This is a genomic window from Sphingorhabdus rigui, from assembly GCF_014196595.1.
Classification (GTDB): domain Bacteria; phylum Pseudomonadota; class Alphaproteobacteria; order Sphingomonadales; family Sphingomonadaceae; genus Sphingorhabdus_B; species Sphingorhabdus_B rigui.
Genome location: NZ_JACIEA010000002.1, coordinates 125,086 through 354,190, shown reverse-complemented (window position 1 = coordinate 354,190; position 229,105 = coordinate 125,086). Strand labels below are relative to the sequence as shown.

The window sequence follows — 229,105 nt, the reverse complement described above, 5'->3', positions numbered from 1 at the left end:
CACGCTGGGGTATGGAAGCGCACACGTTCGAACCAGATCGCTGGCTGGTGGATGGCGACACGGTCACCGTGGGTAACCTGACACTCGATGTTATTCATTGCCCCGGACATACGCCAGGGCACGTGATTTTTCATCACGCGCCCAGTCGTCTTGCAATCGTCGGTGACGTCTTGTTTCAGGGCTCTATCGGCCGCACCGATTTTCCACGCGGGAACCACGCGGACCTCATCAATGCGATTACGACAAAGCTATGGCCGTTGGGGGATGATGTTACCTTCATCCCCGGTCACGGACCAACCAGCCAGTTCGGTTATGAGCGACAGCATAATGCATTTGTCGCCGATGACGTTCTGGCTGCCCGGTGAGTTAAAGCACCGCGGTGTAAACGCGGGCGAGAGCCCATCCAGCGAGCCCGAGCAGCGTCAGCATGGAGGTCAGCGTGCCGACCATGCGTCCTTTGCCCAATGCGCCGCCGTCCATGCCCAGACCATGCGCAAGCCGACCAACGATATACACGATGCCCAGGCCCCATAGCCAGTTGTTCGTGCCGCCTGTTGCCTCAAGTGCGGCAATCAAGACCAAGACAAATGGCGCGCTCTCGACGAAATTGGCATGCGCGCGCATCCGCCGGATAACAAATTCGCTGCCGCCATCGCCGATCGAAACACTTTCTTTGGTCCGTGCTTGCCCACAGCGTATCATGAGCCAAATGTTCACCAAAGCGGCGCCTGCAGCGATGGTAAGGGTTACGGGTAAACTCAACATATATTCTCTCCCTGTTCGTTTGGGGAGCTTATCTGCTATCTCACGGGTTGCAAAGCCCGGAAAAAGAAGTATAGCGCGCGGCTCACACAGACATGTGCGGTTGACTTAGGCTGATTCTGGCGATTGCTTGCCACGACCACCTCTTTCGCCTAGCATGACCTAGAACTTATTGATTTTGAAATGGAACAGGTGCCGAGATGGCTGTCCCCAAAAGAAAAACATCCCCTTCAAAGCGCGGCATGCGTCGTAGCCATGATTCGCTGACTGTTGCAGCATATCAAGAATGCCCAAATTGCGGCGAACTGAAGCGTCCGCATCACCTGTGTGATGCGTGTGGCCATTATAATGGCCGCGAAGTGGTTGCAGTCGCCTGATCCTTCCTAAAGGAGAATAATAGGTGTCCACGAAACCGCGTATCGCCATAGACGCGATGGGCGGTGACGAGGGCGTACCTGTTATGATTGCAGGTGCGGCGTTGGCGCGGCACCGGCACGAAAGTTTCAACTTTCTTTTGGTCGGCGATGAAGTCCGCATCAAAGCGGCGCTTGATAAGCATCCCAATCTGCGCGCTGCCTCCGAAATCCTGCACACCGACGATGTCGTAACAGCGGATGACAAGGTCAGCGCAGCTTTGCGCAAGGCCAAGACCAGCTCCATGGGCATGGCGATAAACGCCGTGAAAACCGGAGAAGCCAGCGCTGCTGTCAGCGCAGGCAATACCGGCGCGCTCATGGCCACCGCAAAGCTCGCCTTACGGACCATGCCCGGCATCGACCGGCCAGCGCTTTCTGCGCTTTTACCGACGCTGGAAGACACCGACGTGGTGATGCTCGATCTGGGCGCAAACACCGAGTGCGAAGCGAAAAACCTGGTTCAGTTCGCCATCATGGGCGCGGCCTATTCCCGCATCATTTTCGGTTTTGACCGCCCGCGGGTGCGGCTTTTGAACATTGGCACAGAAGAAATGAAAGGCACCGATCAGCTACGCGATGCGGCCTTGCATCTGCGCAATGCGACGGGCCTGCACATGGATTTTCAGGGATTTGTCGAGGCAGACAAAATCAACCGCGGCGAATGCGACGTTGTCGTTTGCGATGGGTTCACGGGAAATATCGCGCTGAAGTCCATCGAGGGTACTGCCCGTTTCGTGACCGATCTGCTGCGCCGCGCGTTTACAAGCTCATTGCGGTCAAAATTCGGCTTTCTGGTCTCGCGCCCGGCGACTGAGCTGCTGCGCCATCACCTTGACCCCAATAACCACAATGGCGCCGTCTTCATGGGGCTGAACGGTGTCGTGGTAAAAAGTCACGGCAGTGCGAACGTTAAGGGCGTAGCCAACGCAGTCGAAGTCGCCGCGCGGCTCGTGGAAGAAGATATTACGGCGCGCATCACCCAAGATCTGGCGCGGGTGCAAGCGGAATGACGGCTGTGACCCTTCATGCCGTCATCAAAGGCACAGGGTCCGCGCTTCCACGCAATCGCGTATCGAACGCCGAACTTGCTACGAAAGTCGACACAACCGACGAATGGATTACCGAACGCACCGGTATCAAATTTCGCCATATCGCTGAACCCGATGAAACGACGTCCAGCCTTGCGATAGAGGCGTCGCGCAACGCGCTTGAGGCAGCGAATATGGCCGCGTCCGACATTGATCTGATCATTTTGGCGACCGCCACTCCCGACCAGACATTCCCTGCATCGGCCACCATCGTCCAGCACGCGCTTGGCTGCAATGGCGGCGTGGCCTTTGATGTCGCTGCAGTGTGTTCCGGGTTCCTGTACGCATTTTCCGTGGCGGAAAGCATGATCCGCGCAGGATCGGCGCGTAACGCACTGGTGATCGGCGCAGAAACCTTCAGCCGCATCTTGGACTGGGAAGACCGCACAACCTGTGTGCTGTTTGGGGATGGTGCCGGCGCAGTCGTGTTGTCAGGCGAAGTCGGAACCCGGGGTGCCTTGGCCACCAAGCTGCATGCCGACGGCCAACATAATGAATTATTATATGTCGACGGCGGTCCATCGACGACGGGAACGGTTGGCAAGTTGCGCATGAAGGGCCGCGAAGTGTTTCGCCACGCGGTCACCAACCTGACGAGCGTACTTCATGAAGTTCTTGCGGAAGCAGAACTCACCGCTGCCGATGTCGATTGGGTGGTGCCGCATCAGGCGAATGCGCGGATTATTGAAGCGACGGCCAAGAAACTTGGGCTCGACGCCGATAAAGTTGTTCTGACGGTCGACCAGCATGCAAACACCTCGGCAGCCTCTGTTCCGCTTGCCCTTGATGTCGCCGTGCGGGACGGCCGGATTAAAGCCGGGGATGTCATTGTGATCGAAGCAATGGGCGGTGGTTTTACGTGGGGCGCTTCTGTCGTTCGCATGTAGGCGATTTCCAGCGATCGCAGTTTTACAATTGAAAATTCTGCTGTATATTGTCGGCATTAAGGGTGATCGTTCATCCGGAGACCGTAAATGGCAGACACAGGAACTTTAACGCGCGCTGATTTGGCGGAAATTCTCAATCGTCAAATCGGTTTGTCGCGCGCCGACGCCGCGGCGATGATTGAGTCTATTCTTGATCATATGACGACGGCTGTGCTTGATGGCGAAAATGTAAAAATATCCGGTTTTGGCACCTTTGTTCTGCGTGACAAAGGCCAGCGTATAGGGCGAAACCCCAAAACGGGTGTGGAAGTGCCCATAACGCCGCGTCGGGTCCTGACATTTCGGGCCAGCCAAGGCATGCGTCAAAAGGTCAAATAACCCATCATGGTTGAAAAATCGGCGGACGCATTTCGAACCATTGGTGAAATGGCGCAGGTTTTGGGCGTTCGGACGCATATTTTGCGTTATTGGGAAGAGCAATTCCCAATGCTGAAACCACTGACCCGCGCTGGCGGACGCCGTCTATATCGGCCGGATGACGTGGCCTTGCTGCACACTATCCACCGGTTGCTCTATAGCGAAGGATATACGGTTAAAGGCGCCAGGCGTTTTTTGGAAACAGGTGACGTTCCTGCCCCAGCGCCGGTTACTGCATCAGCCCCCGTTGCGACTGGCCCACAGTTTGATGTTTCGGCGCTTCGGGCCATTCGGGACAGGCTCGCATCCGCGCTTGCTGCGGCCTAAGTTCAAATAAGCGGCCGCGCGTACACCATATCGCGAAACGGGACGTCCCCGACCATGAACACAGTCTTTCCAATCGCTGTAAAACCGGCGCGCTCATAAAAAGCGACCGCTTTTTCGTTGTTTTCGTACACCGCCAACAGCATGCGTTTCGCACCGCGCTCGGCCGCAATGGCAAAGGCTTGCTCAAGCAATTGTCGGCCATTGCCGCCACCTTGCCACGGTCCAAGCAAATAAATGCGCTTTAACTCGATATCCCCATCCTGTTGCAGGTCCGGGTGCGATGGCGGGGTTATCATCGCGTAGCCGACGGGCGCGCCGAGCGGTGTCTCACCCATCACGATATCGACACCGGGCTGCGCCAAGGCATTGGCATAATATTCCGGGCTGTGTTCGGTACGCAAATGCGCGACAAGTGGTTGGCCGGGATGGTCAAAGGCGAAGGTCGCAAGGAATGTTGCCGATCCAAGAAGCGCCAGCGCATCCGCGTCATGCACGCCTGCTTTACGCCAAATTACGGGAGTCATTCGTCTTCTGGGCCAAGATCGGGATCAAGATCGCGCGGTCGGATGAAATGCGTCAGCTGGCCGCACGAACGCTCAACGTCCGCCCAATGGTCGATGTTCAGTTCCATACGCGCAATGGCGGCGGTGGGATATTTTTCCCAAACAAGGTCGCGCAATGGTGACGTGCCATCATCGGGGCAAAGATCGAAAACCAGATCTTCCATGCCGGGATTATGTCCGACCATCAGCAGGTTCTTATGTTCGTCCGACTGGTCACGCAGCACGTCCATCAACGTGGCCGATGATGCCAAATATATGCGGCGGTCCCAATGCGGGTCCATGCGCCCGCCAGTGCCCTTCACAAACTGGTCAATCGTGTCGATCACGCGCACAGCGGGGCTGGCAACGACATGGTCGAAAACCAGACCGTTGCGCTTCACCCATGTGCCCATAGTAATGGCAGCTTTCTCGCCGCGCTTATTCAACGGGCGGTCAAAGTCCCGCGGCACCGAGTCATCCCAGCTCGATTTTGCATGACGGAATAATGTGAGCGTGAACGTCAAAACGGGTTGCTTTCATCGAGACTGATTTTGACGTCCTGCCGCAATTTTTCATCCGACGAAAGGCCTGTTTTTACAGAAGCGACTGCCTCAGCCAACGTGGCCCTTCGCACGGGCGTTCCCGGCGGAAAAGCGGTCAGCAGCCGGCTGGGCACGGCGGACGAGAGCAGGACAAAATGCCCCTTGTCATCTGCGCTGCGGATCAGGCGTCCAAATGCCTGCGCCATTTTTGCGCGAATGATGCGATCATCAAAATCAATGCCACCATTTTTGAGGCGACGGGCGCGGTGCAATATGTCGGGACGCGGCCACGGTATCTGCTCCATGATGACAAGGCGCAGCGAATGCCCCGGGACATCTACGCCGTCGCGCAAGGCATCTGTGCCGAGCAGGCTGGCGTGCGGATCATCGCGGAAAATGTCGACCAAGGTTCCGGTGTCAATCGGGTCGACATGTTGCGCGTACAGCGGCAGGCCATCACGCGCCAAACGATCGGCAATGCGCGCATAGGTCGACCGTAAACGCCGAATTGCCGTGAACAGGCCAAGGACGCCCCCGCCCGATGCCGAGATCAGCGCGGAATATGCCCCCGCCAGTGCCGCGGCATCGCCCTTTTTGATGTCCGTGACGATCAGGACCTCTGCCTGCGCCGTATAGTCAAAGGGGCTGATCGCAGAGAAATGTGTGGCTGGCTTATCCAAATGCAGCGCGCCTGTGCGGGCTTCAGCATTTTTCCAGTCGCCGCCACTGCGCAAAGTTGCCGATGTGGCCAGAACCCCATGGCTTGGTTTCAGGACGATGTCCGCGACGGGTTTCATCGGGTCAAGCCACCGCCGGTGCATGCCGATGTCCATTTCGCGACCTTCGAACCTGTCAATGGCGAGCCAATCGACAAATTCGGGGTCCACCGGGCCTACCGCGCGCGCCAGCATCGATATCCATGCGCGGACCGTATCAATCCGCCAGCTCAAGCTCGCCATAGCGCCCTCAACCCGGGCTCTGGCGCTGCCATCAAGCCAATCGGGGGGATCGGACACCATCGCCTCAAGCCGCTGCCCCAGCACCGTCAGAGGACGCGCCAGCGCCTCCAGCGCGACGGCTGCGTCCGCGGCGGCATCGACAACCGCGGCGTCGGGATCAGCCAGCTCGGTTTCCAGACCATAGCCGCCTTCGGTGGCGTTGGTTTCGTCGCGGGCAAACACCATCGCGCGCACCGCCGCCAAAAACCGTTCAATGGGTCCCGATGGCGCGCCTTCTGCCAACCGCGCCAGCCAACCATCGCCGGGCAGTGCTTCTGCCGCCATTCGTGCCATCTCGATGGCAAGGCCGCCTTCTTCATCATAAGATGCGACATCGGCAAGGCGCGCCGACAAACCACGGCGCCGACCGCGGGCCTTGCCTTCGGGGCCAATCACCCAGCGGCGCAGCTCGATGGTTTCTTGGCCAGTGAGCGCTGCTGCAAACATCGAGTCTGCAGCATCGAACAAATGATGGCCCTCGTCGAAAATGATGCGGCTTGGGCGGTTGAGTTCATCGCGACCGCGCGCGGCATTGACCATCATCAGCGCATGGTTGGCGATGACTATTTCGGCCTGAACCGATGATCGGGACGCGCGTTCGATGAAGCATTTTTTGTAATGCGGACATCCGGCATAAATACACTCGCCGCGCCGGTCGGTGAGCGCTGTTGACCCGTTGCGCCGGAACAATGTCGGCAACCATCCGGGCAAATCGCCGCCTATCATGTCCCCGTCATTCGAATAAGCGGCCCAGCGCGCCACGAGATGCGCAAGGATCGCCGCACGTCCCGCAAAGCCGCCTTGCAACGCATCTTCAAGGTTCAGCAGGCACAGATAATTTTCGCGTCCCTTGCGGACCACTACTTTGGATTTGAAGGTGTCATAGTCCGGATAAATACGCTGTGCTTCGCGGACCAATTGGCGTTGCAACGCCTTGGTAAAGGTTGAAATCCAAACGGTTCCGTCCGCTGCCGTCGCCCAAAGGCTGGCGGGAGCAAGATAACCAAGCGTCTTGCCAATTCCGGTCCCGGCCTCAGCCAGCAACATATTTGGTTCGCCTTTGCGCGCGCGGGGCGCAAAAATCTCGGCTGCGGCTTGCGCAAAATCGCGCTGCCCCTGCCGTGTTTCGGCGGACCCGCCGACAAGCGATGCCAGCCTTTGCTGCACCGCTTCGGCACCAAGGGTGACAACGCGCGGCGGCGTGCGCGGCGGTGCTTCCTCCCATTCGGGCAGGCGGCTGAACAGCCAGCGTTCGGGCTTTTCCGGCTTTTTCAATCGCGACAAAATCAGGTTGGACCATGGCCAACGCAGCCGCATCAACGCTTGCGCTGCGTCCCAAGCACCCTCCCGCTCTGCCCAGTCCGGCGCATCAAGAACGCCAAGCAAAGTGCGCGCAGCCACAAGCAGAAATTGCGGGACCTCCTGATCCGTCGTCGGCGGCGTAATGCCCAAAGCCTTGGCCATGCCTTTTGGTGTTGGAACCGCAAAACGGGCAGGATAGACGAAGGCGAACAATTCGAGCAGGTCGAGGCCCGATAAATCCGGATAGCCAAGCCGTTGTGCAACCAACGGGGCATTTAGCATGACCATCGGCGTTTCCGCCGCACGGCCAGCCGCTTCGCCTTTCCCGACGGTTGTTACCTGACCATCGGTGGAACCTACCCATATGCCGGCATGGCTTGCATGGAGCGCAGGAAAGGCTAGGGGAGTGTCCATAACATCTGATAGTCGTATTTGGAACGAAAGAGCAACACGTGACTGACCTTCGCGATATAGCAATGGCATCGAAAGCCTGGCCTTTTGAAGAGGCGCGGCGTTTGTTGAAACGTTATCCAAACGGCAAAGCGGATGGCGCGGCAATCATCTTTGAATGTGGCTATGGCCCATCGGGCCTTCCGCATATTGGAACGTTCAATGAAGTCCTGCGCACAACCATGGTGCGCAACGCGTTTGGAACGCTGTCGGACGCACCGACACGGCTGATCGAATTTTCGGATGATATGGACGGGCTGCGTAAGGTTCCGGACAATGTGCCAAACCAGGCGATGCTGACGGAACATCTCGGCAAGCCGCTGTCGCGTATTCCCGATCCGTTCGGAAAGTTCGAAAGTTTCGCCGCGCACAACAATGCCATGCTGCGCGATTTCCTTGACCAATTCGGCTTTGACTATGAATTTATCTCGTCATCGTCGCAATATGAGAGCGGGGCGTTTGACGCTGCCCTGAAAAATGTGCTGCGCAATTATCAGGCTATCATGGACATCATGTTGCCCACCTTGCGCAAAGAACGCGCCGCGACTTATTCGCCGATTCTTCCGATTAGCGAAAAGACCGGCATTGTCCTTCAGGTGCCGGTGGAAGTCGTAGATGCCGAAGCCGGGCTTATACGTTTCGACGATGGCGGCGACCTTGTCACGCAGTCGATTCTTGGCGGCAAAGCGAAGCTTCAGTGGAAGGTCGATTGGGCCATGCGTTGGGTTGCCCTTGGCGTCGATTACGAAATGTACGGGAAAGATTTGACCGACAGCGGCGTGCAATCCGGAAAGATTGCGCGTGTCCTTGGCGGGCGTCCACCCGAAAGCCTGATCTATGAAATGTTCCTCGACGAAAAAGGCGAGAAGATTTCGAAGTCGAAAGGCAATGGCCTCGCACTTGAAGATTGGCTGAAATACGGCACGGAAAATAGCGTCGCTTTCTACGCGTTCCGCGAACCAAAGAGCGCGAAGCAACTCCATTTGGGCGTTGTGCCGAAAGCGGTGGACGAATATTTCCAGTTCCGCGCGCAATGGCATGGCCAGCCCATTGAAAAGCGGCTGGGCAATCCGGTCCACCATATCCACAACGGGCAGGTGCCAAGCGGGCAGCCGCCGGTTACATTTGGTCTTTTGCTGAACCTCGTTGGTGTCATGGGCGCAGGCGCGACCGAGGAGCAGGTTTGGGCCTATCTTGGCAATTATGCCGACAATGTGTCGCCAGAAAATGCGCCCGAACTGGCGGAGCTTATTCCCATCGCGCTTGCCTATAATCGCGATTTCGTTGCGCCGACCTTGCAAAAGCGCAAGCCCGAGGGCGTTGAGGTTGCTGCGTTGCAAACGCTCGACGCGCGTTTGGCGGAACTGCCTGCGGACGCGACTGCCGAGGACATACAAAATATCGTGTATGAAATCGGCAAAGAGGGCGGTTTCGAAAATCTGCGTGATTGGTTCAAGGCGCTGTATGAGACGCTGTTGGGTTCAAGCGCTGGTCCACGCATGGGCAGCTTCATCGCGCTTTATGGGATTGCGAACAGCCGGCAGTTGATTGCGGAAGCGCTTGCATGACAACGGTTGCGGCCCGCCTCTACCATGATGGCAAGGTCGCGCAGGAAATCGACCTAACCAAGCCAATTCCGCATATTACCCAGCCAAAGGATTTCATCTGGATTGGGTTGCATGAACCCGACGATGGCGCGCTTAAACGCGTTCAGGACCATTTTGGCCTTCATCCGCTTGCCGTGGAAGACGCGCTTGATCCCAAGCACTTGCCCAAGGTCGAAGTTTACGGCGACCATCTGTTTTTGGTGATCCGCACGCCCAAGCTGGAGGGCGATCGAATTATTTATGGCAACACGGCCATTTTCATGGGCCGCCAATTCATCATCACCGTGCGCCATGGTTCGGAACGTTCGCACAGCCCCATTCGGGACCAGCTTGAAGCGACGCCGTGGCTGCTGAAGCAAGGCGCAGATTATGTGCTGCACGCGATCCTTGATTTCATCGTCGACGGCTATGGTGACCTTGTCGATATCATGGAAGAAAAAGTGCTCGTCATGGAAGAGCGCGCAATCGACAACTTCCTGAGCTCCGCCGAAACCAGTCGCATCTTCATGCTCCGGCGCGAACTGTTTCGGCTGCAACGGATATTGGGCCCGACCGAGGATTTGACGAGCCGCTTTATCAACCTTGAGCTGCCGCAGATTGATGCGAATATTTATCCCTATATGCGCGACTTGCTCGATCATGTGCGCCGTATTGTCTACCGCGTTGAAGGGTTACGCGACACGTTGACGTCCGTGATTGAAACGAGCGGCTTGCTGGAGCAACAAAGGCAGGGGGCGATTACCCGCCAATTGGCCGCATGGGCCGCCATATTGGCCGTGCCGACCGCGATTGCCGGCATTTACGGCATGAATTTCGAATATATGCCGGAGCTTGAGTGGGCATATGGATATTTCCTGATCGTCGGGGTGATGGTGACCATTTGTGTCACCCTGTTCATCCGGTTCAAGCGGGCTGGGTGGCTGTAGGCAGGTTGACCGCCTGCCGCAAAACATCGCGATAATTGGGCGATATCGTCATGCGCGGATAATAGCCGCCATTGCCCAACAGCCGGTGGGTGTCGCGTAATCTGTAGCAAGGCACACCCATGAACAGATGATGTTCGCTGTGATAGTTCACCCAATATGGCGCAACCGTCATGCGTGCCAAGACACCGGCATAGGTCGTGCGTGCATGCGTGAACGGGTCGCCGCTGCCCGTCGGTGTGCAGGCGTGCTCAGCAATGTTGCGGATGCGCAGAAACAATTGAAATGTCGTCGCCAGCGCGGCGAGCCACAGCAGAAATGGCGTCCAACCCCATAACGTCAACGATATCGCGAGCAATATCGCCTGCACCATCAGGAACCGGCCCACGGTACGCGCGGTCGTTTTGGCGCCTTCCACATTGGCGATTGGCGCGCCGACACCGGCTCTGTTTTGCATGTTGAACGCCCTGCCCGCGAGCGTATCGGCCTTACCCGCGCCGTTTTCGCCACGCAGTATCGCGGCTACACCGCGCAACGCCGCCGCAAATTGCGCGCGCCTTTGTTTGAAGAACGTTTGCCCGGTCAGGTCGCGGATGAACTTGCGGCGCAGGCTGTCGCGGCTGGTCGGAAACGGCGCAGACAAGGACAGGTCGGGATCTTCGGGTTGCTGCGTGAATTTGTGGTGCGTTAGATGATAGGCGCGATAGGCGAACAGATCGCTACCGGTTGCAGCGCCCGACGGCCATTGCCCGAGCCAGTTGTTGGTTTTGCGATTGGGGTGCAGCAGACCATGCGCGCCGTCATGCATCAGGATGGACAACCCCAATTGCCGACCGCCCAATATGGCCAGTGCCAGCGGCGTCACCAATATCCCGGCAAGCCAGTGATAGTTCCATGCCGCAGCACCACCAAATGCCGCAAGCGCCACGATGATCCACGCATGGATGATGAGCCAGATACCCCGCCATACGGACAAGGTCGTGATGGCACGCCAGTCATCCGATGCAAAAACCTCGCGTGGGTTGGCTGCTTTTACTGCCGGCATGGAGCATCGCCTTTCATAGCAACTTTATATCGCAGCCAACCCGACCACGCAAATGCGTTACGCCACAGCCCGTGCTGCAAAGCCTGCCATCGCGGCCTGTGCCTTGCGGGACTCGCTGAAACTGAAAATAGGCCAGTCGTGCATCATGCCCGCAAGTTCGGTGAGATCAACCGACGGCACCTTGGCCTTTAACGCTCTGGAATCGGTAACCAAAATGTCATCGCCGCCCGCAAAGGCCAATATGGGGGGCAAGCCATCCCAGTTTCCGAAAATTGGGCTGCACCGTGGATCGGTAAGGGGTAAGTCGCCTGCGTACAAACTACCGCCTTCGGCAATGCCGCTGATGGTCAAAATCCCGTCGCGGGGTTCCGTTTTCAACTGGTCGGGATGTGCCGGGTCCAGGTCCAACCAAGGGCAAATGAGCAACAGGCCGGCCGGCAGTGTTTGACCGCCGTCGCGTGCCATTTGCGCCAATGCCGCGGTCAAACCGCCCCCTGCGGAATCGCCACCCATGACGAACGGCGCGCCGTTGATGTCGGCTTGGTACGCCGCGTAATATGCGCTGGCCCATGCCGTAATGGCTTCGGCCGAGCTTTCCGGCGCGAGCGGATACAGTGGTGCCGTGATCGACCAGCCATGTTGTGATGCCATGTGGCTTAAAAATTTCCAATGGATGTCCGTGGCTGAATAGACATAGCCGCCGCCGTGCCAGAACAAAATATGCGCGCTGGGCGCTTTATCCTTGGGCGCGATGTGCCAGACATTGCGGCCCTGAAATTCGCTCTGCCGAACGTCAACGCCGCCTTTCGCGATTGGCCGCGGCGCAGGCGCTGCCCGGACTTTGATGATGTTTTGTTGAAACTGCGGCCCGCCTGTAAACATCCGGCGATAATAGCCCGTGGTGCGCAAAACAAATCCAGCAAGGCTGGCGGTAAAACTTGGCATGATTGCATTCCCCCTCATGACAAGCGCTATATCAAGGCAGGGGACCAATCAAGCTGTTCGCTTCCCGACAAGAGTTCGTGCCGGGAAGCGCGCAGTTTACTTTGACGCGGCGATCCAGGCGTCGATCTTTTTCTCAAGCACGGTCAGCGGCAGTGCGCCGGTGTTGAGAACCTGATTGTGGAATTCGCGCACGTCGAATTTCTTGCCAAGTTCCTTCTTCGCCTTGTCTTTTAGACGCAGGATGGTGAGGGCGCCGATTTTATAGGCCAATGCCTGTGACGGAATGGCGATGTAGCGCTCGACCTCTGCCGTGGCGTCGGTTTTGCCCATATCGCTGTTGGCAAGCATGTAGTCGATGGCCTGTTCACGGGTCCAACCCTTGCTGTGGATGCCGGTGTCGACCACCAGACGCATCGCCCGCAGCATTTCGTCGGACAGCGTCCCAAAGCGTTGATACGGGTCTTTAAACAGGCCCATATCGTAACCGAGTGTTTCGGAATATAGCGCCCAACCTTCGACATAGGCCGTATTGCCGCCGAAACGCATGAACGCGGGAAGCTTTTCATTTTCCTGTGCGATGCTGATCTGGAAATGGTGCCCAGGCGCGCCTTCATGCAAATAAAGCGTGGTCATGCCCGGCGTAGTGCGGCTTGGCAGGTCATAGGCGTTGAAATAAAATGTGCCGGGACGCGATCCATCAGGGGTACCCTGTTGATAGCTGCCGCCCGCTTCATATTTCTCGCGGAATTCTTCGTAGGGTTTAATCTCAAGCGGTGCCTTGGGCAGATATTTGAACTGCGTCGAAATCGTTGCGTCGACTTTCTTGCCGATATCGTAATAGCCCTGCGTCAGCGCGTCACGGCTCGACATTTTGAATTTTGGATCCGAACGCAGATGCTCGAAAAATTCGGGCAGGGTGCCTTTGAAGCCAACTTCATTCTTAATGGTTTCCATACCCGATTTAATCCGGGCAACTTCGGACAATCCCAGATTGTGGACGTCGTCGGCCTTCAATGGCAGGGTCGTCGTTTGTTCGATCAGATATTGATACAGGCCTTCGCCGCCCTTCATTGCGGACAAGCCGACCTGTTCGCGCGCCAATGGCAAATAGCTATCGCGCAGGAAGTCACGCAGCCGGGCATTGGCGGGGTACAGACCGTTGACGATGATATCGCGATATTCCGCCGTCAGCCGCGCTTTGTCAGCATCGCTGAAATCCGCAGGGAATTTCAGAACTGGCCCATAATAAGGCGACTCTTCGGTCTTTTGCGCCAATTGTGTGTTGAGCTGGTCGATGACATTGCGGATCGTCATTTTCGTTTCGAATACGCCGGACGCCATGCCTTGGCGGAACCGGCCAATCGATGCGTCCATCAGGACGATGAATTCCTTGTGGCGCTTCAGGTTGTTTTCGTAATCCTGAACCGTCTTGAACGGCGCTGCACCTTGTCCGCTGGCGAAGGTTGGATAAAAAGTGTGAAAGCCGAAAAAGTGATTGAGTGGACGCACGACCGTCAGGTCCATAATTTCTTTGGACAGGCCCTTTAGCGCGTCAAGTTGGCTCTGCTTGTAAACGTCGTAGGCAATTTTGTCGGTGTCATTCAACTTCGCGCGGTCGATTGCTTTTAAACCGTCCAGATTGGCCTGCGCTGCGCTGCGTTCATTGTCGAAATAGGCGTCGGAGATGTAGTCACCAAAGCGGTCCGCATAGCGCATATCGCCGCGGAACATGGCGTTGAGCGGGTTGCGCTTCAGGCTGGCTTCGTCGTCCGTAGCGAACAAAGCGGAAAGCCGCTGGCTTTCCGTCGCAGCGGCCTCGGTTGTCGCAGTTTGCGCGTGTGCTGCGCCAAATGGCGCCAACAATGCGGCACTGACGAGAAGAAGAATGCGCGGGCTATGTTTCATATGGGTCTCTCCAAAAATTGTGTTGGACGCATCAATAATATGTTGCGGGCAAGTATTAGCGGATGTCTGGCCTCCGCGTGTCCGGCACAAGATAAATTCGACAGACGACGGATAATCTGTGGCAGACGATATACAATATTTGCAATCTGTTACCGTATCGTTTCCGCAATTAGGACGGCTTTTGCGTGTTGAGTTCAAGCCAGTTATTCTGCCGGTACCATTTTGTAATCACATGCTTCACGCCGCGGGTAACAGGCGTTCCGGTATGCAGCGTTTTATAATTTAGTGATCCGTCGAGCTTCATATTATTCCAAATGAGCATCATGCCCGCTTGCGGTCGCACGCCAAGGCCAAGATGTGGGAACTCGGTCGTGCCGCCTTCTTCTGGTTCATTGAGGAATATCATCGCAGTCCAGCTGCGCTGGCCGCCGGCCGGGCCTTCCTTAAGCCAATAGCTTTGGCTGGGATGAAAGAAGTCGTGGTGCGCCTTAAACTCCTGACCGACTTGATAACGCTGCCCCTGCATTGTCTCTGCATAGCTGTTGTCGATGCCCAGAACATCGCTCATCCGTGCCTCGATTTTGGCGATGAACGCATCCCAACGATTCAGGTGACAGCTGTAGCTGGTCCGAAAACCTGCTTGCTCGGTCCCTTTGTACAATGTTGACGGCACGGCATCGGCATCAATTTTGGCGATCATCGTTTTGCAGTCCGATGCACCCAAAAAGCCCTGATACACATATAATTGCGCATCAGGATGATCGACCGGCTGGACAAGCGGATTGGCATTCAGTCGCTTTGTGACGTGCGAACCAATCCGCGACAGCTTTGCCGGGTCGTTATTGGGGTCGAACTCTTGGGGTGGCGTATCAGTCTGCATTTTATCACCGAATCACGGAACGATACGTCCTCTTACCATGACCCATTCGGCCTTTTCGAGCGTGCGGATGTTGGTCAGCGGATTTTCATTTACGGCGACCATGTCGGCGGAATATCCCACGGCGATCCGGCCGATTTCATTTTCCAGCCCGAGCGTTTTGGCTGCAACGGTCGTTGCGCTGGCCAGTGCCTCGGTTGGGGTCATGCCTGCGTTTACCAGCAAAGCAAACTCACCGGCATTGCTGCCATGTTCAAAGACGCCAGCATCGGTTCCAAAGGCGACAGTAACGCCCATTGCCTTTGCCAGCTTCACCTGACGCCCTGCAAATTCGAGCGCTTGCTTGGCCTTGACCTCAACAGTCGGCGTGTAAATCCCTTTGCCAAGGCGGGCGCGCACGCCCTCCAGCGCCATCAATGTCGGGACCAGCGCAGTGCCCTTGGCCTTCATGACCTTCAAGGCGGCTTCATCCGCGAATGTGCCATGTTCAATGGAATCAATGCCGGCTGCCGCCGCTGCCTCAATACCCCGGGCGCCATGGGCGTGCGCCATGACCTTTAGGCCAAGTGAGTGCGCGGTGTTGGCAATGGAGACCATTTCCTCATTGGTGAAATGCGCTTCCAATCCTCTGCCCTGTTGCGAAAGGACGCCGCCGGTCGCGGTGATCTTGATGACATCGGCGCCCGCCTTTGACGACTTGCGCACCTTTTCGGCGCATTCGACGGGGCCAGTGCAGGTGAAACCCGAATCCAGCGCGGCCAAAACGTCGCTGCGGAAGCCAGTGACATCGCCATGCCCGCCGACGATCGACAATGCTGGACCAGCAGCGACAATGCGTGGGCCAACAATGCGGCCTTCCGCGGTGCCACGGCGCAGGACAAAAGCAGTATTTTGCGCAGAACCGGCTTCGCGTACCGTTGTGAAACCTGCCTTGACGGTCAATGCTGCGTTTTTCACGCCCATGACGACGCCCCATTCGTCAGGATTGACCGCTTCGTCGCGGAAATCATCGCCTGGGTCGCCGGTCAAATGGACATGAAGGTCTATCAGGCCGGGAACCAATGTTTTGGTCGAAAGGTCAACGACCGTATCCGCCTGAAACGGATTGGTCGTGCCTTTGGCGATATTTTTGATGCGCCCGTCTTCGACCAAGATAACCGCTGGGCCAGTTGGGCCAGTGGCCGCATCGGGCACCAGATTGCCGACAATGATGGCTTGAGTCGCTGCCAATGAAGGGGCTGAAACACAAAGAGCTACGCCAGCGAGTAAAATCTTACGGAACATCAAAAAACCTCTCCCATGTTTATGCAGGGGAGCTTGGTCAGCTTAAGCCAATGTTACAAGCAAAAAAGCCCGGGCTGGAATAGCCCGGGCTTTAAAAATTGCTGCTTACCAGAAGAAATCCCGGATGATGTCGACGACCCGTCCGTTGCGGATATCGACCAATAACACATCGTCATAATAGCGCACCCAACGGTAGGTGCCATATGCAGCGGGCAGACGATATTCCCATGGATCGTTTATCCAGTAACGTGACCCGTAATATCCCGACCCGAGCGAAAATCCGATCGAGATGCGGCTGTAGCTATGGCCGCGGTAAGGCGCGTAATAGCGCCCGGGACGATAATAGCTGCTGTTGCTTTGCCGGTGGCTGCGCCAATCATAACGACGGTCGTTGCGCCAATTATTGGTCCAACGATCATTGCCACGCGACCGGTCTAAGCGGTTGTCGTTGTTGCGATCGACACGGCGGTCAAGTTGGCCATTGCGGTTTTGATCATAGCGACGGTCAATGCGCTCATCATCATTGCGGTCAAGCCGACGGTCCAAACGCCCATCGCGATCACGATCCCAGTTGCGGTCTAGATTTCCGTCACGGTTTTGGTCCCACCGGCGATCCAGATTGCCATCGCGGTTGCGGTCATAATAACGGCCCTCTTGGCTTGCCTCTCGGCGCTCGCTGCGCACGACGCCGGGCTGGCGCTGTTGGCGATTGGCCTCGGGCTGCGGTGCCGGAGCCTGCGTCTGGGCCTGAGCCGTTTGGGCACGTTGAGCGCGTTCAGGTCGGTTTTGTTGACGTTCTGCGCGGCGCTCTTCGCGTTGCTCCGGTGTCCGCTCGGCACGTGCCGCTTGACGCTCGGCTCTGCGGTCCTCGCGTTGGAATCCGGCTGCGCCGTCAAATGCGGACGGGATGTTGCTTGACGTCGGAACGATGTCGGCGGCAAAGGCTGAAACCGGCGAAAGCGCGGTCGCAGTGAACAAAGTCATCAGGCGTAATTTTTTCATGGCATGTTCCCATGGCAGAGGCCCCATGCTTCTGCGTTGGGGTCTTACTGCACATATTCAACTGAAGCGAAGCTGAACTGCTTATACATGTTCATGAAAGAAAGCGTTTTAATGAACGGCTTCGTTACACGATTTTGTTAAATGGTATGTCCATGACCGGGAACTGTTCCCAGCCGGTGAAATCGAAATGCCACCATTCGTTGGAAAGGCCAACAAACCCCTCGGCTTCCAAATAGCCTTGTAAGCGGGCACGGTTGGCCAATGCGGCCGGGGTGGCCCCCATATAATCGCGATGGGCTTTTTCCGAAAAATCATCGAACTCGGTTGGCATTTCGACCAGCAGTCGGGTGCGCAGGTCATGCAAAGTCAAATCAACGGCGCAACCACGATTATGTTTGGACCCGCGTTTGGGGTTCGCCACATATTCTTTCTTGGGCCCGGCGGGCGTTGCATCCCACAATTTTTTGGTTATCCGCCAAGGGCGATAGGCGTCGTAAATTGTCAGGCCAAAGCCATCGGCCTGGGCTGCTTTGCTGGCGCGGGCGACCGCTTGGGCGGCAGGGGTGGCCAAAAAGGCGCGCGCTTCGTCATACAGCACCCGCCCAGTGAAATTGTTGGCGGTCGCGTAACGCATATCAAGCTTGATCGCAGGGTCGAGTGTGACCAATTCGATCAGACGCTTGGGATCATCCGCTTTAATCCGTGCAGCGGCATTGGCGGGGATGAACGATACATCGCGGTCGGGGCCAACCGGAACGCAGCTGGCCAGCGGCAGTGCCGCCAGCCCAAAAGCCACCTGCCGGCGGGAGAAGCTTATGTCGCGTCTTTCGCCAGCCACTCTTCAAGCCATTTGATCGTATAATTTCCGTTTTGGAAATCGGGCTCTTCCAACAAACGTTGATGCAGCGGAATGGTCGTCTTCATGCCTTCAATCACAAATTCGCCAAGCGCACGGCGAAGCCGCATCAGGCAGCCCTCGCGTGTCTGGCCATAGACAATCAACTTGGCGATCATGCTGTCATAATATGGCGGAACTTTATAGCCATGATACAGGCCACTATCGACGCGGACATACAGGCCGCCGGGTGGGTGATACCATGACACGGTTCCCGGCGACGGCATGAAGGTTTGCGGGTCTTCGGCGTTAATCCGGCATTCGACCGCATGGCCTGTGAAGGTCACGTCTTCTTGTGTGAACGAAAGCGGCTTTCCTTCTGCCACGCGGATTTGTTCGCGGACAAGGTCGATGCCGGTAATCATTTCAGTGACCGGGTGCTCGACCTGAAGCCGGGTGTTCATTTCGATGAAATAGAACTCACCATTTTCCCACAGAAACTCGATGGTACCCGCACCGCGATAGCCCATGTCAGCCATAGCCTTGGCACAGATATTACCCATGCGATCACGTTCAGCGGTTGCAAGAACGGGCGATGGCGCTTCTTCGAGAACTTTTTGGTGCCGCCGTTGTAGCGAACAATCGCGTTCGCCCAAATGGACGGCATTGCCATTGCCATCGCCAAATATCTGGAATTCGATGTGGCGCGGGTTGCCGAGATATTTTTCGAGGTAAACCGTCGCATCGCCAAAGGCGGCTTTTGCTTCCGACCCTGCTTGCTGCATTTGGGTCTCAAGCTCTTCTTCGCTGTTCACGACCTTCATGCCGCGGCCACCGCCACCCGACGCAGCCTTGATGATTACCGGATATCCGATTTCGCGGGCAATTGCTTTGGCTTCGGCGACATCTTCAATTGCGCCGTCAGAGCCGGGCACAAGCGGCAAACCCAATGCACCTGCCGAACGCTTGGCTTCAACCTTGTCACCCATCGTGCGGATATGTTCGGGCTTGGGGCCAATCCATTTGATGTTGTGGCTCTCAACGATTTCCGCAAATTGCGCGTTTTCCGACAGAAAGCCATAGCCGGGGTGGATGGCGTCAGCATGGCTGATTTCCGCGGCTGAAATAATCGCCGGAATATTCAAATAGCTGTCGGTTGCAGATGGCGGTCCGATGCAAATGGCTTCGTCGGCAAGGCGCACATGCATGGCGTCGGCATCCGCAGTCGAATGCACAGCAACGGTCTTGATCCCCATTTCATGCGCCGCACGGTGAATGCGAAGCGCGATCTCGCCGCGGTTGGCGATAAGGATTTTTTCGATCGCCATAGGTTAAGCAATCACCAGCAATGGCTGGTCAAATTCGACAGGTTGTCCGCTTTCCACGTAAATCGCAGTAACCGTTCCTGCATTTGGCGCGATGATCGGGTTCATGACCTTCATTGCCTCAATGATCAGGACGGTGTCACCCGCCTTCACTTGCTGGCCAATGCTGACGAACGGCGCGGCATCGGGCTCAGGGGTCAGATAGGCGGTGCCCACCATTGGCGACTTCAAGGCGTTTGCTGCAGTCGCAGGCGCACTTGGGGTTTCATGGGCCGCAGCAACCGTGGGTGCCGCAACCGCGACGGGCGCTGCCGCCATAGGCGCTGCAACCGCAGTCATGGTACGCGACACACGAATTTTGCGCTCGCCGTCTTCAACCTCAATTTCGCTGAGCCCGGTGTCGTTCAACATGGCCGCAAGTTCGCGGACAAGGTCCGTATCAACCTGCATGCTGCCACTATTTCCTGTTTTCGCCGCCATTTAAAACTCCTTGGGCCCCTAAACTTGCAATGATGCGCCTAATGTCAAACTTGCAACGCCGCGTCTAGCGCCAGTTCGTACGACTTTGCGCCATGACCTGCAAACACCGCCTTTGCGCCCATGCTAACATAGCTTAAATGTCGGAATGCTTCGCGTTTGTGCGGATCAGACAAATGCACCTCGAAAACCGGAACATTGATGGCCTTTATGGCATCAAGGATCGCGACCGAGGTGTGGGTGTATCCGGCCGCGTTCAACAACACCGCCTTGGCCCCCACGGCTTGTGCCTCTTGCAACCAATCGACCAGATGCCCTTCATGATTTGACTGGCGAAAGTCGATAGACGCGCCGGCTGCCCGCGCGCGGTCATCCAGATGTCCGGCAATGTCATCAAGCGTATCTGTGCCGTAAATTTCGGGCTCTCTTGTACCGAGTAAATTGAGATTTGGTCCATTCAGAACAAAGATTATCGGCTTATCCGCCAAAGGACGTCCCCTGATATTGTCAAAGCAGCGGTTGCGAACCGCATCGTTCCAGCACTATATGCGCGTCGATAAAAATAGCGAGATGAAATGACCTCTTCCCTTTCCACCGATTCTATCTCCCTCACGCTGAATGGCGATCCGCGGCAATTTCGGGCCGGGGCAACCGTGGCTGATCTTGTCCGCGATATTGGGCTGGATCCGGCGAAGGTCGCGGTCGAGCGAAATCTTGAAATCGTGCCGCGTTCTTCATTGGAAAATGTCCACTTGGCTGACGGTGATGTGTTGGAAATCGTCCATTTCGTAGGCGGCGGGCAAGACGATAGCTGGTCCGTTGCTGGCCGCCATTTCACTTCGCGGCTGATCGTCGGGACCGGCAAATATAAGGACTTCGAACAAAATGCCGCTGCGCTTGTGGCATCGGGCGCAGAAATCATCACGGTTGCCGTGCGCCGCGTGAACGTCTCGGACCCCAAAGCGCCGATGTTGACCGATTATATTGATCCGAAGAAATATACTTATCTACCGAACACTGCAGGCTGCTTTACCGCGGACGACGCGATACGCACGCTGCGTTTGGCGCGTGAGGCAGGCGGTTGGGATTTGGTAAAGCTTGAGGTGCTCGGCGAAGCGAAAACGCTCTATCCCGATATGCGCGAAACATTGAAGGCGACCGAAATATTGGCGAAGGACGGATTCCTGCCAATGGTCTATTGTGTAGATGATCCCATCGCCGCCAAGCAGCTTGAGGATGCCGGCGCAGTCGCTGTGATGCCATTGGGCGCGCCGATTGGTTCGGGGCTTGGCATTCAAAACCGCGTGACGATCCGCTTGATTGTCGAGGGCGCGAAAGTGCCCGTGCTGGTCGACGCAGGCGTCGGGACGGCGTCTGACGCGGCGGTGGCCATGGAATTGGGCTGCGACGGTGTGTTGATGAACACGGCTATCGCGGAAGCCAAGGACCCCGTTGCTATGGCGACAGCGATGAAGCTGGCCGTCCAGTCAGGACGCATGGCCTATCTGGCCGGTCGTATGGGACGGCGCATGTATGCTGATCCGTCCAGCCCGCTTGCCGGTCTAATCTAAACAAAGCCCGGGACTTGCTATTTCCCGGCGAGCCGTTTGACCTCGGCCAGATATTTGCGCCCGATGCGCATTGACAGGTCTTCACCCAGCAACGCGTGCCACACACCGCCGCCTTCATGGCGCAGCCCGGTTATCAGGTCCCGGCGCACAATATGGCTGCGGTGGATGCGCTGGAACTGATCGGGGTCCAGTCGTTGTTCAAGCGTCGAGATTGTCTGGTGCAATAAGTAGCTTCGCCCGCCAGTATGCAGCCGCATATAATCGCGCTCGGCCTCAATCCGTTCAATATCCATTGCGGCAATGCGGATGAGTTCGGCGCGATGGGATACCCAAAATTCATGCGCATAACGGCTGTCGGATTTCGCCGTAGTTGTGGCGGGGCTGGTCTCGGCCTCTTGTGTGCCAGCCGCGCGTGCAATGGCGCGGCCCAGCCGCTCGCTCGACACCGGCTTTAAAACATAATCGACGACATCAAGGTCAAAGGCTTCGACCGCAAAATTATCGTATGCCGTAATCAAAATGATGGCCGGCTTTTTGTGCATCAGGCCCAATGCACGGGCGGCGTTGATGCCGTCCATTTTGGGCATGCCGATGTCGAGAAAAATCAGGTCAGGTGTAAGCTGTTGCGCAATGCGCAGCGCCTCTACGCCATCATTCGCTGTACCGACGACCTCGATGACTGGATGATCCGCGCTCAGGGTTTCCAGCCGTTCAATGGCCAAAGGTTCATCGTCAACAATCAAGGTGCGCAGGCGCTTCATGCCGTGATCCTGTGGCTCAAAGGCAGCGTGAGTATCGCGATGAACCCGCCGCTTTTGACAGACTGTGTATCGAGCCGTGCCGCGGACTTATATCGCGCCTCCAGCCTGTCGCGCACATTGGCAAGGCCAATACCATTGCCGCCGACATGTGCGGCGTCAACAGCCTCTCCGTCATCAATGACACTTAGGATCAGATTATCATCGCGGCGATCCGCGCTGATCGTAATAGAGACCGGCCGTGTCGCCCGTGACACGCCATATTTGATGGCATTTTCAACAAGCGGCTGGAGAATGAGTGCAGGCACATGCTGGTTCATCAGCTCAGGCGGAATGTTGATGCTGACGCGCAGTCGCTTCGGATATCGTACGCTTTCGATTTCGAGATACAGACGTTGCAGTTCCACTTCCTCCTCAAGCGTTACATCCTCCAACGGATCGGAAGACAGGCTCGTCCGGTAAAAATTGGACAAGTTCTGGATCATGGCTTCGGCCTCTTTGGGCTTACCGGTGATGACAAGGCTTGAGAGCGAGTTCAGGGTGTTGAAAAGGAAGTGGGGATTGACCTGATAGCGCAGCGATCGCAGTTCGGCATCTTGTGCCGCTTGCGCAAATCTGGATGTTTTGCGTTCGGCTTCGCGCACTTCACGCGCATAGCCGATGGCGACATATAGCGAGCTCCACGCGATCAGGAAAAAATAATGGGTGACGGAAATGTCGGCGATTTCTTGCCAGAACGACAGGCCCAATTGCGCCTTGAGATCTTCAAAACTGCGCCCGACGCTGGGGTCTTTAAAAAGGCTGATCGGATCGTACAGGTTGAAGATATAGAAATTTGCCGACGCAAGGGCGATGGCACAGGGAATTGCGACCAGAAACGCGACGCTGACGCGGAAACCCAGCGATCGCCGATCCGCCATGCGCAGCCCGCAATATAAAATCCAGGTGACCAATACACCCACCAGCGCGACCATCAGGCGCCGTTCAAACAGCACCGTCTGCGCTGGGAAATCGAGCAAAGCCGCGCGCAGCGACAGGATGAGCGCGTAAAAAGCCCAGAACCCGATGATGGTAAGCAAAGCCATCTGGTGGCCAATCAGTGCTTTTCGCGAAGTGACGTTCTCCATAGCCTTTCATACCGGATTTTCAGCCGGTTGCACCAGGCCCACCGTTTCTCGTCGAACGCTTCGTCGATTTCGTCGAATGTTTTGCCGACGGCTGCTTAATCCGGTTTGCGCTGATAGCGGAAATACCAGACTTCGTGCCCTAAACGGCGGGCCTTGGCTTCATAACGCGTTTCGGGCCAACCCCCCGGCCGGCTTTGGAAATCTGCTGCGGCTTCGCACAGCCAGTTATATTGGTGCCGGTGGCGCTGCATGACCATGAGGGCGTGGCGCAAATACACCGGGTGATCCGTGCCGAACCGGAATTCTCCGCCGGGTTTCAATTTTGCGTGGATGAGATCAAGCGGACCATCGTTCATCATCCGGCGCTTCACATGCCGCGCTTTGGGCCAAGGGTCGGGATGCAACAGATAGACGAAGGCGAGCGACTTGTCGGGCACGCGGCGCAATATCTCCAGCGCGTCGCCCATGTGCAAACGCACATTGCGCAGCGCGCCTTCACGCACATGCGACAGCGCCTGCGCGACCCCGTTCATGAACGGTTCGCAGCCGATAAATCCATGGTCGGGTAAAAGGTCGGCGCGGTAAGCCAAATGCTCGCCGCCGCCAAAGCCGATTTCAAAGTGCATGGCGCGATCGTCACCGAACAATTGCATGCTGCCCAGCTCGCCCGTTTCCGGCACCGAAATTTGCGGCAAAAGATTGTCGACCAGATCAACCTGTTCGACACGCAGCTTCTTGCCCTTTGAACGCCCGTACAGGCGGTTCAGTGTCGTAGGGTCTCCGGGCTTGTTCGCAGTCATAGCGGTGGCGGCTAAACTTTCAGCCGCCACGCTGCAAGTGTAATCAGGCGAGAGCTGCCTTCAAATCGTTGACAAGGTCGGTGCGTTCCCACGGGAAGAAATCACCTTCGGGCTTGCGTCCGAAATGTCCATAAGCCGCAGTCTTGCGATAGATTGGCTTGTTTAGGCCAAGATGCGTGCGAATGCCGCGCGGGGTAAGTCCGCCCAGCTTTTCGATATTCATGATCGCAGCTTCAATCAGGTCGTCGCCAACCGTGCCGGTTTCATGCGTGTCGACATACAGCGAAAGTGGCTTTGAAACGCCAATCGCATAGGCCAGCTGGATGGTGCAGCGGGTCGCAAGACCAGCGGCCACGATATTCTTCGCCAGATAGCGCGTGATGTAAGCCGCAGAGCGGTCAACCTTTGTCGGATCCTTGCCGCTGAATGCGCCGCCGCCATGCGGCGCTGCGCCGCCATAGGTGTCAACGATGATCTTGCGACCGGTCAGGCCAGCGTCACCGTCAGGGCCGCCGATTTCAAAGCTGCCGGTCGGGTTGATGTGATAGACCGTGTCGCGCAGCAACACCGGCGGAATAATGTCGGCCACAACCTTGCGCACATAGGCGTGCAGTTCAGCTTCCTTGTCACCCGTGTCATAACCCGCAGCATGCTGGGTCGAAACGACGACAGCGGTTGCGGCGACGGGCAAGCTGCCTTCGTAGCGCAGGGTAACCTGGCTCTTTGCGTCTGGTTCGAGGAACGGGGCTGCGCCGGAATGGCGGTCAGCCGCCATGCGCTCCAAAATCTTGTGGCTGTAATAGAGCGTTGCCGGCATCAGATCGGGGGTTTCGTCGGTCGCATAGCCAAACATGATGCCCTGGTCACCAGCGCCTTCATCCTTGTTACCCGATGCATCAACGCCTTGCGCGATATGCGCGGATTGGCCGTGCAGATTGTTTTCAAAGCGGAATGTTTCCCAATGGAAACCATCCTGCTCGTAACCGATTTCTTTCACGGTGCGGCGAACGGTAGCTTCGATTTCTTCCTGCGCGCCGGGTGCCCATGCGCCATCTTCATAGACGCCTTTGCAACGGATTTCACCGGCAAGTACGACCAGCTGAGTCGTGGTCAGGGTTTCGCACGCGATGCGGGCTTCGGGGTCTTTGGAAAGAAATAGGTCGACGATTGCGTCGGAGATTTGGTCCGAAACCTTGTCTGGGTGCCCTTCGGACACGGATTCGGACGTGAAAAGGTAATTTGCGCGCATGGTTGTTCCAGTCTGTTGGCTGTGTCTGCGTATAAAGATTTCTTTATATCGATTTTTGCCCTTAGCGAGAACGCGCGCGGCGGGCAAGTGGTAACAGCGCGCAGGCGATGAGCAGCCCTGCAAAGCCGAGCGGCAATATATTGCCGAAGCGTGCGAACAATGTTGGCGCCTTGGCCTGCGGCACAACTGCGTCGATCCGGCCAGATGTTCCAAGCGGCAGGCTTTTGATGATCCGGCCGCCCGCATCGATGACTGCGCTGATGCCGGTTGGTGTGGCGCGCACGACGGGTAAGCCTTCCTCGATCGCGCGAAGACGCGCCTGTGCCAAATGCTGGGGCGGGCCGATGGTGCCGAACCACGCATCGTTCGATGGATTAAAGATGAAATCTGGCCGGTTCTTGCGGTCGGTAACTTGGCCGGAGAATATCATTTCATAGCAAATCTGGATGCCGATTTTGACCGGCTTGCCGTTCAGATTGACGGTCATCGTCTGTGGCCCGGGACCGGGCCAGAAATCGAGGTCGCCGGGTACCAATCGCGCCAAGCCCAAAGGCCGCAGCAACCAAGGCAGCGGCAGATATTCGCCATAAGGGACAAGATGCGCCTTGTCATAATGGCCCAAGATATTGCCGTTCGCGTCCATCGCCGAAACACTGTTGCGCGCCGCCACCAGTTGGCCCTTTTCAATCACCAGCCGGTTTGCGCCCGTGACCAGCACATCGCCGTCACCCATCAGCGTCGTCAGCCGCGCCCGCGCGCTGAACGCGCTTTCGCCGGGCTGGCCCTGATAATAACGATAGGGATAGCCCTCTTCCAAATAATCGGGAATTGCGGCCTCTGGCCATAAAATTAGGCGCGCGCCTTGATCAGGCATCGGGCGGCTGTTCATCGCCAGCTTGGCAAAGTTGATCGCGTCATAGCCCGGCGCATATTTGTCGGCTTGGCTGATATTGGGTTGCGCGATGGTGAGTGCGACGGGCGTCCTATCTGATGCGCTTTGATAGTTGGAGATCTGGGCGGTGATAGCGACTGCTGCGAGCGCCAATAATATTAAACCGCCAAGAAAATAGCCGGTCCGCCCGCCATCGTCGCGTTCACCGCCAGATGCTGGCGTCCACAAAGTTACGAACTTTAGGATCATCCCAACAACAAGAAGCATGAACCCCGAAAGGCCATAGGTTCCAAGGGCGGTCGCAGGTTGCGAAAGATATGGAACCGACAGGGTAACCACGCTGAGCGGGTTCCAGACATAGCCGGTGAACACCCAGCTGCGCAGCCATTCGGTGATGATCCACAATCCAGCAAAAGCGAGGATAAGGTGAAGGGTGGCTGTGGGCCTTATCTTTCCGTCATCTCCGCCGGAGTCACGAAGGGCTTTCGTCGTGCGGTGATTGATCCAATAGGCTCCAGCCGCGGCCAGTGCGGGATACACCGCCAAATATAGCGCCAGCCCGAATACCGCGATGTACCCAAGCCAGATCGGCATCGCCGCCTGAAAGGTGAAGGCGACCGCAATCCATTGATTGCCAAAGGTGAAATGCCCGACCCCGAAAAGCCAGCCGAGCATGAATGCGCCTTTGGTGCTGGGCGCTTGGCTTATCAGCTGGATGAGCAATGCAAAGCACACAAGCGTCAGTGGCCAAAGCCCCCATGGTTCAAAACCATAAGCCGACGCTGCACCCGCCACGAGCGCCGTCCAACGGGGAAACTTTCCGAGCAAAGCCGATAATTTCTGCATGGCGCGCTTTTGCCCACCATATATGACAATTGCAATCGGACAAAAATCGTCGTTGCTTGCGGTTCAGGCTTTCGGTGCTAATTCATCGCCATGATTATTTTTGTGTATGCGCTCGCAATGTCTGCGCCATCCGCCCTGACGGAAACGCATCAGTCGGATATTGCCTGTGTCGCCACCCTCGCGACCTTGGCGGAGCGACAGCGGCTTGGCACCGCGCCGTCCGATCTGCCCAATGTCGGGCAATCGGGAAAACGGTGGGCCGGCATCGTCGGCAGCCGCATCACTGAACAAAGCGGCCAGCCCCGTGAGTTGGTTGCGGTTGCCATGGCCGAAGCGGCGAAAGCCGAATTTCAGCGCCCAAGCGATCCGGCAGCAATCAACACATGCGCGATGCAAATGTCGCAGGAACTCGCTACGGCCGATATTTCCGATCAACCCCTTCCAAAACCGGTGACATCAAAATGAGCTTACGTCCCTTCCACTTGGCTTTTCCCGTCCGTGACTTATCCGAAGCGCGGCGCTTTTACGGCGAAATCATGGGTTGCCCCGAAGGGCGCGCATCCGATCATTGGGTCGATTTCGACTTTTTCGGACATCAGATCGTCGCGCATCTCGATGCCAACGCGCGATCCGTGTCGACGCATAATCCGGTGGATGGCCATGATGTTCCCGTGCCGCATTTTGGTGTGGTGCTGACGATGGAGAAATGGGAATTGCTGGCCGCGCGCGTCACGGCCGCTGGCGTCAGCTTTGGCATTGAACCCCATGTCCGTTTTAAAGGCGAAATTGGCGAACAGGCGACGATGTTCTTTTGTGACCCGAGCGGCAACGCACTGGAATTCAAGGCATTCGCCGACGACGCAAATCTGTTCGCGCGTTAACGAACCTTATTCGCCATTTTCCGGCGCCGATGATTCACGCGCCTCGCTGTTTTCATTTTCAAACGTCATCGACGGTTCGCCAGTGATGGCCGGAACTTCTTCGATTTCCGGAGCGGCAACGGGCGTTTCGGCGCTTGTGTCGGTCATATTTTCAGCAGGCTGCCGCTTTGGCCCTTCCGGAGCGGTAGCTTCATTCGCCTCAACCGGCGCGGCAGTCGTGCTCTGGTCCGCATCGAGATAAGAGCGCGTCGCCATAGCGGCCATGACAATGATGGTGACGACCGCGATGAAAGTGACGATTCTGCGTGAGCTTCTGTCCATGTCTGCTTTCCAATATTGTAAATAACCCGCGTGTGGCGGTGCTAGCGTGATTGGATGGTTGTGACGTTCGAGCAGACATCACTTTTGCTCGCGCCATTGCCAGCCAGCATCGTGAACGCAAAAAATCCGCCGACGACCGCCACCAGAAACGCGGCGGTGACCCACGCCAGATATTTGTCGATAAATGCCTTGATCGGGCGTCCGAATTTCCAGAACAAAAATCCGACCAGCATGAACTGGAATGCCCGGCTCAACACGCTGGCCCAGATGAAGGTGAACAGGTCCATTTTGATGAACCCTGCGGTCAAGGTCAGCAGCTTGAACGGAATGGGGGTCGCGCCCTTGATCAAAATAATCTCCGCGCCGAATTCGCGCAGATAGCATGCAGCAGCAGGAAAGCTGTCCCACAGCCCAATTGCCTTTAGCAGCGCCGTGCCGATGGTTTCATAGGCAAAATAGCCAATGGCATAGCCAAAGAGCCCGCCCATGACGGAGGCCAAGGTACAAATCGCCCCATAGCGCAACGCCTTGTCCGGGCGCGCGAGACACATCAACCCAAGCAATGGGTGCGGTGGTATCGGGAAGAATGAGCTTTCGATGAAGGAAAACAGGAACAACCAGCGTTCGGCATGGGCGTGCCCAGCCTTTTCCATCATCCATTCGTAGAGGCGTTTCAACATCGTCTGCGGGGTTAAGCCGCGAACGGCTGCAAGTGCAAGCTTTTAACCCGCGGGCATATTCCGTGCGACGTCCGCATCCGATGCCCGCGTGGCTTCGCTGGCGGGCGCGAAGATGAAATAGCCCGCGATAACCATCATCAGCACGATCAGGACTTTTAACAGGTCACGCATATCGCGCGCGCGCAAGCGCCGTTTCGACCGTCTGCGTGATGGCAAGGGTTTTCCAGATATGTCGAGAATATTAGCCATTGAATACTCCTTGGCCAGCAAAACCCCAACGCGTCGCATATGTTCCGCAATCGACCGATTATGATTTCCTTGGCCACTTATGCGCCATCAGGACTTGCTTTCTGTCGCGCGAATGCACAGCGGGTGGGAATGGAATTTGATAACTTCGATACAGACAGCTTCTTGCGCGACCATTGGCAGAAAAAGCCGCTGCTTATCCGCAATCCGTGGCGCAATTGGCAAAACCCACTTGAGCCCGACGAGCTTGCCGGTCTCGCCTGCGAAGAAGAAGTGGAGTCGCGCCTGATTTGCCAGACCGCCAAGGGCTGGGAGATGGAGCAGGGGCCGCAGCATGAAGATCGCTTGGGGGGCCTAAGTGAATCGCACTGGACGTTGCTCGTGCAGGCGGTGGATCACCATGTGCCGATGGTCGCTGACCTCATCGCGCCGTTCCGGTTCATCCCCAATTGGCGGATTGACGATGTCATGGTCAGCCTTGCCGCGGACCAAGGCGGAGTTGGTCCGCATTTCGACCAATATGATGTTTTCCTGATTCAGGGTCTCGGCCGCCGCCGTTGGCAGATTGGGCCGCATTGCGACGGCGATAGCCCGCTGGTGCCGCATGAAGACCTAAAGCTGCTCGCAGAATTTGAAGCGACCGAAGAATGGGTGCTTGAACCCGGCGATATCCTTTATGTCCCGCCGGGCATCGCGCATAATGGCGTTGCCGTCGGATCGGACTGCATGACCTATTCGGTCGGTTTCCGTGCGCCGTCGCGCGCCGACCTGCTGGGGCATTTTGTCGATGATATGCTTGATCAGATTCCTGAAGATGATTTGTACCGCGATCCGGATTTGGCAGCTCAGGCCAACCCGGGTGAGATCATGCCCGACGCCTTGGCCCGCTTGCACCGGATGACGCTCGATTCGCTTGCCGACCCGCGCGCATTTGCCCGCTGGTTCGGCATGTTCAACAGCACGCCCAAATATGCCGAAATGGACTGGCGACCCGAAACGCCCGTTGAACCGGACGAGGTTCGACAATCTATTGCCGATCAGGCCCTGCTGTCGCGCAATCCCGCAAGCCGGTTGGCATTTGTGGGCGATGGCGCGGATGCGGTGATGTTCTTTGCCGATGGCGCATGTTTTGACTGCGGGGCGGAGACAGCGGATCTGGCGCGGCAGTTGTGCGGGGAAGACGCTTTGGTCCTCGACACCGCACTTGCGTCAGTCGACGCCGCAATCGACCTGCTGACGCAGCTGTGCAACATGGGGTGCATCGCGTTCGAAGGCGAAGATTGATTTGCGCACGCGGCTGAGCATTTGCCAAAGAAAGGCGGCCTACGCGGCGGAGGCGGATGCCATCGCCGCAATGGCGGCGGCGACAATCACGCTGCGCCATTACCGCTGCGACCGATGTGGCCAATTTCATCTGACAAGCCGGACCAAGGGCAAGCGCGTGCCGCGCCCGGCGGACTAGGTCCGGACCCTAGGCCGCTGCGTCAGACCTCGCGCCAACTGCCGGGGGCAAGATCGTCCAGCGTCCAATCGCCAACGCCGTGGCGCACCAGCCGCAATGTCGGGTGGCCAACCGCGGCGGTCATGCGGCGCACTTGCCGGTTGCGGCCTTCGCGGATGATAAGTTCTATCCAGCTGTCGGACACCGTCTGGCGGACGCGGATGGGCGGATCGCGCCGCCAAAGCTGCGGGTCGGCAATGCGCTCTGCCTCGGCCGGCAAGGTCATCCCGTCCTTCAACTGCACACCGCGCCGCAATTGGCCGAGCGCATCATCGGAAACCGTGCCCTCAACCTGAACGCGGTAGATTTTGGGCAGCTTGTACCGCGGATCGGAAATGCGCGCCTGCAACCGCCCGTCGTCCGTCAGGATCATCAGCCCCTCGCTGTCCATATCCAACCGGCCCGCGGGATAGACCCCGGGCACGTCGATAAAGTCGGACAAGGTCGGGCGCGGCGAACCGGCGGTGCCCGTGTCGGTAAATTGCGGCAAGACGCCATAAGGCTTGTTGAACAGAATGACGCGCGACATCCCCATCCCATAGCGAAGCCGCCAGAAAAGGGGAAATCATCTTCTCAGCGCGTAGAATTATAACCAAATAGGTAAATATCTATTGACATCGTAACATTATTTGGTTAGTGTTGGGCATAGTCGAAAATTGCGATTCGCGGCGCTGCGGCGCTTTCGCGAAAATATCAGGGGCTGAAGAGCGATCTTCGGCCCTTTTTCTTTGGGAATAGGAGGTTGGCGATGACGAAAGATAAAATCAGCGTGCCCGACACCCGTTTGAATGCGCGCACCCGGCGTCTTTTCCTCAACCATCTGGCCGAAACCGCAAATGTGGCGGCGTCGGCCAGAGCGGCGGGTGTTGGCAGCAGCGCCGTCTATGCCGAACGGCGACGGTCGGCGGGCTTTCGCGATGATTGGGCGCGCGCGCTTGGCGAAGGCTATGCGCGGCTGGAGACGGATTTGTTGGCCGAAGCCTTGTTGGCGGCCAATGGCAAAACGGCGGACGCTACGTTGAAAGCGCGGGCGCAAAAGCATCGGCTGGCGATTGCGTTATTGAGCGCACATCGCGCCGCGGTGAAGGGCGCGCCGACGGCGGTGACGCCTGCGCCTGCGTTGGCGGATTTGCCGACGTTGAAGGCGCAATTGATATTGAAGTTAACCCAAATGCGCGAACGTGCGGAGCGGGCGAATGACGCAGCTTAATGCCCAGGCGCTGATGGCCATGCCCTATGAACAGATGGTTGCCTGCATCAAAAGCTGGAACCGCCACACAATGGAGGAAACGCGCCGTTGGTGTTTCTGGCGACGTAATGACCAGTTCGAACCGCAGGGCGACTGGCGCACATGGCTGGTGATGGCGGGGCGCGGTTATGGCAAAACCCGCATGGGTGCCGAATGGGTCAGCGCGCTGGCCGCCGCATATCCCGGTGCGCGCTTTGCGCTGGTCGGCGCGACGCTGAATGAGGCGCGGCAGGTGATGGTGGAGGGTGAAAGCGGCCTTTTGGCGCTGCCTTTTGCCGAACGCCCCGAATGGGAACCCAGCCTGCGCCGTTTGACATGGCGCAACGGCGCGACCGCCACCTTGTTTTCGGCCGCAGAGCCCGAAAGCTTGCGCGGGCCGCAGCATGATTTTGCGTGGGCCGACGAAATTGCGAAATGGCCCAACGGGATTAAGGCGTGGGACAATTTGATGCTTGGGTTGCGGCTTGGCCAACATCCCCGGATCATGGCCACCACCACGCCGCGTCCCGTGCCGCTGCTTCGGCGGCTTGTGCTGGAAAAGGGCGTGGCCATAACGCGCGGCCGCACGGCGGATAATGATATGCACCTGCCGCCCGAATATCTGGCGTCGGTGCGCGCGGCGTATGAAGGCACGCGCTGGGGCAGGCAGGAACTGGATGGTGAACTGATCGAAGATGCGGCGGGGGCATTATGGTCCCGCGACCTGATTGAACGGCAACGTGTGTCTTATGCGGCCGATTTGAAACGTATCGTCATTGGCGTTGACCCGCCTGTGTCGGAAAATGGCGATGCCTGCGGCATTGTCGCGGTTGGCATTGGCGAAGACAAAAAAGCCTATGTCCTTGCCGACCACAGCATAGCGGGCGCTTCGCCCGAACGCTGGGCCCGCGCGGTTGCTGCCGCCGTTGATCTTTGGCAGGCGGACCGCGTGGTCGCCGAAGACAATCAGGGCGGCAATATGGTGGAAACCGTCTTGCGCGCCGCCGACCTTGCGATGCCGATTAAGCGGGTGCACGCCAGCCGCAACAAGTCGGTGCGCGCGGAGCCCATCGCCGCATTATACGAAGCGCGCCGCGTCTTTCACACAACTGCCTTTCCCGAAATGGAAGACCAGATGTGCGGGCTGGTTTCGGGCGGGGGATATGAAGGCCCCGGCCGATCCCCCGACCGCGCCGATGCGCTGGTGTGGGCGTTGACCGAATTGATGCTCGGCAAGGCCGAACGGACGCCGCGGGTTCGGCTGCTGTAATTTAAAGGACTGAAACACATGAATATCTTCGGTTGGAAATCAACCGGGCGTGGCTTGCTGCGTCCGGCAAAAACGCGTGTGCAGCAGGATCGTCTGTCGGGCATCCGCAGCTATGGCGTGCCAAGCCTTGGCGATTGGCCGCGAAATTATGAGGCGCAGATGCGCGAGGGCTATCTTTCAAATGCCATCGCCCAGCGTGCGGTTCGTTTAATTGCCGAAGGGCTGGCGTCCGCGCCGCTGACATCGACCGATGCGCAAGCATTGCGGCTGGTGCAGGCAACGTCGGCGGGGCAGGCGTTGATTGAAACAGTGGCGACGCATCTGTTGCTGCATGGCAATGCCTATATTGAAATATTGTCGGGCATGGACGGGCGGCCTGCCGAATTGTTCGCGCTGCGCCCCGAACGGATGACGATTGAGGCCGATGTGCGCGGCTGGCCCGTGGCTTATGTCTATAAGGCCGGCGATGTTGCGAGCCGCTTGCCAGCCGACAGCGTCATCCACATCCGGTCCATTCACCCGCTGGATGACCATTATGGTCTTGGCTGCCTGGGCGCGGCATCGGGCGCGGTGGCGACGCACAATGCGGCGACGCGCTGGAACAAGGCATTGCTCGATAATGCGGCGCGGCCATCGGGCGCGTTGGTCTATGAAATGGGCGAAAGCGGCACATTAAGCGGCGAACAATATACGCGGTTGAAAGAAGAGCTCGCCGCCAGCTTTCAAGGCGCAGGCAATGCCGGACGGCCGATGCTGTTGGAGGGCGGGTTGAAATGGCAGGCGATGGCGCTGACGCCCGCTGAAATGGATTTTGCCGGATTGAAGGAGGCGGCTGCGCGCGAAATTTCGCTCGCTTTCGGCGTCCCGCCCGTTTTGCTTGGGCTGCCGGGTGATGCGACTTATGCGAACTACCGCGAAGCCAACCGCGCGCTGTGGAACCAAAGCATCATTCCCTTGGCGCGCAAAATGCTCGCCGCAATTGGCGAGGGCCTCGCCCCTTATTTTGCCGGTCTTCAGCTGGACATTGATCTCGATGCCATCCCCGCATTGGCCGAGGATCGCGAGCGATTATGGGCGCAAGTCGGCGCCGCGGACTTTTTGACCGCCGAGGAGAAAAGGGCCGCGGTGGGGCTTGGGCCGGTTGAGCCCGCGCCGGAGATATCGAACGAAACGGGTGTAACGGAATTTTAGTGCAATCCTCGGTACGAAACGGACAACGGTCAATTTACGTTCGAGTGACAAGGTCAACGATTTGCTGGCGGGGGCGGAAGTTTCGGCGACATATAGAGGTCCATCGCGACGTCCGGATACAATCCGGGTAGATTATTACGTCGATGGAAGGCATTTTTTCAAAATTTTCCGCAACACGCCGAAAGGTAAATGAGATGGTGAATGTCGCGATAGGGCCCATTCTCGAAGAAATTGGGCAGATCATTGCTGAGATCGTAGACGGGGATCCGAACGGGTCTTACCTGTACGCTGAAGCCGAACAAGGTTTTCAAGCACCGACCCTTTTTAAAGATCATGGCGATCACATCATCTGCTACCGACCTAATATCGAGCTGTGTGATGCTATTGAAAAACTTTGGGAAATTGAGCCTGACGATAAAAAGTGGCAGGCTATGCGTTATGAGGTTGAGGACAATCGGTTCAACGCTCGGTTCGAATTTCCTGATGAACTCAATCCCGACGAATGGGTCGATGATCGACTCGAACGCGCAGTGGCCGAACGATATGGTGACAGACCAATAACGTATCCCAAACCTGACGGGACTTACCAAACTTTGACGTTGGACGATTTTCCCGACGACGATGAAACTGGTCCAAGCTAGCCGTCATCACTTTCCGGCGCGTGTAATGCCACGCACCGCCCAAGATATTGTATTTTGAAGCTTTGCTGTTGCAGCAAGCCAATCGCCGCCTGCGATGAATAGCGGGATGCATATGGTCATGAAGAACCATCATTCCATTGGCGCAACATAACCCGTCTTTGGGTTACCCACATACAGGAATTTCCGATGACAGAAAATAACCTTCAAGGTCTGCTGGAGCAGGCCTCCGAAACTGGTGCCCGGCGTGCGCTTGCCCGTTTGGGTTTGGATGATGCCAGCGCCGCAAAGGATATGAGCGAGCTGCGTGAGCTATTGTCCGCCTGGCGCGATGCCAAGCGGTCGGCGCGCAAGGCGGCGATTGGCTGGGTCGTGCGCATGGTGCTTGCGCTGTTGCTCATCGGGCTGGCTGTAAAGCTTGGCCTGTTGGGGCTGGTCAGCCAGTGAGGCTGGCTGGCTATGCCGCCATCTTTGATGCACCCGATAAGGGCGGCGATATTGTGCGCAAGGGTGCCTTTGCCCGTGCGGCAAAAGCGGGCGTTCCATTGCTGTGGCAGCATGATCGCAACCGGCGCATTGGCTATGTCGAAAGCCTGAGCGAGGACGCGCGCGGATTGCGCGTCATTGCCCGGTTGGACGACGAAGAAACGCCGGTGCAGGCCGGCACGGGCCTGTCCTTTGGCTATCGTGTCCGGGCCATGAAAAAACAGGATTACCGGGAGCTGACGGACCTTGATCTCATTGAGGTCAGCGTCGTCACGCATCCCATGCAACCGCTCGCCCGCGTGTTGGCCGTCGAGGCCGCAGCGGCGGGCACAACATCCATCACCCAAGGAGAATGATATGGATTATGAAACCAAAGCTGACGCGCTTGACGCGGTTTTTGAAGGGGCGGTGGCCGCCGCTCCTGTGACCCGGCCCGTTTTATCGGGGGCGACTGTGGCCGACCCCGCAAAATCGGCCTTTGTTGACGGCTATTTGCGCCGCGGCTCCGAAGTGGAGCTGAAAAGCTTTTCGGGCGTCGTTGCCGCCGATGGCGGATTTGCCGTGCCGCGCGAGATTGATGAAATCATCGATTCCACGTTGAAGGCGATTTCGCCCATCCGTGCGATTGCCAATGTCGTCCGCGTCGGATCGTCGGGCTATCGCAAGCTTGTGACGCAAAATGGCGTGACGTCGGGCTGGGCTTCGGAAACCGCGACACGCCCCGAAACCGCGACGCCAACCTTCAACGAAATCGTCCCAAGCTTTGGCGAGCTTTATGCCAATCCAGCCGCGACGCAGGCGATGCTTGATGATGCGGCGTTCGATGTTGAAAGCTGGCTCGCCAGCGAAATCGCGACCGAATTTGCAAAGGCCGAAGGCGCGGCATTTGTGAATGGCAATGGCAGCAACAAGCCCAAGGGCTTTTTGACCGCACCAACCGCGTCGACTGGCGATGCAACGCGTCCATTTGGCACGCTTCAACATATTGCATCGGGTGTCGCGGGTGCCTTTGCCACTTCAAACCCGCAGGATAAGCTCGTCGAATTGGTCCACGCCCTGCGCGCGCCTTATCGTCAGGGTGCGACATGGGTGATGAATGCGTCTACGCTGTCGGCGATCCGCAAGTTCAAGACCACCGATGGTGCGTTCATTTGGCAGGCGGGCCTAAGTGCGGGGCAGCCCGATACCCTGTTGGGATATCCGGTCGTTGAGGCAGAAGATATGCCCGACATTGCAGCGAACAGCCTGTCGATCGCCTTTGGTAATTTCAAGGCGGGCTATCTGATTGCCGAGCGCACAGAAACCAACATCCTGCGCGATCCATATTCGAACAAGCCCTATGTCCATTTCTACGCAACCAAGCGTCTGGGCGGCGCGCTGACCAATTCGGAAGCGATCAAAGTGATGAGGTTCGCCATTTCCTGATTGCGCGAAAATCTCCCCGCCTATGGGCGGGGAGATCCCTTCGGAGAACGACATGACCATATTTGTTTTTCAACGCGGCGAAACCATTTCGCTCGCGCTTGACGCTGTGACCGGTGACCCCCTTTCCGTCACGGTGATCAGCGCGGCGATGAAGGCAGTGGCCCCTGGCCGGACAAGCGTGAGCGCCACCGCGCCCGTGGCTGCTGCCTTTAACATTGCGCCGCGGATAGCATCGGGTGACGTGCCGGCCGGATGGACCCTGACGGTCGGTGCGGCGCAAAGCGCGCTGTTGCCGGCGGGACATTATCTGGCGGATGCGCGCATTGAGGTCGGCGGCGGGGTTATCATCACCGAAAGCATCGGCATCACGTTGCGCGAAAGCGTCACAGCATGACGATGCTTTTGCAATGGCGACAGCCACCGCCACCCATATTGGCGTGCTGGCGCGGGCCCGATGGCATGCTTGCACCGACCATATCGGCGTCATCCATCGGGTCGGTTCCCACCATCATCGGGCCACCGGGCGTGCAGGGACCAGCTGGGCCTGCAGCCGACATCATTGACGGCGGCACATTTCATTAAGGATCATATATGCCAAGAATTCAAATAAAGCGCGGCTTGAAAGCCAATTTGCCGACAGCATCGATGTTGCCGGGTGAGGCGCATTTTACCACCGATCGTGGGACATTGCACATCGCCACGGGCGCGACGGCGCGGCTGCCCGTGGTTCCGGCGATTGACGATCTTGCGACCGTCGCATCAGTCGATGGCGCAGCGGATTTCCTCATCTTGCACGACGCGTCTGCAGTGGGGCAAAAAGAAGCGAAGATCACGGTCAACGCGTTCAAAGCGGCGTTGAATATCCCTGCGTCTGACCTTGACGAGAAAGCGGCGGTGGTAGCCGGTGGCACATCTGGTTATATTTGGGGCACAAATGGAACCGATGGGGTTATAAGGCTGAACAACTCCATGGCGTGGACCAAAGATGCCGCGAACGCCTTTGTCACGCTGGCGGTGGGCGACGTGGACTGCGGAACATTCTGATGCCCAGCCTTTCCCATAAACGGGGAACACGCGCGCAAGTCGATGCCGCCGCTGCCGCAAACGCGTTGCGTGCGGGTGAAGTCTATCTGATTACCGACGAGGCGCGGCTGACCGTCGGAACAAGCGCAAGCACGCATCAACCCGCCGCGAAGCAGGGTGAAGGCGGTGGCGATCCATGGACGTGGAGTAAGCTTACCGCCGACGTTGCCAATAACACCATCACACCTGCCGCTGCGACGGGTCTGTCGTTCGCCGCTGCGGCCAACACCATGTACCTTGTTGAGCTTATCGGGACCTTTCAGTCGGCGGCAGCCACAACAGGCATTGCGCTTGCACTGGACATTCCCTCCGGCGCGGTGAGCGGAATGACCGTCCACCCCGCCAGTGCGACAACGCTGACTGGTACCGAACAAATTGCCGACGCGGTAACAACAGGTGCCACAACAGGTGTACGCGTTGGCGCCACAAATATCGCGATAAGGGCCAATTTCATTGTGTCGATTGGTGCGACGGCGGGGCAAGTCCAACTGCTGTTCCGGTCCGAAATCGCGGGTTCAGCAGTCACATTAAAGGCCGGACTTACGGCCATGGGCCGCCGGATTATCTAAAAGGAAATTGAAATGCTGAGCATGGAACCGCTCGGCCTCGACAGCGTGATGCTGGACGAGGTGCGAGCCTATTTGCGTGTCGATGCGGACATGGACGACAGTGCGTTGGCGGCGGCGATCCTCGCGGCGATTGGCCATGCGGAACAGTTTACCCGCCAGACCCTGTTGCGCCGCGCCGGAACCGAAATTGTCACGGCGGGCAGCGGATGGCAGGTTTTGCAGACGCTGCCTGTCCAGGCGATCACCAATGTGACGGGCATTCCAGCCGACGGTGCAACTTTTGCGCTTGCCGCGTCGGCTTGGGAACTGAAACTCTCATCACAAAGCGAAGCCTATTTCCGCGTGCTTCAGCCCGGAAGCGCGGGGCGTGTGGAAATATCGCTGGTCGCCGGTTTGGCGACCGATTGGGCAAGCTTGCCGGAGTCACTCCGGCTCGGCCTGCTGCGGCTGGCGGGCTATTTTTATAATAATCGCGACAGCGCCAGCGACGATGGACCGCCAGCGGCTGCGTTGGCGTTGCTGCAGCCCTGGCGCCGGATGCGCGTTGTATGAGCGGCGAATTTGCAGGCAATCTGCGCGAACGCGTGGATATCGAAACCCGCCTTGGCGACCGCGACAGCCTGGCGGGGGCATCGGGCAAATATCGCTATGACGGGCAGGCATGGGCTGCGGTCTCGCCACTGATGCCCGGTGATGTAACCCGTGCTGATGCTCTGTCTGCCCTGCCGCGCTGGCAAGTGACCATGCGCAAGCGTGAAGGCGTGGGCCTTTCCACGCGCTTGGCATGGCGGGGCAAATATCTCGCGGTGCGCGAGGTGTTGAGCGATCCCGTTACGCCGGCACAGATGCGGCTCACATGTGAGGAGGTCCGGTGAATACCGACCGGATCACAGCAAAAGCCGCTGCATTGGGGGAACGCCGTGTTGACGGCCTATGCCAGCAACTGATGCATGCGCCACGCCCCGCAGGCGTCGATGTGGAGCGCAGCGGCGATGGCATCTGCCTGGTCGGCAAAAACCTGCGGCGACGCATGCTCTATGACCCCCAATTAAGGAATTTTGGACGATGAACAGCGCAATGCACACGCTTCAGGCAGCAGCGGTGGCTGCACTGACCGAGCACCCCGTTTTGGCCAATGCGCTGACGGGCGTTTATGACGGTCCGCCGCCGCGGGCGGCATTTCCTTATGTCGCGATAAACGACGGGATCGCCAGCGACTGGAGCACGAAGACCGATGCGGGCCGCGAAGTCCGGCTGGCGTTGACGGTGTGGGATGATGGCGAGTCCGCCACCCGTTTGTCGAACCTAATGTCGCATGTCGAGGACGCCGTTCTGGCCATACCCCGCGACCTTCCGGATTGGCGCATCGCGAGCCTCGTCTTCGTCCGTTCAATGGTCGTTCGCGATCCGGCCGGGCCATGGGCCGGGCTGATTGAGTACCGCGTGCGGTTGCTCGCGATCTGACGCCCGCCAACGGGGCACAATCACATATCTCCTCGCCGGTTGGCGGGGCATTTTCGAAAGGAAAAGGCTTATGCCTGCAGAAAAAGGAAGCGCCTTCTTGTTGAAGGTTGGCGACGGCACATCGACGCCTGTGTATGCAACGGTTGCGGGTCTTCGCACCACGCAACTGTCGATCAATGGCGATCCGGTTGTCATCACCCATAAAGGCAGCGGCGCGTGGCGCGAATTGCTTTCGGGCGCGGGCGTGCGTTCGGTTTCGGTTTCCGGCGCTGGCGTGTTTACCGGATCGACCGCAGAGACGCGGATCAAGAATAACGCACTGTCCGGCCTGCTCGACGATTATGAATTGAGCTTTGAAAGCGGTGACCGGTTGCGCGGCAAATTCCTTGTCGCGCGGCTGGACTATGCCGGCGATTTCAACGGCGAGCGTTCCTATACGCTGGCGCTTGAAAGCAGCGGTCAGGTAACATCCTTATGAACCGGCCGGCCAATGCCCTGCGCGGTGAGGCGATGATTGCGGTGGAAGGCGGGCATATGTTGCTGCGGCCCACCTTCGCGGCTTTGGTGGCCTGTGAAGACGAACTTGGGCCGCTCTTCGCCTTGGTCGAACGCGCGGCTGCGGGGGGACTGAAGCTATCGGAAATGGTTGGCCTGTTTTGGCATTGCCGAGCTGACGCCGATGCCGGGGTGACGCGCGCCGACTTTAGCGAGCGCCTGACGCAAGCGGGTCTTGCAGCGATGACGCCTGCGCTCAAAATTCTGCTCGGGCAGATTTTAAGCGGGCGATGACATTTGGTGAAACCGCATTGCGGTTCAGCGCGATCTGCGCGCTGCAATTGGGGTGGCGTCCGGACGAATTCTGGAATGCGACCCCAACGGAGCTGCTCTGCATTTTGCAGGGTGCCGACGGCCAAGACGCGGCCCCGCCTGACGCGAATGAGATTCAAAAACTGATGTTGCTGTTTCCAGATGGAGCGGCAGGAGACCAATGATGGACGAAGAAATCGACAGGCTGGTCGTATCGGTCCGCGCCGACACCCGTGCCTTTGCAAGAGACGTAGCGGCTATGCGTGCTGAAATTGACGGCCCCTTTGCCGATGGCCTTGAACGCGCGGGCTCCGCATTGGAACGCGGCCTAGCTGGTGCCATTCAGCGCGGCAAGTTCGGCTTTGAAGATTTGCGCAGGGTTGCGCTGTCCGTGCTTTCGGAAATCGCCAGCTCTGCGATTAAGGCAGGCCTCAATAATGTGGGTAGCGGTGCGTCTGGCGGTGGCAGCTTGCTTGCGTCATTGGGTGCGTTGTTGGGCGGCGCGCTTGGGGCACCGGGACGTGCCACGGGCGGGCCAGTGTCGCCGGGCATGGCCTACCGCGTTGGAGAGCGCGGGCCAGAGCTGTTCGTTCCAACGACCAGCGGGCGTATTGAAACGGCGGGCGCTGTCGGTGCGCCAACGCAAGTGCGGCTGACCATCAACGTGTCGGATTCAGGCAAGGGCAGCGCGCCTGCCGCACTTGAGCGATCTTCGCGGCATGTGGCGCGCGCGGTCCGGCAAGCATTGGCGCGGGATTGAACCATGGCATATTGGCTTTGTGACCAAAGACGGCAGCAGAAATCTGTGCCCGTCATGCGCTTTGACCCGCGTTTCTGGACGGTCAATTTCCCGCGCCCGATGATGGCATCTGTGGTCACAACGGGACCGGAATCCCTGCGTGTGGACGCCATATTTTACCGCAGCGATGATCTGGCGGGCTTGATCTGGGACAGTGCCGATCATTGGGATCACCCCTTATTGGCCTATGAAACCAACCGCGATTACCGCCGGTTGACGATGAAATTCCGGTGGCGGTCGGCGGGTATCATGCCGCTTGATGCCATCAATGGCCCAACGCTCACCATCAACGGTCGCGATGCGACGGGTGTGGCCAAAAGCTGGTATATCCGTCTTTGGAATTACGCCGTTGGCACGCCGGAAGATGCCGAAATCGTGCTGGACTTCAGCAACCTTGAGGGCGGGTTTCTTTTGCCACAAGAGGCAGACCCAGTCTTTGCAGGGGACATAGACCAGATTTTCATATCGCTCATCCCGCCGGGATATACCGGCTTGCCGGGCAATTTGCTTGCGCCTGTTGAAGCGTGGGTGGAACTGACGCAGATTAGATGCGACGGGGCTGGCGTCATGCTGGACACCGGCGATGTCATGATGCCCGAGCATGACCTGAAAATGGCAACGGGATATGACGATGCCTATAACCAGACCCCTGCGCGGCTGGTTCGCCAAATCCATGCCCTTGGCTACCGGCAAACGATCAATCATTATGTCGGCATGAGCCATTATTTCCGGCTCGAGCCATTGGGTAATGAACATTATGTCAGCTTGGCGGGTGGTGCGCTCAACGCGCCCTGCCGCGCGTGGCACCGAAATTTTGCGGTTCAGGCAAAGTTGCTGGGCTTCGATCTGATTTTCTCGCTCAGTTACGAATTGTTCGATGCGCATTGCTGGAATGATTGGAAGCAACGGGCGGAAAATGGTGACCGCGCACTAACCGGATGGGTCCCGCCATCCACTTTGCTGTCGCCTGCGCATATTGGGGCGATGAACTATCTCAAGGCGGTCGCGCGGGCATTTGTCTTCATCTTGAAAGAAGCCGGACTGCCGGTGAAGTTTCAGATTGGCGAGCCATGGTGGTGGATCATGCCCGACGGCCGCATCTGCCTGTATGATGCGTCTGCGACTGCGGCATTCGGGACATTGTCGGTCAGCATATCGGACATAAAGGGTTCAAAGTCGCCGGCACAAAAGGCCATGCTGGACCGGGCAGGTGCGATACTCGCGGCGTCGACCGCGTCCATCTGCGCTGCTGCGACGGATGAGGCAGGATCGGCTGGCATAGAGACATTATTGTTGGTCTATCTGCCAACGGTTCTTGATCCGTCCGCACCCGAAGCCGTGCGCGCCAATGTTCCATTGGGATGGTCCGCGCCCGCGTTCGATGTGCTTCAGCTGGAAGATTATGACTGGGTCACATCGGGCAACCATGGCGCCACGCGGCGGGCGGTTCCGCTGATGGCTCAGCGGCTTGGCTACCCCGTTGATCAGCAGCATTATTTTAGCGGCTTCGTTCTGCGCCCCGAAGACACGGCGCAGTGGAGGGACATTGAGATCGCCGCGCGCGCGAGCAGGGCGAGGGGCACAGCGGAAACCTTTATCTGGGCGCTGCCGCAGGTCGCCCGTGACGGATTTACCTATTTCGAAATTGGACAGGAGGATGCGGCTGTGCAGGAATTTGATGACGTGCTTTTCCCGCTGGACATTGGCCGCGAGGCGGAAGTGACGGCGGAGTTCTCGACCAATATTGTCACCACCCTATCGGGGCATGAACGCCGCAACAGCAGCTGGGAGAATGCGCGCCTTAGCTATGATGTCAGCCCGGGTGTTCGCTCCGAAAATGATCTTGGCATCCTGCTTGCGTTCTTTCGGGCGCGGCATGGGCCAGCGGTCGGATTTCGCTTTACCGATCCGTTCGACAACAGTTCGCATGTGATGACCGGAGCGCCCGACAAGTTGGATCAAATCCTGGGGACAGGTGACGCCGTGCGCACCGCATTTCCGCTGATCAAAACCTATGGTGCCGACGGTCAAATAAGGCGCATCACCCGGCCCGTGCCGTCGTCTGTGACGGTTGCGGTCAATAACGTGGCGGCCACAGGCTGGTCGCTGACTGCTGGCGGAATAATCGAATTTCAAACTGCACCGCCAATGGGTGCCGTTATCACCGCAGGCTTCCGTTTTGATGTGCCTGTGCGCTTTGCAACGGACCGGCTAGATTTTGCGCGTGCAACCTTTGGCGCGGGCGATATGCCGACGATAGCATTGGTTGAAATTCGGGAAGCCACCTGATGGACGCCTGGATGGATGGGCCGCTTATCACGGTCGCCTATGGCTGGCGGTTGGAACGGACCGATGGCGTCACCGTGGGTTTTACATCGCACGATGCCGATGTGCTGCATGACAGCATTTTGCTGAAATCCAGCCCCGGGATGCAGCCCACGACGGTCGTGCAAAGCGTTGGGTTGGAGAATGACGGATTGGATGTCTCCGGCGCACTGACGTCCGACTTGATCCGGCAGGATGATTTGATGGCCGGGCGATGGGACGGCGCATATTTGGAGATATTTCTTTTTGACTGGTCAGCGCCCGCACGTGGAAAACGCGTATTGGCGTCTGGCGAGCTGGGTGCGGTTTCCTTTGCAGATGATGCATTTGCCGCCGAACTATTGGGCATCCAATCGCGTCTTGATAAAGCCGTGGCGTCCCAAACGGCGCCGTCGTGCCGCGCGCAATTTTGCGATGCAGCTTGCGGGCTAAGCCGCGAACGCTTTCGTCATTTGGCGATCATATCGCATTTCCAAGGCTATGTGATTTCGGTGAACGGCGGTGGGCCATTTACCCCTGGCCAATTGGCATATGGAAGTGTGCGTTGGCTGACGGGTCCAAATGCGGGGCTGGAATTTAGCATCGTCGGCAATGGCACGGCGGTGATGGAACTGCAGACGATGCCACAGGCGCCGGTAAATGCGGGCGACATGATACAGGTGATCGAAGGTTGCGACAAGCTGATGGCGACCTGCGCAACGCGGTTTGGCAACGGCATCAATTTTCGTGGAGAACCCTATCTGCCGGGAAATGATTTACTGACGCGGTACCCCGGTGCAAATTAGGATCACGCCGGCCGTCACGCGCCAGCAAGCCAAGGTTGCGCAAACCGCGCTCGATTTGCTTGGCGTTCCGTTTTTGCTGCATGGGCGTTCGGCCGACGCAGGGCTCGATTGTGTTGGTTTGGCCGGACTGTGCCTTTCTGCTGCGGGCGAAGACGCGGCTGTACCCACCGACTATCGGCTGCGCGGTCAACATAGCGTGCGCGCCTGCGCATATTTTGATGAGCGGCATTTCTCGCGGGTTTCGGATGGTTCGGTGGTTGCCGGAGACATCCTCTTGCTTGAACCGGGCGTCCGGCAAATTCACCTTGCCGTTATGACGCCCAAGGGTGCGGTCCATGCACATTTGGGCTTAGGCCGCGTGGTCGCAACGCCCTTGCCGCTGCCGTGGCCAACAATCGCGCAATGGCGCCTTATCGGAGACTGACATGGCAACGCTTGTTTTAACGGCTGTTGGCTCTGCCTTTGGCGGGCCGATCGGTGGCGCGATTGGCGCTGCGCTGGGGCAGAAAATCGACGGGGCATTATTCGCGCCTGCCGCGCGTGAAGGCAGTCGGCTGAAGGAGTTGGCCGTCCAAACATCGAGTTACGGCACGCAAATTCCCGCTATATTTGGCGCGATGCGTGTTGCGGGAACGGTGATTTGGGCAACCGACCTGATCGAAGATCGCGCAAAAAGCGGCGGAGGTAAGGGGCGCGCTTCGACGGTCAATTACAGCTATCGCGTCAGCCTAGCGGTCGCGTTGTCAAGCCGGCCAGTAGCCCGATTGGGCAGAATATGGGCCGATGGCAATTTGGTTCGCGGGTCTGACGGCGCATTAAAAATAGACACCCAATTGCGTTTCTATTCGGGCCATGGCGATCAGCAGCCTGACCCGTTGCTGGCATCTGCTGAAGCTGTTGGTCAATGTCCCGCGCACCGCGACGTGGCCTATGTCGTGTTTGAAGATTTGCAGCTGGCAGATTTTGGCAACCGCATTCCATCGTTCACCTTTGAAGTTTTCGAACGCGACGGGCCATTGTCGCTATCGGCATTGTTTCAGTCGCTATCGGGTGGCGACCTCTTGGCCGAAAGCACGCACTCCATCGTTGGTTTCGCCGCGGGCGGAGCGAATATGAGAGAGGCGATTGTGCCGATATTGAATGCCTTTCCAGTCGAGCTCATCACGCGGGACGGCAACCTTGTCGTCCGCGACGTTGGCGCGAACCCTGACCAACCAACCCAAATTGTCGTCGCTGTCGAAGAAGATCGGCGCGAGCTGGATCCGCCCAGTCACCGGATAGCACCCGCCGGGCAAATTCCCGACAGGGTCTCGCTGCGTTATTATGATCCGGATCGTGATTATCAGGCTGGCGTTCAAAACAGCATCAGCAAATCTGGCGGACGTGGCGAGGCCCGGTTGGAGTTGCCTGCCGTCCTCGGTGCATCCTCGGCCAAGCGCTTGGTCGAATTGAAAGCGGGACATGCGCGCTACGCACGGAGCACGCTCACCGCGTCGGTCGTAACCTCTGCCATATTGCTGCAGCCGGGCGATTGTTTCCTCTCCGCCGACGGGAAAAAATGGCAGATCGACGAAATCGAACATGGATTTGGCACGGCGCACATTAAGGCGCGAATGGCGGCTGGGCTGGTACCGGTCGATCAGATGATAGCTACCCCGGGCCGCCACATTCCGTCCGTAGACCAATCAATTGGGCAGACCCGAATTGCCATTATTGACTGCCCGCTGATTGCCGAACGCGATACAAACCAAGCGGCTTTGGCGGTATTTGCGGGGGGAACAGAGGCGGGCTGGAAGCGTGCAGCTCTTTCAATTCAAAATGCGGGCCAGCTGATCGATATTGGCGGAACTGCGCCACAGGCTGTGATCGGGACAACGCAGAACGCGCTTGGATCACATAACGCATTATTGATTGACGAAAAATCATCGCTCCAGATCGAATTGCTTAATGGGTCGATGCTGCTGGCCAATCGTGACACGCACCCTCTGGCATCGGACGCTCCGGTTTTTCATATGGGTGGTGAATTTATCCGCATTGGCCGTATTACGGCGTTGGGTGCCAACCAATATCGCCTGTCTCGGTTCGCACGCGCCTGTTTGTCCGATCAATTGTCAGCGCCGGCGCATGCCGCTGGTTCGCTGATCGTTTGGCTGGACCCTGCCTCCGCACGTATCATTGCGGCAACTGACTATCACATTGGGCAGACGATAACCGTTGAGGCGCAAGGTCTTGGCGACCCGAGCCCAGTTGTTGAGGCTGCGATGGCCCATGGGCGGGCAATCACGCCTTTGGCACCTGTCCATGGTCGCGCACGGCGCCAGGCAAATGGAGATATTCACCTCAATTGGGTCCGACGTTCGCGCCTAGACCTTGGGTGGGTTGATGGGGTTGATCAGCTCATGGTTGAAGATCGCGAGGCCTATCACGTCACGTTGTTGGCTGACGACAACATCTTGCGCGACTGGACGGTATTCGAGAACGCGTTGCATATTTCAGCCGACGATTATGCCTGCCTCGGGATACCGTCAGGCAGCGAACTAGGTTTCAGTGTCCAACAGATCGGCCGATTTACACAATCGACGCCGCTTTTGTTCGGCCTCGCATAAATTTCACATCATCATCTTGTCATCAGGAGGACCTATGCCAGTTCTGGAAACAGGCCGTCACAACTTGCCGCTGCTCGCCGTAACGCAGGCGCAAAAAGAAACCACTCATAATGAGGCACTCGTTCTTATCGATGCCTTGCTTCATACAGCAGTCGAAGGTGTCGCATCGACGGCGCCTGCCTTAACCGACAGCGATGTTGGCAAATGCTGGTTGGTGGGTTCAGCGGCAACCGGTCTATGGGCCAATAAGTCTGGCCAAATTGCGATATGGATAGGTGGCGACTGGCGCTATCTGGTTGCCCATGACGGGATGCGGCTTTGGAACAGGTCGGTTGGTCGAGATAGCATTTACACGGACGGCGTTTGGCATAGCGGCCCAATTATCACAAACCCGTCTGGTGGGGCAGTGGTCGATACCGAAGCGCGTGCTACACTCGGTGTGATGTTACAGTATTTCAGATTGATAGGTATATTGACGCGTTGACCGGCCGCACCGCGAAAACAGCGCCAGTATTCGGATCAAATGGGAGTAATAGCGACATTTTAGCAACAGTGTAGGTACATAGCGACTTGCATCGATGGAACAGAATCGATAAACTTATGTTCTAGAATTTCCGTTCCTAAAATAGAAAAGGGGAAAGTTGATGCGTAAGTTAGCCATAGGTTTGGTGCTCGCTTCTACTGCTCTGGCATCACCGGCTTTGGCCCGCGACGACCAGTGGTATGTTGGAGTCGATGGCGGTGCCATGATAGTAGAAGACTTGGCTTTGGATATCGGCACATTGAAAGATGCTGCATCGGTTGACACAAACAAGGGTTATGATTTCGGCGGCGTAGTAGGCTATGATTTCGGCGGTTTCCGTCTTGAATCAGAAGTTTCGTATCGTCAGGCGAATGTAACTGGTTTCAACAGCCAGACTCCACAGATTACGAGCGGCGCAACATCTGCGCTCGCACGTAGCGGTTCGTATGACATTGCTGGCGATGCAAGTGCATTGAGCTTCATGGTCAATGGTCTTTTGGATTTCGGCGACGATGATGGCCTTCAGGGCTTTATCGGCGGCGGTGTTGGCGTTGCACGTGTTGACGTGAAGGCTTCATTGGCTGCTCCATCGTTCCTTGATGACTCAGATACTGGTTTTGCATGGCAGGCTCTTGCAGGCGTCCGTGCGCCACTGAACGATAGCTGGGATGTTGGTCTGAAGTACCGTTTCTTCAATGCAGACAAGGTTGGTCTTGTTGACCGTCTTGGCCGTACTGTCGACACGCGCTTCCGTTCGCACAGCATCATGGGCAGCCTGATTTATAACTTTGGCGGCGCACCTGCACCGGTTGAAGTTGCAGCACCCCCACCACCGCCACCATATGTGGCACCACCAGCTCCGCCACCGCCACCGCCGCCACCAGCGCCAGTGTGCAACACCGGTCCTTACATCGTATTCTTTGATTGGGATCAGTCGAACTTGCGTCCTGACGCAGCATCGGTTCTGGACAACGCTGTTGCCCAGTATTCGAACTGTGGCACTGCGAAGGTTATGCTTGCTGGTCACGCCGATAAGTCGGGTAGCGCAAAGTACAACGTTGGTCTCTCCGAGCGTCGTAACACGACTGTGCGTTCGTACCTTGAGTCCAAGGGCGTTGCCGGCGGTGCAATCGCAACCGAAGCATTCGGTGAAACTGCACCATTGGTACAGACTGCAGATGGTGAGCGTGAACCGCAAAACCGTCGCGTTGAAGTTACCTACGGTCCAAATTCGGGAATGTAATTCCGAACGGATCAATATGTTAAAAGAAAGGCCGGTCGAAAGACTGGCCTTTTTTTATGTCGTTAATGGATGCAGCCGACAGGTCTGCGTTCTTACGCAGCTTTGGTTTTTACTCGGGCACGGACAGTGGCCGCCTCAAGCAGCCTTGTTTCAAGTGATTTCAACTTGGTCTTGCTTTCGATTTTTGCACCGAAAAGATCTGTCGCATAGAATGTATCTACGGCGCGTTCGCCATAGGTTGCGATGTGCGCACTGTGCAATGTTACCTTTGACTCGAACAAGGCCAATGCCAAATTGTTCAGCAGTGCCGGCCGGTCCAGCGCATTTACTTCTACAACGGTGAAGCGGTTAGAAGCCTGATTATCGATCAGCACCGAAGGCGCAATTTTAAATGCGTCGGCACGCCGGAGAGCTTTGGGCTTGGCGTCAAGTTGCGTCATCAACTTTGCACGGTTGGTCAATGCCTCCTCGATATTGCGCGCCAAGCGGTCTAATTGACCCTGCTCGCGGAATGGACGGCCGAGCGGATCTTGAATCAGGAAATTATCGATCGCCATCCCGTCGCTGCTTGTGTGGATCCGCGCATCGATGATGTTTCCACCTGCCAAGTGAATTGCACCCGCAATGCGATAAAACAAGCCGGGATGGTCGGCCGCGAACACAGTAACGAGCGTGGCGCCCCGGTCGGGGTAATAACATGCGTCAATGGCAAGCTCAGTGCCTTCATTTTTCAACAGATGCCGTGCATTGCGCTCAATAATGTCGTCTGGCTCGGCTATCCAATAGGCATCCGGTAACGTTTTTGCGAAATGCGCAAATTTTTCAGGAGACAACTGCAAGGCTGACCCGAGCTTCGATTTTTTCGACGCGATGCGCTCGTCACGGCCACGTTGCTTGTGACCAAGCCGAAGCACTTCTTCAGTGGCTTCGAAAAGATCGGATAATAATTGGCGCTTCCAACTGTTCCAGACGCCTGGACCAACGGCGCGAATGTCCACCACCGTCAAGACGAGCAGCAATTTCAACCGTTCAGGCGACTGAACGGCCTGCGCAAAATCCAATATTGTTTTGAAGTCGGCAAGGTCACGTTTGAACGATGTTGCGGACATCAACAAATGGTGGCGTACCAACCAAGCGACTGTTTCGGTCTCCGCGGCTGATAAACCAAGTCGCGGGCATAATGTTTCAGCGACCTGAGCGCCTAAGACGCTGTGGTCTCCGCCGCGTCCCTTTGCAATATCGTGCAGCAAGGTTGCGACATACAATACCCTTCTGCTGACGATATTCCGCATTATCGCAGCCGAAAGCGGGTGATCCTGCTTGAGTTTTCCGCTTTCGATGTCCGCCAATAGCCCAATGGCGCGGATCGAGTGTTCGTCGACGGTGTAATGATGATACATGTCGAACTGCATTTGCGCGACCACGCGCCGGAAATCGGGAATGAACCGTCCAAAAATCGTGGATTCGTTCATCCAACGCAATACGGTTTCAGGATCCCGGCGCGAGGTCAGAATATCTAAAAAAAGCGCGTTGGCCCGCGGGTCCTTTTGGACCGCCTTATCTACAAGCCGGGCGTCGCGCTGGGCCGTCCGCATGGCTGAAGGGTGAATTTCCAGCCCATGCAAATCCGCGAGGTGGAAAATTTCCAATAGCCGAACGGGGTCTTCGACGAAAAACTGAACATTGGGTAATGCCAAACGACCACGGTCAAGCTGGAAGCCATTGAGCTTGCGTGGTTTGCGGTTAAAACTTGGAATGAACCGACGGCCTTTTTGAGCCATGGCTTCATCCAAATGTGCCAAGAATAATCCGGTAACGTCGCCCACGGTTTTGGCATTCAAGAAATAATAATGCATGAACCGCTCGACAGCCGAACGACCGGGGCGATCCGCGAACTGCATCTGTTCGGCCACTTCGCGCTGCAAATCAAATGTCAGCCGTTCCTCTGCGCGGCCAGTAATATTGTGCATATGACAACGAACGGACCACAGGAAGTTTTCGGCTTTCCTAAACCTGTTATATTCTTCGACCGACAGTAGCCCAACATGGACGAGATCAGATGCCGTTGAGACCTTGTGGATATATTTCCCAATCCAATACAAGGTATGCAAATCGCGCAGGCCGCCTTTGCCGTCCTTGATATTGGGTTCCACAACGTAGCGGCTGTCGCCCATACGCTTGTGCCGTTCATCGCGTTCCGCCATTTTCAAGCGCACAAAATCGGGCGCGGTATTTGCGACCACTTCGTTCCAGAAGCGTAATGCCGCCTCTTCGTACACGGCACGGTCGCCCCAAACGAACCTGCTTTCCAAAAGCGCGGTACGGATCGTTAGATCTTGTTGCGCCATTTTCACAGTCTCGTCCAAAGACCGGCTGGATTGGCCTACTTTCAGCCCAAGATCCCAAAGAAGGTACAAAATGGCTTCAACGACTTGTTCGGTCCATGAGCTCCTTTTGTACGGGGTAACAAACCCGATATCGACGTCGCTATGTGGCGCCATCTCGCCGCGACCATATCCGCCCACAGCAAGGATAGCGATCCGTTCCGATGCCGACCGGTTCGCCGCGGGATATGCGTGGACCGTTACATAGTCGTAAATAAGCCGGACAATCTGATCGACCAGAAATGCTTGTTCCGCGGACGCGCGATAACCCTGTGACGGGCTTTCACCAAGCCGTCGTTTTATTTCGGCGCGCCCGTCCGCCAACGCGCCTTGCAAAAGCTCGAGGATCTGCGGACGGCAGCGCTGAGGACCATCTTCTGCAACAATATACTCAATTTTATCGGCAAGCGCAGTCCTGTCGATAATGTCGCGTTGCTTTATAATCCGGTCAGGCGCTGAAGTCATACAGACACTCTAGGCGCGTTCACGCCCTATGTCAGCATCAAGCAGAAACCTTTGCATTATATTCCCGGCGCAAAGCCACGCGGTCGATTTTCTGGGTACCAAGACGCGGCAATGGTTCTGCTACTTGCCAGAAATGGACTGGGATTTTGAATGGGGCTAGCCGCGGTGCAAGGAACGCTTTGAGCTCATCCTCGGTCAGCTCGACCCCATCCTTCGTCTGATAGACGATGCCTGGAACTTCGCCATATTTGTCATCGGCAATGCCAAACACGGACAGCTCGACAATTGAGTCATGCTCATATGCGGCAGCTTCTACTTCCGGACAGCTGATGTTTTCGCCGCCGCGAATGATGATGTCTTTTTTGCGGTCTACGATGAACAGATAACCGTCTTCGTCGAGATAACCGATGTCACCGGTCCGGAAGAACCCGTCAGCGGTAAACGCGTCGCGCGTCGATTGTTCGTTGTTCCAGTAACCGTTGAAATTCGCGATGGTGCGAATGCCGACTTCGCCGCGTTCACCTTGCGGAAGAACATTTCCATCATCATCAAGCATTTGCACTTCGACCAAGGGCTTCGTAGCTGGTCCAGTGCTGGTGGGCTTTTCCAGATAGTTATCGGTGAAGTTACCGCAGCCCACGCCGTTCGTTTCGGTGAGGCCATAACCCAGCAGCGGATAGCCCCAGCTCATTTCCTTGCGGATTTTTTTGACATGATCCACGGGGCGTGGCGCTCCACCAGCCGCAAAGGCCGTGCAGCTGGTAAGGTCATATTTGTGGCGGTTCGGGTGCGTCGCGAGTTCAATACTCATCAACGGAACACCGACGAAATAGCTGATGCGTTCCTTTTCGATGATGCGCATCGCTTCTTCCGCATCCCATTTCGGCATCAATACCAACTTGCGCCCAATGGCGAAGCTTTGCAGAACCAGTGGAATGGAGGCGGTAACGTGAAACAGTGGCACGTTGACCAGCGCCGATGGCTGAGCGGGCATCGCCTGTCCGGTGGACGAAAGCAGCTCGAAAAAGACGAGCGTCTGGCCCACGTAACTCATCGCGCCCTGAACGACGGCCCGGTGGTCCGAAACCGCGCCCTTGGACTGCCCGGTTGAACCTGAGGTGTACAAGATCGTCGCATTGTCTGTGGGTTCAAGTGTGGGCAGCGGCGTTTCCGCGCTACCACCTTTTGAGGTCAAGACAGAGAGGCCTTCCATCGGTGCGCCATCATGACCGAATATCAATAGCTCACAACCGCCAATGTCGTGCCCTGCCAAGCGCGCAGCGCGTTGCTCGTCCGCGAGGACATAGCGACAGCCGACCATGCGGATGCCTTCGGCCAGTTCGCCACCTTGCCACCAGCCATTAAGTAGGGTCGCAACGCCGCCGGCCATAACGATGGCCATGTAGGCAATAATCCAGTTGGCCGAATTGCGCGCGGCAATTCCGACCCTGTCACCTTTGTGAAGCTTGTGCCCCTCAACTAAGCCGCCAGCCAGCGCGCGCGCTGCGGCGTAAGTCTCGCCAAAGCTTAGGCGGATGTCGCCATCTACCAGAAATTCTTTGTCCGCGTGCGTGGCGCAAAAAAATGCCAGATAGTCGGCCATATTGCCGGGTGCTTTCGCCAGCATGGGCAATTGCACACCAAATTTTTCAACATAGGTCACCGTTAAAGGGCCATCGTCGGTCATGAGACGATTTATGGTAGCGTCGATCGCGAGGTCCAATTGGGACGGCATTTGATTCTCTCCTAAACTCTTTGTGCACCTTCTATTTCGCTCTATAGGAAAGTCAAAATATCCTGAGGAAAAACTGTGTCATTCGAGATTATTGCTACAGCAGCGAACTATATTCAGTTCACAGACCTTGGTGTTGGCCCCGTTGCGCTTGATCTGGGCTTCTTTCAGCTGCGTTGGTATTCCTTGGCCTATCTTGTAGGCATTTTGCTTGGCTACGGCTTTTTGCTCAAACTGCTGGCACGGCCGGGCGCGCCGATGTCGCGTGACCATGCGGACGATATCATTTTATACGCGACGCTGGGTATCATATTGGGCGGACGAACGGGTTATATCTTGTTCTACCAGCCATCGATTTTGCAGAACCCGTTAGATGTCTTCAAGCTGTGGGAAGGCGGCATGTCGTTCCATGGCGGTGCGCTTGGAATCATTTTTGCTCTCTGGCTTTTGGCGCGCAAGTATAAGATCTCGTTCCTGCGGGTTTGTGATTATCTCGCATGTTGTGTCCCGTTTGGCCTCTTCTTCGGCCGGTTGGCAAATTTCGTGAATGATGAGCTTTGGGGCCGCGTGACGGACGTGCCTTGGGCTATCGTGTTTCCAAATGGTGGCGATTTGCCGCGGCACCCAAGCCAGCTGTATGAAGCTGGGCTCGAAGGGCTATTGATGGCCGCGATCATGTGGCCGTTGTTCTGGAAAACAGACGCACGATACAAACCCGGCTTTCTGTGTGGCATGGCGGCTGTGATCTATGGTCTTTCGCGTTTTACGATCGAATTCTTCCGGGAACCGGACCAGCAGTTACAGTGGTTGGTCGAAGCAAGCGGCCTCAGCATGGGGCAGTGGTTGACCACCCCGATGATTCTAATCGGCTTGTTCCTCCTATTCACGGCAGGGCCTCGCAGGCAGCGTAACAGTGCCGCCTGACACGCACACGACAAGCCAGCGCCTCACACACCGCATTGATGCGTCCGGTCCCATTAGTGTTGCCGAATATATGCGCGTTGCAAACACCGCATATTATAGCCGCGCTGATCCTTTGGGCGCCGATGGCGACTTCATAACGGCACCTGAGATCAGCCAGATGTTCGGCGAGATGGTTGGGATTTGGCTGAGCGATATCTGGTTGCGTCGGGGCCGTCCTTCGCCATGTTATTATGTCGAACTAGGACCCGGAAGGGGCACGCTGGCTGCCGATGCGCTCCGCACAATGAAGCGTTTCGGATTTGAACCAGAGGTTCATTTTGTTGAGAATAGCCGGGTTTTGCGAGAAAAGCAGCTTGCCGCTGTGCCGTTGGCCATGTTCCACGATCATGTGGAAACGGTTCCCACCGATGCGCCATTGTTCATTGTGGCCAATGAATTTTTTGATGCGTTGCCCATCGCGCAGATGATTGCCACGAACGTTGGCTGGCGCGAGCGAGTTGTCGTCCCCGACCATAGTGCACGGTTTGCTGCAATGCCGGGTCCGCGTTCCACGGACGCCTTAGTTCCTAAACAGTTCCGCATGGCGTCGGTCGGAAGTATTTACGAAACGTGCCCGGATGCCACTTTAGTGATGGACAAGCTTTCCACGCGGCTGTCCGGACAAGGCGGGGTTATGTTGACCATTGATTATGGTTATCTTGAGCCAGCACTGGGCAGCACGTTGCAGGCGGTGCAAAATCACAAATATGCGGACCCATTTTCGGATCCGGGCCATTGCGATTTGACTGCACATGTCAATTTCCATGCGCTTTCACTCTGTGCACAAAGATCTGGCCTCAACGTTGCGGGGCCATGCAATCAGGGTGCTTGGTTGTCGGGATTGGGCATTGATCAGCGGGCCATGACCTTAGCGCAGGCAAATCCTGATCGGGCCACGGAGATTTCCGCCGCGCGCAACAGGCTTGTTGCGCGTGAATCCATGGGCGCGTTATTCAAAGTGATGGCGACATATGCAAAGAGCTGGCCCGAACCCGAAGGATTCGCGCGTTAGGTCAAACTGAAGCGCTCAGTTCGCCCATTCGGCAATCTGCAACGCCACGTCATTTGCAGCTTCATTTAACGCTGCCGCAACAGGCGCAGCTTCAACAGCAGCAACAGGTCGGCGGGCTTCAAATCTGCGTTTTTCGGTGGGGTTGCCGCGCGTGATTTTTACTGCGTCAAAGACCACCACCGCTTCATTGGTTGCGGCATCGACGCCAAATTCCAATAGGCTGCCGGAGATAAAGCGTGTGGCTTTGCCACCCGCATCGACTTCGCTGAGCACCAGATGACCGGTTTTGGCCGACACCGTTTCGGACAATAGTTGCTGCATCAGCCGGGCCGGCTTGTCGGCCCAAAACGCATCCTTCAAATAGGCAATGCTGCTGGCGTTGATCTGGACAGGCACGCGGTTCGTGTCGAGTTTGCGTGGCACCTCCGGCGTTTGTATGACCAGAGCGTCCGTCGCCGATGCCGTTCGGGCTACGCCTGCAGTCACGCCGTTATCGGCGGTCAGCACGAGCATGGAGGGCGGCGCTTTCGTCTCGAAACTTACACAAGCACCCAGGCTGAGAATGACGGGTAAGGCCAATAGGCGTGCGCTGGATAATTTGCTGAACATCATTTTTGTTTCCTGCTGCCAGGTTGGTAATCGGGCAATGCCGGCGCGTTGACGACGCTGCCGATACCACCCTGATCAACCTTGTCGGTGACGGATTTTAAAGAGACAGACAATTCGCGCAGGTCGCGCGCCAATTGCGTAACCTCTGGCAATGTCTGCGTATTTAGCGTTTCAATTGCCGGATTGGCATTGTTCAACGTCGTTTCCAGCGCAGCCAGACTGCCATTGGCGGAGCGAAGCGTTTTACGCAGTTCAGCCAACATGGGGCGGCCATCGCTATCAAGCAGCTTGTTGGTGGTGCCCGCCATTTTGGTGATTTCATCTGCGGCAAGGCCTGCCTTTTGCAACGCGATGCGCGATTCCTGAATCGCGGCGCGCAAATCCGGGCCTTGTGTAGCCAGCGTGCCCGACAGATTTTCGACATTGTCCAATATCTGTTCAATGGACTGCTGGTTCTTGTCAGATAGAATGTTCGTCAAACGCTCGGTCAACGCTGAGAGCCGCTCCAACAATAACGGCGCATTGTTCAACAATTCCCCCAAGGCCCCTGGCTTTGTGGGGATGACGGGAACGCCGGTGGGACATGCCGATTTCGGATTGGCTTCTGGACATACCAAAGCAGGTGCGCCCTTGACCGCGCCATCCAGTTGAATTTCAGAAACGCCTGTAAAGCCGACGCCGTTGATCGTTGCGGTGGTGCCCTGAAGCACGGGTACGCTATCCTTGATGGCGATGCGAACGCGGACAAATTCTGGATCGGGTTCCCACAATTCAATGCTTTGGATTTCGCCGACAGGAACACCCGAAAAGGAGACGCCTGAGCCCTTGGCAAGTCCATTAACCGACTGCTGAAAGAATATATCATATTCTTTCTTGTCGCCTTCGCCAGCGCGTGACAGCCAAAAGGTGAATGCAGCAAGTAAGGCCATAAGTAGAAGGGTGATAGCGCCCACCATCACATAGTTGGATTTGGTCTCCATCGTACTGTCCTATGACCTTCCTGGCTGCGGGTTGTTGCGTTTGTCATGACCGCGGCGGGCTGCCCGCCCGCGTGGGCCACTGAAATATTCGTTAATCCATGGGTGATCTATGGCCAGCAACTCCTCAATCGCGCCGACCGCGATAACCTTCTTGTCCGCGATTACGGCGACCCGATCACAAATTGCGTAGAGCGTGTCGAGATCGTGCGTAATCAGGAATACGGTTAGGCCAAGGGTTTCTTTCAAATCCCGCGTCAGATTATCGAAATTGGCGGCGCCTATGGGATCGAGCCCAGCCGTTGGTTCGTCTAAAAACAGAAGCTCTGGGTCGATCGCCAAGGCCCGCGCGAGGCCAGCGCGTTTGCGCATGCCGCCGGAAAGCTCGGATGGAAATTTATGGGCGGCATCGGCAGGAAGCCCGCTGAGATAGATTTTATAATGTGCGATTTCGTCGAGCAACGCTTTGCTGAAATCGGGATAGAATTCACGCAGCGGGACCTGCACATTTTCAGCCACCGTCAACGTTGAAAACAACGCGCCGCCTTGAAACAACACACCCCACCGCCGCCGCACGTCGGTGGCTTCGTCCTCTTCCTTGCGGATCATGCCTTCGTCGAAAACGCGGATTTTGCCAGCGACTGGCTCCTGAAGCCCAATGATGGACCGCATCAACACCGACTTGCCCGTGCCCGACCCACCCACAACACCCAAAATCTCGCCGCGGCGCACCTCGAGATTCAAATCTTGGTGAATGATTTGCTCGCCAAAGCTGTTGCAAAGGCCTTGCACGGAAATGATGCTGGGCTGGTCCATGGCTTAATTCCAGCCAATTTCGCTAAAGAATATGGCGAAAAATGCATCGAGAACAATAACGAGGAATATGGCCTGCACCACCGCAGCAGTGGTTTTCAGCCCGACCTGCTCAGCATTGCCATGCACCTGCATCCCTTGGAAGCAGCCTGCCATGGCGATGATTGCACCGAACACCGGAGCTTTAATCACGCCAATCCAGAAATCGGTCATTGGGGTAACTTCGCGTAGCCGCTGCACAAATGTCGTGGGTGGAATTTCGAGAACGACCCAGCACAAAATGCCGCCGCCGATAATGGCCATCAACGATGCGTAAACGCCTAATAAGGGCATCATCATGACGGCTGCAATTACCCGCGGAACAACCAAGGCTTCGGCTGGCACGACACCTATGGTGCGCATCGCATCAATTTCTTCGGTGATCTTCATGGTGCCGATTTGCGCAGCAAAGGCCGAGCCCGACCGACCGGCGACCATGATCGCTGTCATTAAAATTCCCAATTCGCGAAAGGTTAGCCGTCCAATCAGGTTGATGGTGAACACCTCGGCACCAAATTGTCGTAACTGGACCGCGCCTTGTTGCGCGATGACGATACCGATCAGAAAGCTCATCAGGCCAATGATGCCCAAAGCACGCACACCGACCATGTCAAAATGCTGGACCACCGCATGCCAGCGGAAGCGGCCGGGGTTCATCGCAAGTATGAACGACGCCTTCACAACCTGACCAACAAAGCCCAGAAATTGCAAAAGCGTTGTAAAGCTGATGATGACACCATGGCCCACTTCGGCCAGGAACCGCTCAAACGATGGTGGATGTGGTCGCGGCGGTATATCGGTCTGATCCGCGCCACTGACAGCCTGAAGCAGGCGACTGGCGTCTTTATCTGCACCAACGATTTCTGCGCCAGATTCTTTTGCGGTGCGGTGAACAAGCCACGCGCCAACCGTATCCATATGTTCAACTGCGCTGAGATCGATTTTGCGCATATCGGCGGACAAATCGCGCAAGCGGCCGTCGACATCGCCGATCAAAGCTATGGTGAAGCTGCCCGATAAGCGGAGGATTTGCCCGCCATCGGTCAGGTCTTCTTGCAAGAACTCTGCAGCGTTAGCCATAGCCATATAACTGGCGTATAAAGGGAAGTATCACAAGCCTCTAGACTTCTTCCATTTTATTATGCCTGTAGCAGACCGATGACTGATGCCAAACCAACGCTGCTTGCCATATATGATATGGACAAGACCATCACGCGACGCGCCACCTATAATGGGTTCCTCCTGCATATGGCGTTTAACAAGTCACCGTGGCGATTGTTCCTTGCGCCGTTATTGCCGATTGGGCTGGCATTATATGCGCTGAAGCTGTGGGACCGGGCCCGGTTAAAGCAGTTTTCGCAGACATTGCTTATCGGCCACCGCGTTCCCACGGCGCGATTTGCCAAATATCTGGAAAGCCATGCCGACATTGTGGTGGGCAAAAATGTCTATCCGCAGTTGGTTTCCCGTGTGGCTGAGGAAAAGGCAGCGGGCTATCGTCATGTCATGGCAACGGCGTCGTACCGGCTATATGTCGACGCGATCGCAAAGCGGCTTGGTTTTGATGATGTCATCGCGACGGACCTTGCCACGGACAGCACCGGCCATGTTCTGGCCCGCATTGACGGGCATAATTGTTACGACGCGGCGAAACTTGAACGTGTTAAAGGCTGGATGGAAGCCCATGGTCTGTCACGCGAAAATTGCCATATCCGTGCCTATTCGGACCATGTGTCCGATGCCCCGTTGCTCAGCTATGCCGATGAACCCTTCGCCACCAATCCGCACGGACCGCTTGCGCGCCTTGCTGCCTCCAACGGTTGGCCCATATTGGATTGGCGTGATCCTAAAGCCTGAGCGAAGGCCTGTTCGAAGTGGGATAGCAGCTTGGCTTAGTCTTCCTCGATTAAGCTCGTGTCGCGCGTTTCAGGAAGCATCAGATAGGCAATGACCGTCGCACCGACGCAGATCGCAACATACCAGAAAAACCCGGTTTCGTTGCCCGAACTTTTGAACCACAAAGCGACATATTCCAGCGTCCCGGCAAATATGGTGTTCCCGACTGCATAAGGAAACGCAACGCCCAGCGCGCGGATATGGGCTGGAAACAGCTCAGCTTTTACCATGGCATTGTTGGCGGTATATCCGCCGTGCAGTGTAATCGGGATCAGGATGAGCGCCAACGCGACGATGGGCGATGTGGCTTGGCCAACCAGCGTATAGATTGGCACAGCGGCCAACGCGACCCCTGCGCCAGCGATGAGCAGCAGCGGCTTGCGTCCAAAGCGGTCGGCCAGCATCCCTGCAATGGGCTGCAGACAGAAGGACCAAATCAACACACCGGCGATAATCAAGGTCGCGGTTTGCTTTTCGAAACCCGCGGTGTTGATCAGATATTTTAACATATAGGTGGTGAAAGCATAAGAGGCGAGGCCGCCGCCACCCGACATCACCGCAACCAATATGCAGGATCGTTTGTGGTCCCGCCAAAGCAATTTCAGCGATGAATGTTCGCGTTTCTGGTCAATATTGGTGAACGATTTTGTTTCAGACATCGTCCGGCGCAAAAGATAGACGCACAAGGCCAGCATTGACCCAATCACGAACGGTATGCGCCAGCCCCAATCGCCCATTTGCGCCTCGCTCAATAGCGCCTGCAAGATCAGGGCGACCAAAATGGCAAGCAACTGCCCGCCGCTGAGCGTTGCATATTGGAAACTCGACCAAAAGCCGCGCCGCGCCGCCGGGGCCATTTCCGACAAATAGGTTGCACTTGACCCATATTCCCCGCCAACCGACAGCCCTTGGACCATCCGTGCGATGACCAAGATGGTCGGCGCAACAACCCCAGCCTGCGCATAAGTCGGCGCAAAGGCAATGGCGAGTGAACCGCCCGCCATTAATAAAACGGACAAGGTAAGCCCGGCCTTTCGGCCATGCTTGTCGCCATAGATACCCATCACCCAGGCACCGATTGGACGCATCAGAAAACCAGCCGCAAAGATTGCCGCTGTGTTGAGCAACTGGGCTGTCAAATCGCCTTCAGGAAAAAACAACGGCGCGAAATAAATGCTGAATGTCGCGTAGGCGAACCAGTCATACCATTCGACCAGATTCCCTGCGGAACCGCCAATTATCGATTTAAACCGTTGCCCTGTTATGCCCGGTTCAGCCACCATCATTGCTCCGCAGTCCAATCAACGACATTTGTCCGCCATAGCCCGGTTCACTGCGGTGGCAGCTGCGCCTATAGCTGAAAAAGCGGTCTGGCTGGCTGTAGGTATCTTGCCCGATGCATTCGACCGTTGTGATGCCGGCGGCGGCAAGTCGCGCCGCAACATAGCCTTCGATATCAAATTGATAATGACCCGCTTTGCCATCGCGGAAAAATCGCGCATTTTCGGGGTTGGCATCGGCAAAACGTTCAAAGAAACCTGAATCAACCTCATAGCTTTTTTGTGCGATGCATGGGCCGATCGCGCAGGCTATCCGCTCGCGCTGTGCACCCAGTGCTTCCATCGCCAATATCGTGTTTTCATTGACGCCTGTGAATGCGCCTTTCCATCCCGAATGCGCTGCACCAACGACACCGGCTTGCCTGTCTGCAAATAACACCGGCACGCAATCCGCGGTCTGCACCGCAAGCAGGATATTCGGCCTGTCCGTCACCAGCGCATCGGCCTTGGGCGGGTCGTCTTGGTCAATGGGGCCAGTGACGGTGACCACGTCAGGCGAATGGATTTGGTACACGCGCGCAAGTGCCGCGCCGGGCATCACGGCAGCAACCGCACGCCGCCGGTTTTCGATGACATTGTCGCGCACATCGTCCGAACCAAGGCTGCAGTTCAGCCCTGCATAAATACCGGTGGAAACACCGCCAACGCGGCCAAGGAATCCGTGCGCAATGTCACCCAGTAATTTTGACTTGATAACGTCGACGGTCACGTGGCGTGGTTCCTCCCGATGCGCTTAATTGCAACTGCGGCGCTTGACGGCAAGCCATTAGATTGCGAACCCATGCCGATGCACCGTCACATGCTCATATTTGGAATGGGGTACACCGCCTCGCGTCTCGCCGACAGCCTTCGTGAAAGCGGTTGGCACGTCACCGGAACGCGGCGGATGAGCGGCGGCGACGCGATTGCCTTTGACGATGAAGCGGCCGTCTGTGCCGCAATCGAAAACGCCACGCACATCTTGTCGAGCGTCCCACCCAACGGTGAGGGCGGCGACCCCGTGCTTTTGAAATATGGTGACAGGATTGCACGTAGTGGCGTCGCTTGGCTCGGCTATTTGTCCTCAACGGGTGTATATGGCGACACGGGCGGCGCGTGGGTCGACGAGAGCGCGGCTATTGGTGAAGGGCGCCGAACCGCGCGCGCCGATGCTGACCTTGCGTGGCAGGCCTTGCGCCAGGACGTGGCTGTCTTTCGCTTGCCCGGTATTTACGGCCCGGGTCGATCTGCGTTGGAACGCGTCGAAGATGGCAAGGCGCACCGTATCGATATGCCCGCGCAAATCTTTAGCCGTGTGCATGTTGATGACATTGTTAGCGCGGTCATGGCCGCATTCGACGGGCCCGCTAGCGTGTATAATATTGCAGACGACGTTCCAGCGTCGCAAAATGATGTCATCGAATATGCGTGCGATCTTTTGGGGCAGGATTGGCCGCCACTGATGACTTTGGACGGGGCAGGGCTGTCGCCTATGGCCCGCGGATTCTATGCCGAAAACCGGCGTGTTTCAAATATGAAGGCGAAACGGCTGCTGGGATGGACGCCGAAATATGCGGATTACCGGCAAGGTGTCAGCACATTACTGGCTGCGCGCAGTAATGTAGAATTGGGCTGCCGGCTTGCGGGGCCGGCTGTTTGACGGGTGAGGGCAAGGCATTCACCTAACCGCCGCCAGGTCACTAAGCCTTTCTCGTCTGCATTGCGACGACGAGGCCCACCATCACCAGTGCGCCACCTGCCAGCGCCAATGTCGACCAGACATAGCCTTCGAATATCGTCGACAGGATCATCGCAAGGACCGGAATGACCACGCCCGTGTAAGCAGCCTTGCCGGGGCCAATGTCACGGATGAGGCGAAAATAAAGCGGGAAGGTTACGACCGAACCGATGATGCTCAGATACAGCACACCGCCAATATATCCGGGACGCATGTCGATGACTGGCGGACCATCTATGACGAACGCAAAAGCCGCATTGGCCAAGCTGGCCCAGAACATTGACCATGCCAATATCGTGATCGTTGGGTATCGCGCAACCTTTGGCGTCACCTGAAGCACATTGGAGACCGATGCCGTAGCGACGGCGCATATCACCAGCAATAGCCCAAGCAGTGCATCGGTCCCGCCCATAGGGGCAGCACGGTATTCCTGTAGCATCAACAACCCGACCCCAACGCAGGCAATCGCTGAGCCTAATATGAACGCTCCGCTGATTGACCGTCCAAGCCAATATTTGGCGAGCAACGCATTGGGCACAATCAACAGCGCGAAGACCACTGCGACCAATCCCGACGTGATATAATGTTCAGCGGCATAGACAAAATTGTAGTTCATCCCGAATTGCATCACGCCAAGCAGGATTGTCCAACCAACCATTGGCCGATCTATCTTCAGCGGCTGGCGCATCACGATGGCTAGGATAAACATAGCGATGGCGGCCACAATCATGCGATAGGCCACAGACCAGGTCTGCGGCACTGTGCCCAATTGATCGCGGATGACGAGCCAAGTAGATCCCCAGATGAGCGACGTCACCATAAAGGGTATCCATACCCGCGGCGCCAGAAATCCGGGCTCTGTGATGGGTTCCCCCCCGGTCGTGCTCATAATGCGGCTATCGCGTGCGCCAGCGGGGTGACATCAGTCTCGGTATGTTGCCAACTGGTGACGAGCCGTGCCGCGCCCCAGTTTTCGTCAACCACGCCCCAGTCGTAAAAGTCAAAACCTTGCGCCCGCAACGCTGCCGCTTCAGCGGGCGCCAAGCGCAAGAAGATCTCATTGGCTTGGACCGGATGAAGCAATCGTTCGGCTGCTGCGCCCGCAATGATCTGCGCCGCTGCGTTGGCGGAACGCGCATTGGTCAGCCACAGATCATTTTCGAGCATCGCCAACAATTGCGCTGCAAGGAAGCGGCCCTTGGACTGCAAATGTCCAGCGCGCTTGCGCCGATAGCGGGCAGCGTCGGCCAATGCCGGATCGAAATAGACCAACGCTTCTGCTCCCATGCCGCCATTTTTGACGAAGCCGAAACTCAACACGTCAACGCCGGCGTTGACTGTCACATCGGCTGGTGCACAGCCCAAGGTCGCTATTGCATTGGCAAAGCGTGCACCATCCATATGCAAGCCAAGGCCGCGATTATGGCACAATGCACCAAGGGCCGCGACTTCGGCAGGGCTGTAGACCATGCCATATTCGCTTGCGTTGGTGATCGACAATGCTGCCGCCTGCACCTGATGCACATCGTTGCGAATGCCGTTCAGACAGGCCTCAACCGTTTCAGGCGTCACCTTGGCGCCATCGCCTTCGATCAGCATCAGCTTCGCACCAGCGGTGTAGAAACCCGGCGCGCCGCATTCATCAACCTCAATATGGGCTTCACGGTGGCAAATGACGCCCTGATGCGGCTGAACCAGCGACGCAAGCGCTAGGCAATTGGCACTTGTGCCCGTTGCCACCCACAGCACAGCGACATCGCGGCCGAACACAGCGGAGAATGCGGCATCGAGCCGCGCACTCCATTGGTCCCCATCATATGCGGTATCGATATGGTTGGCATCGGCCATGGCTTGCATGACAGCGGGGTGCACCGGGGCGGCATTGTCAGAGAAGAAACGCATGACCATCCGCATGGCGGGAAAACCCGCCGGTCGTCAAGCGCTTAGCGGACGTGCATCGCGCCAATATACAGCTTCAACATGCCATGGGGGAACATTTCATAAGGGAATATCCCGGCTTCCTTCATGCCTAACCGCTTCCTGATATGGCTTGCTTTCACATCGAAAGACATGTCGGACTTGATCCTTGTATCGCGGCCAGCCAATGTGGGTGCGGAATATGATTGGGGGAAGCATGATGGCAAAGCGCGTGATATCTGGACTGGCTCTGCTTGCGGCCATGTTTGGGCCAGCCACTGCAGCAATGTCCGCGCCTATCGTCATGAACGAGACTGAGGCGCAGACACCCGCGCTTCCGCCTATATTGAACGCCCGTGAAAGGGCCGCGACCGAAAACCGCATTTTAGCCGCGCGGCTTGATACGATCATTCCTGCCATCATGCGCGAACAGGGCATTGATGTGTGGTTGATGGTGGCGCGTGAATATTTTGAAGAGCCCGTGGTCGCGTCGATGCTGGATGCAGAGAATATGCATGCACGGCGCCGTACAATCTTGATTTTCCACGATCCGGGTCATGGAAAGCCCGTCGAGCGTCTGACGGTTAGCCGCTATGGACTGGGCGGTCTGTTTGCGCCGGCTTGGGACCCAAATAAGCAGCCTGATCAGTGGCAAGCGGCCGCAGACTTAATCGCCGCGCGCGATCCGGCCAAAATTGCGATCAACACGTCGGACCTGTATCAATTCGCCGACGGCATGACGCTCAGCCAATATGAAAAATTCACGGGCGCGTTACCCGCTGCGTTGCGGTCGCGGATCGTCAGCGGCGAAGCACTCGCGATCCGCTGGCTTGAGACGCGCACGCCCGCCGAGATGGAAATTTACCCCAGCGTCCTGCGCACTGCCCATGCGGTCATTGCTGAAGCGTTTTCGCGTGCCGTAATCACCCCGGGGGTGACAACGGCGGAGCAGGTGCAATGGTGGTATCGTGACCGGCTGCTTCAGCTTGGTCTTGAGCCATGGTTCCATCCTTCGGTGGCAATCCAGCGGGCAGGGGTAAAAGGCATGTTGGAAGGCGCCGAAGTCATTCAGCCGGGCGACCTGCTATGGACAGATTTCGGCATCAATTATCTGCGGCTAAACACCGATACGCAGCATCTTGCCTATGTCCTCAAACCCGGCGAGCGCGATGCGCCTGCTGGCCTCAGGCAGGGGCTGGTGAACAGCAACCGGGTGCAGGATATCCTAAGGCGCCAGTTTGCAGTCGGACGCAGCGGGAATGCGGCTTTGGCATTGGCGCGGGCAGAAGCCGTCGCGGCAGGCCTTGATCCGTCGATTTATACGCACCCGATTGGCTTGCATGGTCATGGTGCCGGGCCGTCCATTGGCTTTTGGGATAACCAAAACGCCGACCCGCGTGGAAGCGGGGTGATAAACGCCAACACAGCATGGTCCATCGAGCTTACAACCTATGCTGCCGTTCCCGAATGGGGCGGGCAACGCGTGGATTTCCGCAGCGAAGAAAATGCTTTTTTTGATGGCAAGACTGTGCGTTTTATCGATGGACGCCAAACCGAAATCACGCTGATCCCCTCAGGGCAGTAATTCGGTCGCAGCGTTCCTGCGGCTGAGATCGCGGGCTTTCCGCGCGGCCGTCACGTGAATTCTGTCATTCAGTTTCCGAGCACGCTTGCATGCGGGGCTAGAAATCAAGGGCAATCTCGGCATGGTCGATTGCCATCAAAGCCGACCGCTCTGACATAGCCAGAAACATTGCGTCGCCCCGGTCGGTCTGTTCCACGACCATTGACGCCGTTACGCCCATGAGCATTCCCGAAAAAGACGCAAGCCGATAGGCATCCCACTGGTGGGCAAGGTCTGCGAAGGGTATATTGTGCCGGTCTAATTGCGTTCTATAACGCGCCAGAAGACCGCGCTCTTCTGCTTTACGGGTCGCCGGGTCCATCGATGTGCCAAGGTAATAGGCTATGTCGCTTGCACCTTCGCCCACACCAACCGTCTGCCAGTCGACGATAACGATAGGCTTGTCCTCGTCGTCGGCGCAGTACAGCATGTTATCTGGACGAAAATCATTGTGCGTGAGACAGCGTGGACCGGAACGTGAGTCTAACCATCGTTGGATATTGCCCAAATAACGCTCACCGACGATTTCCATCTCTTTGGTGATCCGGTCGCTATATCTGTTACAAAATGCAGGCCAAAGCATCGCATACAGCGCTTCGCTGTCCATCTGGGGCGGAACAGCTTTCGTGCCGCTGAGCCAGTCAAGCGTGTCGAGCGATGGATCGCCCCACCAGGCCGCGTGAATGCCAGCCGCCGCATCCATTGCCAGTTCGGCTTCTGCCCTTGTTGGAACCAACAATTGGTTGCCCGGTGCGTGTGATGGAAGATCGTGCATCAGCAACGCAAAATCGTGGCTGTCGTCATCAAACGCGATAAAGAGATGGTTGGGTATCGCCATCGGTTTCTTACCCGCAAAAAGCGCATAAAAACGGCTTTCACGCATATATGTCATATAGGATCTACCGGCAGCTTTGCTGACTGGATCATTAGATGGCAATTTTGCAACAAGCGTGGGAGGCGCGCCGTTCGCAGGGCCATCATATATCAGCTTAAGGCGGTACGTCGCGCCGACCTGTCCGGTGCCTATGGCGTGCGATTCAACCGACATGACCTTGGCATCATAGCCATTTTTATGCAGCTGCGCCGTCAACCAAGCGGGGGTCATATCGGCCAGACTGGGGATTGCATCAATCATTGAAAATGCTCTTCAGGCCCAGCGGTTCATAAGCGCCAAGGATTAACTGTTCCAGAATGCCTGTACCTGTCCGACTGTCACTGCCGAGCGTCATGGTAACGCGAGACACGGCCTGTATGTGGAGATGATCGGCGCGGCCTGCCTCAACGGTCGTCAGATCAATATCTTCGCGCTCTACAGTTAATACACCCTTCCAACCACCATGTGGCCATTCCGGGTGGCCGTAGCCGATGCCGCGCATCAGAAACGCTGTACCCGGTTCAAAGACGGCCGTGACATTTCGCCCATCTGCGAATTCTGCTTTCAGGACCGCCTGTTCCGCGTGACGCCAGCCGGGCTTAAGCGTGACCGCCATTTCGCAGGCGTCGCTTTCCAACATTTCATGCGCAGATGCGCCGTCCGGGCACCATACCGCCCGGATATTCCAGTGTTGGCCCTGCGCATCATCATTCACATGAAAATAGAGTGCACCATCGTGAAAATTCACGGGGCTCCACAGCCAGTAGAATTGGGGGATAGTTTGCGGGACGGTGGGCTGCGGGTCGCTGGCGCCAATGGGGCGGATCCCCCAACTGCGGTCACGCGTACCAACAGCACCGTCGATATCCCGCCGAATGCCATCTACCTCAATCCAGCCCTGCCAATGCCCGTTTTGCGTCATGCGGGTATAATCCATAAAGGTCCGCGGCCCGATCCTTCGGGTGAAGCGCGGCTCTTCAACCGGGAATGCGCGGCCAACAAAGGTCAGATTGGCGGATATTCCTTCATGGTTGTCGACGACAACGCGCAGCGACTTAAGTGGTTCGAGTATCTCAATGGTGATCGGCCCGACGGTGAGATCCATCCGTTCCATATCCAATAAGCGGGAGGCATGAACACAATATTGGACATCGCCCCGGATGCAGGAAAAATGGGCATCGGCAACGTTCAGGTGCGGATAAACGCCAAAGGCGATAGCGAAAAAATCGCTGCCATCTGCCTGATAGCCATTAAAAAAATACCGATCGTAAAAGTTCCGATCTGTCCCGGAATATGCGATGGGCTCAGCTGTCTGGTGGATCGGATATTCGTCGCCTTTAGTGAGCATCAGCCTGCATTCTCCCTATAATCCTTTGGTGTTTCTGCCGCAGATTGCCCTCGCGCCTGAAACATTCTTAGCCCATTAAATCCCTCATGTACGTCGCCAGTATATTTGGCACCGACGGTTGCATAAATGAGCTAAGCGTTGGCCTTATCCATTGGGTTGATATTAGGTGGCGAGCTTGCCGTGTTGCAAGCGCCGATATTGGATAGTCTATCGTTTGATCGTTTCATGGTGTTGAATGGTGGATTGGCCCTGCCGAGGCGGGCAGCGTCAATCATTCGCTTGCACCTCTCACATAAGCAGGCATAGATAGAGACACGACTAGGGGCGCACCGAATGTTCGGGGGGGAGTAAGCGTGGGTAAGATCGAACAAACCGCACATGGCCAGCCGTCTGGTCACCCCAAAGGCCTGTACTATTTATCTTTCACAGAGATGTGGGAACGCTTTTCCTTTTATGGAATGTCTGCGTTGCTCACGCTCTATATGGTAAAAGAGTTGCTGCAGCCTGAAAATGCGGTGCAAGTCATTGGGCTCGCCGCGCTTCGCAATATGTTCGAATTTCGTGGGCCGATGAGCGACGTCGCTTTTTCGGCGATCATTTATGGCTGGTATGCCGGCTTGGTCTATTTCACGCCAATGGTTGGGGGTTGGGTTGCCGACCGCATATTGGGTGCAAAGCGCACGGTGATGATCGGCGTAATCCTGATGAGCGCAGGGCATCTGGCGATGTCCTTTTATGCCAGCTTCCTATTTGCGCTCTTGCTGCTGATCCTTGGATCCGGATTTCTCAAGGGCAATATTTCCGCGCAGGTCGGGGCGCTTTACCCGCGCTCGGATGAATCCATGCGGTCGCGCGGATTTACCATTTTTTCGACAGGCATTTGCATCGGTGCGGCCAGCGGACCGTTCGTGACGGGGTTGGTTGCAGCCATTTATGGCTGGCATGCCGGTTTTGCGGTCGCGGCGGCTTTGATGTTGATCGCCCTCGTCGCCTATGTTCTGGGCCAAAAGCACCTGCCGGATGACCGTCCGGTGGCGCGCAAACGGGAAAAGGCCCCGGCCATGACCGCTGGTGAACGCAAACGGGTGGCGGTGCTCTTGCTTGTCATTGCGCTCACCATACCTGCTGAAATTGCGTATCCGATGGTGTGGAGCATCGGCATATTGTGGGTGGATCAATATGTGAATTTGGCGACGTCTCTTGGCGAGGTGCCATCGAGTTGGTTTGCATCGATGGACTCGATGGGTTCTGTCCTTGCCGCACCTGCGTTGATTGCGTTCTGGGCATGGCAGGCCAAGCGCGGCAGCGAACCAAGCAGCGTGACGAAAGTCGGTATTGGAACATGCATCATTGCCATTGGCGCACTTCTTTTCGCTTATGGCAATTTAGGCCTGAGTGAACCAGACAGTGTGGGCGCGGGGTGGGCAATAGCGGGTTGGCTCATTATGGGACTCGCCTGGATGTATTATTGGCCAACGACGCTGGCCATCGTCAGCAGGGCGGCGCCTGCGGGGATGGGCTCTTTCCTGATGGGCGTTGCGTTTCTGTCGCCCTTTGTCGCACATGTGCTCGCTGGATGGGTGGGCAGCTATTTTGACCAAATGACCCCATCGGTTTTCTGGGCTATGGACGCGGCCATCGCTTTGGTGGGTGGGACGCTCATTTTGCTGCTCCGTAAACGCCTCCAAACTGCGCTAGATCCTGATCTGTCCGCTTAAGAAATGCGGGCGCCTTGGCGGACCAGCTCCTTTTGCACGGCGCTGATATCAATTTCGTCAAAGTCGCGGTCCGTCTTGACCGCCAACGCCGCAGCAACGCCGGCACCTTGTCCGGCAACCGCGCAACACATCATGTTGCGGACGGCGGCGTGGCTGACTTTGTCACCGCCAATGACGCGACCGGCGGTAATCAGGTGCTTCACATTTTTTGGAACCATCGACCGATAGGGAAGATGGAAATAACGGCCAGTCGTCGGCAAAATAAGATAGCCATAGCCGTCGATGAATTCAGGAAAGATGCCGATGCTGTCGTCAAAGCGGCCTTGTTCCATCACATCGTCTGCGGTCATATTGTAAACCGCATCAATCTTGCGCGTATCGCGAATGCCCAGCGTCATACCGAAGTTGCGCAGCTTTGCATCTTCGCAGCCGGGCATAAAGGCCTGCAACGCTGCAATGGCGTGCATTGCCTGTTTTCGCCCCGCCATTTCGCCGTGGGTTAGGGCATCGGGATCTGTGCCGTCGAGATAGAGATGGCACATGTTGAGATAAGTGAGATCCCCCTGATCCGAAACGGTGCCCCATGTGCCCGCCATGGTTTTCACGCTGTCCGGTATTAGGCCCGCTTCCAATGCTTTTTGAAACGGCTTGCGCAAGAATGGCGAGAACATGTCATCCTCTTTGCCGCTGGTGATCACTTCCCACTCACCGCCCACGGCCCAGTCGCCATAGGTTTGCGGGTCGGCCTTTACGGCGTCAATAAACCGCGTCTTGTTGACCCCGCACATCGAAAACATCACCGAAACGGACATCATTTCGTCGACGGGGTGCATATGCGTTGGCGCACCGGCCCGGTGGGCAATGTCGGCGTCCCCTGTCGCGTCAATCACGCGCTTGGCAAGAATGGCTTCGCGGCCCGCCTTGCTTTCGACAATTACGCCGCGGATCGTGTTGCCATCCATGATGGGCGCGACACATAATCGGTGCAGCATCGGGATGACGCCTGCTTCCTCGACGAGTGTATCTGCAACAAATTTGAACCCTTCGGCATCGAGGCTGTGGCTGATCGATTGCGGCTCGGGCATTGCGGCGCCCATGGCTTTGGCGCGGTCTTCAAATTCACGCCCGATGCCTTCGCTGTCGATCGTCGCCGGGTGCCGGTACCATGCGAAGCCCTCGACCCCGACCTGCGTGATATTGCCGCCGAAGCAGCCATAACGTTCAAGCAACGTCGTTTCGACGCCCGCCCGTGCAGATGCCAACGCCGCAGCAAGGCCACCGGGGCCGGAGCCAATGACGAGGACGTCCGTTTGCCGGATCACATCAATCTGGCGTGCGGGCTCGAGGATCGTGTGTGTCATCTTTGGGCAACATCCCAATTTGGCGCGACGTAAAATGGCGCGTTAGACGGTGCGAGCATGGGCTTGCCAAGGATATGATCGGCGCCCTTTTCACCGATCATGATCGTCGGCGCATTCAGGTTGCCCGTGGTGATGGATGGCATCACCCCGCTGTCGACGACGCGCAGTCCTTGGACACCGATGACACGCAATTCGGGGTCCACCACCGCCATCGGGTCACGCGGGCTGCCCATCTTGCAGGTGCAACTGGGGTGAAGCGCGCTTTCCACATGTTCGGCAATGAAGGCGTCAATCTGATCGTCCGTAACGCAGTCCGCGCCGGGCTGAATTTCACGTCCGCGATACGGGGCGAAAGCAGCTTGCTGGAAAATCTCCCGCGTCAGCCGGACGCAGGCCCGCATGTCTACCCAATCGTCGGGATGGCTCATATAGTTGAACAAGATTTTGGGCTTGTCGTGCGGGTCGGCGCTTTTGAGTGTCACTGTACCCCGGCTTTTTGAACGCATCGGGCCGACATGCGCCTGAAAGCCATGCTCTGTTGCAAGGGACGACCCGTCATAATTGATCGCCATAGGAAAGAAATGATATTGGATATCCGGATATTTTATACCGGCGCGGCTGCGGATGAAGCCGCAGCTTTCAAACTGGTTTGACGCGCCTGTTCCCGACCGACCGAATAGCCATTGTGCGCCGACCATGGCTTTGCCGAGAAGATTTGCTTTGCCGTAAAGGGTGATCGGTTGGGTGCAGGCCATTTGAAAATAGAATTCCAGATGATCCTGCAGATTTGCGCCAACTCCGGGGCGGTCTGCGCGCACTGTTATGCCGTGGCGTTGCAATTCTTCTGCAGGGCCGATGCCGGAAAGCTTAAGCAGCTGGACCGAATTGATCGGCCCGCCCGAAAGGATGACCTCGCGTGCGGCGCGCAGCTGATGCATTTTGCCCGCTTGTTCATATTCCATGCCGACCGCGCGGGTGCCTTCGAACAGGATGCGTGTCGCCAGCGCATGTTCGATAACGTGTAAATTGGGCCGCTTGCGGGCTTCATAAAGATAGGCCTTGGCCGCCGAACAGCGCGTGCCGTTCCGCACCGTCATGTCCATCCGGCCAAAGCCTTCCTGGGCATAGCCATTATAGTCTTCGGTCAGGCTATAGCCCGCCTGTTGCGCGGCATCGAGCCAGGCCTGATGCAACGGATTGTCGAGCGGGCCATAGCTGGTCGACAGCGGCCCATCCCCACCCCTATACTCGTTGCCGCCTTCATCGCGGCCTTCGGCGCGTTTGAAATAAGGCAGCACATCGGCATAGCCCCAGCCGGTTGCGCCTTCGTCTTCTTTCCAGCGTTCAAAATCGAGGGCGTTACCACGAACATAGACAAGCCCGTTGATCGACGATGATCCCCCCAAACCCTTGCCGCGCGGGCAGTTCAGGCGGCGTCCATTCAGATGCGGTTCCGGTTCGCTTTCATAGCCCCAGTTCCACCGCTTCGTATTCATGGGGTAAGCGAGTGCGGCGGGCATCTGAATGAAGATTGACCGGTCACTGCCGCCAAATTCAAGCAACACGACCTTATGTTTGCCATCGGCGCTCAGCCGGTCCGCCAGCACGCACCCTGCCGACCCCGCGCCGACGATGATATAGTCTGCGGCCTCAATAGGGGGCATCGATGGGTTCCATCGCGACATAGACGCTCTTTAGCTGGGTATAATGTTCAATCGCCGCTTTGCCGTTTTCGCGACCCAGACCGGATTGTTTGTTGCCGCCAAATGGCATTTCAATCGGCGTGATATTGTATGTGTTGATCCAGCAGGTACCCGCCTCCAGCGCCGCGATTACGCGGTGCGCGCGGGTCAAATTGTTGGTGAAAATACCTGCGGCGAGGCCGAAGCTGGTGTTGTTCGCCCGCGCGACAACCTCTGCCTCATCCTCGAAATCAAGCACCGCCATGACGGGGCCGAAAATCTCTTCGCGGACGATGGCCATATCATCGGTGCAGCCGGTGAAGATGGTTGGTTCAACAAAGGCGCCCTTCGCCAAATCGCCGGTCGTAACCCGCTTCCCGCCTGTCAGCAGATTTGCACCTTGTTGTTGGCCAAGCGCGATATAGCCCAGCACCTTTTCCATATGCGCTGGTGAAATCAGCGCGCCCATTTGGGTGGCTGGATTAAGCGGATCGCCAATCACCATCGCCTCTGTGCGCGCCTTCAATTTTGCCAGAAACGCATCACGGACATTTTTGTGCACAAAGACGCGGGTGCCGTTGGTGCAGACCTCGCCCGCCGAATAGAAATTGGCGAGCAACGCGCCCGAGACAGCTTCATCCAAATCCGCATCTTCGAACACGATCAGCGCCGATTTTCCGCCCAGTTCAAAGGTGACATATTTCAGCGTGCCTGCCGCATCGACCATCACCTTTTTACCCGTGCCAACTTCGCCCGTCAGCGACACCTTCGCGATGCCGGGATGCAGGCTGAGCAAGCGGCCGGTGTCGCCCTTGCCTTGCACGACCTGAAACAGCCCATCGGGAAGGCCCGCATCACGATAGGTCTTTTCTAGCTCAATCGCGGTCAGGGGGGTCAGCTCGGCCGGCTTGAAGATCATCGCGTTACCGCAAGCCAGCGCGGGTGCAGATTTCCAGCAGGCAATCTGAATGGGATAGTTCCACGCACCAATGCCCGCAACCACGCCTAAAGGCTCGCGCCGGGAATAGCCGAACGCGCCCGTGCCAAGGTCGTGATGTTCACCCGCGATGGTGCGCGCAAGGCCAGCATAATATTCGATACAGTCCGCGCCGGATAAGACGTCTACGGCAATTGTTTCTTGAATGGGCTTTCCTGTATCTTGCGCTTCAAGCCGCGCGAGCATGTCATTACGTTCAACAAGCAATGCGGCGGCGCGGTGAAGGATGCGCCCGCGCTCGACACCCGGTGTTTTCGCCCAAAGCTTTTGCGCCTCAGCCGCGCGGGCCACAGCCTTATCGACCTCTGCCTGTCCGTCTATGCGGATTGTCGCGAGCAACTGCCCTGTCGCCGGGTTCACCGTGTCGAAGCTTGTGGCGGCACGCGAGGGCAGGGTGTCCTTCAGGTTCCGCGCGATGAATTCAAGGATCAGCTCACGCGCCAACCCGTTCTGCAGCGCCACGCCGCCATTCATCGCGGCGCGTAACCAAACACCGTCGATCATCGCGGCGATGGTGTCCGCCATGGGGGATACGTCCCGCGCGTCGACCAGCTGCCGCAGATCAAACTTCAAATTCGACAACATGCGCTGTTGATGCGCCCGCTGCACGCGGGCCAGTTGCGGAACATGCAGCGCCTGTCCCCAGAAAGACAGCCAAACCCGGGCGGTTTCTTCGGAAAAGTCGTTATGCCCAAGATGGGAGTCAACCAGCGCCTGTATCCGCGCGCGGGGCCCCGCAGCGAGCCGGAGGCGCGCCGTCGCCTGATTGTTCAATTGACGCACTACGGAGCGGAAAGCGGCCTCAAGAAGGGCTTCTTTGCTCGCAAAATAATGAACGATCAAAGCTGCCGAGATACCTGCATGGTGCGCGACTTTGTTGAACGTAAATTCAACTATTCCATATTCAGCCAAAACACAGACAGCCGAGGCGATAATATGTTGGCGACGATCAATTCGAATCTCTTGCATAAGAGAGAATATCAAACATTGAACGCTTATTCAATCATGCCCATCCAACGGCGTCATTCACCTTTACTCTGATAAAAAATTGCGCGTCCTTGCACCCCCGTCAGCAACGCCGGCGAGGAAAATGATGGCCCGGATGGCAAGCGATTGGCTAAACGAAATGCCAGTCAGGCTTTCGATCACAGCAGTAGCCGTTCCAGCAACCACATCGACGCGATGGCACCGATGACGTAGCTTGAGCCGCGGATCGTAGGCCGTGTCCAATTGGGCTGTAGCCGGCGCACCGCCCAGAGCAATCCAAGCGTTGCCGTAACAATCATCAATTGCCCAGCCTCGACGCCCAGATTGAAGGTGAGCAGTGCTGTCGGCACATCGCTTTCAGGTAAACCGATTTCCTTGAGTGCGCCTGCGAATCCAAAACCGTGCAGCAGGCCGAACAGAAACGCGACCACCCACGGCAGACGCTCCGAGAGCCGCGCCGCGCCCTCTTTCTTTTTTACAATCTCCACAGCGAGAAACACGATGGAGAGCGCGATAATCGCTTCTACCGGACGCTGTGGCAGACCTAAAAAGCCGAGTGTCGTGCCGATGAGGGTGATGGAGTGGGCAACGGTGAAAGCGGTCACCGCCATCGCTATCGTGCGAAACCCAGTCAGCAGCAGCACGAGCGAGACCACGAATAGCAAATGGTCATAGCCAAAAAGGATATGCTCCACGCCAATCACGAAATAGGTGTGCGCGACCTGCCATGCGTCGGGCTTTGCCGCGATTTCGGCGGCGGGTTCGGCGGCGGTTAGGCGCAAGGCTTGCACCGGGCGACCCAGCGGCGCAACGCGCACCAGGACATCGGTTTGCGCGGCGGAGAAGTTAGACAATCCAATCATATGCCCCGCCACCGAACCTTTACAAGAAACGGCAAAGGTGGAGATTACCGACATCTCGCCCAATTCGCGCTGCGGGTCGCCCTTGGCGGTGCAGCCGTCGGGCAGGACGGGCTGCGTTGCAGGGGTCACCCCGCCGCGCATTGGAGCCTTCCAGATGAGCGTCCAGTCTACGTCAGTCTTTTGTGTGAATTCCAGATAGCCGGGGCGCAATTCATCGGCACGCGCGGGTTGCGCGATTAGGAAAAGCGTTGCCAGTGCAAACCAAACCCAGCGGATCACGGAATGGCAATCTTAATTGTATAACCGTCGAGCAGCGTCTGATAGGCTTTGGCCTCCCGGTCCTTTACCGTTTGTGCGCGCCAGTCATTTTCCAGCTTCTGCCGGACATCGGCAAGCTTGGGCTTGGAGCTCGTCTGGACCGCACGGATACGGACAAGATGCAGCCCGAAGCCCGAAGCGACCGGGCCAGACCAAGCACCAGGCTTCAAGCCCGCCAAGGCAGTGGCGAACGCATCACCGAAGTCGGAAGCAATCTGTGTGCGGTCGACATTGTCCGAGCTACGCGGCAGCGAGATTGCATCCCCCAGATTTTGCCAGTCTGCACCGTTTTTTAGACTCTCCAATATTTGCTTGGCACGGCTGCGCGCGGCGGCTTCATCCTGCGTGCCCAGATAAATCTGGTCAAAGCTGTATCGTGCGTCCTGGGCATAAGTTTGCGGACTTTTGTCTAGCAGCGCCTGCAACGTCGTATCACTAGGTACTTCGTTCTCAAGTTCTGAAGTCGCAAGAAATTCCATTTTTGATCTTATGCGGCGGCGGATGATGGGATCATCTTGTTCCAGACCGAGCCGGAGCCCCTCACGGTAATAAATTTCTTCCTTCACGAAATCCCGGATTAGGGCGTCTAGTTCGGACTGCGACGGCGGGCGCTGCCAACTCTGCGTCCAGCTTGCCGCCAGTCGCCCCACCTGTTCTTCGGTAATGGTAATCGTCCGGCTTCCCGGATCAACAGCATCGCCGCGCCACGCAAAAAACAGAAAGAGCGCGAGGCCCGCCAGCAGGAAATGAACCAACGGTTCCTTAAACGCGGCGCGAAGCCGTTCATTCATGCGCATATCTCTCCCTTTGGCCAACACCATATGGGAGAGGTATAACCGCGCTCCTACGACTTTGCTACAACGCCATTAGGCCGCGCATGTTTATACCGTGCCGCATCATGCGGATGAGTGGAGCGTTAGTGGGCCAAGGGCCGGTGTCTACCTTCGACCCATTAAAGTCCCTTTTCGGCTGTCGGAGACGCCGCTATGCTGCGCCATGCACAGGGCCAATCTAGGCTTGTTGGCGGGGGGATAAGATGATGCGTGCTTTTTCTAAATTACGGTTGGCTGCCGGCTTGATTTCGGCCGCTATGTGCACGGTTTCCCCGGCATTTGCCCAAGATCCAGTCCAGCAGAAGGTCGAAGCGGTAAAACCACGGGCGGGCGCGAACCCGGCACCCGCACGGGCGGCCGGCGAAGGTGCAGGGCCGTTCCGCAAAATGGTCATCCGCGGCGCGATGCTGATTGACGGCACCGGCGCGCCGCCGCGCGGACCGGTCGACATCGTTGTCGAGAACAATCGGATCGCGGAGATATTAGACGCAGGCACGCCCGGGCTGCCGATGAAGCAAGGGCGTGAGCCCCGTGACTTCGACCATGAAATTGACGCTGCCGGCATGTGGGTACTGCCTGGCTTTATTGACACCCATGTCCACGGCAGTTCGGCTGACAAAGCGCCCGACCTTGGCTATTCCTATAAGCTGTGGCTGGCCCACGGGGTGACGTCGGTGCGGGGTGTAAATCTGGCGCCCTGGAGCGTGTCAACGGTCGAGAAAGCGCGCTCCGCACGCAACGAAATTGTTGCCCCTCGTATTTTTGATTATCAGCGGGTCGGCCAAGGCTGGGATAAGGGGCCAGTGAGAACGCCGCAGCAGGCGCGCGAGTGGGTCCGCTGGGCCGCGAAGAACAATATCGACGGCATAAAGTTCGGGATCGGCCCGACCGAGGGACCCGAGATATTCAAAGCTGCGATCGACGAGGCAAAGAAGCTGGGGCTTGGCACCACAGCGCATCTTACGCAAACCGGGGTCGCGATGATGAATGCCCGGCAGGCGGGTGAGGCTGGGCTCGGAACGGTGACCCACTTTTACGGCCATATGGAATCGCTCCTGAAAAATGGTGCGATTCAGGATTATTCCACCGATTACAGTTTCAATGACGAACAATATCGCTTCGCCGAAGTCGCAGACATTTGGGACGACATCTACGAGCCAGGTTCCAAGGAATGGGCAGACTATCTTAAGGCGCAAAAGGACCAGGGGGTCACCTTTGATCCCACTATGACCATTTACGCGGCCTCGCGCGACCTGATGCGGGCACGCAACGCTGACTGGCACAATGAATACACAATGCCGCAGCTTTGGGACTTCTTCCAATCGTCGCGCGAGAATCACGGCTCTTACTTCTTCGATTGGACAACCAAGCAAGAGATACAATGGCGCAATTTCTACGCGCGCTACATGCGGCTGGTGAATGATTATAAAAATATCGGCGGCCGGGTGACGACCGGCACGGACAGTGGCTTCATCTTTAAAACCTATGGCTTCGGCTTTCCTGAAGAGTTGGAGATGCTGCAGGAAGCAGGCTTCAACCCGCACCAAGTGATCCGCGCGGCAACAATGAATGGCGCGCAGACGCTTTACGAGCCTAAAGGGATCACCGATCCTCCAATCGGGATGGTCCGGGTAGGCAAGCTTGCCGACCTCGTCATCGTTAAAGAAAACCCGCTTCAGAACTTTAAGACGCTTTACGGAACGGGGACGCTACGGTTGAACGAGCAAACCCAAAAGCTGGAGCGCGTCGGCGGCGTCAGCTATACGGTGAAGGACGGTATCGTCTATGATGCCAAGCGGCTACTCGCGGACGTCGCCGCAATGGTGGCTGCCGAAAAGAAGCGGATGGGCTGGCCGGAACATGGCGTGCCGCGGCCGTAAATCGCCCACTCACGCAGCGAACCGATGACGCTACAGGTAACGAACAGTCCGGATATTGTTATTGGCGGGGAGCTATATTTACGACCTCATTCAGTCGGCTGCATAGGGTTGACGCCAGCAAGCATCATGCCTTGTCCTCTGGATAAATGCCGGTCCACAATTGGTTTGTCTTCTGGGTCGCGCATTTGAACGAGTAAAGTTGTGCGGGATTCATCGGATACATTCAGTCCCGAACCGTGGATCAGCATATAGTTGAAGAAAATGACATCACCGGCCTTTGCTTGGATCGGCGTCGCATCCTCAATCGCGTAGCCGGGCAAATGCCGGTCTTCGCCAACCGGTTCTAATGGTCCCAGATGGTGCGATCCGGGCACGACGCGTAGGCACCCTTTCTCGATTGGAGCATCATCAAAGTGTATGATCGCTGCCGTCATCGACGTGCCGGCATGCGGGAAATAATAATAATCCTGATGCATGGGAAATGGGGAGCCATTTTCCGGCGGCTTGATAAACATTTTGGTGTGATGGAGCTGCACATTTGGCCCCATAATCGCCTGTGCAACGCCGGTGAAGCGTGGGTCCGTTAGCAGCCGCGTAATCGCTGCAATTTCGAATTGGACATCATGGCAATGGGTTATCTTTGTCCCCGCGCTGCGGACGCTGGCCCAAGTCGCGTCGGGGTTTCCCAACCTTTGTGCAAGGGCATGGATTTCGCCACGTAACATCGCACATTCTTCAATGCTGAACATGCCTTCGACATGAATATAGCCATGTGTAGAATAAAAATCCCGCTGGTCCTGCGTAAGAGACATTGTGGCCCTCATAACATCGTGGAAAAGAATTGCTGTTCAAGCGGCATCATCGCTGCGCCAATAGCGCAAGCGTCAACCTGCGTTTCTGAAATCATAATTTTGGGAAGCGGGCGCGGTTCTGACCGCCTTGCGTCATCATATAATTCGATGGCCGGAATGATCTTCTGCGCCAAAGCATTTGGCAAGCGGCCACCAAGAACGATCGCTTCGGGATCCAATAAAGCGGCGATAGACGAGGCGATGAGCGAAAGCGGGTCACGGGCGCGCTCGATCCATTCATCCACGCCGGGCCAGTCGACATTGAATTCGGAAAGCATCGCGGAAATGCCGCCGACTTCGACCCCATGTCGACGCACGGATTGTAAGAGCGTTTCTAAATTGGGTTCTTGAAACATATTGCGGGGCAGAACCAGTCCGATCTCGCCGCCATTGCCGTTCACACCCCGCGACAATTTATGATTGGTTATGACCCCGCCGCCAATACCCGCGGCAATGAAGACATAAACAAAATTTTGAAACACCCGTCCGGCACCAAGAAAGCTCTCGCCAATGGCGGCGGCGTTACCGTCATTTTCAACCCATGCCGGCATGCCGAGCGCTTGACTGAACAAGCTATCAATTTGCACCATCGCCCAGTCATCGAGCGCACGCGGCGGATTGTACCGTGACTTGCCATCCAAGCAATAGCCAGAAATACCAATGCCGACGCCAGCCACGCTGTCTTTGGAAATAGCATGCGTTGCGAGAAAGCGGCTTGTTACATCGCCCAGGCGTTCAAAAACGGCCTTCCGGTTCATCACCGGCATTTCCAAATAATCATACGCAACGACGTTGCCGGAAAAATCCATCAGCAAAACCGACATAGCGTCTGTCATCAGCGCCACACCCAGTGAATATGCATGATCCGGCGCGACTTCTATTTCCATCCGCGGCTGTCCGCGTCGTCCATTTGAACGTCGATCGCCAAGCCGAAGCGCGCCGCGCAAGACCAAGTCATTTACCAAGCGCGAGACAGTTTGCTGCGATAGGCCACTTGCCTTCACTATTTCCGGCTGGGTCGCGCCATGTTGCCGCAAAACATAGCCCAAGATGCGGGATTCGCTTTCGGAAGGGAGATGAAAGGGATTTGGTCGAATTTTCGTGCTGGCCATGGCCGCAGAATGACAAGATTTTGTCGCGGGCGCAACATACAACTCTGAATAATACCTATTATGGGTTGTATTAACATTGGAAACGATTACAGAACGATTCGAAATTGGGATCAAAGCGAATCCCAAATCAGAGGAGAGGTTTCATGAGAGCACGTTCCGCCCTTCGGGTATCTATGTTCAGCGTATCTTTGTTGGCGTTAACGCCGTCCATTGCCTACGCGCAGTCGGCTGTTGCGGCTGAAGATGATGCACAGTCCAAAGATGACGAAATCGTTGTCACGGGTACCAATGCCAGCCGCAGCGCCCAGAACACGCCTCTGTCGATCGCGCTTGTAGATGAAGCAGATCTCCGCACTTTTACAGGATCAGGCAGTCAGGCCGATCTCTTGCAACAACTGCCTGGCCTGAAGACCGAAGGCGGCGGCGGTGAAGTTGCGACCAACTTCCGCGTCCGTGGCCTGCCTTCAGGTGGCCAGTTCGAATTTACCCCGATCAATTATGACGGCGTGACGGTGCTCAGCGCATTCGGCCTCAATTCATCAGCATTCGACTTCTTTGCCCGTAATGATCTGGGCATTGAACGGCTTGAATTTGTAAAAGGTGGCGTTTCGAACCTCTTTGGAGTCAGCTCGACAGCCGGCATCATCAACTATATTTCCAAGACTGGGACGGACACGCCGCACGGAACGTTCCAACTCGAAGTCGCCGAAGACAATCGCTACAGAGGCGACTTCGCCTATCAGGGCCCGTTGAGCGAAAACACATATATGGCGGTATCAGGCTTCTACCGCTATGATGAAGGCCCAATTGATACAGGCATTCCGACCGAAGGCTTCGCCTTGCGCGGGAACATTAAGCATGAATTCGCCGATGGATCGGGATCGTTCGCCCTTTATGGCAGCTATATCAACGACCGCGCCAATTTCTATCTGCCCGTGCCGCTGGACGGCACCACACGCAAGCGGGTGAACGGCAATGATGGCAAAACGGTATTCACAACCAACTCCAGCGCTGTTGACGGCATTCGGGTAAACACCCCCGAAGGTGCGACAGAATTCCGCGCGGGAGATGGTTTCCAGACCGAGGGCGGATCGATTTATGCCGTCTTTGATAAGGAATTTGGCGATGGCTGGAAAATCAACTCCAAGCTGAAATGGTCCGATTATCAATCGGCCTCCAACTTCTTCAGCAATGGCATCGGCCCAGCTGCGCCTGAGACCCAAGCACAGTTTTTGGCGCGCGTAGCGCCGACCGCGACCCTTAGCCAAGCCGTCTTCACCGATGTGGAAACAGGTGCAGTTCTGCCGTCAAATTACATCTTATATGCCAATGCCTTCAATGATCGTCAGCGCCCAACAAGCGATGCGACGATGGAAGTCAATTTGATCAAGAGCTTTGACACAGGGTCGCTCAATCACACCGTGACCTTAGGCGGCTTCATGTCGCGGGCGGAAGCGGACAATAATCAGCGGACCGTTCAATATCTCGGACAGTTCAACAATAACCCAACGCTGGTCAATCTGGCGATCAATGGTCAACAATATACGGTCAACGGCATCATTCAGGCACCTTCTGCCTACACGCAAGAAACGCGTAGCGCATTCAAGCGCGCAATTTATCTTGCCGACCAGATTGAAGCCGACCGCTGGACCTTGGACTTCGGTGCACGTGTTGAACGCGCAACGATCGAAAACCGGATCGAAGTGACGGCCAGCCGTGCAGGAACACTGGCCACCAATGCAGTGGCCGGTGCGCCGATCAATACCATGACCTTTGGCACGGGCACGTTCCGGAGTGGTAAGGCATCCACGACCGCTTGGGCGTTTGCAGTTGGCGGCCTGTATAAGCTCACCGACAATGTGAACCTCTATGCCAATGCGTCAGCGGGTTACTTCTTCCCACAAGCACAGGGAACAAATGGTCAGCTGAACTCCGCAAACCGCGACATCGTCTTCTTTGAGCCTGAGCCCGTCAATCAGGTTGAAGCAGGGGTTAAGGTCCGTAGCGGTGCATTCCGCGGTTATGCCGCCGCCTTCTACACCGGTTTGCGCAAGCGGACTTCGGTATCGTTCGTGGGTGCAAATCTAACGCCGTCGTTGCTGCTGACGGAATCCGACACCTTTGGTATTGAATTGGACGGCAACTACCAGCCAACTGATTACCTGACCGTGTCGGGTAACTTTACCTATCAAGACGCGAAGTTCATGGGTGACAGCCCGACCTCCATTAACGGCAAGCGTCCTGACCGCTTGCCCAAGATGCTCGCCAACGTTGGTGCACAGGTAAGCACAAATGGATTTGATGCCTCTGTTTTCTGGAACCATCAAAGCAAGACGTTCCAGGATGCCAGCAACAATGTGCCACTGTTTGCTTACAGCATCTGGAGAGCGGAAGCTGGCTACACATTTGATAGCCTGGGCGCAGAAAACAAGCTGCGGTTCAGCGTCGGCGTTTGGAACCTCCTCAACTCGCAAGGCTTAGCCGAAGGCAACCCGCGCGCAGGTGCTATCCAGACTGGTGGCACAGGAGCGTATTTCAATGCACGCCCCATTCTGCCCCGCCGGATCACTGCAAAATTGACTTTTGACTTCTGACAACGGCTACTTGTCAACGTGACCGTGCCGCCGACCTTCGTTACGGCGGCACGGCGCGAGGTAAGATAGCGGAGCAGAGCAATGCGCGATATGAAGGCACTTCTGACCAGCTATTTCCTTGCCGGGATATCAGCTGCTGGTGCTAAATCTACGTTGCCTGCTGTTCTGCCGCAAAGTGCACCCGTCGGCAAAACCGTAATTTTGGGTTGCGGCAAGGCTGCGGCTGAGATGGCCGATGTTGCCGCGCATCATCTGTCGGGTGTTGTAACGGGTTGCGTGGTCACGCGGCACGGGCACGGCGTTGGCCGTTCAATACCGGGGGTAGCGGTTATAGAAGCGCGTCACCCGGTCCCCGATGACCAAAGCCTAGAGGCAGGGGAGCGGCTTTTGGAACTGGCATTGACTGCCGGACAAGGCGACCGCGTTCTTTTTCTGATATCCGGGGGAGGCTCGTCATTGCTCTGTGCGCCTGCCGTCGGCATTACCCTTGCTGAAAAACAGGCGATGACCGACCATCTGGTCCGTTCTGGTGCCCCTATACAGGATATAAATCTTGTCCGCCGCCACCTCTCGCGCGTCAAGGGCGGTCGGTTGGCCGCAGTCGCCGGTGCGCGCGGGGCGGAGCTTTTGACATATGTTATTTCTGACGTTGCCAATGACGATCCGGCGTTAATCGCATCGGGACCGAGCGTCGCTGCCGCGTTCGTTCCTGAACAAGCCATCGCCATATTGGAAGGATCAGGCTGGCACGTCGCGCCGCACATAATGGATGCGATCCACGCCAATCGTCCGCCAGACGTTCCCGTGCATCCCGTGCACATGCTGGCCACAAATTCGCACGCTCTTGATGCAGTTGCTACTTGCGCGCGCGCCGATGGCTGGAATGTGATTAATCTTGGCGATCGGCTTACTGGGGATGCGGCAGTGACAGGCAAAGCCCACGCAATGCATGCACAGGAAATGATCAAGCAGCCGGGAAAGCATCTGCTGTTGTCCGGCGGCGAATTGACCGTCAGTGGCGCCCGCAAAGATGGCTGCGGCGGGCCCAATCTTGAATATCTTACCGGGCTTTTGTCCGCGATCGACCCGTCAGCTTCAATCGAAGCATTTGCGGGCGATAGCGATGGCATTGACGGCAGTGAGGATAATGCCGGGGGCTACATAGATGCCGCATGGGCCGCGCACGCCGATTGTGCCCAAGCGCTGGCCAGTAACCGCACCTATGATCTTTTCAAATCACTGGGCGGTTTGATCATCACCGGCCCGACCCGCACCAACGTAAATGACATTCGTATGATTGCCGTGAGAGGATCTCCCCAATGACCGACCTGAACGCACAAGCACGCGACATCCTGATCCGCAATGACCGTGGCGGCTACACCGTGCCTACGCATGGGCTGTATCCGTATCAGTGGAATTGGGACTCCGCCTTTGTTGCGCTCGGCTTTGCGGAATTTGACCGGGATCGGGCGTGGCAAGAAATAGAAACGCTGATTTCGGGCCAGTGGGATGACGGCATGATCCCGCACATCATTTTTCATAAGGATGATCCCGGCTATTTTCCTGGGCCGTCGGTTTGGGCGACGGGAAAGACGCCCGCGACCTCCGGCATAACCCAGCCCCCTGTTCTCGCCACCATTGTGCGCAAATTATGGGAAGATGAAGGGGCTGACCCGACGCACTCGCGTATGCGCCGGCTCTATGATGCCTGCCTGAAAAGCCACCGCTGGTTCCATGTATTTCGCGATCCCAAAGCGAACGGGTTGGTAATGGTGACGCACAACTGGGAAACCGGGCGTGATAACAGCAGCGAATGGGACGATGCACTGGCGCGTGTCGACACATCGAATGTCGGCGATTATCAACGCCGAGATACCGGACATGTCGATGCGGCCATGCGTCCAACGCAAAACGAATATGACCGCTATGTCGCGATTTTGCAGTTTGGTCGCAACTGCGGCTGGAACCACCGTGAAATAGCCGACAACGGACCATTCCGGATGATCGATGTCGGTATGTCGATGGAATTGCTGCGCGCGAACCGTGATTTGCTGGCCATGGCAAAGGCAATGGGAGACGCAGCGGTCATTGTGGAACTTGAGGCGCGGATTGCGCTTTCTGAAAAAGGGATGGACTGGCTCTGGAACGAAGAAGCAGGCGCATATTGCAGCCGTGATGCCACCACCGATCAAAGCAGCGGCCTGGTAACGAACGCCAGCTTCCTCGCATTTTATGCCGGGGTTGGAAATAGCACCCAGCGCGCCCGTTTAATCGCCGCGCTTGAACGCATCACTGGCAGCGCGACCTATTTGGTTCCAAGTCTGGAGGCGGGAAGCCGTGCATATGATCACAAACGCTACTGGCGTGGCCCGATCTGGCTGGTCGTCAGCTATATGGTGGCACAGGGTCTTGTAGAGGCAGGCCATAATGCATGGGCCGACCGGATCTGCAGCGATAGCGCCCGCTTGATAGAAAAATCCGGATTTTATGAAAGTTTTAGTCCCGAAGACGGAAGTGGCTCCGGCGGACCAGATTTTTCATGGACGGCAGCTATGTGGCTGGCCTGGTGTAGCAAAGGGGACATGGCGTGACTGAAATACAGCGCAAAGCTGCACCAGATAACTATCCATGGATTTTGATTGGCCTGCTGTGGATGGTTTCCTTCCTCAATGCCGCAGACCGGTCGATCCTAAACTCGGTCAAACCGCTTTTGCGTGATGCTTTTGACATCACAGATATTCAGCTTGGCATAATTGATACCACATTCTTTTGGACTTACGCCGTCTGCGCCTTTGTTTTTGGCAGGGTTGGTGACAGCGTCCGACGCAGGAACATGATCATCTTTGGATTGATCTTTTGGAGCATGGCTACTGGAATTATGCCCTTTGCCACCGGGTTTGCGATGCTTTTGGGAATGCGGACGCTCGTCGCTATTGGGGAATCGACTTATTATCCAACCGCAACGGCATTGATCAGTTCATGGCATAAACCAAGCATGCGCAGCCGTGCGCTCTCGATCCATCAAACTGCCGTATTTGCCGGCGGCGGCATTGGTGGATGGGTCTCTGGAAAGCTGGCGGACAGTTATGGCTGGTCTGCGCCGTTCGTTATTTTTGCGGCGCTTGGGTTTGTCGTCATGGCAATTCTTTTCAAGCTGTTGCGCGACGACGCCCCAGGTGAGGTTCGCGTGCGCCAAGAGAAGCGCGCAGAGCCGATTGGCCTCATTCTGAAAAATCCAGCAGCGCTGCTTTTGTGCGGTGTGTTCTTCCTAGCAACGTCGGCCTCGTCGGCCGTGCTCAACTGGTGCAATACTTATGCCCATGACGTACTTGGTCTGAATTTGGCGGACAGCGCGCTGGTGGGCCCCGTGATGATCACAACGGCCGGTTTCTTTTCGGTGTTGGTCGGCGGTTATATGGCTGATAAATTTGCCGCGAAAAGTTCGGTTGGGCGCTTTACCGTTTTGGCCATCGGCTTGACACTTGCGGCCCTCTTCCTTTTGCCCTTCCCGCTGGTAACTTCGGTTCCATTGGTCGGATTGCTGCTGTTCGCGACCAGTTTTGGCAAAGGCCTTTTTGACGGCTGCATCTACGCCGCGATGCATGATGTGATGCCCGCTGAGGCCCGCGCCACGGCCGCAGGGCTTATGACGATGCTTGGCTTTATCGGCGCCGGGATAACCACTGTTCTTCTCCCCATCGTTGCTGTGCACACAGGTCTTGCTGCTGGTTTTGCAATGATGGCGGGACTTTATCTGTTAGCGGTGTTTGCGTTACTGCTGGCTCGGCCGATGGTTGCGCGTGTTATTGCCAAGCAGGAAAGTGGACTTACAAATGCCTAATAAACGCCTGGTTGGCGGAATTGAACTTGGTGGCACGAAATCCATAGTTGCTATTGGCTACAATGACGGCACTATTTTGGAACGGATCAGCTTGCCGACTGTCGTGCCCGAACTGCTCATTCCTCAAATCGCGGCATTCTTGCAATTGCACCGGGAACAGCGTGGAGAGATTTTGGCCCTGGGCGTTGGTGCATTCGGCCCAATTAGCTTGGACCCCAATGCCCCCAATCATGGTAAATTACTGGAAACCAACAAGCCAGGATGGAGCGGTTTCGATCTCGCTTCTGCTTTGCGATCTGCGACAGGCCTTATTCCAAATATCGTAACGGATGTTGCCTCTGCGGGTATAGCGGAGGCGCATTTGGGTGCATTGAAGGCGTCTGAACTTGGTGTCTATCTTACCGTTGGAACTGGGATCGGCGGAGCTATCATTTACCACGGCAAGCCGCTGCCTGCTTTGCTGCATCCGGAGATCGGTCATGTCGCGTTACAAAGACATAGCACCGATACCGCACCGTCCTCCTGCCGCTTCCACACGAATTGCGCAGAGGGTCTTGCCGCCGGTCCTGCAATCATGGCTCGCTTCGGGCAGTCCCTTCGACACTTTGCACCGGGCAGTGCGGAACATGACCTGATTGCCGACTATCTGGGGCAGCTTTGCGCAAATCTTGTGCTTACCCTGTCACCGCAGCGTATTATATTGGGCGGCGGCGTAGGCCAAACGCCCGGCTTGATTGATGCGACGCGTGCAGCAATGTTAGATCGTCTGGGTGGGTACGCACCCGACGCAGTCGCGTACGAGCAGTTTCTGTGCGCCCCGCATCTCGGACAAGACGCAGGAATTGTGGGCGCCTTATGCATTGCTGGACATGGGAGCGCCATTTCAGAAAATTTAAGCGGCGGGTGTAAATCATGGCAATTGTAAATTTACCGCGCGTCGCGGTTGCAAAGTCTTGGGGCCGATATGATTTACCTCCGGCCTTCTCGGTCTACTAGGGAGTGGATTGCAGCTTTGAATCATTGAATCATTGAATCAGCCCAATTATTGGCTCATCCCAATACAGGGTTCGATAGCTATACGGGCTCACTGACGCCGCAGGCAGCGTGGTATATGGGCAAATTGAGGGCGAAGTACTGGTTTCACCAGACTTTAGTTTCCTTGCCGCGGTTGCCAAATAGGCGGCTGAATCGCGTATAATGTAACGCCCTTAGCTTGGCGCAATTATGTCTGCTTTTCTGCGTGCGGCAATTGCTCGGGAATGACCGAAACTGGGCGCAAAGCTGACATTACGGCACAGGTGAACGAACGGCGGATTATTGTGCCAACGGCGCTAAAAGCGGACCGTTCTGATCGCCTAACAAAGCAGACGTTCGGGCTGCGCCGAAAATCAGGCTGGAACGTAAATCCGCAAGAGCAAGTCACCAATCTCGGCAAACAGTTTGCGAACTCTATCGTGTGCGAGTTTTGCTATGTACCGGCGCATGTTCGATTTGTGGCAAGAGTCGATGACCAGCTTTTGGGTTCCTATTTCTGGGTGGATTAGGAGCGCTTTCAGCGGTAGGCGCAGACATATGTCAACCATCGGCAACAGAATCGAAGAGACAGGCACGTTAATTGCCGATGGCGGCGGCTTTGCCTTGCGCCGCGATATCGGCGGTCGCTGGAAACTCGATCTCCACCGCGTACCTGTCGATTATGTCGAAAAGCGAGTTCGCATTTCCGGTATAATCGTTGCTGACGGGCTCGTCGACGTCGAGGCTCTTGGCCCAGATATCCCGACGCCCTAATATTCTGCGTTCTTCGCGACAATCTACTCGACTTCGTTGGGCGTTCGAGCATTGGTCTGCGTGTAACGCGCGGCTTTATCGCTGTGTGAACACGCCCCGCAGATGCGGGGCTGTCGGTGGTGGGACCAGCATGATGCTGATCCATTAATGGAGAACCACCTATGTCAAAGACACAAAAGTCCAAGCCGGCTGCCGCCCCTGCAAAGCAATTACCTCCAACCAAGAACAAGCAAGTTATCGACCTGCTGTTACGCGAAGGCCGGCATAACTCGGCCGTTCATAACGCCTGACGACAGAAGTCTCTGGAAAGGTGTGATTTCGCGGACTGCGTGGCGCGCCCTACAGGAGTCGAACCTGTGGCCTCAAGATTAGAAGTCTCGCGCTCTATCCAGCTGAGCTAAGGGCGCGCGCTGAGAGGCGCAATAACGGCTTTGCCTGCGAACGCAAAGCTGCTTATGTCATTTTATGCAAGATGCTCCTGTTGTAACCGAAAGCGCAAGTGCCGTCGCCGGACGCCAGTTCCGCTATTATGATTTTGTCATGGCCGCGTTCGTGGCCATTTTGCTGCTGTCCAACATCATTGGCGCGGCAAAGCCCGCTGCGGTGACCATAAGCGGGGAGCAATGGATATTCGGGGCAGGGATATTGTTTTTCCCGTTGGGCTACGTCATCGGCGACGTCCTGACCGAGGTATACGGCTATGCCCGCGCAAGGCGCGTCATCTGGGCCGGCTTTGCTGCCCTGTTGTTTATGGCGTTCATGAGCTGGGTTGTCGTTGCCTTGCCGCCAGCCCCGGGCTGGGAGGGACAAGCTGCGTATGAAAGCGTGTTCGGACAAGTGTGGCGGATCGTGATTGCGTCCATCACCGCTTTTTGGGCGGGTGAGTTTGTGAACAGCTATGTCATGGCGCGCATGAAGATCTGGACAGGCGGCAAGCATCTTTGGTCGCGTACCATTGGGTCGACCGTGGTGGGACAGGGCGTCGATAGCATCATATTTTACCCGCTCGCCTTTTGGGGCTTATGGAGCCAAGAGCAGGTGATCAGCGTTATGATTACCAACTGGCTGCTGAAAGTGGGCTGGGAAGTTGTGCTGACGCCGGTGACATATGTCGTGGTAGGCTGGCTGAAGCGTAAAGAGGGCGTCGATATTTTCGACGAGGGCACGAATTTTTCGCCCTTTAAAACCAAAGTTTAGGACGTCATGCAGGATTATTTGCAGCAGTTGGCCGCATATTGGATCGGCTATAAAATGCGCTTGGTTGAGGCGGTGGGATTGACCAACGATGCCATGCATATCCACGGTTCATTGTTGATATTATTTGGTTCAGCAATAATCCTGCGCCGCAGGCCCGACAGTGTTTGGTGTTGGTTGATCGTGCTCCTCGCCGAATTGTTCAACGAATATGCTGATCTGCAGGGTCAGGCACCGGGCGAGGCAACAACAGACGCTGCCATGCATGATCTTTACAATACCATGTTTTGGCCGACGATAATCCTAATACTGGGTCGGTTTATGTTTCCGCGCGCCAAAAAATCTGACGCAACACCCAACATATCAGGCGATTTCGCGGATCAGCCCCTCAAATAATCTCCGGCCGTCTGATCCACCCTGCATGGCCTCAATCATCCGTTCGGGATGCGGCATCATGCCGAGAACATTGCCTGCGTCATTGAGAACACCCGCAATGTTGCGCGCTGAACCATTGACGGGCTCGGCATAGCGAAACGCAACGCGGCCTTCGCCTTCCAAGCGATCAAGCGTCGCATCATCTGCAAAGAAATTACCGTCATGATGGGCCACCGGAATGTGGATTTTTTCACCGGCTGAATATCCGCTGGTAAACATGGATTGATTGTTTTCGACCGTCAGACCGACCGTGCGGCAGACGAAACGGATGCCCGCGTTGCGCATCAATGCACCGGGAAGCAGCCCTGCCTCGGTTAAGATCTGGAAACCGTTGCAGACGCCGAGCACCGGGACGCCGCGACCCGCAGCGGCAATGACCGCCTGCATCACGGGTGAACGTGCCGCCATTGCGCCAGAACGCAGATAATCCCCATAAGAAAAGCCGCCCGGAATTGCGATGAGGTCTAGTCCGGATGGCAATACGCTTTCGCGGTGCCACACAAGGCTTGTGTCCGCGCCGGTGATGTCACGAATGGCAACCGCCATGTCACGGTCGCAATTCGATCCGGGAAATTGAATGACGGCAGCGCGCATCATGCTTGCTCGATTTCGAAATTCTCAATGACCATATTGGCCAATAATTTCGTGCACATGGATTCCAGATCAGCCTTGGACAGACCAGGCTCATGCTCGATCTCAATCAGGCGGCCCGCCCGCACATCATGAACGCCCGAAAACCCAAGGCCTTCGATCGCGTGGTGAATGGCTTTCCCTTGCGGATCGAGCACGCCGTTCTTCAGGGTGACAAAAATACGGGTTTTCATGTGGGCCCTATCTGCTTGGTTGTTCGCCTTTCCTATAGAAGGCGCGCCGCGCGATTCAAGGGTAAGCTCGCGCCCAACAGGATTTTACACGCGTTCCGTAAGGCGATTTTGTTGCGCCGCTTTTACGGATTGGAGGGCGCCATGATGGGTTTGGCAATTGCCGCGTCAGGTAAGGCGCGGAATGTGAACTGTGCGGGTTTAGCCAGATACTGCTTGGCCAGTGCCCATAAATCCTGTGCAGTGATCGAATTGAACGTTTTTTCGTTCTGCCGGAACCGGTTCAGCTTGTCCGGATTAGTTTGCGCTTCTGCTGCAACCCCCAGCCATGTCGGGTTGCGCTTTTTCCAGTCGGCGTAGCTTTCGAGCACAGGTTTGCGTGCGCGTTCAAACAGATCGCTGTCAACGGGCGCTCTCACGATTTCGGCCATGACCTGATCAACCGCACGTTCGATGGCCGCGAGGTCCTTGGGATCGCCTGATGTCGAAATCGAAAATGCACCACGATCACGATAGACATCCGACATGTCAGATCCTGCCTGCACACCATATGTCGCGCCGAGCTTTTCCCGCAATTCGTCGGTAAGACGAAGGGTTACCGCACGCGCCAACAGGTCCATCGACTGCGTCAGCTTCTGATCGCGGTCACCCGTGGTGGTCCAAACCCGGCGCCATCCCAGCTGATTGGCTTCACCCTTGTGCGGGATGTCGAAATTCCCGCTCGCGGGGCTCCAGCGTGCGTCCTGAGGTGTCATATCTGCTGTGCCCGTTCGGGTGGCCATAGCGCCAAAGGTGCGTGCAACAGCAGCAATCGTGGCGGTTTCATCGAGATCACCTACGATTGCGATTTCCATCCTGTTCTGGATCAGGGCATCACCCAACGCCGATTTCAGCTGCGAAAAATCTGCAGCTTGGATGTCTTCAAGCGGTGCAAGCGCAAAGCGGGGATCATTGTCCGTCATGATTCGCGCCATGGCGACGCTCAATGCCGAACCCGGAGTTGCGTCCAGCCGCGCGTAGATTTCTGGCAATGGGCGGCGGAACAAGCGGAGCGCACTGTCGGCATAGCCGGGATATCTGGTGTATGCGGCCATCACCTGCAACTGGCGTTCCAAATCCACAGGTGCAACGGCGCCAGTGCCGCCGAAATAGTCTTCAGCTACCCCGAATGCGGGTGTGACGGTTGTCCCGGCAAGCAAGGAGCGCAGGTCTTCAAAGTCATGCACCGCAAGACCGCCGGAAACATACGCCCCGGACATCAGCCAAGCCAATACCGCCTTATCCTTGGCAAAATGCAATCGTCCGCCATCGATCCGCAAGGAATATCGCACGCGATTGTCCTCAAAATCGGTTTTTTTGAGGTTCAGCAAAACACCATTGGCAAAGCGGATGGTGCGAATGCCAAGGTCGGCAACGACGGTATCTTCAACGACAGTGCCCGCGGGACCAAAGTCTGTGTAGGCAAATGCTGATGCCTTGCGCGCAACGGGCGCCGCCACCGCAACGGCGCGGCTTGCACCATAGGCGGCCAAGATATCATCGGACTGCGTCCCTGACGTCTGCTTCGTGGACAGAAAAATTTGCGGGGCCGTCATCTGGCCAAACCATTTTGCGAACTCCGCATTGATCGCAGCTTTCGTCATGAACGGACGCAATTGCCGCCATAGCAGCAACCGGTAGGCGTCTGAATTATAGACGTCATCGTCAAGTTCGACCAATTTGTTGGCAATCGAAGCGCTTTGCTCTGTGCCCTCTGCCTTGGCGTTGTTTTCATAAGAGGTTTCGAGGCGCTTTATCTGCTCGGCAACTTCGGTGTCGTCAAAACCATATTGCAGGGCTTGCCGGACAGCCTGTTCTGTAAATGGCAGCAATGCCCGCCAACTGCCGTCTTTGCCGGCTGCGCCAAAGCTGACTGCGGCATAATTGTCGCAGATACCTAAGGTAAAGTTTACACCACCGCCTAGAAAGGGGATGTCCTCTGAACGCGACCGGCGGCTTATCCGCTGGGAAATGATGGCCGATGCAACTTGCATCTTGAGTTCAATCATCGCCCGTTCGACGGTGTCAGGCCGGAGTTTGTCCTTGAAAAACTGTTGAACGCCAATGGCTTCATTGATTTCAGGATGGGTAAAACTTGCGGCAGAAACGCCACGCGACGTATCGAGTTCGCACCGGTCAAGGTCGCCCAATGGCGGCGCTGCGACCTGCCAATCGGCGAATTTGTTCGCCAATTCGCGTTCGATCGCTATTGGGTCGACTGGCCCGACAATGATGATTTTGATCCGGTCTGGCCGATAATATGTGCGATAGAGCGCTTTCAACCGGTCCGCAGGTGCGGTTTCGATGATTTCGGACAGCCCAATCGGGTAGCGGGTCGAAAAATAGGTGTTGGGAAAAAAGAGAGTGTTGGCAGCCCGCCCACTTTGAAACGCGTAATTTTCGCGCTCGCGTCGCTCAGCCAATATGATCCCGCGCTCACGGTCAACCGATGCCGGATTAAACGAGATATTCCCTGCGGTTTCGCGCATCAGGAATAAGGCGCGCTCAATCAGGCGCGGGTCGGCTTTCGGCAAATCGAGCTTGTATTGGGTCTGTGTGTACCCCGTTGACGCATTCGTGTCGGCGCCAAAGGATAGGCCAAGCCGCTCAAGCATTTTGACCATCTCGCCCTCGGGCACATTCGTGCTGCCGTTAAAGGCCATATGTTCGATGAAATGCGCGAGCCCTTGCTCGTCATCGGCTTCTGCCGCTGACCCGAAGTCAATGACCATGCGCACAAGCACCTGATTCTGGGGGCGCTGGTTCGGGCGAATGGCGTAGCGCAGACCATTGGGCAGCCGCCCGTAAATGATACTGGCGTCCGGTTCGAGGTCAGATGTCTCCGCGTTCCACGGCTGAGTCCGCTCGGCAGACGCAGCAAGTGAGGATGAAGCTCCTGCAAAAAGGATTGCAATCGCGGATAGAATATTAAGCGCAGTTTTCATGCGCTATATTCTTTCGTAAAATTATGTGATCGGCAAGCTATTCTAGTAGAAAAATGTAGTTTTACTTACCTTTTCTTAACCTATGGCTAACCATATCCAGCACAGCGCCTTCGCTTTCATCCGGCATCAGGCCAAGACGGCGCGCAACTTCCTGATAGGCTTCGGCTTCACCACCCAAGTCACGGCGGAAGCGATCCTTATCAAGCTTTTCGCCCGTTTCGATATCCCAAAGGCGGCATCCATCCGGGCTGATTTCGTCCGCCAAAATGATGCGCGAAAAATCGCCATCAAACAGTCGGCCGAACTCCAGTTTAAAGTCCACCAATCGAATGCCAATCGCCGCAAACATGCCGCACATGAAGTCGTTGATGCGGATCGCCATCGACGAAATGTCCTGCATTTCCTCCTGCGTGGCCCAGCCGAAGCATGCGATATGTTCCTCGGCGATCAGCGGATCGCCCAGGCTGTCGTCTTTGTAACAATATTCCAGCAATGTGTGGGGCAGGGGTGTGCCTTCTTCGATACCGAGCCGCTTGGACAACGTGCCCGCAGCGACATTGCGCACAATCACTTCGATCGGCACGATTTCAACTTGCCGGATGAGCTGCTCACGCATGTTTAGGCGGCGGATGAAGTGGGTGGGAATGCCAATATGGCTCAGGCGCGTAAAAACATGCTCTGAGACGCGATTGTTAATGACGCCCTTGCCAGAAATCGTACCCTTTTTCTGGGCGTTAAAGGCGGTTGCATCATCCTTGAAATATTGGATCAGCGTGCCGGGTTCAGGGCCTTCATAAAGAATCTTGGCCTTGCCTTCGTATATTTTGCGGCGGCGGGTCATATGCGGTCCCTGACTTTGCTTAAAATGACGTGCCCCGGCGGGACCGGTCGTAAAGTGACCAGACGCTGCCGGGGCATTTTGTTCGCTATAATCCATTGCATGCGGCGGCGCAATTCGAGATAGGCCCCTTAACGGACAGGAAAGGACAGATTTTTGCCTATCGATCTGGATTTGCTGCTTCAGGCCTACGCCAATGGCATATTTCCGATGTCCGACGCGCGTGATGACCCCGATACGTTTTGGATTGAACCCGAATATCGGGCGATTTTGCCGTTGGAGGGGTTTCGGTTGTCCAAATCATTGGCGAAAACGATCCGGCAGGGGCGGTTTACCGTCACGGCGGATACCGCCTTTGCCCAAATTATCGCAACATGCGCCGAGTCGCAGGACGATCGGCGCGAGACGTGGATAAACCCCGATATCGAAGAATCCTTTTGCCAGCTGCATGCACAAGGCCGCGCGCACAGCGTGGAATGTTGGGTCGATGGCCGATTGGTCGGCGGGCTTTACGGGCTCGCCATGGGCCACGCATTCTTTGGCGAAAGCATGTTTTCGCGCGAGACCGATGCATCAAAGGTAGCGCTGGCATGGCTTGTCGCACGTCTTAAACTGGGCGGCTTCGCATTGCTGGATTGTCAGTTCATGACGGACCATCTGGCCAGCCTTGGTGCCATTGAAATCACCCAAGGCGCCTATCTAAAATTACTCCAATCGGCGTTAACGACGACCGGTCAGCCTTCGTCGGGTTTCGCGTCTTCGCCTGCTGGAGCAGCCGGTTCGGCAGGCGCAGCCTGGGGCGCACTGGACGATGCGTTATCGGCAGGCGCTGGCGCTTCTTGCGATGGTTTTTCTTCAACCGGCGTTTCTTCGCCCGGGAAGCTCATCCTACAGCTTTTGACCCAGACATCGTAGACCGGGTGTTCGACAACATTTGCAGCCGGGTTTTCTTTGAAAAGCCAGCCTGAAAACACACTGCGCCATCTTTCGGCATCGGTTGTGCCCGGCGGACGTTCATGCACCAGCAGTTGAACAAAGGCACCTTCATCGGGGTAATTTTCCCACGGCGCGGTTTTTTCACAGGCACGCAATCTCACGACAACTTTGCCAAAGCGAATCGCTTCGCCGGGTTTGAGTTCAATGTCGCGCGTTTGTCCGTTGCGTTTGTTCAACAGGCCCAGAACGGCAACACGTTCTGCCATGGGTGTGCCAAGTGCATTGTCGGAACCAGCAACAATCCGGTCTGCGGTCGCTTGGGCTTTACCGGATTTTTCCGGTGCCAGCTTTTCTTCGTCAGTGGGTCCGCACGCCGCGAGCGTTGCCAGCAACGGCAGCAGCAGCAGGCTGTGCCGGCGAATCATGATGCGTCGGGACTCCACGCCTCATAATCGCCAGTCGCGCGGGCACGATGGCCGCCACGCTGTATCGATCCTGCCGGCCGATAGGCACGGTCCGTGCCCGTCAAATTGGGCTCAGGCAGTGTTTCATAGCCACGTACGGGCGGCAAATAGCTTTCGGGATCACCATCATGGGTGCCATGCAACCATCCGTGCCAGTCGGGCGCTACGCGGCTTGCATCGTTCGCGCCATTGTAGATGACCCAGCGACGCTTACCGTCGGACGACTGATAATATTTGTTTCCCTCGGCATCGCTGCCCACAGCTTTGCCCTTACGCCAGCTGTAGATCGCCGTACCGATGGTGGCACCGTCCCACCAAGTGAAGATTTTACCGAGAATACCCATGGACCCGCGATTAGGAGCAAGCACGTTTCGGTGCAATCCCTATTTGCCTTACTTTGCGGTCCATTTAACCGTGTCACCCGCCGAAATACCAAGCTCGGCGGATAACCCGCCGCGCAGTTCCAACACGGCTCCAACGGGTTCACCCGAAGAAACCGGTATTGTGGAATAAGGAATTGTGTTTTCGGCGATGCTCTCAATCGTGCCGTCGGTCCGGACAAAGATGATGTCGAGCGGGATCACCGTGTTCTTCATCCAAAAGCTTGCCATGCGCGGTTCAGGAAAGGGAAAGACCATGCCGGCATTGTCCGCAAGCTCGGTACGAAACATCAATCCCCTGGCCTGCTCCATCGATGTCTGCGCAAGTTCGACCGTGAACGCCCGCGTTTTTGCGCCACTGGTGACGCACAATGTCACTTGTTCAAGCCCAGCGGCAGACCGACCTGCGCCCGTTCCGGGTTTGCACCCTGCGGTCTGGTTTCCGCCATTGGCAGGCATTGTGCACGCGGCCAGCGAAAGGGCGGTGGCGTAAAGGCCCATTTTGCCAAGCTTACGTAAATTCATTTAGGCGATCCTTTTTCGATTTTGGCACAGTTTATTGCGGCACTTCCGGCCTGTTTCAAAAAACAACTGCCGTTTCCACCTACATTGATCGTTCCGGTTCCGCGATTGAAGATATTGGCGGCTTCGTCGACATGCACGCGGGATTCCCCATTGCCGATATGTTCGAGCCGCAAATTGCGCATAGGTACATTGGCTGCGTCAAAATGACCGGCGCCATTCAATGTGACGCGCCCGTCACGGACTTTGCCGGCCTTTATCTCAATCCGTCCGTTTCCGTCGATGTCGGCCGAAAATTGGTCGGTGAGTAGCCGTTCGACCGAAATGGAGCCGTTACCCGCCAGCAGCATGCGGGCGGCGTCTTGTTGCTTTACCTCGGAAATTTGCACGCTTCCATTGCCGCTGACCGCCATGTCTTTAATCGCGTGAGTCGATAGCATGACCTCAAGCGGCTGTGTCATCGGAACGCCCTGTTCGTTGTTCAAAGAACCCTGAAGACGCACACGCAACGTCATGCCGACACGTTCCAGCTTCAGGGCGTCGAGCACCCTTTTGTCACCCTTGGCTCTCGCGGATGGCGCTTTGCCCGTTTGCACCTGTACTTTCATATCGCCGATGACTTGAATATTTTCAAAGCTGGCGACGAGGATTTTGCGTTCGTCGGCCAACACGGGCCTTTCCGCAAAAAATCCGACGGACAGCGAGATGGCAACAATTAATGTGCCAATGTTGCCTCGCCCCATTCCACCCAGCCAAGCCATTTCGGTGTCCTTTTCATATAATGTCCTTGCGGCGCATCACACACAAAGCCAGAATCAGATATGGCCCCAGTTACGGGTCGGGTCAAATGACATCCGCCGGCAATATGTTTCCAAACCGGCTCAATCCGATTTTGCCATATTGCCGCAGCAGGGTCTGGCGCTTTGCCATGCTCCAAAAATATCAGCCGCCCGCCGGGGCGTAGGACGCGCCGGACCTCCGACAATGCGGCGGTTGGATCTTGAACCGAACATAATGTGAAAGTGGTGACGACCGAGTCAAAACTGCTGCTTTCAAACGGAAGCGCCTCTGCAATGCCGTTTGCGAAATTTGCGCTTCGGCCCGATCGCAAGAGCGCATCTTGTGCGCGGCCAAGCAATTCCGGTGAGGGATCAACCCCCGATAATGTGCGCACCTGCGACCAGTCGTAAAACTGCAGATTGGTTCCGCCGCCGCAGCCCAGTTCCAGAATGTCTCCGGCAGCGCGCGGAACAACTTTTGCGCGATCACGCATCACCGCAGGCTGCGTGCAGGCGCAACCAATTAGGCGGGGCACGACGTGCCGGTCCCACCAACCGTTCATGCGCTGCGCTTCTGCAGATTTATGAGCAATTGATGTCTCCCGAGCCCATGGATTTTGAGGCGCAGGTTGCGCCACCTGTAACATTGATGTCGCCGCTGCCCGCGACCTTTGCTTCAACCTTGCCGGTGGCGTTAATGCTTACATCGCCCGAACCTGCGATTGACACTTCGGCATTCGTTGCGGTGAGTTTTTGCCCATTGATACTGCCCGATCCAAGAACCGAGAAATTGACGTTTTCAGCCGTCCCGGAAATGATTGCGTCACCGGATCCCGCAATTTTGGTTTCCAATGTTTTGGCGACAACTTGCGTGACTTTCAGGCTACCTGATCCTGCGATTTTGACCTCAACAGCGTCACCTTCCATTTTGTCTGCAGTGAAATCGCCGGAGCCTGCCAGCGACGCGGCCGTTAATTTGGGCGCAGTGATGGTGATGGTGACAGCTTTGCCTTCGTCTCCGAACCAATTGCCCTTGATGCGGCCAATTTTGATGGCGCCATTGTCCAATATGTAACGCAGGGTGCCAATGGCTTTTGCATTGCCCGCTGCCTTGATGGTGAAGGTGTCGCCGGTTACGAAGATGATATTGTCGGGGCCAAGGGCCTTGACCATCGTGAATGCTTCAGTCGTTGTTGCGGTTGAAGAGATAGTCTTTCCGTCCTCAAATCCGCTGGCGTTAGAACTTTTCACTTCATCGATGGCGTCCGAAACGGAATATCCACACGCGGGGAGGGCGAGTGCAGCAAGCGGCAGGAACAATATGATTTTACGCATGGGATAATCTCCTTGTGTATTGTGTTTATAATACACTTAGGGGGGCTAACTCAAGCGCAAATTGCAAGTCGTCCTATCAACCTATTTCACCCAAAATTTTCGGAATTTTTTCTTTGAAGGGGAAAAAGCCCTTGGTCGCATGTGGCCAGAATTTCTCGTCCCAGCTTCGACGGGTTTGGACCAGCGTTATGCCTTCCTGTTCCAGACGCGGAGAGAATTTGGCGAACAGGTCGGCAACCGGGCCCACCGGAGCGTAAGCGGTGATGATCTGTTCGGCGCCGGCTTGCTTTGCCTGTGTGATCAAGGTTTCGACATTCAGGGTATCGAGAATATCCGTGGGACATTGAAACGCAGTGTTGACCCGTTCTGCCGCGTCACGTGACGCGGTTGCGACGAAGCCACGTGCATTGTCGCCCCATAAGGTGGAGGCATCGGCGGCAATAAATGCCGCCTTGATGGACGCCGATGGAGCAAAGAGCGACTCTGGGTTCAGGTCATCCGGTGTTACCAACAACAATGCCGGCTTTTGCCTGTCCCATTGCGCTGCGAAGGGAATGGGACGCGGATTTGCGACGGTCAGATCAGGTGGGATGACGGCCGTCGTTGCCAGCCCTTTTGGTGCAAATCGTCCATTGGTATAGCGCGCGATATTGTCCGTTGTCGCGAGATAGGTTTTGCCAGCGGTTTGCAGGCCAGCCACCCAACGCCATGACAATGTGTTGCTCGCTGCGTCGGCGTCAACCAAGTGGCGCAGGAAAAAGTCCGCACCTAACGCCCATGGCAGGCGCAGTGTGAAAATCCAGATTGAGGCAAACCACATTCTTGCGTGATTGTGCAGATAGCCCGTTTCGACAAGCTCGCGTGCCCAATCGTCAAAGCCCTCAATGCCGGTCTGCCCAGCCTCTGCGTTACGGATTGCGCGCGCATTGGGGAAACTATCGCGCTGCCGGTCGCGTTCTTCCTGAAATTGCGTCCACACGGACGGGCGCATTTCCAGCCAACCCTTCCAATAAGTGCGCCACAATATTTCCTGAATGAACTTTTCCGCTGCTGGCAGGCTGTGCTGCTCCAGAACAGCTTGGGCGGCTTCCTGCTCGGTGATCATCCGATAGCGCAGATAAGGCGAGAGCTTGGAGACCGCACTTGGCTGCCCTGGCCCCGGATCCGTGTTGCGGCCAAAGGCATAGTTCTGTCCTGCGCCGGGTATGAACTGCGCAAGGCGCGCGCGCGCGGCGTTCCGCGAGGCGGGAAAAACATCGTTCATCATCGTTATGCCAGCCACTTTTGCAAATAAGGACGGATTTTCAGAAAGCGGACATAAAGCCGCTCAAATATATCCAAAATAACGGGATTTCGCGCAAGCCAGCCCAGCGGCTTAAGTAGGGGGATATGCCGCCACATGGCCGCAAATGCAGCCGCACCCGATAGCATCACGCCATTTTCACAGGCGTGAAGACGATCAAGCATCAGTTGCCGGTCAAGCGGGCATATCGCCGTGTCTGGCGCAATATCTTGGAAGTCGATTTTTCGCTGCCAATCGAGGCGCCGCATCAGTGCGATTTCGCGCACACACAGCGGACATGCGCCGTCATACCAGATGATGAGATTGAACATGCCTCTGTTTAGACGTGCCGCAAGAGGACGTCAGGCTGGGCATAATGTGGTATAACAAAGCGAAAAAAAAGGGCGCCGTTGCCAGCGCCCCTCAAATTTTCCGTTAAGGAAGCTGGTTATTCCGCTTTTTCGTAATATTGCGGAGCCGCTTCATTTAGAATAGCCAAAATTTTCTGGAGAGCCGCTTTTTCGTCGGTCTTTTCCATTGCCGCGAGCTCGCGCGCCAAACGGCTTGATGCCGCTTCAAAAATCTGACGCTCCGAATAGCTCTGCTCAGGCTGGTCATCGGGGCGGAACAAGTCGCGGGTCACTTCAGCGATCGAAACCAGGTCGCCGGAGTTGATCTTCGCTTCATATTCCTGGGCACGGCGCGACCACATGGTGCGCTTTACCTTAGGCTTGCCGGTGAGTGTATGCATTGCTTCTTTGAGCGTCTTGTCGCTCGACAGCTTGCGCATACCAACGCCTTCGGCCTTGTTGAAGGGCACGCGAAGCGTCATTTTTTCTTTTTCAAAGCGCAGCACATAAAGCTGAAGCTGCATCCCTGCGATTTCGGAATCCTGAAGCTCGATTACGCGACCAACCCCATGCTTGGGATACACCACATAATCGCCTACATCAAACATCGCCGCGGTGGACGTCATATTACGACCTTTCTGATTATTCGGGAGAATAAGCTCGCTGACAACATCTTGTTGTCCATAAGACAGTTGGCATTCGTCCCTTACGTCATCATCCGCTCAATCCCATGATAGGAAGGCGGTTATCGACCATTTTTGGCCTGTCGGCGCGGAGTGTAACAGATTCGCCACAAAAGTTCAATGCTGCTGTACAGAGCGTCAATAGTGCAATTTAAATGGCGCTTAATTTTCGCACGCGATCATCATGTTCGGCAAACACGGCATTGCTAATGGGCTTGATATCCGCCGAGTTCATCCAGCATAGGTCCATATGGCCAAGAACGCGGTCATCATGGCTTCTTATCGTGACCGGCAGGATAGGTTGATGATCCAGCTCATCGACCAAAACCGGATTGGATGGCACGCCCGTCCCCCATTTTTCGCCCCATTGGCGCAACGCAATCATGGTGGGCAGCAAATCCAACCCTTTTTCGGTCAGGCGATATTCCACTTTACGACGGTCATCAGGGCAGGGCGTACGATGCAATATGCCGCTTTCGCTCAATCGGCTTAAACGGTTGGCCAATATGTTACGCGCAATGCTGATTTCCGTGAGGAAATCTTCAAAATGGCGGATACCATTGAAGGCAGCGCGCAAGATCATGAACGACCATCGTTCGCCCATCGCCTCCAAAGCTGTCGGTAGCCCACACTCGGTAATATCCTGTAGTGACTCGCGCAACTCGCCCATATATTTATCCTCTAACGCACAGCGTGAGCCGACCCGAAAAATTTTGCAACCCCATTTAAGTTTTAAGTTGCAACTAAAAACCTAATCTAATAAGTAGCGATTCGCAACTGGTTTTCCAGAAGCGCAAAACGAGGGTTAGGGGACAATAGCACCGGCCATCGTTGTGCTCGTTTAGCAAAGCTAAAAGGATAAGATTATGACTCTCTCCCAAGTTTCCGGCCGTTTGGGCGCGCTTGCTGCCGCATCTGTGATCAGTGCTACACTGCTGTTCGGTGTTCCAACGCAGGCGCAAGCTGCAAGCAACGGCTCATACTACAAAATCGAACTGGCGCAGCCAGCCGCATCGAAGCAAGAATTGCTGCGTAGCGTTGTTGTAAAGTGCGAAGGCACTGCATGCCGCGCGCCAATGGCGTCGACAGCAGCAAAGAATATGTGCATCAGTGTCGCCCGCAAATTGGGTTCAGTATCTGCATTCACCGCTGGTGATCGCGTCTTTACAGCCGACGAACTCGCTGCCTGTAACGCTGGCGCTTAATCTGCCAACCTCTCAATTAACACATTCGGCTCTTCTCTCCTCCTTTTTAACCTGCGGCAATTTTTTGACGCTATGAGCCGAGACAACTGCACCGGAATATGGGCATACGCGAAACATCGCGGACGCCATATTTCGGTGCATTTTTTGTTGGAGCAGGCGTTGTCACATGCGCCATGCACAAGCAGCCAGCGCATAATTTGTTGTTAAATCGACTATGTTTTTAAGTTTCTTGTTGCAACGCAGCGCAAAAGCCACATCTTGGAGGCTATGATGCGGCAATATGAATTGGTTGAACGGGTGCGGGCCTATATCCCGGATGTCGATGAGGATCGGCTCAACCGTGCCTATGTCTTTACGGTTCAGATGCATGGTGCGCAGAAACGGGCATCTGGCGACCCTTATTTCAGCCATCCGGTCGAAGTCGCAGGGTTAATGACGGACCTCAAAATGGATGAGGACACGATCATCACCGCGCTGCTCCACGACACGGTGGAAGATACGCTCACCTCCATCGAAGATGTTGAAAGCCGCTTCGGTTCCGAAGTCGCTCGCTTGGTCGACGGCGTTACCAAGCTTTCGAAAATCGAAGCGCAGACCGACGACGAACGCGCTGCGGAGAATTTGCGCAAGTTCCTGCTGGCCATTTCGGACGATATCCGCGTTCTTCTGGTCAAACTTGCCGATCGCCTGCACAATATGCGGACGCTGCATTTCATCAAAAGCCCCGAAAAACGGCGTCGTATCGCCAAAGAAACGATGGATATCTATGCCCCGCTGGCGGAGCGGATTGGTATGTATGAATATATGCGCGAAATGCAGCTGCTCGCGTTCGAACAGCTGGAACCCGAAGCCTATCAGACGATTACGGGTCGTCTGAAACAGATCCGCGATAAGGCCGACGTTGAAATCGACCAGATTAACCAGACCATTGCTTGGGAAATGGAGCAGGCGGGGCTGAAGATCAAAATCTCCGGCCGCGAAAAGCATCCTTATTCGATTTGGAAAAAGATGCAGGAACGCCATGTTGCGTTCGAGCAGCTGACGGATATCAACGCCTTTCGCGTGATAACCGAGACCACCGAAGACTGCTATCGCGCGCTGGGCGTGCTGCATCGGCGTTGGCAGATGGTGCCGGGGCGGTTTAAGGATTTCGTCTCAACGCCAAAGCGCAACGGATATAAATCGCTGCACACCACAATCATGTTCGCCAAAAATATGCGCGTCGAAGTGCAAATCCGCAGCGCCGAAATGCACCGAAGTTCGGAACATGGCTTGGCTGCCCACTGGGCCTATAAGCAAGCGGATAAGCCCGATGGGCAGGCTGCGTGGCTGCGCGATCTCATCGAAATTCTTGAAACCAGCCAAGATGCCGAGGACATCCTCGAAAACACCCGCATGGCGATGTATCAGGACCGGATATTTGCTTTTACCCCAAAGGGTGCGCTGCATCAGTTGCCCAAGGGTTCAACGGTCGTTGATTTTGCATACGCCGTGCATACCGATCTTGGGGACAAGACCGTTGGCGCAAAAGTGAATGGGCGCCATGTTCCTTTGCGCGCGCAATTGAACAATGGCGATATGGTCGAGATCCTGAAATCCAAGGCGCAGGAACCGCAGCAGACTTGGCTTAACTTCGTGACGACAGGTAAGGCGCGCGCTGCAATCCGCCGACATGTGCGGCACCGCGAACGCGATGAGCTGGTCGCGATTGGGCGCAAGCTTTACGAAGAAGTTGCTGCACGTATGCCGGGAAAAATTGGCAAGAAAGCCTTAACGGCCGCGGTGAACCGGCTGAAGCTTGAGGACGAGGAAGAGCTGATGCATCGCATCGGCCTTGGCAAGATTAATGACCGCGCGCTGATGGAGGCGTTGGTACCGGGCTTTGACGCGGATGGCATCGCGCTTGATTTTCCAAGTCAAGAACGCGCCATCTCTATACGCGGCCTTACGCCGGGCGTCGGTTACCACCTCGGTGAATGCTGCCACCCCATTCCGGGCGACCGCATCGTTGGGCTCAGGTTGGCAGGACAGCCGGTTGAAGTGCATACGATCGAATGTGACCGTCTTGCTAACGGAGCCGACGCCGATTGGGTGGACCTCAGTTGGGGGCAGGGTAGCGATGGCGCGTCGGCGCGATTGCGCACGATCATTCACAATCGTCCCGGCACTTTGGGTGAAATTGCGGGCATTTTTGGCTATCACAAGGCGAACATCATCAATTTGCGTTTGACCGCGCGCGACGCCGAGTTTCATACCTTTGAAATAGATTTGGAGGTGCATGATTTGCAGCACCTTATGCGCATCATATCTGCGCTTCGGGCGTCGGAGGCAGTGGCGACCGCAGACCGCGTCTACGACTAAATCCAGTCGCCGATTTCGTCCCCGGGTTCAGCATAAACAAAACGTTTGGCCAGTTCAAAACTGTGTCCAGCGCGCAAAAAGGCGTTCAGTTGTTTATTGCGTTTCTCTGGCGTTGCCGCTTCTTGGGCAAATGGACCGATACGTTTGCGCCGCGCAAAGTTTTCTGCGGCGCTTAATGTGCTTTCTTCCATGTGTGCTTTTGCCGGGATGGCATCCGCTTGACCAATGCCGCTTGCGCGCAAATCTTCGTTTAATCGCCGTTCGCCATAGCCACGGCGCACAAATGACCGGCTTCGTGCCTCAGCAAATTGGGCATCGTTTATATAGCCGAGTGCGGCGAATTGTTCGACCAGCATCGCGATGTCTGCGCCGCGTTCCCCGTCCCATCCGCGCTCGCGAATTTTGCGGTTTAAATAGGTGCCGAGTTTTGCTTGTGTGGTCGCGTATTTGCCAACATAATGCAGCGCCAGCTGTCTAAGTCTCTCGTCATTTAACGGCGGAGCGGGTTTTTTGGCGGCACGTGGGCTGTTCACGCCCTATTCTTGCCACAGTCGGGTCGAAATTTGAACTGGTATCGACGCGTAATGGCGTAGACTAACAATAAAATTATCGGGCACCGCCCTATTTGCTATGGGAAAAATTATGAGCGAACGCGCATCCACGCCAACGCAGGACAGTTTGCCACGTCGTTTTTCTGACTTTGCGACCTTAGGTGAGGCATTGGATTATGCCGCCCAAGGGCAGCGTGGTCTCAACTTCCACGACATGCGTGGCAAATTGGCCCGCCCTTATCCCTACAGCGAAATGCGCGAAGACGCGCTGAACATGGCCTATCGCTTGATCAGCCATGGTGTCCGCAAAGATGACCGGATTGCCTTGGTCGCCGAGACCGGTCCGGATTTTGCGGCCTTGTTCTTTGGCTGCGTATATGCCGGCGCATGGCCAGTGCCACTGCCGTTGCCAACGTCATTTGGCGGTAAAGAAAGCTATGTGGACCAGCTGTCCGTGCAGTTGAAGAGCTGTGACCCCAAGATACTGTTCTTTCCAGCGGAACTCGCCGACATGGCCAATGACGCGGCCAGCGCATGCAATGTCGAAGGCATTGATTGGGAAAGCTTCGGCGATCGCATTGCTGTAAAGTCCGAGCTTCCTTCGGCGCAGACCGACGAAATTTGCTATCTGCAATATTCCAGCGGCTCGACCCGTTTCCCGCATGGCGTGGCTGTTACGCACAATGCGCTGCTGAACAATCTGTCGGCACATTCGCATGGCATGGAATTGACGGCGAATGATCGCTGCGTGTCATGGTTGCCTTGGTATCATGATATGGGCCTTGTTGGTTGTTTCCTGTCGCCCGTCGCAAACCAAGTTTCGACCGATTATATGAAAACCGAAGATTTCGCGCGTCGCCCGTTGGCGTGGCTTGATGTTATTAGCGCCGCGGATGGCACGGTCATCAGCTACTCACCGACATTTGGCTATGATATCTGCGCACGGCGGGTTTCCAGCCAGACACAGGTCAATGATCGCTTTGACCTCGCAAAATGGCGCCTTGCAGGCAATGGTGCGGATATGATCCGCCCCGACGTGATGCAGGCTTTTGTCGATGCATTTGGCGATGCGGGTTTCCAGGCGTCCTCCTTCCTCCCAAGCTATGGCTTGGCTGAAACAACCTTGGCTGTGTCTATCATGCCACCCGGCGAAGGTATTCAAGTTGAGCTTGTCGAAGAGACGGAACTAACGGGCCATCCCGGTGCGCCAGATCGCCCCATCCGTTATCGCGCCATCGTTAACTGCGGCCGCGCTGTAAAAGACATGACCATCGAAATCCGCGACGAAAATCTTAAGCCACTTGCCGACAAGACGATCGGCAAAGTGTGGTGCACAGGGCCTTCGTTGATGAAGGAATATTTCCGCGACAAGGAATCGACCGACGCTTGTATGGTCGACGGTTGGCTGGACACGGGCGACATGGGCTATCTGTCGAACGGCTACATTTATATTGTGGGCCGCGCCAAAGACATGATCATCATCAATGGCAAAAACCATTGGCCACAGGACATTGAATGGGCGGTTGAACAACTGCCTGGATTTAAAGCCGGCGATATCGCGGCTTTCTCCGTGACGACGCCGGGCGGCGAGGAAACGCCTGCTGTGCTGGTCCAGTGCCGTACTACTGACGAAGCCGAGCGGGCAAAGCTGCGTGAGCAGATCCGCGACAAGGTTCGGTCGGTGACGGGAATGAACTGTGTCATCGAATTGGTTCCACCGCGGACATTGCCGCGGACCAGCTCAGGCAAAATGAGCCGTGCGAAAGCGCGTAATCTGTATCTGTCCGGTGAAATTCAGCCCTACGCAATCGCGGCTTAATTGTCTGCATCGCCGCGCCATTCTGAAGATGGCGGCGGTGTTGCGGGTTCCTGATAATCTACCCAAATCGGTTTAAGGCCGTGAAGGATACCCTTGGGTAGCCCTAGAGCAGTTCGAGCACCTTTTCTTGGGGCCTGCATAGCCGAACGCCTTTGTCGGTTTCCACAAATGGCCGTTCGACCAAGATTGGGTGTTCAACCATATGGTCCAATATGCGATCGGCAGACGCGCCATCGATTAAACCTAACTCTTCAGCGGGTGAACCACGGGTTCGCAGCGCTTCGCGTGGCGTAAGGCCTGCATCTTTGAACAATTGTTCAAGCTTTGCGCGGGTGAAGGGTTGCTTACGATATTCGATAATCTCGACCGTCACACCCGGCGCTTCTTGAAGGAGTGCGAGGGTCTTGCGCGACGTCCCGCAATCGGGGTTATGCCAGATTGTTGCGTTCATGATTATGGTCATCCCCGATATGTCGTTTGCGTCGCGATGTACCTAAATCGGTGACCCGCAAAAGCAAATGCGCTTTTTTCCATTTTTAAATTGCATATGAGAACGATTCGCAATAGTGACCGCAAATCGAATTGCGAGTCATTTGCAATAACCATAAAAAGGTCTAAAATGCTCCGTCTCTCCTGCTCTGTTTTCGCCTTTGTCTCTTTGGCAATAAGTGCGCCTCATGCGTTCGCTGAAGACGTGGCGTTTGATGACGGGGCAAGTGATGACAGCCGGACCATCATTGTAACGGGTGTTAGCGACGGCTACCTCGCGTCCAATTCCATCACGGCCACAAAAACGGACACGCCGCTCATCAATATTCCGCAGACCATCAATGTCGTGACCCGCGAACAATTGGATGATCAGGCGCATCACTCACTGGCGGATATCTTGCGTTATGTTCCGGGAACCACCGTGGGCCAAGGCGAAGGCAATCGCGACCAAATTACCCTGCGCGGGCAAAACACAACGGCTGACTTTTTCCTGGATGGCGTGCGCGACGACGTTCAATATTATCGCGGGCTTTACAATATTGAGCGGGTCGAAATTCTGAAGGGCCCTTATGCCCTGATTTTTGGCCGCGGCGGTGGCGGCGGCATCATCAACCGGGTTCAGAAGGCTCCGTTGAGCGACGATTTCATTTATGCAGGACAAGCGAGCGTCAACAGCTTCGGCGCCTACGACGTCTCGGCGGATCTGAACGCTCCGTTAAGCGCATCCACTGCTGTGCGTATTAACGCGGTGTACGAAAACCTAGACAGCCATCGCGATTTTGTCGGCGGCGAACGTTATGCTTGGAACCCCTATGTCGCCTTCAGGCTGAACGATGTTTGGAAGCTCGGGCTCTCTTACGAATATGTAAATGACGACCGCACGACGGACCGAGGCATCCCGTCGGTTGCGACGGGTGTGGGCCAACCCAATCGTCCCCTTGCTGGTTTCCGTGATCAGTTTTTCGGCGTCCCCGGTGTCAATCGCACGCGACTTGAGGCGCACATTGCCAAGCTTCGGCTGGACGGCCAGTTGGCATCAAACCTCAATTTCAGCGGCACCATGCTCTATGGCGATTACGACAAAATTTATCTGAACGTCTTCGCAAATGGCGCGGCGACGGCACAAAATGGAACGGTTGCTCTTGCGGCCTACAGTGACCCCACCCAACGCGAAAATGTCATCGCCCAAGCAAATGTGGTCTGGGATATCGAAACAGGCGCGCTTTCGCACAAAATTCTCGTTGGCGCCGAATATGGCGACCAGCAATCGGCCAACCGTCGGCTCAATGGAACGCTTTCAAATGCGACATTGGACCTTTCGAACCCGGTTTTTCCGACAGTATCCTTTAACACATTGGCACGTGACAGCGTTTCTGATGTGACGTTCTTCTCTGCTTATGCGCAGGACCAGATTAGCTTTGGCGAACATATCGATGTCGTCGCAGGGCTTCGGTACGACAGTTTTGATATCAGCGGTGCAGATCTGCTGCCGGCAATCGACCGGCCTTTTGCACGTAAGGATGAAAAGGTTAGCCCGCGTCTTGGGCTGATTTTCAAACCGCAGGAAAGCATGTCACTTTACGGCAGCTATAGCCAATCATTCCTACCGCGGTCAGGTGACCAGTTCCTGGCGCTGACGGTTACACAGCAAAATCTGGCTCCGGAAAAATTCACCAACCTTGAAATCGGCGCCAAATGGGATGTCCAGCCAAATTTAAACCTGACCCTTGCAGCGTTCCAGCTTGATCGCAGCAATGCGACGACGCCGGACCCCGCCAATCCGCTTGCCAGCATCAATATCGGCAAAACCCGGACCCAAGGGATTGAGCTAGCTGCGACAGGGCGCGTAACATCGCAATGGCAAGTCCATGGCGGCTACAGCTATCAGGACGCTGTGCTGGCGGGCAATAATGCGGTGCGTCTGGCGCAAGTGCCAAAGCATCAGGCAAGTCTATGGAACCGGTATGAATTTTCCGACACGTTTGCTGCAGGTGTCGGCATCATCCATCAGTCGAGCCAATATGCGGCCATCCGCACATCCGCGACGACAACCAAATTGCCTGCATTCACACGGGTGGACGCGGCACTATATTATGATGTGAATGACCGGTTTCAGCTTCAGCTGAATGTCGAAAATCTGTTCGACACCGCTTATTATTCGGACGCGCACAATAATAATAACATCTCGACCGGCGCGCCGATCAATGGTCGTTTTACGGTTAGGGCGAAGTTTTAAGCCTCGGCTGTCGCAGCAGCATGTAGCTTGGCGTTGGTGACATAATGCGCAACGCCGATCCGCATCCCCATAACGGCCGCATCGTCCAGATCGCGGACAAAACGCGCTGGCGACCCGGCCCATAATTGCCGCGCTGCAATGCATTTGCCTTGGGTGAGCATTGCCCCTGCCGCGAGCATGGCATCGCTCTCAATCACGGCGCCGTTCATGACCGTTGACGACAGCCCGACAAACGCACGGTCGTGCAGGATACAACCGTGCAGCATGACATTGTGGCCAACGAGCACGTCATCCCCGATGATGGTCGGAAAACCATCTTCAACGCCGGGCATTGGGCCGTCGCAATGTACGACACTGCCGTCTTGAATGTTGGTTCGGGCGCCGATCACAACCCGGTTCACTTCAGCGCGGATGACGCAATTGTACCAGATGCTGGCCTCCGGCCCGATGGTGACATCACCGATAATGCGGCACCCCGGCGCAATGAATGCGCTGTCGTGAATCTGTGGGGTCTTGCCATTGACGGTGACAATGCTGATGTCGGTACGGTTATTGATCATCGGATTTTCCATAGTGAAAGATGTGGCAACACCGATGCATAATCATCGGTCCACGCGCATGTGTCGCCGGGTGCTTCGTGCTTGGGTGCCGTTCATATTTTACGCTGTGAGCAAACGCGCGGCCAGTGCGGCATGATATGTCAAAATGCCGGAGCACCCGGCGCGTTTGAATGCCATCAGCGTTTCCAGCACAAGCGCGTCGCGGTCACCAGCACCAGCGGCAGCGGCGGCCTCAATCATCGCATATTCACCGGACACTTGGTACGCGAATACGGGCACATCGAATTGGTCACGCACGCGGCGGACAATATCGAGATAGGGCAGGCCGGGCTTGACCATGACGCTGTCGGCACCTTCGGCAATGTCCATAGCGACTTCGCGCATGGCTTCATCGCTGTTCGCTGGATCCATCTGATACGTTTTCTTGTTACCTTTCAGCAGGCCGCTTGAGCCAACGGCGTCACGGAACGGGCCGTAGAACGCGCTGGCATATTTTGCGGCGTAGGACATGATCTGGACGTTGGGATGGCCATTCATTTCGAGTGCCTTGCGAATGGCGCCAATGCGTCCGTCCATCATGTCGCTTGGCGCGATGATATCCGCGCCGGCATTGGCCTGATTTATCGCCTGATCGACAAGCACGGCAACCGTTTCGTCGTTCAACACATAACCGGCATCGTCGATTAAGCCGTCCTGCCCATGCGACGTATACGGGTCGAGCGCGACGTCGGTCAAAATGCCGATTGCATCGCCATGTGCCTGTTTGATGGCGCGGATGGCGCGGCACATGAGATTGTCGGGGTTGAGCGCCTCTTCACCGTCCTCGCTGCGTCGTTCTGGCTGGGTGTTGGGAAACAATGCGATGCAGGGGATGCCAAGATCGATAGCTTCCGCGGCGCGGACAACAATCTGGTCAACGGACCAGCGCGATACGCCGGGCAGAGACAAAATCGGCTCTTCAACCGCCTCTCCCTCGGTGACGAACAATGGCCAGATAAGATCTGCAGGCGAAAGCATGGTCTCACGGACCATGGCTCTGCTCCATTGGGTGGCGCGCGTACGGCGCAGACGGGTGTTCGGGAAAAAGGATGTGTTGCTCATGAAGGACAGGTAGCGGTGTTAGGCCGCATCCTCAATGGCTTATCCGTTGGTCCGCGAATGGTCGATTTGAAGGGTCAGTCGGTCGATTTCGCGTTTCGGTTCGTCAGTGCTCTTGGGCTGTGTGCGCAATGGTGCGAGCGCTGCACCTGCCTTGACCGATTTCAGGCGCTGAAGCGTGCCTTTAAAGCGTGCAAGGTCGCTTCCCCCCAGTTGCGCGCGCTGCGTAAACTTGATCGAATTCGGGTTCACCGCACGTCCGTTGCGATATAATTCATAGTGCAAATGCGGACCCGTCGACAAACCCGTTGACCCCACATAGCCGATGATCTGCCCGCGCCGCACGCGGCTTCCGGGTCGTGCGGCGATGCGGCTCATATGGCCATAGCCACTGGCAAGGCCGCCGCCATGGTTCAGCTGAACAAAGTTGCCGTAACCGCCCTTGCGCCCGGCATAGGCAACGACACCATCGGTCACCGCAAAAATGGGTTGGCCATAGCTGGCTTTAAAATCGAGACCGCTATGCATGCGCATATAGCCTAAAATCGGGTGGCGTCTGCCGCCAAAGCCGGATGTGACAGCGCCGTTAACTGGGCGGCTGAGCGCGCCTTTCGATTCACCCACACCCGACGCTTCGAACCATTGGCTGTTGTCGCCATTGGTCCACTTGAGCATCTGAACTGGCGATTTGCCGTCGCGGTCGACGCCAGCATATAAAAGAGTGCCGACCTTAACTTCACCCGTTTCAGCGCGCTTGTAAGCAATGATGATATCAAATTCATCGGTCGCGCGAATTGCCGACAAGGGCATGCGGCCCGAAATGACTTTCAGATAATCCTGGATGGCGCTGGCAGGTGCACCCGCTGCGCGCGCTGACCGGTAAATGCCCTGGCTGCCGACTGTGCCGCGGATGCGCAACGGCGTGTCATCGACCATAATCGGTTCGCGGCTTAACCGGAGCGCACCACCTTCGCGGTTGATAGCGAGATTGAGGTCAAATCGTGCCCGAAAGGCAACGGATTCCAAAGGCCGGGGCTGATTTTGCGCAGAGCGTTTACCGAGTACGATATTGATGGGGGTGCCGGGTTCAATATCCGATAGCGACGTGACGCCTGAAACCATGTTGGCGACATCATTGGCTTCATTGCCGCCAACGCCAGCGCGCTGCAGGACCCGAGCAAAGCTATCACCGCGGCCCAAGGATGCTGTCAATTCGATGCGGGGACGCTCCGGGCTTCCGGCAAGGGCAACAACCGCGTCCGTCGCCGCCATGCGTTTGCCACTGTCACTGCCATAAGCAATCGGCATGATCATCTGCGCGCGTGCTTCTTCGAACTCGGCTTCCGTCGCGATGGATGGTTGCGGGCCGTAAATAGGTCCAAAATCGGGGAGGAGCGCAAGTGCAGCAACGCTTAATAGGGTTAGCGTTCCAAGACCGCGAAACCAGCGGACGGAGCCAATATTTTCGCCAAGGTCGGGGACGAGGTCGAGTTGGGCAAGACGTTCGCGCCAAGATGCTTCGGTGGTCTGGCGCAGGGGTGCAACCATGGCATCGGCAAGCATCACGCTTCCGTTCCCGGCGGCCGCGGCAAAGTGTGTATCTTTGCCTTCAAGCATTCAGAACTATATCCACGACCCTGCCCTTATCCACCCGGACATTCTTATCTGCCCACACCCCTGTGACGGCATATGGTTAATGTCAATTTAACACCGCAGACAATTGGTTCGTGATGCGGCGAATGGTGTATATTCACCGACCAGTCCGGGAACATAATGTTATGTGGCAATTGCGCATTTAATCGCTTCATTAAATGTTCGGCAATGCTAAAGCAGGATGCAATATCGGGAGGATCGAATGCACAGCGATCGCGTTGAATTTTTCTACGATCTTTCAAGCCCATGGACCTATTTGGCGTTCACGAACATTATGGGTGTGCTCGACCGTACAGGGGCGACGATGACGTTGCGGCCTATATTGGTCGGCGGCGTGTTCAACGCGGTCAACCCGGCTGTCTATGCCGCCCGCGAAGCATCCGACAATCCAAAGCTGCTCCACAGTTGGAGAACACTACGCGATTGGGCAGCGTTAGCCGGCGTCGCACTGAACTTCCCAAGCCAATATCACCCCGCCAAGAGCGTCAATGCAATGCGCATGGCCTGCGGCCTTGCCGATGATCCAGCCGCACTGCACGCGTTTACGAAAGCGGCGTTCGAAAGCTATTTTGGCGCGCAGGAAAATCTTGATGATCCCGATGTGCTGGTTGCGGTGGCCAACAGCGTCGGTCTGGATGGGGATGCCTTGCGCGCACGTGCGCAATCAGACGACGTAAAGGCGCTGCTGCGCGCGAATACGGATGAAGTCATTGCCCGCGGTGGCTATGGCTCGCCTACGATTTTTGTCGACAAAACATATATGTATTTTGGTAATGACCAACTGCCTTTGGTAGAATTTGCGTTGAATAGGAGCGCCGCATGAACGACCGCGTTAGCATAACCGTTGAAAACCACGTGGCCGATGTGCGGCTTACCCGCGCCGACAAAATGAACGCGCTCGACCCGGCCATGTTTCAGGGGATCATATCTGCCGGAGAAGAGCTTGCAGCGATGAGAGGCGTGCGCGCCGTGGTGCTGTCGGGTGAAGGACGCAGCTTTTGTGCAGGGCTTGATATGGCCAGCATGGCAAGCGGCGGTGCAAGCGCTAACAGCGGCATGGGCGGCCTCACAGACCGGACGCACGGCAATGCCAACACATTTCAGCAAGTCGCGATGCTTTGGCGCAAGCTGCCTATGCCCGTCATTGCCGCAGTCCACGGCGTGTGCTTTGGCGGCGGCCTGCAAATTGCCAGCGGTGCCGACATCCGCGTGATTGCGCCTGATGCCCGGCTTGCGGTGATGGAGATGAAATGGGGGCTGATCCCTGACATGGGCGGCTATGCCTTATGGCGCGGCATGGTGCGCGAAGATATGCTGCGCGAGTTGACCTACACCAATCGCGAGTTTTCAGGGGCGGAGGCGCTGGGCTTGGGCTTCGCGACGTTCGTGGATGAAAACCCCCACGCCCGCGCCATGGCCATTGCCCGTGAAATCGCGGACCGCAATCCGGGCGCGATGCGTGAGGCCAAGGCGCTGTTCAACGAATATAGCGACATGGACGAAGACGCGATCTTGATGGCCGAAAGCGTCCGTCAAGCGCGCGTGATCCGAACGCCCAACCAGATCGAAGCGGTTATGGCGGGAATGCAGAAGCGCTCAGCTACGTTTGTTGATTAAGCCGCTTTAACGCGTAGCCTTTCGAACTCTTCTCTGAGGTCATCAGGGATAGGCGCTGACCCGTCGGCATTGGTTAGCACGATGGTCGTGATACAGGTGGCTTTGCATTCGCCGCCTTGAAAGGCTGCGGATGCGATATCCCAGCTGCTGTTGCCAATCCGCGCGATGCCGCTGGCGATGTCGACATGCTCAGGGAAATGCGCTTCGGCAATATAGTCCAGATTGACGCTGGCAATCAGCCATCTTTGACCCGGCGCGCGGCGCTGGACCTCAATGGCGTGGTTGAACATGCCACGGCCATGTTCAAACAGCCCCGCCATCGACACATTATTGATGTGGCCAAGAACATCCATATCCGCAAACCGCGTTTCGGTGCGATGGCTGAACGGATAGCTGGGAGGGTTAAGCTGCCAAGCCTGAGGTTTGGGCATGAGATGGTTCCATATTCTACACTCGTCATGCTGAACTTGTTTCAGCATCTTACTTCCCAACGCTGGGACATTAAGACCCTGAAACAAGTTCAGGGTGACGAGTCTGGCTTATTAGCTGGGTCTTAAAGCCCTCGGCCGATCAGTTCTTTCATGATCTCGTTGGTGCCGCCGAAAATGCGTGTCACGCGTGCGGCGCGCCACATGCGGGCGATGGGATATTCATTCATATATCCAGCGCCGCCATGCAGCTGCAGACAGGCATCGACAACTTCCCACTGCAGGTCGGTGTGCCACAGCTTTGCAGCAGCGCCTTCCTCGGCGGTCAGCTCTTTCTTGTAATGGCGGTTTAAAGCCCAATCGAGATGCGCCCAGCCAATTTGCAGCTTTGCCTTGATATCGGCCAGTACGAAACGGGTGTTTTGGAAATCCAGCAATGGCTTGCCGAACACGATACGCTCGCGGCAGAACGCGACGGTTTCATCAAAAGCTTTTTGCGTGCTGGCCATCGACGATACGGCAATCGACAGACGCTCCTGCGGCAGTTCGCTCATCAGATAGATGAAGCCCTTGCCTTCTTCGCCCAAACAGTTGGTCATTGGCACGCGGACATCTTCGAAGAACAGTTCCGAAGTATCAGCTTCATCCATACCGATTTTGTCGAGGTTACGGCCACGCTTGAAGCCATCACGGTCAGCCTCAACGAGGACAATCGACATGCCCTTATACGCTGGCTGGATCTCGGTGTCGGTTTTGACGCAGACCAAGATCAGGTCGGCGTTCTGGCCATTGGTGATATAGGTTTTGCTGCCGTTGATGACATAATGGTTGCCGTCTTTGCGCGCGGTTGTCTTCATGCCTTGAAGATCGCTTCCGGTGCCGGGCTCGGTCATGGCGATGGCGGTGATGACCTCGCCAGAGATCATCTTGGGCAACCAATGCTTCTTCTGCTCTTCGCTGCCGTAGCTGGTGATATAGTTTACGACGATATCTGACTGAAGCGAGAAGCCAGTGGCGACGCCGCCATAATAGGCCGATTCTTCGTCGACGATTGCGTTGTAGCCAAAGTCGAGGCCAAGGCCGCCATATTCAACCGGTGCGGTGGGGCAGAGCATGCCGACTTCGCCTGCCTTGGGCCAGATCGACTTTGGAACGATGCCATCTTCCTGCCACTGCTTTGCGTGCGGCGCGACTTCCTTTTGAAGGAACTGGCGTACCGACTGACGGAATGCTTCATGGTCTTCATTATAGGCGGTGCGTGGAATGGTATCGAGCGACATGGAGAATCCCCTGCAAGAAGTGACTGCAAAATATGCACCATCAATGGCAGCAAGTTGACGCGGGCGTCAAGCCGAATTTAATCGTTTGATTAAACTGGCTCGCCCGCATCACGTGCACGTTCAACGATGGTGCGTTCCGCCTTGGGCACGCTGCGATAGGCGGCGATTAACAAACCCAACGCAATTGGCGCCACCGCGATAAGCGAGAGGATGCCAACGCGTAAGTTGCCCACGAGCTTCCCGTCGACCATCGTTCCGGCAAGGTCGGAAATCTGCCCGACCATATAAGGCCCAAAGGACAACCCGACCAGCGTGGTGCCTAAGAAGAAGGCGGCGGTTGCCGTGCCCCGCATACGAGGCAGTACAAGGTCCTGCGTGGTGGCTGCTGCCGCGCCGAGTGCCGTTGCGCCAAACATTCCAGCAAGAAATTGCATGATGTAAAACAATATTGCATTTTCGGTCGTAAAGCCGATCCAGAGCGGAATGACTGGGGCAACGACACCGAACATTATTACCAAAACGCGCCCTGCGGCATGTCGCGCCCGGAGCATATCGGCGACAGATCCGCCGACGATGACACCCAGAAAGCCACTAAGTGCTCCACTTCCCCCTAAAATCAGAGCCAACTCTGCTTTAGGCAGCTTAAGCACCGTTTCCGCATAAGGTGCGGACCAGAACGCCAGAGCATAAGCGACAAGCGCAACGAGGCCATAGCCAATGGTGGTACAGATGAACGCAGGCGTGCCCCAGATGAGCTTAAATGTCGCCGGATCCTTGGCACGGAGTGTCGATGCCCAAGAGAAAACGGCATAATAGCCAAAGCCAACCGCCGACCATTGCGGAAAATTGCCGGTCAATTGGATCATTGTGTAAGCAAACGCTGCGATAGCGGCTGCCGTAACTATGTTGATCACAAGCGCCATTGGGCCACGTTGCCATGCACCCCACAAAGTAAATGGTGGGACGATCATGGAAAGATCGCTCGCAAATGCGCGGAATGGGGCTGGGTGCGCGGGCGTAACCAGCCCATCCATCGCGCCGCGGACTGGTTCACGCAATGTTGCGACCCACAAGCCCACGATTATGCCGGGAATGCCGACGGCAACGAATGCCGCATGCCAGCCGGCCAATCCGAGCGGTCCGCCTTGGGGGAAAGCCGCGTCCCAGCTTTGCACAATGAGCGCGCCCAAAAACAAGGAAACGCCGCCGCCAATATACAGACCGGACGAGTAAATCGCGAGCGCGGTCGCGCGCTGCCGTTTCGGGAAATAATCGGAAATCAGTGAATAAGCCGTGGGACTTGCGGTCGCTTCGCCGACGCCAACGCCCATGCGCGCCATGGTCAGTTCCACCTGGTTACGCGCAAAGCCGGACAAGGCGGTCATGATCGACCATAAGGCAAGGCCAATAGACAGAAGCTTTACGCGGCTCCAATTATCGGCAAGTCGTCCCAACGGAATACCGAATAAAGCATAAAACACCGCGAAAGCTGCGCCACCCAAAAAGCCCATGTCGGCATCGGTCAGGCCAAGGTCCGCTTTGATATCGACAGCCAAAATGCTGAGGATTTGGCGGTCGATGAAGTTGAGTATGTAGACGATGACAAGGACAAGGAGCACATACCAGCTGTAGCTGCTGGCCTCAGGCGATTTAACCTCTGATTGCGGGGAAATAGCGCCGTTGTTTTCGCCTTCGACCGTCACACTCACCTTGCTCTCCCTCAATCGCGGTTGTCGCCTTCTGCTGCTATGGCTAGCAGAACAGCCAGCCTGCGCAACGATAATTGCCTTTCAATGCATCGAACATAATAGTTTGGCGAAAGTGTGCGGGGAACCAGACCACATTCCTCAAAGCCAATGCCGCGCAGTCCTAATAAAAAATCAGAATGCGGCGTGTCGTGTTTCGCTTGAATCTGGAACGAATTCCTCCAATATATTGGTCTAGCGGCTATGTTGCCGTGTTTTGAGGAGAATTAAGTCATGGCACAGTGGTCCGATCCACGGGTAACCGGGACCCAGTCAAGTCTTGCAGGTACGCGCGCAGGCGACGTTGCTGTCGACGCTGGTCTGCGTTCGCACATGCTCAAGGTTTATAACTATATGGCGTCAGGCGTCTTGCTGACAGGCATCGTTGCGATGCTGTTTGCACAGACCGAACTGGCACGAAATCTGATGGTGAACCCAAGCCTGATGAGCTGGGTAATCATTTTATCGCCACTGGTCGTCGTAATGGCGATGAGCTTTGGCCAAGGTAAGTTTTCTGCTTCCACGCTTCAGGCGATGTTCTGGGGATTTGCGGTGTTGATGGGGCTGTCAATGGCGCGCATCTTTATGATGTTCACCGGTGAGTCCATCGCGCAGACTTTCTTTGCAACGTCAGCGGCTTTCGCTGGATTGAGCCTGTGGGCTTATACGACAAAGAAAGACATCAGTGGCTGGGGAAGCTTTCTGGTCATGGGTATGGTCGGCTTGATTGTTGCGTCGATCGTGAACATCTTCGTCGGCTCTGACACTTTGGGTTGGGTTATCAGCTGCGCAGGCGTGCTTATATTCGCTGGCCTGACAGCCTATGATACGCAACGTATCAAAAGCGAATATTTCTACCTTCAGGGTACAGAAATGATCGGTAAGGCTGCAGTCATGGCTGCACTGACGCTGTATCTGGACTTCATCAACATGTTCCAGTTTTTGCTGAGCTTCCTCGGTAACCGCGAATAAGTCATCGGCTGTTCAGCTTGAACGACACAATATGGCCCGGTGGGAAACCACTGGGCCATTTTCTTTGGGATTTGGTCGAACAGGGCTTTTCATTCGAGCGAAAATCCTGTTGGAATCAGGAATAACAAATCGGAGAGAGCAAATGCGTCGGGGCATAAAAAATCTAGCTGCCATCATCATGGTGACTGCGGTTGCAGCTTGCGCTCCAGCGCCAGTAAAAGTCGCACCTACACCCATTCCACTTCCTGCGCCGCCACCTCCGCCCGCAATGCCTTTGCCACCCGGTGGTGCGGCGCTGTCGATGACGATCCCGCCGGTCGGGTTTGATGGCGTTCGCGCTACGCCAAACCGTGGTTTAAGCCGTGATGAACAAATCTGGCATTTTCGGTCGGCTTTGAACGTAGCGGCATTGAATTGCCAAGGGCCTATATGGGGTCAGATTGCGACCGAGTATAATAAGTTCATCGTCATCCATAAGGTGATCTTGTCGAAAACCAGCAAAGCGGTCGACCGTGAATATGTCGCCCGCTACCCCGGACAAAATGGCTTGCGGGTTCGCGATACGCGCATGACCGATTTGTATAACTATTTCGCTTTGCCGCCCGTTCGTGCCCAATATTGTGACATGGCGCTGCGCAAGCTGACTGAGGCCAATACCGTGCCCACTGGGGCATTGCCGGAATATGCGATTGGCGGTCTGGCTGACATTGATGGCGTGTTTGTCAAATTTTACGATGCATATGTGAAATATGAACGCGATCTGGCCGACTGGAATATGAAGTATGCGCCGAAGCCGGTTTATGCCCCAATTCCGACATCGGACATGACCGCGCCACCACCAGCATCATCATCATCATCTGCGGCACCAACAGGGTCGCCATCCAATCCCGGATAGTTACCGGATTACCCGGTGGAAGCAGCCTGCGCCTCGCGCAAGTGATTGTCAGGCCATGCTGATATAATCACGCATTGCGGCGGCTTCGGCCTCAATTTTGTCGATACGGTGCTTCACCAAATCGCCAATGGAGACAAAGCCGACAAGGGCATCCCCCTGGATTACCGGAAGGTGACGAATGCGCCGTTTCGTCATCAGGGATAAAGCCGACAGGATTGGCGTATCGGGCGCAACGGTGATTGCTGGTGCCGTCATTGTATCCGCCACCGTTTTTGTCAGGAAAGCGGAACCATGGCGCGCGACACCGTAGACAATATCGCGTTCGGAAAAAATGCCGACCACCGCTGTGCCATCGACAACGGGTAGGGCGCCAATCCGGTTTTCGGCAAGTCGTACGACCACATCGCCGACACTTTCGTGCGGCGCAGCCGTGAACACATTGCCTTGATGGTTGGCCAATATCGCAGAAATCGTCATCGACTCTCTCCCTATGTCCTTGCCCTTGATGGAACTTATAGCATAAGGCGGCCTTATCACGCTATGACTCGCCCCTCCCGCCTCGATGATCCTGAATATGCCAACTTCGCATGGCGTCGCTATTGGCGGCTGATGCGGTGGATGTTTGGCGTGACATTGATTGTGACCGTGGGTGCCCTCGGGACATTCTGGTGGCAGAACGGGATGGTTTCCATTCACTTCTTCATCGCCACGGCCGGTGCAATAACCGGGGCAATCATGCTGACCGCCGCGTTGATGGGTCTTGTTTTCCTGTCCAGCGGGTCGGGCCATGATGAATCCATCGATGACCCTTTTGAAGATGAAGCCGACCGGTGACCGAGGCTGTTCGCAACCTTCCAAAACGGAATGACCCGGTTTTACGGGTTGTTCCGGGTCCTGCCGATATCAACGCCAACGGCCATATCTTCGGCGGTTGGGTATTGGGAATGATGGATCAGGCCGGTGGTATCTTGGCCGGGCGGATTGCGCAGGGCGCGTGCGCGACAGTGGCCATCGAAAAAATGGAATTCATCGCGCCGATCCTGTTGCGCGACATTATCTCTGTCTACGCAACGCTCGAACGGCGGGGCCGCACATCCATGGGCATCCGCGTCGAAGTTATCGCGACCCGTGCGCGTGGCCAACAAGAGGTCAAGGTGACCGAAGGGCTGTTTACCTTTGTTGCCCTAGATGACGATCACAAGCCACGGGCACTTCCCGAAAGCTAACGGCTGTTGCGCCGTTCGTAAGCTGTAAACGGCAGAAGGATTGATTATTCCGCCGCTGCAGCTCCATCATCGCCGGCTGGCTTAACGCGGCGGGCACGTGGTTTGCGCGCGGGCTTTTCCATATCGGCGTCACTGTCGTTTGACGAAATCGCGATGGACGGCGGCAATACGGCGAGATCAAGACCTGCGGGTGCATCGTCTTTTTCTTCGCTGTGGTGGCGGCGCGGGCCGCGATTGGCAGACCGGTTATTGTCAGAACGATCATTACGGTCGGCCCGTTCCGGACGACGTGGGCGGCTTTCGCGCTGTTGCTCGCGTGGTGCGCGCTCTTCGGTGTCACCATCGTCTTGGGAAACGGAGTCGGTGTCCATTCCATCGGAAGAACCTTGTTCGTCATAATTCTGCGAACGATCATCATTCTGCCAATCGTCGCGGTCTTCGCGATTGTCCTCGCGGGGACGACGTTCGCCTTGCTGTTCCTGACGGGCTTCTTGGCGGCCGCGGAAATCGGCGAGTACGCGGAAATAATGATCGGCAAATTGCAGGTGATATTCGGCGTTTACGCGGTCACCGTTAAACTGCGCGTCTTGCGCTAGCTTCTTGTATTTTTCCAGCATCTGCGCTGCGTTTCCGCGCGCACGATTGTCGATCTGGTTTTGATAGTCGAAACCGCTGCGGTTGTTATTTTGCTGGCGATTATTGTTGTTGCGACCGCGGCGACGATTGTTGTTCTGCTGCTGCCTGTTGTTGATATTCATCAGGGCTGACCCGTCCTCTTTTAACACTTAAAAATTGCAGGAAGCCCCAAAACCCAGTCTTTGGGTTACGCCAAGGTCGACCGAGACCTTGAAAAAATTTCCAACTGCGCTGGGGGCGGCTTCGCGCTAATCTCCGCAATTTACGGGTTTTGCTGCGATGCTGTTTAGCGTTAGCGGTTCGGTTGCGCGATTCCAAGCGAAAAGCGCAAGACGCGTGGATTGCCGGAAAGGTCGTGGGTTAATTCGGAGGTGAATCCTGCGTCGGTGCCCAATTTTGCGACGGATTTTGACTGGTTGAATCCGATTTCGAAGACTGCGATTCCGGTGGTTTTTAGCAGTTTTTCGAGGGTTTTTAGAAGTATGCGATAGTCGCGCAGACCGTCGGGGCCGGCGAAGAGGGCGCTGTGCGGTTCGTGGCGGGCGACCATGTCTGCAAGCGGGGTTGCGTCCTCAATATAAGGCGGGTTGCACAAGATGAGGTCGAATTGCCCCAAGCCGTCGGCCCACCCGTCCAAAGTCCAATCGCGCTGTTCGAAGTATGCGCGCCCGCCCAGCCCAAGCCGTGCCGCATTGCCCGATGCGACCGCCAGAGCCGCCGCGCTGGCATCAATGCCAACCCCTTGCGCGTCCCCAAACACCGACAAAGCCGCCAGCAACAATGCGCCGGACCCCGTGCCCAAGTCCAAGATCCGCGCAGGCGCATCCCGCCCAGCAAAACCCGCAATCGCCACCTCAATCACCGTTTCGCTGTCCGCACGCGGGATCAGCACATCGGGCGTCACATGCAGGTCAAGGTCCCAAAAGGCCTGCATTCCCGTGATATAGGGCACCGGTTCATCCGCCACCCGCCGCGCGAGCAACGCCGCAAAGCCCGCAGGCACAGCAAGGTCATGCATCCGCAACAACATCGCCGACCGGTCTATGCCCAAGGCATGCGCCATCAACAGTTCGGCATCAAGACGCGGGGTCGCGCTGACAGGCGTCAGGGCATCGGTCGCATCGCGCAGCGTGGAGGCAAGACCAGTCATACCCCGCCCGTAATGCCAATGAAGGCATAAGCAAAGCCCCGTCCCGCGTGCATACTTCCACGCCTGCCGCGCCGCGCGCGCTTAATTCCGCATATATGTTACGGCCGGTGGTTTAAAGACGCCTTATTTAAAACCTAGGGCCGCGCGCATGATTTGGAATATCGTGTTCTGTTCAATCGTGCCCTTGAACAAATGCGCCTTTGGCCCGGCGGCGCGGGCGACGACATCTTCGCCGCTGTGCGTTTCGGAACCGGTGGGGATCAACGCCTGCTGCCGATAATTCAGCGCCTGCGTATCTTCTTTCAACGGGTCGGGGCGTGGCATGGCCGTGACCGCACCGGGGCCGTTGATATAGCCCAAGGTTGTGTATCCCTTGCCATCAAAGGCCAAGGTTGATTTGCCTTTCTGGTCAACCACGGGGCCAAGGATCGGGTTCCCGCGTTCGGGATATCCCGCCATGGTGAAGGTGTGGCTATGGTCCGATGTGACGACGATTAAGGTATCGCGCAGGTCGACAGTGTCCATCGCGGCCTTCAACGCATCATTCAGCGCCACCGTGTCCTGCAACGCGCGATAGGCGTTGCCGCCATGGTGGCCATGGTCAATCTTGCCCGCTTCGACCATCAGGACATAGCCCTTGCGGTTTTTGGACAGCATCGCGATCGCCTTCGTCGTCATTTCGGCGAGCGAGGGTTCTTTTGATCCGCTCGCCGTGCGGTCGGCGTCAAATTGCATATGCGATTGTTCGAACAGGCCAAGCAGCTTGTCGGTCTTTTTCGCGTCCACCGCGGCAAAGCCTTCGCTGTTCCAGACATAGGCGCTTTTGGGATTGGCGGCCAGCCAGCTGGAAATCAGGTCCTTCCCATCGGCGCGCTTGCCCTTTTTGGTGGGATATTCGGGGTCAGCCGCGGTGTTGGGCATGAAATGCTGGCGTCCGCCGCCCAACATCACCTCAAACCCGTCACCATGCGGCCATTCGACCATTTGGCGTGCGATGTCGATGCAGCCTTCGGCCTTCGCCGCGGCGGGCATATTGGCATCCACTTCCCAATCGCGTTGCGCGACATGGGCATAGGTCGATGCGGGCGTCGCGTGGGTGATGGTCGCGGTGGAGACAATGCCGGTGGCATATCCCTTGTCCTCGGCCATTTCGAACAAAGATTTGACCTTATAGGGTTCGGTCGCCTTGCAATTGTCCTCCACCGCTTGCGGACCAACGCCCAGAACGCCGTTCAGCGTTTTGACGCCGGAGACAATCGCGGTTGCGGTCGGCGCGCTGTCGGGCACCTGGCCATCATGCGAGTAAGTTTTGACCAAGGCGGTGTGCGGCAGGCGGTCCATTTGCGCGACATAGGATTCGCCGTCGACGCCCTTTTTCTGCCCTTCAAAAATGCGCGCGGCGGTCAATGTGGTCACGCTCATGCCGTCGCCGATGAAGATGATGACATTGCGCGCCTTGCGATTGTTGGGCGTATCCGCCTCCAACCGGGCAAGCTCGGCTGCGCCAGCCTGTAAATAGCCCTCGCTGGTCGTCAGCGGCGGCGTGCCAATGGGCCGCGCAGGGGGCAGGGCCGCCGCCGCCGTCGCAGCCGCAGGATCCGGTGTCGCCGCATATTGCGCGAGAAGCGGCGCGCCGATCAGACAGGACGCCAACGCCAAAGACACGGGCAGGCCAGCGGACACAAAGGGCGACACTTTACGCATTTTACTCTCCAAAAATGTTTCAGCCCCACACATCGCAGACGATGATGACTGGCGCAAGACAGTGGGGGGTTATGGGGGGAGATTTTGGGGAGGGGGGAGTTGGTACGGAGGCTTTCCTTCCGTAAAGGAGTAAAGTGCTATTTAACAATGTTGCGAAACGTGAGATTCAATCGTGGGCCACAAATTTGCGTCTCTTTGTTTATTCCGTGATTCCAATTTCGTTGGGTGTCCCCCTTCATAAGCAACAGGCTGCCTGATGTTAGTTTCACATGTTTAGTTGGCAGGTCTCGACGTCTTTTATGCTTAAAAAGCAAAGTTCGAGTAGCCCCGTAACTAAGCGAGGCGATAGCCGGCTCCGGTCCCAGTGACGGTTCATTGTCGCTGTGAAAACCCATTCTATCATCTTGATTTCGATAGAGATTCAAAAGCACGCTGTTGAAATTGATCTCTAATAGATTTTCTAGTTCACGTCGAAGTGACAACAAAAGATTTGTCCATGGTAAAGGATACATAACCGTATTGGAGTAAGTGTAACTCCGACCAGGGTCACCGTACCACGCTGTTAATCTAGGCTGCAGGTGGCTCTTGCCCCAAACAACAACTTTTTCATGCTGCCAGATAGTTTCTTTGTATAACTTTTCAAAAATGCTCTGATCATTCATCGGAAAAGGGAACTTAACCAAAAAAGAAACGTCAGCTTCTTCTAAATCGATCTTTGAAAATCGAACGTCGGAAGCAAAAAGGTCATCCATTAAATCTTTTTCCAAACTCTCATGCTGACATTCCCCTTCAGCTTTGGGCTCTGTCCGAATATTGTTCGATATGTGGCTTCAACCGCAGAACTTTGCTCTTCATAACTCATCAACAAGCGAGAAAAATCTCGCGAAAAAATACATCGTAAATCGGGCCTATTATCAAACTCTGCTTCCATCAATGGAATGAAATTATCTCCGCCGTTATCCACATAGCAAAAAATCGCTCCCTCGCCTGCGCCGCCAATTACCTGATCAACAAATTCTGAAACCGACCTTTTCTCGTTAAACGCCCAGACTTCAGATAAAACAAAACTGAATGTGAAAATGTCGGCGTCTAACCAATCCCAGTTTGTTGCCCATGGACTGCCGTTTGCCAAGTCTAAACTGATGTGTTTCTGGCTAACGGTTAGTTCTCCCTCGAAAGTATCTACGAGGTGCTTTCGACAGCCGTTCCAAGCTTTCTCGCGGTCCAAAATTGCAAACGCGAACTTTTTGTCGTTCAAATTGTTTTCATTTGCGAATTTCAGGACGCCAAGCATATCGCTGCCGGGACCCCCTCCAATGCAGGCGACCCTCACCTTTTTGCCAGTCATTTTGGCAAGAACTGATTTTCTTGCGTGCGTCAGAGCCTTATACATCCAATCCGAGTGCGCCGGTAATGATCTATATGTATAAGCAATGTGCGTAGTTATTTTTGAGTAGTCGATTGGGTTTCGTCCCGAATTCAACAACCGTCCGCCGTATTCCTCAGTTAGCATTTGCAATCTACGCTTAACAAATTCTTCAGCTGTAGCATCTCGTACATGTAAGTCCGCAATTGGCATCATCGCGTCAATCATCAGCTTTGCGCGCTCAAAGTTCGTCATAGAGAATCCCCTTCGCCTTTTTAGTCGGCCGCCTTCGGAGCCTAGGTCGACTACCCAATCCCCCGTTCTGATGACGTCGAGATTGTGCTTGATGATTACGGCTGAAAAATAAATTGTCAATTTGTGTGAACAAAAGCAATTGGTTCATGGACGGGAGGCCTTTTCCAACCTCGGTCTCTCTCTTCGTCATGCTGAACTCGTTTCAGCATCTTACTTTTTGAGGGCAGTCGGAATTAAGATCCTGAAACAAGTTCAGGATGACGGTGGGTGGTTTTTGGACCAGCGGGATGTGTTGGGATAAGGGCGGACGCCAAGCATCTTCTTCGTGCCTTCGTGGCTTTGTGCGAGATACATTGGCGCAGCTTCTGGCTTTGGCGGGGCGGCGTGCTCGCGCGCTATGGGTGAGGGCCCACCCCTAACCCAGTGGAGCCTCTCGGATCAGTCCGGGGGACTGATCCCTCCACTCGCCTGCGGGAGGGGAATCTGGGCGTGGCTTCGCCTTTGCCAATATTTGCCCCCACGCCCAAAGCGATCTAACACCCCCCATGTCTGCACATGATGTGCAATGGCTCGGGGGGGCATCATATGAATGGGTTTGAATATATCTTTACGTTGTTCGGGCTGCTGCTCGGGCTGGCGCTGGCGGAGGGCTTGGGCGGGCTTGCCCGTGTGTTAAAGGCGCGGCATCATGTCCATGTCGGCTGGCCCACCGCGTTGTTGGGGCTGTTTGTGTCCTGCGACCTTGTGACATTCTGGTTATATGGATGGGAATTGCGGGAGGTTATTCCGGTAACATGGCCGGCGATTTTTGGCGGCTTTGTGGTCACCGCCATTTATTATCTCGCGGCCTCGCTCATCTTTCCCGATGGCGATTTGGAGGATTTGGATGCGCATTTCGACCGCCATTATCGCACGGTGATGGCCGGGGTTTTTGTGTGCAATGTCGCGTTGTTCGGCACGTTGGTGACGCTCATGGATATACCCGACCTGTTCACCCTGCGCTTTGTGGTGGTCGGATGGTCAGCGTTCCCGGCCTTGTTGCTGGCGATATGCACTCGCGACCGCCGCGTGGTGATGGGCTGTCTGGTCTATCTGATTTCGCTTTACCCGTTGGCGGTGGTGTGGGCGTAGCTTAGCTGGCTTTCGCAAGCATGGGCTCCCCCCACTTTTCGTCATGCTGAACTCGTTTCAGCATCTTACTTTTTTGGTGCGCGTTCGGTAGTAAGATCCTGAAACAAGTTCAGGATGACGGTGGGTGTTGTCAGCGATCGGAGCGAACTTAGCTGGCCTTCTAGCTTGCTTTCGCAAGCATGGGCGCGAGATAATGCCCCGTGTAGCTCGCCGCGACCTTGACCACATCTTCGGGCGTGCCTTCGGCGACGATCTCGCCGCCCTTCACGCCGCCTTCGGGGCCGAGGTCGATGATCCAGTCCGCGGTCTTAATGACGTCGAGATTATGTTCGATGACCACCACGCTGTTGCCCTGTTCCACCAAACGGTGGAGCACTTCGAGGAGTTTGCGGACATCCTCAAAATGCAGGCCGGTGGTGGGCTCGTCCAGAATGTAGAGCGTCTGGCCGGTGGAACGGCGGCTGAGTTCTTTGGCGAGTTTGACGCGTTGCGCTTCGCCGCCGGATAATGTCGTGGCTTGTTGCCCGACCTTGACATAGCCAAGCCCAACCTCCGCCAGCATCGCCATTTTGTCGCGGATCGGGGGGACGGCCTTGAACACCTCCACCGCGTCCTCCACCGTCATGTCGAGCACGTCGGCGATCGACAGGCCCTTCCATTTGACCTCCAGCGTTTCGCGGTTGTAGCGTTTGCCGTTGCATTCCTCGCACGTCACATAGACGTCGGGTAGGAAGTGCATTTCGATCTTGATCAGGCCATCGCCGCTGCATGTTTCGCAGCGCCCGCCCTTGACGTTGAAGCTGAAACGCCCCGGTTTATAGCCGCGCGCGGCGCTTTCGGGCAATTGCGCGAACCAGTCGCGGATGTTGGTGAACGCGCCGGTATAGGTCGCGGGGTTCGAACGCGGGGTGCGGCCAATGGGGGATTGGTCGATGTCGATCACCTTGTCGCAATGTTCAAGGCCGGTGACCTTGTCATGCGCGCCCGCGATGACGCGCGCGCCGTTCAGGCTGCGGGCTGCAGAGGCATAAAGCGTGTCGATAGTGAAGCTCGACTTGCCGGAGCCCGATACGCCGGTGATGCAGGTGAATGTGCCCAGCGGGATGCTCGCGGTGACATTCTTTAGGTTGTTGGCGCGGGCATTGTGGACGGTCAGCTTCTTCTTATTGCCCTTGCGCCGGGTCTTGGGCACCGCAATCTCGCGCGTGCCGTTGAGATACGCGGCGGTCAGGCTGTCTTTCGACTTCAGGATTTGTTTCAACGTGCCTTCGGCCATGACGGTGCCGCCATGGACGCCCGCGCCGGGGCCAAGATCGACCACCCAGTCGGCGGTGCGGATCGCGTCTTCGTCATGCTCAACCACGATGACGGTGTTGCCCAAATCGCGCAGGCGGCGCAGCGTGGCGAGCAGGCGGTCATTGTCTTTCTGGTGCAAGCCGATGCTGGGTTCATCCAGCACATAAAGCACGCCCGACAGACCGGAGCCGATTTGGCTGGCGAGGCGGATGCGCTGGCTCTCCCCGCCGGATAATGTCCCTGACGTTCGGTCAAGGTTGAGATAATCAAGCCCGACATTGTTGAGGAAGCCCAACCGTTCGTTGATTTCCTTCAGGATCGCCTTGGCAATTTGCTGCTGCTGGTTGGTCAGCGTCTGGTCGACGCTGCCGAACCATTCGAGCGCGTCGCCCACGCTCATCTTCGTCGGGGTGGCGATGTCGACGCCCGCGATTTTGACCGAAAGCGCCTCGGGCTTGAGGCGCGCGCCGTGGCAGGTTTCGCACGGTTGCGACGTCTGATATTTCGACAGCTCCTCGCGCATCCACGCGCTGTCGGTTTGCAGCAAGCGGCGGTTGAGATTGCCGATGACGCCCTCAAACGCCTTGCGCACTGTATATTCCTTGCGTCCGTCCTTAAACGTCAGCTCCACCGCCATGCCACCGGTGCCGTGCAGGATGATGAGCTTCTGTTCGGGGAGCAGATCCTCCCACGGCGTATCGAGGTCGAAGCCATAGGCCTTCGCCAGGCTGGAGAGCACTTGCATATAATAGGGGCTGGGCGGGTTTGATTTCGCCCAAGGCACAATCGCGCCTTTCTTCAACGACAGATGTTCGTTCGGGACCACCAGTTGCGGGTCAAACTCCTGCCGCTCGCCAAGGCCATCGCAATCGGGACAGGCGCCTTGCGGGGCGTTGAACGAGAACAGACGCGGCGCGATTTCGGCGATGGTGAAGCCGCTGACAGGGCAGGCGAATTTCTCGGAAAACACAATGCGGTTGGCGGGCAGGCCTGTGCCCTTCATCGCGCCGCCCGTGACGTTGGTGGCGGGCGTGAACGTCGCGCGCGCTTCGCCAAAGGCGCTAGGTACGCTCTCGGCATTGCCGGTTTGCAATTCCGCCACCGTGGTGTCGGCCAAATCCACAAAGGCCAAGCCATCGGCCAGCTTCAGCGCCGCTTCAAAGCTTTCGGCCAAACGCTGCTGAATGCCGTCCTTGACGACGATACGGTCGACCACGACCTCAATGTCATGCTTATATTTCTTGTCGAGCGCGGGCGCGTCTTCGATGGCGTACATCTCGCCGTCGATGCGCACGCGGGTGTAGCCTGAACGCTGCCACTCGGCGAGTTCCTTGCGATATTCGCCCTTGCGGCCCTGCACCACGGGGGCGAGCAAGAACGCGCGCGTGCCCTCTGGCAAGGCCATGACGCGGTCGACCATCTGGCTGACCGTCTGCGCGGTAATCGGCAGGCCCGTCGCGGGCGAATAAGGCACGCCGACACGCGCCCATAACAGCCGCATATAATCGTAAATCTCGGTCACCGTCGCGACGGTTGAGCGCGGGTTGCGCGACGTTGTCTTCTGCTCGATGGAGATTGCGGGCGACAGGCCCTCAATATGTTCGACATCGGGCTTTTGCATCATCTCCAGAAACTGGCGCGCATAAGCCGACAGCGATTCGACATAACGCCGCTGCCCTTCGGCATAGATGGTATCGAACGCGAGGCTGGATTTGCCCGAACCGGAAAGCCCGGTGATGACGATCAGCTTATCGCGTGGAAGGTCGATATCGACGCCCTTGAGATTATGCTCGCGCGCACCGCGCACCTTAATATGGGTGAGTGACATGAAGTAGCTTGTTCCAGATTTGTTCTAAAAGCGCAAGTGCGCGAGTCTCATCCCGGAATGGGCCGAAGATTAACCAAATTCAAGGCAGGTTTTTACCTCATCTTGCATGAGCATATCACGCGCGCGGCGAATGGGGCCCCTGCAATGTTTTGATAGAGTTTAACCGCAAGGTCCTGACCCTAGATTAACTTTCCACTTCTAACGCCGGGCATTCCATGCTTGTGTGTGGCATGACTTTAGAAACAGCACCCGAACCCATCGCCACCCCCGCCGCTACTATGGTGATTTTTCGCCAAAACCCCGATGGCGGTGCGCCATTGTTGCTGATGGTCGAACGTATCAAGGCGATGGCTTTTGCCGGCGGTGCGGCGGTTTTCCCGGGTGGGAAGGTTGATCCGGCGGATTTCGATTATGCCCAAATGCTGGGCGGCCCTTTGCCGTTGGATGAGGCCGCAGCACGACTGGCGGCCATTCGCGAGACGATTGAGGAGGCTGGCCTTGCGCTTGGGCTAAAGGGTGTTGATGACCCCGCCGATTGCGATGCCCCGCGCGCGGCGTTGCATGATGGGGAGAGCCTGCAAGCCATATGCAACCGTTTTGGCTGGGAACCCGATTTTGACCAACTCGTACCATGGTCACGCTGGCGGCCGCCTGCGTTTGAGCGGGCATCGCGGGTTTTCGATACGCGCTTCTATCTGGTGGATGCAGGCAACACCACGCCGCTTGCGACCGTTGACCACACCGAAAACCGGGCGCTGTTTTGGGCCAGCGCGGCAGAGGTTTTGGAAAAAGCCGACAAGGGTGAGGTCAAGATCATCTTCCCGACGCGCCGCAATCTGGAAAGGCTGGCGATGTTTGGTGACTTTGACGCTGCCGCAGCACATGCCGCCGCGCATCCGGTTTCCACCGTCCTGACCTATATCGACAAGCGCGAAGATGGAAACTGGCTCTGCATCCCCGACGGCCATGGCTATCCCGTGCTTCAGGAGTCACTGGATCAGGCAATGCGGGGGTAGATTTCCCCTCCCGCTTGCGGGAGGGGCGTTAGCGGTGCTCTAAATCAATCCTCTGGCGCGATGGTGACGATTAGGCCGTCAAGCGCATCGGTTACAGGAACCTGACACGACAGGCGTGAGGTTTCGTTGCGGTGGTCGGTGCTGTCCAGCAAGTCGTTTTCGTCTTCGCTCATCTTCGGTAAGCGATCGGCAAAGGCCGGATCGACATGAATGTGGCAGGTCGCGCACGAGCAGCAACCGCCGCACAATGCCAACAATTCGTCAAAGCCATTGTCGCGGATGACTTCCATCAGGCTCAGGCCATTTTCAGCCTCAACTTCGCGGCCTTGGCCATCGCGTGAAATTACTGTGATTTTAGCCATGAAAATGCTCCCTAAACCCGTGTTTCGGACCGCCTGATAAGTTGCCGCCGTTATAATGTGAAGCGCTAATTTAATGGGGATAAGTCGGGCGGCACACTTGGCCAAAGCGGTGGCGACGCTTATGTCCGGACGGAACAGAATCAGAAAGACCGTCCATGACCGAAAATCGCCACGCCCCTGTTATCATTATCGGTTCCGGCCCAGCCGGTTACACCGCGGCGGTTTATGCCGCGCGCGCCAACCTGACGCCCATGATGATTACCGGTGTTGAAATCGGCGGGCAGTTGATGACCACGACCGAAGTCGACAACTGGCCGGGTGATGATGCGGGCGTCATGGGCCCCGAGTTGATGGAGCGGATGCGCAAGCACGCCGAACGTTTCGGCACGCGGATTGAAAATGATTATATTGAAAAGGTCGATTTTTCGAAGCGGCCCTTTGTCCTGACAGGTGGCGCAGGTGATTACACCGCCGACGCGGTCATCATCGCAACGGGGGCAAGCGCACAATATCTTGGCCTGCCCAGCGAAACTGCGTTCATGGGCAAGGGCGTATCGGCCTGCGCAACCTGCGACGGGTTTTTCTACCGCAACAAGCCTGTCGCCGTCATCGGCGGCGGCAACACCGCGGTCGAAGAAGCTTTATACCTCGCCAATATCGCCAGCCATGTGACCTTGGTCCACCGCCGCGACAAATTGAAGGCGGAGAAGATCTTGCAAGACCGCCTGTTCGCGCGCGAAGCCGAAGGCAAAATTACGATCAAATGGAACCATAGATTGGATGAGGTTCTGGGCGATGCGATGGGTGTCACGGACATGCGTATCGCCGCGACCGACGGCAGCGGAACCGAAGATATCGAACTGCATGGCGTTTTCATCGCCATCGGGCACAAGCCCAACACCGCGATTTTCGAAGGGCATCTGGATATGGCCGGCGGCTATATCAAGGTGCGTGGCGGTTCAGAGGGTCAGGCAACGGAAACCAGCATCCCCGGCGTATTTGCCTGCGGCGATGTGATGGACCATATCTATCGCCAAGCATGCACCAGCGCGGGCACGGGCTGTATGGCTGCATTGGATGCGGAGCGGTTTATCGACGCTGTTGCATAAATTAGTTGTGGTTCAAGGAGCCGAATAATGAGTGTTCGTATATTCGCACTTTTTCTGGCCTTCTCGGTTTCCTTACCCGCCTTTGCACAAACCGCAATCAGCGTTCCTGATACCGCGAGCTGGCAACATGCCCGCAGCCAAATCATCCTGCCACCGAAACTCGCGGGGCTAAAGCGCAGTTCTATTTCGGACAATTCGTCATCCGAACTGGATGTTAGTGTCCAATATGAAAGTGCTGACTCCATCGGCACCGTTTACCTCTATCGCCCCTATTGGAACGACATCGGTGTATGGTTCGACCGGAGCGAGCAAGGCCTGCTTGCCAATAAGGCGCTTGGCAATGTTGTGGCGGTAGAAGATGCACCGACCAGCTTTGCGCGGCCGGGTGGTTCAGTCGCAAGCGGGCTGTATCGTGCCTACACAACGTCCAATAACAAATACAAAGCAACGGCTCTCGCCATTTTTCCGGTTGGGCATTGGTTTGTAAAGCTACGCTATTCGACTTCGAACAGCGACCCAGCAATCGCTAAAGCAAAGCTGATGGAGATGATCGCGAAAGTACGCGTGCCGGTCACCGCGAGCGAAGGAACCGTTCCACAAGCCATCCCAACGTGCACGACCGCCATCACGTGGAAGAAGGCAAAAGTAATCAAACCCGATTTGGCGGGGACGTTTGTGACAGGCACAATCTTCGTCGAGTTGATGAAATTGCGAAACGCCGATTTTCTCGATCTTCCCAATGCCTGCCGCGATGGCGCGTCTAATGAGCGTTATGCGCTGTATCGTGATGCAAACGACGATAACAACATTGTTATGGTCGCCGGAGATTCTGGCTATTCGGTGCAGGTGTTGGAAGCGTTGTTTTCTAACAAGGAATATTGGGCCATTGCCTCAGACTTGGCGCAACACGCGCTTTTGCCGACCTTCACAAAAATGCCTGCACCCGACTTGCTGTTCAAAGTTGTTGTTAGTGGTCAGACGGTGGCATCGATCACGGACGACCCCGACATGCCATCTGACCAGAAGCAGGAAAGCGTTATCACGGTTCCGTCGCGCAAATAGTCGGTGTTACGGATTTCTGTGTCGATCTGAGCCATAATATCAACCTTCACTTCGACTGACCCAACGACGCTGCGTTCGTGCCCGCAAGATGCGGTTGCATGTCTATGCTGTGTGAGATAGCCAACACAGTATATCGGAGGGAATAGACATGGCATTTGATCCAGCGGCAGAGACCGCGCGTTATATTGACAGTCTGGGGCCAGAGGCGCTGCAAAAGGCCGAAAGCTATACCATCGCAACGCATTGGATGTTGTTGGCGGGGTTGGTTGTCACCGCCATTGTAACGTGGATTATTGTACGTTCGGGCCTGCTCGACCGCCTGTCGGCGAAATTGCAAAATAGCGGCTGGGCGCTGCGGACATGGATAATCTGCGTCGCGTTTTTCGTCATTTCGGCCGTCATCAGCCTGCCCTGGGGCATTTATGAGCAATGGGGTTTTGAACGATCCTATGGCCGGACGGACCAGCCATTGTCTGACTTCCTCGCGCAAAATGCCATTGGCATCACGCTGTCGAGCATATTGGGCGGGCTGTTTTTCCTCGGCGTCTATGCGCTTATCCGCCGTGCGGGCAAAACATGGTGGATATGGTCCGGTGGCCTTGCGGCTTTTGCCGCGGCCGCGACGATATTGCTCGCGCCTGTGGTGATCGAACCGATGTTCAACGAATATAAGCCAGTTCCAGCGGGGCCAGTGCGGACGGCGTTGCTTGAAATGGCCGACGAAGCCAACATTCCGCATGACCGTGTGCTGATGTTTGATGGTTCGCGCCAATCGAACAACTTCACCGCCAATGTCTCGGGCGTTTTTGGTTCGGCGCGGATTGCGATTTCCGACGTTGCGCTCAAGCAGGCGTCATTGGACGAGGTGAAGGCCGTAACGGGGCATGAGATCGGCCATTATGTTCTTGGCCATGTCTGGCGGATGGTCTTCGCCATTGTGTTCATTGCGATGCTTGGTTTCTTTTTGGCCGACCGATTGTTCAACCGGGTCGCGGCCTTATTTGGCAGCAAAGCCACCATCGGCGACCCCGAAGGATTGCCGATATTGTCGCTGATCGTTTCGGTTCTCAGCCTGTTTGCACAGCCAGTGATGAACAGCGTGGCACGTGTCGGCGAAAGCGAAGCCGACGCTTATTCGCTTCGGACGGTGAATTTGCCCGATGCGCTTGCAGGCGCGTTGGTGAAAACTGCCGAATATCGCTATCCGCGGCCATCGGCGCTGCAAGAATTGATATTCTACTCGCACCCGTCGGTCGAAACCCGCGTGCGCCGCGCGATGGACTGGAAAGCGGAGCAATTGAAAAAAGCGGCGCCGCGTTAGGCTGCCGCTTTCTTCTCCTGCCGGAATTTGTGCAGCAATGGCTCGGTATAGCCATTGGGCTGCGCCACGCCTTCGAAGATGAGCGCACGGGCGGCCTTCAATGCGATGCTGCCCGGTGTGAGCTTTTCGTAAAGCGGATCGCCCGCATTTTGCGCGTCGACCTTCGCCGCCATCTTGGTGAGCGCGGCGTCGACCTGCGCCTCGGTCGCAATGCCGTGCAGCAGCCAGTTGGCGATATGCTGCGACGAAATACGCAATGTGGCGCGGTCTTCCATCAGGCCGATGTCGTGAATGTCGGGGACCTTTGAACAGCCGACGCCTTGGTCAATCCAGCGGACGACATAGCCAAGAATGCCCTGCGCGTTGTTCTCAAGCTCTTGCGTCACCTCTTCATCGGACCAATTGTGGCCGACGGGTGCAACGGGAATGGTCAGCAAGGGATCAAGGCCCGGCGTCGGTTCTTGTGCCAATTCCGCCTGCCGCGCAAAGACGTCAAACTGGTGATAATGCATCGCGTGCAGCGTTGCTGCGGTGGGTGAGGGGACCCATGCGGTGTTGGCCCCTGCCTTTGGATGGCCGATTTTCTGCACCATCATATCGGCCATCATATCGGGCGCGGCCCACATGCCTTTGCCGATTTGCGCTTTGCCTGAAAGACCGCAGGCAAGGCCGATTTGGACGTTGCGCGCTTCATAGGCTTGGATCCAGCTGCTGGCTTTCATCTCCGCCTTGCGGATCATGGGGCCCGCCTGCATCGCGGTGTGCATTTCGTCACCGGTGCGATCCAGGAAGCCGGTGTTGATGAAGACGATGCGGTCTTTCACCGCGTGAATGCATGCGGCGAGGTTCGCGCTGGTGCGGCGTTCTTCGTCCATCACGCCGACCTTGATGGTGTGGCGTGCGAGGCCAAGCACATCTTCAACCGCATCGAACAAAGCATTGGTCAGCGCGGCTTCTTCGGGGCCGTGCATTTTGGGCTTTACGATGTAGATCGAACCTGCGCGGCTGTTGCGATGCGTGCCAAGACCTTTCAGGTCGTGCAGCGCGCATAAAGAGGTGAACAATGCGTCGAGAATGCCCTCGGGCGCTTCGCTGCCATCGGGCAACAGCACCGCCGGATTGGTCATCAGATGCCCGACATTGCGCACGAACATCAGGCTGCGGCCCGCAAGGGTGAGGCCGTCATAATCGCGGTCGGCCTCAAGCGCGCGGCTCATTGTCCGCCCGCCTTTGTCAAACGACGCAACCAAATCACCACGCATCAGGCCCAGCCAGTTGGTGTAGGCGGCAACCTTGTCCTGCGCGTCCACGGCAGCCACCGAGTCTTCCAGATCGATGATCGTGGTCAGCGCAGCTTCAAGGATGACATCGGCGATATGCAGTTCGTCGGTCGCGCCGATGGGGTGCGCGGGATCGACCAATATCTCGATATGCAGGCCATTTTGTTTGAACAGATAGCGTTGCGTGTCACCCGATGCGGATTGCGCGACGAAGAAATCGGACGTCCCGCCGGACAAGACGTCTTCCCAACCGGGGATGCTGTGGTTCAGGAAATTGCGTGCATAAGCGATGACGGCCGCGCCGCGATCCGCATCATAGCCACCTGCGCGGGCAGGCGGGGCATCGAGCGCATCGGTGCCATATAATGCATCATATAGGCTGCCCCAACGGGCATTGGCGGCGTTGAGCACGAAGCGGTCATTCAGGCTCGGCACGACCAACTGCGGTCCGGCCATCGTCGCGATTTCGGCGTCGACATTTTGCGTGCCAATGGCAAAGGGCGCTGGTTCGGCCACGAGATAGCCAATGTCGCGCAAAAATGCCTGATAAGCAGGCATGTCGCTGATCGGTCCGGGATTGGCCTTGTGCCAGGCATCGATTTGGGTTTGCAGCGCGTCGCGTTTGGCGAGCAGCGCGCGATTCACCGGCACAAACCGCGCCAGAATATCGGATAGTCCGGACCATAAAGCGTCGGCGGCTATGCCCGTGCCCGACAGCGCGCGGCTTTCAACGAAAAGCGCGAGTTCATCGGCGACCTGCAGGTTTGCGCGGGTTACATATTCAGTCATGACTTTGGCTCCATTGGGACGTGGTGCCTGGGGAGAAAATTTTGGTGTTGCCGCTTCCCTAGCGATAGTTTGGACGGTGCAAAAGCGTTTAATTGCTGATAACGGATGGCCCATGAAACTGACCAAGCATCTTGTTGAAAAGCCATGGGGCCGCACAGACATACCGGCGCAATTTGGCGATATGGGCGGCCGCCGCATTGGCGAGATCTGGTATGAAAACGCCGATGGCGACCCGCTGCCGATATTGGTGAAATGGCTGTTTACGTCGGAAAAGCTATCCATTCAGGTGCACCCCAACGACACCCAAGCGCGTGATCGCGGGTTGCAATCGGGCAAGGAAGAATGCTGGTTTGTGGTGGATGCAGAACCCGGAGCCGTGCTCGGCATTGGCACGCATCAGGATCTGAGCGCAGAAGCCTTGCGGGCGGCGTCGCTTTCGGGCGAGATTGAAGCGCTGATGGATTGGAAGCCAGTTGCGGCTGGCGATTATTATTATATTCCCGCCGGAACCGTCCACGCGATTGGCGCGGGCATCACGCTCGTTGAAGTGCAGCAATTCGCCGATATAACCTATCGTCTGTTCGACTATGGCCGGCCACGCGAACTGCATCTGGATGACGGTGTCGCCGTGTCCGTTGCAACGCCGTATCGCGATGCGCGATCCGGACGCATAACCGGCGGGCAACAGATGGTCGATGGACCACATTTCCAGCTTTGGTATGTCGATGATCAAAGTCAGATTGATGCGCTGGCTTTAGCGGGCAGCTGTTGGATTGTGCCACTGACGGGGACGGTTTCGGTCGCGCACGAAATGGCTGCGGTGGGCGACTGCCTGCTCGTGCGTGCGCCAGCAGCTATTGAATTATCAGCCGACGCAACATTGTTGATCGCTCGCTAATCAATAACGCCAATTGCCCGTTGTATTCGCATTTTTAAATGCTAGTTAAAATCACAAGCATATCAAAATGCAAACAAAGCCCATTATCTTGGACTGATAGAAACCCGTGGAAACAAGATTAATTGTCGCATTCGTGTTGATCACGATTACGGCGCTCGCTCTCATTTTTGTTGCTGTGCGCTATTCCCGTCGCCGCAAACTGTTCAAGATCCGTCAAATGGGCCGCGGCAAGGCTATGCCGGGCTCTCGGGTAAATGCTGCTCCATAACAGCATGGTTGCATCGCTGAGATTCGCGACGTAAACGCCATTCCGTCATCTGGGGAGTAGCCAGCCGTTCCATGCGAACGGGACATGCATCAACATATTTGGCCGAGAGGTCATGGTGCATGTGGGGCCGCAAATGCGGTTCAAGGCGAGACCAATGGCATCTGCAATCCGTTCCGGTCGGGCGGGGTTGTGGGTGGCATTGCGTCTTTTAACTGCCTGACCTGGAAAACATTATGGAAATTTTCTTCGCCTCTGCCTTGCTTGTTGCCGTTGCCGAAATCGGCGACAAGACAATGCTGCTCGCCATATTGCTGGCGACACGGTTCAAAAAGCCGGTGCCGGTCATCGCCGGCATTTTTGCCGCCACAATGGCCAATCATGCACTCGCGGCCTGGGCGGGCAGTGCGCTCGCCAGCATTTTTATGAGCGACGCATTTCGTATCGCAGTCGCCATTGGTTTCATCCTGATGGCGGCGTGGACGCTTATTCCCGACAAGGTCGATGACGATATGAAAGTCGCGTCACAGCGCGGGGCATTTGTTGCGACAACAATCGCGTTTTTCCTCGTCGAAATGGGCGATAAGACGCAAGTGGCAACAATCGCACTTGGCGCGCAATATCATGCGGTGCTGGTGGTTGCGGCGGGAACAACATTGGGCATGATGATCGCCAATGTCCCTGCGGTCTATCTGGGCGAGAAGCTGGTGGAAAAGGTTTCGCTGCGCATCGTGCACAGGATTGCGGCGTCGATGTTCCTCTTTCTGGGGCTTTGGCAGTTGTGGGAGTTGTCGAACCCTGCCTAAACTGTTAGGCGCGCGGCGGATATTCAGCTTCGGAAAATGATATGACCAAAGACAGCGTTAAAAAAGTCGTCCTCGCATATTCGGGCGGGCTCGACACCAGCGTCATCCTGAAATGGCTACAGGTGGAATATGGCTGCGAAGTCGTCACCTTCACCGCCGATCTGGGGCAGGGCGAAGAGCTTGGGCCAGCACGCGAAAAGGCTGTGCTGATGGGCGTGCCCGATCACCATATCTACATTGATGATTTGCGCGAAGAATTTGTGCGCGATTTCGTCTTTCCGATGATGCGCGCCAATGCGCGGTATGAAGGCGACTATTTGTTGGGCACGTCGATTGCCCGTCCGCTCATTTCCAAGCGCTTGATCGAGATTGCCGCCGAAACCGGCGCGGACGCGATTGCGCATGGCGCAACGGGCAAGGGCAATGATCAGGTGCGGTTCGAACTTTCGGCCTATGCGCTGAACCCCGACATCAAGGTGATTGCCCCTTGGCGTGAGTGGGATCTGACGAGCCGGACACGGTTGATCGAATGGGCGGAGCAACACCAGATTCCGGTGCCTAAGGACAAGCGCGGCGAAAGCCCGTTTTCGACCGACGCCAACCTGTTGCACACGTCGTCCGAAGGCAAAGTGCTTGAGGACCCATGGGACGAAACGCCCGATTATGTGTACTCGCGCACCGTCAATCCAGAGGATGCGCCAGACACGCCAGAATATATCACCATCGATTTTGAAAAGGGCGACGGCGTCGCGCTGAACGGCGAAGCGATGTCGCCCGCGACTTTGTTGGCTGCGCTGAATGATCTTGGCCGCAAGCATGGCATTGGCCGCCTTGATCTGGTCGAAAACCGCTTCGTCGGTATGAAATCACGCGGCATGTATGAAACACCCGGTGGCGAGATTTATGCCCGTGCACATCGCGGTATTGAAAGCATCACGCTCGACCGCGGCGCAGCGCATCTTAAGGATGAGCTGATGCCGAAATATGCCGAGCTTATCTATAATGGTTTCTGGTTCTCGCCCGAGCGCGAGATGCTGCAAGCCGCGATTGACCATTCGCAGACCTTGGTGTCCGGTACCGTGCGGCTGAAGCTGTATAAGGGTCTGGCGAGTGTGGTTGGCCGCAAATCGCCCAACAGCCTGTACAGTGAAAAAGTTGTGACGTTTGAGGACGACGCTGGCGCTTACGATCAAAAGGATGCAGCGGGTTTCATCAAACTGAACGCGCTTCGCCTGCGCTTGCTGGGGCAGCGTAAAGCGTAATTTCGCAGAAAAACGTCATCCTGAACTTGTTTCAGGATGACGATTGCTCGCTATTTCGCCTTCAACGCGACCCCACTTTAACCGCCCGATTAAGTCTGATAGGCTCCCCTGCGAGGAAGAGGAGAGTCGATATGCATGATTTGGTCATTCGCGGTGGAACCGTCGTTGATGGCACGGGCGCACCGCGCTTTGTCGCCGATGTTGCGGTCGATGGCGGTATCATTACCGCTATGGGTCAAATCAGCGCTTTGGGTCGCGAAGAGATTGATGCGTCCGGTAAAATCGTCGCGCCAGGTTTTGTCGACATCCATACCCATTATGACGGCCAGGCAACGTGGGACAGCGAGATGGGTCCGTCGAGCTGGCATGGCGTCACCACGGTCGTGATGGGCAATTGCGGCGTTGGCTTTGCGCCCGCGAAAAAGGACAAGCATGATTGGTTGATCGGCCTGATGGAGGGTGTCGAGGATATTCCCGGCACCGCGCTCGCCGAGGGAATGAAATGGGATTGGGAGAGCTTTCCCGATTATCTCGATGCGCTCGAACGCCTGCCGCGCACCATCGATATTGGCACGCAAGTTCCGCACGGCGCGTTGCGTGCCTTTGTCATGGGACAGCGCGGCGCGGATAATGAGGAGCCAACGGAAGCCGACATCGCCGAAATGGCGCGGCTGGTGGAGGAAGGCTTGCGCGCAGGGGCTTTGGGTTTTTCCACCTCCCGCACGGTGTTGCATAAATCGATTGATGGCGAACTTGTCCCCGGGACCACGGCGACCGAACCTGAACTGGTGGGTATTGGCCGCGCCATGGGCAAAGTCGGACATGGGGTGTTTGAGCTGACCACCGATTTCTTGGAAGAATGGGACGAGTTCGGCTGGATGGGTCGGTTAAGCCGCGAGACGGGGCTGCCCATCGCCTTCACCATGTTGCAATCGCCCATCAAGCAAATGCCGTGGACCGAACAAATGGCGGCGATGTGCAACGCCAATGACAATGGTGCGAACCTCGTCGCGGCGATTGGCCTGCGCGGTATCGGCGTCATCATGAACTGGCGCGGCACGGTGCACCCGTTCATGCGCAAGCCAAGCTGGCAGAAAATCGCCGGACTGTCGTGGGACGAACAAAAGGCAAAGCTGTCCGACCCGGCGTTTAAGGCAGCGATGTTGGCGGAGGATAATTTGCCACCACCTTCGGTCGATATGGCCCCATTCTTCATGCTGGTGACGGCCGCATGGGCCATGCAATTCCCGCTCGGCGATGGCTTCAGCTATGAACCCACACGCGAAGAAAGCGTCTTCGGCTTTGCGCAAGCCGCAGGCAAAGAAGCGGCCGAATATGCGTATGACCAGTTGATGGCCGACGACGGCAACGGCATGATTTACCTGCCGATATTGAATTATATGGATGGCAATTTGGACTTCACCAAAGAGCTGCTCCAGCGTGACGATATCGTCGCATCGCTGTCCGACGGCGGCGCCCATTGCGGGACGATTTGCGACGCGGCGTCACCGACATTTCTGCTCAGTTACTGGGCGCGCGATCGTAAGGCGGGGACAATACCGCTCGAACTGGCCGTCAAACGCCAATGCCACGACACGGCGCGGCTTTATGGGCTGAATGATCGCGGTGTGCTAAAGCCGGGCTATCTCGCGGATATCAACGTCATCGATTTTGACGCGTTGAAATTGTTGAAGCCATGGTTGGCGTTCGACCTGCCCGCAGGTGGCAAGCGCTTGCTGCAAAAAGCTGACGGCTATGCCGCGACGATTAAATCGGGCGTGGTCACGTTCCGTGATGGCGCGATGACGGGCGCTTTGCCCGGTATCGTGGTGCGGGGGCCGCAGAGCATCCCCATGGCGGAAGCTGCGGAATAAGGGAGGGCTTCCAGCGCGGAAGCCACTCCATTTATTAGACGCGCATTGGCATCAAAACATACAGCGCCGCCGACTTGTCATTCTCACGAATGAGCGTTGGGGCGCTGGCGTCGGCCAAGTGAAGTTCGACAATGTCGCCTTCGATTTCGCCCAAGATGTCCATCAAATAACGCGCGTTAAAGCCGATTTCAAAGCCATCGCTGTTATATTGGCCCGACACTTCTTCGGCGGCCGTGCCGTTTTCAGGGCTGGTGACCGACAATGTGATCTTGTCTTTATCGAGCGCCATTTTGACAGCGCGGGTTTTTTCGGTGGCGATGGTCGCCACGCGGTCAACGCCTTGGCTGAATGCCTTGGGGTCGATGCGCAGCAGCTTGTCATTCGCGGTTGGAATGACGCGGCTGTAATCGGGGAATGTGCCGTCAATCAGCTTTGATGTCAGGATGACGCTGTCAAAGGTGAAGCGGATTTTGCTCGCCGACAGATCGATCTGGATGACATTGCCGCCGCTTTCGTCCAGCAGCTTGCGGATTTCGGCGACGCATTTACGTGGCACGATGATGTCGGGCATGTTTTCTGCACCAGCCGGACGCGGCAGCGTGACGCGGGCGAGGCGGTGGCCGTCGGTGGCCGCTGCCTTCAACACAGGATCGGCATCGTCGGTGACGTGCAGGAAAATACCGTTGAGATAATAACGCGTTTCTTCGGTCGAAATCGCAAAGCGCGTTTTGTCGATGATCTGGATCAGCGAACTTGCGGGAATTTCGAACGAGGTGGGCAATTCGCCCTCTGCGATCGTGGGGAAATCTTCACGCGGCAGCGTTGCGAGCGAGAAGCGCGCACGGCCAGCGTTCACCGCCATGCGGCCATCTGCGGCATGCAATTGGACTTGCGACCCTTCGGGCAATTTGCGCGCGATTTCGAACAGCGTGTGCGCCGAAACGGTGGTTGCACCGGGGGTTTCGACATCGGCCGCAAAGGTTTCAACGACCTGCAAATCCAAGTCCGTCGCGGTCAGCTTGATCTTGCCGCCTTCGCTGGCTTCGATCAGGACGTTCGACAAAATGGGGATAGTGTTGCGCCGTTCCACAACGGATTGGACGTGGCTCAGGCTTTTCAGCAGGGTCGCGCGTTCGATCGTGGCTCTCATTCAAATTCCCCTTATCGGGCATGGCAGGCACAAAGCAGCCAAAAATCCCTATTTCTATGGCGACTCTTCCATAACCGCTTTGGCCAGCAGGGCAAGCCGATAGGTTTTGCGTCGAAGAATATCCTGTGGAATAAGGCCATTATGACGATTTCAACAAACGGTAGACGGCTTTTCATCGCACGGCATGGGGAGACGGTGTTTAACAAAATTGCCCGAATGCAGGGGCAGGCGGAGCTGCATACCCCGCTGACCTGGGAAGGTTGTGTGCAAGCGCGCGCGATGGGGCGTGCGTTGGCAAATTATCTGGGGGATGACCCCATACCGCAGCTTTGGTCGTCCACCGCTGGGCGCGCGTTGCAGACGCTTGCCTTGGTCGCAGAGGAAATCGACGCCGACTGGCATCAAACGATGCGCGACGACCGGCTGCTGGAAATTGACGTCGGCCTTTGGTCGAGCCGGACCTATGCCGACATTTCCGCGGAAATCGGCCCAATCGTCGATATGGAGCACAAGCTGTTTTCCGTGCGTCCCGAGGGCGGCGAATTTTACGACGATGTCGCGCAGCGGCTGCGTCACTGGATATCGGACCAACGCTTTGAACAGGACATGCTGATCATTTGCCATGGGATGACCGCACGCGTGCTGCGCGGGGTTTTGCTGGGCTTGGAGCCCATGGAACGCTTTGGCGCGCCCATCGCCCACAGCCTTGCGCAGGGCAGCATGGTAATGATCCGCGATGGTGTCGAAACGCTGGTGATTGACGGCGACGGCGCAGGGGAGCGTGCTTGAGGTTTGTCACCCCACATGATGTGTTCTCCTGCGCAGGCAGGAGCCCAGAACAGTCCTGCGCATCGCCGCGCTGGATTCCGGCATTCGCCGGAAAGCACATGCTTATTATGTTTGCGTTGACGCTTGCGGCTGCCGCGCCGCTGTCTGCCAAAGACCGGCTTGGCGTGTATCAAGGGTGGGCGGCGTTTCGTGACCCTGAACCCCCCCGCTGCTATGCGATTTCGGAGCCCGACGAGACGATAGGTCCGCCAACGCGGGCGGCTTATGTCTCCATCGGTTTTTGGCCAAAGCGCCGCGTTACGCACCAGCTTTACGTGCGGCTGTCGCGTGATCGGGCGGCCAATAGCGGCGTGACATTGACCGCGGGTGGAAGGCGTTTTCGTTTAAGGGCCGATAGCAAAGCGGCATGGGCGGCGGACCGGCGGATGGACTTGGCCATTATCGCCGCCATCCGCTCGGCAACATCGCTCAGCATCGAAACGATTGGCCGCGATGGCCGGTCGATTGTCGATGCCTACGCATTGCGCGGTGCGCCCAGTGCAATTGATGCGGCGGCGTTGGGATGCGCGGCACGATAGCATAGCTGGCATTTCGGCGATTCATTGCGTATAGGCGCGGCCATCATGCAGATTCCCGGCCATATAGACCCCGTCGTCACCCCACGCGCGATTACGCAGCGTGCGGATGGCCGAATTGACCTTTTGGGCTTGAACCATCTTCAAATCCGGCAGCTTTTTGAAGAATCGCAGTTGGATGAAAAAGCGGCAAAGCTGCGGTCAAAGCAGGTGTTCCATTGGATATACCATCGCGGCGTAACCGATTTTGAAGCGATGACCGATATCGCCAAAACCATGCGGCCTTGGCTCGCCGATCGCTTTGTCATTGGCCGGCCAGAGGTGGTTGAGGCACAGGTTTCGACCGATGGTACGCGCAAATGGCTTTTGCGCACCGATGATGCGCAAGATTATGAAATGGTGTTCATTCCCGATGCGGATCGCGGCACGCTTTGCATTTCCTCGCAAGTTGGCTGCACGCTCAACTGTCGTTTCTGTCATACGGGCACGATGCGGCTGGTGCGCAACCTGACACCGGGCGAGATTGTCGGGCAGGTCATGTTGGCGCGCGATGCGCTTGGCGAATGGCCAAAGGGCAATATGGCGTCGGTTGCGGACGATGATGAAGATGATGATGTCGGCCATTACACCGCCGACGGCCGCATGCTGACGAACATCGTGTTGATGGGCATGGGTGAACCTTTGTATAATTTCGACAATGTCCGTGATGCGATGAAGATCGTTATGCATGGCGATGGCCTTGGCCTGTCGCGCCGCCGCATTACGCTTTCGACGTCTGGCGTTGTGCCGATGATGGCGCGCGCGGGCGAGGAAATTAACGTAAACCTTGCGGTATCGCTGCACGCGGTGACCAAGGAAATTCGTGACGAAATCGTCCCCATCAACCGCAAATATGGCATTGATGAACTTTTACGTGCCTGCGCCGAATATCCCGGCGTCAGCAACGCGCGGCGGATCACATTTGAATATGTGATGCTGAAGGACAAGAATGACAGCGACGAAGACGCGCACGAGCTCGTGAACCTCATCCGCCAGTATAAATTGCCGGCAAAGGTCAATTTGATACCGTTCAACCCATGGCCCGGCGCGATTTACGAATGTTCAGATCCAGAACGCATCAAGCGTTTTTCCAGCATCATTTTCGAAGCCGGCATCAGCGCGCCCGTGCGCACACCGCGCGGCCGCGATATCATGGCGGCGTGCGGCCAGCTAAAATCCTCCAGCGAAAAGAAAAGCCGCGCTGAATTGGACCGCCTTGCCGAGGAAAAGCAGGCGGCATTGGGGTAAGGCATGGCCGCGCAAGGAGCAGAAGCGAACGGAGGCGTATTTGCGCGCCACAACCGCTTGCCATTTGCCATTGATATCATCACGGGCCTGTTGTTCTACTTTGTTGCAAAGTTCACCGATTTGCAGACTGCGGCGATTGTAGGTGTGGTCGTCGGGTTCGCGCTTGTCCTGTTCCAGCGCATAACGAAAATTGATGTCACCGGCGGGCTCGCTCTCTTTGGTATCATGATGCTCTGTATTTCGGCAGGCCTCGCATTTTGGCTGAATGATGATGAATGGATCAAGCAGCGGGGGACGATAACGGGCCTGATCGCCGCCAGTTTCTTCATTATCGATGGCGTGCGGGGCGGCCCATATATCGGCAAGGGGTTAGCGCGGTATATGCCTTATTCCGATATTGATGTCGGGCGCTTTGCCATCATCATGGGTACAATCGGCCTGATCATGGCGGCGCTTAATTATGGTGCGGCTAAGTTTCTGTCGACGGACAACTGGTTGTTTTACAAAACATTTGTCGACAATTTCATTTCCGTCGGGCTGGTGTTCTTTGGCATGCGCTTCGCGCGTCTGAAACCCGCGATTTAAATCAAGCAGCGTTCGGATAGGCTTGGCAAAACTATGATTTTGTAACAATATCCAAAAATAGGTTCAAAGTCGGGGGTGGGCATCGTTTTACGAAAGGCACCACATTGGCATTACTCGAACGTATTTTAAGTGGCCGGATCCATCACGGCACGCTGACGATCACGCAACAAAATGGCGACGCACATGTTTTCGGCTCGGCTGCGGCTGGTTGGCCCGATGTCACCTTGCGGATAGTTCACCGCAACGCTGAACGCCGTATTTTGCTGAACCCGCGGCTTGGCCTTGCCGAAGCCTATATGGACGGCAGCGTCACGGTAGATGGTGACGACATTATGGGCCTTGTGGAAATTATCCGGCGCAACAATCCTTGGGAAAAAGGCGGGGAAATTGGCGACCAAAAGCCGCTACAGGCGTTGTTCGACCAGATTTTGCGCCCGTTTCAGCAGCTCAACTCCTTGGCCCGTTCACGCGCGAACGTTGCGCATCATTACGACCTTTCCAACGATTTTTATCGCATGTGGCTCGACGAAGATATGCAGTATAGCTGCGCATATTGGGCAGAAGCGGATGACAGTTTGGATCGCGCGCAGCGTGCCAAAAAGGCGCATATCGCAGCGAAGCTCGCACTGCAGCCCGGGCAGAAGGTGCTCGACATCGGTTGTGGCTGGGGTGGAATGGCGCTGTATCTGAATAAGGTTGCCGGGGTCGAAGTGCTTGGGATTACGCTGAGCGCCGAGCAGCTAAAGCTTGCGCGTGCACGCGCGGAAGCGGCTGGAGTGGCGGATAAGGTCAGGTTTGAACTGCTGGACTATCGCGTGTTGGCAAAGCGCGCGCCGGGCACTTTCGACCGGATTGTGTCGGTCGGTATGTTTGAACATGTCGGCGTGCCCCAGTTCACCGCTTACTTTCGCGCTTGTGCCAATTTGCTGAAGGACGATGGCGTGATGCTGCTGCATACGATTGGCCGTCTTGGCGCGCCGGGCACTACAGATGCGTTCACCCGCAAATATATCTTCCCCGGTGGCTATATTCCCGCTCTGTCGGAAACGCTTGCGGCGAGCGAAAAGGTGAAGCTGATCGCCAGCGACATCGAAACCTTGCGGCTGCATTATGCCATGACATTGCGCGAATGGTACGCCCGTGTGCAAATCCATCGCGACGCAATCGTCGCGCAATATGACGAAAGATTTTACCGTATGTGGATATTCTATCTTGCGGGCGCGACCGCGGCATTTGAATCGGGCGGGATGGGAAATTACCAGATCCAGTTCACGCGTGACCGACGTGCGCTGCCGATTACCCGCGATTATATCATTGAGGCGGAGAAGGCGCTTATGCGGCGTTAGGCAAAAATTGCGACTGACTGCATGCCGGTAAGCACCGCTTCACCGCGGCTGTTCCATGCAGTCATATATTGGCTGCTCGCGCCGTTGGCCGCATGATGCGTTTCGCTGGACAGATACCACCATCCATCTTCGGTCGTTGGCGTATCCGTCAACATGTTGATCTGCCAGTTCATCGAGCTGACCATGCCCTTTTCGGTCATCAAGCCCATCGCCGATGGCGGCAATGCATCGCCAATGCAGATAAGCTCTGCAATATGGTCAAGCCCGTCATGTTCGGTAAAGCGGTGCCAGCTTGCGAGTCGGTTGGTCGCCAACCCCAGTTCGAGCCGCTTGTCGGGATATTGCATATGGCCCGTGAAAAATTCAGGCGGTCCGCTGCGTGCATTTTCCGCAGTCGGAAGCGGCGGAAATTCGGGCTGGGCGATGCTGATATAGTCCAAATGGCTTTGCCGACGGTTCATAAAAATGAATGTGCAGGTCAGGCCGATGCCATCTGTGCCCATTATGTCAGCCTTGATGAATGCCGTGTTTTTACCACGACGCAGGATGTTGGCCTGCACCTCGACATCGCCTGCCAAGGGACCCACAAATGCAATTTGTGCGGACTGAAGCGGCGGCAAATCCTCCGCAGTCAGCTTCGCCGCTTGATAGGCCAGTGCCGAACTTAAGCCACCATAAGAGGTGCGTCCCTGATGCCAGCTGGCGGGGATCGATATCTTATGCGACGCGGCGCCCGGTTCGAATTGGGCAAGAAGTGATGCAAGGTTCATGACATTGACTTAGCGAGAGAAATTTGAAGCCGCAAGGCGCAGCCGACATCGCGTTTGTGTTCACAATCTTCGGCTGGATGTCTGTTATTTTCAGTTGGATGGATCAACGGCTGAAGGGTGGCAAAGCAATCAGCCACGCTTACAAAAGATAGCCCGGCGCCGTGCAAAACAGGCGTGGGGCGTAGTGCATAAAAGATGCCACCCGTTGCATGTACAACGGGTGGCCAGTTGATGCGTTAGTATTAGTGTCTTAGCTTATTAGAAAATGGGTATGAAAGCAAGCATTATTGCCAATTTTATCTGGATTTCTCAATACTATTTTGTCTATTCTGAGACGCTCTTAGTTCGTTTTCATCCACGATACCGTCTTTATCTGCGTCGAGATCGTCAAAACGGACAAGTGTTGCTATTCTATACTCTACGATAGTGATTTGCTGATCGCGATTTTTATCGAACCGTTGCATGATGCTTGTGATGTCAGGCATCGTTGGATTCGCAGCCAGCGCTTGAAATTCTATAGCGGATAAAGAGCCATCTTTATCCACATCAAGGCGAGCGAATGAAGCGCTATTGTCCAGCAGAGCTTTCTGCAATGCGGATCCGCGCTCGAACTCTTCAATTTCACCGCGCGACACCTTGCCATCACCAGTTATGTCACGTGCTTTAAATTCGTTATCCATAAGTTGGATAAATGAAGCGCGCGTCAGGGTCGGTGCGGTATTCGGTGACGTACCGCCCTGAACCGGTGCGGCGGGTACCTTTGCGGGCTTTGCCTGAGCATACACAATTGACGTCGGCAAACATCCTGTAATTACAAGCAAAAGAGCTAGGCCGGTTTTTTTCATGATCTCCATACCACTCTTTGATAACTCGTTGCATCCAAATGAAACTAAAAAGGGTCGCTATCGACAAATCAATAGCGACCCCTTTTTTAGGTATTTAGCGTGGAATTAGAAGCCGAATACGAACCCGACGCGTCCACCAACGCTACCATTTTTATTCAAACCACCACCAACGGAAGCAGTTACAAAGGCGTTTGCGCCAACCTTAGCGGCTGCGTTCAATGCCATTGCCTGTGCGCCTTCGTAGAAAGCGACGTTACCCGACAGCGTGAAGCCCATGTCTGGAAGCAATGCTGCACCGCCCATGGCGATTGCTGTAGCTGTTGAGCTTGCAATCTGATCACGCAGGACATTATCCGCTGCGATACGCTCATTGGTTTCAGTCGTGATGCGTGCACCCAATGCGTTATCGGCTGCGACACGTGCTGTTACTTCATTCGCAATTGCAGTAGTGTTTGCAGTCGTACGCGTGTCAAGTGCGGTGATTGCATTGGTGTTTGCAGTCGTACGCGTGTCAAGTGCAGTGATCTTCGTTTCAGCTGTCGTGATACGATCTTCGTGGTTCACAAGAGCGCTAAGAACTTCAGTTTCAAAGTTCGCACCTGCGTCAACTGATGCCGCGCTGCCTGACAACGCACTCGAAGCCATCGAGATGTTCTGGTTGCTGCTTGCTGCAGCTGCAGCAAGTGCTGCGGTCGCGCGGGCGAAGCCGTTGCTTGCATAGGCTGGTAGCGGCACCGCATCGTCATAAGCCGCGATTGCTACCAGACCATCGTAAGTTGCAGCAAAGGTTGTTCCGGCGGCACCGTTAACTGCGGCGAGCTGTGCAGCAAAACCGGTATCAGCAGCCAAAGCGGTGTTGAAAGTTGCGGCTGTCGTTGTTTTTGTTGCTGTTGCGTTCAACAAAAGACCATCTTTAGTAGCCTTGTCGGTAATGGCAGCCGTGTAGGTGTTCAGAGCCGTGGTCGCTGCACCCTGTGCTGCAGTAAGCGCAGTTGCAATTGGCGCTTGAGCCGCGGTTGCAATGTTCGCTGCTACTGTCGCACGATCAACAGCTGCTTGAGCGGCTGCAATTTCAGCTGCAGTTGCAGTATTTGGAAGCGCAGCTTGAGCAGCAAGGGCAACAGTACGTGCTGCCGAAGTCGATGCTATTACAGCGTCCGCTGCAGCCTTGTCTGAAACAAGCTTAGTTACGAGAGCATCTGCTTTTGTTTTAGCGGCATCGGCGTCTGCCAGAGCCGCTGCGGCTGTCGCAGCGTTGTCTGAAGCTGTCTTTTCGCTAGCAATTGCGTTTGCATAGTTAGTTTGAGCGGTAGCCGTTGCGTTGCTGCGCGCAGCAAGCAGTGCGTTTGTAACTGACGTTTTCTTCGCAGCTTCAGCATCCGCTGCAGCAATCTGGTCTGCAGTCCGTGTATCTGGCTTCGTTGCGCCCTTAGCTTCTTTGCTCAAAGACCACGTACCCTTCTTGTACGCGCCGTCAAGAGCGCCGGCGGTCTGTGCATGTGCAGCACCAGACATTGCGAAAAGTGAAACCGCCATGCCTGCTGCATAAAGGGTCGCTTTGCGGCCCGAGAAAATCTTTGTCATTTCAATCACCCTTGTTTCTAAAAACATCTGTTTCGAAGGCCAGCTCGTGCCGACCCAAGAGCTCGTGCATTGCGAACTGCATAAGAGAGCTGCCCCCGAACCGTCTCGGGAGTTAGCTTTTATGGCTATGTTAAAAAACCCAATTCGACTGCGTAAAAATACGTGCGCAATAATTCCTATAATATATCTTTACTAAATTTCGGAAATGAACCTAACTTTTTGACGAAATTACGAAAAACATAATTGATAGTTTTTAAAAATACTATTTTTCAGCATAAATATTTTATGAATTCATTGTTATGTGAATTTACATTTGTGTTGTTTTGACATTTCAAATGTTTTTTGGGGTTTTTCATGGGCTTAAATGACGATCAAACCGAAGAAAGTAGTCGTGCATTTAATGAAGCGCTTAAGCGTATTTTTGAGTTTCAAGAGTCTAGTGATGTCCAAATCGTCCGGAAGGAAGGCGAGTTGTTGTTTTTGATCAAGCAAGAACCGCGGCAGCCTGTTAAATATTATATGAACAAATCCGGGATGTCGGCGCGTTGGTTCAACGAAATCCTCAAGCAACTCATCGCTTCTGATCTTGTGATCCAAGAGCAATGCTCAGAAGATTCCCGACGGAGGCTGCTGCGGTAAGGCAGACTGAGGTCTCCGCAGATTTTGGATTGATCACATCCACCATAGCCGCCTGTGCTTACACGCGACGCCGCGAAATGAAAAATGTCAGCACAAACGAGAAGCGGCGAGAGAATTATTACGGCACCCACGACATAGCATCGTAACGATGAAAATGGCGGGTTTGGCGAGAGTTTTGCCCCCCGGCTCATGCGCAAATAAAAAACCCCGCCGTTCCATTCGGACGGCGGGGTTTTTAAATGGTGGGCGTAGCAAGGTTTGAACTTGCGACCCCTGCAATGTCAATGCAGTGCTCTACCGCTGAGCTATACGCCCATTATGCCGCAGCCTCTAGCTGGGCTTTTGCTATCATTCAAGCCTATTTCAGCTCGCCAAAACTTTCCTTGGAAAACAGGCGTTCGACTTCAAGGACAAGGTCTTTCAGATGGAAGGGTTTGGACAGTATTTTGGCGCTTGGCATGGATGCGCTCGCGCGCAGTGCGACGCCCGAAAAGCCCGTGATAAACATGACCTCCGTGCCCGGTGACACGCGGTTACAGTGGCGTGCGAGTTCAATGCCGTCCATTTCCGGCATCACAATATCGGTGAGCAGCAGATCGAAATGCTCTTGTTCCAGCAACGGCGCTGCCGCGGTACCCCGGTCGACCGCGACCACGTCATAGCCCGACCGTTCCAGAGCGCGCGCGAGATATTCGCGCATGGCCTGTTCATCTTCGGCGAGCAGAATTCGGGTCATCATTGGTCCTCAATCAACTTTGGGGCGCTAAAGTGCGGCGCCGGCTGTATCTATAATTGCAGAGGCTTAATTTTTTTGCACCATTTTGCGCAAAACCTGCCAACAACATATTTTCTTTTAATGAAGAGGGCGTGTTGGACATATCGGCATCCGGATTTGCAATGTGGGGAACGGAAAATATGTCCGTGCCTGTGCTGCTGTCTGTGCCGCACGCGGGACGCGATTATCCCGCCGCTGTCATTGACGCGCTGCGCGTGCCGCCGGCATCGCTGGTCCGGCTTGAGGATCGCTATGCCGATCTATTGGTGCGCCGTTCGGTACAGTTCGGCCATCCGGTCATCATCGCCCACCGCGCACGGGCCTGGATCGACCTGAACCGCGATGAAGAGGATATCGACGTTGAGATGGTCCACGGCGCACAGCGCGCGGATTATCCCGCGCCCGGCGTGAAGCAGCGCGGCGGACTTGGCCTTGTGCCGCGCCGATTGTCGGGCGAAGGCGATTTGTGGAAGCGCCAGTTCACTTTAGACGACATCAATGACCGCATTGCGGCGCTGCACCGCCCCTATCATCAGGCCGTATCTCAGGTGCTTGAAAATATGCGGCGAAAGTTCGGGGTCGCGATCCTGCTTGATGTACACAGCATGCCACCGCTCCACAACCCGGCAACAGGCGCGGGGCCGCAATTTGTGATTGGCGACCGGTTCGGCAAAAGTGCCGCCTCGCAATATGCCGAACTGCTGATGTCCCGTTTGCAGGGGCACGGATTTACCGCTGCGCTCAACCACCCCTATGCTGGGGATTATATCCTGCGCCGCCATGCCAAGCCGCGTGCCAATATCCATGCGATCCAATTGGAAGTGGACCGGTCGCTCTATCTTGATGCTGATTTGCGGCAGCCTGGGGTTGGCGTTGAACCGCTGAAGTTGTTGATAGCCGGGCTAGTAGAGGCATTGGCGGACGAGGCGCTTGGTTCGTCTGCGTTGATTGCCGCGGAATAAAGCCGCAAGGTTTGCATAAAAAACCACCCCGGAATGCTCCGGGGTGGCCGAGGTTCAGGGAGCTGATGCCGGTTAGGGCATCATCGGACAGAAACGGGAGGGGATGTTTCTGTCCAGATCCAAGAATGGGCTCTTGGCATTGCATTTTCAAGTCAGGACAAAAACATTCTGCCCCCAAAGTGGTTGAGGCGAGGCATGGGCACGGGCAATGGCCGGTACTGGCTATGTTGATAGCGCGGTGACGCCGTTAACGGGGGCTTATGGCCACATCCGTTGCACAAATGGCATCTTGTCGATGAACTGATGCTTCAAAGCGCCCAAAACATGTAAGCCAATGAGAACAAGAAGCGGGGTGGCCAATATCTCATGCCCCTCATGCCCGAGGTCCGCCAGCATCGCGTTTTTGCCAACCGCCATATCGAGCGTGAACAGGCCAAAGAAATCAACGGGTGCTGCTTTGCCATTGGCGCCGATCATCAGCCAACCAGTGAGTGGCATTACGATCATGAGGACGTAGAATAAAATATGGACGCTATGGCCAGCTTTGGCCTGCCAACCCGTAATCTTGTCAGGCAGCGCAGGCGGACGGTGGGTAAGGCGCCATAAAATGCGGCCAACGGTGAGTATCAAAATGGAAATGCCAATGGCCTTGTGCGGACTCATATAGGCAGCGCGTGCGGCGCGGGGCAGATCTTCGGCCAGATTTGCCAACAAGATGTTGGCACCGATCAATATGGCAATTAGCCAGTGAAAAAGGATCGCGATTTTACTGTATTTTGCCATGCCGTCACTTCCCTTGATGGACAGTGACGGCATAAAGCATTTGGCCTGATTAGGTCGAAGGCAGTTCCGTCACTTGCGGTACCTTACCTTGTGCAACCTGAACGGCAAATATTTCCCGCATCAGCTGCAACGAAAACAGATGTGCGTGGATGAGTGCAAGGATACCGTTCTGGTTCAGCTTGCGGACGGCGTCGCCACGCAATTCGCGCAATTTCGCTTCGTCGATCATTTTGAAACCACGGTAGATGAATGGCTGTTCCTGTCCTTCTTGCTGGATCGACACTTCGCCGTCGATCAACAGGTCAAGCTTTTGCAGTTCTTCAACAAATGCATGCGTCTGCGAACCGGCATTTTCGAATTCTTCACAGAATTTCAAAATAGCCTGTGTGTTTTCGCTTGGCTTGCCATCTTCGAACAATGGCGTGCCTTCTTCGAATTCACCAACGGCGCCCGATGTGGGGTCAAAGCACAAGGACAGCTCTTCAGTGTCGGGACGCAGCTTGGCCAAAAGGAATGGATAGCGGCGGACATATGCAGGGACGTAAACGGGGCGCTCGAAAAAGCCTTCCTCGTTCATGAAAGTGTTCACACCTTCGTTCATGCCCATCAGGACCAGCGGAACAGGATTGTCTGTTGCGGAAAAAATGATGGGATAGGTGCGTGATGCAGGGACGAATTCTTCGATCGTCAACGGAATTGCATGCTGTCCTTCAAGGAACTTTGCATTCTCCAACAGGCGCGATTTCCACGTGACGTGATCGTTGCTGTTGAGCGGAATGAGGTCTTTATAAAGAAGTGGCAAATTTGCGGCTTGGGGCGCTGTGGCCATGTGAAACTCCAGTGCTTGTTGTTGGCAAAAATTTAATGGGGCGCTTTAGTCGGGCAGCAGCCGTTACGCAAGTGGAACAAGCTTGCCCGGGTTCATAATGCCCAGCGGATCGAACGCGTTTTTAATGGCACGTAACGCCGAAAGCCGGGCAGGCTCGCCAAGCCGCGCGAATTCGTCGATTTTCGATTGGCCAATGCCATGTTCAGCCGACAATGAACCGCCATAGGCGCGCACGCGATCGTAGACGTGCGACGTGATCGCCTTGCCATCTCCGGCGTACCAACCCGCGATATCGACGCCTTCGGGGGCTTTTACGTGGAAATGGATGTTGCCATCGCCCAAATGTCCAAAGGCCACGGTCTTGGTGCCGGGATAATCGGCCTCGATACGGGGCGATTCTTGTTCAATGAAGCGCGCCATGGCCGCGACCGGAACGCTGATATCATGTTGCAGCGCGGCGCCGGCGGCACGTTCGGCCTCCGCAATCGAATCGCGAATTTTCCAAAAAGCTTCTGCCTGCACGTCGCTGCGCGCGATGGTCGCGTTTTCGAGCAAATTATCGGCGATGGCATCTTCAAGCAGATGCATGGCCAGTTCTCCCGGGCTCGACTGGGCAGGGTCGTCCTGCACAAATTCCATCAATGCATGCCAGCGGTGTGTGGTGTCGAGCGGGGGCCGTGTGCCCGAAATATGCGTGAGCACGGCATTGAGCGCGCGCTGGGGCAGGATTTCAAATCCCTCCAAACGGTCGCGCCCATGTTTCTGCATGAACAGCAAAAGTTCATACGCCTGTTGCGGGCTATCGACGCCTGCCCACACGACGCAACGGTCAATGAGCGCGGGCACGGTTTGCAGCACGGCCTTGGTCACCACGCCAATCGTGCCTTCGCCGCCGATCAGCAGTTGTTTCAGGTCATAGCCGCGATTGTCTTTTTTCAACGGCGCCATCGCGTCATAAATCGAGCCATCGGGCAGCACAGCCTCAAGACCTGCCACGAGCAAACGCATGGTGCCATGCCGCAGCACTTGCGTGCCGCCCGCGTTGGTTGAAATCAGGCCGCCAACGGTTGCCGATCCCTTGCCCCCAAGCGTGAGTGGAAAGCGCCGCCCGGCCTGCGCGGCGGCTTCATGCAGGTTCTGCAAGATGACGCCGGCTTCACAGCTTATCAGGCCGGTGTCTGCGTCGATCGCAGTGATATTGTTCATCCGCCGCATCGAAAGGATGAGTTGATCGCCGCTGCTATTTGGGGTGGCCCCGGCGACCATCCCGCTATTGCCGCCCTGTGGAACCAGTGACAGCCTATACGTCGCGGCAACCCGAACAATTGCGGCAACTTCTTGTGTGGTGGCCGGTGAAAGCAATGCAGCTGCGGCGCCCGTAAAACGGCCACGCCAATCGGTCAGCCATGGGTATATGACGTCCTGATCATCCGAATAGCCCTTTGGTCCTAAAATAGAGCGAAGTTCGGATAAGGCGTTTACATCTGGCACGGTATTTCCCATTAGGTGCAAAGGTTCAGGGCATTTAATTCATGATACGTTCAACCCTATCGGGTAAAGTCGGCAGAACTTCAACTTCATACCGGAATGTTTCTTGCGCATAGTTTTTGCCATAATCCTGCTTGCGGCAGGTCTGACGACCGTGTCGCAAAAGGCTTGGGCCGATTTTAATGTCGACATGGCGGGCAATCCGTTCGCGCCGTTCGTCAGGTTGAATACCGAATTTGGCCAAGTGCGTGTGGACCAACGCATCATCATTCGTTTGCCAAGCCCTGCGTCCGCACCGGTCGCCGTGGGCGCACAGCGGCAATCCGTCGCAAAGCTGCAATATAAAGAAAAGAAAATCGGCAAATGCCTTTGGGTCGACAGGCTGGGCGGATCGCGTCCCGGACCCGACCGCACGCTCGACCTTTTGACGCGCGATGGCATCCTTATCCGCGCCTATTTGGGGGACGGTTGTCTGGCACGAGAGTTTTATGCGGGCGCTTATATGGAGCGGTCATTTGATGGTAAGTTGTGCGTGGATCGGGATGTGTTGCATGCCCGCACCGGGGCAAAATGCGAGATCGATAAGTTCCGATTGCTGATACCGCGATAGCGCCGGGCGCATTCGGCCAATTACCTTGACATTTCCAGCCATAGAGACCAATGGCGACGCTCGTCGCTATGGCTTTGGCACCGGTGGCACAGCATCTTTTTTCCGGAACAACATATGCGTTTTGCCGATATCGGCTTGTCTGATGAATTATTGAGAGCCTTAAGTGAGGCTGGCTATGACGAGCCAACCCCAATTCAGGCCGCTGCTATCCCGCAGGTACAGATGATGCGTGACATCATCGCAATCGCACAGACGGGCACGGGTAAAACCGCGAGCTTCGTCCTTCCGATGATCGATGTGCTCGCCAATGGCCGTGCGCGTGCGCGCATGCCACGCAGCCTCATTCTCGAACCGACGCGCGAACTCGCGGCGCAGGTTGCGGAGAATTTTGAGAAATACGGCAAATATCACAAGCTATCGATGGCGCTGCTTATCGGCGGTGTTCAAATGGGCGACCAAGTGAAAGCGCTTGAAAAGGGCGTTGATGTTTTGATCGCAACGCCCGGACGGCTGATGGATTTGTTCGAACGCGGGAAGATATTGCTGACGGGCTGCGAAATGCTCGTCATCGACGAAGCAGACCGTATGTTGGACATGGGCTTCATTCCCGACATCGAACATATCTGCACCAAGTTGCCGGCGACGCGCCAGACATTGCTGTTTTCGGCAACGATGCCGCCGCCGATTAAAAAGCTGGCTGACAAGTTTCTGTCGAACCCGAAATATATCGAAGTCGCGCGTCCCGCGACCGCCAATGTCAATATCGAGCAGTTTTTGGTGAACGTATCACCCATGAAAAAGCGCGATGTGTTGCGTGATCTTTTGCGCACAGAAGATGTGTCCAACGCGATTATCTTCTGCAACCGCAAGACGACGGTGCGCGAATTGAACACGAGTCTGCAGCGCCATGGAATGCGTTCGGGCGAAATTCACGGCGACATTGATCAGGCGTCACGCCAGAAGCAATTGGAAGCGTTCAAAAACGGCGACATCAATCTGCTCGTCGCATCCGACGTGGCCGCACGCGGCCTGGACGTTAAGGGCGTCAGCCATGTGTTCAACTTTGACGCGCCATGGCACCCCGATGATTACGTCCACCGCATTGGCCGGACAGGCCGCGCCGGTGCCAAGGGCAAGGCATTTACCTTTGTCACCAAGGCCGATGAAGAAGCCATTGAAAACATCGAAAAGCTGATCGGCACCAAGATCGAACGTCTGGGTAAGATCGAAGCGCCATCGGGTGAACCCGAAGAGCGCGCACCCGCAAAGCGCGGCCGTAAGGCAGCGGAGCCCAAAGCCAAGGCCGCACCCGCCGAAGCGGCGGCACCAGCGGAACCAAAGCCCGCACGTGAAAAAGCTGCGGCCAAGCCCGCCCGTGAAAAGGCAGCGCCAACGGGTGAAGCTAAGCCAACAGACAAGTCAAGCGCAGCGCCAGCGGGCGATGACGGATGGAACGGTCCAATGCCCGGCTTCCTGGGCGTTGGATTTGGGACGTCTTAAAGCCGTTATTGCTAATGCCGTCGCCCTGAAACAAATTCAGGGTGACGATTGGTCCAACGCCAATCCCAATTACCATCCAACAAAAAAGGGCCCGCATCGCTGCAGGCCCTTTTCCGTTTAGGTTCGCGAAGTTCTTAGAACTTACCGCGCACTGTGATGCCATATGTCCGAGGCTCAGCAAGGAACTGCGACATCAGCTGGCGACCACCGGGATATTGCCCATCCACAAATGGTGCCGAGGTTGCACCCGCCTGGAATGGCGAGTTGAACGCGACTTGCGCATAATCTTGATTGAAGATGTTCTGACCCCAAAGTTCAATGCTCCAGGCTTCGTCAGGACCGCGAAGACCGACACGCGCGTTAAATACCGCGAAACCATCTTGCTCTTTCTGCGGGAACAGGTCGGAACCGGTGTTGTAATCGCTGGTCATACGACCGTCGATATACACAAGGCCGCTCATGCCATTGCTGCCGATATCCGGCGTCCATGTGACGCTTGACGTTGCAACCAGTTCTGGCGCGTTGGACAGATTGTCACCGGGCAACTTACGCAGTGCGGGGTCAAGTGGTGCGCCGGTTTTGCTGCCGACCAGATTTTCACGATAGCTGGTGTTTGCATATGTCAAACCTGCCGCCACGCGGAAGTTGCGTACTGGCACCAAGGATGCTTCCAACTCGACACCTTCTGCGCGCACGCCGTAGCCTACGTCGCTTGCCGCACAGGCTCCGGTTGTTGCCGCTGCTGCGTTGTAGTTGGATCCTGCTGATGACAAGCTCTGGTCACGGTCGGCACCGGCCAAATCCGCGCTACAACCGTTGATCGACTGCACAAGGAACACAGTGCCATTGAACGTATTCAGCTGGAAATTGCTGAAGTCCGAACGGAACGCAGAAACGCTCAGGCTGAGTGGACCATTTGAGAATTTCGCACCGATTTCATAGCTGTCGACCAGTTCGGGGTCGAATTGCAATCTGCCCGTCAACGCCTGCGCGCCGCCCGATGCTGCAAAGGTACCGATTGGTGACTTCAGTGCGGAACGGTCAAGGTTGAAACCACCAGCCTTATACCCACGGGCGAAGCTGCTATAGACCAACAGGTCGTCGGTTGCTTTCCATGACAGGATTGCGGTGCCGGTGAATTCATCTTCACTGCGCTTGTCGTTGATAGACACGCCATTCAATTCCGCTGTCGAGTTGCCCTGACAAGACAGACCAATCAACGAACCCGCAAGTGCACGCGCCGTTGCCGTTGTCAGCGGGTTCACCAAGTCATCGGTCACAAGGCCTTGGACTGCCGTACAAACGGTGTTGTCATTGCCAAAGGTGGCGTTGAACTTCTTCTTGTCGCTTGTGTAGCGAAGGCCAAGCGTCAGATCGAGCGCATCTGTGATGTGCACGATGTTGTGCGTGAACGCCGCGAAGTTCGTGCCGTTCTGGAAATAACGGTCGTTGGTGGTGCCTAGATCATTAAGGTTATCGAGCGCCGTGAACGCCGCCAGAATATCCGGACCCGACAGCCCCGAAGCGCCACCGATCGTTGCGGTGCCGACGCCAGGGATGACGCATGATGGGCTGGTGGGCGAATATAGCCCGGCCAAACCGCCACCCGAAATGATGCGGCATGTTGCAAAGCGACCATATTGGTTGCCGAAACGCAGATTGTCGCGGACGGTCAGCTTCTCGTTCGAGAAGAATCCGCCGACGAGCCAATCCAGCTTTCCGCCGAATGCTTCACCCTGTAGGCGCAGTTCCTGCGTAAAGGTGTGGAATTGACGATAGGCATCATCGCTTGGTGCACGGTACAGAATGTCGACTTCACCATAATCGGTGTCGGATGCCTGACCGGAACGATATTGGCGATATGCCGTAATCGACGTCAAAGTTGCGCCGCCGAAATCATAATCGATTTGGCCAGAGAAACCATAATCCTTGGTTTCGCCGCTGAAAACGCGGTTTGCACTAACCGAGATGTTACGGCCATAGCCTTGGTTGAACGCAGCTAATGGCTGGCCAAGGTCACGCAATACGTTGATGATGTTGTTGGATGTCGCTGTTGACGCCACGCCGGTCGTGCTTGGGTTGTTTAGGTCGCCAATGAATTGATTGACGGAACCGTCGACATAGGTTGCTGCGCAGCATTCTTCGTTACGCGAGGTATAGTCTGCAATCAGACGTACCGACAGCGCATCGGTTGGTTGGAACAACAACTGGCCACGCAGGAAGTAGCGGTTACGATTGTTGACGTCGTGGCCATTTTGGTCGTCGCGGTAGAAACCGTCACGTTTTACATAAACGCCATCGACGCGGAACGCGACCTGGTCCGAGAGTGGGCCAGTGATGCTGGTTGCAGCGCGCATGAAGTCATAATTGCCGTAGGTCAGCTCGCCGTTGGCACCAAAGGTGAAGCTTGGCTTTTTGGAATAGATGCTGATGAGGCCCGCCGACGAGTTACGTCCGCCCAATGTGCCCTGAGGCCCACGCTGCACTTCAACGCGGTCGATCTCACCGAGTTCGTTCAGACCAATGCCCGAACGCGAACGGTATACGCCGTCGATGAAAACAGGGACCGAGCTTTCAAGGCCGGGATTGTCACCGACGGTACCGATACCGCGAATACGGGCCGAGCCGTTGGCTTCCGAACCCGTAGAAGACACGAGCAATGATGGTGCAACCTGGTTCAGCTGGCGAATGTCGTTCGCACCGCTATTTTGGAGTGTTTCGGCGTTAACGGCGGAAATCGCGACTGGCACGTCAGACAATAGCTGGCTGCGGCCTTGCGCGGTTACAACGATTTCTTCGTCCGCAGTATCGTCGGCCTGAGGGGCCTCCTGCGCAAATGCAAGGCTTGGCACGGAAAGCGCAAGGCAAGCGGCCGATAGTCTCAATGCATGGCTGAGGGATTTGTCACGTCGTAACATATGCTTCTCTCCTGTGTTGAAATCATTTTGTCACAATCTAACGAAAGGAAATGGCAATGTCATCGGCGTTTACTGCGGTTCTCCTGAAATTCATTCTGTGCGTCAATATTGCAACATTGACATTTTTGACGTTACGGAAAGACTGTTCAGTTTGAACAGACTTTTCCGTAACATATCAAGCAATGCTGCGCAGCAATTTGCTTATAGTTTTACAAGCATCTTGCCGGTGTTTTCGCCACTGAACAGGCCGATGAAGGCTTCTGGTGTTTTCTCCAGCCCGTCTTTAACCGTTTCGCGGCCCTTGACTGCGCCAGACTGGATCAGGCCAGCCATATCGGCGTTGAATTCCGGAACCTGTGCATAGAAGTCGGGGTAGAGGAAGCCCTTGATCATGATGCGCTTGCCGATAATCATTGGAAGATACTGCATCGGTTGGGCTTTGAAGTCGTTATACACGTCAATCATGCCGCAAATCGCAAAGCGGGCCCATTCATTGGACGTGGCAAGTGCCGCATCAAAATGTTCGCCCCCGACGTTGTCAAAATAGACATCAATGCCGCTTTCGCCCATGTCTTTTAGCGCGGCCATCAACTGCGGCAGCACCTTGCCGGATTTATAGTCGATAACGGCATCGGCACCGAGTTCTTTGACCCAGGCACATTTTTCTGCGCCACCGGCTGAACCAATGACTTTCATGCCCTTGGCCTTGGCAATTTGCGTGACGGTCGAACCAACGGCACCTGCGGCGGCAGATACGAAAATGACTTCGCCAGCCTTTGCTTCGGCAACCTTGAGCAAGCCGAACCACGCGGTGCCGCCGGGCATACCAATGATGCTGAGCCAATGTTGATCGGGAACGCCCAGATCGGGCAGTTTAACCGGCGGCATGCCAGCAGGTGGCGTCTTATCACCGCCGAATACGGCGCTGTCGCGCCAGCCAGCCATATGGAGAACCTTCGCGCCGACCGGAAAATCGGCATTGTTGCTTTCGGTTACCGTGCCGACTGCACCGCCGGTCATGGGTTCGCCAAGCATGAATGGATCGGCATAGCTTTTCGCATCGTTCATGCGGCCGCGCATATAAGGGTCAACGGACAACCAGCTGTTCGCAACGCGGAACTCGTTCGGGCCCAATGGTGCATCGGGTGCTTCGATCATCGCAAAATTGCTGTCATTTGGAAGCCCGGCAGGGCGGCTAGCTAAGGTCCATGCACGCATTATCTTGTCTCTCCATTGTTGTTTGCTTCCGCAGCATTTGCTGCAGCATTTTTATATACGGGCCGACCGCCGACCCATGTTTCTTTTACTATGGCATTACGCAGTTCGCGCGGGCTTGCAAGCAACGGATCGACATCAATCAATATGAAGTCGGCATAATGCCCCGGGGTTAACGAACCAAACTTGCCTTCCGCAAAGGCTGCGTAAGCAGCGCCGGTGGTAAAGCCGGCAAGCGCCTGTTCGCGCGACACGCGCTCTTCGGGCCGCCATCCGCCAAAGGGTTGGCCAGCCGCATCTTCGCGCGTCATGGCCGCTGCCAATCCGGCGAAGGGATCGGCGGATTCAACGGGCACGTCAGAACCGAACGCCAGCTTGCCGCCAGCGCGCGCGATCGATTGCCACGCATAAGCGCCGTTCAGCCGCTCTTGGCCAAGTCGCGCCTCGGCCATCTGCCGGTCGGATGTTTGGTGCATCGGCTGCATCGACGAAATGATGCCATGCTTGCCAAGCTTTTGCAGATCAGCGGGGTCGACAATTTGCACATGTTCAATCCGCCAGCGCATATCGCCTGTATATGTTTCGGACAGTTCCTCGATCGCGCCGATAACTTCGGCATTTGCCGCATCGCCAATGGCGTGCACCGCGGTCTGAAACCCGTCCATCGATGCCCGCACCATCAGGTTGCGGATTTCTGCGCTTGCCAAAAACTGAAGGCCGGTCTGTCCGGGCGCGTCGGCATAAGGTTTCTTCAGCCAAGCACCCCGGCTGCCCAAAGCGCCATCAAGATACAGCTTCACGCCGCCCAGCCGCAATTTGTCGTTGTACAACCACGGGCTTGGCGCAGGGCCAGCAATCGCGACCATATTGTCAATGCCACCAGCATAGGCAAAGATCCGGACGGTCAGCCAGCCCGCATCGCCTGCACGGCGATAGCTTTGCCAATCGTCCATCGACGTGCCCATGTCGGCAATCGATGTGATGCCCAGACTGTGCAGTTTCTTTTGCGCTTCGCCCAAGGCAACATCGCGTTCCAGCGGTTTGGGTGCGGGCACGAATTTGCCAACCAGATCGGCAGCGGAGTCAACAAAGATACCGCTGGGCTTTCCGCCAGCCAGCTCGATACGCCCGCCCGGCGGTGATTTGGATGCAGCGGTGACGCCGGCGATTTCCATCGCTTTGCTGTTGGCCCATCCGGCGTGCCCGTCGACGCGCTCCAGCCATACGGGCCGATCGCCAACGGCGGCGTCTAAATCTTGCGCGGTCGGGAAACGGCCAAGGCCCCATTTTTCCTGATTCCAACCCCGACCGATAATCCAGCGGCGTTCGGGATATTTCGCCGCATAGGCCTTTATCGCGGCTTGCGCTTCAGCAAGGCTATTGGTTTCAGACAAATCGAGCGTCAGCAATTGAAAGCCAAGGCCCATGACATGGCCATGCGCATCAATCAGGCCGGGCAACAAGGTTGCGCCGCGCCCATCGAGGCGGAAATCGAGTTGCTTGGGAAGCTTTTCTTTCTTGGTCAGCAGCTCCGTGACTTTGCCATCCGTGCCCACCAGCATTGCGTTGAACCGGATGACCTTGCCGTCTCGATCAAGCGTTATGCCATTTACATTCTCGACCAGTCCGTCGGCACATGCAGGGGTCGCAAGGGCGAGTAAGGCTAACGCAAAAAACGTCTTCATCCCTTGGGCAGCCTTTTCACAATCGCACTGGTGTCCAGACGGCCGCCGCCCATATGTTGCACATCGGCATAAAATTGATCGATGATCGCGGTAATTGGCAAGGTCGCGCCAACGGCACGCGCCTCTTCGAACGCAAGGCCCAAATCCTTGCGCATCCAGTCAACGGCAAAGCCAAAGTCGAACTTGTCCTCAGCCATCGTGGCCCACCGATTGTCCATTTGCCAGCTTTGCGCCGCGCCGCCCGATATTGCTTCATAGACTTTTTCAACGTCAAGTTCCGCCGATTGCGCGAAACGCATCGCTTCCGACAGCGACTGGATGATGCCCGCAAAGGCGATTTGGTTGCACATTTTGGTGATCTGACCCGTACCGGGGCCGCCAACATGGACAACGCGCTTGGCATAAGGTGCCATGATTGGCCGCGCGGCCTCAACCGCTGCTTCGCTGCCGCCGCACATGATCGACAGGGTTCCGTTTTCGGCGCCGGCCTGTCCGCCGGTCACGGGCGCATCGACGACCAACAGGCCGCGTGACTTGGCCTCTACGCCAAGCTGACGGGCTATCCGTGCGGAGACGGTCGTATGGTCGATATACAGGCTACCCTTCGCCATCGCGGCAAATGCACCATCGCGTCCAAGCGTGACGCCCGCCAGGTCATCGTCCGTGCCAACGCAGCTGATGACAACCTCTGCATCCTTGGCGGCATCCGCGGGCGACAGCGCCAGCGTTCCGCCATAGGTCGCAACCCAGTTTTCGGCCTTGGCCCGCGAACGGTTGTACACCGTCAGCTCATGTCCTGCCTGTTTAAGATGCCGCGCCATTGGGCCGCCCATGACGCCCAGTCCGATAAAAGCTATTCTAGTCATAGGTGGGTCTTAATGTTTGTTTTCACTTAACGCCAGATGCGTTAGGGGCGCTTTCTATGTCTGACCAACTGACCCTTGAACATGTCCGCGCGGCCCATGCCCGGATCCGTGACTCCATCGTGGCAACGCCGACGCTGCACAGCCAGACTTTGTCCAAGCTGACAGGGGCAAATATTTATCTGAAGTTCGAAAATCATCAGTTCACGGCGGCGTACAAGGAACGCGGTGCGCTAAACGCGATCCTGCTGCTCACCGAAGAACAGCGCAGCAAAGGCGTGATCGCGGCATCGGCCGGGAACCATGCGCAAGGTTTGAGCTATCATGGCACGCGTCTGGGCATTCCTGTGACCATTGTCATGCCCGTGCCGACCCCTACGGTGAAGGTGATGCAGACCGAAAGCGTTGGCGGCAAAGTCGTGCTGCATGGCGAGACATTCGATGATGCCTACAAACATGCCCGCTTGCTTGAGGCGGAACAGGGCCTGACATTCGTCCATCCGTTCGATGATCCTGATGTCGCCGCAGGGCAGGGGACCGTTGCGCTGGAAATGCTCGAGAGCATTCCGTCGCTGGATATGCTTGTCGTGCCCATTGGCGGCGGCGGCTTGCTGTCAGGCATGGGCACTGCGGCGCGCGCATTGAAGCCGGACATCGGCCTTATCGGTGTGCAGGCGGAGCTATATCCGTCAATGTACGCGCTGCTCAACAACATGCAGATGCCATGCGAAGGCGACACGCTGGCGGAAGGCATTGCGGTGAAAATCCCCGGATCGTTCACCAGCGAAGTCATTCGCGGTCTGGTCGACGAAATCGTCTTGGTCAGCGAGGCGCAACTGGAAACTGCCGTCAGCTTGCTGCTGCAGATTGAAAAAACTGTGGTCGAAGGTGCTGGCGCGGCGGGTCTTGCCGCCGTCATGGCCCATCCGGAGATTTTCAAGGGCAAGAATGTGGGGATCGTGTTGTGTGGCGGTAATATCGACACGCGCCTGCTGGCCAACGTCCTGTTGCGTGACCTTGCGCGCTCCGGACGCCTTGCGCGCTTGCGCCTGACGCTTCAGGATCGTCCTGGTGCGTTGTTTAAAGTCATGCGCTTGTTCAACGAGCATAATGTCAACATCATTGAAATTTATCACCAGCGTATTTTTACGACGCTTCCGGCCAAGGGTCTGATCACCGACATCGAATGCGAAGCCCGCGATGCGGAGCAGTTGCAGGGTCTTGTCGATGGTCTGGATGCCGCCGGTTACAAGGTGGAACGGGTCGAGCTCAACAAATAGTCCGGAACGAAAGAATCATGGTAAATTCGCTTTTCAGCGGCTGGGGACCTGTGCATAAAAGGTAAAGAACGTCTTAACAGCCCCAACACAAGAGCGGAGAGAATATGAGCGCACCAGTCCGTTTTCCCCGGTTTTTTGTAACCACCCCGGGGCCTTGTCCATATTTGCCGGGTAAGACGGAGCGCAAGGTATTTACCGAGCTGAACGGCAACCACGCCAACGAATTGAACGAAGCGCTGGGCCGCATCGGATTTCGCCGCAGCCAGAATGTTGCATATCGCCCGAGCTGCCTTGATTGTAAGGCCTGTGTATCGGTTCGCGTGCGCACCGATGAATTCCGGCCCAACGCGACGCAGCGCAAAATATTGCGGCGCAATGCCGATCTGGTGGTCAGCGCGTGCCGTCCGTGGTCGACATCCGAACAATATGACCTGCTCCGCCGCTATCTGACAACCCGCCACCCAGAAGGCGGCATGGCGAATATGGACGACATGGATTATGCCGACATGGTCGAACAATCCCCGGTTCAAAGCCATGTGGTGGAATATCGCACACCCACAACTTTTGGCCGGCTCGGCGAATTGGTGGGTGCGTGCCTGACCGATCAGCAAAGCGACGGCGTGTCGATGATCTACAGCTTTTACAATCCCGACATCGAAGAACGCGGCGGCCTTGGCACCTTCATCATTATGGACCACATCCTGCGCGCAAAGGCGGCTGGACTGCCGTATGTGTATCTTGGCTATTGGGTAAATGGCGCCGCACGGATGCAGTATAAAACGCGCTACCGGCCATTAGAACGCCTTGGCCCGGACGGCTGGGAATTGTTTGATCCGGACGCGGAAGGCTGAAAAATAGTTACCGAAGGCTAAGTCCTGACCCTAGATAGGGCCTCACCTGCTGCGGCCACGGTCCTTGCGACGTCATCGGCGCTCGTATTCCAGCCACAGACGCTGATCCGCATAACACGTTCGCCGTCCCAGCTGCCACCGCTCAGGAAAGCTTCGCCACTGGCATTGATCGCGGCGATCACCGCGTCGCTGATATTCGAACCGTCTTTTGCGTCGAACCGTATCAGGCCCTGATTCATCGTAGGGCGCGCGATGCCCGTGGCGCCTTGTAAGCCCACGATCCCGTCATAGATGGCGGCGGCATGGTCGCAGCATCGTTCGATCATCTCCGATAGGCCGTCACGACCGAGTTCCATTAACGCTGCCAACGCTGGCAAAGCCCGGGCGCGACGCGACCATTCCGGCGTGAAGTCCATAGGATCGCGTACGTCGCCGCCACTGGTCAGATAGGCCGCCGTCATGCGCATCGCTGCACTGTGCGCGTTTGGATGGCGCGTAATTGCCATGCCGCAGTCATAGGGTGTGTTCAGCCATTTATGACCATCGGTGGCCCAGCTGTCCGCCATCTCCACTCCGGCTACGAGCGGCGCCAGACGCGGGCTGGCATTGGCCCAAAGACCGAAGGCACCGTCGACATGAACCCAAGCCCCTGCGGCTTGCGCAATGGGGCATAAAGTTGCGAAATCATCGCAAGCGCCGATGTTGAGATCACCCGCATTGAGGACCACGATTGTCGGCGCGTCAGCTGCTTGTGCGAGCGCCGCGCGTAGTACCTCTGGCGACACCAGACCTGGCTTGTCTCCGCCCAACGGCACGATGCAATCGCTGCCCAGCCCGAGCAGACGCAACGCCCGCGTAACCGACGCATGGTGATGGCTGTTCGCGAGCACGCGGATCACCGGCGCGCCCTGAAGCCCCTTCGCTTCGACATCCCAGCCTTTTTGCGCGAGCACGCCATGACGCGCGGCAGCCAGCGCCGTCGTATGTGCCATCTGGCATCCCGTGACAAAGGCGTAGCTGGCATCGGCGGGCAGACGCAGAGCGTCTAGAAGAAATCGGCCCGCTACCTCCTCAAGAACAGCACCGGCGGGACTGGTGGACGCAAGCACCGCATTTTGGTCCCATGCAGAACACATGATGTCGGTTGCAAGCGCGGCCGGCAGCGCGCCGCCTTTTACCCATGCGAAAAAGCGCCCGCCGGCATTGCCTGTTAACCCTGGGTCTGCGGCGGCTGCAATCGCGCGAACCACATCATTTGCTGGAATTCCGCGATCAGGGAACTGTGCGGGTAGAGGCAAGCGCATGTCCGCGGGCGTTCCGCGCGACGCCACTGGTCGAGTATCAAGAGACGCCAAATAACGGCGTGCTTCAGCAAAGGCGATGTCGAGTGTGTCCATCGCAGTCTCGTAAAATATCCTTCAGATCGAGTCTATGTCGTTATCCATTAAGGTTTGAGGCGCGGACCATTTCGCCGACCCTGTTCCCATCGATGACGTTTAATGCGGCACCGCGTTCAAATGCGGTCCGCGATAACAGCGACGAGTGATTCTATCCCCAGCGCATCATCATGGTCGAACCGGCCGCGCGACGGGCTGTCGAGGTCAACCACGGCGATCACTTGGCCATCGCGCATCACGGGCACAACAAGTTCGGACGCGCTGTTGGCGTCGCATGCGATATGCCCGGGAAAGGCGTGCACATCTTCGACCAATTGCGTCTCGCCCGTTTGCGCCGCAGCGCCGCATACGCCGCGGCCAAAGGGAATGCGGATACAGGCTGCCTTGCCCTGAAACGGGCCAAGAACGAGCTCTCCGTCCACCACGCGGTAAAAGCCGGTCCAATTCACATCAGGCAGGAATTCCCACAACAGAGCTGCGATATTCGACATATTGGCAACGCCGTCACTCTCTCCACTGGTCAATGCATCGGCGGACTTAACCAGTTCGCGGTACATGTCCGATTTCGGGGCGTTCGTATCAATGGCAAATTCGTACATATATGCATCCTATCAGTCGAAGCTGACCTTGCCACGGTTTTTCTTGACCGTTGACCGGCCCTTTTTGGCATCCACGCGGCGTGCCTTGGCGGCCTTGCTGGGTTTGGTGGCGACGCGGCGTGCCTGCCTTATGTGCGCGCGGTCGATGAGTTCGATGACGCGGGCGCGGGCATCGGCGCGGTTGGCTTCGCGGGTTCTGTGGCTGCGGGCGGTGACAATCAACTCACCGTTCATCGTCATCTTGCTGCCCGCCAGTATCTTCAACTGCCGGAATGCATAAGGCTGCAAACCCAGCCCAAAGACATCGACCCGCAACTGGCACGCGGTTGCGACTTTGTTGACATTCTGCCCGCCCGGCCCGGTGGAGGCCAGGAAGGTTTCTTCAAGCAAGTCTTCGGGAAGGTCAAAGGCCATGACCCGCCCATAGCGCGTGAGGCTATGCGCTGTCGACCATCACCAGTTCGGCATCTTCGATGGCTTCGATATGAAGCACACCAGCGCCTTTGATCGCGATACCGTCGCGTGCACCATATTCGACGCCGGCAATGCGGATGCGGCCCGTTGCCGGAACCAGATAGGCGTGGTTGCCTTCGGTCAATGCATATTCCGCCGTTGCCCCCGCACTGACGGTCGCGCCAAGCACGCGGGCGTCGGCGTTAATGACCAGCGCGCCGTCTTCGCCATAGCCGCTGGCCAGCACATTGAATGCGCCCGAACGATCCCCTTTGGGAAATTGCCTCTGGTCCCACGCGGGCGGGACATTGCGGTCGCGGGGCAGGACCCAAATCTGGAACAGACGGCACAGACTGTCCTCCAGATTATATTCGCTGTGCGTGACGCCCGTTCCGGCGGACATGACTTGCACGTCGCCAGCCTCGGTCCGGCCAACATTGCCCATGCTGTCCTTGTGCGTGATCGCGCCTTCGCGGACGTAGGTGATGATTTCCATATTGTCATGCGCATGCGGGGCAAAGCCGGATTGCGCGGCGATCTCGTCATCGTTCCACACGCGAATGGCACCCCAGCTCATCCGTGCGGGGTCGTAATAATCCGAAAAGCTGAAATGAAAATTGGGCTTCAGCCAGCCATGGTCGCGCTTGCCCAGCGACGCAAAAGGACGCGCCTCGATATGGAGGCCGTTGGATACGCTTGTGTCAGTCATGCAAAATACCCGCATCGGCGGGGAAATGAACCGCCGGAATATGTGAGAGATAATGTCGATGCGTGCGGGTTCAAGGATTCCTTAATCCGCATAGGCCTTCACAAGATCGTACATATAATCGCGCCCGACATAGACTGACGCAACTTCCATGCGTTCGTTCAGGCCATGGGCGCCATTGCCGTCAGAATCGCCCCACATGCCGGGAATGCCGTACGTCGGGATTCCAACGGCACCCAGAAATGTCGCGTCGGTATAGCCATTAGCCATGGACGGGATGACCGGTATTCCGGGCCAATATTTTGCCGATAGCTTTTCCATCGGGCCAATTATCTTCGGATCGAGCGTGGGTGCGGGTGGCGATGGCCGCGCAGGCGGCAGGGTTGAAACCGTAACGCCCGTGTCGCCGATGACCCGCGAAAGTTCGTGCCGTATCGATTCAATACTGTGGCCGGGGAAGATGCGGCAATTGATGTTGGCACCTGCGCGCTGGGGCAGGGCGTTGGGCGCGTGCCCGCCATCGAGCAAGGTCGCAACGCAGGTTGTGCGCAGATTGCTGTTTAGAAACCGCTCTTTATTGACGATAGCTTCGGCTTCTTTGTCATTCAGATTGGTCGCCAGCCGGACCATGGCATCACCTGTTGCATCGCCGCGGCCCTTGCCAGCCAAAGCAAAATAGCGTCGCGTCACGTCGGTCATTTCGGTCGGGAACTGATATTCGTCGATTTTGGTCAGCGCCCGCGAAAGCTGGTAAATGGCATTATCGCGCACGGGCGCTGAACTATGTCCGCCGGGGTTGCGCGTTTCGAGGCGGAAGTTCGCAAAAGTCTTTTCGCCGACCTGAACCGATTGGCCAATGACCTTTCCTTTGCCGTCACTGTCACCGCCGCCACCTTCATTTAATGCGAATTCGGCATCGATGAGATCGCGCCGGTTTTCCGCCAGCCATTGCGCGCCGTTAAATGCACCGTTGGTCTCCTCACCACAGGTAAGCGCGACTTTGACCGTGCGTTTGGGCTTATAGCCCTGCTGCTTGAACCGGATCAGTGTGTCGACCCAGACCGCCGCCTGCGCTTTGTTATCCGCCGTTCCGCGACCATAAAAATAGCCGTTTTCTTCAACCATCACAAATGGGTCACGCTCCCAATCGGCGCGCTTGGCTTCAACGACATCAATATGCGCGATAAGCAATATGGGCTTCGCCGTTTTGGACGTGCCGGGATAGACGGCAACCAAGCCACCTTCTTTTGGGTTTTGGGGGGTTGCAAACACAGTCAGCTGGCTGTCGGCAAAACCCGCAGATTTCATACGCGCCGCCATACGCTCCGCCGCCAATGTACAGCTGCCCGACGATAGCGTCGTATTTGTCTCAACCAGTTCCTTGTACAATTCGCGAAACGCCAATTGGTCAGGACGTGGATTTGGCATCGCGGCGACGCCCTGCGCCAATAGTCCGGATGCCAAAAAAATCGATGTAAACGTCTTCATGAACTGCGCCCCCCAATGCTCTTCCGCGTAACTTATGCCGGCACTACTAAAGGGCAATGCTTAAAATACGAAGCCGTATCACGTCAAAATTAACGTCCTTTCATGCATGATTTTGCGCTTTTGGTCATCCGAAGGGCAATTTTGACGAAATTTTACAAATTATTTTTGCATGGTCTCATCATTCCCAAACCCGCAGAAAACGTCATTATTTGTGAACTAAACTTTCCACAATTGCCTGAAACCCCAGCATTAACGCCAAATTAACCTTTCCCGTTCATTCCTCTTATGGTTAATAAAGTCCGTCGCATCACCCGGTTCGCCAGTGCTGCTTCGGGGGATGCAAGGGTTTCAAAGAGGGGTTTGCCCAATGCGTGTGCTTTTGATTGAAGATGAACCGACCACGGCCAAGGCCATTGAGATGATGCTCGCGACCGAAGGGTTCAATGTCTACACTACCGATTTGGGCGAAGAGGGCCTCGATCTGGGTAAGTTGTATGATTATGACATCATATTGCTCGACCTTAACCTGCCCGATATGCATGGATATGACGTTCTGAAGAAGCTGCGCGTGGCCAAGGTGCAGACACCTGTACTAATCCTTTCCGGCATCAGCGAAATGGATTCAAAAGTTCGCTCGTTCGGCTTTGGTGCCGATGATTATGTGACCAAGCCATTCCATCGCGACGAACTTGTCGCCCGTATTCACGCCGTCGTGCGCCGTTCAAAGGGCCATTCGCAGTCGGTTATCCGCACGGGCAAGCTTGCGGTTAACCTTGATGGCAAGACGGTTGAAGTCGACGGCAGCCGCGTGCACCTGACCGGTAAAGAATATGCGATGCTTGAGCTGCTTTCGCTGCGCAAGGGTACCACGCTGACTAAGGAAATGTTCCTGAACCACCTTTATGGCGGTATGGACGAACCCGAACTCAAGATTATCGACGTTTTCATCTGCAAGCTGCGTAAGAAACTTGCGCTCGCATGTGGCGGCGAAAATTACATCGAAACGGTTTGGGGCCGTGGCTATGTGCTGCGCGATCTCGACGAAATGGAAGAGCAGCTCGTCGCCTGAATCTCGCTCATATGACACCCAGACAATAAAAAGGGCGCGATCATAAAGGTCGCGCCCTTTTGTTTTGCAGATAGGCTTACCGGCGGGGTGGCAATCCGGCAAAGGTGATGATGCTTTCGCCACCGGACCCGCTGACCGAACTGACGCCGACGAAATGATCGTCCACGATCAACCCTTCAAGCACAGTTTCGGTGCCTTGTACGTCGCGGACGAAAACCCAATCCTGCGCGTCTGCACGGCGTTGGTAAATGCGATAAAGCTGTGCACCCGGCGCTGCGTCCCATTTGACCGTCGTGTCGGATGTTACTGCACCGCCCAAAGTCGCCGAAGCGGGCGCAGGGGGCGCGACCGAAAGCGCCTTTGCGGTAAAGACGTTCAGCATCGTGACCTTGGCCAGATAGTCGAAGTCCATCTTATCGACGGTGTCACCATATTCGATGCCGTTTTCGGTACGCAAATCCTGATGCTGGTGGTGATAATTTTCGACCCCAACGGTGAAGCGGATTGCGGGGAAACCCAGATCCAGCGAGGGCAGGTGATCGCCGCCGCGCGCAAAGCGGTCGGGGCGACGGACGCCGAATACGTCCAGTGTCACATCGGGATATACCTTTGCACCGATATTGTCGGCATAGCGCATCAACGAACGGCTTGGGCCGTCATCTTCGCCGCCGCTATTGCGGCGTGCCATCTGGCCGGATAAATCTTCCGATGCACGGATGCCTTCGCTGAACACCCGCACGACATTTTTGACAATACGACCGTCGGTGCCAAGCGTGCCGCCGACGATATCATTGTTGAGCATCGCGCTGACTTTCCAGCCGCGTTCTTTGGCCGTTTCCGCAAGCAAACGCCCACCCATCAGACCCTGCTCTTCGCCCGAGAGAAGCGCAAACACGATGGTCGCATCGCCTTGGGGTTCTTTCGACATCAATCGTGCGGCTTCGATAACGAGCGCGCTGCCCGATCCGTCGTCGTTGGCGCCGGGTGCGTCTTTGGTGAAGTCCATCACATCGGACACGCGGCTATCGATATGGCCAGCGATGATGATGACATGGTCCCAGCCCATTTTACCGGGCTTGATCGCAAGGACATCAACAATGTTCACGCCATTGGGAACGCGTGGGCCGGACATATTCCGTTCAAGCAACTCGGTCGTCAGGCAGCCTTTGCAAGCTTTGGAGATCTTCTCAAACTCGCTTTGTGCCCAGCGCCGTGCCGCGCCAATGCCGCGCTTTGGATCGGTAGCTGATGACAATGTGTGCCGTGTGCCGAAGCTCACCAGTTTTTCAACATCCGCCTTCAGGCGTTCCGGGCTTGGACCATCATGCGCAGCGGCTGGCGCAGCGATGCTGAGCGCAAGCAAACTGGCCAATAAAGGTATTTTTTTCATGGATGATATTCCCGTCATGTTTGGAGAAACCAGCGTTCGCCGCCTTCAAGTGCCAATGCCGTCAGCTTGCCGGAGTCATACGCGCCGGTGTCGATACCAATGCGTGAGCCGCGTTCCTCGACCTCTTCGTAAATCGTATGTCCGTACACCACGACCTTTTCCAAATCGCCGCGTTGGTCGATAAATTCTTCGCGAATCCAGCGCATGTCGCTGGGTTTCTGGTCGCTGAGCGGGACGCCCGGGCGAATACCGGCATGCACGAAAACATAGTCGCCAACGATGATTTGGTCTTCAAAGCTTTCGATGAATTCCACATGTTCGCGCGGCACGAGCGTGTCCAACCGCTCGGTCAACTGCTCCATATCCAGCGTCATATATTCAGCGCGGGTGATGGGATAAGACAGCACAGTTGCCTCGCCGCCAATGCGCAGGAAAAAGCGGGTAACTTTGGGGTCGCTTTTTCGGCAAGCGCTGACGAACACTTCTTCGTGGTTGCCCATAAGGAAGCGGACGTTGCGGCCCGAATTTTTGAGCGCCAATGCGGTTTCGACCACCGCAGCACTGCCGGGTCCCCGGTCCACAAGATCGCCCAAGAAGATAATCTGCGTATCGGCCGCCCCGCGCGCACGGTCATCCGCCTCGATCTTCGTCAACAAAGCGTTCAGCAGGTCATCACGGCCATGGATATCTCCAATGGCATAGATGCGCATACCGTCCGGCACGCGGGCAGTATCGATGGGCCGCGGCGCGGCAGTTTTCTTGAAAAGGCGACTTAACATGGCGTGCGCCATATATAGCCGTGCTGACCGTTTTGGAAGGGGTCAGCCCTCAACGGCAAAGCTTAATCCGGCATATTTCTGCAACCGGTCAACCAGCGTTTCACCCAGCGCCGCGCCCGGCGTGGTGACGCCGCCTGCACCCTGATTTTCGCTCAAGGCAATCGCGGTTTCGCTGATCATCTTGCTGGTTGAACCATAGCCCGGGTCACGGTCGCCCTTCACGCTCAGCTTTGCGGTGCGGCCATCGGGATATTCCGCGATGAACAGCACATCGTAAAAGCCGGTGTCGCGTTCTTCTTTGCTGGGGCCTTCGCCGGGCTTGGGATCATTGTCGCCGCCCATCATCGGCGTCGACGCGACATGCTTGGCCATCGCCTCGCCCTGTTCGCCGGGACCGGTCAGCATCATTTCGTCATAGACAAAATCCGCGCCAAAGGCCTGACCAAGCAAGGCGTTGGTGCGGTGGACATTTTTGGTGTTTATGGGGGCCATGACGAAGCTTGTGGCCCAGCTGCCGAGGCTTTCGTCATATTCGGGCTTGTTGCCGGCTGGTTGCGCCGGACCTTCAAATCCGCCGGCAAGACTGAACGGATTGGTGAGATATCCGATCACTGCAGGATCTTTTGAAGCCGCAGCCATCGTTGCCTTCAGGCTGGCCGCTGTGCCGCCGGAGAATGTACCCTTCATCGCACGGACGCGGCCCTTTACGCGTGGCGCAGGCGCGCCAAAGGTTTCAACGCAATGCTTTTGCAGCATCAACACGCCAAGATCGAAGGGGATGGAATCGAATCCTGCGGAAAAAACAATGCGCGCACCCGATGCTTTTGCAGCTTCTTCATGCTGGTCGATTTTTTGGCGCATCCATGCAGGCTCGCCGCACAAATCGGTATAGTCGGTGCCATTGGCAACGCAGGCTTCGACCAGTTCATTGCCATACAACTGATAAGGTCCAACGGTGGTCAAAACGACTTTGGTGCGCTTCACCATAGCGTCCAGCGAAGCGGGATCAGACGCGTCGGCGACGATTAACGGCGTGTCAGCAGCTGCGCCAATGAGGTCGCGTACTTCTGCCAGCTTAGTCGCACTGCGCCCAGCCATTGCCCATGTGAGACCCGTTTTGGATTTCAGATATTCCGCAACCAGTCGTCCGGTATATCCGGTGGCGCCATAGACAATGATATCGAACTCGCGTGCGTCTGACATTCTGCTCTCTCCCGTGATTCTGTTGCCCAACGTGATGGGCTGCGCGGGCGGCAATGTCAAAAGGGAGAGATGGTTTTAGTTGGCACCAGCTGCGGGATGGTTGCTAAAAACGTTTAGCAGGCGAATGCCGAAAACCCGTTCGCAAGGGTGATGCGCGACCGGCCCATACGAACCACCACCTAAGATTTAGACAGATTACAGCTTGGGCAAAGTGACGCCGCGTTGGCCCATATATTTACCGGCGCGTTCGGCATAGCTGGTCTCGCAGGGCTGTTCGCCCTTTAGGAACAGGAACTGGCACGCACCTTCATTGGCGTAAATCTTGGCGGGCAGCGGGGTTGTATTGCTGAACTCCAGCGTAACATGACCTTCCCAACCTGGCTCAAGCGGGGTCACATTCACAATGATGCCGCAGCGGGCATAGGTCGATTTGCCGAGACAGATGACCAACACGTCGCGGGGTATGCGGAAATATTCGACAGTGCGCGCCAACGCGAAACTGTTCGGGGGGATGATGCACACGTCGGTCTTGCGGTCGACAAAGCTTTTGGGATCGAATTCCTTGGGGTCGACGATGGAGCTGTCGACATTGGTGAAAATCTTGAATTCATCGGCCACGCGGGCGTCATAGCCATAAGAGGACAGGCCGTAGCTGATGCAGCCATCGCGGCGTTGTGCTTCGACAAACGGTTCAATCATGCCGGTCGCATGGGCTTGCTCGCGGATCCAGATGTCGGACAATATGGACATAATCACTCCCTGTTATGGGATCGCTTTTGCCAATTTACGGTGTGAGCGCAAGTGGCGGCGTAGAAATTATCGTGCGCAAGACGCGCCGTCGGCTTTATTTCAAATTTGCGGGGCCAAAGCCATGCGGCAGCAATTCCGACAGCCGGAATGTTTCATATCCCGTTGCGTGTGCGCAATGCACCGGAATGTCGGTGTCCGTCAGGTCCGCCACTTCCTTGATAATCTGGCGGCATCGGCCGCACGGCGTAATGGGGTCGGCTGCTTTACCCACATGCCCTGCCAAGCCACCTGCCACCGCGATTTCGCGAATGGCGCGCAATTTGCCGTCACTATTGGCTTTGGCGATCGCAACTGTTTCGGCGCACAATGTCATGCCATAGCTGGCGTTTTCAAAATTGCTGCCCGTGATGATTTCGCCTGTATCAAGCAGCAAGGCCGTGCCGACATGAAAGTTTGAATAAGGCGCATAAGCGGTTTGCGCTGCTTCAATGGCAAGCTGAACAAGCTTTTGGGTGCTGTCGGTCATTTGCGCACCACAACCCAGCGCACAGGGCCGTCAACGCCGTCAATGCGACGATGCAAATTGGCCGTCCACATAACCCATGGCCGCGCGGAATAATCGGGAATCAACCAATTGCCCTCCAGCCAAACAGTACGATCAATGGACTTGCTCACTTGATACTCCTTCTCAAACTCCCGGGTGAGTAGCAGGATTGCGGGTGTGCCGCTATGCGCCTCTATCTGGTTCAGAAATGTCGCGAGTTCGGACAATATCAGCGCGCGGTTCGGACGCCCTTTGCACGTATCGGAAAAATCGAGCTGGACCGCAGGGGGCAGCGCGCTCTCGTTGCGCGGAACGCTGGTAATGAACATCGTCGCTTGGTCAGATGCCAGCCGGCAAATGTCAAAATGGTGGAGCGCACCAAAGCGGATGCCGGCGTTTTGCGCACCTGCCAAATTGGCTTGGAATTCTGCGTCACGCGTGCGCGCACCTTCGACCGCAGTGATATAGGCGAAATCGACGCCCGTTGCGCCAAGCTCCGCCCAATTGGGACGGCCATTGCTTTGGGTGACAACAATGCCTTGTACCGGATATTCAGCGCGCGACGGTGCCCAAGCGGTCACATAACGCCAGCCCGCATAGACCGCGAGCGCGATGCCGAGCATGATAATGCCCCACCGGACGAATTGGCGTTTACCCCCAGTCATGCGACCCTCTGTTCAAGCATGTGATTCGCCCCTCTAGGCGTTACCGCCGCGGGAAGTCGATAGCCGTTACGCAATGGCCGTCCGAATGCACAAGATTTTACGCTGCGCGGCGCTCAGCTTTTGATGTGCAACACACAAATGAGCGTGAACAGCCGGCGGGCCGTGGCAAAATCAACCTCAACTTTGCCCTCAAGGCGTTCCATCAACAACTCGGCTGCTTCATTGTGCACGCCGCGCCGCGCCATATCGATGGTTTCGATTTCGGCAGCGCTCGCCTTGCGAATGGCCTGATAGTAGCTGTCGCAAATGGCGAAATAGTCTTTCACCACCCGGCGGAAACGGCCCAAGCTGAGGATGAGCATTTCATGTGGCGCATTATCGGGCCGGCGGATATCGAGGATGAGGCGGCCGTCGGCGACGCTGATGCTCAGATGATATGGCCCGGCATAGCCATCGCCCATATCGCGCAGCGGCTTGAAAAAGTTGTCTTCGATCAGATCGAAGATCGCAACGCGCCGCTCCTGTTCGATATCGGCATTGCGCCGAAGTATCGTTGCTTCGTCCAGATCAACTTTAATGATGCGCGGGTCGCTCATGCTGCTGTGTTAGCTTGAGATATTTTTGGGGCAAGCGCTATCCCGTTTGTGGAACATCTTGTTGTCCGATTGTTGTCCACAGCCATATCCCCGCACTTCTTTTTATGCCCCCTTGCGAAGCCGAACATGCTAAAGGATAGGGAGCCATGGCCGAACTTATCAGACTTGCAGCAGCGAATGAAGCTGAACCCCAACGCCTTCCCCGCAATATTGAGGCGGAGGCCGCGTTTCTTGGCGCAATTCTGATTGATAACCGGGTGATCGAAGATGTGTCGATCAAACTGCAGCCTGACCATTTCTTTGAACCACTGCACGGCCGCATTTACGAACAGATATTGCGTCTGATCGACCGGAACATGCTGGTGACGCCGGTCACGCTGAAGCCATTTTTTGAGGCCGACGAATCCATGCGTGAGCTTGGGGGCCCTGGCTATTTGATTAAGCTGACGGCAGATGGCGCGGGCTTGATCGGCGCGCGTGACTTTGCGCAGCAGATTTATGACCTCGCGTTGCTGCGTGAATTGGTAACGGTGGGCCGCACGTTGGTCGACAATGCGCTCGACACAAGCGAGAGCGTTGACCCCAAAGGCCAGATCGAAGCTGCTGAAAGCGCTTTGTACAAAGTCGCCGAAGGCGAAGGCGAAACCGGCTCGATGAAAAGCTTCCTTGCCGCATCGACCGAAGCGATCCGCAATGTTGAAAAAGCGTTGCAATCGGGCGGTAGTCTGTCCGGTGTGACCACGGGCCTGGATAGCATTAACGCCAAATGCGGCGGCCTGCACAATTCCGACCTTATCATCCTCGCGGGTCGCCCAGGCATGGGCAAGACATCGCTTGCCACCAACATCGCCTTCAACGCTGCGCGGCGGTGGATCCGTGAGCGTGAAGACGGCATTGAAGAATCCAAGGGCGCTGGTGCCAAGGTCGCTTTCTTCAGCCTCGAAATGTCGGCGGACCAGCTGGCGACGCGTATCTTGGCCGAACAATCGGGCATCAGTTCCGAACTGCTGCGTATGGGAAAAATCAGTCGCGAAGATTTCCGGGAATTGTCGCGCGCGAGCCGCGAGCTGCAGGAATTGCCGCTCTATATTGACGACACGCCCGCGCTGACCATCGCTGCATTGCGTACCCGCGCACGGCGCTTGCAACGTCGGCATGGCATCGGGCTGATCGTCGTTGACTATTTGCAGTTGCTTCAGGGCTCAAGCCGTTCCGGCGACAACCGCGTTAATGAAATTTCCGAGATTAGCCGTGGTTTGAAAACCTTGGCCAAGGAACTGGGCCTGCCTGTGATTGCGCTTTCGCAGCTCAGCCGTGCGGTTGAACAGCGCGAGGACAAGCGTCCGATGCTGTCCGACCTTCGCGAATCGGGTTCGATCGAGCAGGACGCCGATATGGTCTGGTTCGTGTATCGCGAAGATTATTACGAAGCGGCAAAGCAGCCTGACCCCGTCAACGAAGCCGCGCATGATGCGTGGAAGGAAAAGATGGAGCGCATCTTTGGCGTCGCCGAACTCATCGTTGCCAAGCAGCGCCACGGTTCAACGGGCCGCGTCCGGATGAAGTTCGAAGCGAAGATCACCCGCTTCACCGACCTGGCCGACGACCAATATGCCGATGCGGGCTATGATTGAGGCGTTGCGTTAACCCCGCAACCGCGCGGACAATATGTAATTCAACGCCATGTTGCTGCTTAAATGCAGACCGGACATTGGCGAAAACGCAATACCCTGCATGTCGAGTATCTCAATTCCCGCATCATTGAGCAGTGCCGTCAATTCATCGGGGGTCAGGAACTTGTCCCAATCATGCGTGCCGCGCGGGACTTGTCCAAGCCGCTCCGCGGCCTCCACGAGGAAGATACGCGAGGCAGGGGTGCGGTTTGGCGTCGATAGCAACAGCAAGCCATCGGGCTTCATGTGGCGTTTCAACTCGCCAATGAACACGGCTGGATCATTCACATGCTCAATGACTTCCATCGACGAGACGATATCAAACTGGCCAAGTCCTTGGGCAGCGATTTCGCCCGCGCGATAGGTGATTGATAGTCCCGACAGCGCCGCATGTGCGGTTGCGGCGTCGATATTTTCCGGCGCGGCATCAACGCCCGTTACCTCCGCCCCCATGCGCGCCAGTGGCTCACACAGCAGCCCCGCACCGCAGCCGACATCAAGCGCAGACTTACCCAACAGCGGATAACGCGCCTTGCCATCACCGCCAAAATGCGCATCGACAGCGGATCGAATGAAGCCAAGCCGCACGGGATTCAACTTGTGCAGCATGGCGCTTGAACCCTTTGGGTCCCACCATTCGGCAGCCAATCCACCAAAATGGGCCGCTTCCGTAGCGTTTATTGTCGTTGCTGAGCTTGCGTTTGTCATATCCTGTCCCTATCAGGGCCCTCAATTGTAATATAGCGACTTTTCAAGGTTTTCATGGCCCGCATTGTAATGAAATTTGGCGGCACGTCTATGGCCGGAACGGAACGTATCCGCCGTGTCGCGCAATTGGTGAAGCGTCAGGCCGAACGCGGTGACGAAGTTGCCGTCGTTGTCTCCGCTATGGCGGGCGATACCGACCGGCTCGTCAACTTCTGCCGCGAGGCGAACGCGCTGTACGATCCTGCCGAATATGACGTGGTGGTCGCTGCAGGTGAACAGATTACCGCGGGTTTGCTTGCGATAACCTTGCAGGCGCTCGGTTGCGAAGCGCGCAGCTGGTTGGGCTGGCAAATGCCGATCCATACCGACAGCGCCCATGCCAAGGCGCGCATTGGTTCCATCGATACCGATGAATTGCTGGCGTCGATGAAGGCGGGCAACATCGCCGTCATTCCCGGATTTCAGGGCTTAACTGACGACAACCGCATCACCACCTTGGGCCGCGGGGGTTCGGACACCTCAGCTGTTGCCGTGGCCGCTGCGGTGAAGGCCGACCGCTGCGATATCTACACCGATGTTGATGGCGTTTACACCACGGACCCGCGCATCGTGGCCCGCGCACGTAAGCTGAAGGCCGTGACCTACGAAGAAATGCTGGAACTGGCATCGGTCGGGTCAAAGGTTTTGCAGACCCGCTCGGTCAGCCTTGCAATGAAGGAGGGCGTGCGCGTGCAAGTGCTGTCGTCATTTGTTGATGAAAGCGCGCCAGACGCTGACAGTATCCCCGGCACGATGATTGTGACCGACGCAGAATTGGAGAAGTATCAAGTGGAACGCCAACTGATCACCGGAATTGCCGCCGACAAGAATGAGGCGAAGATCACCCTCACGCGCGTGCCCGACCGTCCTGGTGCGGTGGCGAACATCTTTTCGCCGCTTGCCGACGCGAACATCAACGTCGACATGATCATTCAAAACGTCGGCCGCGACAAAGGCGAGACCGACGTGACCTTTACCTGCCCGCAGGCCGACCTTGTGCGCTGCACCGATATCTTGGAAAACCGCCGCGATGCGATTGGCTACAACCGCCTGATCCCCGATACAAAGGTGACCAAGATTTCCGTCGTCGGCGTCGGCATGAAAAGCCATGCAGGTGTCGCGTCGACCATGTTCAGCTCCTTGGCCGACCGCAAGATCAACATTCAGGCGATCTCGACCTCCGAAATCAAGGTTTCGGTTTTGATTGACGAGGACGAAACCGAGCTGGCCGTGCGCGTGCTGCACACCGCTTATGGGTTGGATGCGGAGTAAACCGCTTTCATTGCCAACTAGCGACCGATAAGAGACCGCTATGACCAAACTTCAACACCTCATGCAACGCGGCACGGAATTCCTTGGCTGCGACGTCGCCATTATGTGTGGCGCTATGTCCTGGGTTTCGGAACGGAACCTTGTGTCGGCTATTTCCAACGCCGGCGGGTTTGGCGTGATCGCGTGCGGGGCGATGACGCCCGAATTGCTCGATACGGAAATTGCCGCAACCAAGGCGCTGACGTCCAAGCCATTCGGCGTGAACCTGATCACCATGCATCCGCAAATCATGGAACTGATTGATGTGTGCGCGAAATATGACGTGAGCCATGTTGTTCTTGCGGGCGGATTGCCGCCCAAGGGCAGCATTGAGGCGATCAAGGCGTTCGGCGCGAAGGTTATCTGCTTTGCCCCAGCGCTGACGCTCGCGAAGAAATTTGCGCGCTCTGGCGTGGATGCGCTGGTCATTGAAGGCAGCGAGGCAGGCGGGCATATCGGCCCAGTGGCGACGAGCGTCTTGGCGCAGGAAATCCTCCCTGAGCTGGGCGAACAACTGCCGATTTTCGTTGCTGGCGGCATTGCCCGTGGCGGTGCGATTGCAAGCTATCTCGAAATGGGCGCGGCGGGTGTGCAGTTGGGCACGCGGTTCGTCTGCGCGCATGAAAGCATTGCCCATCCGAATTTCAAGGCGGCGTTCCTGCGCGCCAATGCCCGCGATGCTGTGGCCAGTGTCCAGATTGACCCGCGTTTGCCGGTCATTCCTGTCCGCGCATTGAAGAATAAGGGCACTGAGGAGTTCACCAAGAAACAGGTCGAAGTTGCCGCGATGCTTGATCGCGGCGAAATCGACATGGAAACGGCGCAGCTTGAGATTGAGAAATATTGGGCAGGGGCATTGCGCCGCGCGGTGATTGACGGCGATGTTGAATATGGCTCGGTCATGGCCGGCCAGTCGGTTGGCATGGTCCATGTCGAGCGGCCCGTGGTCGATATCATCGCCAAGCTGGTGGACGAAGCGAACACCGCGCTGGCGCGCTAGGTCTGCAACTTTCCCTATAGGGGATATCGTTAACCGTCTTGCCAACGCAACACAGCGTGCGCATATCTGTGCGATGACTGAAAATATCGCGACGGAACTCACCCCGCTCGACCCCGCATTCGTGACCACGACACGCATTGCGACAGCGATTGGATTGCTGCCCTTTGTCATTGGTGCAGGCGTGCTTGAGGTTGCGCAAGCCGTCCCTCCGGGCAGCTTCATCGTGCCGATGCTTTTGTTCTATGTCTTTGTCGCATTCACCGTTCCGGCGCGCAAATATCGGCATTGGGGCTATGATATGGGCACCGACCGGCTGCGCATTGTGCGCGGTTACATGTTTTATCGCGATACCATCGTCCCGTTCGGGCGCATCCAGCATATCGATGTTGACCAAGGGCCAATTGACCGGCGCTACGGCCTCGCCACGCTGACGGTACATACGGCGGGCAACCACAACAGCAAAGTCGCCTTGCCTGGCCTAGCAAACGCCGACGCGCTGGCGATGCGCGAGGCCATTCGCGCCGCGATCCGGCAGGACAGCTTGTGAACGAAACCGTGGATGCGGCGGAGGATCTGACGCCCGCAGTCGATGGCGAACGGCTGCATATTAGCGGCTTGCTGGTGGGTTTTGTCTCCGGGCTTCCGCAGTTGGTGTTTCCGATGGTCGCCGCGATCTTCGGTGTTCGCAAAGCCGACAATCCGGTTCTCATTCCCATCGTCATCGCGCTTGTTCTGTTATTCAGCCTGTTCTTTCGCTGGTTGGCATGGCTGCGGTTTCAATATTTCGTTGGCGAACATGACATTCGTGTCGAGAAAGGGATTTTGAACCGGACGGCGCGCTCCATCCCCTATGCGCGTATTCAGGATGTCAGCATCGAACAAAAACCGCTCGCCCGCATGATGGGTTTGGGTGAGGTCAAGTTTGAAACCGGCGGCGGCGATGGCGACGACGCGAAACTGAGTTTCGTCACATTGGAGGAAGCGAACCGCCTGCGCGCGCTCATCCGGTCGCGTAAGGCTGGGGTTGCGGTTGCCGCTCCGGCAGACGCGCCAGAGCGTGTTGAAGAAGACACGCGCCCGATATTTGCGATGGATGGCAAGCGCGTGTTCGTCTTTGGCCTCTATTCCTTTTCACTCGTGATTTTTGCGGTGCTCGGCGGTCTTGCGCAGCAATTTGATTTCCTGCTGCCTTTTGATTTTTGGGACGTCAAACATTGGATCGGTTTGGCCGAAGAGCGCGGCGTGAGCGTGAGCCAGATCAACGGCGTTGGTTTGTTCGCGCAGCTGATCTTGGCCTTCGGAGCCATTACCAGCCTGATTTTCATTGGCTTTGCGACGGGCGTGGTGCGCACGATTTTACGCGAGCATGGTTTCCGGCTGGACCAGACTGCCAAGGGGTTCCGCCGTCGGCGCGGTCTGTTTACGCTGACGGACGTTATCATGCCCACGCACCGGGTGCAGGCGGCGATCGTGCAAACGGGGCCATTCCGGAAACGCCGTGGCTGGCACAGCCTGAAATTTGTCAGCCTCGCGCAGGACAGCAAGCAAGAGGCCAACTATGTCGCCGCACCCTTTGCGACACTGGACGAAGTCTGGCGCATCGCCCAAGCCGCCGCAATCGTTGCGCCCGATGGTGACGAACGGCTGCAGAAAGGCGTTGCCACATATTGGCTGACGCAGCTTGTGTTTATCGTGCCCGTGCTGTTGACCGCCATGGCTGCGCTGGTGATTTTCGCGGATGCCCCCATTGGCCGCACGACATTGTTGCTGTTGTTATTGCTTCTTCCCGGCGCTTTTTTCTGGCTGGACTGGCGGCAGTACCGTTTCGGGCTGGATGACCATCAGCTGTATGTGAGGCGGGGCTGGTGGCGGCAACAGATGACGATTGCACCTCAGCTGAGGGTGCAGAGCGTTGAAATTGCGCAAGGTCCATTATCGCGGCGGCAGGGGCTGGCATCGCTTCGGTTCGGCATTGCTGGCGGGACGATGGAGATGATCGCGCTGCCGCTCGCGACTGCTGTCGCTATCCGCGATGCCGTGATGGAAAAGGTGGCTGCCGTCGATTATTCAGCGATTAGGTCCTGACCCTAATCAATCGCATTAGCAACCTGCGTTTCAATCACGCTGCCATCATCCTTGCGCAAGGTCATGACCACCTTTTTCGATGCCCAATCAATGTCGATTTGACCAAAATTTGCTATGCCCCAGAAACCACCTGTCCGGCTTGGATCGGGTTCGCGGTCACCGCCGTCGCCTTTGCCAAAGGCAAGGTTAAGCGAGCTGGATGTGAAGTCCCACAGCGGTTTGGAAAGGCCCGGCGCATTGGTCTTGTAAAAGCCACCGGAATGCCGGTCGCCGCTCAGGAATATCGCATTATTGACCCGCTTTTGGCTCAATAATGCATAAAGGCGGTCGCGCTCTTTGGGGAAATTGGTCCAGCCTTCGAAATTATGCGCGTCGGTTATCACCTGCGTTGACGAAATGATGAAACGCACGTCGGCGGGCTTATCCAGTTCCTGTGCCAACCATTCCCATTGCGCACTGCCCAGCACCGTCGCTTTGGGATCCATGTTGGGAATGTACCAGCCAAGCGCCGGTGCTGGATCGCGATAGGTCATGGAGGCGAGGTCGGATCGGAAAAAGCGCGCATCGAGGATGATGAACTGAACCCGCTTGCCCTGCGGACCGACGATCCGGCTTTCATATACACCGGGGCGGGCGCGCACTTCGTTGGATGCACCCCAATAGGTCTCATAGGCTTTTTCGGCCCATTCCTTGAACGCAAAGGAACCGCCGGCGTCATTGGCGCCATAATCATGGTCATCCCATGTGGTCATCATGGGGATGCTGCGCCGGAATCGGTCAAATTCAACGCGGCTGTTTAGTTTCTTATAGCTCGCGGCCAGCGTCGGGATGTCCGCCCCATTTGTTGGCCGTGTATCGCCATAGACATTGTCGCCGATCAACAAAAACGCCTGCGGATTTTGCGCGGCAATCACGTCCCAGAATTTCATGTCGCGGTTTTCGTTGACGCAACTGCCAAATGCAAAACGTGTAATTACGGTATCGGCAGAAAGCGCTGGATTGGCCGGTGCCTTGGGCAGTTTGACGTCCAGCGCGGCATAATAAGGGCGCAATGCGTCCTGCGCGCTTGTTGGTGCGGCCTGCGGCGGGGTGACCGTGCTGGCGCATCCCGAAAGAAGCAGGGCGAATATGGGGAGGGCATATTTCATGAGCGCATCTTGCCTTTAATCAACAATTGGGTTGCCCCTTCCTCGTCTTTGGAAAGCAGCGCGTCAATCCCGTATACGGTCGCGAGGTTTGGCGCGGTGATGACATCATCAACCGCACCTTGCGCAAAAACGGAACCTTGATGCAGAAGCACGACATGGTCCGCAAAGCGCACTGCGTGGTGCAAATCGTGTAGTACGGCGACGACACCTTTGCCGCCGCGCGCCTGCTGCCGCAACAGATCAAGGATGTCGAGTTGATAGCCGGGGTCGAGGTTGGCCAAGGGTTCGTCGGCCAATATCCATTCAGGCTCTCCCGCCAACACACGCGCCAGCAATACGCGCGCACGTTCGCCGCCCGACAACTGGGTAATCGGATGGTGCGCAAAGCCATCGGTTGCGGTTGCGTGCATCGCGGCGGCAATGGCCCTGCGGTCATCGGCCGACGCCCCTGCGCCGCGCAAATGCGGTATGCGGCCAAGCGCAACCAACGCTTCGGACGTGATCGCCCAATGCGTTTCTGCGCCTTGCGGCAGCAGTCCGATGCGCTTGGCCCGCGTCGGTGCGGGCATTGCCGCAATGTCTTCGTCGCCAAGCTTTGCTGCGCCGCTATTTGGCATTCGCAGACCCGCAAGGCAGGCCAGCAATGTCGATTTGCCTGCACCATTGGGACCAAGGATGACGCTCAGCCTACCCGCTTCAAACGAGGCATTGATCCCCTCAAGCGTCGCTGTGCTGCCATGCGCGAAGCCGAGATTTTGGACATTCAGGTTCATGCGGCACCCTTGCGATAGCGTAAGAGCAGCAGCAGGAAGAATGGCGCGCCAAGCACTGCCATGGCAATGCCAAGCCGCATTTCACCGGGGCCGGGGATGAGGCGCACAAGACTGTCTGCCGTGAGCGTTAAAATCGCGCCACCCAAGGCAGAAGGCACCAAAATGCGGGACGGCTGCTCACCATAAAAGCTGCGTATGAGGTGCGGGACGATTAGCCCGACAAAGCCGACCACACCCGATACGGCGACCGATGCGCCAACCGAAAGGCCAACGCCAAGGACGATCAGCCACTGCAAACGGAACAGGTCGATACCAAGGCTTTTGGCGCCATTTTCGCCGAGGGTCAGCGCATCCAGCGCGCGGCCTGTGGTCAGCAACAACAAAACGCCAATCGCCATGAACGGCAGCGCGGTCAGCACATCCTCCATCAGCCGGTCGGTCAGCGCACCCATCAGCCAGTTAATGATTTCACTGGCGGCAAATGGGTTCGGCGCGATGCTGATGACAAAGGCCGTTAATGCACCCGCCAGCGTGGACAACACCATGCCGCCCAATATGAACCCGATTGGCCCGCCACCGCGGCCGATTGCCAACAGCAAAAGGATGCTGGCGCCCGCGCCGATCATCGCGCACCCGAATAGGCCAAAGGGCACAAGGTTGATGCCCAAGAAGATCGCCAGAACGCCGCCCAGAGCCGCGCTGGCTGAAACCCCCAGCACCGTTGGGTCAGCAAGTGGATTGCGCAAATAACCCTGCAGCACGGCGCCCGACAGCCCAAGGACGGCGCCAACGCAAAGCCCAAGAAGCGCGCGGGGCAGGCGAAGCTCAAGGAAAATCCAGCCGTCGGCATTATCAGCCGCCCACGACATCGGCCAAATCCAGACCTTCCCCGCCATTAGCGAAAGCAGAAACGCCGCCAGCGTGAGGCAAAGCAAAAGACCCGTCATGAAACGCGACGTCATTGGCCACCTCCATTTGCGCGCGCATTGAGTGATGCCCGCGTCTTGGACAAGATCGCGGATACTTTCACGATTGTGGGACCGCCGCAGAATAGCATCTTGTCGGGAAAATCGACGATTTGCGTTTTGTCGCCCAAATGCCGCAATAGCCTTTGCCGCGCGGTAAGCGCTCGGGCATCTTCGCCCTGCGCACTGGTGGGCATGAAGATGACCGTCGGTGGATTACGCATCAGGGTTTCCAGCGGCAATATACCCCATGACGCCAGCCCATATTCGGCGCTGGCATTGCGAAATCCGTGGCGCTGTAACAGCTCGTCTTGCAACGTGCCTTTGCCGGCAACGAACCCGCCATTTTGCCAGATGACTGCTGAAACTGGCGGCTGGGGATTGGCGGGTTTTGGCAAGGCATTTTCTACGCGCGCAACCAGTTTTTCACCCGCCTCCACCCTGCCGATGGCTTTCGCCAGCGTGCGGATTTGCCCGATGTCTTCTGCAATTGTCGGCGCGACACCAATGGCCACTGTTTTAATCCCTGCGCGCGCCAGCACGGCATTTGCACCCGACGATGCCAAATTGCCCGTCAGTACCAATTTTGGGCGGGCCAAAAGCAATTCTTCTGCGCTTGCACCAATGGCGGGATACTGCATGGACCATGACAAAGGCGCAGATGCGCTATCGGGATCATGCGAATATTTGCTGACCGCAGTCACTTGGCCGGGCAACGCGATTTCGGCCAGCACGGCGTCAATGCAAGGATTATTCGATACGATCCCGCCGGGCGCAATTGCAGCGTTGTTGGCGCAACCGGCCAGTGCCAATGCAGGCAAAATGCACCAACCGCGACGCATCAGAATTTGGCCCTGACGCCAACCGCGGCATTGCGACCAAAGCTGTTATATCCTGCCACGACAGTATACTGCATATCGAAGATGTTATCGACGCGGCCATAAAGCTCAAGCCTGTCGTTGATCGGCAATGATGCCCGCAGGCCAACCAATGCATAGCCATCAAGTACTACGCTGTTTGACGCGTCGTCAAAGCTATCGCCGATCAACAACACACTGCTGCCCACCGACAGACCAATGGGCGTTTGCCAGTCGACCGTCAGGCTGCCGCTATGTTGCGGACGTAACGCCAGTCGATTGCCAAAATTGGCCCCCGCAGACCGGTTAACCGCATCGACCAGCGTGTAGCTTGCCCGAATGTCCAATCGGTCGGTGGGGTTCAGGTTGAAGCCAGCTTCCACACCGGTTGATTTCACGCGGTCGATGTTTTCGGACTGAAATGCCGCAAAGGAAAATGCGATCAAATCCGTGCTGCGCCGGTTGAAATAGGTCGCGAAAAGCCGGGCCTTTCCATCCAATATTTGCTGTTCGAAACCAAGGTCGAAATTGCGCGCGGTTTCGGGCCTTAGGTTGGGATTGCCATAAGGTGGCTGACCTTCGCTGAGCGTCGGCGCGCGGAATCCCTCGCCATAGGTGGCGCGCAACATGGTGCGGCCATCATTGGGGGTGAAGGCAATGTTGCCGCCCAATGTCGTTTGCCCGCCATAATCCGTATACTGGTCATGCCGGACCCCGCCCGTCACCGTCAGCCCTGCAAAAGGACGAACGATAATCTGGCTAAAGCCGCTGGCGACATGGTTGCGCGCGATATCGGCTGCAGCGCCCTCAAAAGATGTGCTGGCGAACGACCGTTCATATTCCAAGCCAGCGGTCAGTGTCAGCGCGTTGTTGACGTCAAACGCCGTGTGATATTCCGCGCGGTCGATGCTGCCACGGACAATGAAGTTGTTGAAGCTGAACAGCACCGGGTCCGTGCCGAGCCGCCGGATATCGGTTCGTGTGTAGGCAATGCGGTTTTGCATGCGGCCGTCGAACGCAACGACATTCGCCCCGACATAGCCGACAAATTGCCGGTTCCGGGTGACGGGCAGGGCATTCGCGCCAATCCCAAAGGCGGAGTCATATTCCACCGTCGCGTCGTTATAATAGCCGCGGAAATCGAGATTGAAGGCATCGCTGATGTTGACCTTCAGCCGACCATTGCCCGCGACATTTTCAAAGCCATCGCGTTCGGTTCCGCCCGCCAGAGCGGAAATGCCTTGGGCATCGACATATGACCCGCCAAAGCTGCCTTCGAACAAGCCACTGGTTCCGGCGATATTTGCGTTCATCCGTTTGGTATCGGCGGCACCATATTCCGCGCCAAAGCGTCCTTCGAAACCATCGGCCGGTGCGAGCGATTGGATATTGACCACGCCGCCAATTGCTTGGCTGCCCCAGATGATCGAATTTGGCCCGCGCAGGACTTCCACCTGACCGATATTGCCGGTCATCAGCGTGCCAAAGTCAAACGCACCATTGGGGCTGGTGAGATCATTGATCCGCACGCCATCGATGAGCACCAGCGTCTGCGAACTGTTGCCGCCGCGCAAAAACGCGCTCGCCTGACTGCCAAGGCCGCCGCGGGTGGCAACGGTAACGCCGGGCACGCTTTGCAACGCATCGCCGATGGTGGCGCTTTGCAATTGGTCGAGCCGTTCGCGGTCAACGATATCAATCGCTTGTCCGGTTTCAGATCGCGGCTGTTCAAAACCACTCGCGGTAACAACAATAACGTCGTCCCATTCATCTGCCATTGCAGACGCCGGCAGCAGCGCAAGCGCCGCAGCCGAATATTTTAACAAGGTCATGGATGTATCTCCTTCGCATGACGTCCAACACAATGTCGTCACGCGGAGGAAAACCCCGATTGCGCCAGTGTCCCGCAAGCACAAAGGACAAACCGCAATCAGGCAGGTCTCCTGGCTCCCGGGTCTATGCTCTTGCCCCGCCTTCCCAGTTTCACGGTCACCCGTTTCCCCAGTGGCATTTGGAGCAAAAGCTCGCCGGTTACAGTTGCGGGAACAGCGCCGGATTTCCGCCGGCTTCCCTATTATCCACGCTCTCGCGCAGACCTGGTGCGTGCGCAAAGGCTACGCCGCTTTTGTACAGAGGGCAAGGGCTTCAGCGGCTAGGGGCGCTGGCGTTATCTAGTGGCGGGTCTTGCCCGGGCGTTGCATGCCCCAAAATTGCGGTCCTTCGGGCACTTGCCAACTATGCTTGATGGCAAAACCAAAGCTTTGATATAATGGGATATTATGTTCGTCTGCGGTTTCCAGATAGGCGGGCAATCCATCCTGATCTGCCCGCTCCAGCCCTGCGCGAATGGCCGCACCGCCATAGCCTTTGCCCTGATAGGCCGGGTCGCATCCCGCATAATGTAGATACCAGACAGGCTCTTTTGGCAGATGCTTTTCGATAAGGTCTGCGACTTCAAGACTGCGAAATATCGAAAAGCGCAGCTGCTGGACGAACGGCACGATCAGCTGCGCGGTATCCAACATGCTATCGCGCGCATTCCCCGGACCACGCCATAAAGTGACGGCTTCAATGCCGTCGGTTCCATACACCGCGCCTTTGCGATGTTCATCGCGCAAGAACAAATGGAACACGCCGGTAAGCCGCTGTGCGCGCAGCTTTGCGTCTGGAATGACATAGCTCCATCCGGTCTCGGTCTGGAACGCGCGCGCCAATGTCTCGGCGATTTCCAGATTGTCCGTTGGCTTCAACAACCTTGCGTGCGGCAAATTAGGCTTTCGCTTGGGTTAGGATGGGCAGATTGCGGACGCGTTTGCCGGTGGCCGCGAACAGCGCATTGGCCAAGGCAGGGGCAGCCGGAGGAACGCCGGGTTCGCCAATACCGCCCATATCCGCACCGCTGTTGAGGAAGTGGATATCCATCACCAAGGGCGCGCCTGCCATTTTCAGCAACGGATAATCGGCCAAGTTGCTTTGCTGAACCGCGCCATTTTCAAGCGTAATCGCCTCACCAATTGCGGATGAAAGCCCCATGATGGTGCCGCCTTCAATCTGTGCCATGGCGGCGTCGGGGTTAACAATGCTTCCGGCGTCCACGACCGTTGTCACCTTATGTACTTTGGGCATGCCGTCGTCACCGACCGACGCCTCGATCACATGCGCGACGATGGTTCTGAAACTTTCGACCAGGGCAACACCGCGACCGGTTCCGGCGGGAAGGGGGGAGCCCCAACCGCTGCGTGCAGCCACTTCGTCCAAGACGCGTAAATGCCGCGATCCCGCCTTCAAATGATTGCGGCGAAATACGACCGGATCTTCGCCCGCTGCATGGGCCAGTTCGTCCATGAAGCTTTCATTGTAAAAGCCCTGCTGTGTCGAATTGACCGAACGCCATGCGCCGGTTTGCTGGTTCGAAACATGCGCAAAGTGCCGACGCGACACGGCTGGCAGGGCATAAGGAAATACCGTTTCGCTCTCGGCGCTTTCGGGTTGGGCATAGTCGTTGCGATATGCCTTTATCCGCTTTTCTTTGGTCAACGAAGCCTTCAACGCGGCGGAGCTTTGCGGGCGATATGCGCCTTGGGCGACTTCTTCCTCGCGGCTCCAGATAAGCTTGACGGGATAAGGCAATTGCATCGCAAGCTTTGTGACCTGACCGACGATTTCCATATACATGGGCAAACGGCGGCCAAAGCTGCCACCGATCATCATCGGGTGGAATGTCACATCATCCGCGTCGAGACCGGATACCTCGACCGCCATCATCTTGGTCGCAAGCGGGTCCTGCATGCCGCCCCAAATGTTGAGCTTCCCATCCTTAAAATGGGCGGTCAGGGCGAATGGCTCCATCATCGCGTGGTGCAGAAATGGCACCTGATATTTCGCTTCAATCGGTTGTGCCCCAAGACCAGCCTGCACATCACCATCGCCGGCTGCGCTATCGGCTTCACCCTTGGCCATGAGATCATCATGCGCTTTGAAAATGGACGCGGTCGAAATGCCGCCATTGCCGCCGTCCGAAAACTGAGGGGTGAGCGCGCGCAAGCCGGAAATGGCTGGCCAATAGCCTTTCGCCACCACAGCAACCGCATCATCGAGCTTGATGACTTTCTCGACGCCTTTGACCGCCAACGCAGGCGCCGTGTCCACGGACGTCAATTTGCCGCCACGAACGGGTGCCGCCATGATCGTTGCGACGCGCATGTCGGGGACCGAAAAGTCCATGCCATATTGGGCGCTGCCATCGACCTTCGCTGGAATGTCGAGCCGCTGCATCGATTGGCGCATGATGCGATATTGCGACGGATCCTTCAGCTTTGGCGCATTGTCGAGCGACAAGGTCGCCGCTTCAGCCGCCAGTTCGCCATAGCGCAACGCACGGCCGGATTTGGCATGGATGACATGACTGTCCTGTGTCGTCAGTTCCGCCGCTGGAACGGCCAGACGCTTGGCAGCGGTTTCAACCAATGCCAGCCGCGTCGCCGCACCGACATTTTGAAACGTCACCCGGCCCGTGAAGCGCAAAGCGGTTGAGCCGCCGGTCATCTGAAGGTTCATTTGCCGCGCGAGGAAGGACAGGAATGATTGCGGAATGCCATTAATGATCGCCGGTTGTCCCGTCATATCGGCAAGGAAGGCGCGTCCAAGCCCCACATTGGCGAACGCCGGTTCGGCGGGTGCAGAAACAACACGCACCTGATCCCACGCAGCATCCAGTTCTTCGGCGAGCATTTGGGCAAGACCGGTGTTCGATCCCTGACCAATGTCGGTATGCGGCGAATAAATGGTGATGCTGTCATCCTCACCAATTTTCAGCCATGTGGCAAAGATGTGACCGCCGTCGCTTTCAAGAAGCGCCTTGGCGGATTTGGCGGCATTGCTGTCGGCAATGGAGATACCGAACAGGCCGGCACCGACGACCGCGACACCACCAATGAGGAAGGCACGGCGCTTGACGCCCTTGCGCTTTGCAGGCGCGGCTGGTTGCATGTCTGCTGTTGGGGTGTCAGCCATTATGCGCCTCCTTCTACAGGTTTCGCCGCTTTCGCCGCTTGCCCGGTTGCGGCATGTATCGCCTTGCGAATGCGCGGATAGGTGCCGCAGCGGCAGATGTTGGTCATCGCCTCATCAATTTGTGCATCGCTTGGGCTGCCCGTTTTTTCGATAAGCGCCACAGCCGCCATAATTTGCCCCGACTGGCAATAGCCACATTGCGGAACCTGCGCAGAAATCCATGCTTGCTGTACCGCGTGGAGCGTACCGTCCGCTGATTTCAGGCCTTCGATGGTGGTGATCGATTTGCCTGCCACTTCGCTGACGGGAAGGCTGCATGAACGGGTCGGTTCGCCATTAACATGGACAGTGCAAGCCCCGCAGGCCGCAATGCCGCATCCGAATTTCGTACCGGTCAGGCCAAGCTCTTCGCGGATGACCCATAGCAACGGGGTGTCTGGTTCCGCCGCAAGCGCGACTGGCTTGCCATTGATTGACGTCTGAATTGCCATGAAAATAAGCTCCCGCCCTAAACTGCGTTTCATATAGCAACGCTTCACCCTCTTTGCTAGCGCATTGCCATGACTATGGGCAGCGCCAACCACGACCGTATCCTTGCCGCCGCAATTGACTGGGCAGGCGCGCCTATGGCGATTGCGACGGTGGTCGAAACCTGGAAATCCGCGCCATGTCCGGTCGGCACGCATATGCTTGTGCATGCGGACGGGCGCTTTGTGGGTTCGGTTTCGGGCGGCTGTGTTGAGGGCGATGTTCTTGAACGCGCGCAATTGGTTTTGGCAGGCGCGCCGCCGGTGCTGCGCCGATATGGCGTTGCCGACGATGCGGCGTGGGACGTTGGCCTGCCCTGTGGCGGGGATATTCAGGTGCTGGTCCAGCCTGTTTCCGCCGATGGTTTTCCGGCGCATCTCTTTGGTGATATCATCAAGGCGCGATCGGCCGGTGCGGCGCTTTCGGTTGTGACGGATTTGGAATCGGGCCGAAGTGCCTTGCTGGACGATGCTGCCAGCGCTGGCTTCGTCAATATCTACCATCCGCCGCGCCGTTTGCTGATTGTGGGCGCAGTCGAAATTGCATCGGCCCTTGCCGCCATTGCGGTATCACAGGGGGTGGATGTTACATTGTGCGACCCGCGGGGGCGGTTTTTAACTGCGGAACGCTTTCCCGGCATCCGGTTGGATGACCGTTGGCCCGACGACGCGGTTAAGGCCTTTGCGCCCGATAGCCGAAGCGCGATTGTGACGCTTAGCCATGATCCCAAAATCGACGACCCTGCGCTGGCGGCGGCGCTGGCGAGCCCTGCGGCCTATGTTGCTGCGCTCGGTTCCGTCCGGTCGCATCAGGCACGTCTTGCGCGGCTCTCGGCGGCGGGTGTCAGTGCAGAGCAATGCGCGCGTATTGAGGGGCCAGCGGGCGTTGCGATTAACGCCATCAGCGCGCCCGAAATCGCGCTGTCTATCGCGGGCGGCATGATCCGCGCGTTTAACCAAGGGTTGCGTTGATGCAGGCGAAGGACGTCGCGATCGTCCTGCTGGCGGCGGGCAATGCGCGGCGTTTTGGTTCTGATAAGCTGATGGCGGATTTTGAAGGAGCGCCACTCGGGTTGCGTGCGGCGCATGCACTGGCCAGCGTCGCAGCGGGAGGGCATTTTGCAGTGTGTCAGCCCGACACACCTATTGCAGCGCATTATAAGCGTTTGGGATTTGATATTGTCGATAACCCGAACCCCGGCATTGGGCTATCGGGCTCGCTCCATCTCGCGGTTGAGGCTGCGATGCGGACGAGTGCGCAAGCCTTGCTTATCGCGCTGGCCGATATGCCGTTCGTGGGGGCTGCCCATGTCGAGGCGCTGATTGCGGCTTGCACCGATAATGTGGTGGCATCGTTTGATGGACACCAGCCCATGCCGCCTGCGATATTTCCGCGATCTCATTGGCCGGATTTGCTGGCGACAGCGGGGGATGCTGGCGCGCGCCATATTCTGGCCGATGCAGAAAAAATCGCCGCACCTGCGGGCACATTATGCGACATTGATACGGCAGATGATTTGGCCGCTTCAAAAGTTTCGTTTCATCGCATAGACCGTCCGCAATGAACCAAATTTCTGCCCGCCCCGCTATCGAAGCTGCTTTGCGCAATCCGAACCTTATGGCGGCGGCTATCGCGCTTTCCGAAAACAGGTTGGAGGATGCAGAGCCGCTATTGCGCGGTCATTTGCGTGATGCGCCGACTGATGTTGCCGCGATCCGCATGATGGCGGAATTGGCGGCGCGTGTGGGCCGGTTGAAAGATAGCGAGGCATTGCTTCGCCGCGCGCTTGAGCTGACGCCTGATTTTGGGGCGGCGCGTGCCAATCTGGCAACGGTGCTGTATAAACAGAACCGCTTTCCAGAGGCGCTTGAGCATTTGAACGCCGTGCTTGCCGAAGACGGTGACAATCCGGTGCAGCAAAATTTGAAGGCTGCGGCACTCGGACGGATTGGGGGCTATGCAGAAGCGATTGCGCTGTATCAGGAACTGACCGCGCGTTTCCCCGATCATGCCAAATTGTGGATGAGCTATGGCCATATGCTCAAAACCGTTGGCAATCAGGACGAAAGCGTTGCGGCATATCGCCACGCCATATCGGTGGAACCAACGCTGGGCGAAGTGTATTGGAGCCTCGCCAATCTAAAAACCTACCAGTTTTCGGATGACGATGTTGCGGCGATGGATATTGCGCTGACGTCGGCCGGATTGGTGGCAGAGGACGCGTTTCACCTGCATTTTGCACTGGGTAAGGCAAGCGAAGAGCGCGCGGATCACGCAGCCGCCTTTGCCCATTATGCCAAGGGCAACGCGCTGCGCAGTGCGGAGCTGAGCTACGATCCGCAAGGCGTCAGCACGCAGGTCGATCAGATTATTGCCCAGTTCACCACGCCATTTTGGGAAGCGCGCGCGGGGCAGGGGCATATGGCGCCAGACCCCATTTTCATCATCGGCATGCCGCGTGCGGGCTCGACGTTGATCGAGCAAATCCTTGCGAGCCATTCCATGGTTGAAGGGACGATGGAATTGCCCGACATTCCAGCCATGGCACTGCGTGAAGGGCGCGGGTCGGACTGGATTGATGCGACCGTGGCGCTATCCGCCGATGATGCCGAAAGGCTTGGCGCAGAGTTTATCGAGCGGACCCGCATCCAGCGTAAAACCGACAAGCCATTTTTCATCGATAAGCTGCCCAATAACTGGAATTATCTGGCGTTCATCCGTTTGATTTTGCCCAACGCCAAAATCATCGATGCCCGGCGCCACCCGCTTGATTGCTGCTTCTCCAATTATCGCCAGCATTTCGCCAAGGGGCAGGCGTTCAGTTATGACCTTGCGCATATGGGCCAATATTATGCGGATTATGTGCGGGCTATGGCGCATTTTGATGCGGTTGCACCGGGCTATGTCCACCGCGTCATTCACGAACAATTGTTGGACGATCCGGAGCAGGAAATCCGAAAACTTTTGGAATATCTCAGGCTGCCGTTTGAAGATGCGTGCCTGAATTTCCATGAAAACAAGCGCGCCGTGCGCACGGCGTCGAGCGAGCAGGTCCGCCGCCCTATCAACCGCGACGGCGTTGACCAATGGAAACCTTATGCGGCGCATCTTGAGCCGTTGAAGCGGGCACTTGGCAATTTGTGGGAAATTTATCCCGCCGCAGCATAGTTGCCGGGTTGCAACACAATGATTGAAAATTGTATGCAAACGGCTGATAGAGCGAAAATATATTGCGTGGGGACGCAATTGGGAGCCTATTTATTTTAGGGTAACAAGGGAGTGTCGCTGCATGCGCCTACAAAGTCAGAAGTCTAACGTCCGAACAGCTCTCGTCTTGCTGTTGACATCAACCGCCTTCGCAGCGCCTGCTATGGCGCAGCAAGCAGCAGACGCAGACGCAGACAGCAATGTCATCGTCGTGACTGCGCAAAAGCGTGAACAGAATCTGCAGGATGTGCCAATTGCCATCAACGCGATTGGTAATGAAAAGCTCGATCAGCTTCAGGTCAGCGAATTGCAAGATGTTGTAAAGTTTTTGCCTTCGGTCACCATTCAGCAAGGCGGACCAGGTTTTGCGCAGGTGTATTTCCGCGGCGTAGCGTCGGGTGAAAACGCGAACCACTCGGCATCGCTGCCGACCGTCGGCACATATCTCGACGAAATGCCGATCACGACCATTCAGGGCGCGCTTGATTTGCACGCCTATGATCTTGCACGTGTTGAAGCGCTGGCGGGTCCCCAAGGCACATTGTACGGCGCAAGCTCAATGGCTGGTACATTGAAGCTGGTAACAAATGCGCCCGATCCTTCCGGACTTTACGGCAGCGTAGGCGTTGAACTCAACAATGTTGCGCATGGTGATTTCGGTTCGATTTACGAAGGCTTTGTGAACGTGCCAATCGCCGAAGGCGCAGCAGCGCGTTTGGTCGGCTGGTATCGCGATGATGGCGGCTATATCGACAATATTCAGGGCGCGCGCACCTTTGCCAGCTCAGGCATTCGCCAAAGCAATACCGCGTTAGTTGAAAAGAACTTTAACGACGCTGAAACATATGGCGCACGTTTGGCGCTGGGCATTGATCTGGACGAAAACTGGACCATCAAGCCAACGCTTATGGGCCAAGTCCAGAACACCCAGGGCAGCTATTCACAGGAACGTTCCGGCCAAACAACCGGTGAACTGCAAACGGTGCAGTATAACCCTGAGGGCAGCCGCGATAAATGGATTCAGGCCGCGCTGACCGTTGAAGGCAAGATCGGCAATTGGGATGTGACCGCAACAGGTGGACATTTGCGTCGTAAGACAGAAACGCAATTGGACTATTCCGATTATGCCTATTTCTATGACGCGCTCGCTGGGTACGGCAATTATTTCTACGATAATGCCGGGAACCTCGTGAACCCGAACCAGTATATTGAGGGCGTTGACACGTATAGGAAAAGCTTCGGTGAATTGCGTGTTGCTAGCCCTGCAGACGCACCTGTGCGGTTCATTGGTGGCCTGTTTGCACAGCGCCAGTCGCATATTATCGACCAAAACTACATCATCGACAATATTGCCGATTCCATCACGGTTACCGGAACCGACAGCAATATCTGGTTGACCATGCAGAAGCGCGTTGACCGCGATTATGCCGCATTTGGCGAATTGACCTATGACCTGACGGAGAAGCTCTCGCTCACCGGCGGTCTGCGTTATTACAAATTCGATAACTCGCTGCAGGGCTTCTTTGGATTTTCGAGCGGCTATTCAAGCCGAACCGGTGAAGCCGCCTGCCTCAACACCGATGGCACAACACGTCGCGCCAATCCAAGCGGCACACCGGTGCCGATCCTCGTCGATGGCAGCCCTTGTACCAATGTTGACAAGTCGACTTCGGACACTGGCTTCATTCACAAGCTGAACGCCACGTACAAGGTCAACGACGACGTGCTGCTCTATGCAACATGGTCGCGTGGTTTCCGCCCAGGCGGCATCAACCGTCGCGGTACCCTGCCACCTTATGGCTCGGACGAGTTGGACAATTATGAATTGGGTTGGAAAACCACATTCGGTGCGTTCCGCTGGAACGGCGCAGTGTTCCAGGAAGACTGGAATAATATTCAGCTGTCCTTCCTCGGCGCAAACGGCCTTACGGAAATCCGCAATGCCGGTATTTCGCGTATTCGCGGTGTTGAAATGGATGCAGGCTTCCGTGCCGGCGGCTTCAGCATCAACACTGGCTTCAGTTATAACGACGCGCAAATTCGCCGTGACTTCTGCGCCATTGCCAACGCGAATTTCGATTGTTCGACACCGGGCAATTCCTTGCTCGCGTCTGCTGGATCGCGCCTACCTGTGACTGCCAAGTTGAAGGGCAACGCCATCGCGCGTTACGAATTCCCCGTCGCTGACTGGGATGGTCATGTGCAATTTGCCGTGAACCATATTGGAAGTCGCAAGAGCGATTTGCGGCCTGCGCAAAATGCAATCAAGGGCGATTTAGGCGCCTATACGACCGCTGACTTCTCCGTTGGCGTAAAGAGCGACCTATGGTCAATCGAGGCATTTGCGACCAACCTGTTCGACACACGCGGTGTCGTAAACACAGGCGTCCAGTGCCTTGAAACGGTTTGCGGTACGGACGTGACGCCTTCGACGCCAACTGGCGGTGCGTTTTACGACGTACTGATCAAGCCACGGCTGATCGGCGTGAAGTTAACACGCGATTTTTGACAATTGTTCGCTTTTCTTCCCTGCAAAAATTTGTAGGGAAGAAAGCTGAAATTCGTCATTAAATGAACGACATAAAGTTTGTCGCCAACAGCGACAGGGGGGAGAAGCCGGATCTGCATAGATCCGGCTTTTTTATTATGCGTTAGCCGAAGATCCGTTTCAGGATGCCTCTGTCGGCCAGAACTTCAGCTGCACAATTATGGCCCGGAGCGCCGGTAACACCGCCGCCGGGGTGGCTGCCCGCACCGCACATATACAGGCCCTTCAACGGTCCGCGATACGCGCCATGGCCCAATATCGGGCGTGCTGACCACAATTGGTCGAGGCTCATATTGCCGTGCATGATGTCACCGCCGACAAGCCCGAATTTGCGTTCGAGGCCCTTGGGGCTCAGTATCTGCCGGCCAAGGACGGATGCGCGGAAACCCGGTGCATAGGCCTCTACAGTGTCGATGATGACATCGGCTGCCTTGCCCTCTTCGGCATCCCAATCGCGTTTGGAACCATCGGCATTATCCGGAAGCTCTGGCGCAAATTGCTGGCAGAACAGGCTTGCGACATGTTGCCCCGCAGGCGCGAGGCTGTCGTCGATGATTGACGGGATGAGCATCTCGACAATCGGCTTTTGCGACCAGCCATCGCGCTTTGCATCGAGAAACGCGCGGTCCATATAATCAAGTGTGGGCGCAATGATGATACCCGATTGATGGTGTTCGCCGGGTTCGGGCAAGCACGTAAACTTGGGCAGTTCTGAAAGCGCGACATTCATACGGAATGTACCGCTGCCCGCCTTGAACCCTTTTACGCGGCGTTTGAATTCGGGTTTTAAGTCGGCGTCGTCGAACATGCGTTCATACAACAGCTTGGGCCCAACGTTGGAGATCACGCGATCGGCGACAATTTCCTCGCCACTTTCCAAGCGGACGCCAGCCACTTTTTCGCCATCGACCAGCACGCGGGACACAGGCGCTTCAAGGCTGATTTCCACGCCAAGGGCAACACACACCTTCGCCATGATTTGCGTAATCGCGCCCATGCCGCCAATGCTATGCCCCCATGCGCCCTTGTTGCCGTTCACTTCGCCAAAGACGTGGTGGAGCAAAACATAGGCGCTGCCGGGCGTATCCGGGCTGGCATAGTTGCCGACGACCGCGTCGAAACCGAACGCCGCCTTGACCGCTTCGCTTTCGAACCAGCTGTCGAGGAAGCTGCGTGCCGATTTTGTGAACAGTTCAAGCACGTCACGTTGCTGCGACAGGTTGAGCTTCATCAGCCCGCGTCCCTGCACGGCAGCGTCGATGAATGTTTTCAGCCCGTCACCGACATTGGGCGGCGATTTCAGCGCAAGATCGCGCAGGACGTCGGCAACACCTTCCAACATATCATAATATTCGGGAAGGACTGCGGCGTCATGTTTTGAAAAGCGCGCAAATTCGGCTTGCGTGCGCTCAAGCCCGCCACCCAGTTTCAAATAGCCGCCATCTTCTTGCGGCAGGAAATTCGATATCGGGCGTTCAATGACACGGTAGCCATGGTCGGCCAGTTTCATGTCCGAAATGACCTTCGGCTGAAGCAGGCTGACGGTGTAGCTTGCGACCGAGTTGCGGAAACCGGGGTGGAATTCTTCGGTGACGGCTGCGCCGCCCACAACATCACGGCGTTCGACGATACGGACCTTTAGACCAGCGCGTGCCAGATAAAAGGCGCAGACAAGGCCATTGTGGCCAGCGCCAATGATGAGCGCGTCATATTTTTGTGTCATTTTTTGCTCCAGCCCTGCGCAGGGCGTTGTTCGAGGCGCGCTTCGGGAATGATATTGCGAATTTGGCGACAGAAGCTTTTGAGGCAAACTTCCTTGTCGGACAGCGGACCCATGGAAAAGCTTTGGCTGGCCATGCCGTGCTGCACGCGGGTGATGAGGGCGGTATCCTCCGCATTTACTTGGCGGTTAATCCGCCAGTTGAGATAGCGTGCAGCGCGCATTTCGCGGCGGTCATCAGGTAAGACGTAGCTAATCTCGCGGATCACACAGCTGGTGGGGCCAGTTGGCAGCCATTGCATGAAATCGACTTGATCGGGATAAATGTCGAACGCGACCGATGGCCACAGTTTGAAATATAACCAGCGTTTCTGGTTGGCGGCGGGCAGGTGCGGCACTGGCGGCAACAGGTTCTGATACCCGCGCTCTGACCAGTTGGCCGATGGCCGGTCAACAAGGTCGCCCCACATGCGGTCGACATGTGGCTCCGCCTCAATGCCGTAGCTTTTGCCGAACAGCCGCGTGAGGCCGGGATGCGCCACCGGAATGTGAAGGCCATCGGAATAATTGTCGCCGACATTTTTCCAGTTCACATCGCGCGGTCGCATCGTCACACGGCCAAGCGCCCTGAGTTCTTCAAAACGATACGGTGCGACTTGGTCTTCATAGGGCGCCATCATGTCGGAGACCGACGGGCCGCCGCTTTCCAGGCGGACAAAAACAAAGCCACGCCAGATTTCCATGTCGACCGGCACAAGACCCGCTTTGTCCTTGTCCAAAGTGGGGTAGGACGCGCTGTCAGGAACACCCGTCAGACGCCCATCAAGATCATAGGTCCAGGCATGATAAGGGCACACAAGTTTCTTGGCGCATCCGCCCGAACCATCGACCAAGCGGCTGCCCCGGTGACGGCAGACATTGGTAAAGGCGCGCAACACCTGATCTGCCCCGCGCACGACGATGACGCTTTCGCCAATATAATCGAGGCTATGCCAGTCGCCACTGTTTGCGACATCGCTGACATGGCAGACGACTTGCCATGAGGGACGGAAAATCCGTTCTACCTCAAGTGCTGCAAATTCAGGGTCGTTATAGGTCCATGCTGGCAGGCTCCAGCCGTCCAGATTGTCACGCTCAATGTGCAGGTCTGATTCGGACATCTTGCCCTCCTTATTATACGAGTGTATAACAACTGGATGAGCGCGCGACAAGCCTTCACCCGCGAAAGCGCTGATACCCGCCGAGACGCCTTAATCGCGGCCTGTGCGCGCTGTCTGGGAACGCATGGAGCGCAGGGCGTATCAGTACGTGCGATCTGCTTGGAAGCGGGCGTGTCACCGGGATTGCTGCGGCATTATTTCGATGGAATTGATGCGCTCGTCGCGGAAACATATCGGACGACGGGGACACGCGTTGCCGCAGCGATGCACGCGGCCGTTGTTATGGTTCCCGAAACAGATCCGCGAGGGCGATTGCTGGGGTTTATCACCGCCAGTTTTCGTGAACCCATTGCCGACCCTGCTTTGCTCGCCACATGGCTCGCCTTTTGGAGCCTGTCGCGAACGACGCCGATAATCGGACAAATCCATGATGAGCTGTACGCGGAAAACCGGCAAGATATTGAACGGCTGATATCCGCCTGTCCCAACGCGCCGAAGGATACACGGCTGGCCGCTGTGGCGCTGACGGCGTTGGTCGATGGCTTGTGGTTGGAACTGAGTTTGGGCAACGCGCCGTTCAGTGTTGCTGAAGCCGAGGCACTGGCCGAAAAGTGGGTGGATAGTTTCATTTGAAACAGTAAGGTTGCGGGATGGCGGGTGTCAGTTATTTGAACAGCATCGTGTCCAAGCGCGCCTTTCCCGAATTATGGTCGCTGCGCACGCAACTGTGACCGCTTCATATATCATCAACGGGCATGAATGGATTTCATGTCACACGGTTGCAACAGCAACTGTCTAGCGCGATACACACATTATTGAATCGGGGGAGCACGGGATGTCATTTTTTATCAATCGCCGCAATTTGTTGGCAACTGCTGGCTTTGGCATTGGCGGCTTATTGCTGCCGGGCGGAGCCGCCATGGCGCAAACGCTGCTTGGCCTTACCGGTTTTACGCACAATGTTGCCAGCGGTGAGCCTGGCCCCGACTCCGTGCTGTTGTGGACACGTTATGTAAACCCGACCGGCGGTCCATCCAAAGTCCGCGTCGAAATTTCCGAAAGCCAGGATTTTTCGAAGATAGCCGGCGGCGGCCAAATGGTGACAGGTCCATGGCGCGACCACACCGTGAAGATTACGGTCGATAATCTCGCGCCGGGCAAATGGCACTGGTTCCGCTTCATTGCCCCCGACGGCAGCATATCGCCCGTTGGACGCACGAAGACATTGCCCGTTGGCAAAACGTCGAATTTCAACATCGCAATTTTTTCATGCTCCAACTTGGGTTTTGGCGAATTCAACGCTTATGGCCATGCGGCAGCACGCAGGGACATCGACCTTGTGCTGCACATGGGTGACTATATCTATGAATATGGACGCGGTGGCTATGATGGCGGCGCGAAATTTGCGGCGCGCCTTTTCCCCGCTGACGAAATCCTGACGCTGGCGGATTATCGCTTGCGCTATTCCAGCTATCGGGCTGATCCGCAATTGCAGGCACTGCACGCCAATTTCCCGATGATCGTGAACACCGATGATCATGAAACGGCAAATGACAGCTGGGAAGGCGGCGCGCAGAACCACAGCGTAGACGAAGGTGACTGGAGCGCGCGGCGCAACGCAGCGATGCAGGTGTGGCGCGAATGGCTGCCCGTCGGCGAACAGCCGTGGAAAGAATATGCCATCGGCGACCTCGCGACATATTACCGCACCGACACGCGAGCGGTTGCGCGCTCAAAACCCTATTTTCATGGCGACCTGATGCGCGCGGCAGACCCGGCAAAGGCGTTTGCCGAGTTTCGTGATGGCGCATGGCGAGATCCGTCGATGACCATGTTTGGATCGGAACAGGAAGCATGGCTTTCGCGCAGCATAGGCCGCAACACATCGACCTGGACTGTCCTGGGGTCGGGTACCAATATGGGCTATAATTACACCCCGGAATCCGCCATTGACTGGTTCCCGAAAGATGCGCCCGAACGCACACGTAACTTTGTGCGTCAGGGCATCGCTGCGGCGAAGGCGGGCCTGCCTTACAATCTCGACAATTGGGGCGGATACCCAGCGGCACGTTCACGCATATTGACCGCTGCGCAGCGCGCGGATGCCAACCTTGTCGTGATCACGGGCGACAGCCACAATGCATGGGCTTTTGACCTGCCCGAAGGTGGCAAGCCCGCTGGTGTAGAATTTGGCGGCCACAGCGTGTCTTCACCCGGCTTTGAAAGCGCAACGCAAGGGACGGACCCGTCAACTGTGGCGCGCGGACTGCTCGAAGGCAGTAAACAGGAATTGCGCTGGGTGGACACATCCAACCGTGGCTACATGCACTTGGCGCTGACGCCACAGGCTGCGACGAACGAATGGGTATTCATGCAGACGATTAAGGATGTGTCCCTCGCCACCAAGGCTGGCCACAAAATGAAAGTCCGCCCAGGCCGCAAAGTTCTCGAACAGGCATAAGGCGCTGTTTAACTGGTCGGTTAAATCGCCTTGATTTTGTCCATCTCCTCGCGCCATAGAGGATGTAACGGCGCGAGGAGGGAATGACATGCAGATGCCTGGCTTAGGATATAGCGAAGAGCAGATTGAGTTGCTGGATGTGGCGACGACTTTTTGTCGTGACAAATCGCCAATCGATCGCGTCCGCAAGTTGATGGAAAGCGATCTTGGCTATGACGCCGACATCTGGGCTGAAGTTGCGGCTTTGGGATGGACGGCAATCGCTATTCCAGAAGCACATAATGGCGTCGGACTGACCATGGCCGAAGTCGTGCCGGTGGTGGAACAAATGGGGCGGCATTTGATGGCGTCGCCGTTGGTCGCATCCACGCTGGCTGCGCAGGCGCTCATCGCTGGCGGCACAGACGCGCAGCGCGCGGAATGGCTACCAAAGCTTGCCGAAGGGGCCATTGGTTCGCTCGCGCTATCCGAGGCGCATGGCGACTGGGATCTGCTGAACATCACCGCGACGGCCAAGTTTGATGGCGACAGCATCCTGTTGTCCGGTGAAAAGCAGTTTGTGCTTTGGGCGCAAAGCGCGGATGTCATTATCGCATCGGTCATGCTGGACGGAAAACCAGCGCTTGTTGCTTTGACCGCAGATGATGTCGCTGGCCGTCTGCGCCGGGAGTCCATCATTGACGAAACCAAACGCAGCTTTGCGGTGTCACTCGATGGTCTGTCGGTACCCAGCACCGCATTGCTGGACGTCGCGCGTGCTGCGTCCACATTGGCGCATGTCGAGCAAGCCGCCAACCTGTTGCAGAGCGCCGAAATGTGCGGCGGCGCGCAAAGCGTGATCGATTACACCGTCAGCTATCTGCAAACGCGCAAACAATTCGGCAAAATCATTGGTGAGTATCAGGCGCTCAAACACCCTACCGTGGACGCTTATGTCGACTATGAAAAAGCGCGGTCGCATTTGTACAGCGCCGCGAACAGTTTTAGCGATCAGGGGATGGGCGAAATCGCCGTGCGGATGGCGAAAGCCGCCGCAGATGGGACCTACAGCTTTGCTGCCGACCGCGCGATCCAGTTCCACGGTGGCTTTGGCTTTACCCATGATTGCGATGCAGGGTTACACCGCCGTGCCGCGATATTCCACGCTTCTCAATTCGGCGATGCTGCATGGCAACGCGCAAAGCTTGCGCCGTTGTTGCTCGGGTAAATTACAACGGCTGCCCCGGGATTGTTGCTGCCGCTGTTCAATGCATAGCAGGGGCGTTTGACGAGAGTGCGCTTGGCCCATTCGATGGCGCGCACCGATCGTTTATGCGCGCCAGCTTGTTGATAAGGCTGGCGCTTTACACGACGCTACAAAAGCCAATCGAGCCGTGCGGTCAACGCGCGCTCAACTTCGTTCTGTTCGAATTCAGAGCGTATAAAATAGGCAAATAGTATTTGTTTTAAATAGAATATTACATTTGTTTTCAATTGAATAGTCTGTCGCCGCTGCTCTATAAGAGTGCGTCTCCGGCGGGACTTTTGCGGTGCCGTGTTATGGAGCAAGGCCGCAAACGCTTACAAATTGGGGAACGCTAATGCAAAAGTCGCCGATCGACCATCAAACGCGGTTTCATGACATGGCCCAACCGATGAACGTTATCCGTCTGTGTTGTAGCAATATTCGCGCGCGCCCATTCAATGACGTTGAAAGTGACAAGGCCTATCTCGATAAAAAGATCCTCAGAATTGAGGAACAGGTAGATCGGTTATCGGCATTGTTGGACGATTTGCGCAGCAGTTTGAACGGTTGATGTGATGCACCTCCGCAGATTTGGGAACTATCAATGTATGGTATGATTCACCGCGGCATTCGCAGCATGGTACAGGACAAGCTGGGCGAAGACGCCTGGTTCGCATTGGAACAGAAGATTGGGATCGGCCCGACGGAGTTGCTCACCGGTATGGTGTACGACGATACGATGACGATCGCGATTATCTCGGAAGCGGCGGCCCGTCTAAATTTGACCACTAGTGAGAGTTTGTTTGAATTTGGCCGCTACTGGATCGAATATGCATCCCGAGGCTCGTTGGCCTCAGCCATGGATTTAACCGGGCATGATCTGGTAAGCTTCATCTCGAACCTTGATCGGCTTCATTTATCGGTTGGCATGGCTATGCCGGGTTCACGATTACCCAATTTCAATGTGGTGCTTAGCGAACCGGGCTTTTTAAAAGTCGAATATCATTCCCAGAGGACGGGACTGGAAAATTTTGTGTCTGGGCTTTTTTATGGCCTGATTGAGCGATTTGGTTTGATCGGCGAAGTTGCCATTGCCGACAGTGCTACGTGCAACGCAGTTTTCGAAATCCGTTATAAAGACGGCCACGCATAAGATGTTCGTTCAGCTGACAGATGCCCAGCTTGGCAAGCTGTTTCCGGCATATCTCCTGTTAGACAAAAACTTCCGTTTGGCAGGCTCTGGGCCATCGATCCGCAAACTTTTGCCCGGTTTACAAATCGGCCATGCATTTGATGATTATTTCGATGTCATCAGTAATGACGTTGCAACGGTTTGCGACATTCAGGAGCGACCTGACCACCCGATCGAGATTGCGTCAAAGTGCGGCAACCTAAGGTTGCATGGTTTGGCCGGCCAGCAACCTGATGGATATTTTTTGGCGCTGCGGCACGTTACCACCAGTCAATATCTTGCAAGCCAACAACTTGAACTGACTGATTTCGGTTATGCCGACCCCGAAATACAGGCAATTATGTTGATTGCGGTCCAGCGCGCTATGTTGGAGGAAGCCCAAGATACCGCATTAGAGCTGGCATATGAGCGACAGAGATATTCGGCCCTGCTGGAACGAACCAGCCGCGTCTCCGGTTATTTGGCGCATGATTTTAACAATCTTCTGTCGATCATTAGTTTAAATACCGAGCGGCTCGCGCGGGCCCCCAGTGCCGATGGCAAAATCGCAAATCTTACACAAATAATTGGTGATACGGCTGCCAGGGGATCTGAAATCTCGCAGTCCCTTATGGCTCTATCGCACCAGAGTTCAGAGACCTTATCTGCGCTTTCAATTGATGATATCATTACCGAAAATAGTGCTTTTTTGAAAACGGTTGTCGGCTCGAAAGTCGGTCTAAGCATGACGCTGCACTCTGGTTCATGCAAAGCCGTTCTCAGTTACAACGGGTTACTAAATTGTATTATTAACTTACTGATAAATGCCCGCGAAGCGATGCCCGATGGGGGACATATTAGCGTTGCCACGACTGTTAGAGACGGCTTGGCTAATAAAACGGACGACCCCCCAGAATCATCGCCGTGCAAATATATCGCCATAGAAATCGCCGATACCGGCAGCGGCATGAATGAAGCGCTTTTGTCCCGCGCTTTTGAACCGCTTTTTTCATCAAAACCCAACGGCACGGGACTGGGGCTGGCTTCGGTGCGCGAGTACGCCGTCGAAATGGGGGGCGATGTATGGTTGGAGTCAACGCCTGGTGAGGGCACGAGGGTATTTCTGCATTTCCCTATCGCCCTAGACGCGATGATGTGTCCAGATGATCCGTCTGTTGAAGATGCGTCTGTTGACGCCGTTCCAAACGAGCGGAGCATTTTGTTAGTAGAAGATGAGCCTTATGCGCTTGAGGCCCTCGTCGAAATGCTTGAGATGGAGGGATATTTTGTTACGCCCTGTCTGTCCGCCGCACAGGCGCTCGAAGCGCTCGCAAAGCGTTCTTACCGCCTACTTTTATCCGACATTGTAATGCCGCAGCAGGATGGAGCAGAGCTCGCAAGCAAGGCGTGTATTGCCCAGCCGGGTATTCGGGTCATCTTAATGAGTGGCTACGTGCCGGAAACGGCAGCGTTACAGCCTGGCTGGATGTTCATGCGAAAGCCGCTCGCGTCCTCAGAACTCCTTGGTCTCATCGACAAGCTTATGTAAAATATATGATTTTTATAGAATGTTTTAGATGAAAGCCGATGCGGCCTGAATTGTTGCAGTTGCCTGAGGCGGCGTTATTGGAAATCGACAATTAGCGCGCGCTTGGTCGCCTTTAAACCGGCCAGTGCGGTGGCTTTGCGGTGTATCGCATCGCTGGCGTCTTCACTGTTGCCTTCGGTCTCCCAATGGAAGGAAACCTTAGATAGGCTGAGGCTGAAACTGCCAAGCCGTTTCAAGATAGCTCTGCATGGCGGCTTTTGCCTCTGGCTCAAGTTCCAGTAAGGTCCTGCGCTTGTCTGATGGGTCGATCCAGCGGCGCACCAAGCCTGCTTCAACCAAATTGTTCACGTGGCGCAATGCCGTGCTCAACGGCACCAATGTTGCCGCGGATGCGCTTGATGCAGGAACTGGCTCTCCGCGCAGGCTGGCTTCGGCAAGATCTAACAAAATTTCCCATGAAGGCCCTGTTAAGGTCGCTGGATCGAAGAACTGTGCCTTGTTGTGGTGATATTTGAACAGCAGCTTGATGAACGCGCGAAGCTCGCGTTCGCTTGGTTTGCCATCACGCTGTAAAGACGCCCTAATGGGGTTTGCATCTTCACGCGAAGCGGAGTTATTCAAACGTTCCGCTAATTGATAGGAAGGGGTTGCGGTCGACAGCTTTGCCGAGGCGCGAAGCAAAGCGGATGCCAGATCAGGCATTGAAACAGGCTTTGTAAGAAAATCTGAGGCTTGTGATTGCATCGCTAAAACGGCGGCATCGAGGCTTGAATGACCAGTTGTCACTAACGTTACAATTGGGCGATACGGCTTAAATCTAATCGCAATCTCAGACAGAAGTGTATTTCCATCCATTTCTGGCATTTTCAGGTCGGTTAAAACGATACCAATGTCAGGATGTTTCGAAATCTGCGACAAAGCAGCCGGCGTGCTTTCGGCACATCTCACAGCGTATCCGAGATTAGATACCGCTTCACGATATTCGTCCAAGCAATCTTGGTCATCATCGACAACCAGGACTGTCCAACCAGCGTCAGGCAAACCGGCAACAGAACTCTGGTTAACGTTATTTGTAGGCATTTAAAAATTCTCCGAGATGGGGGCCACTATCAAACCAAAGCATTCGTGCAAACAACTTTGAGTTTTGACGCCTCGCTACATCGGCGGAGCGTGTAAATCATGATATGCGATCCCCTGAAAATCGGGGTGAATTTACAATTCAAACGGCATTTCTGACACCTCCGCGACTTTCCAGCCATTCTGATCGTCATAGACGGCCAAGCATAGACCGTTCTTTGCAATTGAATGCGAAGGATACGCGGTTTCATGTCCTGTGAGGTGTGGAAAAAATTTACACCTCAACCTTGGAAAATTTTGAGCATCAGCCAACGTAAATGGGCGCGTGAGTTGCTATCAACACGGCTTGGTATTAGCCATAAACCGCATTCCTCCGACTTTTTCAGCCTAATCAGGAAGTTGGCGAATGAACACAGATATTTGTGCATGATTTGTGCATAGCTAAAATGCGCTATTTAAGCCGCAATTCGCACATCGCTTCGTTTAAATATTGTTATATATCAATGTTTTGAATGGCGCACCCAAGAGGATTCGAACCTCTGGCCTCTGCCTTCGGAGGGCAGCGCTCTATCCAGCTGAGCTATGGGTGCTTATGGCGTGCGGTTAGCAGGCGGAGCGGCATCGCGCCAAGTTTTTTTTGGGCAGCTCCACTTTTTTACGAAGGGCGCGGTTTCACGGCGGGTAGAGCACATCACTGCGCCCTTCGATTTGCCCGGTGACGCGATATGTGCGCTGCCCGAAGCTATTGGCTGGATAACTGAAAAACGCGATGCTACGGCGAGGTTATGCAAAACCAATTTGAATTGACGGACGATCAGATCGCCATCCAAGATATGGCGCGCAAATTCACCGCGGACGCGATTACGCCCTTTGCAGCCGAATGGGACGAAAAGTCGCATTATCCGGTCGATGTCTGGAAAGCGGCGGGCGAACTTGGCTTTGGCGCCATTTACGTGTCCGAAGAATCGGGTGGCACTGGCCTTGGACGGTTGGAAGCGGCGCTGATCATGGAAGCGATGGCCTATGGCTGCCCCACCACAAGTGCTTTCATTTCGATCCATAATATGGCTGCGTGGATGATCGACTGCTTTGGCGGCGCGGAGCTTAAGGCGCGTTATTTGCCCGACCTTGTGTCGATGCAGAAAATCGCCAGCTACTGCCTGACGGAACCCGGCAGCGGTTCGGACGCAGCAGCGCTGAAGACAAGCGCGCGGCGCGATGGCGACCATTATATCGTAAACGGCACGAAGCAGTTCATTTCCGGCGCGGGTTATAATGACGTCTATGTGGTCATGGTCCGCACCGGCGAGGAAAAGACCAAGGGTGTCACCTGCCTTGTGGTCGATAAGGATACGCCGGGCTTAAGCTTCGGCGCGCCAGAGAAAAAGCTTGGCTGGAATGCCTCGCCCACGGCGCAAGTGATATTTGAAGATTGCCGCGTGCCGGTTGCAAATCGCGTGGGCGCAGAGGGGGATGGTTTCCGCTTTGCGATGATGGGCTTGGACGGCGGGCGCTTGAACATCGGTGCGTGCTCGCTTGGCGGTGCGCAACGTTGCCTCGACGAAGCCATTGCTTACACCAAAGAGCGTCAGCAATTTGGCCAACCTGTCGCCGATTTTCAGAATACCCAATTCATGCTCGCCGACATGGCCACCGATTTGGAAGCCGCGCGTGCGTTGCTCTACATCGCTGCGGCCAAGGTCACGGCAAACGCACCGGACAAGTCGCGCTTTTCCGCGATGGCGAAGCGACTGTCGACAGACAGCGGAAGCGAGATAGTGAACAAGGCGCTGCAGCTTTTCGGCGGCTATGGATATTTGCGCGATTATCCTATTGAGCGCTTCTGGCGCGACTTGCGGGTACATTCGATTTTGGAAGGGACCAATCAGGTCATGCGTATGATTATCGGACGGGATTTGTTACGCCAATGACCGATGATATTTTGCTAAAAGTCGAAGGACATGCCGGTTTCATTAGCTTGAACCGGCCATCGGCGCTCCACGCGCTGACATTGCCGATGGTGCATGCAATGACTGCGGCCCTGCTGGAATGGCGGGACGATCCTGCGGTGAAGTGCGTGGTTATTGATCATGCCGACGGGCGCGGTTTTTGCGCCGGTGGCGACATCGCCTTTTTGCGCAATTCGGCCATGAATGATGGCGGCGAATCCGGGCGTAAATTCTTCCACGACGAATATCAGCTCAACCATTTGCTGATTAATTATCCCAAGCCTGTTGTGGCGTTCATGGACGGCATTACGATGGGTGGCGGCGTTGGCATCAGCCAGCCTGCGCGTTTCCGTGTAGCGACCGAGAACACAAAGTTTGCCATGCCTGAAACGGGCATTGGCTTGTTTCCCGATGTCGGGGGCGGATGGTATCTTTCGCGGCTTGAGGGACGTGTTGGCCAGTTTCTGGCGTTAACTGGATCGCGTATCGCAGGGGCCGGTTGTCTCTCGCTTGGACTGGCCACACATTATTTGACGAGCAATGCTCTTGCCGAAGCGAAGTCGCGGATCGCGACCGAGGATGTCGAACGGATTGACGGCATATTGGGAACCTTGTCGGTAACGCCGCCCGATTCCAAAATCATCGAGACAATAGTCCAGATCAACCGCCATTTTGCGTCTGATAGGCTAGAGGATATTCTCGCGAGCTTGGAAGGCGATGAAAGCGAATGGGCCATGAAAGAGCTCGCGACTTTGCGGACCAAAAGCCCACAAACCTGTAAAGTTGCATTACGCCAATTGTCGGAGAGCCTGAAGCTCACTGACTTTGCCGATAACATGGCCATGGAATATCGTATCGCCAGCCGCGTGATTGTGCGCCCTGACTTCGCTGAAGGCGTGCGGGCCGTGATCGTCGACAAAGACAATGCCCCTAAATGGGATCCCGCGACAGCTGAAGGCGTTACGGACGCACTCATCGATGCGATCTTTGCCCCATTACCCGCTCAAGAAGAATGGAAGCCGCTATGAGCTACGAAACGATATTGGTCGAACAACGCGGTGCGGTGACTTTAATCACGCTCAATCGTCCGCAGGCGTTGAACGCGTTGAACAGCCAGGTTCTGGCGGACCTCATTGCTGCCCTCGCTGCATTCGATGCCGACGACAGCCAACGTTGTGCTGTGGTGACTGGCAGCGAGAAGGCATTTGCTGCGGGCGCGGACATTAAGGAAATGCAAAGCCAGTCCTTTGCGGACATGTATGGCCACAACTTTTTCGCCGGCTATGATCGCGTGACCGCGACACGCAAGCCATGGATTGCGGCCGTGAACGGCTTTGCGCTTGGTGGTGGATGCGAACTTGCCATGATGGCCGACTTTATCATTGCCGGCGACAATGCAAAATTCGGGCAGCCTGAAATCAAACTTGCGGTCACCCCCGGCATGGGCGGTTCGCAACGGCTAACGCGTGCGATTGGCAAGGCCAAGGCGATGGAAATGTGCCTGACGGGCCGTATGATGGACGCACATGAGGCTGAACGCTCTGGGTTGGTCGCGAAGGTTGTTCCAGCGGCTGAACTGGTGGATGAGGCGATGAAGACCGCAACCGCGATCGCTGCGATGGCGCCACTGGCTGCGCTCGCTTGCAAGGAAATGGTCAACGCCGCGTTTGAAACGACATTGCAGCAAGGCGTTATATTCGAACGCCGCCTGTTCCATGGACTGTTTGGTACGGAAGATCAGAAGGAAGGCATGGCTGCGTTTGTCGAAAAGCGTCCTGGCAACTGGACGGGGAAATAAATTTATCCGATTATTGGCGATAAGGTTCCCCAGCCGGCCTCGCTTGGGCTGGTTTTGTCCAGCTTAACTTCGGAATGTTAACAATTTTGACAATATGTAATTTACAGGCGGTTAAATTCGATATTTAGCATCCACATTGATTATCGAACGATTGCGGTCATGTAGGTGGGAGTAATAAATGTCTGTTTTAATTGGTATTCCATCAGTACGTGCCACCATATCATGTGCAACCGCTGCAACTTTGATGCGTTTAACCACCATTTTAAACAGTCGATCAATCCGCTATAAATTCTCGTGGGTCTCATATGCGGAGGTAGCAGCGGCTCGGAACATTCTTGCTGCCGAATTTTTGGAGGGTGATTACGATACCTTCATAGGCATTGATGACGACGTTGGCATTGGTCCAATAGCTCTTCAAATGCTCTTGGATCATAATTCCCCCGTTGTGGGGGTTTATCTGCCACAACGTACAATTGACCTAACCGCTTTCGAAAATGCTATTGTAGCAGGCATGAGAGGCAAAAACGCTAGGTTTGCTGTCGCACCGTATATCGGCTGTTACGCAAATAGTAAAAACCCCGAATATGGCACTATCGGGAAGGTGGAATTTATCGGCACCGGTTTTCACATTGTGCAGCGGACAGTGCTTGAAACAATCATTGAACGCGAGCTAGCCCCCGAATTGCGGACAACCACGCATAACTTTGATAAAAAGATGTATGGGTTCTTCAACAATATTGTTGATGAAAACGGTGCGGAACTCTCAGAGGATTTTAGTTTCTGTCGGCGCGTGACGGAGGCAGGCTTCGATGTTCACGCGTATCTTGGGCCGGGCATTACCCACACTGGAACCATGAGCTTTGAGAGCTGAGCGTTGCTAGGATCGATGAGATATTACAGACCATGTAGTGCAAGAAAGGGTAGTTTTACCCTCTCCATCGACGTGTGATGGTGCGGGTTGACCTATTTGGCAGTAACCTTTTCAATCTCTTGAAACTTGCCAAGGCCGCATCCTGCGCCTTCATACAGTCGGCCGCCCTCGTCGTGCAAAACGCGCACAATATCGACGCTGCACAATTGATTGATCGACGTGCGGTAGGAAAAACGCTCCTCGAATTTCAAACCGGGGCAGCTTTGCGGCAGAGTGTTACGATAGGTCTTGCCGCCAGCCATGCGAAAATCGATAGTGCGGCTATCGATGACTTTCGTTGACCGTATCTGCGATATCGTGACGCAGCTTTTTGGTTCGCCGACCGCTCTGACGGGTTCGGGGGCTTTATCGCGGGAAAGTGCAATCGCGCCGCCGCCCGAAAGCAGCGCCACAGCAGGAATGATCAGCAGCATTTTACGCATGTTTGCTCTCCAATGTTACGCGGCCGGTTTAACGGGGTCAGTCTGAACTGTAGCTGACTTGATTTTGGGCGGAGGCGTTTTTGGTTTGAAGCGGCACAAGTCCGCGACCGGACAGCGCCAACATTCCGGCGTGCGCGCTTTGCAGATATATCGACCGTGCAGGATCAGCCAATGATGCGCGCCAACGCGAAACGGTTGTGGTGTCTTTTTATCGAGTGCCTTTTCAACGGCGAGCACGGTTTTGCCTGGCGCGATCCCGGTCCGGTTGCCGACACGGAAAATATGCGTATCGACGGCAAAGGTCTCTGCGCCGAAAGCGGTATTCATCACGACATTTGCCGTCTTACGTCCAACGCCGGGCAGCGCCTCAAGCGCGTCGCGGTCGGCCGGGACTTCGCCTGCATGGTCGCGCACCAATATTTCCGACAGGGCAATCACGTTTTTGGCTTTGTTGTTATACAGCCCAATGGTTTTGATATGCGCCTTCAGCCCATCAAGACCCAACGCCACCATCTGCGCGGGCGTTTTGACCTCCGCAAACAATGCCTTGGTGGCTTTGTTCACCCCGACATCCGTCGATTGGGCAGAGCAAGTGACCGCAACAAGCAATTGATAGGCATTGCCATATGCAAGCTCGGTTTCAGGCGCAGGATTCGCCTCCGCAAGGCGGCGGTAAAATTCGAAGATATCTGCCTTTTTCAAAGGCCAAGCACTTCCTGCATCGTGAACCGGCCCGCTTTTTGGCGGGTCAACCAAACGCCGGCTTTTACCGCGCCGCGCGCGAATATCGCGCGGGTTTCTGCGCGATGGACCAGCTCGATGCGTTCATGTTCGGATGCGAAAATGACATGATGGTCCCCTGCGACGCTGCCGCCGCGTAAGGATGCAAAGCCAATGTCGCCGGCATTGCGCGCGCCGGTGATGCCGTCGCGGCCACGGTCGCTATGTTGCTTTAGGTCAATGCCGCGTCCGCTGGCTGCGGCTTCGCCTAGCAGTAGCGCGGTTCCAGATGGCGCATCCACCTTATGCCGGTGGTGCATCTCCAATATTTCGATATCCCAATCTTCACCCAATTGGCGCGCGGCCTGCTGCACGAGCGCTGACAGCATGGTTACGCCCAATGAGGTGTTGCCCGTCTGCAAAACCGGAATGTCGCGCGCTGCGTCGTCAATCAGGAAATGGTGGCGTTCCTCCAAACCAGTGGTGCCAATGACGATCGGTTTGCCCGCAGCAACGCATGCATCAAGGTTCGCCTCAATCGCATGCGGGCTGGAAAAATCGACAAGTACATCAGATGACCCAACCAGCGCGGCAAGGTCATCGCCTTTGTCGACGCCGCCTGCATATTCCTGACCATCCGCCGCAATTGCGTCGACCAAAGCCTGCCCCATGCGGCCCGCGCTGCCAATGATACCTATTTTCATAACCGTCACCCTGATATTGTTTGAGGGTCTTACTATATTAGGGAGCCGAAACAAGTTGTGCTGTGTACGACGTCAGCCACAGCGGGACGGTGAAGGAGCAAATGTGGATCGCCAAATCAAAAACATCGTCATTCTGACAGGCGCAGGTGTCAGTGCCGAGAGCGGTATTGATACGTTTCGCAGTGCGGGTGGATTGTGGGAACAGCATAAGGTTGAAGATGTCGCAACGCCGGAGGCCTTTGCCCGCGACCCCGACCTTGTGCTGCGCTTCTACGATATGCGCCGCGAACGCATTCAGCAGGTGGAGCCAAATGCCGCGCATTATGCGCTGGCGCGGCTCGATGCGGAATGGAGCGGCAATTTGCTTTTGGTGACCCAGAATGTCGACGATTTGCACGAACGGGCAGGAACCAAACGCCTGCTGCATATGCATGGGGAGCATCTGAATGCGTGGTGCACCGCGTGCGATGTGCGCCATGGCTGGCGCGGCACATTGATTGACCGACCAGCCTGTCCATCGTGCGGCATATCTGGCCAATTGCGGCCTGATATCGTCTGGTTCGGCGAAATGCCCTACCGCATGGGTGATATCTACCACGCACTCAACCGCGCTGATTTGTTCGTCAGCATTGGAACGTCCGGCGCAGTCTATCCCGCCGCCGGCCTTGTGCGTGAAGCGCGTCAAAACGGCATAGCCACATTGGAGCTGAACCTTGAACCGTCGCATAGCAGTTCTTGGTTCACGGAATCGCGCCATGGCCCGGCGACGGAGCTTGTTCCGCAATGGGTGGACGAACTTTTAGGCGGTTAAGCCGCCGCAGCTGGAGCAGGCCGGATCTTTTGGCAATTTGATGGACCGCATCGATGGCGTCAGTCCGTCGAACAGGTGCAGCTTGCCCTGCTGCGGCTCTCCAAAGCCTGTCAGCGCGCGTATCGCCTCCATCGCTGCGAAACTGCCCATAAGCCCGCACATCGCGCCCAGAACGCCTTGTGTGGCGCAATCGTCGCAATCATCGGGGTCGTGGGCGTCACCAACGAAGCAGCGATAGCATGGCGCGTCTGCCTGCCACCCGGTGAATGTGCCAATCTGTCCGTGAAACTGCCCAATTGCGGCGCTGACCAACGGCACTTTGGCCGCAAGGCACAGGTCATTGACGATCAGGCGCGTCATAAAATTGTCGCTGCCATCGATCACAACATCAACGCCCGCCAATATGTCAGCGCGGGTGTCTTTGCCAATCCGCTGCTGAAGCGCGTTGAAGGTGATGTCGGGGTTTAGCCGCGCCGCTGCCGCGCCAGCCGCTTCCACTTTGGCGGTGCCAATATCACGGTCGCTATACAAAATCTGACGCTGGAGATTGGACAGCGCCACATCATCATCATCGACAACGCTGATGGTTCCGACCCCTGCCGCCGCAAGATATTGGATCGCCGGACATCCTATCCCGCCTGCGCCAATCAGCAGGACATGGCTCGACAATAATTTGCTTTGACCCGCGCCGCCAATATCCCGCAACACAATGTGGCGGGCATAACGGTCAAGCTGTTGATCGTTAAGCGTCATACGCCTGTTGAGCCGAAACCCCCAGCGCCACGCACGGTTTCGTCCAAGTCATCAACCTCGACCAAGTGGCCGTGGGTGACAGGCGCCACCACAATCTGTGCAATCCGGTCGCCTTTGTTGATCATGAAATCATCTTCGCCCAAATTGGCCAAAATGACCTTCACTTCGCCGCGATAATCGCTGTCGATGGTTCCGGGTGTGTTGAGGCAGGTAATCCCATGCTTCAGCGCAAGGCCCGAGCGCGGGCGCACCTGCACTTCATATCCATCGGGAATGGCAAAGGCGAATCCGGTTGCGACGGCATGGCGCTTGCCAGCGCGCAGATTCAGGCTTTCGGCGGCGCAAATGTCCATGCCGGCCGCGCCCGATGTCGCATATGCGGGCAAAGCCAAGCCCGCGCCATGGTTCAGGCGCTTGACGCGCACTTCAACTTTTTGCGAGCTCATCTGCGACCTTCTCCATCAATTTTCGTGCGATAATGTCCTTGGGACTTTCCAGCCAGCTATCAACGCCTGCTTTGGTTACGATATGAAAGGCGTTATTCTCACCGCCCATGACATCGCCAGACACATCGTTGGCGACAATCCAGTCGCAGCCTTTCTTCGCAAGCTTGGCCTGCGCATGGGCAATGATATTTTCGGTTTCTGCCGCAAAGCCGATTACGAGCTTCGGACGTTGCTTATGGGTGGTCAGGCTTGCAAGGATGTCAGGGTTTTCGGTCAACGCGAGCGGCGGAATGGCATTGCCGTCTTTCTTGATTTTCTGGTCCGGCGCTTGTGCGGCGCGCCAGTCCGCGACGGCGGCGACCATGATAGCGGCGTCGACGGGCAGGGCTTTCTCCACCTCAGCCTGCATCTCCAGCGCGGTTTCGACATCAATGCGCAAGACACCGGGCGGTGTCGGCAGATGCACGGGGCCAGCTATCAGCGTAACTTCAGCGCCCAGATCAGCCGCCGCCGCTGCAATGGCAAAACCCTGACGCCCCGATGAGCGGTTGGCGATGTAGCGTACAGGATCAATCGCCTCATGCGTGGGGCCAGCGGTCACAAGCACGCGTTTGCCAAACAACGGACGATGTTCGACATCGGCAAAATCGGGTTGCGCGGTAAGCGGCGTTGCGCTTGGCATGGTCGTTGGCGAACGACCCGACGCCAGTTGCGTATTGAAGGGTACGCCGAGCATGCTGCAAATTTGTTCGGCAACGGCCGGTGGTTCGGGCAGGCGGCCCGGGCCGAATTCGCCGCACGCCATTGCCCCTTCGTCGGGGTTCATGATGTGCACGCCATCGGCGCGCAGTTGCGCCAAGTTCCGCTGTGTCGCGGGATGGTTCCACATGCGGACATTCATCGCCGGAACCGCCAGAACGGGTTTATCCGTCGCGAGCAGAATAGTGGTCGCCAAATCATCCGCGATGCCAGCGGCCATCTTGGCAAGGATATTGGCAGTGGCGGGACAAATCACCACAAGGTCGGCCTGACGGCTCAACTGAATATGCCCGATTTCGCGCTCTTCCTTCAGGTCGAACATGTCGCCATATACTTGGTCTTCGGTCATGACGCCCATCGAAAGCGGTGTGACAAATTCAGCCGCGCTTTTCGTCATCACCGCGCGAACGGCAACACCCTGACGCTTTAGCAAGCGAACAAGTTCAAGCGCTTTATAAGCGGCGATGCCGCCACTAACGATCAGGAGAACAGATTTAGTTGCCATCGCCGACCGCTTTGCCCTCAGAATGCTTTCAAGTCTAGTTAGCTTTCCGAGGCAGCAATATTTCGCCTAAATCTCTCATTGCTTGAGGTAAAAACACCCAACCAACGAGCAACACTGGCGCGACCAACAGACCCCAGTAAAAATTTTCGGGCCGACCCAAGATCATGAAGATTATTGCATAGCCGATCAAAAGCAATGTTCCCAATAGGCCGGTGACTGAGCGCCATGACATCCATCCAAAAAATGCTAAAATGACGCCGGCATTGCCAAGCCATTCCGGAAAGACCCGCAACGCGGAGGTTAGGCGCATTGCTGCCAGAAAGCGATGCCAACCGCCCACTTCAACCCACCCGGGTGATGATAAATCGTCGGGCTTAACGACCACTGCAACGTTATGGGCATGGGCCAACATCACTATCGCAAACAGAATGAGCACGATCACCCAAGCAGTCAAATCGCGCCACTGTCGTTCAAATAGCGAAAACGCGGCCATCAACATTATAAATGGCAGAGCCAGTTCCCGAATCATTAGAGCAGCGCAGCTTGTGATAATTGTTAGATACCAGCGCGACGAACCTCTCAAAGCGACGGCGAGTGCTATCAACAAACCAGCCCATAGTTCGTGTAGGGCGGCATATTTGGGCTCAAAAACAATCAACGCACCAGAGATGATCAGCAGTATTGCGGAAACGCGTCGATGCGGGTTTAAAAATGCGCCGTCCAGCCGCTTCCAGAAGGCCCAAAGCGCAGCACTTAATATAAGACTTAAAAGACCGAACGAAGCCGTTTTGCCCAAATACGCATTGACATAGGCAAGGGTCGGTAGCCGAAAGGTCACGAATGGTTTTAGGGGATAAACACCCGCACGCAGCTCTTTTGCCGCAGCGTCGTAATATGATTCACCTGTTGCAACGCGGGCCGCAATTGACCCATAGAGCACTAAATCTTCGTCGGTCATCGGCGGTTTTGCTGTCGTGTTTATCGACGAGGAGGCCGGTGTTGTGTTCGTTGCCTGTGGCAATATCGCAGCGACGAGGAAGATCATAAGCGCGGCTAGCAACAAGACAGCTTTTGCGCGATCAAGCGCAGCAAATCGCGATATTCCCTTCACTTGCGCCATGTGACAAATGATGAAGCGGCAAAATTCCAGACAGCGCCCACAATAACGCCGGCAAGCCCTGCAACCCACCAGTTGCTGTTTTGGCCATTTAACCATGTTCCGATGCCAATGTTGGCAACGCCGCCAACGCCGCAGATCGCATAATAGCTAAGCAGCCCAGGGAAAATTTTCCACCCACGAAGGCGTCGGTCGTGATACGTGAATATGTTATTGAGAGTGAAATTCGCAGTCATTGCAGTCATTGTTGCGATTATTTCCGCTGACAAAAATGTGTAACCCATAGCCAGCGCGGACGCGAGTGCCGTGAGATGAATACCAACACCGATGCTGCCGACCGCTAGAAAGCTTAACAGCCGAACTGGCAAGAAACGGCCAACTGTTTTGTCTGCAAGCAGGGCGAGATATTCCACCGCTACCAACGCGCCTGCCTTGCTCTCGCCCATGGCGCGAGATCGGAAAACATAAGGAATTTCGGCGATCGTTGGTTTGGTCTGTAGCGATGCAACGATATCCAGCAATATTTTGAATCCGACGCCAGACAGCTTGGGTACTGCATCCATCAACACTGACCGCGAAATCACGAAAAAGCCGCTCATGGGATCAGTCAGATCGGCACGAAGCGTAAATTTGCTAATCTTTGTCGCCCACTGGCTCATCCGCAAACGCCCCGAGCTCCAGTCGCCGGTACCTCCGCCTTCCGAATAGCGCGTGCCAACCGCGATGTCGGCCTCGCCCAAAAAAACTTTGGAAAATAGCCGCGGTAATATAGCTTCATCATGCTGCATGTCGCCGTCAATTACAGCCAATACGGGGGCGGAACTTGCAAGCATACCTTCGACAACGGCCGTTGATAATCCCCGCCGACCGATACGATGTACGATCCGAATATTACGATTTTGACGTGCGATATCACGAACGAGTGCTGACGTGCCATCGGGGGAATTGTCGTCGACAAAAATGGCTTCCCAGCTGATTCCAGCAAGCACGATCGATAATCGTGCAATCAGTATCTCAACATTTACACGTTCGTTATAGGTGGGGATGATAACACCCAGCTCGAGCGGTTGGCTGTCGACCGCCAGGGGGCTTTCAATTTCGATCCGGCCGTGCCGCACGCTTCCCCCATCTCAATTGCTTGATTGCAGGGTTAGGCTTAAATTTAGATGGTTAAAGTATTCTTAAGAAAATCCAACAACCCACATGCCCACAGCGCCAATGGCGCCTGCGAGTAAGGCCACTATCATGTAGCGCCAGCCGTTGCCCGTGCCATTACGTTCCCAAATCAGCTGTACGGGTGGAAGCGGGGGTGGTTCCGGCGCGCCGCCTTTGCGGGGAAGTTGTTCGTCCAAACGGCGGATGAGGTCGGGTATCATCTGCAAGGTTTCGGCTTGCTTGCGAATACCGTCGGCAAGCATGGCTTCAGGGCCAAGCTCTCCGCGAATCCATTCGCGCACATAGGGGGCGGCAACATCCCACATATTGATGCTTGGGTTCAGCGAAGTCGCAATGCCTTCGACCATGACCATCGTCTTTTGCAGCAACAGCAAATGCGGCTGCGTCTGCATGTCAAAGTCGCGGGTGATGGCGAATAGGCTGTCGAGCATTTGCCCCACCGACAATTCGCTCACGGGCTTGCCGCGTGTCGGCTCACCAACAGCGCGCAGGGCGGTCGCGAATTCGTCGACATTATGATAGCTCGGCACATATTGCGCTTCGAAATGGATTTCGGCGACGCGTTTGTAATTGCCGGTGGTCAATCCGTAGAGGATTTCCGCAAGCCAGAAACGCGCTTGCCGGTTGATGCGGCCCATGATGCCAAAATCGATGGCGACAATCGTGCCATCTGCGCGAACGAACAAATTGCCCTGATGCATGTCGGCGTGGAAGAAGCCTTCCGAAATCGCCTGACGTAAAAATGTCAGCACGAGCTTTTCGGCCATTTTATTCAGATCGTGGCCAGCGGCTTTTAACGCATCTATATCGGCAATCTTAACGCCATCGACCCATTCCAGCGTGAGCACGCGGCCGGACGTCCGGTCCCAATCAATGGTGGGGATCATATAGCCGTCGACGGCGACCATGGCATCTTTCAGCTCTGACGCGCTCGCGGCTTCGCGGCGCAAATCGAGTTCGCGCAAGGTCCAGCGTTTCAGGTTTGCAATGACAAGCTGCGGTCGCAAGCGCGCAGCTTCGCCGCCCAATGCTTCCAGATGTGCTGCGGCCCATTCATAGGTTTCGATATCGCGGGCAAATTGTTCGCGAATACCGGGACGAAGGACTTTGACAGCGACGTCCGTGCCTTCGGTTGTGCGTGCACGGTGCACCTGCGCGATGGAGGCTGCGCCTACGGGTACCGGGTCGATATATTCAAACAGCTCTGCAGCGGGCTTATTTAAGCTGCTGTCGATTTGTGCGTACACAAGATCGAACGGTGCGGGCGGAAGCTGATCCTGTAGCGACAGCAGATTGCGGGTAGCTTCCTCACCAATAATGTCTGGACGGGTGGCAAGCGTTTGCCCAAGCTTAATGGCCGCAGGGCCAATGGCGCGAAACGCGCCGGCATAATCGGGCACCTTGGGCTGGCGTGTTCCGATGCGCGCGATGCGGCAAAGACGTTTTACTTGCGGCGGCGTGTTCCGGTCAGCTTCGATCGCGCGCAGCGCGCCGTGCCGCGCGAGAATGCGGCCCCATTTGAGCAAACGGAAAATATGGGTTGCGGGACGTGTCATCAGCGCGGAAGTTAAACCTTCCAGCCGCTATGAATGGCGACAAGTCCGCCCAAAATGGGTTCTACCTTCGTTTGCACAAAGCCTGCTTCGCCAATCATGCGCTTAAAATTTTGCATGTCGGGGAAGCGGCGGATCGATTCGACGAGATATCGATAGCTGTCCTCATCACCCGCAATGGCTTTTCCAAGTTTAGGGACAAGCTTGTCCGAATAAACGTCGTAAATTTGTGCGAGGCCAGGCCATTCAACGGTCGAAAATTCGAGGCAGAAGAAACGGCCACCATAACGCAGCACGCGATGTGCCTCGCGCAGTGCCTTGGGAATGTCGGTGACGTTGCGGATGCCAAAGGCAATTGTGTAGGCATCAAAATGCGCATCGGGAAAGCTGAGCGTTTCGGCATTTTGTGGGGACCAGATCAGGCTGTCGATCCCGCGTTTCATCGCGCGCTCCATACCGACGTCCAACATGTCTTCGTTGATGTCGGATACCGTGACCTGCGCGCCTGATTTTTCCATGCGGAACGCGATGTCGCCCGTTCCGCCCGCCATATCGAGGATATCTTCGCCTTCGCGCGGCTTCACACGGCGGACAAAAGTGTCTTTCCAAAGGCGATGCATGCCGCCGGACATCGCATCATTCATGATGTCATATTTGCGCGCGACATTGGAAAAGACGCCGCCTACGCGTTTTGTCTTTTCTTCAGGGCTAACCTGTTCATAGCCAAAGGATACCGTATCATTCATTCTGCAGCCTCTAGCCGATTGTTGCGCCAGCCGCAAAGGCTGTTAGGGCCAGGACCTATTAAATGCGCCTTCGCGGTTTGAGGCCATATTGTTCCGTGCAAGGCGGTAAGCGCCGGACTTAGTGGTTCTAAGTCCAAGCTTGCCAACGCAGATATGGACAATATGGGTCAAATCCAAAGGACGCCGCGAGGGTGCATTCAATAGGTCCTGACCCTGGGTACAAAACGATATGCCAGAATTACCTGAAGTGGAAACCACAGTCGCCGGCCTGCGTTCGGTGCTTGAAGGCGAGATGATCGTCCGCGCGGAACCGCGCCGTGCGGACTTGCGTTGGCCCATCCCGGTCGATCTGCGTCAGCGGCTGACGGGCGCGCGAATCGATACGCTCGGGCGGCGCGCCAAATATGGCCTTATCCATACCGACCGTGAGGATACGCTGATATTCCATTTGGGCATGTCCGGACGATGGCGTGTTGATCCTGCGGAAATCGAAAAGCATGACCATTTCATTCTGGAAACAGCCAGTGGTCGGGTTGTCGCTTTGAATGACCACCGCCGCTTTGGTTCGCTCGATATTATCGATTCGGACAAATTGGACAGCTATCGCTTTTTTGAAAAAATGGGTCCGGAGCCTTTGTCGCAGGCATTTGATGCAACTGTGCTGCGAGACGCGCTGCATGACCGGAAAGCCCCGATTAAGGCGATGTTGCTCAACCAGAATATCGTCGCAGGCTTGGGCAATATCTATGTGTGTGAGGCGCTGCATATGGCGGGCATCGATCCGCGGGCGCCCGCCAGCTCAATTAGCAAGCCCCGGCTTGTCCGGCTCGTTGTGGCGATTAAAGAGGTGCTGACGGCAGCGATCGCGGCTGGCGGATCGACGTTGCGTGACTTTGCCGCACCGGACGGAGAACTTGGCTACTTTGCCAAGGATTGGCGCGTCTATGGCCGCGAAGGGCAGGACTGTGGTTGCGGCGCGCCTGTTCAACGGCGCGTTGATTCGGGGCGCTCGACCTTTTACTGCGCGAAATGTCAGCGATAGTGCGGTATTTCGAGGTTGACGAATCTGTTAGGCAGGGTTAAGGGCCGCACCTTCAACGGACGTGTTTCATAAAGACGTCTCCGCAAATATCGAAATTCGAGGATAAAAATGGCCAATACGCCGCAAGCAAAAAA

General features: G+C 56.3%; 226 protein-coding genes, 3 tRNA genes, 1 pseudogene and 2 riboswitches (2 of these 232 running past the window's edge). Of the genes and pseudogenes, 107 read left to right on the top strand and 123 right to left on the bottom strand.

The window, feature by feature from the left end:
* Positions 1-365, top strand: the 3' portion of a protein-coding gene (locus GGR91_RS09250; RefSeq protein WP_183941907.1) for an MBL fold metallo-hydrolase. It extends 322 nt beyond the left edge of the window; the window shows 365 of its 687 coding nt (coding positions 323-687); its start codon lies beyond the left edge, outside the window; it ends in the stop codon at positions 363-365.
* A gap of 1 nt (position 366) precedes the next feature.
* Here the strand turns inward: GGR91_RS09250 and GGR91_RS09245 are convergent, their stop codons facing one another.
* Positions 367-765: an MAPEG family protein gene (locus GGR91_RS09245; protein WP_183941906.1), complete on the bottom strand. Its 399-nt coding sequence runs from the start codon at positions 763-765 to the stop codon at positions 367-369.
* 197 nt (positions 766-962) lie between these two features.
* Here GGR91_RS09245 and rpmF point away from each other — a divergent pair, with 197 nt between their 5' ends.
* The 5 genes from rpmF (at position 963) to GGR91_RS09220 (ending at position 3,897) form a co-directional block, all read left to right on the top strand.
* Positions 963-1,139 carry a 50S ribosomal protein L32 gene (gene rpmF / locus GGR91_RS09240; protein ID WP_183941905.1) on the top strand — a complete coding sequence of 59 codons (177 nt, stop codon included), beginning with the start codon at positions 963-965 and terminating at the stop codon, positions 1,137-1,139.
* A 23-nt stretch (positions 1,140-1,162) separates the two neighbouring features.
* The gene (gene plsX, locus GGR91_RS09235) at positions 1,163-2,188 is read left to right on the top strand and encodes a phosphate acyltransferase PlsX (RefSeq protein ID WP_183941904.1); all 1,026 of its coding nucleotides are present in this window, start codon (positions 1,163-1,165) and stop codon (positions 2,186-2,188) included.
* Positions 2,185-3,153 carry a beta-ketoacyl-ACP synthase III gene (locus tag GGR91_RS09230; RefSeq protein WP_183941903.1) on the top strand — a complete coding sequence of 323 codons (969 nt, stop codon included), beginning with the start codon at positions 2,185-2,187 and terminating at the stop codon, positions 3,151-3,153. Before plsX ends, GGR91_RS09230 begins: the two co-directional genes overlap by 4 nt.
* An 87-nt stretch (positions 3,154-3,240) precedes the next feature.
* Positions 3,241-3,531 carry an integration host factor subunit alpha gene (locus GGR91_RS09225; RefSeq protein ID WP_183941902.1) on the top strand — a complete coding sequence of 97 codons (291 nt, stop codon included), beginning with the start codon at positions 3,241-3,243 and terminating at the stop codon, positions 3,529-3,531.
* A 6-nt stretch (positions 3,532-3,537) separates the two neighbouring features.
* Positions 3,538-3,897, top strand: coding sequence for a MerR family transcriptional regulator (locus GGR91_RS09220; protein ID WP_183941901.1), 360 nt, complete (start codon positions 3,538-3,540; stop codon positions 3,895-3,897).
* A 2-nt stretch (positions 3,898-3,899) separates the two neighbouring features.
* Here the strand turns inward: GGR91_RS09220 and GGR91_RS09215 are convergent, their stop codons facing one another.
* Genes GGR91_RS09215 through GGR91_RS09205 form a run of 3 tightly spaced genes read right to left on the bottom strand, consistent with a single transcriptional unit; the run spans position 3,900 to position 7,695 of the window.
* The gene (locus GGR91_RS09215; protein WP_183941900.1) at positions 3,900-4,421 is read right to left on the bottom strand and encodes a GNAT family N-acetyltransferase; all 522 of its coding nucleotides are present in this window, start codon (positions 4,419-4,421) and stop codon (positions 3,900-3,902) included.
* A complete protein-coding gene (locus GGR91_RS09210; RefSeq protein WP_183941899.1) occupies positions 4,418-4,963 on the bottom strand; it encodes a SixA phosphatase family protein in 546 nt (181 codons plus the stop codon). The genes GGR91_RS09215 and GGR91_RS09210 overlap by 4 nt, the downstream gene beginning before the upstream one ends.
* Positions 4,960-7,695, bottom strand: coding sequence for an ATP-dependent DNA helicase (locus tag GGR91_RS09205; RefSeq protein ID WP_183941898.1), 2,736 nt, complete (start codon positions 7,693-7,695; stop codon positions 4,960-4,962). Before GGR91_RS09205 ends, GGR91_RS09210 begins: the two co-directional genes overlap by 4 nt.
* Positions 7,696-7,757: 62 nt before the next feature.
* Here GGR91_RS09205 and GGR91_RS09200 point away from each other — a divergent pair, with 62 nt between their 5' ends.
* Together GGR91_RS09200 and GGR91_RS09195 are read left to right on the top strand one after the other, a co-directional pair.
* The gene (locus GGR91_RS09200; protein WP_221204299.1) at positions 7,758-9,299 is read left to right on the top strand and encodes a lysine--tRNA ligase; all 1,542 of its coding nucleotides are present in this window, start codon (positions 7,758-7,760) and stop codon (positions 9,297-9,299) included.
* On the top strand, positions 9,296-10,264 hold the full coding sequence (locus GGR91_RS09195) for a magnesium and cobalt transport protein CorA (RefSeq protein WP_183941896.1): 969 nt from the start codon (positions 9,296-9,298) through the stop codon (positions 10,262-10,264). Before GGR91_RS09200 ends, GGR91_RS09195 begins: the two co-directional genes overlap by 4 nt.
* On the opposite strand, the gene GGR91_RS09190 is transcribed toward GGR91_RS09195, so the two are convergent.
* The 10 genes from GGR91_RS09190 to GGR91_RS09145 form a co-directional block, all read right to left on the bottom strand.
* On the bottom strand, positions 10,242-11,306 hold the full coding sequence (locus GGR91_RS09190) for a fatty acid desaturase family protein (RefSeq protein WP_183941895.1): 1,065 nt from the start codon (positions 11,304-11,306) through the stop codon (positions 10,242-10,244). The two genes, GGR91_RS09195 and GGR91_RS09190, sit on opposite strands and share 23 nt — an antisense overlap.
* 57 nt (positions 11,307-11,363) lie before the next feature.
* Positions 11,364-12,251, bottom strand: a complete 888-nt coding sequence (locus GGR91_RS09185; protein ID WP_183941894.1) for an alpha/beta hydrolase fold domain-containing protein — start codon at positions 12,249-12,251, stop codon at positions 11,364-11,366.
* Between the two features lie 96 nt (positions 12,252-12,347).
* A complete protein-coding gene (locus GGR91_RS09180) occupies positions 12,348-14,156 on the bottom strand; it encodes a DUF885 domain-containing protein (RefSeq protein ID WP_183941893.1) in 1,809 nt (602 codons plus the stop codon).
* Between the two features lie 169 nt (positions 14,157-14,325).
* Positions 14,326-15,036 carry a prolyl hydroxylase family protein gene (locus tag GGR91_RS09175; RefSeq protein WP_183941892.1) on the bottom strand — a complete coding sequence of 237 codons (711 nt, stop codon included), beginning with the start codon at positions 15,034-15,036 and terminating at the stop codon, positions 14,326-14,328.
* Positions 15,037-15,048: 12 nt separating this feature from the next.
* Complete coding sequence (locus tag GGR91_RS09170) at positions 15,049-16,317, bottom strand: metal-dependent hydrolase family protein (RefSeq protein WP_183941891.1); 1,269 nt, start codon at positions 16,315-16,317, stop codon at positions 15,049-15,051.
* Positions 16,318-16,422: 105 nt separating this feature from the next.
* A complete protein-coding gene (locus tag GGR91_RS09165; RefSeq protein WP_183941890.1) occupies positions 16,423-17,319 on the bottom strand; it encodes an RcnB family protein in 897 nt (298 codons plus the stop codon).
* Between the two features lie 124 nt (positions 17,320-17,443).
* Positions 17,444-18,157, bottom strand: coding sequence for a M15 family metallopeptidase (locus GGR91_RS09160; RefSeq protein WP_183941889.1), 714 nt, complete (start codon positions 18,155-18,157; stop codon positions 17,444-17,446).
* A complete protein-coding gene (accC, locus tag GGR91_RS09155; RefSeq protein WP_183941888.1) occupies positions 18,133-19,482 on the bottom strand; it encodes an acetyl-CoA carboxylase biotin carboxylase subunit in 1,350 nt (449 codons plus the stop codon). The genes GGR91_RS09160 and accC overlap by 25 nt, the downstream gene beginning before the upstream one ends.
* A gap of 3 nt (positions 19,483-19,485) precedes the next feature.
* Entirely contained in the window at positions 19,486-19,959 is a 474-nt protein-coding gene (gene accB, locus GGR91_RS09150; protein ID WP_183941887.1) for an acetyl-CoA carboxylase biotin carboxyl carrier protein, read from the bottom strand.
* A gap of 44 nt (positions 19,960-20,003) precedes the next feature.
* Complete coding sequence (locus tag GGR91_RS09145) at positions 20,004-20,444, bottom strand: type II 3-dehydroquinate dehydratase (RefSeq protein ID WP_183941886.1); 441 nt, start codon at positions 20,442-20,444, stop codon at positions 20,004-20,006.
* Positions 20,445-20,531: 87 nt separating this feature from the next.
* Between GGR91_RS09145 and thiS the strand changes: the two genes are divergently transcribed.
* Positions 20,532-21,527: a sulfur carrier protein ThiS gene (thiS, locus tag GGR91_RS09140; protein ID WP_183941885.1), complete on the top strand. Its 996-nt coding sequence runs from the start codon at positions 20,532-20,534 to the stop codon at positions 21,525-21,527.
* A 17-nt stretch (positions 21,528-21,544) separates the two neighbouring features.
* Here thiS and GGR91_RS09135 read toward each other — a convergent pair whose 3' ends face one another.
* The 5 genes from GGR91_RS09135 to lnt all read right to left on the bottom strand — a co-directional run bounded on the left by GGR91_RS09135 (position 21,545) and on the right by lnt (position 27,199).
* Positions 21,545-22,288, bottom strand: a complete 744-nt coding sequence (locus tag GGR91_RS09135; RefSeq protein WP_183941884.1) for a LytR/AlgR family response regulator transcription factor — start codon at positions 22,286-22,288, stop codon at positions 21,545-21,547.
* On the bottom strand, positions 22,285-23,412 hold the full coding sequence (locus GGR91_RS09130; RefSeq protein WP_183941883.1) for a sensor histidine kinase: 1,128 nt from the start codon (positions 23,410-23,412) through the stop codon (positions 22,285-22,287). Before GGR91_RS09130 ends, GGR91_RS09135 begins: the two co-directional genes overlap by 4 nt.
* Positions 23,413-23,507: 95 nt before the next feature.
* Positions 23,508-24,212, bottom strand: a complete 705-nt coding sequence (gene trmB / locus GGR91_RS09125; protein WP_183941882.1) for a tRNA (guanine(46)-N(7))-methyltransferase TrmB — start codon at positions 24,210-24,212, stop codon at positions 23,508-23,510.
* Between the two features lie 43 nt (positions 24,213-24,255).
* Entirely contained in the window at positions 24,256-25,461 is a 1,206-nt protein-coding gene (metK, locus tag GGR91_RS09120) for a methionine adenosyltransferase (RefSeq protein WP_183941881.1), read from the bottom strand.
* Between the two features lie 61 nt (positions 25,462-25,522).
* Positions 25,523-27,199, bottom strand: a complete 1,677-nt coding sequence (gene lnt, locus GGR91_RS09115; protein ID WP_183941880.1) for an apolipoprotein N-acyltransferase — start codon at positions 27,197-27,199, stop codon at positions 25,523-25,525.
* Between the two features lie 117 nt (positions 27,200-27,316).
* On the opposite strand from lnt, the gene GGR91_RS09110 reads away from it, so the two are divergent.
* Positions 27,317-27,664 carry a hypothetical protein gene (locus GGR91_RS09110; protein ID WP_183941879.1) on the top strand — a complete coding sequence of 116 codons (348 nt, stop codon included), beginning with the start codon at positions 27,317-27,319 and terminating at the stop codon, positions 27,662-27,664.
* Positions 27,661-28,080, top strand: a complete 420-nt coding sequence (locus tag GGR91_RS09105) for a VOC family protein (protein ID WP_183941878.1) — start codon at positions 27,661-27,663, stop codon at positions 28,078-28,080. The genes GGR91_RS09110 and GGR91_RS09105 overlap by 4 nt, the downstream gene beginning before the upstream one ends.
* A 6-nt stretch (positions 28,081-28,086) precedes the next feature.
* Here the strand turns inward: GGR91_RS09105 and GGR91_RS09100 are convergent, their stop codons facing one another.
* The 3 genes from GGR91_RS09100 to GGR91_RS09090 are packed head-to-tail and all read right to left on the bottom strand — an operon-like array spanning position 28,087 to position 29,330.
* Positions 28,087-28,401, bottom strand: a complete 315-nt coding sequence (locus GGR91_RS09100; protein WP_183941877.1) for a hypothetical protein — start codon at positions 28,399-28,401, stop codon at positions 28,087-28,089.
* Between the two features lie 41 nt (positions 28,402-28,442).
* Positions 28,443-29,081 (bottom strand): YqaA family protein, encoded by a 639-nt coding sequence (locus GGR91_RS09095; protein WP_183941876.1) that lies wholly within the window; start codon positions 29,079-29,081, stop codon positions 28,443-28,445.
* Positions 29,082-29,123: 42 nt separating this feature from the next.
* Positions 29,124-29,330, bottom strand: a complete 207-nt coding sequence (locus GGR91_RS09090; protein WP_183941875.1) for a hypothetical protein — start codon at positions 29,328-29,330, stop codon at positions 29,124-29,126.
* A gap of 129 nt (positions 29,331-29,459) precedes the next feature.
* Here GGR91_RS09090 and GGR91_RS09085 point away from each other — a divergent pair, with 129 nt between their 5' ends.
* Complete coding sequence (locus GGR91_RS09085; RefSeq protein WP_183941874.1) at positions 29,460-30,611, top strand: ribosomal protein uL16 3-hydroxylase; 1,152 nt, start codon at positions 29,460-29,462, stop codon at positions 30,609-30,611.
* 200 nt (positions 30,612-30,811) lie between these two features.
* On the opposite strand, the gene GGR91_RS09080 is transcribed toward GGR91_RS09085, so the two are convergent.
* Entirely contained in the window at positions 30,812-31,357 is a 546-nt protein-coding gene (locus GGR91_RS09080) for a pseudouridine synthase (RefSeq protein WP_183941873.1), read from the bottom strand.
* 219 nt (positions 31,358-31,576) lie between these two features.
* Between GGR91_RS09080 and GGR91_RS09075 the strand changes: the two genes are divergently transcribed.
* The 24 genes from GGR91_RS09075 (at position 31,577) to GGR91_RS08960 (ending at position 49,270) form a co-directional block, all read left to right on the top strand.
* Positions 31,577-32,038, top strand: a complete 462-nt coding sequence (locus GGR91_RS09075) for a hypothetical protein (RefSeq protein ID WP_183941872.1) — start codon at positions 31,577-31,579, stop codon at positions 32,036-32,038.
* Between the two features lie 34 nt (positions 32,039-32,072).
* The gene (locus tag GGR91_RS09070) at positions 32,073-33,326 is read left to right on the top strand and encodes a DNA-packaging protein (RefSeq protein ID WP_407698410.1); all 1,254 of its coding nucleotides are present in this window, start codon (positions 32,073-32,075) and stop codon (positions 33,324-33,326) included.
* Between the two features lie 18 nt (positions 33,327-33,344).
* Complete coding sequence (locus GGR91_RS09065; protein WP_183941870.1) at positions 33,345-34,517, top strand: phage portal protein; 1,173 nt, start codon at positions 33,345-33,347, stop codon at positions 34,515-34,517.
* 194 nt (positions 34,518-34,711) lie between these two features.
* Positions 34,712-35,158, top strand: coding sequence for a hypothetical protein (locus GGR91_RS09060; protein WP_183941869.1), 447 nt, complete (start codon positions 34,712-34,714; stop codon positions 35,156-35,158).
* Positions 35,159-35,344: 186 nt separating this feature from the next.
* Positions 35,345-35,602: a DUF6127 family protein gene (locus GGR91_RS09055; protein ID WP_183941868.1), complete on the top strand. Its 258-nt coding sequence runs from the start codon at positions 35,345-35,347 to the stop codon at positions 35,600-35,602.
* Positions 35,599-35,997 carry an HK97 family phage prohead protease gene (locus tag GGR91_RS09050; RefSeq protein WP_183941867.1) on the top strand — a complete coding sequence of 133 codons (399 nt, stop codon included), beginning with the start codon at positions 35,599-35,601 and terminating at the stop codon, positions 35,995-35,997. Before GGR91_RS09055 ends, GGR91_RS09050 begins: the two co-directional genes overlap by 4 nt.
* 1 nt (position 35,998) lies before the next feature.
* Positions 35,999-37,066 carry a phage major capsid protein gene (locus tag GGR91_RS09045; protein WP_183941866.1) on the top strand — a complete coding sequence of 356 codons (1,068 nt, stop codon included), beginning with the start codon at positions 35,999-36,001 and terminating at the stop codon, positions 37,064-37,066.
* Positions 37,067-37,118: 52 nt separating this feature from the next.
* Complete coding sequence (locus GGR91_RS09040) at positions 37,119-37,460, top strand: hypothetical protein (RefSeq protein ID WP_183941865.1); 342 nt, start codon at positions 37,119-37,121, stop codon at positions 37,458-37,460.
* Positions 37,457-37,648, top strand: a complete 192-nt coding sequence (locus tag GGR91_RS09035; RefSeq protein ID WP_183941864.1) for a hypothetical protein — start codon at positions 37,457-37,459, stop codon at positions 37,646-37,648. Before GGR91_RS09040 ends, GGR91_RS09035 begins: the two co-directional genes overlap by 4 nt.
* Before the next feature lie 9 nt (positions 37,649-37,657).
* On the top strand, positions 37,658-38,110 hold the full coding sequence (locus tag GGR91_RS09030; protein WP_183941863.1) for a hyaluronate lyase N-terminal domain-containing protein: 453 nt from the start codon (positions 37,658-37,660) through the stop codon (positions 38,108-38,110).
* Positions 38,110-38,718 (top strand): hypothetical protein, encoded by a 609-nt coding sequence (locus GGR91_RS09025; protein ID WP_183941862.1) that lies wholly within the window; start codon positions 38,110-38,112, stop codon positions 38,716-38,718. Before GGR91_RS09030 ends, GGR91_RS09025 begins: the two co-directional genes overlap by 1 nt.
* Before the next feature lie 12 nt (positions 38,719-38,730).
* On the top strand, positions 38,731-39,270 hold the full coding sequence (locus GGR91_RS09020; protein WP_183941861.1) for a head-tail connector protein: 540 nt from the start codon (positions 38,731-38,733) through the stop codon (positions 39,268-39,270).
* The gene (locus GGR91_RS09015) at positions 39,267-39,593 is read left to right on the top strand and encodes a head-tail adaptor protein (protein WP_183941860.1); all 327 of its coding nucleotides are present in this window, start codon (positions 39,267-39,269) and stop codon (positions 39,591-39,593) included. The genes GGR91_RS09020 and GGR91_RS09015 overlap by 4 nt, the downstream gene beginning before the upstream one ends.
* A 190-nt stretch (positions 39,594-39,783) precedes the next feature.
* On the top strand, positions 39,784-40,182 hold the full coding sequence (locus GGR91_RS09010) for a DUF3168 domain-containing protein (RefSeq protein ID WP_183941859.1): 399 nt from the start codon (positions 39,784-39,786) through the stop codon (positions 40,180-40,182).
* A gap of 70 nt (positions 40,183-40,252) precedes the next feature.
* The gene (locus tag GGR91_RS09005; protein WP_183941858.1) at positions 40,253-40,660 is read left to right on the top strand and encodes a phage tail tube protein; all 408 of its coding nucleotides are present in this window, start codon (positions 40,253-40,255) and stop codon (positions 40,658-40,660) included.
* The gene (locus GGR91_RS09000; RefSeq protein ID WP_183941857.1) at positions 40,657-40,971 is read left to right on the top strand and encodes a gene transfer agent family protein; all 315 of its coding nucleotides are present in this window, start codon (positions 40,657-40,659) and stop codon (positions 40,969-40,971) included. Before GGR91_RS09005 ends, GGR91_RS09000 begins: the two co-directional genes overlap by 4 nt.
* A complete protein-coding gene (locus GGR91_RS08995; RefSeq protein WP_183941856.1) occupies positions 40,968-41,174 on the top strand; it encodes a phage tail assembly chaperone in 207 nt (68 codons plus the stop codon). Before GGR91_RS09000 ends, GGR91_RS08995 begins: the two co-directional genes overlap by 4 nt.
* Positions 41,174-41,749, top strand: a complete 576-nt coding sequence (locus GGR91_RS08990) for a tail tape measure protein (RefSeq protein WP_183942061.1) — start codon at positions 41,174-41,176, stop codon at positions 41,747-41,749. The genes GGR91_RS08995 and GGR91_RS08990 overlap by 1 nt, the downstream gene beginning before the upstream one ends.
* A 3-nt stretch (positions 41,750-41,752) precedes the next feature.
* The gene (locus tag GGR91_RS08985) at positions 41,753-44,077 is read left to right on the top strand and encodes a DUF2460 domain-containing protein (RefSeq protein ID WP_183941855.1); all 2,325 of its coding nucleotides are present in this window, start codon (positions 41,753-41,755) and stop codon (positions 44,075-44,077) included.
* Positions 44,077-44,898: a DUF2163 domain-containing protein gene (locus GGR91_RS08980; RefSeq protein ID WP_183941854.1), complete on the top strand. Its 822-nt coding sequence runs from the start codon at positions 44,077-44,079 to the stop codon at positions 44,896-44,898. Before GGR91_RS08985 ends, GGR91_RS08980 begins: the two co-directional genes overlap by 1 nt.
* Positions 44,888-45,322, top strand: coding sequence for a peptidoglycan endopeptidase (locus GGR91_RS08975; RefSeq protein ID WP_322788799.1), 435 nt, complete (start codon positions 44,888-44,890; stop codon positions 45,320-45,322). Before GGR91_RS08980 ends, GGR91_RS08975 begins: the two co-directional genes overlap by 11 nt.
* Before the next feature lies 1 nt (position 45,323).
* Positions 45,324-47,504 (top strand): phage tail protein, encoded by a 2,181-nt coding sequence (locus GGR91_RS08970; protein ID WP_183941853.1) that lies wholly within the window; start codon positions 45,324-45,326, stop codon positions 47,502-47,504.
* Positions 47,505-47,538: 34 nt separating this feature from the next.
* The gene (locus GGR91_RS08965; RefSeq protein ID WP_183941852.1) at positions 47,539-47,988 is read left to right on the top strand and encodes a DUF2793 domain-containing protein; all 450 of its coding nucleotides are present in this window, start codon (positions 47,539-47,541) and stop codon (positions 47,986-47,988) included.
* 160 nt (positions 47,989-48,148) lie between these two features.
* Positions 48,149-49,270, top strand: coding sequence for an OmpA family protein (locus tag GGR91_RS08960; protein ID WP_183941851.1), 1,122 nt, complete (start codon positions 48,149-48,151; stop codon positions 49,268-49,270).
* A gap of 92 nt (positions 49,271-49,362) precedes the next feature.
* On the opposite strand, the gene GGR91_RS08955 is transcribed toward GGR91_RS08960, so the two are convergent.
* The gene (locus tag GGR91_RS08955) at positions 49,363-52,119 is read right to left on the bottom strand and encodes a [protein-PII] uridylyltransferase (RefSeq protein WP_183941850.1); all 2,757 of its coding nucleotides are present in this window, start codon (positions 52,117-52,119) and stop codon (positions 49,363-49,365) included.
* 37 nt (positions 52,120-52,156) lie between these two features.
* Positions 52,157-53,854 (bottom strand): class I adenylate-forming enzyme family protein, encoded by a 1,698-nt coding sequence (locus GGR91_RS08950; RefSeq protein WP_183941849.1) that lies wholly within the window; start codon positions 53,852-53,854, stop codon positions 52,157-52,159.
* A 75-nt stretch (positions 53,855-53,929) separates the two neighbouring features.
* Here GGR91_RS08950 and lgt point away from each other — a divergent pair, with 75 nt between their 5' ends.
* Positions 53,930-54,775 (top strand): prolipoprotein diacylglyceryl transferase, encoded by an 846-nt coding sequence (gene lgt, locus GGR91_RS08945; protein WP_183941848.1) that lies wholly within the window; start codon positions 53,930-53,932, stop codon positions 54,773-54,775.
* Between the two features lie 70 nt (positions 54,776-54,845).
* Entirely contained in the window at positions 54,846-55,826 is a 981-nt protein-coding gene (locus GGR91_RS08940) for a class I SAM-dependent methyltransferase (RefSeq protein ID WP_183942059.1), read from the top strand.
* Positions 55,827-55,841: 15 nt separating this feature from the next.
* Here GGR91_RS08940 and GGR91_RS08935 read toward each other — a convergent pair whose 3' ends face one another.
* The 4 genes from GGR91_RS08935 to GGR91_RS08920 are packed head-to-tail and all read right to left on the bottom strand — an operon-like array spanning position 55,842 to position 59,344.
* Positions 55,842-56,438, bottom strand: a complete 597-nt coding sequence (locus GGR91_RS08935) for an ABC-type transport auxiliary lipoprotein family protein (protein WP_183941847.1) — start codon at positions 56,436-56,438, stop codon at positions 55,842-55,844.
* Entirely contained in the window at positions 56,435-57,415 is a 981-nt protein-coding gene (locus GGR91_RS08930; RefSeq protein WP_183941846.1) for an MlaD family protein, read from the bottom strand. Before GGR91_RS08930 ends, GGR91_RS08935 begins: the two co-directional genes overlap by 4 nt.
* A 9-nt stretch (positions 57,416-57,424) precedes the next feature.
* Positions 57,425-58,228, bottom strand: a complete 804-nt coding sequence (locus GGR91_RS08925; RefSeq protein WP_183941845.1) for an ABC transporter ATP-binding protein — start codon at positions 58,226-58,228, stop codon at positions 57,425-57,427.
* Between the two features lie 3 nt (positions 58,229-58,231).
* A complete protein-coding gene (locus tag GGR91_RS08920; RefSeq protein WP_183942058.1) occupies positions 58,232-59,344 on the bottom strand; it encodes an ABC transporter permease in 1,113 nt (370 codons plus the stop codon).
* 78 nt (positions 59,345-59,422) lie between these two features.
* Between GGR91_RS08920 and GGR91_RS08915 the strand changes: the two genes are divergently transcribed.
* Positions 59,423-60,121 (top strand): HAD family hydrolase, encoded by a 699-nt coding sequence (locus GGR91_RS08915; protein ID WP_246337132.1) that lies wholly within the window; start codon positions 59,423-59,425, stop codon positions 60,119-60,121.
* A gap of 35 nt (positions 60,122-60,156) precedes the next feature.
* Here the strand turns inward: GGR91_RS08915 and GGR91_RS08910 are convergent, their stop codons facing one another.
* Both GGR91_RS08910 and pgeF read right to left on the bottom strand, forming a co-directional pair.
* On the bottom strand, positions 60,157-61,446 hold the full coding sequence (locus GGR91_RS08910; protein WP_183941844.1) for an MFS transporter: 1,290 nt from the start codon (positions 61,444-61,446) through the stop codon (positions 60,157-60,159).
* Positions 61,433-62,209: a peptidoglycan editing factor PgeF gene (pgeF, locus tag GGR91_RS08905; protein ID WP_183941843.1), complete on the bottom strand. Its 777-nt coding sequence runs from the start codon at positions 62,207-62,209 to the stop codon at positions 61,433-61,435. The genes GGR91_RS08910 and pgeF overlap by 14 nt, the downstream gene beginning before the upstream one ends.
* 90 nt (positions 62,210-62,299) lie before the next feature.
* Between pgeF and GGR91_RS08900 the strand changes: the two genes are divergently transcribed.
* Entirely contained in the window at positions 62,300-63,139 is an 840-nt protein-coding gene (locus tag GGR91_RS08900) for an SDR family oxidoreductase (protein WP_407698409.1), read from the top strand.
* 40 nt (positions 63,140-63,179) lie between these two features.
* Here GGR91_RS08900 and GGR91_RS08895 read toward each other — a convergent pair whose 3' ends face one another.
* The 3 genes from GGR91_RS08895 to GGR91_RS11700 all read right to left on the bottom strand — a co-directional run bounded on the left by GGR91_RS08895 (position 63,180) and on the right by GGR91_RS11700 (position 65,289).
* Positions 63,180-64,037 carry a DMT family transporter gene (locus GGR91_RS08895; RefSeq protein WP_246337131.1) on the bottom strand — a complete coding sequence of 286 codons (858 nt, stop codon included), beginning with the start codon at positions 64,035-64,037 and terminating at the stop codon, positions 63,180-63,182.
* Between the two features lie 65 nt (positions 64,038-64,102).
* Entirely contained in the window at positions 64,103-65,119 is a 1,017-nt protein-coding gene (locus tag GGR91_RS08890; protein WP_183941841.1) for a threonine aldolase family protein, read from the bottom strand.
* A 41-nt stretch (positions 65,120-65,160) separates the two neighbouring features.
* Positions 65,161-65,289: a hypothetical protein gene (locus GGR91_RS11700; RefSeq protein WP_281370198.1), complete on the bottom strand. Its 129-nt coding sequence runs from the start codon at positions 65,287-65,289 to the stop codon at positions 65,161-65,163.
* A 62-nt stretch (positions 65,290-65,351) separates the two neighbouring features.
* On the opposite strand from GGR91_RS11700, the gene GGR91_RS08885 reads away from it, so the two are divergent.
* A complete protein-coding gene (locus GGR91_RS08885) occupies positions 65,352-66,719 on the top strand; it encodes a M24 family metallopeptidase (RefSeq protein ID WP_183941840.1) in 1,368 nt (455 codons plus the stop codon).
* A 97-nt stretch (positions 66,720-66,816) separates the two neighbouring features.
* Here GGR91_RS08885 and GGR91_RS08880 read toward each other — a convergent pair whose 3' ends face one another.
* Together GGR91_RS08880 and GGR91_RS08875 are read right to left on the bottom strand one after the other, a co-directional pair.
* Entirely contained in the window at positions 66,817-67,893 is a 1,077-nt protein-coding gene (locus GGR91_RS08880) for a phosphotransferase family protein (protein ID WP_183941839.1), read from the bottom strand.
* Complete coding sequence (locus GGR91_RS08875; protein WP_246337130.1) at positions 67,886-68,737, bottom strand: hypothetical protein; 852 nt, start codon at positions 68,735-68,737, stop codon at positions 67,886-67,888. The genes GGR91_RS08880 and GGR91_RS08875 overlap by 8 nt, the downstream gene beginning before the upstream one ends.
* A gap of 39 nt (positions 68,738-68,776) precedes the next feature.
* Between GGR91_RS08875 and GGR91_RS11645 the strand changes: the two genes are divergently transcribed.
* Together GGR91_RS11645 and GGR91_RS08870 are read left to right on the top strand one after the other, a co-directional pair.
* The gene (locus GGR91_RS11645; RefSeq protein ID WP_246337129.1) at positions 68,777-69,001 is read left to right on the top strand and encodes a hypothetical protein; all 225 of its coding nucleotides are present in this window, start codon (positions 68,777-68,779) and stop codon (positions 68,999-69,001) included.
* 332 nt (positions 69,002-69,333) lie between these two features.
* On the top strand, positions 69,334-70,698 hold the full coding sequence (locus GGR91_RS08870; protein WP_183941838.1) for a peptide MFS transporter: 1,365 nt from the start codon (positions 69,334-69,336) through the stop codon (positions 70,696-70,698).
* On the opposite strand, the gene GGR91_RS08865 is transcribed toward GGR91_RS08870, so the two are convergent.
* The 5 genes from GGR91_RS08865 to GGR91_RS08845 form a co-directional block, all read right to left on the bottom strand.
* Positions 70,695-72,059: an FAD-dependent oxidoreductase gene (locus GGR91_RS08865; protein ID WP_183941837.1), complete on the bottom strand. Its 1,365-nt coding sequence runs from the start codon at positions 72,057-72,059 to the stop codon at positions 70,695-70,697. The genes GGR91_RS08870 and GGR91_RS08865 overlap by 4 nt on opposite strands.
* Positions 72,056-73,744, bottom strand: a complete 1,689-nt coding sequence (gene betA / locus GGR91_RS08860; RefSeq protein ID WP_246337128.1) for a choline dehydrogenase — start codon at positions 73,742-73,744, stop codon at positions 72,056-72,058. The genes GGR91_RS08865 and betA overlap by 4 nt, the downstream gene beginning before the upstream one ends.
* Positions 73,710-75,707: a betaine-aldehyde dehydrogenase gene (betB, locus tag GGR91_RS08855; protein ID WP_183941836.1), complete on the bottom strand. Its 1,998-nt coding sequence runs from the start codon at positions 75,705-75,707 to the stop codon at positions 73,710-73,712. The genes betA and betB overlap by 35 nt, the downstream gene beginning before the upstream one ends.
* Before the next feature lie 176 nt (positions 75,708-75,883).
* Positions 75,884-76,867 (bottom strand): HupE/UreJ family protein, encoded by a 984-nt coding sequence (locus tag GGR91_RS08850; RefSeq protein ID WP_183941835.1) that lies wholly within the window; start codon positions 76,865-76,867, stop codon positions 75,884-75,886.
* Positions 76,864-77,697: a peptidyl-prolyl cis-trans isomerase gene (locus GGR91_RS08845; protein WP_183941834.1), complete on the bottom strand. Its 834-nt coding sequence runs from the start codon at positions 77,695-77,697 to the stop codon at positions 76,864-76,866. Before GGR91_RS08845 ends, GGR91_RS08850 begins: the two co-directional genes overlap by 4 nt.
* A 245-nt stretch (positions 77,698-77,942) precedes the next feature.
* On the opposite strand from GGR91_RS08845, the gene GGR91_RS08840 reads away from it, so the two are divergent.
* Positions 77,943-79,619, top strand: coding sequence for an amidohydrolase family protein (locus GGR91_RS08840; RefSeq protein WP_407698405.1), 1,677 nt, complete (start codon positions 77,943-77,945; stop codon positions 79,617-79,619).
* 86 nt (positions 79,620-79,705) lie between these two features.
* On the opposite strand, the gene GGR91_RS08835 is transcribed toward GGR91_RS08840, so the two are convergent.
* Together GGR91_RS08835 and GGR91_RS08830 are read right to left on the bottom strand one after the other, a co-directional pair.
* Entirely contained in the window at positions 79,706-80,431 is a 726-nt protein-coding gene (locus GGR91_RS08835) for a phytanoyl-CoA dioxygenase family protein (protein ID WP_183941833.1), read from the bottom strand.
* Positions 80,432-80,439: 8 nt separating this feature from the next.
* Complete coding sequence (locus tag GGR91_RS08830; protein WP_281370197.1) at positions 80,440-81,582, bottom strand: ROK family transcriptional regulator; 1,143 nt, start codon at positions 81,580-81,582, stop codon at positions 80,440-80,442.
* 143 nt (positions 81,583-81,725) lie between these two features.
* Between GGR91_RS08830 and GGR91_RS08825 the strand changes: the two genes are divergently transcribed.
* The 7 genes from GGR91_RS08825 (at position 81,726) to GGR91_RS08795 (ending at position 89,805) form a co-directional block, all read left to right on the top strand.
* Positions 81,726-84,176 (top strand): TonB-dependent receptor, encoded by a 2,451-nt coding sequence (locus tag GGR91_RS08825; RefSeq protein ID WP_183941831.1) that lies wholly within the window; start codon positions 81,726-81,728, stop codon positions 84,174-84,176.
* 81 nt (positions 84,177-84,257) lie between these two features.
* Positions 84,258-85,499: a glycerate kinase type-2 family protein gene (locus GGR91_RS08820; RefSeq protein WP_183941830.1), complete on the top strand. Its 1,242-nt coding sequence runs from the start codon at positions 84,258-84,260 to the stop codon at positions 85,497-85,499.
* A complete protein-coding gene (locus tag GGR91_RS08815) occupies positions 85,496-86,767 on the top strand; it encodes an MGH1-like glycoside hydrolase domain-containing protein (protein WP_183941829.1) in 1,272 nt (423 codons plus the stop codon). Before GGR91_RS08820 ends, GGR91_RS08815 begins: the two co-directional genes overlap by 4 nt.
* Positions 86,764-88,017 (top strand): MFS transporter, encoded by a 1,254-nt coding sequence (locus tag GGR91_RS08810; protein ID WP_183941828.1) that lies wholly within the window; start codon positions 86,764-86,766, stop codon positions 88,015-88,017. Before GGR91_RS08815 ends, GGR91_RS08810 begins: the two co-directional genes overlap by 4 nt.
* Positions 87,998-88,942, top strand: a complete 945-nt coding sequence (locus tag GGR91_RS08805; RefSeq protein WP_183941827.1) for an ROK family protein — start codon at positions 87,998-88,000, stop codon at positions 88,940-88,942. Before GGR91_RS08810 ends, GGR91_RS08805 begins: the two co-directional genes overlap by 20 nt.
* A 334-nt stretch (positions 88,943-89,276) precedes the next feature.
* Complete coding sequence (locus tag GGR91_RS08800) at positions 89,277-89,561, top strand: hypothetical protein (RefSeq protein ID WP_183941826.1); 285 nt, start codon at positions 89,277-89,279, stop codon at positions 89,559-89,561.
* A 28-nt stretch (positions 89,562-89,589) separates the two neighbouring features.
* Complete coding sequence (locus GGR91_RS08795) at positions 89,590-89,805, top strand: DUF5818 domain-containing protein (RefSeq protein WP_183941825.1); 216 nt, start codon at positions 89,590-89,592, stop codon at positions 89,803-89,805.
* 330 nt (positions 89,806-90,135) lie between these two features.
* Here GGR91_RS08795 and GGR91_RS08790 read toward each other — a convergent pair.
* Positions 90,136-90,212, bottom strand: a tRNA-Arg gene (locus GGR91_RS08790).
* A gap of 58 nt (positions 90,213-90,270) precedes the next feature.
* On the opposite strand from GGR91_RS08790, the gene GGR91_RS08785 reads away from it, so the two are divergent.
* On the top strand, positions 90,271-91,002 hold the full coding sequence (locus tag GGR91_RS08785) for a queuosine precursor transporter (RefSeq protein ID WP_183941824.1): 732 nt from the start codon (positions 90,271-90,273) through the stop codon (positions 91,000-91,002).
* A gap of 6 nt (positions 91,003-91,008) precedes the next feature.
* Entirely contained in the window at positions 91,009-91,395 is a 387-nt protein-coding gene (locus tag GGR91_RS08780) for a hypothetical protein (RefSeq protein WP_183941823.1), read from the top strand.
* Here the strand turns inward: GGR91_RS08780 and purQ are convergent.
* The 4 genes from purQ to purC all read right to left on the bottom strand — a co-directional run bounded on the left by purQ (position 91,363) and on the right by purC (position 96,080).
* The gene (gene purQ, locus GGR91_RS08775) at positions 91,363-92,028 is read right to left on the bottom strand and encodes a phosphoribosylformylglycinamidine synthase subunit PurQ (protein WP_183942052.1); all 666 of its coding nucleotides are present in this window, start codon (positions 92,026-92,028) and stop codon (positions 91,363-91,365) included. The two genes, GGR91_RS08780 and purQ, sit on opposite strands and share 33 nt — an antisense overlap.
* Complete coding sequence (purS, locus tag GGR91_RS08770) at positions 92,028-92,258, bottom strand: phosphoribosylformylglycinamidine synthase subunit PurS (RefSeq protein ID WP_183941822.1); 231 nt, start codon at positions 92,256-92,258, stop codon at positions 92,028-92,030. The genes purQ and purS overlap by 1 nt, the downstream gene beginning before the upstream one ends.
* A gap of 122 nt (positions 92,259-92,380) precedes the next feature.
* Positions 92,381-95,239 carry a M16 family metallopeptidase gene (locus tag GGR91_RS08765; protein ID WP_183941821.1) on the bottom strand — a complete coding sequence of 953 codons (2,859 nt, stop codon included), beginning with the start codon at positions 95,237-95,239 and terminating at the stop codon, positions 92,381-92,383.
* 61 nt (positions 95,240-95,300) lie between these two features.
* On the bottom strand, positions 95,301-96,080 hold the full coding sequence (purC, locus tag GGR91_RS08760) for a phosphoribosylaminoimidazolesuccinocarboxamide synthase (RefSeq protein WP_183941820.1): 780 nt from the start codon (positions 96,078-96,080) through the stop codon (positions 95,301-95,303).
* 153 nt (positions 96,081-96,233) lie between these two features.
* On the opposite strand from purC, the gene aat reads away from it, so the two are divergent.
* Positions 96,234-96,992, top strand: coding sequence for a leucyl/phenylalanyl-tRNA--protein transferase (aat, locus tag GGR91_RS08755; RefSeq protein WP_183941819.1), 759 nt, complete (start codon positions 96,234-96,236; stop codon positions 96,990-96,992).
* 35 nt (positions 96,993-97,027) lie between these two features.
* On the opposite strand, the pseudogene GGR91_RS11745 reads toward aat, so the two are convergent.
* The 10 genes and pseudogenes from GGR91_RS11745 to GGR91_RS08705 all read right to left on the bottom strand — a co-directional run.
* Positions 97,028-97,279, bottom strand: a pseudogene (locus tag GGR91_RS11745) (DUF2155 domain-containing protein); the annotation flags it as partial.
* A gap of 155 nt (positions 97,280-97,434) precedes the next feature.
* On the bottom strand, positions 97,435-97,821 hold the full coding sequence (locus GGR91_RS08745) for an NADH:ubiquinone oxidoreductase subunit NDUFA12 (RefSeq protein WP_183941818.1): 387 nt from the start codon (positions 97,819-97,821) through the stop codon (positions 97,435-97,437).
* Between the two features lie 48 nt (positions 97,822-97,869).
* On the bottom strand, positions 97,870-98,382 hold the full coding sequence (locus GGR91_RS08740; RefSeq protein ID WP_246337127.1) for a DUF192 domain-containing protein: 513 nt from the start codon (positions 98,380-98,382) through the stop codon (positions 97,870-97,872).
* Positions 98,379-99,140: a GIN domain-containing protein gene (locus tag GGR91_RS08735; RefSeq protein ID WP_183941817.1), complete on the bottom strand. Its 762-nt coding sequence runs from the start codon at positions 99,138-99,140 to the stop codon at positions 98,379-98,381. Before GGR91_RS08735 ends, GGR91_RS08740 begins: the two co-directional genes overlap by 4 nt.
* A complete protein-coding gene (locus GGR91_RS08730; RefSeq protein WP_183941816.1) occupies positions 99,095-99,721 on the bottom strand; it encodes a class I SAM-dependent methyltransferase in 627 nt (208 codons plus the stop codon). Before GGR91_RS08730 ends, GGR91_RS08735 begins: the two co-directional genes overlap by 46 nt.
* A gap of 19 nt (positions 99,722-99,740) precedes the next feature.
* Positions 99,741-100,493, bottom strand: coding sequence for a head GIN domain-containing protein (locus GGR91_RS08725; RefSeq protein WP_183941815.1), 753 nt, complete (start codon positions 100,491-100,493; stop codon positions 99,741-99,743).
* A 76-nt stretch (positions 100,494-100,569) separates the two neighbouring features.
* Positions 100,570-101,760, bottom strand: coding sequence for an FAD-binding domain-containing protein (locus tag GGR91_RS08720; RefSeq protein ID WP_183941814.1), 1,191 nt, complete (start codon positions 101,758-101,760; stop codon positions 100,570-100,572).
* 2 nt (positions 101,761-101,762) lie between these two features.
* Positions 101,763-102,107 (bottom strand): thiol-disulfide oxidoreductase DCC family protein, encoded by a 345-nt coding sequence (locus GGR91_RS08715; protein ID WP_183941813.1) that lies wholly within the window; start codon positions 102,105-102,107, stop codon positions 101,763-101,765.
* Between the two features lie 116 nt (positions 102,108-102,223).
* The gene (locus tag GGR91_RS08710; RefSeq protein ID WP_183941812.1) at positions 102,224-102,751 is read right to left on the bottom strand and encodes a CarD family transcriptional regulator; all 528 of its coding nucleotides are present in this window, start codon (positions 102,749-102,751) and stop codon (positions 102,224-102,226) included.
* Positions 102,752-102,959: 208 nt separating this feature from the next.
* Complete coding sequence (locus GGR91_RS08705) at positions 102,960-103,478, bottom strand: winged helix-turn-helix transcriptional regulator (RefSeq protein ID WP_183941811.1); 519 nt, start codon at positions 103,476-103,478, stop codon at positions 102,960-102,962.
* 196 nt (positions 103,479-103,674) lie between these two features.
* Between GGR91_RS08705 and GGR91_RS08700 the strand changes: the two genes are divergently transcribed.
* Complete coding sequence (locus tag GGR91_RS08700; RefSeq protein ID WP_183941810.1) at positions 103,675-104,013, top strand: CC_3452 family protein; 339 nt, start codon at positions 103,675-103,677, stop codon at positions 104,011-104,013.
* A gap of 267 nt (positions 104,014-104,280) precedes the next feature.
* Positions 104,281-106,374 carry a RelA/SpoT family protein gene (locus GGR91_RS08695; RefSeq protein ID WP_183941809.1) on the top strand — a complete coding sequence of 698 codons (2,094 nt, stop codon included), beginning with the start codon at positions 104,281-104,283 and terminating at the stop codon, positions 106,372-106,374.
* Here GGR91_RS08695 and GGR91_RS08690 read toward each other — a convergent pair.
* Positions 106,371-106,907, bottom strand: coding sequence for a regulatory protein RecX (locus GGR91_RS08690; RefSeq protein WP_183941808.1), 537 nt, complete (start codon positions 106,905-106,907; stop codon positions 106,371-106,373). The genes GGR91_RS08695 and GGR91_RS08690 overlap by 4 nt on opposite strands.
* Before the next feature lie 109 nt (positions 106,908-107,016).
* Between GGR91_RS08690 and GGR91_RS08685 the strand changes: the two genes are divergently transcribed.
* The gene (locus GGR91_RS08685; protein ID WP_246337126.1) at positions 107,017-108,744 is read left to right on the top strand and encodes a fatty acyl-AMP ligase; all 1,728 of its coding nucleotides are present in this window, start codon (positions 107,017-107,019) and stop codon (positions 108,742-108,744) included.
* A 103-nt stretch (positions 108,745-108,847) separates the two neighbouring features.
* Here GGR91_RS08685 and arsC read toward each other — a convergent pair whose 3' ends face one another.
* Positions 108,848-109,195 (bottom strand): arsenate reductase (glutaredoxin), encoded by a 348-nt coding sequence (gene arsC / locus GGR91_RS08680; protein WP_183941806.1) that lies wholly within the window; start codon positions 109,193-109,195, stop codon positions 108,848-108,850.
* A 243-nt stretch (positions 109,196-109,438) separates the two neighbouring features.
* Between arsC and GGR91_RS08675 the strand changes: the two genes are divergently transcribed.
* Positions 109,439-111,469, top strand: coding sequence for a TonB-dependent receptor (locus GGR91_RS08675; protein WP_322788798.1), 2,031 nt, complete (start codon positions 109,439-109,441; stop codon positions 111,467-111,469).
* On the opposite strand, the gene GGR91_RS08670 is transcribed toward GGR91_RS08675, so the two are convergent.
* From GGR91_RS08670 to GGR91_RS08660, 3 genes are all read right to left on the bottom strand, one after another.
* On the bottom strand, positions 111,466-112,029 hold the full coding sequence (locus tag GGR91_RS08670) for a gamma carbonic anhydrase family protein (RefSeq protein ID WP_183941804.1): 564 nt from the start codon (positions 112,027-112,029) through the stop codon (positions 111,466-111,468). The two genes, GGR91_RS08675 and GGR91_RS08670, sit on opposite strands and share 4 nt — an antisense overlap.
* A gap of 99 nt (positions 112,030-112,128) precedes the next feature.
* The gene (gene hemB, locus GGR91_RS08665; RefSeq protein WP_183941803.1) at positions 112,129-113,130 is read right to left on the bottom strand and encodes a porphobilinogen synthase; all 1,002 of its coding nucleotides are present in this window, start codon (positions 113,128-113,130) and stop codon (positions 112,129-112,131) included.
* 39 nt (positions 113,131-113,169) lie between these two features.
* On the bottom strand, positions 113,170-114,744 hold the full coding sequence (locus GGR91_RS08660) for a M23 family metallopeptidase (protein WP_183941802.1): 1,575 nt from the start codon (positions 114,742-114,744) through the stop codon (positions 113,170-113,172).
* A gap of 238 nt (positions 114,745-114,982) precedes the next feature.
* Between GGR91_RS08660 and GGR91_RS08655 the strand changes: the two genes are divergently transcribed.
* Both GGR91_RS08655 and GGR91_RS08650 read left to right on the top strand, forming a co-directional pair.
* Entirely contained in the window at positions 114,983-115,603 is a 621-nt protein-coding gene (locus GGR91_RS08655) for a 2-hydroxychromene-2-carboxylate isomerase (RefSeq protein ID WP_183941801.1), read from the top strand.
* On the top strand, positions 115,600-116,397 hold the full coding sequence (locus GGR91_RS08650; RefSeq protein WP_183941800.1) for a crotonase/enoyl-CoA hydratase family protein: 798 nt from the start codon (positions 115,600-115,602) through the stop codon (positions 116,395-116,397). The genes GGR91_RS08655 and GGR91_RS08650 overlap by 4 nt, the downstream gene beginning before the upstream one ends.
* Here the strand turns inward: GGR91_RS08650 and GGR91_RS08645 are convergent.
* The 3 genes from GGR91_RS08645 to GGR91_RS08635 form a co-directional block, all read right to left on the bottom strand.
* The gene (locus GGR91_RS08645) at positions 116,394-116,828 is read right to left on the bottom strand and encodes an acyl-CoA thioesterase (RefSeq protein WP_183941799.1); all 435 of its coding nucleotides are present in this window, start codon (positions 116,826-116,828) and stop codon (positions 116,394-116,396) included. The genes GGR91_RS08650 and GGR91_RS08645 overlap by 4 nt on opposite strands.
* A gap of 122 nt (positions 116,829-116,950) precedes the next feature.
* A complete protein-coding gene (locus tag GGR91_RS08640) occupies positions 116,951-118,105 on the bottom strand; it encodes an acyl-CoA dehydrogenase family protein (RefSeq protein WP_183941798.1) in 1,155 nt (384 codons plus the stop codon).
* 89 nt (positions 118,106-118,194) lie between these two features.
* Positions 118,195-119,778, bottom strand: coding sequence for a spinster family MFS transporter (locus tag GGR91_RS08635; RefSeq protein ID WP_183942050.1), 1,584 nt, complete (start codon positions 119,776-119,778; stop codon positions 118,195-118,197).
* A gap of 306 nt (positions 119,779-120,084) precedes the next feature.
* Between GGR91_RS08635 and GGR91_RS08630 the strand changes: the two genes are divergently transcribed.
* Positions 120,085-120,822, top strand: a complete 738-nt coding sequence (locus GGR91_RS08630) for a Bax inhibitor-1/YccA family protein (protein ID WP_183941797.1) — start codon at positions 120,085-120,087, stop codon at positions 120,820-120,822.
* 142 nt (positions 120,823-120,964) lie between these two features.
* A complete protein-coding gene (locus GGR91_RS08625; protein WP_183941796.1) occupies positions 120,965-121,717 on the top strand; it encodes a hypothetical protein in 753 nt (250 codons plus the stop codon).
* A 48-nt stretch (positions 121,718-121,765) separates the two neighbouring features.
* Here the strand turns inward: GGR91_RS08625 and GGR91_RS08620 are convergent, their stop codons facing one another.
* Complete coding sequence (locus tag GGR91_RS08620; RefSeq protein WP_183941795.1) at positions 121,766-122,194, bottom strand: CBS domain-containing protein; 429 nt, start codon at positions 122,192-122,194, stop codon at positions 121,766-121,768.
* A gap of 63 nt (positions 122,195-122,257) precedes the next feature.
* Here GGR91_RS08620 and GGR91_RS08615 point away from each other — a divergent pair, with 63 nt between their 5' ends.
* The gene (locus GGR91_RS08615) at positions 122,258-122,551 is read left to right on the top strand and encodes a hypothetical protein (protein WP_183941794.1); all 294 of its coding nucleotides are present in this window, start codon (positions 122,258-122,260) and stop codon (positions 122,549-122,551) included.
* Positions 122,548-122,943: an acyl-CoA thioesterase gene (locus GGR91_RS08610; protein WP_183941793.1), complete on the top strand. Its 396-nt coding sequence runs from the start codon at positions 122,548-122,550 to the stop codon at positions 122,941-122,943. The genes GGR91_RS08615 and GGR91_RS08610 overlap by 4 nt, the downstream gene beginning before the upstream one ends.
* Before the next feature lie 44 nt (positions 122,944-122,987).
* On the opposite strand, the gene GGR91_RS08605 is transcribed toward GGR91_RS08610, so the two are convergent.
* The 5 genes from GGR91_RS08605 to GGR91_RS08585 form a co-directional block, all read right to left on the bottom strand.
* Positions 122,988-123,701, bottom strand: coding sequence for a DUF4167 domain-containing protein (locus GGR91_RS08605; RefSeq protein WP_183941792.1), 714 nt, complete (start codon positions 123,699-123,701; stop codon positions 122,988-122,990).
* A 170-nt stretch (positions 123,702-123,871) separates the two neighbouring features.
* Positions 123,872-124,729, bottom strand: coding sequence for a peptide chain release factor N(5)-glutamine methyltransferase (gene prmC, locus GGR91_RS08600; protein WP_183941791.1), 858 nt, complete (start codon positions 124,727-124,729; stop codon positions 123,872-123,874).
* Positions 124,730-124,852: 123 nt separating this feature from the next.
* Positions 124,853-126,433 carry an alkaline phosphatase gene (locus GGR91_RS08595; RefSeq protein ID WP_183941790.1) on the bottom strand — a complete coding sequence of 527 codons (1,581 nt, stop codon included), beginning with the start codon at positions 126,431-126,433 and terminating at the stop codon, positions 124,853-124,855.
* A 137-nt stretch (positions 126,434-126,570) separates the two neighbouring features.
* Complete coding sequence (locus GGR91_RS08590) at positions 126,571-127,200, bottom strand: alpha-ketoglutarate-dependent dioxygenase AlkB family protein (RefSeq protein WP_221204277.1); 630 nt, start codon at positions 127,198-127,200, stop codon at positions 126,571-126,573.
* On the bottom strand, positions 127,185-128,054 hold the full coding sequence (locus tag GGR91_RS08585; RefSeq protein ID WP_183941789.1) for a hypothetical protein: 870 nt from the start codon (positions 128,052-128,054) through the stop codon (positions 127,185-127,187). The genes GGR91_RS08590 and GGR91_RS08585 overlap by 16 nt, the downstream gene beginning before the upstream one ends.
* Before the next feature lie 585 nt (positions 128,055-128,639).
* Here GGR91_RS08585 and GGR91_RS08580 point away from each other — a divergent pair.
* Positions 128,640-129,185 carry a hypothetical protein gene (locus tag GGR91_RS08580; protein WP_183941788.1) on the top strand — a complete coding sequence of 182 codons (546 nt, stop codon included), beginning with the start codon at positions 128,640-128,642 and terminating at the stop codon, positions 129,183-129,185.
* Between the two features lie 160 nt (positions 129,186-129,345).
* Here the strand turns inward: GGR91_RS08580 and uvrA are convergent, their stop codons facing one another.
* Positions 129,346-132,309: an excinuclease ABC subunit UvrA gene (gene uvrA / locus GGR91_RS08575; RefSeq protein WP_183941787.1), complete on the bottom strand. Its 2,964-nt coding sequence runs from the start codon at positions 132,307-132,309 to the stop codon at positions 129,346-129,348.
* Positions 132,310-132,539: 230 nt separating this feature from the next.
* Between uvrA and GGR91_RS08570 the strand changes: the two genes are divergently transcribed.
* Positions 132,540-133,325 (top strand): NUDIX hydrolase, encoded by a 786-nt coding sequence (locus GGR91_RS08570; protein ID WP_246337125.1) that lies wholly within the window; start codon positions 132,540-132,542, stop codon positions 133,323-133,325.
* Positions 133,326-133,369: 44 nt separating this feature from the next.
* On the opposite strand, the gene GGR91_RS08565 is transcribed toward GGR91_RS08570, so the two are convergent.
* Complete coding sequence (locus tag GGR91_RS08565; protein ID WP_183941786.1) at positions 133,370-133,687, bottom strand: 2Fe-2S iron-sulfur cluster-binding protein; 318 nt, start codon at positions 133,685-133,687, stop codon at positions 133,370-133,372.
* 155 nt (positions 133,688-133,842) lie between these two features.
* Between GGR91_RS08565 and trxB the strand changes: the two genes are divergently transcribed.
* From trxB to GGR91_RS08550, 3 genes are all read left to right on the top strand, one after another.
* Entirely contained in the window at positions 133,843-134,796 is a 954-nt protein-coding gene (gene trxB, locus GGR91_RS08560; protein WP_183941785.1) for a thioredoxin-disulfide reductase, read from the top strand.
* A 27-nt stretch (positions 134,797-134,823) separates the two neighbouring features.
* Positions 134,824-135,858: a hypothetical protein gene (locus tag GGR91_RS08555; protein ID WP_183941784.1), complete on the top strand. Its 1,035-nt coding sequence runs from the start codon at positions 134,824-134,826 to the stop codon at positions 135,856-135,858.
* Positions 135,859-136,006: 148 nt separating this feature from the next.
* Positions 136,007-137,179 (top strand): M48 family metallopeptidase, encoded by a 1,173-nt coding sequence (locus GGR91_RS08550; protein ID WP_183941783.1) that lies wholly within the window; start codon positions 136,007-136,009, stop codon positions 137,177-137,179.
* On the opposite strand, the gene GGR91_RS08545 is transcribed toward GGR91_RS08550, so the two are convergent.
* Positions 137,176-139,248 carry a malate synthase G gene (locus GGR91_RS08545; protein ID WP_183941782.1) on the bottom strand — a complete coding sequence of 691 codons (2,073 nt, stop codon included), beginning with the start codon at positions 139,246-139,248 and terminating at the stop codon, positions 137,176-137,178. The genes GGR91_RS08550 and GGR91_RS08545 overlap by 4 nt on opposite strands.
* Positions 139,249-139,360: 112 nt before the next feature.
* On the opposite strand from GGR91_RS08545, the gene GGR91_RS08540 reads away from it, so the two are divergent.
* The 4 genes from GGR91_RS08540 (at position 139,361) to GGR91_RS08525 (ending at position 144,353) form a co-directional block, all read left to right on the top strand.
* Positions 139,361-140,146: a class I mannose-6-phosphate isomerase gene (locus GGR91_RS08540; RefSeq protein WP_183941781.1), complete on the top strand. Its 786-nt coding sequence runs from the start codon at positions 139,361-139,363 to the stop codon at positions 140,144-140,146.
* Between the two features lie 306 nt (positions 140,147-140,452).
* Positions 140,453-140,637, top strand: a riboswitch (yybP-ykoY riboswitch).
* Positions 140,638-140,647: 10 nt separating this feature from the next.
* Positions 140,648-141,217 (top strand): TMEM165/GDT1 family protein, encoded by a 570-nt coding sequence (locus GGR91_RS08535; RefSeq protein ID WP_183941780.1) that lies wholly within the window; start codon positions 140,648-140,650, stop codon positions 141,215-141,217.
* A gap of 41 nt (positions 141,218-141,258) precedes the next feature.
* The gene (locus GGR91_RS08530) at positions 141,259-142,479 is read left to right on the top strand and encodes an argininosuccinate synthase (protein WP_183941779.1); all 1,221 of its coding nucleotides are present in this window, start codon (positions 141,259-141,261) and stop codon (positions 142,477-142,479) included.
* Positions 142,480-142,610: 131 nt separating this feature from the next.
* A complete protein-coding gene (locus tag GGR91_RS08525) occupies positions 142,611-144,353 on the top strand; it encodes an N-acyl-D-amino-acid deacylase family protein (RefSeq protein WP_183941778.1) in 1,743 nt (580 codons plus the stop codon).
* Between the two features lie 34 nt (positions 144,354-144,387).
* On the opposite strand, the gene dnaN is transcribed toward GGR91_RS08525, so the two are convergent.
* A complete protein-coding gene (gene dnaN / locus GGR91_RS08520) occupies positions 144,388-145,503 on the bottom strand; it encodes a DNA polymerase III subunit beta (protein WP_183941777.1) in 1,116 nt (371 codons plus the stop codon).
* A gap of 141 nt (positions 145,504-145,644) precedes the next feature.
* Between dnaN and GGR91_RS08515 the strand changes: the two genes are divergently transcribed.
* The 5 genes from GGR91_RS08515 to GGR91_RS08495 all read left to right on the top strand — a co-directional run bounded on the left by GGR91_RS08515 (position 145,645) and on the right by GGR91_RS08495 (position 150,085).
* Positions 145,645-146,292, top strand: coding sequence for a histidine phosphatase family protein (locus GGR91_RS08515; RefSeq protein ID WP_183941776.1), 648 nt, complete (start codon positions 145,645-145,647; stop codon positions 146,290-146,292).
* Between the two features lie 98 nt (positions 146,293-146,390).
* Positions 146,391-146,870, top strand: coding sequence for a hypothetical protein (locus tag GGR91_RS08510; protein WP_183941775.1), 480 nt, complete (start codon positions 146,391-146,393; stop codon positions 146,868-146,870).
* A gap of 45 nt (positions 146,871-146,915) precedes the next feature.
* On the top strand, positions 146,916-148,154 hold the full coding sequence (gene rlmN / locus GGR91_RS08505) for a 23S rRNA (adenine(2503)-C(2))-methyltransferase RlmN (RefSeq protein WP_183941774.1): 1,239 nt from the start codon (positions 146,916-146,918) through the stop codon (positions 148,152-148,154).
* A gap of 3 nt (positions 148,155-148,157) precedes the next feature.
* The gene (locus tag GGR91_RS08500) at positions 148,158-148,739 is read left to right on the top strand and encodes a septation protein IspZ (RefSeq protein ID WP_183941773.1); all 582 of its coding nucleotides are present in this window, start codon (positions 148,158-148,160) and stop codon (positions 148,737-148,739) included.
* A gap of 104 nt (positions 148,740-148,843) precedes the next feature.
* The gene (locus tag GGR91_RS08495; protein ID WP_183941772.1) at positions 148,844-150,085 is read left to right on the top strand and encodes an SAM-dependent methyltransferase; all 1,242 of its coding nucleotides are present in this window, start codon (positions 148,844-148,846) and stop codon (positions 150,083-150,085) included.
* Here the strand turns inward: GGR91_RS08495 and GGR91_RS08490 are convergent.
* From GGR91_RS08490 to GGR91_RS08480, 3 genes are all read right to left on the bottom strand, one after another.
* Positions 150,082-150,855, bottom strand: a complete 774-nt coding sequence (locus GGR91_RS08490; RefSeq protein ID WP_183941771.1) for a thioesterase family protein — start codon at positions 150,853-150,855, stop codon at positions 150,082-150,084. The genes GGR91_RS08495 and GGR91_RS08490 overlap by 4 nt on opposite strands.
* Positions 150,856-151,151: 296 nt before the next feature.
* Positions 151,152-151,700, bottom strand: coding sequence for an EF-hand domain-containing protein (locus GGR91_RS08485; protein ID WP_183941770.1), 549 nt, complete (start codon positions 151,698-151,700; stop codon positions 151,152-151,154).
* A gap of 105 nt (positions 151,701-151,805) precedes the next feature.
* Complete coding sequence (locus tag GGR91_RS08480) at positions 151,806-153,284, bottom strand: hypothetical protein (RefSeq protein ID WP_183941769.1); 1,479 nt, start codon at positions 153,282-153,284, stop codon at positions 151,806-151,808.
* Positions 153,285-153,638: 354 nt separating this feature from the next.
* Between GGR91_RS08480 and GGR91_RS08475 the strand changes: the two genes are divergently transcribed.
* Positions 153,639-153,923, top strand: coding sequence for a hypothetical protein (locus GGR91_RS08475; protein WP_183941768.1), 285 nt, complete (start codon positions 153,639-153,641; stop codon positions 153,921-153,923).
* 240 nt (positions 153,924-154,163) lie between these two features.
* Here GGR91_RS08475 and GGR91_RS08470 read toward each other — a convergent pair.
* Both GGR91_RS08470 and cpdR read right to left on the bottom strand, forming a co-directional pair.
* Positions 154,164-154,238 (bottom strand) — tRNA-Val (locus tag GGR91_RS08470).
* Between the two features lie 43 nt (positions 154,239-154,281).
* A complete protein-coding gene (gene cpdR, locus GGR91_RS08465; RefSeq protein WP_183942047.1) occupies positions 154,282-154,659 on the bottom strand; it encodes a cell cycle two-component system response regulator CpdR in 378 nt (125 codons plus the stop codon).
* A gap of 179 nt (positions 154,660-154,838) precedes the next feature.
* Between cpdR and GGR91_RS08460 the strand changes: the two genes are divergently transcribed.
* Complete coding sequence (locus tag GGR91_RS08460) at positions 154,839-155,660, top strand: N-formylglutamate amidohydrolase (protein WP_246337124.1); 822 nt, start codon at positions 154,839-154,841, stop codon at positions 155,658-155,660.
* A 258-nt stretch (positions 155,661-155,918) separates the two neighbouring features.
* Here GGR91_RS08460 and GGR91_RS08455 read toward each other — a convergent pair whose 3' ends face one another.
* The 3 genes from GGR91_RS08455 to GGR91_RS08445 form a co-directional block, all read right to left on the bottom strand.
* Positions 155,919-156,443, bottom strand: a complete 525-nt coding sequence (locus GGR91_RS08455) for a cytochrome b (protein ID WP_183941767.1) — start codon at positions 156,441-156,443, stop codon at positions 155,919-155,921.
* A 49-nt stretch (positions 156,444-156,492) separates the two neighbouring features.
* The gene (locus GGR91_RS08450; RefSeq protein WP_183941766.1) at positions 156,493-157,272 is read right to left on the bottom strand and encodes a SapC family protein; all 780 of its coding nucleotides are present in this window, start codon (positions 157,270-157,272) and stop codon (positions 156,493-156,495) included.
* A 63-nt stretch (positions 157,273-157,335) separates the two neighbouring features.
* Complete coding sequence (locus GGR91_RS08445) at positions 157,336-158,763, bottom strand: FAD-binding oxidoreductase (protein WP_322788797.1); 1,428 nt, start codon at positions 158,761-158,763, stop codon at positions 157,336-157,338.
* A 103-nt stretch (positions 158,764-158,866) separates the two neighbouring features.
* Between GGR91_RS08445 and GGR91_RS08440 the strand changes: the two genes are divergently transcribed.
* Entirely contained in the window at positions 158,867-159,370 is a 504-nt protein-coding gene (locus tag GGR91_RS08440) for a hypothetical protein (protein ID WP_183941764.1), read from the top strand.
* 114 nt (positions 159,371-159,484) lie between these two features.
* Positions 159,485-160,870, top strand: a complete 1,386-nt coding sequence (locus GGR91_RS08435) for a DEAD/DEAH box helicase (protein WP_183941763.1) — start codon at positions 159,485-159,487, stop codon at positions 160,868-160,870.
* Between the two features lie 134 nt (positions 160,871-161,004).
* Here GGR91_RS08435 and GGR91_RS08430 read toward each other — a convergent pair whose 3' ends face one another.
* The 4 genes from GGR91_RS08430 to GGR91_RS08415 all read right to left on the bottom strand — a co-directional run bounded on the left by GGR91_RS08430 (position 161,005) and on the right by GGR91_RS08415 (position 167,554).
* Complete coding sequence (locus tag GGR91_RS08430; protein ID WP_183941762.1) at positions 161,005-163,788, bottom strand: TonB-dependent receptor; 2,784 nt, start codon at positions 163,786-163,788, stop codon at positions 161,005-161,007.
* A gap of 201 nt (positions 163,789-163,989) precedes the next feature.
* Positions 163,990-165,006, bottom strand: a complete 1,017-nt coding sequence (locus tag GGR91_RS08425; RefSeq protein WP_183941761.1) for an NADP-dependent oxidoreductase — start codon at positions 165,004-165,006, stop codon at positions 163,990-163,992.
* A complete protein-coding gene (locus GGR91_RS08420; protein ID WP_183941760.1) occupies positions 165,006-166,688 on the bottom strand; it encodes an amidohydrolase in 1,683 nt (560 codons plus the stop codon). Before GGR91_RS08420 ends, GGR91_RS08425 begins: the two co-directional genes overlap by 1 nt.
* Positions 166,685-167,554: an NAD(P)-dependent oxidoreductase gene (locus GGR91_RS08415; protein WP_183941759.1), complete on the bottom strand. Its 870-nt coding sequence runs from the start codon at positions 167,552-167,554 to the stop codon at positions 166,685-166,687. Before GGR91_RS08415 ends, GGR91_RS08420 begins: the two co-directional genes overlap by 4 nt.
* Positions 167,555-167,610: 56 nt before the next feature.
* Here GGR91_RS08415 and GGR91_RS08410 point away from each other — a divergent pair, with 56 nt between their 5' ends.
* Positions 167,611-168,831, top strand: coding sequence for a threonine ammonia-lyase (locus GGR91_RS08410; RefSeq protein ID WP_183941758.1), 1,221 nt, complete (start codon positions 167,611-167,613; stop codon positions 168,829-168,831).
* Positions 168,832-168,935: 104 nt separating this feature from the next.
* Positions 168,936-169,682 (top strand): arginyltransferase, encoded by a 747-nt coding sequence (locus GGR91_RS08405; RefSeq protein WP_183941757.1) that lies wholly within the window; start codon positions 168,936-168,938, stop codon positions 169,680-169,682.
* Between the two features lie 17 nt (positions 169,683-169,699).
* Here GGR91_RS08405 and GGR91_RS08400 read toward each other — a convergent pair whose 3' ends face one another.
* The 5 genes from GGR91_RS08400 to GGR91_RS08380 all read right to left on the bottom strand — a co-directional run bounded on the left by GGR91_RS08400 (position 169,700) and on the right by GGR91_RS08380 (position 174,325).
* Positions 169,700-171,079: a pyridoxal phosphate-dependent decarboxylase family protein gene (locus GGR91_RS08400; protein ID WP_183941756.1), complete on the bottom strand. Its 1,380-nt coding sequence runs from the start codon at positions 171,077-171,079 to the stop codon at positions 169,700-169,702.
* Between the two features lie 116 nt (positions 171,080-171,195).
* A complete protein-coding gene (locus GGR91_RS08395) occupies positions 171,196-171,678 on the bottom strand; it encodes a GAF domain-containing protein (protein WP_183941755.1) in 483 nt (160 codons plus the stop codon).
* Positions 171,679-171,690: 12 nt separating this feature from the next.
* Positions 171,691-172,092: an alternative ribosome rescue aminoacyl-tRNA hydrolase ArfB gene (gene arfB, locus GGR91_RS08390; protein WP_183941754.1), complete on the bottom strand. Its 402-nt coding sequence runs from the start codon at positions 172,090-172,092 to the stop codon at positions 171,691-171,693.
* A 22-nt stretch (positions 172,093-172,114) separates the two neighbouring features.
* Positions 172,115-172,840, bottom strand: coding sequence for a pirin family protein (locus GGR91_RS08385; RefSeq protein WP_183941753.1), 726 nt, complete (start codon positions 172,838-172,840; stop codon positions 172,115-172,117).
* Between the two features lie 81 nt (positions 172,841-172,921).
* Positions 172,922-174,325 (bottom strand): M20/M25/M40 family metallo-hydrolase, encoded by a 1,404-nt coding sequence (locus GGR91_RS08380; RefSeq protein WP_183941752.1) that lies wholly within the window; start codon positions 174,323-174,325, stop codon positions 172,922-172,924.
* A gap of 367 nt (positions 174,326-174,692) precedes the next feature.
* Between GGR91_RS08380 and ctrA the strand changes: the two genes are divergently transcribed.
* The gene (ctrA, locus tag GGR91_RS08375) at positions 174,693-175,394 is read left to right on the top strand and encodes a response regulator transcription factor CtrA (RefSeq protein ID WP_183941751.1); all 702 of its coding nucleotides are present in this window, start codon (positions 174,693-174,695) and stop codon (positions 175,392-175,394) included.
* 76 nt (positions 175,395-175,470) lie between these two features.
* Here the strand turns inward: ctrA and GGR91_RS08370 are convergent, their stop codons facing one another.
* From GGR91_RS08370 to GGR91_RS08340, 7 genes are all read right to left on the bottom strand, one after another.
* Positions 175,471-176,784, bottom strand: a complete 1,314-nt coding sequence (locus tag GGR91_RS08370) for a M20/M25/M40 family metallo-hydrolase (protein WP_183941750.1) — start codon at positions 176,782-176,784, stop codon at positions 175,471-175,473.
* Between the two features lie 14 nt (positions 176,785-176,798).
* Complete coding sequence (locus GGR91_RS08365; RefSeq protein ID WP_183941749.1) at positions 176,799-177,563, bottom strand: metallophosphoesterase family protein; 765 nt, start codon at positions 177,561-177,563, stop codon at positions 176,799-176,801.
* 42 nt (positions 177,564-177,605) lie between these two features.
* Positions 177,606-178,766: a saccharopine dehydrogenase family protein gene (locus GGR91_RS08360; protein WP_183941748.1), complete on the bottom strand. Its 1,161-nt coding sequence runs from the start codon at positions 178,764-178,766 to the stop codon at positions 177,606-177,608.
* Between the two features lie 195 nt (positions 178,767-178,961).
* Positions 178,962-179,516 (bottom strand): dCTP deaminase, encoded by a 555-nt coding sequence (dcd, locus tag GGR91_RS08355; protein WP_183941747.1) that lies wholly within the window; start codon positions 179,514-179,516, stop codon positions 178,962-178,964.
* A 94-nt stretch (positions 179,517-179,610) separates the two neighbouring features.
* The gene (locus GGR91_RS08350; protein WP_183941746.1) at positions 179,611-180,042 is read right to left on the bottom strand and encodes a cytidine deaminase; all 432 of its coding nucleotides are present in this window, start codon (positions 180,040-180,042) and stop codon (positions 179,611-179,613) included.
* Positions 180,039-180,725: a GH25 family lysozyme gene (locus GGR91_RS08345; RefSeq protein ID WP_246337123.1), complete on the bottom strand. Its 687-nt coding sequence runs from the start codon at positions 180,723-180,725 to the stop codon at positions 180,039-180,041. Before GGR91_RS08345 ends, GGR91_RS08350 begins: the two co-directional genes overlap by 4 nt.
* Positions 180,726-180,838: 113 nt before the next feature.
* On the bottom strand, positions 180,839-181,321 hold the full coding sequence (locus tag GGR91_RS08340; RefSeq protein WP_183941745.1) for a UPF0262 family protein: 483 nt from the start codon (positions 181,319-181,321) through the stop codon (positions 180,839-180,841).
* Between the two features lie 146 nt (positions 181,322-181,467).
* Here GGR91_RS08340 and GGR91_RS08335 point away from each other — a divergent pair, with 146 nt between their 5' ends.
* The gene (locus GGR91_RS08335) at positions 181,468-182,955 is read left to right on the top strand and encodes a replicative DNA helicase (protein ID WP_183941744.1); all 1,488 of its coding nucleotides are present in this window, start codon (positions 181,468-181,470) and stop codon (positions 182,953-182,955) included.
* 9 nt (positions 182,956-182,964) lie between these two features.
* Here the strand turns inward: GGR91_RS08335 and ubiG are convergent, their stop codons facing one another.
* The gene (ubiG, locus tag GGR91_RS08330) at positions 182,965-183,702 is read right to left on the bottom strand and encodes a bifunctional 2-polyprenyl-6-hydroxyphenol methylase/3-demethylubiquinol 3-O-methyltransferase UbiG (protein WP_183941743.1); all 738 of its coding nucleotides are present in this window, start codon (positions 183,700-183,702) and stop codon (positions 182,965-182,967) included.
* Positions 183,703-183,756: 54 nt separating this feature from the next.
* Here ubiG and GGR91_RS08325 point away from each other — a divergent pair, with 54 nt between their 5' ends.
* The 4 genes from GGR91_RS08325 (at position 183,757) to GGR91_RS08310 (ending at position 188,137) form a co-directional block, all read left to right on the top strand.
* Positions 183,757-185,013 (top strand): aspartate kinase, encoded by a 1,257-nt coding sequence (locus tag GGR91_RS08325; RefSeq protein WP_183941742.1) that lies wholly within the window; start codon positions 183,757-183,759, stop codon positions 185,011-185,013.
* A gap of 40 nt (positions 185,014-185,053) precedes the next feature.
* Positions 185,054-186,052, top strand: coding sequence for an NAD(P)H-dependent flavin oxidoreductase (locus tag GGR91_RS08320; RefSeq protein ID WP_183941741.1), 999 nt, complete (start codon positions 185,054-185,056; stop codon positions 186,050-186,052).
* A 73-nt stretch (positions 186,053-186,125) separates the two neighbouring features.
* Complete coding sequence (locus GGR91_RS08315; RefSeq protein WP_183941740.1) at positions 186,126-186,599, top strand: PH domain-containing protein; 474 nt, start codon at positions 186,126-186,128, stop codon at positions 186,597-186,599.
* Positions 186,596-188,137 carry a PH domain-containing protein gene (locus GGR91_RS08310; RefSeq protein WP_183941739.1) on the top strand — a complete coding sequence of 514 codons (1,542 nt, stop codon included), beginning with the start codon at positions 186,596-186,598 and terminating at the stop codon, positions 188,135-188,137. Before GGR91_RS08315 ends, GGR91_RS08310 begins: the two co-directional genes overlap by 4 nt.
* Positions 188,138-188,139: 2 nt before the next feature.
* Here GGR91_RS08310 and GGR91_RS08305 read toward each other — a convergent pair whose 3' ends face one another.
* The 8 genes from GGR91_RS08305 to GGR91_RS08270 all read right to left on the bottom strand — a co-directional run bounded on the left by GGR91_RS08305 (position 188,140) and on the right by GGR91_RS08270 (position 197,417).
* On the bottom strand, positions 188,140-189,285 hold the full coding sequence (locus GGR91_RS08305; RefSeq protein WP_183941738.1) for an alkaline phosphatase D family protein: 1,146 nt from the start codon (positions 189,283-189,285) through the stop codon (positions 188,140-188,142).
* Positions 189,282-190,058 (bottom strand): ABC transporter ATP-binding protein, encoded by a 777-nt coding sequence (locus GGR91_RS08300; protein WP_183941737.1) that lies wholly within the window; start codon positions 190,056-190,058, stop codon positions 189,282-189,284. Before GGR91_RS08300 ends, GGR91_RS08305 begins: the two co-directional genes overlap by 4 nt.
* On the bottom strand, positions 190,055-191,020 hold the full coding sequence (locus tag GGR91_RS08295; RefSeq protein ID WP_183941736.1) for a FecCD family ABC transporter permease: 966 nt from the start codon (positions 191,018-191,020) through the stop codon (positions 190,055-190,057). Before GGR91_RS08295 ends, GGR91_RS08300 begins: the two co-directional genes overlap by 4 nt.
* Complete coding sequence (locus GGR91_RS08290) at positions 191,017-191,865, bottom strand: ABC transporter substrate-binding protein (protein WP_183941735.1); 849 nt, start codon at positions 191,863-191,865, stop codon at positions 191,017-191,019. Before GGR91_RS08290 ends, GGR91_RS08295 begins: the two co-directional genes overlap by 4 nt.
* Entirely contained in the window at positions 191,865-193,712 is a 1,848-nt protein-coding gene (locus tag GGR91_RS08285; protein ID WP_183941734.1) for a TonB-dependent receptor plug domain-containing protein, read from the bottom strand. The genes GGR91_RS08290 and GGR91_RS08285 overlap by 1 nt, the downstream gene beginning before the upstream one ends.
* A gap of 84 nt (positions 193,713-193,796) precedes the next feature.
* Positions 193,797-193,995: riboswitch (cobalamin riboswitch) on the bottom strand.
* Positions 193,996-194,051: 56 nt separating this feature from the next.
* Positions 194,052-194,648 (bottom strand): GNAT family N-acetyltransferase, encoded by a 597-nt coding sequence (locus tag GGR91_RS08280; RefSeq protein ID WP_183941733.1) that lies wholly within the window; start codon positions 194,646-194,648, stop codon positions 194,052-194,054.
* A 1-nt stretch (position 194,649) separates the two neighbouring features.
* Complete coding sequence (locus tag GGR91_RS08275; RefSeq protein ID WP_183941732.1) at positions 194,650-196,893, bottom strand: xanthine dehydrogenase family protein molybdopterin-binding subunit; 2,244 nt, start codon at positions 196,891-196,893, stop codon at positions 194,650-194,652.
* Positions 196,893-197,417, bottom strand: a complete 525-nt coding sequence (locus GGR91_RS08270) for a (2Fe-2S)-binding protein (protein ID WP_281370196.1) — start codon at positions 197,415-197,417, stop codon at positions 196,893-196,895. Before GGR91_RS08270 ends, GGR91_RS08275 begins: the two co-directional genes overlap by 1 nt.
* A gap of 36 nt (positions 197,418-197,453) precedes the next feature.
* Here GGR91_RS08270 and GGR91_RS08265 point away from each other — a divergent pair, with 36 nt between their 5' ends.
* From GGR91_RS08265 to GGR91_RS08250, 4 genes are all read left to right on the top strand, one after another.
* On the top strand, positions 197,454-198,392 hold the full coding sequence (locus GGR91_RS08265) for an XdhC family protein (RefSeq protein WP_246337122.1): 939 nt from the start codon (positions 197,454-197,456) through the stop codon (positions 198,390-198,392).
* On the top strand, positions 198,392-198,985 hold the full coding sequence (locus GGR91_RS08260; RefSeq protein WP_183941731.1) for a nucleotidyltransferase family protein: 594 nt from the start codon (positions 198,392-198,394) through the stop codon (positions 198,983-198,985). The genes GGR91_RS08265 and GGR91_RS08260 overlap by 1 nt, the downstream gene beginning before the upstream one ends.
* Positions 198,982-200,589, top strand: coding sequence for a tetratricopeptide repeat-containing sulfotransferase family protein (locus GGR91_RS08255; RefSeq protein ID WP_183941730.1), 1,608 nt, complete (start codon positions 198,982-198,984; stop codon positions 200,587-200,589). The genes GGR91_RS08260 and GGR91_RS08255 overlap by 4 nt, the downstream gene beginning before the upstream one ends.
* Before the next feature lie 202 nt (positions 200,590-200,791).
* Positions 200,792-203,137, top strand: a complete 2,346-nt coding sequence (locus tag GGR91_RS08250) for a TonB-dependent receptor (protein ID WP_246337121.1) — start codon at positions 200,792-200,794, stop codon at positions 203,135-203,137.
* Positions 203,138-203,279: 142 nt separating this feature from the next.
* On the opposite strand, the gene GGR91_RS08245 is transcribed toward GGR91_RS08250, so the two are convergent.
* Both GGR91_RS08245 and GGR91_RS08240 read right to left on the bottom strand, forming a co-directional pair.
* Positions 203,280-204,899: a phytoene desaturase family protein gene (locus GGR91_RS08245; RefSeq protein WP_183941728.1), complete on the bottom strand. Its 1,620-nt coding sequence runs from the start codon at positions 204,897-204,899 to the stop codon at positions 203,280-203,282.
* Entirely contained in the window at positions 204,896-206,056 is a 1,161-nt protein-coding gene (locus GGR91_RS08240) for an aromatic ring-hydroxylating oxygenase subunit alpha (RefSeq protein WP_183941727.1), read from the bottom strand. Before GGR91_RS08240 ends, GGR91_RS08245 begins: the two co-directional genes overlap by 4 nt.
* 36 nt (positions 206,057-206,092) lie before the next feature.
* Between GGR91_RS08240 and GGR91_RS08235 the strand changes: the two genes are divergently transcribed.
* From GGR91_RS08235 to GGR91_RS08210, 6 genes are all read left to right on the top strand, one after another.
* Positions 206,093-206,689, top strand: a complete 597-nt coding sequence (locus tag GGR91_RS08235; RefSeq protein ID WP_183941726.1) for a TetR family transcriptional regulator C-terminal domain-containing protein — start codon at positions 206,093-206,095, stop codon at positions 206,687-206,689.
* A 202-nt stretch (positions 206,690-206,891) separates the two neighbouring features.
* Positions 206,892-208,517: an alkaline phosphatase D family protein gene (locus GGR91_RS08230; protein WP_183941725.1), complete on the top strand. Its 1,626-nt coding sequence runs from the start codon at positions 206,892-206,894 to the stop codon at positions 208,515-208,517.
* 88 nt (positions 208,518-208,605) lie between these two features.
* A complete protein-coding gene (locus tag GGR91_RS08225; RefSeq protein WP_183941724.1) occupies positions 208,606-209,724 on the top strand; it encodes an acyl-CoA dehydrogenase family protein in 1,119 nt (372 codons plus the stop codon).
* Positions 209,725-210,097: 373 nt separating this feature from the next.
* The gene (locus tag GGR91_RS08220) at positions 210,098-210,313 is read left to right on the top strand and encodes a hypothetical protein (protein ID WP_183941723.1); all 216 of its coding nucleotides are present in this window, start codon (positions 210,098-210,100) and stop codon (positions 210,311-210,313) included.
* 33 nt (positions 210,314-210,346) lie between these two features.
* Complete coding sequence (locus GGR91_RS08215) at positions 210,347-210,895, top strand: heme NO-binding domain-containing protein (RefSeq protein WP_183941722.1); 549 nt, start codon at positions 210,347-210,349, stop codon at positions 210,893-210,895.
* A 1-nt stretch (position 210,896) separates the two neighbouring features.
* A complete protein-coding gene (locus GGR91_RS08210; RefSeq protein ID WP_183941721.1) occupies positions 210,897-212,462 on the top strand; it encodes an ATP-binding protein in 1,566 nt (521 codons plus the stop codon).
* A gap of 198 nt (positions 212,463-212,660) precedes the next feature.
* Here GGR91_RS08210 and GGR91_RS08205 read toward each other — a convergent pair whose 3' ends face one another.
* Together GGR91_RS08205 and GGR91_RS08200 are read right to left on the bottom strand one after the other, a co-directional pair.
* Complete coding sequence (locus GGR91_RS08205) at positions 212,661-213,542, bottom strand: response regulator (RefSeq protein WP_281370195.1); 882 nt, start codon at positions 213,540-213,542, stop codon at positions 212,661-212,663.
* A 510-nt stretch (positions 213,543-214,052) separates the two neighbouring features.
* Positions 214,053-214,129 (bottom strand) — tRNA-Arg (locus GGR91_RS08200).
* A gap of 195 nt (positions 214,130-214,324) precedes the next feature.
* Here GGR91_RS08200 and GGR91_RS08195 point away from each other — a divergent pair.
* From GGR91_RS08195 to GGR91_RS08180, 4 genes are all read left to right on the top strand, one after another.
* On the top strand, positions 214,325-215,470 hold the full coding sequence (locus GGR91_RS08195) for an acyl-CoA dehydrogenase family protein (protein WP_183941719.1): 1,146 nt from the start codon (positions 214,325-214,327) through the stop codon (positions 215,468-215,470).
* Positions 215,467-216,516 (top strand): enoyl-CoA hydratase/isomerase family protein, encoded by a 1,050-nt coding sequence (locus GGR91_RS08190; protein WP_183941718.1) that lies wholly within the window; start codon positions 215,467-215,469, stop codon positions 216,514-216,516. Before GGR91_RS08195 ends, GGR91_RS08190 begins: the two co-directional genes overlap by 4 nt.
* Positions 216,513-217,286 (top strand): enoyl-CoA hydratase, encoded by a 774-nt coding sequence (locus GGR91_RS08185; RefSeq protein WP_183941717.1) that lies wholly within the window; start codon positions 216,513-216,515, stop codon positions 217,284-217,286. The genes GGR91_RS08190 and GGR91_RS08185 overlap by 4 nt, the downstream gene beginning before the upstream one ends.
* Positions 217,287-217,464: 178 nt before the next feature.
* The gene (locus GGR91_RS08180; RefSeq protein WP_183941716.1) at positions 217,465-218,157 is read left to right on the top strand and encodes a hypothetical protein; all 693 of its coding nucleotides are present in this window, start codon (positions 217,465-217,467) and stop codon (positions 218,155-218,157) included.
* Positions 218,158-218,249: 92 nt separating this feature from the next.
* On the opposite strand, the gene GGR91_RS08175 is transcribed toward GGR91_RS08180, so the two are convergent.
* The 3 genes from GGR91_RS08175 to dapB are packed head-to-tail and all read right to left on the bottom strand — an operon-like array spanning position 218,250 to position 220,063.
* Entirely contained in the window at positions 218,250-218,630 is a 381-nt protein-coding gene (locus GGR91_RS08175) for a hypothetical protein (protein ID WP_183942042.1), read from the bottom strand.
* Positions 218,631-218,654: 24 nt separating this feature from the next.
* Entirely contained in the window at positions 218,655-219,341 is a 687-nt protein-coding gene (nth, locus tag GGR91_RS08170; protein ID WP_183941715.1) for an endonuclease III, read from the bottom strand.
* Complete coding sequence (gene dapB, locus GGR91_RS08165; protein WP_183941714.1) at positions 219,338-220,063, bottom strand: 4-hydroxy-tetrahydrodipicolinate reductase; 726 nt, start codon at positions 220,061-220,063, stop codon at positions 219,338-219,340. Before dapB ends, nth begins: the two co-directional genes overlap by 4 nt.
* A 103-nt stretch (positions 220,064-220,166) precedes the next feature.
* On the opposite strand from dapB, the gene GGR91_RS08160 reads away from it, so the two are divergent.
* Positions 220,167-220,874, top strand: a complete 708-nt coding sequence (locus GGR91_RS08160) for an NAD-dependent deacylase (RefSeq protein WP_322788795.1) — start codon at positions 220,167-220,169, stop codon at positions 220,872-220,874.
* Here the strand turns inward: GGR91_RS08160 and GGR91_RS08155 are convergent.
* From GGR91_RS08155 to GGR91_RS08125, 7 genes are all read right to left on the bottom strand, one after another.
* Positions 220,863-221,627 carry a HesA/MoeB/ThiF family protein gene (locus GGR91_RS08155; RefSeq protein WP_183941712.1) on the bottom strand — a complete coding sequence of 255 codons (765 nt, stop codon included), beginning with the start codon at positions 221,625-221,627 and terminating at the stop codon, positions 220,863-220,865. The genes GGR91_RS08160 and GGR91_RS08155 overlap by 12 nt on opposite strands.
* Positions 221,624-222,073: a dUTP diphosphatase gene (gene dut / locus GGR91_RS08150; RefSeq protein WP_183941711.1), complete on the bottom strand. Its 450-nt coding sequence runs from the start codon at positions 222,071-222,073 to the stop codon at positions 221,624-221,626. Before dut ends, GGR91_RS08155 begins: the two co-directional genes overlap by 4 nt.
* Complete coding sequence (locus tag GGR91_RS08145; protein WP_183941710.1) at positions 222,054-223,337, bottom strand: bifunctional phosphopantothenoylcysteine decarboxylase/phosphopantothenate synthase; 1,284 nt, start codon at positions 223,335-223,337, stop codon at positions 222,054-222,056. Before GGR91_RS08145 ends, dut begins: the two co-directional genes overlap by 20 nt.
* Before the next feature lie 34 nt (positions 223,338-223,371).
* Positions 223,372-224,295 (bottom strand): hypothetical protein, encoded by a 924-nt coding sequence (locus GGR91_RS08140; protein WP_183941709.1) that lies wholly within the window; start codon positions 224,293-224,295, stop codon positions 223,372-223,374.
* A gap of 149 nt (positions 224,296-224,444) precedes the next feature.
* Positions 224,445-225,572 carry a glycosyltransferase family 2 protein gene (locus tag GGR91_RS08135; protein ID WP_322788794.1) on the bottom strand — a complete coding sequence of 376 codons (1,128 nt, stop codon included), beginning with the start codon at positions 225,570-225,572 and terminating at the stop codon, positions 224,445-224,447.
* A 63-nt stretch (positions 225,573-225,635) separates the two neighbouring features.
* The gene (ubiB, locus tag GGR91_RS08130) at positions 225,636-227,186 is read right to left on the bottom strand and encodes a 2-polyprenylphenol 6-hydroxylase (RefSeq protein WP_183941708.1); all 1,551 of its coding nucleotides are present in this window, start codon (positions 227,184-227,186) and stop codon (positions 225,636-225,638) included.
* Between the two features lie 11 nt (positions 227,187-227,197).
* A complete protein-coding gene (locus tag GGR91_RS08125; protein WP_183941707.1) occupies positions 227,198-227,929 on the bottom strand; it encodes a class I SAM-dependent methyltransferase in 732 nt (243 codons plus the stop codon).
* 229 nt (positions 227,930-228,158) lie between these two features.
* On the opposite strand from GGR91_RS08125, the gene mutM reads away from it, so the two are divergent.
* Both mutM and rpsT read left to right on the top strand, forming a co-directional pair.
* On the top strand, positions 228,159-228,971 hold the full coding sequence (mutM, locus tag GGR91_RS08120; RefSeq protein ID WP_183941706.1) for a bifunctional DNA-formamidopyrimidine glycosylase/DNA-(apurinic or apyrimidinic site) lyase: 813 nt from the start codon (positions 228,159-228,161) through the stop codon (positions 228,969-228,971).
* A 108-nt stretch (positions 228,972-229,079) separates the two neighbouring features.
* Positions 229,080-229,105, top strand: the beginning of a protein-coding gene (rpsT, locus tag GGR91_RS08115; protein ID WP_183941705.1) for a 30S ribosomal protein S20. The gene runs 238 nt beyond the window's last position; 26 of the gene's 264 nt are visible here — the first part of the coding sequence; its start codon is at positions 229,080-229,082; the stop codon falls past the right edge of the window.

Coding starts and splice junctions, on each gene's coding strand:
- GGR91_RS09245 (WP_183941906.1), bottom strand. CDS start 765: ATGTTGAGTTTACCCGTAACCCTTACCATCGCTGCAGGCGCCGCTTTG.
- rpmF (WP_183941905.1), top strand. CDS start 963: ATGGCTGTCCCCAAAAGAAAAACATCCCCTTCAAAGCGCGGCATGCGT.
- GGR91_RS09230 (WP_183941903.1), top strand. CDS start 2,185: ATGACGGCTGTGACCCTTCATGCCGTCATCAAAGGCACAGGGTCCGCG.
- GGR91_RS09225 (WP_183941902.1), top strand. CDS start 3,241: ATGGCAGACACAGGAACTTTAACGCGCGCTGATTTGGCGGAAATTCTC.
- GGR91_RS09220 (WP_183941901.1), top strand. CDS start 3,538: ATGGTTGAAAAATCGGCGGACGCATTTCGAACCATTGGTGAAATGGCG.
- GGR91_RS09215 (WP_183941900.1), bottom strand. CDS start 4,421: ATGACTCCCGTAATTTGGCGTAAAGCAGGCGTGCATGACGCGGATGCG.
- GGR91_RS09205 (WP_183941898.1), bottom strand. CDS start 7,695: ATGGACACTCCCCTAGCCTTTCCTGCGCTCCATGCAAGCCATGCCGGC.
- GGR91_RS09200 (WP_221204299.1), top strand. CDS start 7,758: ATGGCATCGAAAGCCTGGCCTTTTGAAGAGGCGCGGCGTTTGTTGAAA.
- GGR91_RS09195 (WP_183941896.1), top strand. CDS start 9,296: ATGACAACGGTTGCGGCCCGCCTCTACCATGATGGCAAGGTCGCGCAG.
- GGR91_RS09190 (WP_183941895.1), bottom strand. CDS start 11,306: ATGCCGGCAGTAAAAGCAGCCAACCCACGCGAGGTTTTTGCATCGGAT.
- GGR91_RS09185 (WP_183941894.1), bottom strand. CDS start 12,251: ATGCCAAGTTTTACCGCCAGCCTTGCTGGATTTGTTTTGCGCACCACG.
- GGR91_RS09180 (WP_183941893.1), bottom strand. CDS start 14,156: ATGAAACATAGCCCGCGCATTCTTCTTCTCGTCAGTGCCGCATTGTTG.
- GGR91_RS09175 (WP_183941892.1), bottom strand. CDS start 15,036: ATGCAGACTGATACGCCACCCCAAGAGTTCGACCCCAATAACGACCCG.
- GGR91_RS09170 (WP_183941891.1), bottom strand. CDS start 16,317: ATGTTCCGTAAGATTTTACTCGCTGGCGTAGCTCTTTGTGTTTCAGCC.
- GGR91_RS09165 (WP_183941890.1), bottom strand. CDS start 17,319: ATGAAAAAATTACGCCTGATGACTTTGTTCACTGCGACCGCGCTTTCG.
- accC (WP_183941888.1), bottom strand. CDS start 19,482: ATGGCGATCGAAAAAATCCTTATCGCCAACCGCGGCGAGATCGCGCTT.
- accB (WP_183941887.1), bottom strand. CDS start 19,959: ATGGCGGCGAAAACAGGAAATAGTGGCAGCATGCAGGTTGATACGGAC.
- thiS (WP_183941885.1), top strand. CDS start 20,532: ATGACCTCTTCCCTTTCCACCGATTCTATCTCCCTCACGCTGAATGGC.
- GGR91_RS09135 (WP_183941884.1), bottom strand. CDS start 22,288: ATGAAGCGCCTGCGCACCTTGATTGTTGACGATGAACCTTTGGCCATT.
- GGR91_RS09130 (WP_183941883.1), bottom strand. CDS start 23,412: ATGGAGAACGTCACTTCGCGAAAAGCACTGATTGGCCACCAGATGGCT.
- trmB (WP_183941882.1), bottom strand. CDS start 24,212: ATGACTGCGAACAAGCCCGGAGACCCTACGACACTGAACCGCCTGTAC.
- metK (WP_183941881.1), bottom strand. CDS start 25,461: ATGCGCGCAAATTACCTTTTCACGTCCGAATCCGTGTCCGAAGGGCAC.
- lnt (WP_183941880.1), bottom strand. CDS start 27,199: ATGCAGAAATTATCGGCTTTGCTCGGAAAGTTTCCCCGTTGGACGGCG.
- GGR91_RS09110 (WP_183941879.1), top strand. CDS start 27,317: ATGTCTGCGCCATCCGCCCTGACGGAAACGCATCAGTCGGATATTGCC.
- GGR91_RS09105 (WP_183941878.1), top strand. CDS start 27,661: ATGAGCTTACGTCCCTTCCACTTGGCTTTTCCCGTCCGTGACTTATCC.
- GGR91_RS09100 (WP_183941877.1), bottom strand. CDS start 28,401: ATGGACAGAAGCTCACGCAGAATCGTCACTTTCATCGCGGTCGTCACC.
- GGR91_RS09095 (WP_183941876.1), bottom strand. CDS start 29,081: ATGTTGAAACGCCTCTACGAATGGATGATGGAAAAGGCTGGGCACGCC.
- GGR91_RS09090 (WP_183941875.1), bottom strand. CDS start 29,330: ATGGCTAATATTCTCGACATATCTGGAAAACCCTTGCCATCACGCAGA.
- GGR91_RS09085 (WP_183941874.1), top strand. CDS start 29,460: ATGGAATTTGATAACTTCGATACAGACAGCTTCTTGCGCGACCATTGG.
- GGR91_RS09080 (WP_183941873.1), bottom strand. CDS start 31,357: ATGTCGCGCGTCATTCTGTTCAACAAGCCTTATGGCGTCTTGCCGCAA.
- GGR91_RS09075 (WP_183941872.1), top strand. CDS start 31,577: ATGACGAAAGATAAAATCAGCGTGCCCGACACCCGTTTGAATGCGCGC.
- GGR91_RS09070 (WP_407698410.1), top strand. CDS start 32,073: ATGGTTGCCTGCATCAAAAGCTGGAACCGCCACACAATGGAGGAAACG.
- GGR91_RS09065 (WP_183941870.1), top strand. CDS start 33,345: ATGAATATCTTCGGTTGGAAATCAACCGGGCGTGGCTTGCTGCGTCCG.
- GGR91_RS09060 (WP_183941869.1), top strand. CDS start 34,712: ATGGTGAATGTCGCGATAGGGCCCATTCTCGAAGAAATTGGGCAGATC.
- GGR91_RS09055 (WP_183941868.1), top strand. CDS start 35,345: ATGACAGAAAATAACCTTCAAGGTCTGCTGGAGCAGGCCTCCGAAACT.
- GGR91_RS09045 (WP_183941866.1), top strand. CDS start 35,999: ATGGATTATGAAACCAAAGCTGACGCGCTTGACGCGGTTTTTGAAGGG.
- GGR91_RS09040 (WP_183941865.1), top strand. CDS start 37,119: ATGACCATATTTGTTTTTCAACGCGGCGAAACCATTTCGCTCGCGCTT.
- GGR91_RS09035 (WP_183941864.1), top strand. CDS start 37,457: ATGACGATGCTTTTGCAATGGCGACAGCCACCGCCACCCATATTGGCG.
- GGR91_RS09030 (WP_183941863.1), top strand. CDS start 37,658: ATGCCAAGAATTCAAATAAAGCGCGGCTTGAAAGCCAATTTGCCGACA.
- GGR91_RS09025 (WP_183941862.1), top strand. CDS start 38,110: ATGCCCAGCCTTTCCCATAAACGGGGAACACGCGCGCAAGTCGATGCC.
- GGR91_RS09020 (WP_183941861.1), top strand. CDS start 38,731: ATGCTGAGCATGGAACCGCTCGGCCTCGACAGCGTGATGCTGGACGAG.
- GGR91_RS09015 (WP_183941860.1), top strand. CDS start 39,267: ATGAGCGGCGAATTTGCAGGCAATCTGCGCGAACGCGTGGATATCGAA.
- GGR91_RS09010 (WP_183941859.1), top strand. CDS start 39,784: ATGAACAGCGCAATGCACACGCTTCAGGCAGCAGCGGTGGCTGCACTG.
- GGR91_RS09005 (WP_183941858.1), top strand. CDS start 40,253: ATGCCTGCAGAAAAAGGAAGCGCCTTCTTGTTGAAGGTTGGCGACGGC.
- GGR91_RS09000 (WP_183941857.1), top strand. CDS start 40,657: ATGAACCGGCCGGCCAATGCCCTGCGCGGTGAGGCGATGATTGCGGTG.
- GGR91_RS08995 (WP_183941856.1), top strand. CDS start 40,968: ATGACATTTGGTGAAACCGCATTGCGGTTCAGCGCGATCTGCGCGCTG.
- GGR91_RS08990 (WP_183942061.1), top strand. CDS start 41,174: ATGGACGAAGAAATCGACAGGCTGGTCGTATCGGTCCGCGCCGACACC.
- GGR91_RS08985 (WP_183941855.1), top strand. CDS start 41,753: ATGGCATATTGGCTTTGTGACCAAAGACGGCAGCAGAAATCTGTGCCC.
- GGR91_RS08980 (WP_183941854.1), top strand. CDS start 44,077: ATGGACGCCTGGATGGATGGGCCGCTTATCACGGTCGCCTATGGCTGG.
- GGR91_RS08970 (WP_183941853.1), top strand. CDS start 45,324: ATGGCAACGCTTGTTTTAACGGCTGTTGGCTCTGCCTTTGGCGGGCCG.
- GGR91_RS08965 (WP_183941852.1), top strand. CDS start 47,539: ATGCCAGTTCTGGAAACAGGCCGTCACAACTTGCCGCTGCTCGCCGTA.
- GGR91_RS08960 (WP_183941851.1), top strand. CDS start 48,149: ATGCGTAAGTTAGCCATAGGTTTGGTGCTCGCTTCTACTGCTCTGGCA.
- GGR91_RS08955 (WP_183941850.1), bottom strand. CDS start 52,119: ATGACTTCAGCGCCTGACCGGATTATAAAGCAACGCGACATTATCGAC.
- GGR91_RS08950 (WP_183941849.1), bottom strand. CDS start 53,854: ATGCCGTCCCAATTGGACCTCGCGATCGACGCTACCATAAATCGTCTC.
- GGR91_RS08940 (WP_183942059.1), top strand. CDS start 54,846: ATGCGCGTTGCAAACACCGCATATTATAGCCGCGCTGATCCTTTGGGC.
- GGR91_RS08935 (WP_183941847.1), bottom strand. CDS start 56,438: ATGATGTTCAGCAAATTATCCAGCGCACGCCTATTGGCCTTACCCGTC.
- GGR91_RS08930 (WP_183941846.1), bottom strand. CDS start 57,415: ATGGAGACCAAATCCAACTATGTGATGGTGGGCGCTATCACCCTTCTA.
- GGR91_RS08925 (WP_183941845.1), bottom strand. CDS start 58,228: ATGGACCAGCCCAGCATCATTTCCGTGCAAGGCCTTTGCAACAGCTTT.
- GGR91_RS08920 (WP_183942058.1), bottom strand. CDS start 59,344: ATGGCTAACGCTGCAGAGTTCTTGCAAGAAGACCTGACCGATGGCGGG.
- GGR91_RS08915 (WP_246337132.1), top strand. CDS start 59,423: ATGACTGATGCCAAACCAACGCTGCTTGCCATATATGATATGGACAAG.
- GGR91_RS08910 (WP_183941844.1), bottom strand. CDS start 61,446: ATGATGGTGGCTGAACCGGGCATAACAGGGCAACGGTTTAAATCGATA.
- GGR91_RS08900 (WP_407698409.1), top strand. CDS start 62,300: ATGCTCATATTTGGAATGGGGTACACCGCCTCGCGTCTCGCCGACAGC.
- GGR91_RS08895 (WP_246337131.1), bottom strand. CDS start 64,037: ATGGTGACGTCGCTCATCTGGGGATCTACTTGGCTCGTCATCCGCGAT.
- GGR91_RS08890 (WP_183941841.1), bottom strand. CDS start 65,119: ATGCGTTTCTTCTCTGACAATGCCGCCCCGGTGCACCCCGCTGTCATG.
- GGR91_RS11700 (WP_281370198.1), bottom strand. CDS start 65,289: ATGTCTTTCGATGTGAAAGCAAGCCATATCAGGAAGCGGTTAGGCATG.
- GGR91_RS08885 (WP_183941840.1), top strand. CDS start 65,352: ATGATGGCAAAGCGCGTGATATCTGGACTGGCTCTGCTTGCGGCCATG.
- GGR91_RS08880 (WP_183941839.1), bottom strand. CDS start 67,893: ATGATTGATGCAATCCCCAGTCTGGCCGATATGACCCCCGCTTGGTTG.
- GGR91_RS08875 (WP_246337130.1), bottom strand. CDS start 68,737: ATGGATCTCACCGTCGGGCCGATCACCATTGAGATACTCGAACCACTT.
- GGR91_RS08865 (WP_183941837.1), bottom strand. CDS start 72,059: ATGACACACACGATCCTCGAGCCCGCACGCCAGATTGATGTGATCCGG.
- betA (WP_246337128.1), bottom strand. CDS start 73,744: ATGTCGCGATGGAACCCATCGATGCCCCCTATTGAGGCCGCAGACTAT.
- betB (WP_183941836.1), bottom strand. CDS start 75,707: ATGCAAGAGATTCGAATTGATCGTCGCCAACATATTATCGCCTCGGCT.
- GGR91_RS08845 (WP_183941834.1), bottom strand. CDS start 77,697: ATGAATGAACGGCTTCGCGCCGCGTTTAAGGAACCGTTGGTTCATTTC.
- GGR91_RS08840 (WP_407698405.1), top strand. CDS start 77,943: ATGATGCGTGCTTTTTCTAAATTACGGTTGGCTGCCGGCTTGATTTCG.
- GGR91_RS08835 (WP_183941833.1), bottom strand. CDS start 80,431: ATGTCTCTTACGCAGGACCAGCGGGATTTTTATTCTACACATGGCTAT.
- GGR91_RS08830 (WP_281370197.1), bottom strand. CDS start 81,582: ATGGCCAGCACGAAAATTCGACCAAATCCCTTTCATCTCCCTTCCGAA.
- GGR91_RS08825 (WP_183941831.1), top strand. CDS start 81,726: ATGAGAGCACGTTCCGCCCTTCGGGTATCTATGTTCAGCGTATCTTTG.
- GGR91_RS08820 (WP_183941830.1), top strand. CDS start 84,258: ATGCGCGATATGAAGGCACTTCTGACCAGCTATTTCCTTGCCGGGATA.
- GGR91_RS08815 (WP_183941829.1), top strand. CDS start 85,496: ATGACCGACCTGAACGCACAAGCACGCGACATCCTGATCCGCAATGAC.
- GGR91_RS08800 (WP_183941826.1), top strand. CDS start 89,277: ATGACCGAAACTGGGCGCAAAGCTGACATTACGGCACAGGTGAACGAA.
- GGR91_RS08795 (WP_183941825.1), top strand. CDS start 89,590: ATGTCAACCATCGGCAACAGAATCGAAGAGACAGGCACGTTAATTGCC.
- GGR91_RS08785 (WP_183941824.1), top strand. CDS start 90,271: ATGCAAGATGCTCCTGTTGTAACCGAAAGCGCAAGTGCCGTCGCCGGA.
- GGR91_RS08780 (WP_183941823.1), top strand. CDS start 91,009: ATGCAGGATTATTTGCAGCAGTTGGCCGCATATTGGATCGGCTATAAA.
- purQ (WP_183942052.1), bottom strand. CDS start 92,028: ATGCGCGCTGCCGTCATTCAATTTCCCGGATCGAATTGCGACCGTGAC.
- purS (WP_183941822.1), bottom strand. CDS start 92,258: ATGAAAACCCGTATTTTTGTCACCCTGAAGAACGGCGTGCTCGATCCG.
- GGR91_RS08765 (WP_183941821.1), bottom strand. CDS start 95,239: ATGAAAACTGCGCTTAATATTCTATCCGCGATTGCAATCCTTTTTGCA.
- purC (WP_183941820.1), bottom strand. CDS start 96,080: ATGACCCGCCGCCGCAAAATATACGAAGGCAAGGCCAAGATTCTTTAT.
- GGR91_RS08745 (WP_183941818.1), bottom strand. CDS start 97,821: ATGGGTATTCTCGGTAAAATCTTCACTTGGTGGGACGGTGCCACCATC.
- GGR91_RS08740 (WP_246337127.1), bottom strand. CDS start 98,382: ATGAATTTACGTAAGCTTGGCAAAATGGGCCTTTACGCCACCGCCCTT.
- GGR91_RS08735 (WP_183941817.1), bottom strand. CDS start 99,140: ATGGCTTGGCTGGGTGGAATGGGGCGAGGCAACATTGGCACATTAATT.
- GGR91_RS08730 (WP_183941816.1), bottom strand. CDS start 99,721: ATGAACGGTTGGTGGGACCGGCACGTCGTGCCCCGCCTAATTGGTTGC.
- GGR91_RS08725 (WP_183941815.1), bottom strand. CDS start 100,493: ATGCGTAAAATCATATTGTTCCTGCCGCTTGCTGCACTCGCCCTCCCC.
- GGR91_RS08720 (WP_183941814.1), bottom strand. CDS start 101,760: ATGATGAACGATGTTTTTCCCGCCTCGCGGAACGCCGCGCGCGCGCGC.
- GGR91_RS08715 (WP_183941813.1), bottom strand. CDS start 102,107: ATGTTCAATCTCATCATCTGGTATGACGGCGCATGTCCGCTGTGTGTG.
- GGR91_RS08710 (WP_183941812.1), bottom strand. CDS start 102,751: ATGACGTCCACCGCGGCGATGTTTGATGTAGGCGATTATGTGGTGTAT.
- GGR91_RS08705 (WP_183941811.1), bottom strand. CDS start 103,478: ATGGGCGAGTTGCGCGAGTCACTACAGGATATTACCGAGTGTGGGCTA.
- GGR91_RS08700 (WP_183941810.1), top strand. CDS start 103,675: ATGACTCTCTCCCAAGTTTCCGGCCGTTTGGGCGCGCTTGCTGCCGCA.
- GGR91_RS08695 (WP_183941809.1), top strand. CDS start 104,281: ATGATGCGGCAATATGAATTGGTTGAACGGGTGCGGGCCTATATCCCG.
- GGR91_RS08685 (WP_246337126.1), top strand. CDS start 107,017: ATGAGCGAACGCGCATCCACGCCAACGCAGGACAGTTTGCCACGTCGT.
- arsC (WP_183941806.1), bottom strand. CDS start 109,195: ATGAACGCAACAATCTGGCATAACCCCGATTGCGGGACGTCGCGCAAG.
- GGR91_RS08670 (WP_183941804.1), bottom strand. CDS start 112,029: ATGATCAATAACCGTACCGACATCAGCATTGTCACCGTCAATGGCAAG.
- hemB (WP_183941803.1), bottom strand. CDS start 113,130: ATGAGCAACACATCCTTTTTCCCGAACACCCGTCTGCGCCGTACGCGC.
- GGR91_RS08660 (WP_183941802.1), bottom strand. CDS start 114,744: ATGCTTGAAGGCAAAGATACACACTTTGCCGCGGCCGCCGGGAACGGA.
- GGR91_RS08655 (WP_183941801.1), top strand. CDS start 114,983: ATGCACAGCGATCGCGTTGAATTTTTCTACGATCTTTCAAGCCCATGG.
- GGR91_RS08650 (WP_183941800.1), top strand. CDS start 115,600: ATGAACGACCGCGTTAGCATAACCGTTGAAAACCACGTGGCCGATGTG.
- GGR91_RS08645 (WP_183941799.1), bottom strand. CDS start 116,828: ATGCCCAAACCTCAGGCTTGGCAGCTTAACCCTCCCAGCTATCCGTTC.
- GGR91_RS08640 (WP_183941798.1), bottom strand. CDS start 118,105: ATGTCGCTCGATACCATTCCACGCACCGCCTATAATGAAGACCATGAA.
- GGR91_RS08630 (WP_183941797.1), top strand. CDS start 120,085: ATGGCACAGTGGTCCGATCCACGGGTAACCGGGACCCAGTCAAGTCTT.
- GGR91_RS08625 (WP_183941796.1), top strand. CDS start 120,965: ATGCGTCGGGGCATAAAAAATCTAGCTGCCATCATCATGGTGACTGCG.
- GGR91_RS08620 (WP_183941795.1), bottom strand. CDS start 122,194: ATGACGATTTCTGCGATATTGGCCAACCATCAAGGCAATGTGTTCACG.
- GGR91_RS08615 (WP_183941794.1), top strand. CDS start 122,258: ATGACTCGCCCCTCCCGCCTCGATGATCCTGAATATGCCAACTTCGCA.
- GGR91_RS08605 (WP_183941792.1), bottom strand. CDS start 123,701: ATGAATATCAACAACAGGCAGCAGCAGAACAACAATCGTCGCCGCGGT.
- prmC (WP_183941791.1), bottom strand. CDS start 124,729: ATGACTGGTCTTGCCTCCACGCTGCGCGATGCGACCGATGCCCTGACG.
- GGR91_RS08595 (WP_183941790.1), bottom strand. CDS start 126,433: ATGCGTAAAGTGTCGCCCTTTGTGTCCGCTGGCCTGCCCGTGTCTTTG.
- GGR91_RS08585 (WP_183941789.1), bottom strand. CDS start 128,054: ATGACGAACTTTGAGCGCGCAAAGCTGATGATTGACGCGATGATGCCA.
- GGR91_RS08580 (WP_183941788.1), top strand. CDS start 128,640: ATGAATGGGTTTGAATATATCTTTACGTTGTTCGGGCTGCTGCTCGGG.
- uvrA (WP_183941787.1), bottom strand. CDS start 132,309: ATGTCACTCACCCATATTAAGGTGCGCGGTGCGCGCGAGCATAATCTC.
- GGR91_RS08570 (WP_246337125.1), top strand. CDS start 132,540: ATGACTTTAGAAACAGCACCCGAACCCATCGCCACCCCCGCCGCTACT.
- GGR91_RS08565 (WP_183941786.1), bottom strand. CDS start 133,687: ATGGCTAAAATCACAGTAATTTCACGCGATGGCCAAGGCCGCGAAGTT.
- trxB (WP_183941785.1), top strand. CDS start 133,843: ATGACCGAAAATCGCCACGCCCCTGTTATCATTATCGGTTCCGGCCCA.
- GGR91_RS08555 (WP_183941784.1), top strand. CDS start 134,824: ATGAGTGTTCGTATATTCGCACTTTTTCTGGCCTTCTCGGTTTCCTTA.
- GGR91_RS08550 (WP_183941783.1), top strand. CDS start 136,007: ATGGCATTTGATCCAGCGGCAGAGACCGCGCGTTATATTGACAGTCTG.
- GGR91_RS08545 (WP_183941782.1), bottom strand. CDS start 139,248: ATGACTGAATATGTAACCCGCGCAAACCTGCAGGTCGCCGATGAACTC.
- GGR91_RS08540 (WP_183941781.1), top strand. CDS start 139,361: ATGAAACTGACCAAGCATCTTGTTGAAAAGCCATGGGGCCGCACAGAC.
- GGR91_RS08535 (WP_183941780.1), top strand. CDS start 140,648: ATGGAAATTTTCTTCGCCTCTGCCTTGCTTGTTGCCGTTGCCGAAATC.
- GGR91_RS08530 (WP_183941779.1), top strand. CDS start 141,259: ATGACCAAAGACAGCGTTAAAAAAGTCGTCCTCGCATATTCGGGCGGG.
- GGR91_RS08525 (WP_183941778.1), top strand. CDS start 142,611: ATGCATGATTTGGTCATTCGCGGTGGAACCGTCGTTGATGGCACGGGC.
- dnaN (WP_183941777.1), bottom strand. CDS start 145,503: ATGAGAGCCACGATCGAACGCGCGACCCTGCTGAAAAGCCTGAGCCAC.
- GGR91_RS08515 (WP_183941776.1), top strand. CDS start 145,645: ATGACGATTTCAACAAACGGTAGACGGCTTTTCATCGCACGGCATGGG.
- GGR91_RS08510 (WP_183941775.1), top strand. CDS start 146,391: ATGCTTATTATGTTTGCGTTGACGCTTGCGGCTGCCGCGCCGCTGTCT.
- rlmN (WP_183941774.1), top strand. CDS start 146,916: ATGCAGATTCCCGGCCATATAGACCCCGTCGTCACCCCACGCGCGATT.
- GGR91_RS08500 (WP_183941773.1), top strand. CDS start 148,158: ATGGCCGCGCAAGGAGCAGAAGCGAACGGAGGCGTATTTGCGCGCCAC.
- GGR91_RS08490 (WP_183941771.1), bottom strand. CDS start 150,855: ATGAACCTTGCATCACTTCTTGCCCAATTCGAACCGGGCGCCGCGTCG.
- GGR91_RS08485 (WP_183941770.1), bottom strand. CDS start 151,700: ATGAAAAAAACCGGCCTAGCTCTTTTGCTTGTAATTACAGGATGTTTG.
- GGR91_RS08480 (WP_183941769.1), bottom strand. CDS start 153,284: ATGACAAAGATTTTCTCGGGCCGCAAAGCGACCCTTTATGCAGCAGGC.
- GGR91_RS08475 (WP_183941768.1), top strand. CDS start 153,639: ATGGGCTTAAATGACGATCAAACCGAAGAAAGTAGTCGTGCATTTAAT.
- cpdR (WP_183942047.1), bottom strand. CDS start 154,659: ATGACCCGAATTCTGCTCGCCGAAGATGAACAGGCCATGCGCGAATAT.
- GGR91_RS08460 (WP_246337124.1), top strand. CDS start 154,839: ATGTCCGTGCCTGTGCTGCTGTCTGTGCCGCACGCGGGACGCGATTAT.
- GGR91_RS08455 (WP_183941767.1), bottom strand. CDS start 156,443: ATGGCAAAATACAGTAAAATCGCGATCCTTTTTCACTGGCTAATTGCC.
- GGR91_RS08450 (WP_183941766.1), bottom strand. CDS start 157,272: ATGGCCACAGCGCCCCAAGCCGCAAATTTGCCACTTCTTTATAAAGAC.
- GGR91_RS08435 (WP_183941763.1), top strand. CDS start 159,485: ATGCGTTTTGCCGATATCGGCTTGTCTGATGAATTATTGAGAGCCTTA.
- GGR91_RS08430 (WP_183941762.1), bottom strand. CDS start 163,788: ATGTTACGACGTGACAAATCCCTCAGCCATGCATTGAGACTATCGGCC.
- GGR91_RS08425 (WP_183941761.1), bottom strand. CDS start 165,006: ATGCGTGCATGGACCTTAGCTAGCCGCCCTGCCGGGCTTCCAAATGAC.
- GGR91_RS08420 (WP_183941760.1), bottom strand. CDS start 166,688: ATGAAGACGTTTTTTGCGTTAGCCTTACTCGCCCTTGCGACCCCTGCA.
- GGR91_RS08415 (WP_183941759.1), bottom strand. CDS start 167,554: ATGACTAGAATAGCTTTTATCGGACTGGGCGTCATGGGCGGCCCAATG.
- GGR91_RS08410 (WP_183941758.1), top strand. CDS start 167,611: ATGTCTGACCAACTGACCCTTGAACATGTCCGCGCGGCCCATGCCCGG.
- GGR91_RS08405 (WP_183941757.1), top strand. CDS start 168,936: ATGAGCGCACCAGTCCGTTTTCCCCGGTTTTTTGTAACCACCCCGGGG.
- GGR91_RS08400 (WP_183941756.1), bottom strand. CDS start 171,079: ATGGACACACTCGACATCGCCTTTGCTGAAGCACGCCGTTATTTGGCG.
- GGR91_RS08395 (WP_183941755.1), bottom strand. CDS start 171,678: ATGTACGAATTTGCCATTGATACGAACGCCCCGAAATCGGACATGTAC.
- arfB (WP_183941754.1), bottom strand. CDS start 172,092: ATGGCCTTTGACCTTCCCGAAGACTTGCTTGAAGAAACCTTCCTGGCC.
- GGR91_RS08385 (WP_183941753.1), bottom strand. CDS start 172,840: ATGACTGACACAAGCGTATCCAACGGCCTCCATATCGAGGCGCGTCCT.
- GGR91_RS08380 (WP_183941752.1), bottom strand. CDS start 174,325: ATGAAGACGTTTACATCGATTTTTTTGGCATCCGGACTATTGGCGCAG.
- ctrA (WP_183941751.1), top strand. CDS start 174,693: ATGCGTGTGCTTTTGATTGAAGATGAACCGACCACGGCCAAGGCCATT.
- GGR91_RS08370 (WP_183941750.1), bottom strand. CDS start 176,784: ATGAAAAAAATACCTTTATTGGCCAGTTTGCTTGCGCTCAGCATCGCT.
- GGR91_RS08365 (WP_183941749.1), bottom strand. CDS start 177,563: ATGTTAAGTCGCCTTTTCAAGAAAACTGCCGCGCCGCGGCCCATCGAT.
- GGR91_RS08360 (WP_183941748.1), bottom strand. CDS start 178,766: ATGTCAGACGCACGCGAGTTCGATATCATTGTCTATGGCGCCACCGGA.
- dcd (WP_183941747.1), bottom strand. CDS start 179,516: ATGTCCATATTGTCCGACATCTGGATCCGCGAGCAAGCCCATGCGACC.
- GGR91_RS08350 (WP_183941746.1), bottom strand. CDS start 180,042: ATGACCGACAGCACCCAAAAGCTTGTTCAGCTTGCCATTGAAGCAGCG.
- GGR91_RS08345 (WP_246337123.1), bottom strand. CDS start 180,725: ATGACTGGGGGTAAACGCCAATTCGTCCGGTGGGGCATTATCATGCTC.
- GGR91_RS08340 (WP_183941745.1), bottom strand. CDS start 181,321: ATGAGCGACCCGCGCATCATTAAAGTTGATCTGGACGAAGCAACGATA.
- GGR91_RS08335 (WP_183941744.1), top strand. CDS start 181,468: ATGGCCGAACTTATCAGACTTGCAGCAGCGAATGAAGCTGAACCCCAA.
- ubiG (WP_183941743.1), bottom strand. CDS start 183,702: ATGACAAACGCAAGCTCAGCAACGACAATAAACGCTACGGAAGCGGCC.
- GGR91_RS08325 (WP_183941742.1), top strand. CDS start 183,757: ATGGCCCGCATTGTAATGAAATTTGGCGGCACGTCTATGGCCGGAACG.
- GGR91_RS08320 (WP_183941741.1), top strand. CDS start 185,054: ATGACCAAACTTCAACACCTCATGCAACGCGGCACGGAATTCCTTGGC.
- GGR91_RS08315 (WP_183941740.1), top strand. CDS start 186,126: ATGACTGAAAATATCGCGACGGAACTCACCCCGCTCGACCCCGCATTC.
- GGR91_RS08305 (WP_183941738.1), bottom strand. CDS start 189,285: ATGAAATATGCCCTCCCCATATTCGCCCTGCTTCTTTCGGGATGCGCC.
- GGR91_RS08300 (WP_183941737.1), bottom strand. CDS start 190,058: ATGAACCTGAATGTCCAAAATCTCGGCTTCGCGCATGGCAGCACAGCG.
- GGR91_RS08295 (WP_183941736.1), bottom strand. CDS start 191,020: ATGACGTCGCGTTTCATGACGGGTCTTTTGCTTTGCCTCACGCTGGCG.
- GGR91_RS08290 (WP_183941735.1), bottom strand. CDS start 191,865: ATGCGTCGCGGTTGGTGCATTTTGCCTGCATTGGCACTGGCCGGTTGC.
- GGR91_RS08285 (WP_183941734.1), bottom strand. CDS start 193,712: ATGACCTTGTTAAAATATTCGGCTGCGGCGCTTGCGCTGCTGCCGGCG.
- GGR91_RS08275 (WP_183941732.1), bottom strand. CDS start 196,893: ATGGCTGACACCCCAACAGCAGACATGCAACCAGCCGCGCCTGCAAAG.
- GGR91_RS08270 (WP_281370196.1), bottom strand. CDS start 197,417: ATGAAACGCAGTTTAGGGCGGGAGCTTATTTTCATGGCAATTCAGACG.
- GGR91_RS08265 (WP_246337122.1), top strand. CDS start 197,454: ATGACTATGGGCAGCGCCAACCACGACCGTATCCTTGCCGCCGCAATT.
- GGR91_RS08260 (WP_183941731.1), top strand. CDS start 198,392: ATGCAGGCGAAGGACGTCGCGATCGTCCTGCTGGCGGCGGGCAATGCG.
- GGR91_RS08255 (WP_183941730.1), top strand. CDS start 198,982: ATGAACCAAATTTCTGCCCGCCCCGCTATCGAAGCTGCTTTGCGCAAT.
- GGR91_RS08250 (WP_246337121.1), top strand. CDS start 200,792: ATGGCGCAGCAAGCAGCAGACGCAGACGCAGACAGCAATGTCATCGTC.
- GGR91_RS08245 (WP_183941728.1), bottom strand. CDS start 204,899: ATGACACAAAAATATGACGCGCTCATCATTGGCGCTGGCCACAATGGC.
- GGR91_RS08240 (WP_183941727.1), bottom strand. CDS start 206,056: ATGTCCGAATCAGACCTGCACATTGAGCGTGACAATCTGGACGGCTGG.
- GGR91_RS08235 (WP_183941726.1), top strand. CDS start 206,093: ATGAGCGCGCGACAAGCCTTCACCCGCGAAAGCGCTGATACCCGCCGA.
- GGR91_RS08230 (WP_183941725.1), top strand. CDS start 206,892: ATGTCATTTTTTATCAATCGCCGCAATTTGTTGGCAACTGCTGGCTTT.
- GGR91_RS08225 (WP_183941724.1), top strand. CDS start 208,606: ATGCAGATGCCTGGCTTAGGATATAGCGAAGAGCAGATTGAGTTGCTG.
- GGR91_RS08220 (WP_183941723.1), top strand. CDS start 210,098: ATGCAAAAGTCGCCGATCGACCATCAAACGCGGTTTCATGACATGGCC.
- GGR91_RS08215 (WP_183941722.1), top strand. CDS start 210,347: ATGTATGGTATGATTCACCGCGGCATTCGCAGCATGGTACAGGACAAG.
- GGR91_RS08210 (WP_183941721.1), top strand. CDS start 210,897: ATGTTCGTTCAGCTGACAGATGCCCAGCTTGGCAAGCTGTTTCCGGCA.
- GGR91_RS08205 (WP_281370195.1), bottom strand. CDS start 213,542: ATGCCTACAAATAACGTTAACCAGAGTTCTGTTGCCGGTTTGCCTGAC.
- GGR91_RS08195 (WP_183941719.1), top strand. CDS start 214,325: ATGCAAAACCAATTTGAATTGACGGACGATCAGATCGCCATCCAAGAT.
- GGR91_RS08190 (WP_183941718.1), top strand. CDS start 215,467: ATGACCGATGATATTTTGCTAAAAGTCGAAGGACATGCCGGTTTCATT.
- GGR91_RS08185 (WP_183941717.1), top strand. CDS start 216,513: ATGAGCTACGAAACGATATTGGTCGAACAACGCGGTGCGGTGACTTTA.
- GGR91_RS08180 (WP_183941716.1), top strand. CDS start 217,465: ATGTCTGTTTTAATTGGTATTCCATCAGTACGTGCCACCATATCATGT.
- GGR91_RS08175 (WP_183942042.1), bottom strand. CDS start 218,630: ATGCTGCTGATCATTCCTGCTGTGGCGCTGCTTTCGGGCGGCGGCGCG.
- dapB (WP_183941714.1), bottom strand. CDS start 220,063: ATGAAAATAGGTATCATTGGCAGCGCGGGCCGCATGGGGCAGGCTTTG.
- GGR91_RS08155 (WP_183941712.1), bottom strand. CDS start 221,627: ATGACGCTTAACGATCAACAGCTTGACCGTTATGCCCGCCACATTGTG.
- dut (WP_183941711.1), bottom strand. CDS start 222,073: ATGAGCTCGCAAAAAGTTGAAGTGCGCGTCAAGCGCCTGAACCATGGC.
- GGR91_RS08145 (WP_183941710.1), bottom strand. CDS start 223,337: ATGGCAACTAAATCTGTTCTCCTGATCGTTAGTGGCGGCATCGCCGCT.
- GGR91_RS08140 (WP_183941709.1), bottom strand. CDS start 224,295: ATGACCGACGAAGATTTAGTGCTCTATGGGTCAATTGCGGCCCGCGTT.
- ubiB (WP_183941708.1), bottom strand. CDS start 227,186: ATGACACGTCCCGCAACCCATATTTTCCGTTTGCTCAAATGGGGCCGC.
- GGR91_RS08125 (WP_183941707.1), bottom strand. CDS start 227,929: ATGAATGATACGGTATCCTTTGGCTATGAACAGGTTAGCCCTGAAGAA.
- mutM (WP_183941706.1), top strand. CDS start 228,159: ATGCCAGAATTACCTGAAGTGGAAACCACAGTCGCCGGCCTGCGTTCG.